We start from the raw sequence: 230,686 nt of genomic DNA, 5'->3' as shown, positions 1-230,686 counted from the left end.
CCAGCATCGGCTGTGGCAGTACCGCATCACCGACAATCGGCGCCGGCCCCAGGTTATGCGGAGCAGTCAACGACCAGAATGCATCAGCCGGGATTTCACGCAGACTTTGCGCAGACGCGTCGGGAAGATTGAAGTGTTCAGCTAACCGTTCACCGCGGGCCAGTGCCGTTTCACGCGGCATATCCGGCAGCGTATAGCCGCTCTGGATAATGGCTTTATGGAACAGTCCTTTCGCCTTAGGCGAAGCCATCAGCGACAGCACGCTGCGCGCGCCCGCTGATTCACCAAATAACGTGATATTGTCGCAGTTTCCGCCGAAGGCGGCGATATTGTCCTGCACCCAGCGCAGCGCAGCGATTTGGTCCATCAGACCAAAGTTATAAAGCCGTTCGCCCTCTTCTTCTTCCAGCGCCGGATGGGCGAAGAAGCCCAGGTGGCCCAGGCGATAGTTAAGCGTCACCACCACCACGTCGCGCCGTGCCAGCGCCTTGCCGTTGTACGGCGGCAGCCCGCCCGCGCCGATAGTAAAACCCCCGCCGTGCAGCCAGACCATCACCGGCAACGGCGCATCACGCTCAGCAGGCGCCCAGACGTTGAGATAAAGACAATCTTCGGAGAAGAGACCCGGATCGCCGCCGCCCAGTTCCTGGCAGTATTCACTGTTTTGCCAACTGGAAGCCGAAAAGGTCTCAGCGGGGCGAATGCCCTGCCACGGTATGACTGGCTGCGGCGCGCGCCAGCGCAGGGGGCCAACCGGCGGTGCGGCATAGGGAATGCCGCACCACAGATGGATATCCTCATCCACTCGTCCTGACAACGCCCCTTGTAAGGTCTCTACGCGCGTTGAGGCATTCTGCATCGGTGTTCATCCTTTTTTGTTGATTCCTATGCAGATTAACCGTTTCAGAGCAAACCGCAACGGCGTTTGCTACGCACCTCCGCGTCTTCATAGAGCCTGAACTCATCCAGGACTGGCCGTCCCAGGGCGGCTTCAAAGGCACTGCGGCTGGCATTGCCATGGCTGCGCGTCTGCGCATCGCCGCCCAGATTCGACTGGAAAATCCCGGCAGCGCTCACCGGCAGAAAATCTTCATAGGTGATGGGCTGCGCGGTTATCCAGCCGCGTTCAATAAACGGTTGCGGGTCGTCACCGGGACGAATCGCCTGTCGGTGCGCATCGCCACTCGGCGTCAAGCGATAGCGGAACCAGGCCAACCCCTGCTGGCGCAGGAGGAATTCGCTATCGGGAAAGGCTTTAAACACCTCTTGCAGATGCTGCTGATGAGTGAGGTTATCTTTTCCCACGCCCGCTTCGCTCAACAACCGGTCGTATAGCGCTCGCCCTTTCGGCGTTAAAGCCACCCCGCGCTGCTCAATTTCACCAAAACGCGCGGTATGCGTGCCGCTGGCATCGCCGGCAAATGCCACCGGCTCTTCCAACGCCTTAAAGCTGGTCTGCCGCAGCAGTAGCGGTACCGCACGTCGCGGCGGCCCTTCAATCACCGCCTTCGGCTCAATGCCATATTCGGCCATCAGCGACTGCACTTGATCGATATCCAGCGTGCGCGGCGTCAGGTGGTTAATATGACAACCGGGGAAGCAAACCACGTCGGCAATCAGCCGATGCTGGCGGTTCAGCGCCTCGTAGGTAGCTTTGTCTACCGTGGTATGCCGGTGCCAGCGGAAGGTCTCCAGCGCTTCATGAACAAACTCCTTGGCCTGCTCGGCGTTGAAACCGTTCTGCTCATCATGAAGATTCATCAGCGCTCGACAGCTCGGGGTGAAAATATCGCGCCGGGCGAGAATTTTCGCCGCCTTTTCGCGCAGCGCGGGATCGTCGATCAGCTCCAGACGCAGTAGCGAGGTGAAGATGCGGAAGGGATTGCGTTGTAACGCGGCATCATCCACGGGTCGAAACGCGGTGGAGTGAACCGGCACGCCAGCGACCGACAGATCGTAATACCCGACCGGCTGCATCCCCATAATGGCAAACATGCGACATAGCGTCGCCAGTTCTTCAGCCGTTCCCACCCGTATGGCGCCATGACGCTCAACGTTCAGACGCGCCAGCTCATCGGCGTTCGCCAGCTGTTCATGCAGGCGAGCATTATTTTCCAGTACCGCCAGATTCACATCAGCGACAAGCGCTAACAACGTGCCATATTGCGGGACTTCCTGCTGGTACATTGCCGACATTGCTTGTGAAAACTCTTCCCGAATATCATCTGCTGAAAGGGTGTGCGCCATGTTGTTCCATCTCCTGTGCCTATATTTGCAGTGTAGGTAAGCACATGAGGCTATGCGGTAAGAATTTACAAAGTGTGATCCCGGCGACTGAGTTGATTTCACAGTGAATCCCGGCATTTACATAACCACAGGTTATTTAAAACACACCTTAAATTCACTATTAATTAACAATGCATTTACACACACTGTGTGAGGCAATAATAAAATACCCTACACGGAGCCACCTATGAGCACAAAATGGTCACCGCAAGAAGTGATTCACCGGGATTACAACAATCACCCACCGGCTTTCGCGCCGGGTTACAAAACCAGCGTGTTGCGCTCGCCGCGTAACGCCCTTATCTCATTGCAAAACTCGTTATCTGAGATCACCGGTCCGGTCTTCTCCCAGCAGGACATTGGCCCGCTGGATAACGATCTGATTCTGAACTACGCCAAAGACGGCCTGCCGATTGGTGAGCGTATTATTGTTCACGGCTACGTGCGTGACGGCTTCGGGCGTCCATTGAAAAATACGTTGGTCGAAGTGTGGCAAGCCAACGCGGGTGGCCGTTACCGCCATAAAAAGGATCAGTACCTGGCCCCCATCGACCCCAACTTTGGCGGCTGTGGCCGCGTGATGACGGATGAAAACGGTTATTACTTCTTCCGCACCATCAAGCCCGGCCCGTATCCATGGCGCAACCAGGTCAGCGACTGGCGGCCATCGCATATTCACTTCTCGATTTTTGGTGAAGCCTTTGCTCAGCGCCTGATCACACAAATGTACTTTGAAGGCGATCCGTTAATTAAACAGTGCCCTATCGTGCAAGCCATCAATAACGACGATGCGGTTCGTACGTTGATTGCTGAGCTGGATACTCACGCCGCCGTGCCGCTTGACTGTCTGGCCTATCGTTTTGATTTGGTACTGCGCGGCCAACGCGCCACGCTGTTTGAAAACCGTACGCAGGGGGCTGCACGATGAAAGACTATTTACCCGAAACCGCCTCGCAAACCGCTGGGCCTTACGTCCACATTGGGCTCGCGCCAGACGCCGCCGGTTTTCATATTTTTGAGAAAAACTTTGGCCCAACGCTGGTTAACAGCCATACCCCGGGTGAACGCATAGCCATTGAGGGCCGCGTGTTCGACGGCTCTGGTACGCCGGTTCGCGACGTACTGATTGAGATCTGGCAAGCTAACGCCGATGGGCGCTACAACCATGTCGCCGATCGGCAGGAAGGCAAGTCACTGGACGCTGATTTCCGCGGCTGGGGTCGCGCCTGCTCTAACTTTGACAGTGGCGTCTGGCGCTTCGACACGATTAAACCGGGGCAAGTCGTGGGTCGCGATGGGCGCTTAATGGCGCCGCACGTCAACCTGTGGATCGTCGCGCGTGGTATCAACATCGGCCTGAATACCCGCATGTACTTCTCTGATGAGCAGGAGGCCAATGCCAGCGATCCGGTGCTCAACCTGATCGAGTGGGAAGTCCGTCGCCAGACGCTGATTGGCCACAAAGAAACCCGTAACGGCGAGACGGTGTATCGCTTTGATATTTATCTGCAAGGTGATAAAGAAACGGTCTTTTTTGACGTATAAACGCTGATATCTCCGGCGTCTCTGCGCGCCTCTGAGCTTCTTAACCCGGCAGAGTGCAACGACGCCGGGTTATCCCACCATGCAACAAAACGCTTGTCTGTTAAACCGCACAAATGTTAATAATAATTTGCTAGCAAGTTATCAAAATTAAACAACATTACTTGTCACCCATGCTGCTCTGTTTTTAACATCGCTTATGGAAAAAAACGCTCTCTTTAGTCAGCGCATTCGCCTGCGCCATTTGCACACTTTCGTGGCCGTCGCCCAGCAAGGAACATTGGGGCGCGCGGCTGAAACACTTAATCTCAGCCAGCCTGCACTCTCCAAAACGCTGAATGAGCTCGAACAGCTCACCGGCACGCGGCTTTTTGAGCGCGGTCGTCTGGGCGCGCAGTTAACCCTTGTTGGCGAACAGTTCTTAACCCATGCGGTCAAGGTACTTGATGCGCTGAATACCGCCGGGCAGGCGTTGGTTCGTAAAGAAGGTGTTAACAATGATGTGGTGCGAATTGGCGCACTGCCCACCGCGGCGCTGGGCGTTCTCCCGGCGGTAATTGGTCAATTTCATCAACAGCAAAAAGACGTCACCCTCCAGGTTGCCACCATGAATAACACCATGTTGTTGGCGGCGCTGAAGTCCGGAGATATCGATCTTGGTATTGGACGGATGTCTGACCCGGAACTGATGACCGGGTTAAACTATGAGCTCTTATTCCTCGAGTCGTTGAAGCTGGTCGTGCGACCTGACCACCCTATCCTGCATGAAAACATCACCCTGAGCCGTGTACTGGACTGGCCGGTTGTCGTTTCACCAAAAGGTACAGTGCCACGTCAGAATGCCGAGACGCTACTGCAGAGCCAGGGCTGTAAAATGCCTGCGGGCTGCATTGAAACGCTTTCTGCATCGCTATCACGCCAGCTGACGGTTGATTACAACTATGTCTGGTTCGTGCCTTCCGGCGCGGTGAAGGACGATTTGCGGCGCGGTACGCTCACCGCGCTGCCTATTGCGACTCAAGGCCAGGGGGAACCCATCGGCATCCTCACCCGCGTAGACACCACGCTCTCCTCCGGCGCGCAGACGTTATTGAGCGCCGTTCGTAAGTCGATGCCTGCCTGATGATGTGCTTCGTGGCCTGTCCGGGCCACGAAGACGCCTAGCTGGCGTGTTTATCCGTATGCGCCCAGGAAAGCTTAGGGAAAGCGTCAATCGCGCTTTCCAGGGACAAATTCACGACACTGATATTATTCAGCTCGCAATAGGATTGTGCGGCATAAAAAGAATGACAGATTTGGTCAAAATCACGGTCGAGTCGCGTGCCCAATTTATCCGTCACCGTTTCATAAAAACGCGGTTGGTTAAAATTATTCATATCCAACCCTGCGATATATATCTGTCGATAACCCAACGCACAGGCAATTTGTAACGCCGGGTAGACTACCGTACCATAATCAAACAGCCCATACTCAATGTTATCTGAGAAGCCCGCCCCATCCAACCAATGGTAATGCTCATCATTAATAATCAGTTTCTCTTTTGCGGCGAGGAATTTATAGACGCACTCGCCGGATACAGCTTCGAACACCTTGAAACCGCAGCGGATATGCCGCCATTCAATGTTGGAGAAAATGGTTTCCAGCGTTGTATAAGGACAAAAAACCGTGAGGTCGTCTCGCGCAACCAGTTTCTTGACCAGCGATAAACGGCGGAGCACGAAATTTCTGTCCGTAATGGCATACCATTTAAAATCAATGGTTTCCATTGAAATTGCGCCATTAACACCAAAGTAATCAAACGATGCATTGAAAAAATGATTATCGATATGATTGACGGACGGCCCCGTTGCCATAATAAGCAACGGCTTGTTTCTTTTTTCTTTGCCAACGCAAGGGGTGTTTATCTGCTTATGTTTAAAAAACACAGCATCAATACTCCCTTTTTCATTTCTCACCACTTTAAAAAAAGGCCATAGATTTTTATTGTGGTGATACTGTTTCGAGTGTGTCGTCCGGTACAATGTCTTGCAAAACCATTTAGATAAATTATTAATTGCTATCATAATATTTATTCCATGAATAAATGCCAGCAATACATGGCAGGCTCTGTTATTATAAGTTACAGCATAAAATAAAAGGCCATAAGTTAACGTTTTTCCAATAAAGGAAAAGGAATACTTTTTATTTTAACCCGGATATTAATGTCAGAATATTGCAGATGAAAAATTCAGAATTTAGCTCGTCTTAAAATTACTGCTACGTTAACGTCATGTTTTCGCTCTTCACCCCAATGTTCTGCTCCCCTCAGCCGACGGTTGAGTGACGCATCGAGAGTCTCCAGGCGGCAACGCTTACAATACCAATATGCAAATAATGCGAAATTATTTATTAACAATTGCGCAATGCAATTTAACAGATCTATCATAGCCATAAGTTAACCAAATGGTTCATAGGTGGTTTCATTTGCGAACCATACACCCCAATTAGAAACAACCCGGCATTTCATTCAAAACACCATCGCGACATCATTAACCCACTTGGTTCAGTCGCGTGCATTTTATGCTGTCGAAAGGAGAACAGTATGGCTACTGGCAACGTGCCGCGAGGATTTCCCCGAATCCTGCAGTGGCTTCTTATCGGGCTGATGGCAATCATCGGTCTGGCGATTGGCGCGCTGGGGGCAAAGCTTGCCGCCGTGGGCGGCACCTGGTTCTTTGCCCTGATGGGGCTGGTCATGGTGGTCAGCGCCATCCTGATCGCCCGTCATCGTCGCGGCGGGATTGTGCTGTATGCACTGGCCTTTATCGTCGCGATCGTCTGGTCTATCAGCGATGCGGGCTGGGAATTCTGGCCACTCTTCTCACGTTTGTTCGCCTTTGGCGTGCTGGCGTTCCTCTGCGCGCTGGTGTGGCCGTTCATGTCCGCTAACCAACCCGCCAAAAAAGTCCTGCCATTTGGGCTCGCTGCGGTCATTGCCGTAGCCCTGCTGGCAAGCGTTGGCGGTATGTTCAAGCCGCAAACGTTGGTTTCCGCTACCGAAGCGGTACCGGTTATACCGGTCACCGCCGGTGAGGAACAGAAAAACTGGGAGCACTGGGGTAACACCACCCACGGCGACCGTTTTGCGGCACTGGACCAGATCAACAAGCAGAATATCAATAAACTGCAGGTGGCATGGACTGCCCGTACCGGCGATATTCCGCTGAGTAACGGTTCGGGAGCAGAAGATCAGAACACACCGTTGCAGGTGGGTGATACCCTGTTTGTCTGCACGCCATATAGCAAAGTGCTAGCGTTGGACGTTGATACGGGTAAGGAGAAGTGGCGCTATGATTCAAAAGCCACCGCACCAAACTGGCAACGTTGTCGCGGCCTGGGCTACTTTGAAGAGACCCCGACATTAAGCGCAGCGCAGACAACGACACAGCCTGCAGCCTGCCCGCGCCGCCTGTTCCTGCCGACCACCGACGCGCGCCTGATCGCCATCAACGCCGATAATGGCGCACTGTGCGAAGACTTTGGTCACCACGGTATTGTGGATCTGAGCGTTGGTATGGGTGAAATCAAACCGGGCTACTACCAGCAAACGTCCACACCGCTTGTCGCGGGGAACGTGGTGGTCGTGGGTGGCCGCGTCGCCGATAACTTCTCTACCGGTGAACCGCCAGGTGTGGTTCGTGCCTACGACGTACGTAGCGGCAAACTGGCCTGGGCGTGGGATCCGGGTAATCCAAACCTGACCGGCCTGCCGCCGGAAGGCCAAACCTACACGCGCGGTACGCCGAACGTCTGGTCGGCAATGTCCTATGACGCAAAATTGAACCTGATTTATCTGCCAACCGGTAATGCGACCCCGGATTTCTGGGCCGGTGAACGTACCGCGCTGGACGATAAATACAGCTCTTCCATCGTTGCCGTTGAGGCGACTACCGGTAAAGTACGCTGGCACTATCAGACCACGCACCATGACCTGTGGGACTTTGATCTGCCTTCACAACCGCTGCTGTACGACCTGCCGGACGGTAAAGGCGGCACCACGCCAGTGCTGGTACAGACCAGCAAGCAGGGCATGATCTTCATGCTTAATCGTGAAACCGGTGAGCCCGTCGCAAAAGTGGAAGAACGTCCGGTTCCCGCAGGCAACGTGGATGGCGAGCGTTATTCTCCTACGCAGCCTTACTCCGTCGGCATGCCGATGATCGGCAACGAGCAGTTGAAAGAGTCCGATATGTGGGGCGCGACCCCGGTTGACCTGCTACTGTGCCGCATTCAGTTTAAAGAAATGCGCCATCAGGGTATTTTCACCCCGCCGGGGGTCGACCGTTCCCTGCAATATCCGGGGTCACTGGGCGGTATGAACTGGGGCAGCGTCTCGGTTGATCCGAACAATAGCCTGATGTTCGTTAACGATATGCGCCTGGGCCTGGCTAACTACATGGTGCCGCGTGAAAATGTGGCGAAAGGTGCCAGTGGTATTGAGATGGGAATTGTGCCGATGGACGGTACACCTTACGGTGCGATGCGCGAACGCTTCCTGTCGCCGCTGGGTATCCCCTGTCAGAAACCGCCGTTTGGCACCATGTCCGCGGTGGACCTGAAGTCCGGTAAGATCGTGTGGCAAGTACCGGTGGGCACCGTAGAAGACACCGGCCCGCTGGGTATCCGCATGCATATGCCGATTCCAATCGGCATGCCGACACTTGGCGCATCGCTGTCAACGCAGTCGGGTCTGCTGTTCTTCGCGGGCACCCAGGACTTCTATCTGCGTGCATTTGACACTGCGACCGGCAAAGAAATCTGGAAAGACCGTCTGCCCGTTGGCAGCCAGTCCGGCCCAATGACCTACGTATCGCCGAAAACCGGCAAGCAGTACATCGTCATTAACGCCGGCGGCGCACGCCAGTCGCCGGATCGCGGTGACTATATCATTGCATACGCCCTGCCGGATTCGCAGTAATCCTCTTCCCCGTAGCCAGCCCTGGCTACGGGTTTTTCAGCTTATCAGAACGTTTCCCAGTTATCCGCACCTGCCGTGGCCACCACCGGGCGCGTCGGCGTAAACGCCGGTTTGGCACTGGACTTTTCATGGTCACGGTTTTCACTACGCTGAATACGAAACGCCCCGACGGCTTCGGTAAGGCGTGCCGCCTGCTCTTCCAGCGAAGCCGCCGCCGCTGAGGCTTCCTCTACCAGCGAAGCATTCTGCTGAGTGACATTATCCATCTCCGTCACCGCCTGGCTGACCTGCTGTATACCGCGGTTTTGTTCATCGGAGGCGGCCGCAATCTCCAACATAATATCCGTCACGCGTTTTACCGCATCGACGATATCCGTCATCGTCGAGCCTGCGCGCACAACTTCATCCGAGCCGCGTTCGATTAAGGTGACAGACTCGCTGATCAGCCCTTCAATCTCTTTCGCCGCCTGGGCGCTGCGGCTTGCCAGCGTACGCACTTCGCTGGCGACCACCGCAAACCCGCGGCCCTGTTCGCCTGCGCGCGCCGCTTCAACCGCCGCGTTAAGGGCGAGAATATTGGTCTGGAAGGCAATACTGTTGATGACCGACGTAATTTCCGAAATTTTCTTCGAGCTGGTCGAGATACTGCCCATGGTCGCCACCACGCCGGAAACCAACTGGCCGCCGCGTGATGCTTTACCGGAAGCGTCTTCCGCCAGTTTGCTGGCATGATGGGCATTGTCGGCGTTTTGTTTCACCGTCGCGGTCAACTGCTCCATACTGGCCGCCGTCTGTTCAATGGCCGCGGCCTGCTGTTCAGTGCGGGAAGAGAGATCGGTGTTACCTACTGAAATTTCGCTGGTCCCACGGTAGATCTCTTCGGCTCCCTGACGCACCGTGCCAACCGTCTGCACCAGCGCATGCTGCATTTTTTGCAGGTTACCGTTGAGCTGGCCAATTTCGCTGCGCCCTACCGGTTCATCCGCCATGGTCAGGTCGCCGCTGGCAATCTGCGCGATACGCGCGCCGGCACGCTGCAGTGGCTGAATGACCACGCGGCGTAATGTGGTAAAGGTCAGTACCGTCATGACGAGAGCCAGTACGAAGGCACCCATCATAAAGATGATGCCGAGACGGGTACGATCGTGAGCCATCTCTGCTAATTGATTAGCACGAGCGGTACGGATATCAATCACTTTCAGCCGTACGTCGTTGTAGGCGTCATCCAGCGCACGGGCTTGCTCACTTTCGTAGTTGATGATCGCTTCAAACATGCCGTTCTGGGCATATTTCAGCATCGGTTTCATCCCTTCCAGGTAGGCGTTATAGCGTTGATTCATTTCACCATCCAGCGCCTGATCGGCCGGGGTTTTCACGCCTCTGTCGGTATAGACCTTAAATCCGGCCTGCGAACGCTGAATCCATTGAGCTGCCGCCGCGAGATTTTTCTTCATGCTCTCCATTTCGGCAATTCGGCTATCCGCCCCGGCGTGGATCATCATCAAACGCGCTTCACGCAGGTAGTTAGCGCTGTCGGAGATCCCCACTCGTACCTGTAACTCATGGGTAACATCACGTTGGTCAATATCGGCTTGCCACATAAAGTAGCCAGCCAGCCCCGAACTCAGGGCAAAGAGCAGCAGGATGCCGCCAAGAACGGAACCAAAGAACGGTACCAGGCGGATGTGATGTAAGAAACCGATCTTTTGCGCACGGATCGGCGCAGCCTTTTTATCCATGAGTTGACTCTCTTGTACTTGAGGTAAGTACTAGAGTCATCGGCCATCGCCGCTAATTTCTTATCAGGAAAGGTACAAAACGTAAGACGGGTCACACTTCATGCAACCAGCGGGAAAAATCCCGCTGGTTGGCGGCGTTATTTATCGCCGAAATGAATAACGGTACGGATAGATTTGCCTTCATGCATCAGATCGAACGCTTCATTAATCTGATCCAACGGCAGGCGATGGGTGATAAACGGGTCGAGCTGAATTTTGCCCGCCATCGCGTCCTCTACCATGCCAGGCAGCTGGGTACGGCCCTTCACGCCGCCGAACGCTGAGCCGCGCCATACGCGGCCAGTCACCAGTTGGAACGGTCGGGTTTTGATTTCCTGACCCGCACCGGCGACGCCGATGATGATGCTTTCACCCCAGCCTTTATGGCAGCATTCGAGCGCGGAACGCATCACGTTGACGTTGCCGATACATTCAAAGCTGAAGTCCACACCGCCATCGGTCAGTTCGACGATCACATCCTGAATGGGCTTATCGTAGTCTTTCGGGTTGATAAAGTCGGTCGCGCCCATTTCTGCCGCCAGCGTAAATTTCTCAGGGTTGGTATCAACCGCCAGAATACGCCCCGCCTTCGCCTGTACCGCGCCCTGGATCACCGCCAGACCGATACCACCAAGACCAAAGACCGCCACGGTATCGCCTTCTTTCACCTTCGCCGTGTTATGCACTGCGCCAATACCGGTGGTCACGCCGCAGCCCAGCAGACAAACTTTATCCAACGGCGCCTGCGGGTTCACCTTCGCCAGCGAAATTTCAGCCACCACGGTGTATTCGCTGAAGGTGCTGGTGCCCATGTAGTGGTAAATCGGCTCGCCGTTATAAGAAAAACGGGTGGTACCGTCCGGCATCAGCCCCTTGCCCTGGGTGGCACGAACGGCCTGGCACAGGTTGGTTTTACCGGATTTACAGAACTTACACTCGCCGCATTCAGCGGTGTACAGCGGAATAACGTGGTCGCCCGGTTTCAGGCTGGTGACGCCTTCTCCCACTTCAACCACTACGCCGCCACCTTCATGGCCCAGCACCGCCGGGAAAACGCCTTCCGGGTCATCGCCAGACAGCGTGAACGCATCGGTATGGCAGACGCCGGTATGGGTGATTTTGACCAGCACTTCGCCTTTCTTTGGCGGCGCGACGTCAATTTCAACAATTTTCAGCGGCTGACCTGGGCCAAACGCAACTGCAGCACGTGATTTCATAGCTGTCTCTTCCGTTGTGATGATTATTTTAAATAGGATCGTAGCAGATGACCGACTTCCGTCATGCGTACTGCACGCTGATCCGGCGTGGTGTCTCCACTAACCAATTCATCTTTGAGATGCATCTCAACCATCTCGCCCATCAGGCCGTTGGCGGCCCCGCGAATGGAGGCAATTTGTTGCAGGATTGTGAGACAGGACTCGCCGGATTCCAGCGCGCGCTCCAGCGCCTCAACCTGCCCTTTAATGCGGCGAACCCGGGTTAATGCGCGTTTTTTGTCTTCAGGTGAATGCGGCATAAGCCCTCCGGTAATATAGGGGGGTATACTATCAGTTGTTTTATAAAATTGTAAAATGATTGCGCAAGATTTGCGAAATGGTCAGGGCGACAATCATCGCCTTGTGCTGCTTCATAGCCTGCTTCTCCTTGACCCGAGGGTCCGCAAGAGGCTAATCTGATGATGTACTTCATAGATGTGGCCTCGGTTAATGTTGAGCGTCCGGCAAGACGCTCAATGTTTCCGGGGCTTTTCTCTATCTGCCGTTTGGCTAATGCCTGAGACAGATAGCCTCAAGCACCCGCTAAGATAGTAAACCCTGCAGATAAGTCTATGAATCACTTTATCTATTGGCTTTAAGCACCCTATCGGGCGTATCTATAACGGCTTTGAATTATGGCGGAAGACGGGATGGGATTGCCGGATGGCGGTTACCGCCATATCCGGCATCGTTAACTCAGGATTGCAGCGTCGCCAGACGCGCGGCAAAACCGACAAACACCAGGCCTATCAGGCTGTTGCCAATCTTCGCCAGCTTCTTACGCGTTTTGACATAGCGGGTGACCAGCGAACCGGACACAATCAGGAAACTCAGATAGGTAAAGCTGACCAGCTCCAGCGTCAGCGCGAGGATAAAGAATGCCAGCCCCGGCGTTTTGGCGTGCACATCAATAAATTGCACAAAGAACGAAACATAGAACAGAATCGCCTTCGGGTTTGTCAGGCTTAGGGTTAACGCGCGTTTGAAGATAGCATGCCCCGGCTCAGGCTCGTCATCCTGCCCCGCCGTTTTGCGCTTGAGGGTGCTATAGAGCATCTTGCCGCCGAGATACAGCAGATAAATCGCGCCCAGATAACGCACGATATTAAACAACACTGGCGTCGTTTTAATGAGTGTAGCAACGCCAGCGAAGGAGAGAAACATCAGCACGGCATCGCCGATAAACACCGCCAGCGCGGCCATGTACCCTTTACGGATACCGTGCGCGACGCCGGTTTTCAGGACGAAAAACGTATTTGGCCCCGGAACCAGAATAATAAAAATGGCCCCGAGTAAATACGTCCAGTAATTCAGCACGCCAAAATCTGCGAACACCCTGTTCTCCCTACGCATACGTAACAAAAATGATGGCGTATGGTAACGCGAAACCCAGGGAGTTTAAAGCCTTCTTAACGCTTACGCGGCATCATCCGCAGCAGCGTGTTGTCCTTCCAGATATAGTGGTGTGCCAGCGCGGCCAGCGCGTGCAGACCAATCAACCAATAGCCCAGATTCGCGAGAATGACGTGGTACTGCTTAAGCGTATCCACCAGGTCGAAATTGGCCTCAGCGGCGTGCGGCATGGTGAGACCAAACGCCAGCCATGGGTTACCACGGTTATACATCAGCAGCAAACCAATCACCGGCAAGGCGATAAACAACAGGTAGATAGCCAGGTGGCCAAGGTGCGCCAGGCCGGTCATCATCGGCTTCGGTTTCGGCACAATCGGCGGCGCCGGGCGCTTGAGACGAATCAGCAGTCGCGCCACCATCAACACCAGAATGCTGATACCGCAGGAAACATGCACCATATTAATCATCGGGCGGTCACTGCGTGGAAACAGTCCGCGCAGTTCCATCGCCGCGTAGGCTACCACCACCAGCAGAAAAACCAGCCAGTGGATCGCAATTTGTAAGCGTGAATATTTATCGTTCATCACCGGGACACTCTGAAAAGTAATATAAAAAGCAAAATAGCCGCGTTTCCTTAAAAATTCATTAACTTTTTCATATCGATACAAATTAGTCGCGCAAAATAACATTGCCCTTCCCCAATGACTGAACTAAGCCTGGACAGGTGAAACATATAATCCACACTTATCTATCAGCGGTTTCAAGTACACGTATTGGGTTGACACCCCATCACTGACAGGAGAGCACCATGAGTAAAATTGGCATTAACGGGTTTGGACGTATCGGCCGACTGGTTCTGCGCCGGTTACTGGAGGTATCCAGCAGTCATGAAGTGGTCGCGATAAACGACCTGACGTCACCAAAAGTGTTGGCCTATCTCTTGAAGCACGACTCCAACTATGGCCCCTTCCCCTGGAGCGTTGATTTCACCGACAATGCGCTGATTGTTAACGGTAAAACCATTACGGTTTATGCTGAAAAGGAAGCAAAGAATATCCCATGGACCGCCCAGGGCGCTGAACTCATCGTTGAGTGTACCGGTTTCTACACCTCGACGGAGAAATCTCAGGCCCACCTCGACGCCGGGGCCAAAAAAGTGCTGGTCTCCGCGCCGGCCGGTGAGATGAAAACGCTGGTGTTTAACGTTAACGACGATACGTTGAATGCCAGCGATAAAATCATCTCCGTTGCCTCTTGCACCACCAACTGCCTGGCGCCGATGGCCAAAGCGCTCAACGATGCTTTTGGGATCGAAGTGGGGACGATGACCACCATCCACGCCTATACCGGCACCCAGTCGCTGGTCGATGGACCGCGTGGTAAAGATCTGCGCGCGTCACGTGCGGCGGCTGAAAACATCATTCCACACACGACCGGCGCGGCAAAAGCGATTGGCCTGGTGATTCCAGCACTCAGCGGTAAGCTGAAAGGTCACGCCCAGCGCGTACCGACAAAAACCGGCTCGGTGACCGAACTGGTCTCCATTCTCGGTAAAAAAGTCACCGCCGATGAAGTGAACCAGGTGATGAAAAAAGCCGCCGAAAACAACGAATCCTTTGGCTACACCGAGGAAGAGATTGTCTCTTCCGATATCATCGGTACCCATTTCGGTTCGGTGTTTGATGCCACTCAGACAGAGGTGACCGAAGCCGGTGGCCTGCAACTGGTGAAAACCGTCTCCTGGTACGATAACGAATACGGTTTTGTCACCCAACTGATTCGCGTGCTGGAAAAATTCGCCAAAATGTAATGCCTACGGCGGGCATCTGCGCCCGCCGCTTCTTTAAAAAATGCTCGTCCAATTTTCGGTTGTGAGCCACGTTGCCGTCGCGGCACACTCGACGGACACACACAACCGGTAAAAATCATGGATTTCACAACACTGCATTATCAAGAAAAACCGTTAGTTATCGCCAACGTTTGGGACGCACCCAGCGCCATTGCCGCACAGCAGGCGGGATACCAGGCCCTTGGCACATCCAGTGCCGCCATTGCGAATATGCTGGGCTACGCCGACGGCGAAGGAATGGCGTTTGAAGAGCTGCTCTATATGGTCCGCCGCATTCGCGCGGTCAGTTCATTACCGTTGAGCGTCGATATGGAAGCCGGCTACGCTCATGATTCTGAAGGTATTGTCACCCACTTGCGCCAGCTCGCGGCGCTCGGAGTGGTCGGCGTGAATCTTGAAGATAGTCGAGTCATCAAAGGCGTTCGCACCCTGGAAGACCCAGTGACTTTCAGTCAACGCCTCAGCGCCGTACGCTCTGGATTATCAGCCCGGGGCTGCCCACTGTTTATCAACGCGCGTACCGATGCCTTTCTTTTGAATCTTCCCGACGCGCTAAACGTGACATTGTCACGCATAGCGTGTTATGAAGCAGGCGGCGCTGACGGCCTGTTCGTCCCTTGTGTCAGCGATGCGCAAGATATCGCAGCGTTGGTACAACACACATCGCTGCCGCTCAACGTCATGTGCGTGCCTGGACTTGACGACTTCGCCACGCTGGGAAAAATGGGCGTACGCCGTATTTCGATGGGCAATGCCGTGCATTGTGCAATACAAGGTACGCTAAACACTTTACTGTTGACTCTCCACCAGCAGCAGTCATTTGCCGGAGTTTTTTGCGATGAAAATCACCGATAGCGCGCAGTGCGATACCTGGTACGAAGCCCTCCTGGCCCGCGCGTCAGAATATACCGGGGTATTTTTCGTTGGTGTGAAGACCACCGGCGTGTTTTGCATCTCCGTATGCCGCGCGCGCAAGCCGAAACGTGAAAACGTCGAGTTTTACAGTGATTTTAAATCAGCACTGGATGCCGGTTTTCGTCCCTGCAAAGTCTGTCGACCGACGGAAAACGCCTGCAGCGCCCCGCCTTTTATTGAACAGGCGCTAGCATTGGTCCGGCTCACGCCAAAAGCCCGCGTTAGCGACAGTCAACTACGGGAACATAATCTTAGCCCCGAGCGCATTCGACGCTGGTTTTTACAGCATCACGGCATCACCTTTCAGGCGTTTCAACGCATGCAGCGGGTGAATGTCGCCCTGCAGGAGTTAAAAGGGGGACGCAGCACAACCGAGGTGGCATTCGATAACGGCTACGAGTCGCTGAGCGGCTTCGGCTATACCTGCAAGAAACTGACTGGTCGCTCTCCTGCCGGGCAGCCGCAGACCGTACTGATTCACCGTTTTACCACCCCGCTCGGCCCGATGTTTGTCTGCGCGACCGAACGCGGCGTCTGCCTGCTCGAGTTTGTCGATCGTCGCATGCTGGAGAGCGAATTCCGCGATCTGCAGCGCCTGCTGCACGCACGCATCATGGCCGGACAAAATGCCCATACTCACCAGGCAGAACGCGAAATTGGCGAGTATTTTGCCGGGCATCGCCAGCAATTTACGCTGGCGCTGGATACTCCGGGTAGCGACTTCCAGCGCAGCGTCTGGACGGCGCTACGCCAGCTACCGTGTGGTGAAACAACCCACTATCAGGCTCTGGCGGAAAGCCTGCACCACCCCACTGCCGCCCGTGCGGTCGCGGCCGCCAACGGCGCGAACCGTATCGCTATCGTCATTCCCTGCCATCGGGTCATCGGCAAAGATGGTTCAATGACTGGCTACGGTGGCGGCATCGCGCGCAAAGCCTGGTTACTTGAACACGAGAAAAAGCTCACACGTAGGCAAAACGATAGTGCACAGACGCCCTTCATCGAAGATGAATCAGCAAGCAAAGTGTAAGTTGAAATCGGGTGTCGTATAGCAGCCCACTATCCGGCGCCAGAACCCAGCCGGATAAGGCTGCGCCGTTTTCCATCCTGGTACACGCATAACGGCTATCCCGAATCGACGTCCCGCAACGGTTGAGTCTTTGTTTATCGTGAAAAACGTATGATGGAGAGCATTATTTTCTTTTTTAAGCTTTCCAGAGTTTTATCATGCGTAAAATGCCCAACGTGCTGGTATTTGTGGCGGCAGTGGTCCCAGCAGCGTCGAGCTATGCCAGTGAGCTAAACCTGTACTCCGTGAATACAGGCTCGTTTGTCTATCATATGACCGGCAATCACGGCCAATATAATGAGAAATTTAATAATGATTTCTTTTCCGTTGAACGGAAATTCTCTCCAGAATCAAAATACAGCCTGCTGATTGGGACGATGAAAAACAGCTTTGCCGATCGCTGCCTGACGCTAGGCGTGCGCCGTGACTGGCTGCAGGGCAGTCATCACAACAAGGGTTGGACGTTCAAAGGCATATACGCCTACACCGGCGAGTTCTTTTTCGATGCATTCAGCCACTGCGGCGACGAGGGTGCTTACCGTACGGCAAAGAAAATCACCGGCGTGGGGTTTTCGCCCTATATCTATCATGGGCTGCAATACAACTTTACCGACTACTTTGGCATTGAGAGCGGAATTATCCTGCCATCAATCTTTGTGGTGAGTATGCAGTGGAGTTTCCGTTAAGCGTCTGGTCATCCCGGCGTCGCGATGGACTCGGCCGGGCGACATCACTCAACCCAGCGTACGGCTGGCAAGCGCGTGCCGTAATTGTGGATCGGTGCTGAGCTGCTGCCAGGCAGTTTCCACCGCGTCCGGAATATCAACATGGGCAATAAAGTCTTTGCCCCGCGGCCCATATCCTTGCGTATCATCGCGCAAACGCGGCAATTCGCCGAGAATCAACGACAGGTAGCGCGTTACCGACCATAGCCCTTCAACTGGCTGCTTCCAGGCAATACCGTCCGGCGTATTCACTAATTCCGGTGTAAAGCCCGGATAGCCTAACCAGCGCGGCGCATCGCCAACATCCTGCCAGACGCGAGCGAAAGTCGCCATGGTACGGCGCTGCATGGTGGGGTCCTGGATCACCGTGGCCTGATGGGCGCTAATGCCCTGTTGTTCCATCATTGTGCGAGTAAACCAGGCGTTTTCACCGCAGTTGGTCGAGCGATCCTCAACCACAATTCGTTCGCGCGGGATTGCCCAGAAACGGTGGGCGATTTCCGCCAGCAGCACGGCCTCGGGCTTGCCCTGGGTTTCGATACTGCGATAGTGAGGATGACGGGCAATGGCCTCGTAGAGAAACGACGTTGAGTGGCCAATACCACCACTAATCAACAGCGTTCCACCATATTGACCGATCAATTGACAGGCGGCATCAATTGTCGGTATCACCGCGTTACCCGCCAGCACCACCAGTTGACTCTCATGCGCCTCGGGTTGCTCAGTAAAATCATTTTGAGCCAACCATCTACCGAGAAGATTGGCGGCAGCCAGCGTATTTTCCGACCAATGTAACAGGCTCATCGTGGACTCTGCTCCTTTCTTTAACAGCGAATTACGCGATAAAAACGCCCTCAACTCCGCCGTTTTGTAACAATGATGAAATAACCAGAAACGTCTAAAAACAATGCGGTTGCACCTGAATAAAACGCCATAAAAACACATTTTATCGGAACTAAAAACCACAAAACGGCAAATATTAAGTCATCATTAATGAAAACGACGCTCATTTTAACTCACAAATTTCAACGCCGCGCTTGCCAAAGATAACGCTCATATCTAATTTGCTTAACAAACACACAACCTTTTTCACAATCCAGGTTGCACCCCTTTACAAAAAAGGTGGCACCTGATTTTAACCCAATGTGGCGGGAGTTATTCTTCATGACAATACAAGAAAGCAGCACCACGATCCTGAAAAAGAATAAAAGGGTTCTGATTGCTAGCCTGACGGGCAGTTCCATTGAATGGTTTGATTATTTTCTTTACGGTACAGCTGCTGCATTGGTGTTCAACAAGATATTTTTCCCGATGGTTGATCCGGTTATCGGGCTGATTCTCTCCTATCTTTCTTTCTCGCTGACCTTCTTTATTCGCCCGATTGGCGGCGTCATTTTTGCCCACATTGGTGACCGTATCGGACGTAAAAAAACGCTGGTGTTGACCCTGTCCCTGATGGGAAGTGCAACCGTGATGATCGGTTTGCTGCCGACTTATGACCAGATCGGTATCTGGGCGCCCATTCTGTTGATTTTGATGCGTATCATCCAGGGGATGGGTATCGGCGGAGAATGGGGCGGCGCGCTGCTGCTGGCCTATGAATACGCGCCGGAAAAACGCAAAGGCTTTTTCGGCAGTATCCCGCAGGCGGGCGTGACCATCGGCATGCTGATGGCAACCTTCATTGTCTCACTGATGACGATGTTTAGCGAAGAGCAGTTTCTCTCCTGGGGCTGGCGTATCCCGTTCCTGATGAGCGCCGTACTGGTATTGATTGGCCTGTGGATCCGTAAAGATATCGACGAAACGCCGGAATTCAAAAAAGTAAAAGAGTCAGGCAAAGTGGCAAAAGCGCCGCTGCGCGATACCCTGACCCATCACTGGCGTGAGGTGATTATCGCAGCCGGGCTGAAGGTGGTGGAAACCGCACCGTTCTATATTTTCTCGACCTTTGTGGTCAGCTACGCCACCACCACCCTAACCTATCAAAAATCACAGGTGCTGGAAGCCGTTACGCTCGGGGCGCTGGTATCGACGGTGATGATCCCGCTGATGGGGCTGCTGTCTGACAAAATTGGCCGTCAGCGCATGTACGCCATCAGCGTCGTGTTGCTGGGGCTCTTTATCGTGCCGTGGTTTATGTTGCTCAACACCGGTACCACCTGGGGTATTATCCTGGCGACCGTAATCACCTTCGGGATCCTGTGGTCGCCGATTACCGCCGTGCTGGGGACGCTGTGTTCGGAGATTTTCAGCGCCAATGTCCGCTATACCGGTATTACGCTCGGCTATCAGATTGGTGCCGCGCTGGCTGGCGGTACCGCCCCGCTGATCGCCACCGGTCTGCTGGCAAAATACAACGGTGACTGGGTGCCAGTTGCCTGGTACCTGGCCGCCACGGTGGCTATCTCGCTGACGGCTATTTTCTTCGCCAGCCGCAGCAAGCGCCATGCGTCCTCGGTTAACGCACAGGCCAGCCGGATCTAAATCTGAAGCCCGGCCAGAGCCACCGCGCCTGGCCGGGTTATCCATTAACAGTCACCATCCAATAACAATTATTTTTCACATTCTCTTGAATTATGGTTCAGGGCGAACTTAAAATCATTAGAGCTCTAATGATTCTGAATAAAACGCCATGGATAACCGCCAGCTGAATTTCTCCCACCTTCTCTACCTGACCGCCCACCACTGGCGGCTTGCCGTTGACCGCCGTCTGAAAGGGCTGGGCATGAGCCAGGCAACCTGGGTGGCGGTCGCCAGCATTGCGCGCAACGAACGCCCCCTGTCACAAACCGAACTGGCGCAGGAACTGGGAGTAGAAAATGCGACCGTAGTGCCGTTGATCAATCGGTTGGTCAGTCTCGGCCTGGTCGAGCGCGTTATCACCGAGCGTGATAAGCGTAAACGTCTGCTGGTGGCGACGGAGAAAGGTATCGCGCTGTATCACCAGGTGAAAGACGTCGCCGACGCGCTGCGCGAAGAGATCATGACCGTCATCACGCCAGAGGAGCAGGAACAAACCTACGCGGTGCTGATGAAGTTGCTCCGAGAAGTGGAGAAGAAATAATGGCTCCACCGCGTCGCGACCCTTACGCCCCCCACGACTGGGAGCCGCACGAAAAACCGGCCATCCTCGGCTCGCCATCAACGCCAATCCACAGCACGCCAAAGCGCATTGCCTACGGCATTGTTGGGCTGCTGGTTTGCCTGACCGGCGCGCTTGGCAACGCGGTAGTCACCGCTAACCTGCAGAATTTACAAGGATCCTTCGCCGCCTGGTCGACGGAGATTGCCTGGCTGCCTGCGGTATACGTGATGACCAACGTCTCAATTAACCTGCTGCTGGTGAAGTTCCGCCAACAGTATGGCCTGCGCGCGTTTACCGAAGGTTTCCTGGTGCTGTACGTGCTGGTGACTTTCTTTCACCTGTTCGTCAACGATCTCAGCTCCGCGTTGATGGTTCGCGCTGCCCACGGCATGGTGGCGGCGGCGCTCAGTTCACTTGGTATTTACTATCAGGTCCAGGCCTGGCCGGCGAAGCATCGCCTGAAAGCGCTGACCATCGGCATTACCGGGTCGTCGCTGGCTATTCCTCTCGCCCGCCTGTTTTCCACCGAGCTACTGCAAATTGACGAATGGCGCGGGCTCTATTTCTTCGAGCTGGGGCTGGCGTTGATTTCGCTGGCCTGCGTGATCGCGCTGAAGTTGCCGCCAAGCGATCGCAAGAAAGTTTTTGAGAAAAAGGACTTTATCACCTTCATGTTGCTGGCGCCGGGCATGGCGCTGATCTGTGCCGTACTTTCGCTGGGCCGCCTCGACTGGTGGTTCGAAGCGCCGTGGATTGGCTGGTCGTTAGCCGCCGCGATCGTGCTGATTGTCACCGCCATCACGTTTGAACATAACCGTCGCAACCCGCTGCTGAACACCCGCTGGCTTTCCAGCGGCAGTATTCTGCGCTTAGGGTTGATTATGGTGTTAATTCGAATTGTTCTGGCCGAACAAAACACCGGCGTGATCGGCTGGCTTCAGTATGTCGGCCTGCAAAATGAGCAGATGACCGATCTGGCCTGGTCGATTTTCGCCGGCATCGTATGCGGCATTATCGCCAGCTGTCTGACGCTAAACCCGCGCCGTCTGTACTGGCCCACCGCCACGGCGCTGACGCTTATCATGATTGCCTCATTGCTCGACAGTCAATCCAACAGCCTGACGCGCCCGGACCAGCTGATGTTCAGCCAGTTCCTGCTGGGGTTCGGCAGCGCCTTTTTCCTCGCGCCGGCAATGCTGGCGGGCATCGGCGGCGTGGTGGCCGACCAGCGCAATCTGGTGAGCTTCTCGGTGCTGTTTGGCATGAGCCAGAACGTTGGCGGACTGTTGGGTTCCGCTATTCTTGGCACCTTTCAGACCTGGCGTGAAAAATTCCACTCCAGCCAGCTTGCCGACCAGATTACCACCCTCAACCCACTGATTAATGAACGTTTGCAGCAGTATGCTCAGCAGTACCAAAGCCAGATTGGCGATAGCGCGCTGCTCAACGTTCAGGCCAGCAGCGTCTTACAAACCGTCTCGACGCTGGAGGCCAATATCCTCGCCTACAATGACACCTATATGCTGACGGCCGCGATTTCCGCCGCGACGCTGCTGTGGGTGTTCTGGCGATTATGCAGACTGAAAATCACTGCTCATATTGCGCTGAAACGCGCGACGGGCAGCAAGTAACAACAAGAGAGATCCGGAGTCGTCATGAGTCAGCAGGACGCGGCCCAGCAACAGGCCAACACCCGAAACAACATCCGCGTGGTGTCCATTTTTACCGCCGCCGCTATCGGCCTGGTTGGCGTACTGGTTGTGCTGTATGCCTGGCAGCTGCCGCCCTTCACCCGCCATAGCCAGTTTACCGATAACGCCTATGTACGCGGCCTGACCACCTTTATCAGTCCGCAGGTCAGCGGTTATGTCACCGGCGTTAACGTGCAGGATTTTAACCAGGTGAAAAAAGGTCAGGTGCTGTTTCAGATTGACGATCGCATCTATAAACAGCGCGTACATCAGGCACAGGCTCAGTTGGCCATGAAAGAGGCGGCGCTAAAAAACAATCTTCAGCAACGGAAAAGCGCCGAGGCGGTGATCGTCCGTAATGAGGCGGCGCTACAGAACGCGCGCGCGCAGAATCTAAAATCACAGGCAGATTTAAAACGCGTGCAGGAACTCACCGCTGATGGCTCGCTGTCAGTGCGCGAGCGTGATTCCGCTCGCGCCAGCGCCGCGCAGGGGGCTGCCGATATTGAACAGGCGAAAGCCACGCTGGAGATGTCGCGTCAGGATCTGCAGTCTGCCATCGTTAACCGCGACTCGCTGGAAGCGGACGTTGCCAACGCCAAAGCGGCGCTGGAACTGGCGGAAATTGACCTGCAAAACACGCGCATTATCGCCCCCACCGATGGGCAGCTCGGGCAGATTGCCGTGCGTTTAGGCGCATACGTCACCGCGGGCACGCACCTGACGCCGCTGGTTCCCCCGCAGCACTGGGTCATTGCTAATCTGAAAGAAACGCAGTTGGCAAACATCCGCGTCGGCCAGCCAGCGACGTTTAGCGTTGACGCCCTGAACAGCGAAAAATTCCGCGGTACCGTACAAAGTATCTCGCCCGCCACTGGCGTCGAGTTCAGCGCCATTTCGCCGGACAACGCCACCGGTAACTTCGTTAAAATAGCGCAACGTATTCCGGTACGTATTGCTGTTGACGATGGGCAAAAAAACCTTGAACGCCTGCGTCCAGGGATGTCGGTACAGGTGACCATTGATACGCGCGCGGAGGCGGAAAAATGATCCGTCCTCTGGCTCTTGCTTTAGCGCTCGCCCTGGTGGGCTGCCAGTCGGCAGATGTCCAGCAAGCCCAGCCTACGCTGGCGATCCCTGCCGCCTGGCGCGCCGATATTGGACCAACCAGCAACGTGGAAGGCGTGTGGTGGCGTAATTTTCACGACAGCGCGCTGAATCAGTACGTCGACCAGGCGCTACGCCATAACAGCGACGTGCTGATCGCCCGCGAGCGGGTCAACGAATACCAGGCCCGCGCCTACGCCGCCGACAGCAGCCTGTTTCCATCGCTGGACGCCAGCTTGAGCGGTAGCCGCGCTCGCGCACAGTCCGCTGCCACTGGCCTGCCGATTCACAGCACCGTCTATAAAGGTGGGCTGACGGCAAGCTACGATGTCGATCTCTGGGGCGCAAACCGCAGCGCGGCCAATGCCGCACAGGCCAGTCTGGAAGCGCAAAAAGCCGCCGCGGCCGCCGCTGACCTGACGGTGGCGACCGCCGTCGCCTCCGGCTATGTCACTCTGCTTTCACTCGACGAGCAGCTGCGCGTCACCGAACAAACGCTGAAATCGCGCGAAGATGCCTGGCATCTGGCAAAACGTCAATTCGAAACCGGCTATACCTCGCGGCTCGAGCTCATGCAGGCGGATTCAGAGCTGCGGGCAACGCGCGCTCAGGTTCCGGTATTACGCCATCAGATTGCCCAGCAGGAAAATGCGCTGAGCGTGTTGCTGGGCAATAATCCCGGCGCTGTCGCTCGCCATGAGTTTGCGCAGCTCACGCCGCTGACCTTGCCTTCTCAGCTACCGTCGACGCTTCTGGAGCGTCGACCGGATATCGTGCAGGCACAGCGTCAACTGCTGGCGGCAGATGCCACACTGGCATCGTCGAAAGCGCAGCTGCTGCCGTCCATCAACCTGACCGCCACCGGCACCCTCCAGGATCGCACCCTGCCCGACTTGCTCGATAACCCGCTACGTTTGTGGAGCCTTGGCGGCAGTATTCTGGCGCCGCTGTTGAACCGTCAGGCATTGAATGCGCAGGTTGACGTGTCGATGGCTCAACGCAATCAGGCGCTGTACGGCTATGAGAAAACGGTGCGTAACGCCTTTAAAGAGGTGAATGATAGTCTTGACGCTATCACTCGCTACGGCGAGCAGTTGGCAGAGCTCCAGGGGCAAGAAAACGTAGCTCAGGAAACGCTGCGCATTGCGCAGAACCGCTATCGCAACGGTTACTCGTCGTATCTTGATGTGCTGGATGCCCAGCGCACGCTGTTTTCAACGCAATTAAGCGAGGTGCAGGTAAAAAACAACCTGCTGCTGGCGCAAATCGATCTTTACCGGTCGCTCGGAGGCGGCTGGTCTTCAGTGTCAGGCTGACAAAACCTTAAAGGTGTCACAATGCAAAAGCAGTGGTCTGAGGTTGATAATTATCTGATCGAAAATTTAATCCCCACCGATGCCGTGTTGGCGCAGGTGCTGGAAAACAATCACCGTGCAGGGCTCCCCGCGCATGATGTCGCCGCTAATCAGGGGCAGCTGCTGGCGCTGTTTGTCCGTATGGTGGGGGCGAAATCCATTCTTGAGATTGGCACTCTTGGGGCTTACAGCACCATCTGGATGGCGCGCGAGCTGCCGCCTGGCGGGCGCTTAATCACCCTGGAAGCCGATCCGCTGCACGCGCGAGTGGCGCGGGAAAATATCGCACTGGCGGGGCTGGAAGATCGCATTACGCTACGCGAAGGCCCGGCGCTGGATACATTAGCGACGCTGGACAACGCCGCGCCGTTCGACCTGATTTTCATCGATGCTGATAAACCGAATAACCCCTACTACCTGCAATGGGCGCTGAAATACTCACGGCCCGGTACGCTGATTATCGGTGATAACGTGGTACGCGACGGTGAAGTCACCCATCCTGACAGCGACGATGAGCGCGTACAGGGCGTCCGCCGGTTTATTGAAATGATGCGTAACGACCCGCGCCTGACGGCGACGGCACTACAAACCGTGGGTATCAAAGGCTGGGATGGCTTTACGCTGGCGTGGGTGAACGCGTAACGCGGTGACGGACAATGCGATCCCTCCTGCATTCCTCCTGATTCGCACTGGTATTTGCGCGTCGCGAGTTGCACCATCGGGCAAACGATGATGAGGGACGTATAATGACACGACGTTTTTTGCTGGTTTCACTGCTGGCCTTTTCCGCCAGCAGCTTTGCCGCCGATTACCCCGTTTTAACCCCGGCCACGCCGGAGTCGGTTGGTTTTGATCGCGCCCGGCTTGATAAGCTGGATAGCTGGATTCAGGATCAAATTAAGCAGGGTTATCCCAGCCTCAATCTGCTGATCGTTAAAGACAACCATATTGTTTATCAAAAAGCGTTTGGCGAGGCGAAAAAGTACGACGGTTCCACGTTAATGTCCTCACCGCTTCGGGCAACGACCGACACGCTGTACGACCTCGCGTCTAATACCAAAATGTACGCCACCAACTTTGCGCTGCAAAAGCTGGTTTATGAAGGCAAAATCCGCGTGGATGAGCGCGTTGCCACCTACCTGCCCGGCTTTGCCGATCGCCCTGACGATAAAATAAAAGGTAAGGATACGCTGCGCATCAGCGATATTCTGCACCACACCGCGGGCTTCCCCGCCGACCCGCAATACCCTAACCCACAGGTTGCCGGAAAGCTCTACTCCCAGGATAAAGCCACTACGCTTGAGATGATTAAGCGCACGCCGTTGCAGTACGTGCCCGGCACAAAGCATGTCTATAGCGACGTTGATTATATGATTCTCGGTTTTATTATCGAATCGGTGACGGGTATGCCGCTGGACAGCTACGTTGAGAAGACTCTCTACCGTCCATTAGGGTTAACCCATACGGTGTTCAATCCGTTGCAAAAAGGCTTCAGCCGTAGCCAGATAGCGGCCACAGAACTCAACGGCAACACCCGTGATGGCGTTATCCATTTTCCGCATATCCGCACTCAGACAATCTGGGGGCAAGTGCATGATGAAAAGGCCTGGTATGCGATGGGCGGCGTCTCCGGCCACGCCGGATTATTTTCGAATACCCATGATATGGCGGTGTTGATGCAGGTGATGCTCAACGGCGGCGGCTACGGTAAGGTAAAGCTGTTCGATGCCAAAACGGTGGGCGATTTCACCCGCAGTTCAAAAGAGGATGCCACCTTCGGCCTCGGCTGGCGGGTAAACGGCAATTCGTCGATGACCACTACTTTCGGCAGCTTGAGCAACCAGCAGGTCTACGGCCATACCGGCTGGACCGGCACGCTGACGGCGATCGACCCGGTTAACCAGATGGCGATAGTCATCCTCGGCAATCGCCCACACTCGCCGGTGGTCAACCCGAAGTCGAACCCCAATCAGTTCGTCAGCGGACAGCTACCGATAGCAACCTACGGCTGGATTGTCGATCAGATTTACGGGGCATTAACCCACGGTTCATAGCTTGTTTAGCGAGATAAGTCGGAACCGCCAGCCATGGCCGCTCCAGGCGGCCTACCTATTCACTCCCCCTGTTTTCAACACAGTGCAATGAAGGTGTATCGTTCCATCTTTACCGGGCGTTGCGGGTAAGCTAAACACCTCATCCGGGTTACGGCTCAATTTGCCGCGTTCGCTGTATACACAGCCAAAAAACAAACAGGAGCAGTAGCGGATTAATCACCTTATTAGCATAATACAGTGCGTGGAAAACGAGCGAGCTGATTTGATGGTGTAACATTATCTGAGTAAACCATGGAATAATGACTAATCCAAATAATACCGGTAGACCAAACCACCACCCATTCTTACCAATATCATGCATTCTCCTGATACCCAAAGAGACGAGCGGTAAAATTAAAATCAGTGCAGAATATTTGCGTAACGGGATAAAAAAAAGAATGTTCCAGGCGAACATTAGGCCGCCCCGGCTGGTTCTGTCGGCAGGAATGACAACGACGACGAAATAGCTCACCAGAGCAATAAAGGCAACCAGACATAAATTAATTAAAATAAACGACCAAAATTCGCTTCGTGTTGCTTCGCCCTGGTATACAAATGTCTTTTTCCATGTGCGCCAATAACAATCACTAATATGGTTATCCATCAGTGTAACATCCCTGAATTATAGTCGTTGTAAAAAGAGAACTATGACTCATTGGGTAAAATATTAAAAGGATAGCGCCGTATTTTCAGAATAAATAAAGATGCCCGATATTTTTATTCATCGGGCTTCTTTTCACAGACATCAGGCGACGATCTGATCCATTGCCTGCAAAATACGCTTATCCGAAATCGGATACGGTGTACCCAACTGCTGCGCGAAGAAGCTGACGCGCAGCTCTTCAATCATCCAGCGGATCTCCTTCACATCGTCATCCTCACGACGTGACGGCGGCAGCTTGTTCAGCCACTGTTGCCATGCCTGTTGAACGCTCTCTACCTTCAGCATCTGCGCACGGTCGCGGTGCGGGTCAACGGCCATTTTCTCCAGACGTTTTTCAATTGCCTGCAGGTAACGCAGCGTATCGCCTAAACGACGGAAGCCGTTGCCGGTGACGAAACCGCGATAGACCAGACCGTTCATCTGCGCCTTAATATCCGACAGCCCCAGCGCCATGGTCATGTCCACGCGGCCTTTCAGACGTTTGTTGACGTTAAATACCGCCGTGAGGATTTGCTCAACCTGTTTAGCAATCTCGACCACCGTCTCGTTAAGGTCGGCGCGCACTTTCTCATGCAGCGCGTTAAAGCCCGCTTCGGTCCACACCGGGCCACCGGCCTCGTCGATCAGCTTATCTACACCGCAGGAGATGCAGTCATCAATCAAATCCAGCACTTTGCCGTAAGGGTTAAAATACAGCCCCAGCTTGGCTTTGTTCGGCAACTTCTCGTGCAGATACTTGATCGGCGATGGGATGTTCAGCAACAGTAAACGGCGCAGACCGCGCCACATCGCCTGCTGCTGTTCCAGCTCGTTATCAAACAGCTTGATGGCGACGCTGTCACGCTCGTCCACCAACGCGGGCCAGGCTTTCACCTTATAGTTGCCGCGCTTCTGCTCGTAGCGGTCCGGCAGGTCGCCAAAGCTCCAGATATGCAGGCCATTCTGCTCGATACCGTCGTCAGCAACCGCCGAAAGCGTCTCCTGCACTTTGCCCTTCAGTCCGTCCTTCAACGCCTGCAAAGAGCGGCCTTCCTGAAGTTTCTTGTTTTTATCGTCCACCACGCGGAAAGTGATTTTCAGGTGTTCGGGCACCTGATCCCACTGCCAGGCTTCGCGGTCGACGGTGACGCCGGTCATCCGACGCAGCTCACGCTCGAGCGAATCGAGCAGCGGTAACTCCAGCGGCGTGACGCGGCCTAAAAACGCTTCGGCATAATTTGGCGCGGGCACAAAGTTGCGGCGTACCGGCTTCGGCAACGATTTAATCAGCGCGATAATCAGCTCGCGGCGCAGCCCTGGGATCTGCCACTCAAACCCGGCCTCTTCCACCTGGTTTAACAACGGCAGCGGAATGTGCACCGTCACGCCGTCGGCATCCGCCCCGGGTTCAAACTGGTAGCTCAGACGCAGCTTAAGGTTGCCCTGATGCCAGAAGTTCGGGTAGTCCAGCTTGCTGACCTGCTCCGCACCTTCTTTGATCAGCATGCTCTTCTCAAAGTTGAGCAGATCCGGCGTCTCGCGGCTGGCCTGTTTCCACCACTTGTCAAAGTGGCGTGCGGAAATCACTTCATGGCTGATACGCTGGTCGTAGAATTCAAACATCGTCTCATCATCGACCAGAATGTCGCGACGGCGCGACTTATGTTCCAGCTCTTCAATTTCGCTACGCAGCTTCAGGTTATCGCGGAAGAAGGCGTGACGGGTTTGCCAGTCGCCTTCCACCAGCGCGTGACGTATAAACAGCTCGCGGCACAGCGCCGGGTCAATCTGGCTGTAGTTGACCTTACGTGCGGCCACAATCGGCAGTCCATAAACGGTGACCTTTTCGGTCGCCATCACCGCGCCCTGCGCGCGTTCCCAGTGCGGTTCACTGTAGGAACGTTTGATCAGATGCTGCGCTACTGGCTCTACCCATTCCGGGTCGATGCGTGCGGCAATGCGCCCCCACAGTCGGCTGGTTTCGACCAGTTCGGCCACCATCGTCCATTTCGGCGGCTTCTTAAACAGCCCAGAGCCCGGGAAGATGGAGAAGCGCGCGTTACGCGCGCCGGTAAACTCCTGCTTGTCGGTATCTTTCATGCCGATGTGCGACAGCAGACCGGTCAGCAGCGAAATATGAATTTCGCGATACTCCGCCGGTTCGCTGTTTACCGGAATGCCCAGCTCTTTCACCACCTGACGCAGCTGGGTGTAGATGTCCTGCCACTCGCGCACGCGCAGGTAGTTAAGGAAATCCAGCTTGCACTGGCGACGGAACTGGTTAGACGACAGCGCTTTCTGCTGCTCGCCGAGGTAGTTCCACAGATTAACGAACGCCAGAAAATCTGACTCTTTGTCGTGGAAGCGACGATGCTTTTCATCGGACGCCTGCTGTTTGTCCATTGGACGTTCACGCGGGTCCTGAATGGACAGCGCCGAGGTGATAATCATCGCCTCGCGCACGCAGCCGTGTTTCTGCGCTTCCAGCACCATCCGCGCCAGACGCGGATCGACCGGCAGCTGGCTTAACTGGCGGCCTAACGGCGTCAACTTATAAGCGGTTTGCTGCTCGTCGGTGGTGATCGCGCTCAGCTCTTCCAGCAGACGCACGCCGTCCTGAATATTGCGTTTATCCGGCGCTTCAACAAACGGGAACGCTGCGATATCGCCCAGGCCCAACGCGGTCATCTGCAAAATAACGGACGCCAGGTTGGTACGCAGAATCTCCGGGTCGGTAAACTCCGGGCGGGACAGGAAGTCGTCCTCTGAATAGAGACGAATACAGATCCCCTCAGAGACACGCCCACAGCGGCCTTTACGCTGGTTGGCGGAAGCCTGCGACACCGGCTCAATCGGCAGTCGTTGTACTTTCGTACGGTAGCTATAGCGGCTGATACGCGCGGTACCGGGGTCTATCACGTATTTAATGCCCGGCACGGTGAGCGAGGTTTCCGCCACGTTGGTGGCCAGCACAATACGTCGCCCGCTATGCGGCTGGAAGACGCGGTTCTGTTCGCTGTTCGACAAACGGGCGTACAGCGGCAGAATTTCGGTATGACGCAGCTCTCGTTTGCTCAGCGCATCGGCGGTATCACGGATTTCACGCTCACCGCTCATAAAGATCAGAATATCACCCGGGCTCTCCTGCCCCAGTTCATCCACGGCGTCGAAAATCGCCTGCAGTTGGTCACGTTCGGTATCGTCCGCTTCTTCCACGATCGGGCGATATCGCACTTCGACCGGATAAGTGCGGCCAGAAACTTCGATAATTGGCGCGTTATTAAAGTGCCGGGAGAAGCGTTCAGGATCGATGGTTGCCGAGGTGATGATCACTTTCAGGTCAGGGCGACGCGGCAGCAGTTCTTTCAGGTAGCCCAGCAGGAAGTCGATGTTCAGACTGCGCTCGTGCGCTTCATCGATGATAATAGTGTCGTACTGCATCAGCAGGCGGTCCTGCTGAATTTCCGCCAGCAGAATACCGTCGGTCATCAATTTGACCATGGTGTTATCGCTGACGTGATCGCTGAATCGCACTTTGTAACCAATGCAGCCGCCCGGTTCGGTTTTCAGCTCTTCAGCAATACGGTTGGCGACGGTTCGCGCCGCCAGACGACGCGGCTGAGTATGGCCAATCAGACCTTTAATGCCGCGCCCCAACTCCATACAGATTTTGGGTAGCTGAGTGGTTTTACCCGAACCGGTCTCACCAGCGACGATCACCACCTGGTTATCGCGGATCGCGTTGAGGATATCCTGTTTTTTCTGGCTAACGGGCAGATTTTCCGGGTAGTCAATGACCGGGCGTGACGCTTCACGCAGCACAACCTTACCGGCTGCCTGTTCAATTTCCTGCGCCATCTCCTGGTAAATGGCCTGTTGAGCATCAGGATTTTTAACTTTCTTAACGCCGTGCAGTCGACGGGCAAACCGCTGTTTATCCCGCAACGTTAGCGCATCAAGGCGCTGACTCAGCATAGCGAAGGTTATTTTTTGTTGTTCTGTCATAGTCTTATTGGGCAGTACGGTGCCTGGAAAAACGCTTATCAAGTATCGCTCTATCATACCACATTCGTGCACTCTGAGCTTTGTTCAAAAAAACTGAATATAGAATTCGATATATTGCGCTATCCCTGTGGCAGGATTGTGAATAAAGTGTCACTAAGCAACAGGGCACAGCCCGTCAATCAAATATAAGGAATCACGTAATGAGCAAAGTATTAGTTCTGAAATCCAGCATCCTGGCAGGCTACTCTCAATCTGGTCAGCTGTCCGACTATTTTGTTGAACAGTGGCGTGAAAAGTACTCCGCTGATGAAATCACCGTACGTGACCTGGCCGCCAACCCGATTCCGGTGCTGGATGGTGAACTGGTCGGCGCGCTGCGTCCGAGCGATTCCCCGCTGACCCCGCGCCAGCAGGAAGCGCTGAATCTTTCTGACGAACTGATTGCCGAGCTGAAAGCACACGATGTGATTGTTATCGCCGCGCCGATGTACAACTTCAACATCCCGACTCAGCTGAAAAACTACTTCGACCTGATTGCCCGCGCTGGCGTCACCTTCCGCTACACCGAAAAAGGCCCGGAAGGCCTGGTGACCGGCAAACGCGCAATCATCCTGACCAGCCGCGGCGGCATCCATAAAGATACCCCGACCGACCTGATCACCCCGTACCTGAACGTGTTCCTGGGCTTCATCGGCATCACCGACGTGAACGTCGTCTTTGCTGAAGGCATCGCTTACGGCCCGGAAATGGCGACCAAAGCGACTGCTGAAGCGAAAGCAGCGATCGACAGCCTCGTGGCTTAATCGCCGTCTGACAGTCAAAAGCCCTGCATAAATGCAGGGCTTTTTTTTGCCTTCACGATACCTCGTTCCGGTTACTTTTTCTCATAACGCAGGTAGCCTGCAATACCGCCGCCGCCATCTTTCGGGTGGTGAACGCCGTCATGAACTTCCACACAGGCAAAATCAAACGGTGATACCCCCTCAATACAGGCCACATTCACGCCATACTGCTGCGGATTCGAGCGCCGCTGATGGAAGGTATAAATGCCGCACACAGAGCAGAAAAAGTGCGCCGCCTCACCGGTATTAAAGCGATACTCCGTGAGTTTATCCTTCCCACGTAGGATTTCGATTCCCGCCAGCGGCGCAGAAACGGCAACCGCCCCACGCATCCGGCAGTATGAGCAGTTACAGCGACGCGCGGTGTTGAAGCCATCGCTCAGTTCAACGGTAAACGCCACCGCGCCACAGTGGCACTGGGCGGAAAGTTTGTCAGTCATTGAACCTCCCGTCAGCCTTTCGCGGCAATACCGTCAAGCGTCGCCAGCGTCTCAGGGGACAAGGTCAACTCCGCAGCCGCCATATTTTCCCGCAAATGCGCCACCGACGAGGTGCCGGGGATCAGCAGAATATTCGGCGAACGGTGCAACAGCCAGGCCAGCGCAACCTGCATGGGCGTCGCGCCAAGGGAGTGAGCGACCTCATTCAACGTAGAGGATTGCAGCGGAGAAAAGCCGCCAAGCGGAAAGAACGGCACATAGGCGATACCGTCACGCGCCAGCGCATCAATCAGCGCATCATCACTACGATGGGCAATGTTGTATTCGTTCTGTACGCAGACTATCGGCACAATCTTGCGCGCTTCCGCTACCTGCGTCGGCGTCACGTTGCTCAAGCCGATATGCTTCACCAGCCCCTGCTGCTGCAGCTCGGCCAACGTGCTGACACTGGCTTCAATCGAGCCTTCGCCCGGACCATGGCCATCGCCGATCATCACGCGCATGTTGACCACATCCAGCACGTCCAGGCCGAGATTGCGCAAGTTGTCGTGCACCGCCTGCTTGAGTTCTTCGGGGGAAAAAGCCGGTAGCCAGGAGGCGTCATCCCCACGGCGGGCGCCGATTTTGGTGACAATCGTCAGGTCATCAGCATACGGATGCAGCGCTTCGCGAATGATCTGATTAGTAACGTGTGGGCCGTAGAAATCGCTGGTATCGATGTGATTGACGCCCAGTTCGAGGGCTTCGCGCAGCACGGAAATGGCCGCGTGGCGGTCTTTCGGCGGGCCGAATACGCCGGGGCCAGCCAGCTGCATCGCCCCGTAACCGAGGCGATTAACAAATTGAGAACCAAGGGAAAACGTACCGTACTGAGTCATAACGTCCTGCCTGTAGCATCATGAAAGTGACTGACAGTATAGAAACGCTTTCCCGTTAGTAACTGTGCTTTTTATGCCATAACGGTAAAAAAAGCTTATTGTCATGCGACACTGCGCTGGTGATGATTCATCAGCCAGAACACCGCTACTCCCGCCAGCACAATACCTGGCGCCGAGGCGGCCATCACGCCAACGGTCCCGGTGCCCAGCGCCAGCATTTTTCCCGCCAGCAGCGGACCGCTCATCGCGCCCAGCCGCCCTACGGCCACCGCGGTGCCGACGCCGGTGGCGCGGATTTCGGTGCGGTAGAACAGCGGTGCCAGCGCATAAAGCACGCTTTGCCCGCCGGTGGCGAACATCCCGGCCACGAAGCCTGCGCCCAGCATCATGCCAAACGAGTTGGCCGCACCGAGAGAAATCAGCGATGCCAGCATCCCGCAGTAGATCAGCAGCGACATTTTAATGGGGCTGAGTTTATCCATCAGCGCGCCCAGCATCAGCGTGCCTAACGCCGCGCCGATTTGTAGGGCGAACATGACTCCAGCGGCCTGCGAACGGCTAAAGCCCTGATCGACCAGCAGCATCGGCAGCCAGTTGATCAGCATGTAAACCACCAGCAGCGTGAAGAAGTAGCACAACCACAACAGCAGCGTCGAAGAAGCGGTTCCGGAAGCGAAAATCGCCCGCAGCGGCGCAGGAGCCTCTTGCTGCTGACTGCTGAACGCCTGCGACTCCGGCAGACGGAGCATCAGCAGCGGTACCAGCAATAGCGGCACCACGCCGCCGACCCAGAAGATCGTTTGCCATTCCTGCGTCAGGCCGCTAAAGCCCAGGGCTGCCGCCAGCGCCGCGCCAATCGGCACGCCGCAATACATCAGGCTCACTGCGGTGCCGCGAAAACGCGGGCCCGCCGCTTCCGAAGTGAGTGCGATAAGGTTAGGCAGCGCGGCGCCTAAACCTGCACCGGTCATAAAGCGGGCAAAGACCAGCGAGTGAAAATCCCACGCCAGCGCGGTGACGATGGAAAACAGACCAAACAGCACAACGGACCCCAGCAGCACCTTCTTGCGCCCGTGCCTGTCGGCGAGCATGCCGCCGAACAGCGCGCCCGGCAGCAGTCCGAGGATCCCGGCGCTGAAGATCCAGCCCATCTGCATTTTATCGAGTGAAAACGCCTGTGCGATGCCGACTGCGGCAATTCCAGCGGCCTGTAAATCCAGCCCTTCCATCAGGGCGACCAAAAAGCAAAGCCCGACGGTTTGCATCAGGCGAGCGGTGTTCGGCGGTGAGGAGACATGGGTAATATTCGACATAGTGCTACCTTCTGTAGAGTGCAGGTGTAAAGACGGCCGGTACATTGCCAGCCGCGTTTTTTCTTTGCCATGCGCCCGGTCGATACATTGCCGACCGGATCGTTATCAGGCTTGCGCTTTCGCTTTCAGATCCAGCGCCACGTCGACGATCATATCTTCCTGACCGCCCACCATCCGGCGTTTGCCCAGTTCGACCAGAATATCTACCGCGCTCAGGCCGTAACGTGCGGCAGCCACTTCGCTATGACGCAGGAAGCTGGAGTAAACACCGGCATAACCCAGCGCTAACGTTTCGCGATCGACGCGCACCGGACGGTCCTGTAATGGACGCACCAGATCGTCCGCCGCGGCCATCAATGCGTACAGGTCGGTACCGTGCTGCCAGCCCTGCTTGTCGGCGGCGGCGATAAACACCTCCAGCGGCGCGTTACCGGCTCCCGCGCCCATCCCCGCCAGGCTGGCGTCGATGCGGTCACAGCCCTCTTCTACCGCCACCAGCGAGTTGGCAACACCGAGGCTCAGGTTGTGGTGCGCGTGCATACCGGTCTGGGTTTCCGGTTTCAACACCGCTTTCAGCGCGCGGAAGCGATCGCGAATGTCGTTCATGTTCATCGCGCCGCCGGAATCCACCACGTAGATACAGGTCGCGCCGTAGCTTTCCATCAGCTTCGCCTGTTTTGCCAGGTTTTCCGGCGTGGTCATGTGGCTCATCATCAGGAAGCCTACGGTGTCCATGCCTAGCTCGCGGGCGTAAGCAATATGCTGCGCGGAAACGTCCGCTTCCGTACAGTGGGTCGCTACACGCACGACACGCGCCCCGGCCTGATACGCATTTTTCAGATCGTGCAACGTACCGATGCCCGGAATCAGCAGCGTGGCGATTTTGGCGTGCTGCACCACTTCTGCGGCGGCGGCGATCCACTCGATGTCGCTGTGCGCGCCAAAACCATAGTTAAAGCTCGAGCCTTGCAGACCATCGCCATGGGCTACTTCAATCGAGTCAACGCGCGCATCGTCCAGGGCTTTAGCAATCTGGCGCACGTTATCGAGCGAATACTGATGACGAATCGCGTGCATGCCGTCGCGTAACGTCACATCCGAGATATAGAGTTTTTTACCGTTCATGCGACTTCTCCTGCCACTTTCACCAGCGTTTCAGCCATTTTTTCTGCAGTCGACATTGCCGCAGAGGTCATAATGTCGAGGTTACCGGCGTAGGCCGGCAGATAGTGCGCCGCCCCTTCGACTTCGAGATAGACGGCGGTTTTCAGTCCGGAGAACTGCCCCACGCCCGGAATGTTGACCGGTTTATCCTGAGGAATCACTTCAAACTGGACTTTTTGTTTCAGTCGATAGCCCGGCACATAGGCCTGCACCGCCGCCGCCATCTCTTCAATAGATGCTTCAATTTCCGCCTGTGACGCCGCTTCGCTCAGCACATAGACAGTGTCGCGCATCATGACCGGCGGCTCGGCCGGGTTGAGAATGATGATGGCTTTTCCTTTCGCCGCGCCGCCGACCACCTCAATCGCCTGCGAGGTCGTTTCGGTGAATTCATCAATGTTGGCACGCGTTCCCGGCCCGGCAGACTTACTGGAGATCGAGGCGATAATTTCCGCGTAGTGTACCTTCGCCACGCGTGAGACCGCCGCTACCATCGGGATGGTCGCCTGTCCGCCGCAGGTCACCATATTGACGTTGCCCTGCGACAGATTTTTATCGAGGTTGACCACCGGCACGCAGTATGGGCCGATGGCTGCCGGAGTCAGGTCAATCAGGCGAATCCCCGGTTTCGCCTTGCGCAAGGCGGCATCGTTTTTCACGTGCGCCCCGGCGCTGGTGGCGTCGAAAACGATGTCGATATCGGCAAACTCAGGCATCGCCATTAATCCGGCCACGCCTTGGTGGGTCGTGGCAACGCCCATCCGCGCGGCGCGGGCCAGCCCGTCGGAGTTCGGGTCGATGCCGACCATCACCGACATTTCCAGGTGTTTGCCGTGGCGGAGGATTTTGATCATCAGGTCGGTGCCGATATTGCCGGAACCGATGATGGCGACTTTACATTTGCTCATGACTGACTTCCTTCTTGCTCAGAAAACGTCGCGGATACCGAGCCAATGCCCTCGATTACCGCCTCGAAACGATCGCCTGGCTTAATCGCCACCATCGGTCCCAGCGCGCCGGTGAGCACGATGTCACCCGCACGTAGCGGCTCGCCCAGGCTGGCCATTTTGCGCGCCAGCCAGACGGCGGCGTTGAGCGGATGGCCCAGGCATTCACTGCCGCGACCGCTGGAAACCTCTTCGTTATTACGCGTCATGGTCATTGCGCAGTTTTTCAGGTCCAGCGCCGCCGGACGCTGCGCCGGGCCGCCAACCACATACACGCCACAGGAGGCGTTATCCGCCACGGTATCAACAAACTTGATTGACCAGTCGCGCACGCGGCTGCCCACCACTTCCAGGGCCGGAACCACCCACTCAATAGCGTTGTACAACTCATCAAACGTGGTGTCGGCATGCGGCAGGTCGCGCTTTAACACCAGCGCGATTTCCGCTTCAATCTTCGGTTGTAAAACGCGACCAAAGGGAATGGTTTCGTTATCGCCGTAGCACATATCGGCGAATAACGTGCCGAAGTCCGGCTGGTCAACGCCCAACTGCTGCTGCACTTTCGGATGGGTTAATCCGACCTTGCGCCCGACGATACGACGCCCTTGCGCCACCGCGTGCTCGACGTTAAGACGCTGAATGGCGTACGCCGCTTCTGCGTTATCAATACCAATCACCTCACGCAGCGGCTCAACGGCCACGCCCGTCTGCTCGGCTTCACGCAATGCGGCGGCCAGCGAGGCCAGAGAATTCGTAGACATAGCGGCTCCTTATTGACGCGCGAGGAAGTTCAGCACCAGTTGGTTGAAGGCTTCGGCATGCTCCCACTGCGCCCAGTGCCCACAATCGCGGTAAACGTGCAGTTCGGAACCGTTAATACCGGAAAGCAGGCGCAGGCCCGCGTCCATCGGCACGAAGCGATCGTTACGTCCCCATACCACCAGCGTCTGGGCCTTAATTTCCCCCAGACGCGGTCCGAAATCCGGGAACTGTTTCGGGTTGGCCTCAAGGCTCTTGATAAAGTTTTCCAGGTGATCGCGTCGCGACAGCATGTTGTTCAGGCGCGCTTCAAACAGCGCTTCCGTCAAATCACTGGTGTCATAGACGAAAATACTCATCATTTTTTTGAGATTTTCGATAGTCGGCTCACGGTACAGCCCGTTCAGCAGTTTGATGCCTTCGGTCGGCATCGGGGTGAACAGACTCATCCCGCCGGTACCGCCGCCCATCAGCACCAGTTTGCCCACGCGCTCAGGCCAGGTCAGGGTGAACGCCACGGCGCTGTGGCCGCCCATCGAGTTACCCAGCAGGTGAACTTTCTGGATATCTAACTGATCGACCACGCTTTTCAGAATGCGCGCATTCAGGTCGGAGCGAGAACCGGTATTGACGATCGAATCGCTTTTCCCCCAGCCAGGGCAGTCCAGCAGAATGACGCGATAGCCCGCTTCAACTAACGGGTCGATGTTGCGGCTAAAGTTGGCCCAGCCCGTAGCCCCCGGGCCTGAACCGTGCAGCAGCACGACCGTTTCATCGCCCTGGCCGCAGTCGTTATAGTGAATGCGCAGCGTCTGTCCGGCTTCTTCAACGTTGAGAAAACGGCTGGTTGCGGCTTCGGTTTGAGGTTGATAGCTCATCATATTCTCCTGCTTAATCAATTCGTTGTGGTGGCGCTTAGCGAGCCAAATCCGGCGATCCATTCTGGGATCGGGCGATAATAACGGCCTTCCGTGCGGTAGCTGCCCATCGCGGAAAGCGTGGCGAACGCGGCGGCCCAGGTTTTCACTTCATGGGTCGATTTACCGGCGATCGCGGAAAGTTCTTCATTGCTGATGGCATCCAGTTCCGCCAGGCGGCCCTGTTCCAGCAGCGTCATAAACTGGTTGTCCCACACCGGGTTCAGTGGATGCAGCGTTTTCTGGTCTTCCACAAAACGCTCGGCGGCTTCAATCACGCGGCGCTGGCGCAGCTCGCGCTCGTCCGGCGGCAGCTGTTTACCGCTGCCCAGCAGGCGGTCGCGCATATGGGCATCCACTTTCGCCAGTTCGGGAACCGGCGGCTGATGCGACAGGCCGCCGGAGCCTAAAATCAGCACCCGCTTATTGAGCGTCGACAGAAAACGCCCCATCGCTTCGCCCAACATGCGCGTGCGCTGGAAGCCCGGCAGCGGCGTGGCGACACCGTTGATAAACACCGGCAGAACCGGCACCTTGTCCAGCCCGCCCAGCAGCAACTCCAGCGGCTGAGCAAACCCGTGATCGACCTGCATACAGTAGGAGACGGCGAGATCGATGCCGCTTTTCATCACCGAATGAGCGCAGGCTTCCGCCAGCTCCGTCGGCACCGGCAGTACGCCCGCGGCGGTGGAGAAATCGCCAATCGAGGTCGCGCCGACGCCTAAACAGAACGGTGGCATCACGTCATAGAAAAAGCCGTTGTAGTGATCCGGGGCGAACAGCACCACCAGCTCGGGGTCAAACGCCGCAATACGTGCGCTGGCGTCGGCAATCACGCCGTTTACTTCATCCAGCACATCCTGTGCCGGGTCGACATAACCCACCAGCGGCGTGTGGGAGAGACAGTGGAGATAGACATTCATCTCAGGCCACCTTTTCTTCATTAAGAGCCGATTCCAGGCTCGTCAGCGCCATCACGTGAGCAAGCTGGTCCAGGGTTTTATTGAGGGTTTGCGGAATAGCCAGCGCGGCGACGAAACGGTCCGGACGCACCACCACCAGCGAAGCGTTCTGCGCGGCAAACCAGGTTTTGAGACGGTTCTGGGTATCGCCAAGGCGGATCACGCCGTCAAAATTGTCCTGCGGACTACGAATCTGGACGTCCGGCACCACCTGAATAAAACAGGTTCCCAGCGCACGCCATTGCGCAATCTGACTTTCGCTCATGCCCCACAATGGGTTGCAGCCCCAGGCGATCACCGCGAACTTCGCGCCAATCACATCATCCAGCAGCACAACATCGCCGTTTTCGCGGGTCACTTTCGGTTGGATAAACATCTTGCCGACCGGAGACGCTTTCGCATCACCTTCCAGCAACAGCGCGCCTTCACGGTACTGTGGCATCGGTTTAAAGCGCATTTCGAGGAAGTAACGTTTCACCGGCGGGATGTAGTTCAGCAGCCAGGAGATACCGTCGCGTACGGTGCCATGCCAGCGTTTCGCCGGAGCCAGGACGTTACCGGCGGTAACGGAGAGATCGATCATCGCTTTGGCGTGGTCACGACGCTCTTGCTGATAGCTGTCGAGCAGCGAATCTCCCGCTTTGCCGTTCACCACCATCGCCAGTTTCCACGCCAGGTTAAAGGCATCGCGCATGCCGCTGTTGTAACCCTGCCCCTGCCAGACCGGCATGATGTGGGCAGCGTCACCGGCCAGCAGGACGCGGTCAACGCGGAAGCGTTCGGCAATACGCGCGTTGTGGGTGTAGACGCGCTGGCGGATCAGCTCTACGTTATCCGGGTCCGGCAGCACCTGACTGAGTAAGCGGCGCATGTTTGCCGGTTCGCTCAGTTGGGCTTCGGTTTCGCCCGGCATCACCATAAATTCAAAGCGACGTACGCCGTGAGGCAGCGCTGCCGAAACATAAGGGCGCACCGGGTCGCAGCACAGATAAACATGCGGCGTTGCCAGCGGGTCGTTAGCAATATCGATAACGATCCACTGGTTTGGTGCGGTTTTCCCTTCAAACGGCACGTTCAGCGTACGGCGGATAAAACTCGCGCCGCCGTCGCAGGCCACCAGCCAGTTCGCCCGTACCGTTTCCCGTTCGCCATCCGGCCCTTTCAGGTTAATCGTGACAGCGTCACCTTTTTGACTAAATGCTTCCAGCTCGCGCGAGAACAGGCAGCGGACGTTTGGAAAACGGCTCAGCCCCTGGAACATCACTTCATCTACCTGCGGCTGAATAAACGCATTACGGCGCGACCAGCCAAATTCGTCGGTCATCGGCTGGATATCGGCAAAGCAGCGACCTTTTGGCGTCAAAAAACGCATCGCGTGCCACGGCGTAGTATGCGGCAGCACTTTCTCTACCAGTCCAACGGACTGCATGGTGCGCAGCGCTTCATCATCAATGCCAATGGCACGCGGATAGTCGATCAATTTATCCAGCTTCTCGACCACCAGCACTTCAACGCCCATCTGCCCCAGGTAGTTGGCCATCATCAGCCCCACCGGACCGGCACCGGCGATAGCGACCTGAACCTGATGTTGAACGGCGGGTTGGATATCCGGATTGGATGTTGTCATTTTCAATACCTCACGACTCGGACCAGGCGCGTTTGCTCTGTTACAACACAAGCGCGCTTGTTAATTTGATGTAAAAATATTTTTATAATGAGCGCAGTATATGTCCGGGGATTTGGGCTACAATCAAAACAGCCCAGGTTGTGCACCAGGTGCACAACGTTGTTTTAGATATAAAAATGTCAGGAAATATGAAGAATAACGATGCGACCGATTACAAAACCGTGCGGGGATTAACGCGAGGTTTATTGTTGCTGAATTTGTTAAATAAATTCGACGGAGGCGCGTCAACCGCGACGTTGGCGGAGTTTAGTGGCCTGCACCGTACCACCGTCAGAAGGCTTCTGGAGACCCTCCAGGAAGAGGGGTATGTGCGACGCAGTTTGTCAGATGATAGTTTCCGTTTGACCATGAAAGTGCGGCAGTTAAGTGAGGGATTTCGTGACGAACATTGGATTTCTGCACTTGCAACGCCGTTACTTGGAGAATTATTGCGCGAGGTCATTTGGCCGACAGATTTAACCACGCTGGACGTCGATGCCATGGTGGTACGTGAAACAACCCACCGTTTTAGCCGCCTTTCCTTCCACCGTTCGATGGTGGGTCGCCGTCTGCCGTTGCTGCTGACCGCTTCCGGCTTGACCTGGCTTGCCTTTTCGCCGGAGCACGAGCGTCAGCCCATTATTGAAATGCTGGCAACAAGGCCGGAAGAAGAATATCAGTTGGCCCGTGAGCCGGAAAAACTGCATGCAATTCTCGAGAAGACGCGCAAAAACGGCTACGGTTCCAACTTCCAGGGCTGGCAGCTGGAACAGAAAATCGCCTCTATCGCCGTACCGGTTCGTAGCCAGGAACGCGTGATTGGCTGCCTGAACCTGGTCTATATTGCCAAAGCGATGACGATTGAACAGGCGGCAGAAAAACATCTGGCCGCCCTGCTGCGAGTTACCCGGCAGATTGAGGAACGGATGGAAGAGGAAGAGATCTTTTATGAACACCGTTAAACGCGGGATTTTCGCGGTTAGCGTATAAGTCTTATCGCCGTAGCGTGGTTTTTCTTATCACCCGTTGTTTCTACTATCCGGGTATTGCCAGTCCATACCCGGAGACATCATGAAAGCCTTTGCCATTACCCGCGCAGCCACCAACGGCAGCAACATTCCGTTTATCAACGAAATAATGCTTCCCATCCCACAAGCTCAAGGCCACGACCTGCTGGTGGAGATCAAGGCCATTTCCGTCAATCCCGTCGACACCAAGGTGCGCGCCGGTTTCTCTGCCGACACGCCGCGCGTGTTGGGCTGGGACGCCGTTGGCGTGGTGAAAGCCGTGGGTAATGAAGTCACCCTTTTCTCTCCAGGCGATGAAGTCTGGTACGCTGGCGCGTTAGGCCGCCCCGGCAGCAACAGCGAATTCCAGTTAGTTGATGAGCGTATTGTCGCGTTAAAACCACGCTCGCTGGATAACGCGTCTGCCGCCGCGCTACCGCTTACCGCCATCACCGCATGGGAACTACTGTTCGACCGACTGGGCGTAACGCGCGACGGTAACGAAGGCGATACGCTGCTGATCGTCGGCGCGGCAGGCGGTGTGGGTTCCATTCTGACCCAGCTAGCCAGCAAGCTGACCAAAATGACCGTCATCGGCACGGCCTCGCGTCCAGCAAGCCAGCAGTGGGTTCGCGAAGCCGGTGCGCATCACGTGATCGACCACAGCAAACCGCTGAGCGAAGAGTTGGCACGTATTGGCGTAAAAGAAGTGACCCACGTTGCCAGCCTGAACAATACCGAGTCGCATTATTTATCGCTGATCGCCGCGCTGGCCCCGCAAGGCAAACTGGCGCTGATTGACGATCCGCAAAGCCTTGATGTGGTGCCGTTGAAGCTGAAAAGCATTTCGCTGCATTGGGAGTTTATGTTTACTCGTTCGATGTTTGAAACCCGCGACATGATTGCCCAGCATCAGTTGCTGTCTGAAGTGGCGACGTTAATCGATAACCAGGTGATTAAAACCACGCTCGGCGAGCATTACGGCGCGATCACCGCCGAAAATCTGCAAAAAGCGCACGTACAGCTGGAAACCGGTCGTGCCGTTGGGAAAATTGTGCTGGAGGGATTTTAAGATGATTTCCATTATTGCCGTGCTGAAAGCGCGCCCGGGTAAAACGGAATTCTTGCGCGACGCGCTGAAAGCACTGCTGCAGCCCACGCGTCAGGAGCCCGGCAATCTGGACTATGCGCTCTTTCAACTGCGCGATGAGCCAGAGACGTTTTACGTTCGGGAATCCTGGCGAGATGAGGCGGCGCTGGAGGAACATATTGCCTTACCGCACTTTCAGGCTTTTATTGGGCAGATGGAGAGCCTGTTGGCGGAACCGCTACGTCTGGATTACTTAACGCCGATTGAGGCTGACTAGCGATAAATATGCACTCTCTTCTGAAGAAGAGAGTGCATCGTCTTACACCACTGCGGTCGTCAACCGCGAGGTGCAACAGAGCAGCCCTTGTTCGTCGAGGATCTCAATTTGCCAGACCTGATGGCGACGCCCGGCATGCAGCGCTTTACACACTCCCCGTACCCGCCCGCTGCGCACAGAACGAATGTGGTTAGCGTTAACCTCCAGCCCGACCACCCGCAGCTCACCTTCAGTACACAGGTACCCGGCCACGGAGCCCAACGTTTCGGCCAGCACGACGGATGCGCCGCCGTGCAGCAGGCCAAACGGCTGATGCGTGCGGCTATCCACCGGCATCGTCGCTTCCAGCGCATCGTCCCCCAGGCGCGTAAACTGAATATCCAGCAGCCCCACCATATTACCTTCGCCCATGGCGTTAAGCGCCTCGAGCGTGGTTTGCCGTCTCCAGATCATCCGATAATCTCCAGTAAAGCCTGTAATGGGTGGCGCACGCCGTTACCCTCAACACGCTTCACCTGACTGCGGCACGAGTAGCCTGTTGCCAGGCAGCGATTGCGCGGAAGGCGCTGCATCGCCTGCTGCCACGACAATTCGTAGATCCCCAACGAATTAGCGTGGTTCTTCACCTCGTGGCCGTAGGTCCCCGCCATGCCGCAGCAGCCCACGCTAACGTTTTCCAGCGTCGCGCCAAAGCGGGCAAAGATTGTCGCCCATTGCTTCGGCGCCGTCGGCAGCGCGGTCACTTCGGTACAGTGCCCAAACAGATACCAGGGTTCGCCCGATGGCGACACACTTTCGCGTTGCGCCACCACCTGCGGCAGCCATTCGTGCACCAGCATAACGTTGAAATCGCCGCGCTGGTCGCCCAGCACCTGCTTGTACTCATCGCGATAACACAGCACCAACGCCGGGTCGACGCCCACCATCGGCATCCCCAGCGCCGCAACGCGGTTCAGGTAATCCGCCGTTTTCTGCGCGGTTTTGGTAAAACGAGTGACGAAGCCCTTAATATGCTGCGCCTTACCGTTCGGTGAGAACGGCAGCAGCACCGGCTGATAGCCGAGCGTGTCGATCAGACGAACAAAATCGGCCACGACCTGCGCGTCGTAGTAGCTGGTAAAGGGATCCTGCACCACCAGCACGGTTTGCGCTTTTTGTTCCGGCGTCAACGTTTCCAGCTGTTCGAGCGTCATATTGGCCGAACGATGGGTAACCATCTGTTTTTGCAGCGATGGCGCGGAAAGCAGCGGTAAATCGACCATGCCGATGTGTTTTTCCGACAGCTTGCGCACCAGCGGTTGGCTCATAAAGAAGTTGAAGGTCTTCGGCGCGCGGGCCATCAGCGGGGCATAGCTTTCGACCGTTGCCACCAGATGATCGCGCACCGGGCGCAGATAACGGGTGTGATAGAGCTGAAGAAAACGCGAACGGAACTCCGGCACGTCGATTTTAATCGGGCACTGGGTCGAGCAGGCTTTACAGGCCAGACAGCCTGACATCGCCTCTTTCACCTCATGAGAGAAGTCGTATTCGCCCTTACGCGCATGCCAGCTGTTGCGCGTGCGCTCAACCAACGAGCGCAGGCTGGCGCGTTTCTCCGGCAGCTCTCTTTCCAGTAATAACGGATCAACGCCGCGATCCGCCAGCAGACGCAGCCATTCGCGCACCAGCGTGGCGCGGCCTTTCGGCGAGTGCATACGGTTATTGGTGATTTTCATCGACGGGCACATCGGGCTTTTGGCATCGAAGTTGAAGCACAGGCCGTTGCCGTTACACTCCATCGCGCCGCGCCAGGATGAACGCACGGTCACCGGGATTTGTCGGTCATAGGTGCCGCGTTTTACCGCGTCCACCTTCATCATCGGAGCATCCACGCCTTCCGGCGGACAAATTTTGCCGGGGTTAAGGCGGTTATCGGGGTCAAAGGCCGCCTTCACTTTGCGCAGCTCGCCGTACAGCTGCTCGCCGAAGAAGGCCGGGCTGTATTCCGCGCGGAAACCTTTACCGTGTTCCCCCCACAGCAGGCCGCCGTACTTAGCCGTCAGCGCCACCACTTCATCGGAAATCTGCTTCATCAGCACTTCTTGCTGCGGGTCGCACATATCCAGCGCCGGACGCACGTGCAGCACGCCCGCATCGACGTGGCCAAACATGCCGTAGCTCAGCCCGTGGCTATCGAGTAGCGCGCGAAATTCAACAATATAATCGGCGAGATGCTCCGGCGGTACGCAGGTGTCTTCGGCAAACGGGATAGGCTTAGCCGCCCCTTTGGCGTTACCCAGCAGACCAACCGCTTTTTTACGCATGGCATAAATACGCTCGATGCCGTCCAGCTCATTACAGCGCTGCCAGCCAATCAGCCCGCCTTCATTCTGCGCAATCAGTTCATCCAGCCGCGCGCACAGCGCGCTGACCTGACCTTCAATCAACGCTTCATCATCGCCAGAGAACTCAACGATATTGAGCCCCAGCATCTCTTTATCGGGTACGTCGGTAATCAGCTCGCTCACCGAATGCCAGACGATATCTTCCCGCGCCAGGTTCAATACCTTCGAATCGACGGTTTCAACTGACAAGGCGCGCGCTTCCACCATAAAGGGCGCATTGCGCAGCGCAGAGTCAAAGGAGTCATACTTAATATTGACCAGCCGACGCACCTTCGGCAGCGGCGTAATATCCAGCCGCGCTTCGGTAATGAACGCTAGCGTACCTTCGGAACCGGTGAGAATGCGGGTCAAATCAAACTCGGTCATCTCATCGTTAAAGACGTGGCGCAGGTCATAACCGGTGAGGAAGCGGTTCAGTTTGGGGAATTTGTCGAGGATCAGCTGGCGGTTGTCGCGACAGCGTTCAAAAACGGTGCGGTAAATACGCCCCACCGCCGACTGCTCTTTGGCTAACGTCTCGGCCAGCGCCACCGGCATCGGCTGCGTATCGAGAATATCGCCACCCAGCAGAACGGCACGCACGCCCAGCACGTGATCGGAGGTTTTACCGTACACCAAAGACCCCTGCCCGGAGGCGTCGGTATTGATCATTCCCCCCAGCGTCGCGCGGTTGCTGGTCGACAGCTCCGGGGAGAAGAAATAGCCGTAGGGCTTAAGATACTGGTTAAGCTGATCTTTAATCACGCCCGCTTCCACGCGCACCCAACCCTCTTCAGGGTTGATTTCAATGATGCGATTCATATAACGGGACATGTCGATAATGATGCCCTGATTCAGCGCCTGGCCGTTGGTGCCAGTGCCGCCACCGCGCGGGGTGAATATCAGGGATTGAAAGCGTTCTTCTGCCGCCAGACGAGCCAGCAGCGCGACATCCGCCGTGGAGCGCGGGAATACTACCGCATCGGGAAGAAGCTGGTAGATACTGTTATCGGTCGCCATCGTTAGCCTGTCGGCATAGCCGGTGGCGGTATCGCCGGTAAAGCCTTGTTGCTCCAGTGCCTGCAAATAATTCAGCACCAGCTGAACTACGCCAGGTGCCTGGGAAATCTGTGGGATCATTACGTTTGACCCTTTCTGAATGTTGTGTTGTACGCACAGCATCCCGCCGGTTTGCGCGTAGGCGGCAAACGGCAAAGAGGCCGTGTATAAATAATTAATCGTTTGCGTCGTGCAGTTATCGTTTTATCACATTTTTTTCTTATGCGCCCGGGAGTTTTTGTCGCAGAATCAGCGCCGGGAATTTATTGATATTATTATCAATGAACGATTTACGCTGCGTCAGCGCTTTGACGAGCAACAGAAGGTAAAACTCATTTATGAACACGATCCCTCGGCCTCGTGATATTCCACAAATCCTCCTATCAGTGCTGTTTTTAGCGCTGATGATCATCGCCTGTTTATGGATTGTTCAGCCGTTTATTCTGGGCTTCGCCTGGGCGGCGACTATCGTGATTGCCACCTGGCCGGTGCTGCTCTGGTTTCAGCGCCTGCTTTTCGGTCGCCGTTCGCTCGCCGTACTGGTAATGACGCTTTTGCTCTTTTTACTGTTTGTTATTCCCATCTCTCTGCTGGTCAACAGCCTGGTTGACGGCAGCACACCGCTGGTGCATGCCATCACCAGCGGCAATCTGACCCTGCCGGACCTGGCCTGGTTAAACAGTATTCCGTTTATTGGCGCGAAGCTCTATAGCGGCTGGCATAGCCTGCTGGATATGGGGGGCAGCGCATTGATGGCGAAAGTTCGCCCTTACATCGGCACCACGACCACCTGGTTTGTCGGCCAGGCGGCGCACGTTGGCCGTTTCCTGATGCACAGTGCGCTGATGTTGCTGTTCAGCGCACTGCTGTACTGGCAGGGAGAAAAGGTCGCCTTCGGGATGCGTTATTTTGCCACGCGTCTTGCCGCCAAGCGCGGCGACGCTGCGGTACTGCTGGCGGGACAGGCGATTCGCGCCGTGGCGCTCGGCGTGGTGGTCACCGCATTGGTTCAGGCGGTGCTGGGCGGCATTGGCCTTGGCATCTCCGGCGTACCCTATGCCACGCTGCTCACGGTGGTGATGATCTTCTCCTGCCTGGTACAACTTGGGCCACTGATTGTTTTAGTGCCGAGCATTATTTGGTTGTACTGGACCGGAGACACCACCTGGGGCACGGTACTGCTGGTGTGGAGCTGCGTAGTGGGCACCATGGATAACGTTATTCGCCCGATGCTGATTCGTATGGGCGCTGACCTGCCGATGATTCTGATTCTCTCCGGCGTTATCGGCGGTCTGGTCGCCTTCGGCATGATTGGCCTGTTTATCGGCCCGGTGCTGCTGGCCGTTTCCTGGCGTCTGTTCGATGCCTGGCTGCACGAAGTGCCACCGCCGTCGACTGACCCGGACGACGTGCTGGAAGAGCTCAATGAGCTGGAAAAAGATAACTATCCGAAACAATAAGATAGATAAAAGGCGGGGTAAACCCGCCTTTTACTTAAGTGACGCTGATTTATTTCCTCTTTTTTTCCCCCTGTACGCCCTCTGTCTGCGACATACCACGGAAATCATTCACATTTATTTAACTATTGAGACGAATCCGATCGACGCAAAAATTGAGCATGCCTACTATAAGGACCAAGGCAATAGATCAACCCCTTGATTTATATATCCCCTGAGTGAAACAACGAATTGCTGTGTGTAGTCTTTGCCCATCTCCCACGATGGGCCTTTTTTTTGCCTGTAGCACAGCAGTCACCCGGATGCGTGACATCCGGGTTCGAGATTAATGCCCCACTTCGCAGCGGCTCATCATTTTCCAGTTGGAAGGCAGAACTCGGGTTTCTCCCGTCACCCTCACCGTCGCACGGCCATGGATATCCGCCGAAGAACTCCCGACCTGCAGTTCAAATTCACCGGGTTCGACAATACGCTCACCCACATAGTTGGTGAAATTAAGCATATCGACCGGCAGCGTGAAGATGAGCGTTGCCTGTTCGCCCGGCGCAAGCGTAACGCGCTGGAAAGCTTTCAGTTCCTGGAGTGGGCGCACCATTGAGGCGACCTTATCGCGCACATAGACCTGCACGACTTCACTGCCGCTGCGTTCACCGTGGTTTTTAACCGTCACACGTAGCGTGATGTTACCGTCGATAGCCACTTCAGGCTGCGCTAACTGCGGTTCACCGTATTGGAAATCCCCCCAGCCTTTACCGTAGCCAAATGGATACAGCGCGCCAAAATGGAACGCAAACGGTGTACCACCGCTCTTCAGCTTGTGGTTGTAGTAGAACGGCATGGCGCCCGCGCTTTTGGGGACGCTAACGACCAGACGCCCCTGCGGTTCAGCGCGGCCGGTGAGCACATCGGCAATTGCCCAACCCCCTTCCTGTCCCGGCGCCCAGGCCAGCATTAGCGCCGCCACTTTCTCCTCCAGCCCCTGCAGGTTATAAGGACGCCCACCGGTCACCACCACGATCACCGGCTTGCCGGTATCGACCAGCGCCTGAAGCAGCTGTTGCTGTACGCCAGGCAGATTCAGGCTGTCGGTATCCGAACCTTCCCCAACCGTCCCACTCTGGAACAGGCCCGCCAGATCGCCAACGCAGGCGACGACGACATCGCTTTCCTGCGCGGCACGCACCGCATCGGGAATCAGGCTGAGATCCTGTGACACCGGGGAGGACTGCATCGGTTTACCCGAGCTGTCGCCGGGGAAAACCGGCGCCCCGGCCATTCGCTGCTCGATAATATGGCAGCCTTTGGCATAACGCACATGGCTGTCGCCGAGATACTCACGCAGCGCAGCCAACGGCGTGGTGACCTGCGAGGTGTTGTCGACCATGTCGCTGATGATCAAATGCACCGGGAAACTGTAGCCGCTCAGCAGCGCCAGCGGGTCGTCCGCGGTCGGGCCCACCACCGCGACGCGGGGATTGCCGACAATTGGCAGCGCATTACGATTCTCCAGCAGCGTGATAGAGCGGGTGGCCACTTCTCTGGCCACCTGTCGCGTGAACTCAGATTGCAGCGAGATGGCATTTTCGTCGGTATACGGATGTTCAAACAGGCCCAGCCGGAATTTTTCCGTCAGCGTACGCGCGACAATTTCGTCAATCTTTTCCGCCGTGATCAAACCACGCTCGACCGCTTGCGCCAGATGGCGTGCGCAGTCATCTTTCGGCAACTCGACGTCCAGCCCGGCATTAAACGCCAGCGCCGCCGATTCCGCCGCATCCTGCGCAACGCCATGATGCTGGTGCAGCAGGCTGACGCCGCCGTAATCGGCAACCACAATGCCGTCAAAGCCCCAGCGTTCACGCAGTATTGTGGTCAACAGGAAACTATCGCTATGACCCGGCTGATTGTCGATGTCGTGATACGCCGGCATCACCGAGCCAGCATTGGCTAGCTTCACCGCCATTTCAAACGGCAGCAGGAACGTGTCGTTCAGTTCACGAAAGCCGAGATGTACTGGCGCATGGTTGCGTGCGCCTTCGCTGAAAGAGTGACCCACGTAGTGCTTCAGCGTCGCCAGCACGTCGCGTTTCTCGCCCTGTAAACCTTCAACATAGGCGCAGGCCATAACGCCCACCAGCCACGGATCCTCGCCAAATGTCTCCTCCGTACGTCCCCAACGCACATCGCGCGAAACGTCCAGTACCGGCGCCAACCCTTGCTTACAGCCCGTGGAACGCGCCTCTTCCCCTATTTGTCGCGCGGCGCGTTTCACCAGTTCGGGGTCCCAGGTGGAGCCGTAGTTCAGGGAAGAAGGAAACAGCGTTGCATCCTTGCACAGAAGCCCCACCAGGCACTCTTCATGAAACAGTGCAGGAATCCCCAGACGCGTTTCTTCCATCATCATTTTTTGCAGACGGTTAGCCGCGCGCACGCCGGCTTTGGCGTCCACAATATGGGTACCCAACGGGCGGGTGATCTGCCCGACGCCCATCTTTAAACGTTCACTTAGGGAAGTTTGCTCACTGACGCCCGCAAACTCATCGCTCATGTCGGTACGCTCACGATGGTTGCCGTCTTCCGACAGCACCAGCCACCAGGCATGCATCTGGGCGTATTTCTCTTCAGGGGTCATTCGCGCCAGTAAATCGGCGACGCGTTCCTTAATGGGACGTTGAGGATCTTTGTAAATCGGGGTCATAGCCATTCTCCTGATTCGCTGATAAATAGCCGAAAATATTCCGCTAAGCTTGTGGTCCAGCTAGCAGTATTCAGAAGTGACGGGCGGGGAACAATTGTTGAAATTGCCTGAAGATTTACGATATTTGGTTTTCTTCGCAGAGTGTGATCGGTAACACCCTTAAGACAAAAATCCCGGGCAAGGCCCGGGATTTCAGCAAGATAGCGAATTATTTTTTCAGTTCAGCCAGAGTCAGCCAGGTCTGAACGACAGTATCCGGGTTCAGCGACAGGCTATCGATCCCTTCCTCCATCAGCCAGGCAGCGAAGTCTTCGTGATCCGACGGCCCCTGGCCGCAGATACCGACATATTTGCCCTGCTTCTTCGCTGCGCGAATCGCCATCGACAACAGCGCTTTCACCGCGTCGTTACGCTCATCAAACAGCGCGGAAACGACGCCAGAATCACGATCCAGACCCAGCGCCAGCTGCGTCATGTCGTTTGAGCCAATCGAGAAGCCGTCGAAGTGTTCAAGGAACTGCTCCGCCAACAGGGCGTTGGACGGAATCTCACACATCATAATGATCTTCAGCCCGTTTTCACCGCGCTTGAGTCCCTGGCGCGCCAGTTCATCCACCACCGCTTTCGCCTGCTCTACGGTACGGACGAACGGTACCATGATCTCGACGTTGGTCAGCCCCATGTCGTTACGCACGCGTTTCACCGCTTCACACTCAAGGGCAAAGCAATCACGGAAGCTGTCAGAAACATAGCGACCGGCGCCGCGGAAGCCGAGCATCGGGTTCTCTTCCTCCGGTTCATAACGCTCACCGCCTACCAGGTTGGCGTATTCGTTCGACTTAAAGTCAGACAGACGCACAATCACGCGTTTCGGATAGAACGCCGCGCCCAGCGTGGCGATCCCTTCCGTCAGACGGCCAACATAGAACTCTTTCGGCGAATCGAAACCTTTCATCATCTCGCGGATTTCGTTTTGCAGCTTTGGTTCCTGGTCGTCGAACTCGAGCAGTGCGCGCGGGTGCACGCCGATCATACGGTTGATGATGAACTCCAGACGCGCCAGCCCTACGCCTTCGTTTGGCAGACAGGCAAAGTCGAAGGCGCGATCGGGGTTACCGACGTTCATCATAATTTTCAGCGGCAGATCCGGCATGGTATCCACGCTTGAGCTTTTCACGCTGAAATCAAGCAGGTCGGCGTAAACGTAGCCGGTGTCGCCTTCGGCGCAGGAAACGGTGACCTTTTCATCATCTTTCATGCGTTCGGTAGCGTCGCCACACCCGACAACTGCCGGGATGCCCAGCTCACGGGCAATAATCGCCGCGTGGCAGGTACGGCCGCCGCGGTTGGTGACAATCGCCGCCGCCTTTTTCATGATCGGTTCCCAATCCGGGTCGGTCATGTCGGTGACCAGGACATCGCCCGGCTGGATACGGTTCATTTCGCTGATGTCATGAATGACTTTAACCGGGCCCGCGCCGATGCGGTGGCCGATAGCGCGCCCTTCAGAGACAATGCGCCCCTGCGAGTGCAGTGTATAACGTTCCATCACCTGCCCGCGAGAGCGTACCGTCTCAGGACGCGCCTGAACGATAAACAGCTTGCCGGTATGACCGTCTTTCGCCCACTCGATGTCCATCGGACGACCGTAGTGTTTTTCAATTTGCACAGCCTGCTTCGCCAACGCCTGCACTTCGTCGTTAGTCAGCGAGAAGATATCGCTTTGCTGCTGCGGCACGTCTTCAATGCGTACCTGTTTGCCATGCTCCTGGGTCGGCGCATAGACCATCCGAATTTTCTTCGAGCCCATGGTACGGCGCACAATCGCCGGGCGACCGGCGGCGAGGGTCGGTTTGTGAACGTAGAACTCATCCGGGTTCACCGCGCCCTGCACCACCATTTCTCCCAAGCCCCACGCGGAGGTAATAAACACCACCTGATCAAAGCCAGATTCGGTATCGATGGAGAACATGACGCCCGATGAAGCGAGATCGGAACGCACCATCAGCTGTACGCCTGCGGAGAGCGCGACGCCGCGGTGGTCATAGCCCTGATGGACGCGATAAGAGATGGCGCGGTCGTTGAACAGTGAAGCGAACACGTGCTTCACGGCGACCAGCACCGCGTCATAGCCCTGGACGTTAAGGAAGGTTTCCTGCTGGCCGGCAAAGGAAGCGTCCGGCATATCTTCTGCCGTCGCGGATGAACGCACGGCAAAGGAGGCATTGGCGTTGTCAGCGGCCAGCTGGTTATACGCTTCGTGAATTGCCTGTTCCAGTTCGCTCTGGAAAGGAGTGTCGATGATCCACTGGCGGATCTGCGCGCCGGCTTTCGCCAGGGCGGTAACGTCGTCAATATCGGTGTTATCCAACAGTTGATAAATCTGCTGGTTTACGCCGCTCTGGTCGAGAAACTGATTAAACGCATCGGCAGTGGTGGCAAATCCGTTGGGCACAGACACACCCATTCCGGACAGATTAGTAATCATTTCACCCAAGGAGGCATTTTTGCCTCCAACTCTGTCTACATCATTCATGCCGAGTTGGTTGTACCAAAGCACCAGCGGTGACGAGCCATTGTTGGACATCGAGACAATCCTTTTTTGATTTAAAGAAGCAGTGATAAGAAACGACTGACTACTTAAAATATCCTCGCATATTTAAACGGCCGAAAAAAACGGTGAATCGTGTAAGCAAATTATTTTTTTACTTTTTAGGATTGATTCCTGTTTATTCATAACCTACTGATTAGCCTGAAAAGGCACAAAAACATCCGGTCTATTGACGTCTTTTGGAAATTGAAACAACCATTTCATTAAAAATAAAAATACCGTTTCATTTTTAAATTTAAGACAAATACATCTGGCTTGTGTTTAAATTTAATTTACCCTTTCAGGCAATTAACGGGAGTCAAGCAATATGGATAACGCAGTCGACAGGCAGGTGTTTTATATTTCTGACGGCACCGCGATTACGGCAGAAGTGCTCGGCCACGCGGTCATGTCGCAGTTTCCGGTCGCGATAAACAGCATCACACTGCCGTTTATCGAAAGTGAAAGTCGCGCGCGTGCGGTAAAGGAACAGATCGATGCTATTTACCAGCAGACAGGCGTGCGGCCGCTGGTCTTCTATTCGATTGTAATCCCCGAAATTCGTGACATTATTCTGCAATGTGAAGGATTCTGTCAGGATATTGTGCAGGCGCTGGTCGCACCGCTGCAGGAAGAACTGAAGCTTGATCCAACGCCTATTGCTCATCGCACCCACGGCTTAACCCCCGGCAATCTGACCAAGTATGATGCGCGTATCGCGGCCATTGATTACACCCTGGCACACGACGATGGCATCTCACTGCGTAATCTCGACCAGGCGCAGGTGATTCTGCTGGGCGTGTCGCGCTGCGGCAAAACGCCGACCAGCCTGTATCTGGCGATGCAGTTCGGTATTCGTGCAGCCAACTACCCCTTTATTGCTGATGATATGGACAACCTGGTGCTGCCTGCCTCGCTCAAACCGCTGCAGCATAAGCTGTTCGGGCTGACGATCAATCCTGAGCGACTGGCGGCCATTCGTGAAGAGCGGCGGGAAAACAGTCGCTATGCGTCAATGCGCCAGTGCCGGATGGAAGTCGCCGAGGTCGAAGCGCTTTACCGCCGTCATCAGATCCCCTGGCTGAACAGTACCAACTACTCGGTTGAAGAAATTGCCACAAAAATCATGGATATAATGGGATTAAGTCGCAGAATGTACTAATACACTAGTACAATGCAGCAAATTTGGTTATCATAGCTTTGTGATCGAGAGCACATGACCTGTCACGCTTGAATTAAACCCAGATTGGTTTATCGTGATGTGCATCACTTCCCAGCATCTTGACTGGTGAAGCAACAAATTTCTGAGACTTCCATGAATAAGACCGATGAATTGCGTACCGCTCGAATTGAGAGCCTGATTACGCCTGCTGAACTTGCTCAGCGCCACCCCGTATCACCCGACGTTGCGGCCCACGTCACCGCCTCACGCCAGCGCATTGAAAAGATCCTCAACGGCGAAGACCGTCGTCTGCTGGCTATCGTAGGTCCGTGTTCCATTCACGATCTGGACGCCGCGATAGATTATGCGCGTCGCCTCCAGGTGCTGCGTGAAAAGCATCAGGGCGAGCTGGAAATCGTCATGCGCACCTATTTCGAAAAGCCGCGCACCGTAGTGGGCTGGAAAGGGTTAATTTCCGATCCCGACCTGAACGGCAGCTACCGCGTTAACCACGGTATTGAGCAGGCACGTAAGCTCCTGTTACAGGTCAACACGTTGGGCGTACCGACAGCGACCGAATTCCTCGATATGGTGACCGGCCAGTTTATCGCCGATTTAATCAGTTGGGGCGCCATTGGCGCTCGTACCACGGAAAGCCAGATCCACCGTGAAATGGCTTCTGCGCTCTCCTGCCCGGTGGGTTTTAAAAATGGCACTGACGGCAATACCCGCATTGCGGTCGACGCCATCCGTGCGGCTCGCGCCAGCCACATGTTCCTGTCACCGGATAAAAACGGTCAGATGACTATCTATCAGACCAGCGGCAACCCGTATGGCCATATCATCATGCGCGGTGGCAAAAAACCGAACTACCATGCCGACGATATCGCCGCGGCCTGCGACACGCTGCATCAGTTTGACCTACCCGAGCATCTGGTGGTCGACTTTAGCCACGGCAACTGTCAGAAGCAGCATCGCCGTCAGCTGGAAGTGTGTGACGATATCTGCCAGCAAATCCGCAATGGTTCTTCGGCGATTGCCGGTATTATGGCGGAAAGTTTCCTGCGTGAAGGGACGCAAAAGATCGTCGCCGACCAGCCATTGACCTACGGTCAGTCGATTACCGATCCCTGCCTGAGTTGGGAAGATACCGAACTGCTGCTGGAAAAACTGGCAGCCGCAGTGGCCACTCGCCTGTAAGTCTCCCCCGCCCACCGCTCTCCGGTGGGCCATTGACCCTACCCGATATAGTGGTAAATAACGCTTGCGGTTGCCTTATTGAATATTGATAATGTTTCTCATTGTTATATTGATTTTCATTATGAAATTAGCAAATGGATAGCTGCGCAAAACTGGAAACCAAGAAGGATAATACCCCGTACCCGCTTCCCGAGGATCGTCGAGTCGACAGCCAGACGCTGTTAGGCAAGGAAGGTCGTTTAATCATTGAACATGGCGAGCAGCGGTATCTGCTGCGGCAAACCCAGGCGGGAAAGCTAATATTAACGAAGTAGCTGCGCCATCGTCATAGCGCAGCCAGAATGAATTAGCTTGAACAGCTGACTTCCAGTCTCTTACCCCAATCTGGCGGACGTCGACCGTAGTCATCATTCCGATCGCGCCACGGATCGCGCAATGCTTCATGCAGGCGATGGAGTTCCTGATAATCGCCTTTCTCCGCTTGCTCTATCGCCCGTTGCGCCAACCAGTTTCGCAGGACCATCGCCGGATTGGCGACTTTCATTGCCTGCTGACGCGATGCGTCATCCACTTGCTCCTGCTGTAAACGCGCGCGGTACTGGGTAAACCAGGAATCAAAGGCCGTTCGGTCAATAAATTCATCGCGCAGCGGCGACGCGGCGCTGAGCTGCTCCGTTTCGCTGAGCAGCCGGAAAGTGCGCGTATAGTCGCTCCCTTCTCGCTCCATCAACGCGTACAAGCCGTTAAGCAGGTCGTTGTCGCCCATTTTTTCACTGAACAGCCCGAGTTTCTGGCGCATTCGCTGCCCGTATTCCCGGAAAAGCACCGCCTGATAGCCTTCCAGCGCGGCGTTCAGCGTATCCACGTCAATCCATGGTGACACCGCCTGCGCCAGACGCTGAAGGTTCCACAGACCGACAGCGGGTTGATTATCAAAACGGTAGCGTCCCTGATGATCCGAGTGATTACAGATAAACTCAGGCTGATAGTCATCAAGGAAACCAAACGGGCCGTAGTCAAGCGTCAGCCCCAGAATCGACATGTTGTCGGTATTCATCACACCATGCGCGAAACCAACGGTTTGCCAGCGGGCAATCATCTGCGCCGTGCGCGCCACAACATCCTGGAACCACAGCGCGTAGCGGTCAACCTCCTGCTGTAAGTGCGGCCAGTGATGACGGATCGTAAAGTCCATCAGCGTACGCACGCTGTCGATATCGCGACGATAGTAAAAATGTTCAAAGTGGCCGAATCGGATATGGCTTTCAGCAATACGCATCAGCATCGCGCCAGACTCTACCGTTTCACGGTACACCGGCGTATCACTGGTCACTATCGCCAGCGCCCGCGTCCCCGGAATGCCAAGATAATGCATGGCTTCAGAAGCCAGGCTTTCACGAAGAGTTGAACGTAATACCGCTCGCCCATCGCCCATTCGTGAATACGGCGTGAGTCCGGCCCCCTTAAGATGCCAGTCGACCGTTTTGCCATTTTCTAACTGCTGTTCGCCCATTAAGATCCCGCGCCCGTCGCCCAGCTGCCCTGCCCAGGCCCCAAACTGATGACCGCTGTAAACCTGCGCTAAAGGCGACATACCGGGCAGCAGCGTTTCACCTCCCCAAACGCCAGCGCCGTATTCAGGCGTGAAAAGTGATTCGGGAATAGCAAGCTCTTGCGCCAGCGGCGCGTTGTGCCAGATTAGGCGGGCGTTATGCAGCGGCGTCGGCTGTAGCGCAGTGTAAAATCCTGGCAGCTCATCGCGCCAGCGGGTGTTAAATGACAGGTTCATGGTTCCTCCTGCCCGTAGTGTATTGGGTTACTGTACGTTAAACACCCGGGTAAGCGCAGGGTTATTGTTGCACTAATGTTATTAGGGAGGATTCTGCCACCACCGGCCACAGACTGCCAAGCATTCCGCTAAACCCAAAGGATGCTACGCGCTGGCGAGTTTGCTCGTCATCCACGCCGGAGATCATAATGCCCTGGCAGTAAGGTTGGATCTGCGTCACGATCGCGCGCAGAAACGGTTCAAAAGACGCTGATTTTGACTGGCGCTGGACAAAACTTCTATCCAGTACAATACGGGTGAAAAGCCCGGAGAATACCGCGCGGGTTGAGGCATCGCCGGAACCAAAATCGCTAAGCACTAACGGGAAGTGCTGACACAGGTGGGCCAAAGGATGATTTTCATCTACCTGATTGAGGCCGGGATAGCTTTCACTGACGGCCAACTCCAGAAACGGAAAACGCTGAGCGCTGGCGGCGAGCTCGTCGTCGGTAAGCAGCGCCGTAACAAGACCCGGCGGTGCAGTAATCCACGCTTTGAGGTTGTGCTGGCGAAAGAACAGCTGGCAGTTATTCAACAGCGCCAGTTTTTCCTGAAATAAAGTGATTTCTTGTTGTGGCGCCAGGCGCGGCAGCACCAAACTCGTGGGGATACGTATGTGGTTATCGCGACCGGTAAATTGGCTGACGACTTTCAGGCCGACAAGATGCCCGTCGCTATTTCTGGCGGGAAGGAAAAACAATTGAGAACAATACGTATTATCCAGCGATACAATCATTGCGACTGCCCTTCACTAAAAGTCATGTCCGGGTTCCTGACGTCACAAAGCAAAAAACCTACGGTAATGAATGCTGCTGTTATTCCTTTCATCGGTTCCTTTTTATTTTATGGTCCGTCACTGGATCGTAATGATTGTAATCGAAAGTAATGGATTAACACAATCAACCTTAAGTTCTATGATCTCGCCTAACAAAATCAGAATAATGTTGGCTATTTATTTAAAACCTTGTCGTCTACAAAAAGAAAAGGAGGCGAAATGCCTCCTTTTCTTTTCGATTAAATTCGCCTGGCCTGCCAGAAATTTTTCCGCCAGTAGACATTATCGAGCGAAGATCTCGTCACCCCCTGGCTGGTGGAGGCATGAATAAACTGGTTGTCGGTATCATAAATCCCCACGTGCAGCCCGCTCTCGCCTGCGCCGGTTTTAAAGAATACCAGGTCTCCAGGCAGTAGATCATCTTTATCTATTTCGGTGCCAATCTTCGCCTGTTGACGCGTTTCACGAGGAAGTTGCATTTCGAATTTATCGCGGAAGGTCATGAGCACAAAAGCGGAACAGTCTACGCCGCGGCGGTTCATTCCACCATAGCGATAAGGCGTACCGTGCCAGTTTTGCAACTGATCGTTTAAGCTGGCGATAACGGTAATTGAATCCGAAAGCCGGGGATTGGGCGGCGGCGCACGATGGCTACTGCACCCTGCTAAAACGAAAGCCACGAGCAAAAGAGTCCAGAAACGCATATCCAGCGAATCCTCAGTTTTTTTATTCAGCCAATAAATTATATCTATTGCGGTTTGGCTGGCAAGCAATCACCGCCATTTCAAGCAGAGTTGGATTAATTTTCGCCGACGTCGTCATAAATGAGCATTTGATGGCCAGCAATATCCAGCCGCTGAAAGCGCATATTATAAGCAGCAGACAAATGCTCTGGCTGCATAACACGCTCGGTCTCACCGCTGGCGATCAAACGCCCCTGGCACAATAGCCAGACTCGCCCGGCATGGCGTAACGTATAGTTCAGATCGTGGCTACTCATCACAATAGCAACGCCCGCCGCTCTCAGTTCTGCCAACAGCTTATCCAGCGCGGCTTGTTGAGCGACATCAAGACTGTTCATCGGCTCATCAAGCAACAGAAGCTGGCCATCAGGATTATCGGCAGGATGAATTTGCAGAATAACGGCTGCCAACCGAACACGCTGCCATTCACCGCCGGAGAGCTGACTAACGTTACGCCCCAGCTTATTACTCAGGTCTAACGCCCTGGCCACGTGAACGGCGAGCGCCGATTGCGGCTCGCCTTGTTGATGCAGCATCAGATATTGCCAGACCGGCATGGCAAAGGGTGGCGTCTGGTGCTGAGAAAGATACGCGCGATGACGTGCCAGCGCATGCGCTGGCCATTCATCCAACGGCTGGGCATTCAGCGTAATGACGCCCTTACCGCCAGTCAGGCCGGCCATTCTGGCCAGCAGCGTGCTCTTACCGGCCCCGTTTGGCCCGACAAGGTGAATAATTTCCCCTGGCTCCACTCTGGCGCTAAACGCCTGAAGGCGGACTCCCTCACCGACATGCTGAAGCTGCATCAGTGGCATCATGGCTGGGCAAGAGCCTGCTTGATGGCCGCGGTCAGGATCGGATCATCCGGCGTCATATCCGGAGAGAAACGGTTGATGATTTGGCCGTCACGGCCAATCAGGAACTTTTCGAAATTCCACAGAATATCGCCTGGATGCGCAGGCGCGCGTCCTTTGCTGGCCATCCGTTCATAAAAACCGCTACCTTCCGGCGCTACCGCTTTCGGCGCAAGCCGGGTCAACAGGCTATACAGCGGGTGACGCATATCACCGTTCACGTCGATTTTGCTGAACAGCGGGAACGTGACGCCGTAGGTCGTACTGCAGAACGTTTTAATCTCTTCTTCGCTCCCCGGTTCCTGACCCAGGAACTGATTACACGGGAAGCCCAGAACCGTGAAACCTTCATTCTGCAAAGACGTTTGTAATGCTTCCAACTGCTCATATTGCGGCGTGAGGCCACATTTAGACGCGACGTTGACAATCAGCAGGACTTTGCCTTTGTAGCCTTCCAGCGTGGTTTTTTCACCGTCGATGGTCGTCACGGGTGTGTTCAGAATGGTGGTTTGCATAGCATCCTCTTTTCAGCGTGTTTGGGTCTTATCGCCCGGTCTTTAATAATAGCCAGATACGCTGGCACGACACCAAAGCTTTTTAATCAGGACGTTGCGTTAGTAACGTCCTGACTTGAGTAACAACCAGATAAACACCGGTGCTCCGAGCGTCGCGGTCACTACGCCAATCGGCAGCTCGGCGGCCGACAGCTCCAACCGCGCAATAATATCGGCAAACAGCAACGTGCTCGCCCCCGCCAGCGCGCAGGCCGGCAGCAGCACGCGATGGTCAGTCAGGCCACACAGGCGCAGCATATGCGGCACCACCAGCCCAATAAAGCCGATAGCCCCTGCCAGCGCCACGCTGACGCCCACCAGCCAGCCGGTGGCCATCACCAGCAGCTTACGCCAGAACGCGATGGGAACGCCCAGTTGACGAGCGGAGGTCTCCCCCAGCGCCAGCAGATTCAACGGCTGAGATTGCGCGCAGAGCCAGACAATGACCGGCACCAGCGCCAGCATCAACCAGATCTGCTGCCAGTCGACGCCGCCAAATCCGCCCATCATCCAGTACATCAGTTGACGAAGATCGAACGACGTCGAGAAATAGACCGCCCACGTCATCAACGCGCTACAGATGATGCCCAGCGCAACGCCTGCCAGCAGCAGGCGGCTGGTAGAGAGATGGCGTCGCGCAAAGCGCATCAGGATGCCGGTTATCACCAGTGCGCCAGCAATGGCGGCCAGCCCTGGCACCCATCCCGGCAGGCTTCCGTGACTCAGCATAATCACCGCAACGAGCCCGACACCCGCGCCGTTAGAAACGCCAAGCAGCCCCGGCTCGGCGAGCGGGTTTTCAAATAACGCCTGCATTACCGCCCCCGACAACGCCAACGCCGCGCCAACCAGCAGCACCGCAACGGTACGCGGCAGGCGAATCTGCCAGATAAACAGCTGCCCTTTCGCCGTGAACCATTCGCCGGGCGGGATCCATTGGTCGCCCGCGCACAGGCTAATCACCAGCATCGCCAATAGGGCCAGAGACAATCCGGCAAGCCAGCGACGATGACGCCGCTGCTGTTGATGTACATAAACCTGCATAGTTATCCGTCGCCCGTGGAGAAGCGTTTGATTTTACGGTGACAACGCCGCGCAGAAAAGAAAAAGGCCGCATCAGCGGCCTTTTTAGTTAGATCAGAATTACTCTTCTTTGGGTGTTGCGTTTTCGACCCGGCTTTTTAACTTCTGTCCTGGTCTGAAGGTCACCACACGCCGGGCTGTAATGGGAATATCTTCACCCGTTTTTGGGTTACGCCCCGGGCGTTGATTTTTGTCACGCAGATCAAAGTTGCCAAAACCGGACAGCTTAACCTGCTCACCGTTTTCCAGAGCACGACGGATCTCTTCAAAAAACAGTTCCACCAGTTCTTTGGCATCCCGCTTGCTAAGCCCAAGCTTATCAAACAGATATTCTGACATTTCAGCTTTTGTAAGCGCCATAGGTTCAATCCCTCAATGATGCCTGGAATCGCTCTTTTAATGCCTCTACGCATTTGGCAACGGTAGCGGCAATCTCCTCTTCTTCGAGTGTACGGCTGGTATCTTGTAAAATCAGGCTGATAGCAAGGCTCTTATAGCCTTCCGCAACACCCTTACCACGGTACACGTCAAATAAGTTTACGCCAACTACCTGATTTACGCCAACTTTCTTACACTCGTTTAAAATATCCGCTGCCGGCACACTTTCAGCGACCACAACGGCGATGTCACGGCGGTTTGCCGGGAAGCGAGAAACGTCGCGCGCCTGAGGAACCACGCGGTCTGCGAGCTTGTTCCACTCCAGCTCGAACGCCAGCGTACGACCGTTCAGATCCAGTTTACGTTCCAGTTCCGGGTGGATTACGCCAATGAAACCAATGCGTTCTCCACGCAGATAAATCGCCGCAGACTGGCCCGGATGCAGCGCCGGGTTGGCTTCAGCCTTGAATTGAATTTCAGATAATTTACCGGTCAGATCGAGAACGGATTCCAGATCGCCCTTCAAATCATAGAAATCAACGGTCTCTTTTGCCAGATTCCAATGCTCATCGTAGCGGTTACCGCAGATAACGCCACCCAGCATCACGTCCTGACGGATACCCAGAGGAGCCTGAGTGTCCGGTACGAAGCGCAGGCCGGTCTCGAAGATACGCACACGGTTCTGCTGGCGGTTCTGGTTGTACACCACCGTCGACAGCAGGCCGGTCAGCAGAGACAGACGCATAGCGGACATTTCGCTGGAAATTGGGCTTGGCAGAATCAGCGCTTCCTCACCCGGGTGAACCAGCTGCTGAACTTTCGGGTCCACGAAGCTGTAGGTGATCACTTCCTGATAGCCTTTATCGTTCAGCATGGTTTTCACACGCTTAAGCGACAGATTGGCTTCTTTATGGCTGCCCATCACCAGACCTGCCTGTACCGGCTCGTTCGGGATGCTGTTATAGCCATAAACGCGCGCCACTTCTTCCACCAGGTCTTCTTCGATTTCCATATCGAAACGCCAGGTTGGCGCAACCGCCTGCCATTGGTTGTCACCGACAGTCACTTCACAGCCCAGGCGCGTCAGAATATCGGTCACCTGCTCATCGGCAATGTGATGACCAATCAGGCGATCCAGCTTGCTACGACGCAGCGTAATCGTCGCACGCTTCGGCAGCGCATTTTCATGGGTCACATCGATGATTGGGCCCGCTTCACCGCCGCACAGTTCAATCAGCAGCGCGGTAGCACGCTCGATTGCTTTGTACTGCAGTGCCGGATCAACGCCGCGCTCGTAGCGGTGAGAAGCATCGGTGTGCAGACCATGACGGCGCGCGCGGCCGGTGATGGACAGCGGGCTGAAGAAAGCCGATTCCAGCAGCACGTTCTGGGTTTCGTCGTTCACGCCAGAGTGCTCGCCGCCAAAGATACCGGCCATCGCCAGCGCTTTATGATGGTCGGCAATGACCAGGGTATCTGCACTGAGTTTGGCTTCAGAACCGTCCAGCAGAACCAGGGTCTCGCCCTCTTTTGCCATACGCACTTTGATACCGCCTTCGATGCGATCTTTATCGAACGCATGCATTGGCTGACCCAGTTCCAGCAGGACGTAGTTGGTGACGTCAACGACCGCATCAATGGAACGAATACCGCAGCGACGCAGTTTCTCTTTCATCCACAGCGGAGTTGGCGCTTTAACGTTAATCCCCTTCACCACGCGGCCTAAATAGCGCGGACAGGCATCGGCGGCTTCAACCTCGATTGGCAGCACGTCTGTAATCGTCGCCGCTACTGGCGTGATTTCTGGCGCATTCAGCGGCAGCTTGTTCAGCACCGCAACGTCGCGAGCCACGCCGATGATGCCTAAGCAGTCGGCACGGTTTGGCGTCACGCTGATCTCGATGGTGTTATCGTCCAGCTGCAGATATTCACGGATATCGGTCCCCAACGGCGCATCGGCCGGCAGTTCGATAATGCCGCTATGGTCGTCGGAAATACCCAGCTCGGAGAAAGAGCACAGCATACCTTCAGACGGTTCGCCACGCAGTTTTGCCGCCTTAATTTTGAAATCACCCGGCAGCACAGCACCGATGGTCGCCACGGCGACTTTCAGGCCCTGACGGCAGTTCGGCGCGCCACAGACTATATCCAGCAGACGCTCACCGCCCACGTTTACTTTCGTCACGCGCAGTTTGTCGGCGTTCGGATGCTGACCACATTCGACGACTTCACCGACCACTACGCCGTTGAAGCTGCCGGCAACGGCTTCTACACCGTCGACTTCCAGACCTGCCATGGTGATTTGCCCCGACAGCGCTTCGCTGTCGATAGCCGGGTTAACCCATTCGCGTAACCACAGTTCACTGAATTTCATTATGTTGTCCTGCCCTTATTTAAACTGTTTGAGGAAACGCAGATCGTTTTCGAAAAACGCACGTAAATCGGTGACACCGTAACGCAGCATGGTCAGACGCTCCATACCCATACCGAAGGCGAAGCCGGAATACACTTCCGGATCGATGCCTACGTTGCGCAGAACGTTCGGGTGCACCATCCCGCAACCCAGCACTTCCAGCCATTTGCCATTTTTACCCATCACGTCAACTTCAGCAGACGGTTCGGTGAACGGGAAGTAGGACGGGCGGAAACGAATTTGCAGGTCTTCCTCAAAGAAGTTGCGCAGGAAATCGTGCAACGTCCCTTTCAGGTTGGTAAAGCTGATGTTTTTATCAACAATCAGGCCTTCCATCTGATGGAACATTGGGGTGTGCGTCTGATCGTAGTCGTTACGATATACGCGCCCCGGCGCGATGATACGGATTGGCGGCTGCTGCTCCTTCATGGTACGAATCTGTACGCCTGAAGTTTGGGTGCGCAGCAGACGGGTTGCATCGAACCAGAAAGTGTCGTGGTCAGCACGTGCCGGGTGGTGCGTCGGAATATTCAGCGCATCGAAGTTGTGGTAGTCATCTTCGATTTCCGGGCCCGTTGCAACGGTAAAGCCGAGCTCACCGAAGAAACTTTCAATACGGTCAATGGTGCGCGTTACCGGGTGTAAGCCCCCGTTTTCAATACGACGCCCCGGCAGGGAGATATCAATGGTCTCTGCGGCCAGACGAGCGTTCAGCGCAGCGTTTTCTAAATCGGCTTTACGCGCGTTCAGTGCCTGCTGTACCTGCTCTTTCGCTTCGTTGATGACCGCACCGGCAGCCGGACGCTCTTCTGGCGGCAGGTCACGCAGTGTGGTCATCTGAAGGGTCAGATGCCCTTTCTTACCCAGATATTCGACGCGGACATTGTCTAACGCGGCAACATCTGAAGCCTGGTTAATGGCTGCCTTGGCACTGGCAACCAGCTCTGCGAGATGTGACATGGTTTTCCTCATTATGTCGGTGCAGACACCGGTTTGGTGGACTTAATCTCGAATTCAGATACAAAAAAAGCCTCCAGATGGAGGCTTATTGGCGCTGATTTTTCGTTTCTTCTTTCACGCGCAAGCCTCCTGAGTTCAGGTGCTAAAGTAAAAGAAGAAGCGGAAAATAGCAGCATTCATGCTTGCGTTACCTTGTGTGGTAAGGATCGTAACGCCTTTATTGAAAGGGCTACGGGAATAAATGTCAACGTTTTGATGCGATTAAAACGAAAAGAGGGAGACTAGCTCCCTCTTTCAACTGGCTTATGCCAGTGCTGCTTTCGCTTTTTCGACCAGAGCGGTGAACGCTACTTTGTCGAATACTGCGATGTCAGCCAGGATCTTACGGTCGATTTCAACAGAGGCTTTTTTCAGGCCGTTGATGAATTTGCTGTAAGAAATACCGTTCTGACGTGCTGCCGCATTGATACGTGCAATCCACAGTTGACGGAACTGACGCTTACGCTGACGACGGTCACGGTAAGCGTACTGACCAGCCTTGATAACAGCCTGGAAGGCAACGCGGTATACGCGAGAACGCGCACCGTAGTAGCCTTTAGCTTGTTTCAGAATTTTTTTGTGACGTGCACGAGCAATTACACCACGTTTTACGCGAGCCATGTGAGCTCTCCTGTATCTATATTCTTAGTAAAAAATTAAACGTTAACGGCTTATGCGTACGGCAGGCACGCGATAACCAGACCCAGATCGCCTTTAGAAACAAGGCCTTTTGGACGCAGGTGACGTTTACGTTTAGTAGATTTTTTGGTCAGAATATGACGCAGGTTTGCGTGCTTACGCTTAAATCCACCACCACCGGTTTTTTTGAAGCGCTTAGCAGCACCGCGTACGGTCTTAATTTTTGGCATCTTAATAACTTCCACTTCGCATTGTTAATAAACGAAACGTAGGCGAACAACATCAGTGAAGCCCGAAGGCTTCACGAACGTTGTTACTTGAAGGCCTTACTGTTTCTTCTTAGGAGCGAGCACCATGATCATCTGGCGGCCTTCGATCTTCGTAGGGAAGGATTCGACTACTGCCAGTTCACTCAGATCGTCACGGACGCGATTAAGCACTTCCATACCGATCTGCTGGTGGGCCATCTCACGACCGCGGAAACGCAGTGTGATCTTAGCCTTATCGCCATCTTCGAGAAAGCGAACCAGGCTGCGGAGTTTTACCTGGTAATCGCCATCATCGGTCCCAGGACGGAATTTAATTTCCTTAACCTGGATAACTTTTTGCTTTTTCTTCTGTTCCTTAGAAGACTTACTTTTTTCATAAAGGAACTTGCCGTAGTCCATGATACGACAAACTGGCGGTTCGGCGTTAGGGCTGATTTCAACTAAATCTACTCCAGCTTCTTCAGCCTTTTCGATTGCTTCTCTCAGACTCACAATACCCAGCTGCTCACCTTCCAGACCAGTTAAGCGAACTTCCTGGGCGCGAATCTCGCCATTGATACGATTCGGACGTGCCGTTTGAACTCGTTTTCCGCCTTTAATACCTTATTCCTCCAGTTGTTGAAGACTGCGGCTGCGAATCTCTTGTTGCAGCTTCTCGATAACTTCATTTACGTCCAGGCTGCCCAAGTCTTTGCCACGACGGGTACGCACGGCAACTTTGCCGGCTTCAACCTCTTTGTCGCCACAGACCAACATGTAAGGGACACGACGTAAAGTGTGCTCGCGGATTTTAAAGCCAATCTTCTCATTTCTCAAGTCCGCTTTTACGCGAATGCCTGCATTTTGTAGTTTACGGGTCAATTCGTTAACGTATTCAGACTGAGAATCGGTAATATTCATCACCACGACCTGCACCGGAGCAAGCCATGTTGGGAAGAAGCCAGCGAACTCTTCGGTCAGGATGCCAATGAAGCGCTCCAGCGACCCCAGAATTGCGCGGTGAATCATCACCGGTACCTGACGTTCGTTGTTTTCGCCAACATAAGAGGCGCTCAGACGAGCCGGCAGGGAGAAGTCTAACTGTACAGTACCGCACTGCCATGCACGATCGAGGCAGTCATACAGGGTAAACTCAATTTTCGGACCGTAGAATGCGCCTTCACCCAGCTGATATTCAAACGGGATGTTGTTTTCTTCCAGCGCAACCGCCAGATCCGCTTCTGCACGATCCCACATTTCATCGCTACCGATACGTTTTTCCGGACGCGTTGAAAGTTTGACCACGATTTTTTCAAAACCGAAAGTGCTGTACATATCATAGACTAAACGAATGCACGCGTTCACTTCATCACGCACCTGCTCTTCCGTACAGAAGATATGGGCGTCATCCTGAGTGAAGCCGCGCACGCGCATTAAGCCATGCAGCGCGCCTGACGGTTCATTACGATGGCAGCTACCGAACTCCGCCATACGCAGCGGCAGATCGCGGTAGGATTTCAGACCCTGGTTAAAGATCTGAACGTGGCCAGGGCAGTTCATCGGCTTGATGCAGTATTCACGGTTCTCTGAAGAAGTGGTGAACATCGCATCTTTATAGTTGTCCCAGTGGCCGGTTTTTTCCCACAGCACACGGTCCATCATGAACGGGCCTTTCACTTCCTGATACTGGTACTCTTTCAGCTTGGAGCGTACAAAAGTTTCCAGTTCGCGGAAGATAGTCCAGCCGTCGTTATGCCAGAAGACCATACCCGGCGCTTCTTCCTGCATATGATACAGGTCGAGCTGCTTACCGATTTTACGGTGATCGCGCTTCGCCGCTTCTTCCAGACGTTGCAGGTAGGCATTGAGGGCTTTTTTGTCCGTCCACGCCGTACCGTAGATACGCTGCAGCATCTTGTTGTTGCTGTCGCCGCGCCAGTAGGCGCCTGCGGTTTTCATCAGCTTGAAGTAGTGACAGAATCGCATATTCGGCACGTGCGGACCGCGGCACATGTCGACGTATTCTTCATGATGATACAAACCAGGCTTGTCATCATGCGCAATATTTTCATCAAGGATGGAAACTTTGTATGTTTCACCACGCTTCACGAACGTTTCGCGGGCTTCATGCCAGCTTACCTTCTTCTTGATGACGTCATAGTTTTTCTCGGCGAGCTCATGCATACGTTTTTCGAGCGCGTCGATGTCTTCCTGGGTCAGCGTATGGTCAAGATCGACGTCGTAGTAGAAACCGTTGTCGATAACCGGGCCGATCGCCATTTTGGTGTTTGGCCACAGCTGTTTAATCGCGTGACCAAGCAGGTGAGCGCAGGAGTGACGAATGATTTCCAGACCGTCTTCATCTTTAGCAGTGATGAGAGAAAGTGTTGCATCGTTTTCAATGATATCGGATGCATCAACCAGTTCACCGTTCACGCGCCCAGCGATGGTGGCTTTTGCCAGACCAGGGCCGATGTCCAGAGCGACATCCATCGGGCTTACGGCGTGGTCATAATGGCGTTGGCTGCCATCAGGAAGAGTAATTACAGGCATTTCATGTCCTTATTTGCAGTGGTGCCCCACACGAAAGAGCACATACAAAACTATATGATTAAATTTATCAACACGTTATGGATTGATTTCCGCTTCACTCTGCGAAAAATGAGGAACCTGAACTGCGTATCGGGTTCCGCCTGGATCCGCCTGTTGATAACACCGTGGGTTAGTTTACACATCATCAGGACGTGATAAAAGCCGCAATTGCCCTACGCCACGCGCGTTGCTATGTTTGTCGACAATTCTGATACACTATGCGAAACACAGCATATATAAGGAAGTGAACCCATGCCGACACATCGATTCGCGAAAAAGCACTGGAAAATGGTGCTGGTATTAATCGCTATCTGTGGTGCCATGCTGCTACTCAGATGGGCTGCGATGATATGGGGATAATAAAAAGATAAACAACCGTGACGGGAAACTCTGGTTAAAGATCATTTATATACAAAAAATGCCTTTAACTTTTATTTATTAACAATACGTGCGGTAAAAATACCTGAACTGACGTTTTAAATACAAATACTGAATTTTCTTATTTTAACAAATATCAATAGCAGCAAGAAAAACCGGTACGACTCTACCCGGTTTTCTCTGCCGGTATTAATAATTAATAAGAAATCAAATTATTACAGCACAGAATAGTTAGTACCACTCACCTGCAACCAGGGTGTGAACATTGAATGCGTCATCCATAGAACGACCGGTATTCTGTGAGCCCGGAGCAATGTTAGAGCCTGCTTCAACGTCATAAGCGCTGGAGATACCAACGTGCTGAACGGTGGCGACTTTAGTAGAACTGACTGGCTGCGTGGCAGGTTCGGCAGCAAATACACCGAAAGAGAGTGCTGACAGCACAATAGCTGCAGATGCGATTTTGATATTTTTCATAATGTTTATTCTCTAACTGGATTAAGACTTTTGAACTCAGAGGCATCATTTCGCCCTTGAATACAAGTGTAGATCCAGATCACACTTTTGCCTAGTCAAAATATTTAGCTATTCGTGTCAAATTTATTGAATATTATGTCAGAAACGCCAAATGTGGAGATATTATGGAGAGCGGGTATTTTTAATTAAATAAAACAGCGGTCAGATTTAATAATAACACATTTCGATAAATTAAAAATACAGGCCGGCATTTCACCGGCCTGCAAATCATTACATTGTATAACCCAGCGTCAGCGATGTGCGGCGATCGGTGTGATTCGGCGCCGTTTCCGGTGGCTCAGAGTTCCAGGTGACGTTGTAGGCCACCTTCAGACCAAAGTGCTCATTGATTGCAACATTGAGCGCGGTCTCTGAGTTGACGGTCGTATCATCGGCTCCCAGAACAGACACACCCTGAGTAAATTTGGTGGTGTCGGTCATCTGCCAGGCATAGGCCGCAGAAGCATAGCCCAGCGGCTGCGTTTCCGAGTTACCATCGGTGTATTCGTCGTAACGAACGCCTGGACCAAATTCAAAACGGAAGCTGTGGATCGGCCCGTTCAGGAACTGACGCCCGTAACCTGCGGTAAAGACATCACGTTCATGATAGCCATTATAGCGGTCTGTTAACCAGCTAGCCTGACCAAACAGGTAGTCTTCATGCGTCATGTTATAGCGACTACGGCCGCCGACAGAATATTTTTCTGAGGAACGTTCATCATTAGCCGAGGTATTGCTGGCATTGCCCCACAGGGACCATGCCGTCGTTTCTCCGTACCAGGTCAGCGTTGAATCAGCGGTTGCTGACGAGCTTTTGGTATTGCCGGATTGTGCGAGGTAGCCCGCATTCACGTTACCTTCAAACGGTTTTTTAGCGCTGGTTGGGTCATCCATGACAGTAAAAACGGTATCACTGGCGGTTGCATACGCAGACGCAAACACGCCCCCCAGCAGCACAACCGCTACCGGTACTGTCTTCAAAAGCTTCATTTATTATGAGTCCGTACAACAAAAAAGGAGACGATTTCGTCCCGGAAACTTTCGCGAGGATCAACGACGGGGTGGTCCATAGAAAGGCAACAAATTATAAAAAGGCACGAATAACATAGCAATCCTATTCGTCTTTCATTTTTTGAATAAGAGCCGTCTTAAAGAGAATTTTCTTTCATAATGAAAGTCAGCCTAAATTACTCTTTTCTATAAAAATCATGCTGTTGTTCCTTTCATTATCATCAGGCAAGTGCCAGGCTATACCCAGTTGTATTCAGAGCGGTTTCTTGGCTCATAAAGGGAGGTTATTGATATGGTTAAAATTTACACGTTGACGCTCGCCCCCTCACTCGACAGCGCCACCCAAACGCCACAAATTTACCCGGAGGGAAAACTGCGCTGTAGCGCCCCGGTCTTTGAGCCGGGTGGCGGTGGAATCAACGTCGCACGCGCCATCACGTATCTGGGCGGCAACGCCACCGCCCTCTTTCCGGCTGGCGGAGCCACCGGAGAGCATCTGGAGGCACTGCTACAAAGCGAACATGTCCCCGTCAAGAGCGTCGCATCCCGCGAATGGACGCGACAGAACCTCCATGTCCACGTCGACGCCAGCGGCGAGCAGTATCGCTTTGTCATGCCAGGTGCCACGCTGCATGGTGATGAACTGCAAGCGCTACAAGAGAGCGTATTGCGAACAGATTCAGGCTCTTTATTGGTCATAAGCGGGAGTCTACCGCCCGGCGTCTCCCTCGCGCAGTTTGTCACCCTCATCAAAGCGGCTCAGCAGCATGGGTTACGCTGCATCATCGACAGCTCCGGCGAAGCCCTGGCAGCAGCGCTGGCAATTGGCAACATTGAGTTGGTCAAACCCAATCAGAAAGAGCTGAGCACGCTCGTCCAGCGAGACCTTAACCAACCGGATGACGTTCGTAACGCCGCGCAGGAGATCGTACGCAGCGGAAAAGCCCGCCGCGTGGTGGTATCTTTAGGTGCGCAAGGGGCGCTAGCCGTTGACGCGCATTCATGCGTGCAGGTTGTCCCGCCGCCGATCAAAAGCCAAAGTACCGTTGGCGCTGGTGACAGCATGGTAGGCGCTATGACGCTGAAACTTGCGGAAGGGGCAAGCCTTGAAGAGATGGTGCGCTACGGTGTCGCTGCAGGCAGCGCGGCCACCATCAATCAAGGTACCCGACTCTGCTCACGCGAAAATACGCAGAAAATTTACGCTTACCTGCAACAGCACTAAATGTGCAGGAAAACGGACCTGCGGAGCATGCCGCAGGTCGCTAAATCGCCGTAATCGACTATGCTAACCAAACTCCATTGTTAACAATGGGGTGCATTTGAAGCTGAGTCATCACACGTCTGTAGCAGAGGGAGTACGTTCCTGTCTCTGCGTTCTGCATTCTTTTTACCCGTTGTGCGGTATAGCTCGAATTTTTACCCTGCAGTAATGCGCTAACCTTATGATACGGCAGAAAACATGGGGAGAGACATCATGTGGCAAGCGATCAGTAGCCTGTTAGGCGAGCAACTTGGAAGTGGTGAAATCGATCTGCGTACTGAACTGCCCGGCGGAGAAATTCATGCCGCATGGCATATACGCTATGCGGGACGAGATTTTTTCGTGAAGTGTGATGAACGTGAATTATTGCCCATTTTTACCGCGGAGGCCGATCAGCTTGAGCTGCTCTCCCGCAGTAAAACCGTGACCGTCCCGGAAGTGTTCGTCGTGGGTTCAGACCGCGACTACAGTTTTCTGGTGATGGAGTATCTGCCCCCTCGCCCGCTGGACGCGCATAACGCCTTCCTGCTTGGTCAACAACTCGCTCACCTCCATCAGTGGAGCGACCAGCCGCAGTTTGGCCTCGATTTTGACAACGATCTCTCTACCACTCCACAGCCCAACGCCTGGCAGCGTCGTTGGTCGACCTTTTTTGCCGAACAGAGAATTGGTTGGCAGTTAGAGTTGGCCGCAGAGAAAGGTATGGAGTTTGGCGATATCGACGCGATTGTCGATCATGTCCAACAGCGCTTGAGTTCGCATCAACCGCAGCCTTCGCTGCTCCATGGTGACCTCTGGTCAAACAACTGTGCGCTGGGTCCAGACGGACCGTACATTTTTGATCCGGCCTGCTATTGGGGCGATCGCGAGTGTGACCTGGCGATGCTGCCGCTGCATCCCGACCAACCGCCGCAAATATACGACGGCTATCAGTCGATTTCACCGCTGCCCGCCGGGTTTCTCGAGCGCCAGCCGATATATCAGCTCTATACGTTGATTAACCGGGCGATTCTATTTGGCGGACAGCATCTGGTGATTGCGCAAAAAGCAATGGATAAGGTTCTTGCCGCATAATGACAAAGCCCCCTTTCGGGGGCTTTTACTTAGTTCATCTGGACGCCTTTCAGGCGGAACTCAATATTCATAATCAGCCCCGTCCCCGGCTTGCCGGATTCGTAACGCCATTTCCGCATTGCCGTTTTAACATCGCGCTCAAACATATTGGATGGCTGCGCTGAGAGGATTTGCACATTCTCCACGCGGCCATCGGCGGTCACGTCAAATTTCACGCGCACTTTACCTTCAATTCGCAGCGCCTGAGCGCGCGACGGATAACCCGGCTGTGGACGATTCAACGCACGTGGTCCGGTTGGCGCACTCACCGACGGCGCGCTCGCTCCCGGCATATTGTTAGCGACCGAACGCGCCGGCGGCGCATCACGGTTAACCGTTGACAGAGGGCGCGATTCAACCGGCTTCACTTCCGGCTTCGGCTGCTCAATTTTTTTCACCGGCTTCGGTTTTGGCTTCGGCTTCGGTTTTGGTTTGTGAATAACGACCGGCGCCTGCGCCACCTCTGGAACCGGCACCGGTTCTGGCTCAGGTTCCGGCTCAACAACAGGCTGCGGCTGAACGACAGCCTGAGGCGGTTCGAGATCGGCAGGTGCAACCATCGTAACGGTGATCGGCTGCGCAGGAGCGGGCAATTCAATAACCTGATGTACCGAGGTATAAAGCAGACCGGCCACGACGGCACCATGGATGCCAACAGAGAGCAACGTCGGCCACGGAAACCGGCGGGGTAAATCAAGGGTCATTGCAGTCATAGTCGTTACAGTTGAAAAATGAGAACTCGATTTTAAATGCAAATAGCAATCATATTCAATAAGACATCTTATCTTCGGTCAACTTTATCCCGCAGTTGGCCAAAAAACCCGCGACTCTTCACGTCTTTTTACGCGCAAAAAACTTTGCATTGCAGTCGCTGACGCTTTGCCTTACCGTAATTCGCAAACTATTTAAACAGGAGTTCCGCCCGTGCTTTACGTCATTTATGCTCAGGATATTGCCGACTCTCTTGAAAAACGTCTTTCGGTCCGCCCCGCTCATCTGGCTCGTTTGCAGCTGCTACATGATGAAGGCCGTCTGCTAACCGCCGGGCCAATGCCCGCCGTCGACAGTAACGATCCCGGTGCCGCAGGTTTTAGTGGTTCAACGGTCATTGCAGAATTTGAATCGCTGGAAGCCGCCCAGTCCTGGGCGCAGGACGATCCCTATGTCGCGGCTGGCGTGTACCAGCAGGTTTCGGTAAAACCGTATAAAAAGGTTTTTTGAGTTGCGCTAAGCAGCGCTGAAAAACAGAGGGCACCCAGACGGTGCCCTTTTTAATCATCAGAGATCGTAGATGGCAAACAGCAGGCAGTTGCGCTGCCGGCCGACCAGGCACTTTCTGATGGAGTGGATGCGCATATTACGACGCGATTGTGCTTCAAGCCAACGCGCTTTGCGACGACTGGCCTGTCGCACCATCCGCCAACGCCCCACTTCCGGTCTACTACGCTTCATTTCTAACGCTCTTGCTAAAAAAGACGGCCCATTATAGCCCCTTGCTAATGGCTGACCAGCGGTTTCTCGTTGCGTTTTTATTTGCCAGATCTCTTCTGATGCGTAAACTCTTAACAACTGGCAAGCAAAAGGATTTTCGAAATATGACAACCGTGTACACCGTAGTAAGTTGGATGGCCATTCTGGGGTATTGGTTGTTAATCGCCGGGGTAACGTTACGTATTCTGATGAAGCGGCGCGCAGTGCCTTCAGCCATGGCCTGGCTGCTGATTATTTATATTCTCCCGTTGGTCGGTATCATCGCCTATCTTTCCCTGGGCGAGCTGCATCTTGGGAAACGCCGCGCCGAACGCGCGCGCGCGATGTGGCCGTCAACCGCAAAGTGGTTGAACAATCTTAAGGCCTGCAAACATATCTTCGCCGAAAACAACAGCCAGGTCGCCTCTTCACTATTTAAACTCTGTGAACGCCGCCAGGGTATCGCGGGCCTCAAGGGTAATCAGCTACAGCTATTGACCGAGTCTGACGACGTGATGCAGGCAATCATTCGCGATATTCAGCTGGCGCGACACAATATTGAGATGGTCTTTTATATCTGGCAGCCTGGCGGTATGGCCGACCAGGTTGCGGAATCGCTGATGGCCGCAGCCCGTCGTGGCGTGCACTGCCGATTGATGCTGGACTCCGCTGGCAGCGTAGCCTTCTTCCGCAGCCCTTGGGCAGCCATGATGCGCAATGCGGGCATCGAGGTCGTTGAAGCGCTAAAGGTGAATCTGATGCGTGTATTCCTGCGCCGGATGGATTTACGCCAGCATCGCAAAATGATCATGATCGACAACTATATTGCCTACACCGGCAGTATGAACATGGTCGACCCGCGCTTCTTTAAGCAAGACTCTGGAGTCGGCCAGTGGATTGACCTGATGGCGCGTATGGAAGGCCCTATCGCCACCGGCATGGGCATCGTTTACTCCTGCGACTGGGAGATTGAGACCGGCAAACGCATTTTACCGCCGACGCCTGATCTCAATATCATGCCTTTTGAAGAAGCCAGCGGGCATACCATCCAGACGATTGCGTCCGGGCCTGGCTTCCCGGAAGACCTGATTCATCAGGCGCTGCTCACCGCGGCGTATTCCGCTCGCGAGTATCTGATCATGACGACGCCGTACTTTGTCCCGAGTGAGGATTTGCTGCACGCCATCTGCACCGCCGCGCAGCGTGGGGTTGATGTGAGCATCATCTTACCGCGTAAAAATGACTCGGTGCTGGTTGGCTGGGCCAGTCGAGCCTTCTTTACGGAACTGCTGGCGGCGGGCGTCAAAATCTATCAGTTTGAAGGGGGCTTGTTGCATACCAAGAGCGTGCTGGTCGACGGCGAGCTGAGTCTGGTCGGAACGGTTAACCTCGACATGCGCAGCCTGTGGCTCAACTTCGAGATTACGTTGGTGATAGACGATAGCGGATTCGGCAGCGATCTTGCGGCCGTACAGGACGACTATATTTCCCGTTCGCGTCTGCTGGATGCGCGACTGTGGGTGAAACGTCCATTCTGGCATCGCATCGCCGAACGACTGTTTTACTTCTTTAGCCCATTACTGTAAAACGTGCCCATTAGCACTCAACAGGTAGCCATCATGGATATGGATTTAAACAATCGTCTGACCGAAGATGAAACGCTCGAACAGGCTTATGATATTTTTCTTGAGCTTGCGGGTGACAACCTCGACCCGGCCGACATCATACTGTTCAATCTGCAGTTTGAAGAGCGCGGGGGCGCCGAGCTGTTTGACCCTTCCGAAGACTGGAAAGATCACGTGGATTTCGATCTGAATCCCGATTTCTTCGCCGAAGTCGTGATCGGTCTGGCGGAAACAGACGGCGGTGAGATTAACGACATTTTCGCCCGCGTGCTGCTGTGTCGCGAGAAAGATCACAAGCTTTGCCATATTCTCTGGCGCGAGTAATACGTTAAAGGGCAGCCACGCTGCCCTTTTTTATCGGCAAATTATTGTTGCCGAGGAAGTGCTGTACCGCAGCCGTTGCAATAGCGCGCGGTTGGCTCGTGGTGTCGCTGTTTACAATGCGGGCACACCCGTTCCTGACGACGTTTCTGGAATTCGCTGGTCATCTGCGCGGTAATAATCCCCGTCGGAATCGCGATCACGGAATAACCGATCAAAATCAGAATAGACGCCACCATTCTGCCCGCTGCGGTATGCGGTGTTATATCGCCATAGCCCACCGTCGTGACCGTAACAATCGCCCAATATACCGCCGTGCTCAACGTGGTAAAACCATTCACCGGCCCTTCTATGCCATACATAAGCGCTCCGGCCACGATCATCACGATGCCGATAAACGCGTAGAATAGAATAAGCTGATGTCGGGAGTTAACGATCGCGCTCCACAGACTGTTCAACGCAGGCATCAACCGGAGTAGCTTCAAAATTCGCAGTACGCGAATCACGCGCATCGCTCGCCAGGCAAACAAATATTCCACGCCGATTTCAGGCCATAGCATGATCACGTAAAACGGTAGAATGGTGGCGAGGTCGATAACCCCCCAGAAGCTGAAAACATAACGCGCGGGATTGGGCCAGCAGAATAGACGCAGGAAATATTCCAGCGTAAAGACCAGCGTAAAGGCAATTTCCAGCCAGACAAAAGCATGCCACTCATCGTAGGTCAGATGGTAGGTTGTCCCGATACCGGACTCAATAAAGATAGTGATAACGCTTAATAAGGCAAAACAACCGCACAGTGCTTCAAACCGGCGCCCGGTCCGCGTACGTTGATCGAATAAGAAATGATAAAGACGATGGCGCAAAGCGCTAATACCGGTCACGATGAAGCCTCGTATAAAGAATAAGGGCTGGCAACCTGCCAGCCCTGACGATTATAACGGGTCAACCTTGAGACAGGAAACGGCGTGACGGAAACTTCCTTCCAGAAGTGGACGCGTTTGCGCACATTCTGGCCCCGCCAGCGGGCAACGGGTACGGAATACACAGCCTGACGGCGGGTTGATCGGCGAAGGCAGTTCGCCTTCCAGAAGCTGAATAGTTTTATTCTGCTCCAGGTCGGGATCGGGCACCGGTACGGCGGACATCAGCGCCCTGGTGTACGGATGCAACGGGTTGTTGTACACCTCGTCGTAGGTGCCCAGCTCAACCGCATGCCCTAAATACATCACCAATACGCGATCGGAAATATGCTTCACCACCGCCAGATCGTGGGCAATGAAGATCAGCGACAGTCCCATCTCACGCTGTAGCTGCTGCAGCAGGTTGACCACCTGCGCCTGAATCGACACGTCCAGCGCCGAGACGGGTTCATCGCAGATAATCAGTTTCGGTTCAAGGATCAGCGCGCGCGCAATACCAATACGCTGGCACTGGCCGCCGGAAAACTCATGCGGATAGCGGTTGACGAGGTTAGGCAGCAGCCCCACCTTCATCATCATGGTTTTCACTTTGTCGCGCACTTCCTGACGCGGCATTTTCGGATAGTAGGTACGCAGCGGCTCGGCGATGATCTCACCGATGGTCATACGTGGGTTCAACGACGCCAGCGGATCCTGGAAAATCATCTGAATATCGCTTCGCACATTGCGCCACTCATCCGGCTTCATGCCGAGCAGGTCTTTCCCCAGCCAGGCCACTTTACCGTCGGTGGCTTTCACCAGACCGATAATGGCTCGCGCAAAGGTTGATTTCCCGCAGCCGGACTCGCCTACTACCCCTAGCGTTTCGCCCTCATACAGTCGCAGCGTGACGCCATCGACTGCTTTCAGCGTTTTCGGCGGCTGCCAGAACCACTGCTTGCCATCTTTAATCTCGAAGTGGACCTTTAAATCCGCGATTTCGAGCAGTACTTTTCTTTCGTCAGTCACGGCGTTCATACCAGCTCCCCCACGGTCTTAAAGCAGGCACGTAAACGGCCTGGTGCAAACTCTTCCAGCGGCGGCGCGCTGCCGCACACCTCCATCGCATGCGGACAGCGAGGCTGGAACGGGCAGCCAGTCGGCAAACGTAACAAGTTTGGTGGGTTGCCAGGAATGGTCAGCAGCGATTCGCCTTCACCGTCCAGACGTGGAACCGCATTCAGCAGACCAATAGAGTACGGATGCGCAGGCTGATAGAAAACATCGCGCGCTTTGCCATATTCCATCGTGCGGCCTGCGTACATCACCAGCACCTTATCGCAGATCCCTGCAACGACGCCGAGATCGTGGGTAATCATGATAATCGCTGTATTGAATTCACGCTTAAGTTCGTTCAATAGCGTCATAATCTGCGCCTGAACGGTCACGTCCAGCGCGGTGGTGGGCTCATCGGCAATCAGCAGTTTTGGCCGACACAGCAAAGCCATCGCGATCATCACGCGCTGACGCATGCCGCCGGAAAATTCGTGCGGATACATTTTCATCCGCTTGCGCGCTTCCGGCATTTTGACCGCATCCAGCATTTTGACCGACTCTTCAAACGCTTCAGCCTTGCCCATGCCTTTATGCAGCATCAGCACTTCCATCAGTTGCTCGCCTACCCTCATATATGGGTTCAGGGAGGTCATGGGATCCTGGAAAATCATCGAAATCTGCTCGGCGCGCAGTTTGTTTAGCGCATGTTCCGGCAGGTTGAGGATCTCTTTCCCGTTAAACAGCGCCGATCCGCCGATCCGTCCATTACTCGCCAGCAACCCCATCAGCGCAAACGCGGTTTGTGATTTACCCGAACCGGATTCACCTACAATACCCAGCGTCTCGCCCGCATGCAGACTGAAGTTGAGGTCATTGACGGCAGTCACATCGCCGTCAGGCGTTTTAAAGGTGACGCGCAGATCTTTTACGTCCAGCAACCGCTGCGACGTTGTTGCCGTTTCAATTATGCTCATGGCAACACTCCTTAACGGTCTTTCGGATCGAGGGCATCACGCAGGCCATCGCCGATAAAGTTGAAACAAAACAGCGTCACGACCAGGAATCCAGCCGGGAACAGCAGCAGCCACGGCGACACTTCCATCGAGTTGGCGCCATCGCTTAGCAGCGCGCCCCAACTGCTCAGTGGTTCTTGCGTTCCCAGACCGAGGAAGCTCAGGAAGGATTCGAACAGAATCATGCTTGGCACCAACAGTGAGGCATACACGACGACGACCCCGAGCACGTTCGGTACGATATGACGGATAACGATGCTGGCGGTAGAGACGCCGCCGACCTGGGCCGCCTCAATAAACTCTTTACGTTTCAGGCTAAGCGTCTGACCGCGCACAATACGCGCCATATCCAGCCAGGAAACCATCCCGATAGCAACGAAAATCAGCAGGATGTTTTGGCCGAAGAAGGTTACCAGCAAAATCACGAAGAACATGAACGGGAAGGAGTTGAGAATTTCCAGCAGGCGCATCATCACCGAATCGACTTTACCGCCGAGATAGCCAGAGAGCGAGCCGTACAGCGTCCCCACGATAACGGCCACCAGCGCAGCGGCAATGCCCACCATCAGTGAGATACGCCCACCGATTGCCACACGAACCAGCAGGTCTCGCCCGGAAGAGTCGGTACCGAAGTAGTGTCCGGACTCCATATCCGGCGCATTGGACATCATGCCCCAATCCGTATCAAAGTAGGAAAACTGCGATACCATCGGCGCCAGCGTCACGAAGAGTGCAATCAGCACCAGCACAATAAGGCTGGCAACCGCCGCACGGTTATGCATAAAGCGCCGGCGCGCGTCCTGCCACAGACTGCGCCCTTCGACTTCCAGCTTCTCACTGAAACTCTCCAGCGCCTCGCTGTTCTTTTTACTTAACATCATAGCGAGCTCCAGCCTTAGTAACGGATTTTCGGATCGATAACGGCGTAAAGGACGTCTACCACCGCGTTAAACAGAATCGTTAATGCGCCAACCAGAATCGTCAGGCTAAGCACCAGAGAGTAATCGCGGTTAAGCGCCCCGTTAACGAACAGCTGTCCAATTCCCGGCAAGCCGTAGATGGTTTCAATCACCATCGAACCGGTAATAATACCGACGAAGGCAGGCCCCATATAAGAAAGCACCGGCAGCAGCGCGGGTTTTAACGCGTGGCGGAAGATAATCCGCCGCATCGGCAACCCTTTTGCGCGTGCGGTACGAATAAAGTTGGAGTGTAATACTTCAATCATCGAACCACGGGTAATACGCGCAATGCTGGCGATATAGGCCAGAGAGAGCGCAACCATCGGCAGAATCATGAATTTGAGCGCCCCACCGTTCCAGCCGCCGCCGGGGAGCCAGTGCAGCGTAATCGCAAATATCATCACCAGCAGCGGCGCGACGACGAAGCTGGGTATCACCACCCCGGTCATCGCCACCCCCATCACCGCATAATCCCATTTGGTGTTCTGTTTTAATGCCGCAATGACGCCCGCCGTGACGCCAAAAATAACCGCCAGCAGAAATGCCGCCGCGCCTAATTTTGCCGACACCGGGAAGCTCACTGCCACCAGATCGTTAACGGAATAATCTTTATATTTAAAGGAAGGGCCGAAATCACCGTGAGCTAACTGCTTCAGGTAATTACCGTACTGCACCAGGATAGGATCGTTTAAGTGATATTTTGCTTCGATGTTGGCCATGACTTCGGGCGGCAGCGTACGCTCGCCCGTAAACGGGCTGCCCGGCGCAAGGCGCATCATGAAGAAGGAGATCGTAATAAGGATAAATAGCGTCGGAATCGCTTCCAGACAGCGACGTAATATAAATTTCAACATTGCCCGTACCTTCTGGCATGTGCCTTTGCACTGCTCTCAAATAAGACACGATGGGGCGAGCTCACGCTCGCCCCACGTATTGCCATTAATGCTTGATAACGTACAGATCTTTGGTATAGACGTTATCCATCGGGTCTTTACCGGTGTAGCCGCCAACCCATGGTTTCACCAGGCGGGCGTTAACGTAGTAATAGACCGGTACGATAGCGGTATCTTTATCCAACTGCTGCTCAGCCTTCGCATACGCGGCGGTACGCTGCTCTTCGTTGGCGGCTTTTACCGACTCAGCCATGATCTTATCGAACGCTTCGCTCTTATAGTGAGCGGTGTTCATCGAGCTGCCGGACAGCATGGTGTTGAGGAAAGAAGTCGGTTCGTTGTAGTCCGCACACCAGCCGGCGCGCGCGACATCGTAGGTCCCCTGGTGACGCGTGTCGAGGAAGGTCTTCCACTCCTGGTTCACCAGCTTCACTTCAACGCCCAGGTTCTTACGCCACAGCGATGCCGCAGCAATAGCCAGCTTCTTGTGTAAATCTGAGGTGTTGTACAGCAGGTTGAAGGTCAGCGGTTTATCGGCGGTATAACCCGCTTCTGCCAGCAGTTTTTTACCTTCTTCATTACGTTTTTCCTGTGACCACTTGAACCACTCTGGTTCGGTCAACTTCGCGCCATCGGTATACGGCGGCGTGTAACCATAAGCCGGCAGGTCGCCCTGGCCTTTGACCTTGTTGGCGATGATATCGCGGTCCAGACCCAGCTTCAGCGCGGTACGTACGCGAGCGTCGGTGAACGGGGCTTTCTGGTTGTTAATTTCGTAGTAATAAGTACACAGATACGGATCGACGTGTACTTCGTTCGGGATTTCTTTTTTCAGCTTCTGGAACAGCTCAATAGGCAGCTGGTTATAGGTCATATCCAGCTCACCGCTGCGGTAGCGGTTTACGTAGGTCACTTCGGAGGACGTCGGCAGCCAGGTCACCTGGTCAATAACGGTTTTCTTGTTATCCCAGTACTGTGGGTTACGTTCCATCACGATACGTTCGTTAACAACCCAGTCTTTCAGAGTGTACGCGCCGTTGGTCACGATGTTACCCGGCTGGGTCCATTTCTCGCCGAATTTCTCGATCGCCGGTTTGTAGACCGGAGACATGGCCGGGTTCACCAGCAGCTTGTAGAAATACGGTACTGGCTCACTCAGCGTCACTTCCAGCGTGTGGTCATCGATCGCTTTCACGCCCAGTTCGCTCGGCGCTTTTTTACCGTCGATAATTTCATCAACGTTCACAATATGGCCGTACTGCGGATAGCTGGCGTAAGGCGATGCGGTTTTTGGATCGACCAGGCGCTGCCAGCTATAAACGAAATCTTGTGCGGTAACCGGTTCGCCGTTGGACCATTTGGCATCTTTACGCAGATGGAATGTCCAGACTTTAAAGTCTTTGTTGTCCCAGCTTTCGGCGACGCCCGGAATCGGGTGACCGTCTTTTGGAGAGGTATTCAGCAATCCTTCAAACAGATCGCGGCTGATATTCGCCTCTGGCACCCCTTCAATTTTATTCGGGTCGAGAGACTGCGGTTCAGCGCCGCTATTTCGTACCAGCGTTTGTTTGCTCGCTAACTCGGTGCCTGCAGGAACATCTGCAGCCATTACGTTCCCTGCGATCAGCGCTGTGAGAATGCCAGCCGCAACCAGGCTTTTTTTTGTGATGATGGACATTGTGTTGATACTCCGTTCATTATTATTACTGACTGTCGTCAGCCTGTTTAGTCCCCTTTCGGGTTCCTGTACAGCGCAGGAGATTTTTGCGTCTGCCAGGTCATTTACTGCCTGCTATCACCGACTTTTTTATTACGGCCGCTCTTATGGCAGCCTGACGTCGATTCATTAAAGCCTCCCCCCTGTCGGGACGCTTTTCTTATTCTGTTCATAACTGCTTACATGTGGAAACAGTTATCGTTTACATAACGTTTTCTTGCGAATAACTCAGGCCGGAAAGTACCAAATGCCGATTATCGCCGCCAATATAATTTGCAAATTTGTTAACCAATTCTCTTTTAGCCAGCAAACCCGCCTGTTTACAACAGCGTATTCACAAAACACGATTTTCTTAAATCTATAATTATCAGATAGATATCCAAAAAACGATTGCCGTCACTCGCCGATCCAGCATCAGAGGCTGTTTTTTGTACAAAAAATTAACAATTGCTTATTTTTTAGCACATAACACTGCCGAGAAACTGAAATTACTAATATCATTTCAATTATCTAACAGCAAGCCCCAGAGTATCGTGTGAAAGAAATAACATTTATGTGGAGGGTGACCCAATGGCGAGACAAAACTAACACATTGAATATTATTATTTTTTTAAATATTCGAATTGATTATTTGTAGAACAACACGCGGAATGAGAGATATGTTTTTCTGATATTAACGGCAACAATAGTTCTGATCGCCCTACCGTCGCCGCAGTATAATTAACCGACCAGCCCCGGGAAGATAGATTTGATGCCGGTCACAATGAATTCAATGCCTAACGCCATCAGCAACAGACCCATAATTCGGGTCACGACGTTAATTCCCGTTTGCCCCAGCATACGCACCAACCAGGGAGAAAGACGAAAAATGCCCCAACAGCACCAGGCAAATAGCGCAATAGATAAGGAAAAACCCAGGAGATAGGTCAGCGAATGATAGCGTGTGCCCCAGACGATCGTAGAGCTAATTGCACCAGGCCCCGCCATCAGTGGCAAAGCCAGCGGTACAACGCCCAAACTTTCGCGCACGGCCGTCTCTGACTTCTCTTGTTTGTTCTGCTTATCCTCTCCCAGCTTACCGCTGATCATCGACATAGCAATCGATACCACCAGGATCCCGCCGGCAATACGGAAGGAGTCAATCGAAATACCGAAGAGTTGCAGGATCAGGTCGCCGAGGAAGAGTGAAGTCAACAGAATAATAGCTACCGACAGACTCGCGGTCAGGTTGGTTTTATTACGTACCGCTGCCGTTTGATTGCTCGTCAGGCTGATGAAAACGGGAATCAGCCCTACCGGGTTCACCAATGCAAACAGTCCAATAAAGAACTTAAAGAAGATAGGAAAATCAAACAACGTCTGAATCACGTTAACCCCGGCGCATCATTAAAAGTTGTCGTTGACGAACAGCAAATCGAGAGTGGCGCAGACAATACCCTTTTTATCAACCATCTTCACCAGAATTATCCAGAAAAATGAGGCAAAAACAGAGTGTTATATATTTGTGTAAAGTATGCTAATGTTTACAGCACCGATACTCACGAATGATTAACAGCTCCTACATTTTGCTAAAAACGGCCTGCTGAAAGGTGTCAGCTTAGCCTAAATTTGATTTAGATCACGTAAATCGTACTCAGAAGTGGGTAATCTGCTTGCACCGAAAGAGAAGCGACCTCATCAATAAGTCGTATTTTTTCCGGTGAGCTCCTTGGCTAAATCGAAGCTCTTTTAGTAAATCAGTGAATCAGTTCGTGGGTAACGCCTTGTTTCCTTAACTTTTTCGCCAGCTGCAGGTGATTTGTCTATACTGACTTGTCGAGCAGATGATTCACTAAAAAAGTTTAACATTATCAGGAGAGCATTATGGCTGTTACTAATGTCGCTGAACTTAACGCACTCGTAGAGCGCGTAAAAAAAGCCCAGCGTGAATATGCCAGTTTCACTCAAGAGCAAGTTGACAAAATCTTCCGCGCCGCCGCTCTGGCCGCTGCAGATGCTCGAATCCCTCTCGCCAAAATGGCTGTTGCCGAATCCGGCATGGGTATTGTTGAAGACAAAGTGATCAAAAACCACTTCGCTTCAGAATATATCTACAACGCCTATAAAGATGAAAAAACCTGTGGCGTGCTGTCTGAAGACGACACTTTCGGTACTATCACTATTGCTGAACCTATCGGCATCATCTGCGGTATCGTACCAACAACTAACCCAACTTCCACCGCTATCTTCAAATCGCTGATCAGCCTGAAGACGCGTAACGCTATCATCTTCTCTCCGCACCCGCGTGCTAAAGATGCGACCAACAAAGCTGCTGACATCGTTCTGCAGGCTGCCATCGCAGCGGGCGCACCGAAAGATCTGATCGGCTGGATTGACCAACCGTCTGTTGAACTGTCTAACGCCCTGATGCACCATCCGGACATCAACCTGATCCTCGCGACCGGCGGTCCGGGCATGGTTAAAGCGGCATACAGCTCCGGTAAACCAGCCATCGGTGTAGGCGCAGGTAACACCCCGGTTGTTATTGATGAAACCGCTGATGTGAAACGTGCTGTTGCATCCGTTCTGATGTCTAAAACCTTCGATAACGGCGTAATCTGTGCTTCTGAACAGTCTGTTGTTGTTGTTGATTCCGTATACGACGCAGTGCGTGAGCGTTTCGCGACTCACGGCGGCTACCTGCTGCAGGGCAAAGAGCTGAAAGCCGTTCAGGACGTTATCCTGAAGAATGGCGCACTGAACGCCGCTATCGTTGGTCAGCCGGCATACAAAATTGCTGAACTGGCAGGCTTCTCCGTACCAGAAACCACTAAGATTCTGATCGGTGAAGTTAAGGTTGTTGACGAAAGCGAACCGTTTGCACACGAAAAACTGTCTCCGACGCTGGCTATGTATCGTGCGAAAGACTTCGAAGACGCGGTTAATAAAGCAGAAAAACTGGTTGCGATGGGCGGTATCGGTCATACCTCTTGCCTGTACACCGACCAGGATAACCAGCCAGAACGCGTTGCTTACTTCGGCCAGATGATGAAAACCGCGCGTATCCTGATCAACACCCCGGCTTCTCAGGGTGGTATCGGCGACCTGTACAACTTCAAACTCGCACCTTCCCTGACTCTGGGTTGTGGTTCCTGGGGTGGTAACTCCATCTCTGAAAACGTTGGTCCTAAGCACCTGATCAACAAGAAAACCGTTGCTAAGCGAGCTGAAAACATGTTGTGGCACAAACTTCCGAAATCTATCTACTTCCGCCGTGGCTCACTGCCAATCGCGCTGGATGAAGTGATTACCGATGGCCACAAACGTGCGCTGATCGTGACCGACCGCTTCCTGTTCAACAACGGCTACGCAGATCAGATCACTTCTGTTCTGAAAGCGGCTGGCGTTGAAACCGAAGTGTTCTTCGAAGTTGAAGCTGACCCGACTCTGACTATCGTCCGTAAAGGTGCGGACCTGGCGAACTCGTTCAAACCAGACGTGATCATCGCGCTGGGCGGCGGTTCCCCGATGGACGCAGCAAAAATCATGTGGGTCATGTACGAGCACCCGGAAACCCACTTCGAAGAACTGGCGCTGCGCTTTATGGACATCCGTAAACGTATCTACAAGTTCCCGAAAATGGGCGTGAAAGCAAAAATGGTTGCTATCACCACCACTTCCGGTACCGGTTCTGAAGTGACGCCGTTTGCAGTTGTTACCGACGACGCAACTGGCCAGAAATACCCGCTGGCAGACTATGCGCTGACTCCGGATATGGCGATTGTTGACGCGAACCTGGTCATGGATATGCCGAAGTCACTTTGTGCATTCGGTGGTCTGGATGCTGTAACTCACGCCCTGGAAGCTTACGTTTCCGTACTGGCTTCTGAGTTCTCCGACGGTCAGGCTCTGCAGGCTCTGAAACTGCTGAAAGAAAACCTGCCAGCGTCCTACCATGAAGGTTCTAAGAACCCGGTAGCGCGTGAGCGCGTTCACAGTGCAGCGACGATTGCCGGTATCGCGTTTGCTAACGCCTTCCTGGGTGTATGTCACTCTATGGCGCACAAGCTGGGCTCTCAGTTCCACATTCCTCACGGTCTGGCGAACGCCCTGCTGATCGGCAACGTTATTCGTTACAACGCGAACGACAACCCGACTAAACAGACCGCATTCAGCCAGTATGACCGTCCGCAAGCACGTCGTCGCTACGCTGAAATCGCTGACCATCTGGGTCTGTCTGCTCCGGGCGACCGCACTGCAGCGAAAATTGAAAAACTGCTGGGCTGGCTGGACGAAATCAAAGCTGAACTGGGTATTCCTAAGTCTATCCGTGAAGCTGGCGTACAGGAAGCAGACTTCCTGGCACACGTTGACAAACTGTCTGAAGATGCGTTCGATGACCAGTGCACCGGTGCTAACCCGCGTTATCCGCTGATTTCTGAACTGAAACAGATTCTGCTGGATACTTACTACGGTCGTGACTTCGTTGAAGGCACTCCGGCAGTTGAGAAGAAAGAAGCAGCTCCGGCTAAAGCTGAGAAAAAAGCGAAGAAATAATCCGCTTTAACGCTCGCTGAAAAGCATAAGCAAAAAGCCCCATCATTACGATGGGGCTTTTTTTATCTTCGCAAACATTGCCTCAAATAAACGCGCGTTTGGGCTCCATGTCCCTCAGAGCCTCAAACGTGCGTAGAGACGTTTAGCAGGAACGGTAGCTTAGACGATGCTGTTCCTGAATAACGGCCAGAGAGCCCTTCTCAAGCGCCTCCTTGTAATGCTTACGGCAAACGGATACGTAACGCTCGTTGCCGCCAATCACCACCTGCTCACCCTCATTGTACGGACGCCCTTCTTGATCGAGTCGCAGCACCATGCTGGCCTTACGGCCGCAGAAGCAGATCGTTTTTAACTCAACCAGTTTGTCAGAGAGCGCCAGTAAATATTGGCTACCGCTAAACAGCTCGCCGCGAAAATCCGTTCTCAGCCCGTAGCACAATACCGGAATATCCAGGTTATCTACCACGTCAGAAAGCGCGTAGACCTGTTCACGCGTGAGGAACTGGCATTCATCGACCAGCACGCAGTTAACCCGCTCACGCGCGTTCTCGGCGCTAATTTCGGCAAACAGGTTACTGGTCTGATTAAACAGCTTTGCCGGCGAGGATAAACCAATTCGTGAGCTCACTTTACCCGCGCCGAAACGGTCGTCTATTTCTGCGGTATAAACGATAGTGCGCATACCGCGCTCCTGGTAGTTGTATGACGACTGCAACAGAGCGGTCGACTTCCCGGCGTTCATTGCTGAGTAGTAGAAATAAAGTTGTGCCATTGGCTGCAAAATCCTAATCGATGCGTTTTTTAAACGGCGTGCAGTGTAGCATATTTTGCCCACAGGCTTCCTGTGTCCTCTTCACCATTGCGAGTGAGGATAACTCTCGATAATCCGCCTGATAAGACTGAAATCATCAGGAAAACCGATATTTTACGTCACTGCCGTTTCCACCCTTCATATTTATCCCTTTGGCCGAGGTAACTTCGTCATAAATCTGAAATAGTTAACTATGTTCCTCCCCCCACAGGCGCATACAGTCAGCGGTCCATCACGGTAAAAATAGCTAGCGAGGTTAATAGTTGAAAAGATTAATGAGTCTGTCTTAAAAAATGTGATCGCCACCAATTTGTGTAGCGACTTGCTGGCCATTGTTATCTGTAAATTAAACTGACTCAGGTTGAAATAACATCGTCATAACTATGGGCTTAAAGCCCATAACCCTGATTCCGCCTGATGTATTGCCTTTGTTTACATCATGAAACCGCTTTCTCAACCCCAAAATTTACCCATACAGGCTCTGAGGCAAATAGATGAATAGGGTTAAGGAATGCGCGGCAAAAGCCCAGCCAGGCCGTAAAGTGGTTGAGTCTCGCAATCATTCATTGCTGATAGAGTAATGCACAAAATGGATGCATGCTGGCTAATACATAAGGTTGATATTTACCCGTCCGGGGTATATTTATACACTTCCCACCATCACCGGACCGCTCGTTATCCCGCTGCGATGCCTGGCAATAAGTGCGAAAAAGATGAGTAAACGTGCCCACAATTTAACTTATAAATATTAATGACAGCATCAAATAACACGTTATTTTGAATTCCTTACATTCTTCCCTATTGCACATCTGATTTTATCGCTCTATTATTACTTCAACAAACCACCCCACAATATAAGTTTGAGATTACTACAATGAGCGAAGCACTTAAAATTTTGAACAACATCCGTACTCTTCGTGCGCAGGCAAGAGAATGCACCCTTGAAACGCTTGAAGAAATGCTGGAAAAATTAGAAGTTGTTGTTAACGAACGTCGTGAAGAAGAAAACGCTGCTGCTGCAGAAATCGAAGAACGTACTCGTAAACTGCAACAATATCGTGAAATGCTGATTGCTGACGGTATTGATCCGAACGAACTGCTGAATAGCATGGCTGCAGCCAAGACTGGCACCAAAGCTAAACGCGCTGCACGTCCGGCTAAATATAGCTATGTTGATGAAAACGGCGAAACCAAAACCTGGACCGGCCAGGGTCGTACCCCGGCAGTAATCAAAAAAGCGATGGACGAACAGGGTAAATCTCTGGACGATTTCCTGATCAAGGATTAATCCTGATGCTTTGTAAGAATCCCGCTACGGCGGGATTTTTTATATCAGGCAATCGCCTCTAGCTTGATAACGCCATCGCACAAGCACGCTCATTTTTTATCCTTTCGTGTTATTTAAATAAAAAAAGCCGGGTTTCCCCGGCTTTTTTTGCACTCACGATATTACTTCGCGATGCCCAGCGTGTCTTGCAGCCACGCTTTGAAGTCTTCACCCAGCGTATTATGGCGAATACCGTATTCGACAAATGCCTGCATGTACCCCAGCTTATTACCACAATCATGGCTTTTGCCCTTCATATGGTACGCTTCCACGGTCTCTTTTTCGATCAGCATATCGATAGCATCAGTCAGCTGAATCTCGTCGCCTGCGCCTGGAGGTGTTTTCGCCAGCAGCGGCCAAATTTCCGCACTCAGAACATAGCGACCGACTACCGCAAGGTTAGACGGTGCAACGTCGGCTTTTGGTTTCTCAACCACGCCAACCATCGGCACGCTGTCGCCTGGATTCAGGGGCGCGCCTTTGCAATCCACTACGCCGTAGGCGGTAACGTCAGCAACCGGCTCAACCATGATCTGGCTTGCGCCCGTTTCGTCAAAGCGCGCAATCATCTCAGCCAGGTTATCGCGGCTCAGGTCGGATTCATATTCATCAAGAATAACGTCCGGCAGGATGACGGCGACAGGTTCATCGCCAACGACAGGATGTGCGCACAGCACCGCGTGGCCCAGGCCTTTTGCCAACCCCTGACGTACTTGCATGATAGTGACGTGTGGCGGGCAAATAGACTGCACTTCTTCCAGAAGCTGACGTTTTACACGCTTCTCCAGCATGGCTTCAAGCTCAAAGCTGGTGTCGAAATGGTTTTCAATAGAATTCTTGGAAGAATGGGTAACCAGTACAATTTCGGTGATACCAGCTGCGATACACTCGTTCACGACATACTGAATTAAAGGCTTATCTACCAGCGGCAACATTTCCTTAGGAATTGCTTTGGTAGCAGGCAACATCCTTGTACCTAATCCGGCAACCGGGATAACAGCCTTTCTTACTTTCGAATTTAGGGCAGCCATTCAAATCTCCTGAACTGTTCAAACTTTGAACTTGCTCGTTAATTAATAACGCGTCGAGTATATCATCACAACCTACTGAGGCTGCTCTGAAAAGGACGCGATGACCTCGAATTAAGATTTATACTCGAAAGCCCGGCTGAAGGAGGAGCGCTGCCCATATACTTCGTGCTGACATTAAACTCCGCCGCCGAAGATAACGGGTCCGTTCAACGCACCAGCACGCTGAAGTATGACGAGTATATCCACATCAATTTTCCAGATAGTAGCACCACGGCAGAAAAGCCGTTAAAGCTATCCCTGTAAAAAAATGCGTTTGCTCATTCCGCAGACAACATTAAGCGTAAACGGCCACCATTTCCCCAAATCTGACACTGCCACGAAGTACAGCGCTGGCTTATTTGGTTGAGATAAGCATTACCCAACGTACCCAGCGGTACGCCATTGCTTATTTGTATTTGATGTTCGCCGGTATTTAATGTGCCGTTTAAGCCAGCGGATACCAGGATGAGATTTTTTAACCCACTATGATAATAACCCACAAGCAGCGGGAACTGACCGGGAAGATTTGCCTGACGCAAAAGCTGATTGACCTGCTTTAGCAAACTCCCTAATTCTGGTAGTCGCTGGCCTTGATGCGCCAACTGTTCTTGCAGGAGACCATTAAATAGCACGCGTAATAATAACGCGGCCAGAACCCCATTATCGCCGGCACGGGTAACATCCAGGCAATAAAATGCCAAATCGTGCTCAGAAAGCGGCGCAATATCCAAAACCAGACCAGGCGCATCGACCGCCATCAGCTGACGATAATTTATCCGGCAGTGCGATATTTTTTGCTGAACCGGCGGCTGCAACTCTTGTAAAAGTTTTGCCGCCGCTGCGGGGTTGCTCACTAGCGCATCCCAGTCTTCAAATAGCCGCTCTTCTTCCTCCACCCGGGAATTAAACATATTGGGGTACAGGCAGGCCAATACGGTTTCCCGCAGACGATTCAAATCCTTAACCGGTTTTAATAACACGTCCTGAACGCCAAGACGCAGCGCTTTGGCAATATCGGCCATATTTTCGGTCGCGGAAATGATAAGAATAGGTAGTGTATCGCCGGCATTGCGTAGGTGCTCTACCAACTGCAAACCGTTCATACGCGGCATTGCCAGGTCGCAGATCATCAGATCGGGCCTTTGGCTTTCCAACTGCGAAAGCGCATCAACGCCGTCCTGAGCCAGTAGCGTGCGTGCGCCGAGCGACGAAAGCCATGAATCCATAAGTGAGCGGAAAACCGGTTCGTCTTCGACAATCAAAATCTGTTTTCCCGCCAACGGCTGCGTCATGATGTCTCCCCTGCCCGACGATATCTAAATAGTGGCATGCTATTGTGATAATCGCCTTTCAGAATTTGCTGAAGTAGTCGAAAAAAATGCCTTAAGTCGAACTCTGTACCAAAGGCAGTAGCTCATCTGTCTTTTTTTCAACCGCTTGTTGACCCGCGGCTATTGCAGATGAAGCTCGATGAAAATCCAGAGTTGAAATCTGGGGACAAAACGGCTGTAACAGAATGTCCGGCGGGTCACCCGCCATGCGGTTACGTTTGAGCCGATTTTCCAGCACCTGGATTGAGGTTGTCATAATTTCCATTGCTGTGGGCGCAACCACCGACCGGCGAGAAGCAACGCGCCCTAACCGGGAGCGCAGGCGCTCATGCCATGATAGCTCATCTGGCGATTCATTCATCTCTACATCGGGCTGAATATTGACGGACAGGAGATCCTGCTGCATAAGGTGTGCGTCATGTTGCAAATCGACCGCAATAACGATATCGGCCCCCAACGCACGTGTTAGCGAAACCGGTACCGGGTTGACTACTGCGCCATCCACTAACCAGTAACCGTTATGCTGCACCGGCGCCATCAGCCCTGGAATACTGCACGAAGCTCGAACCGCCATATGCAAATCGCCTTCGGTAAACCACAGCTCACGACCGGTGCTTAGGTTCGTCGCCACCGCCGCAAAACGACGCTCACACTGTTCGATCGTGTCGTTCGGCATAATCTGCCGATAGTGATTAAAGACGCGCTCGCCGCGAAGCAGGCCGCCCCGCCGCCATGATAAATCCATCAGACGTAGCACGTCCCAGTAGCTGAATGAACAGACCCACTTTTCCAGCGCCGGGAGCTGATTGCTGGCGTAAGCCGCCCCTACCAGCGAACCAATGGAACATCCGGCAACGATATCAATCTCTATTCCCATTTTCTGCAGCGCTTTAATCACGCCAATATGCGACCAGCCCCGCGCCGCCCCTGAACCTAACGCCAGGCCAATTTTAATCTTTCTCATTGTTACCGATAAACATCCTCTTGCTTCTGGCGTGGCATCATCTCCATCGCTCGGTTACCATAGTGCTATCAGGCGTAACGTCGCCGTTAATTTATCGCTTCAGGGAGATCTCTTTGTCTGAACTTTGCCCCTGTGGGAGCGCTCTCGAGTATAGCTTATGTTGCCAGCGTTATCTGTCCGGCAACGAAGTCGCACCGAGCCCATCACACCTTATGCGCTCACGCTATTGCGCCTTCGTGAAGAAGGATGCAGATTATCTGGTGAAAACCTGGCATCCCACATGTCAGGCTGGCGCGTTTCGCGATGAAATCCATAGCGGTTTTGCTCATACCGAATGGCTAGGGCTGACCGTTTTCGCTGCCGAAGATGGCCGCCACGAGAATGAAGGTTTTGTCAGCTTCGTCGCTCGTTTCCGTGAACATAACAAGAATGGCGCCATCATTGAGCGTTCACGATTCTTAAATGAAAACGGTCAGTGGTACTATATCGACGGTACGCGGCCAGTGATTGGCAGAAACGATCCCTGCCCTTGCGGTTCAGGGAAAAAATTTAAAAAATGCTGCGGGCAGTAAACGCCCGACAACAGCTTCGCAAACATTATCAACAGGATTTACCCGGCAATGCATTCCATCCAACGAAAAGTTCTACGCACCATCTGTCCTGACCAGAAAGGCCTGATCGCGCGCATCACCAACATCTGCTACAAACACGAGCTGAACATCGTGCAGAACAACGAATTTGTCGATCATCGCACCGGGCGTTTCTTTATGCGTACCGAACTGGAAGGCATCTTCAACGACTCTACCCTGCTTGCAGATTTAGACAGCGCGCTGCCGGAAGGTTCCGTACGTGAGCTTAACCCTGCGGGCCGCCGCCGTATCGTCATTCTGGTCACAAAAGAGGCCCACTGTCTGGGCGACCTGCTGATGAAAGCCAACTACGGTGGTCTGGACGTTGAAATTGCCGCCGTCATCGGGAACCACGAAACGCTGCGTTCGCTGGTTGAACGCTTTGGTATTCCGTTCCAGCTGGTCAGTCATGAAGGTCTGGCACGTGAAGAACATGACCAGCAGATGGCCGATGCCATTGAAGCCCACCAGCCGGATTATGTCGTCCTCGCCAAATACATGCGCGTGCTCACACCGGAATTTGTCGCTCGCTTCCCGAATAAAATCATCAATATTCACCACTCGTTCCTGCCCGCATTTATCGGCGCGCGTCCGTACCATCAGGCCTATGAGCGCGGCGTGAAAATTGTCGGCGCGACCGCTCACTACGTGAACGATAACCTGGATGAAGGCCCGATCATCATGCAGGACGTTATCCACGTCGACCACACCTACACGGCAGAAGATATGATGCGAGCCGGACGTGACGTCGAGAAAAACGTATTGAGCCGCGCGCTGTATCAGGTGCTGGCGCAGCGTGTTTTCGTTTACGGTAATCGCACGATTATTCTTTAATCGTTAGCGAAATGAATTGATTAGCTTTAACCCGGTGCGGATAAAAAGCAGGCAAACAGTTCATTTTCGATAAACGAATGCTTTACAGCGGCGCGTCATTTGATATGATGCGCCCCGCTTCCCGAGAAGGAAGCAGGCCAGTAAAACCAAGCATTACCCCAGTGGTGGGGTTCCCGAGCGGCCAAAGGGAGCAGACTGTAAATCTGCCGTCATCGACTTCGAAGGTTCGAATCCTTCCCCCACCACCATTATTCACTACAGTAATGTAGTAAACTCGATGAGCAATGCAGAAGTTTGCACTTGTCGGGGAAGGGTGAGAACCTTCGATTAAGGTTCGGCTCGAGCGAATGCGAGAGAACGTTGCCGACGGCAACGGCCCGTAGGGTGAGGAGCGAAGCGACAAATAATCCTTCCCCCGCCCCATCTTCAAGCTTTACCTACAATTTGAATTACCCCTGGTGGGGTTCCCGAGCGGCCAAAGGGAGCAGACTGTAAATCTGCCGTCATCGACTTCGAAGGTTCGAATCCTTCCCCCACCACCATCACTTCCTGATAACACCCTCTTTAATCAAAACGTTGAAATTTTATATCTTACCCATGCGGGAAGGATGAGAAGCTTCGACTAAGGTTCGATTCGAGCGCTAGCGAGAAAGCGTTGCCGCAGGCAATGACCCGAAGGGCGAAGCGCATCGCGCTGAGTAATCCTTCCCCCACCACCATCACTTCCTGATAACACCCTCTTTAATCAAAACGTTGAAATTTTATATCTTACCCATGCGGGAAGGATGAGAAGCTTCGACTAAGGTTCGATTCGAGCGCTAGCGAGAAAGCGTTGCCGCAGGCAATGACCCGAAGGGCGAAGCGCATCGCGCTGAGTAATCCTTCCCCCACCACCATCACTTCCTGATAACTCCCGCTTTAATCAAAACATTGAAATTTTATATCTTACCCATGCGGGAAGGATGAGAAGCTTCGACTAAGGTTCGATTCGAGCGCTAGCGAGAAAGCGTTGCCGCGGGCAATGACCCGAAGGGCGAAGCGCATCGTGCTGAGTAATCCTTCCCCACGCCCCTCTTTTCTTAGTCATACCCCATTAAATATCCAAATCTACCTTAGTTATCTCTGTGAGTTTTCTAACTCTATTTTAAATCTCTGCCCTATATATCCCGGCGGCGCTGCGCTTGGCCGGGCTACAAATACGCACCAGCCCTGTAGCCCGGCCAAGCGCAGCGCCGCCGGGGAACAGACCGCACAAACAAAAAACCCCGCCGAAGCGGGGTTTAGCGCGTCACTGCACCGTATTAATGGCGCGCACGAACAATCTGATACTTGCGGGTCAGATACTCGACCGGCACGCTCCAGATATGTACCAGACGCGAGAAGGGGAACAGCAGGAACAGCGTCATCCCTAGTACCAGGTGCATACGGAAGATAAAGGCTACACCGTCCAGATGTGCGGATGCACCACCATGGAAGGTCACAACAGACTGCGCCCAACCGACCAGTTTCATCATCTCGCTACCATCCATATGCTGGGCAGAGAACGGAATCGTCAGCAGGCCCAGCGCACACTGGATAACCAGCACGGAGAGCACCAGAATATCGGCACCGGTCGTAGTCGCACGTACGCGTGGGCTAAACAGACGGCGCTTAAGCAACAGCACACCGCCAACAAGGCACATCAAGCCCGCGGCGCCGCCGCCAAACATCGCCATCTTCTGCTTCACTTCCAGCGGCAGCCACGCTTCATACATCCAGTGTGGCGTCAGCATGCCCAGGAAGTGGCCAGCAAATACCCCCAGAATCCCGATATGGAACAGGTTTGAGGCCAGGTTCATCCCTTTGCGATCCAGCATCTGGCTGGAAGCGGCGCGCCAGGTGTACTGCCCGTAGTCGTAGCGCAGCCAACTGCCAATCAGGAAGACAGAACCCGCAATGTACGGATAAATGTCAAAGAAGAACATATTCAGGAAGTGCATTATTGCTGTCCTCCGTTAGAGATATTCAAATATTGCGGGGCCACGGCTCCGGCAAAACGACGCTGATGATTGGCGATTTCCGAATCACCACAGCCCTGGTCGGCAAAGAATTTCACCTGCTCTTCTTCCCATACCGCATCCAGCGCCTGTGGAGTATCATCACGGGCTTCGTCGGCAATTTTTTCCGCCACTTTCGCGTCATCTACCGCACTGTTGGCCAGCTTCAACAGCTGTTCGAACAGCACCGCATAGCGGCTCTCACGCTGCTGCAAGCGCGCGCAGAGCAGCGCCAGAATCGGCGCGATGTCCTGCAGACCGCCAATCGCTTCGCTCTCTGGCAGCTGTGCCAGATACTCCAGATACAGCGGCAGGTGATCCGGCAGCTCGCGGCTGTTGAGGACCAGGCCGTGCTGCTCATACTGATTCAGCAGATCGACCATCGCCTGCCCGCGGTCGCGGGATTCGCCGTGCACGTGTTCGAACAGCAGCAGCGACGTGGCGCGACCACGGTCAAACAGTTCGCTGTAGGCCGCCTGCGCATCCAGCAGATCCTGCGCAGTTAAATCACGCAGGAAGATGCCCAGCGCCTGAGCATCCGCTTTTTCCAGTTTGTCTGATTCAGACAATACGTCGAAGAGTTCACCTTGATGCTGCCATAAGGCAGCATCCGGGTACTCAAGGAGACGTGAAATCACCACGAGTTCAATCATGAGTGCGGCTCCGTTTTGCTGCTTACATCCACAGAGTCAATACGACGGCTGTTGAACAGGTTGAACCTGGTGTCCGAACCATGACAGCCATCGCCGAAGCTAAAGCCACAACCATTTTTCTCCGGGAACGCCTCGCGCGCTTGTTCACGGTGACTGCTTGGCACCACGAAACGATCTTCGTAGTTGGCAATCGCCAGATAGCGGTACATTTCCTGCGCCTGTGCTTCGGTCAGTCCGACTTCTTCCAGCGCACGGGTATCAATCACACCGTCAACGGTCTCGGTGCGTTTGAAGTGACGCATCGCCAGCATACGTTTCAGCGCCAGCACCACCGGCTGAGTGTCCCCTGCGGTCAGCAGGTTCGCCAGATACTGAACCGGAATACGCAGACTTTCGACGTCTGGCAGGATACCGTTACTGCCCAGCTCGCCCGCATCGGCAGCGGACTGAATCGGTGACAACGGCGGCACATACCAGACCATCGGCAGCGTGCGGTATTCCGGGTGCAGCGGCAGCGCCAGCTTCCAGTCCATTGCCATTTTGTAGACCGGCGACTTCTGCGCCGCATCAATCACGCTCAGCGGGATGCCGTCTTTCTGCGCCTGCTCGATAACCTTCGGATCGTGCGGATCGAGGAATACGTCCAGCTGACGCTGATACAGGTCTTTCTCATTCTCGGTGCTTGCTGCGGTTTCAATCGCATCCGCGTCATACAGCAGCACGCCGAGGTAACGAATACGGCCTACACATGTTTCTGAACACACGGTCGGCTGACCCGCTTCAATACGCGGATAGCAGAAGATGCATTTTTCAGACTTGCCGCTCTTCCAGTTGAAGTAGATTTTTTTGTACGGGCAGCCGGTGATGCACATACGCCAGCCGCGACACTTGTCCTGGTCGATCAGCACGATGCCGTCTTCTTCACGCTTGTAGATAGCACCGCTCGGGCAGGTTGCCACGCACGCCGGGTTGAGGCAGTGCTCGCACAGTCGCGGCAGGTACATCATGAAGGTGTTTTCGAACTGGCCGTACATCGCCTTCTGCATGTTCTCGAAGTTCTTGTCTTTCGACAGCTTCTCAAACTCACCGCCGAGGTCGTCTTCCCAGTTCGGGCCTTTGGTGATTTTGTCCATACGCTTGCCGGTAATCAGCGAGCGCGGACGTGCAATCGGCTGTGCCTTGCTATCTGCCGGCGCGTTGTGCAGCGTCTGGTAGTCGAAATCAAACGGCTCGTAATAATCATCCAACCCCGGAAGATGCGGGTTGGCAAAGATTTTACCCAGCAGCAGCGCTTTGTTACCCATGCGCGGCACCAGCTTGCCGTTGATCTTACGGATCCAACCGCCTTTGTATTTTTCCTGGTTTTCCCAGTCGGTCGGGAAACCGGTGCCCGGCTTGGTTTCAACGTTGTTGAACCATGCGTACTCGGTCCCTTCACGACTGGTCCAGACGTTCTTACAGGTGACTGAGCAGGTATGACAGCCGATGCATTTGTCGAGATTCAGCACCATGCCGACTTGTGAACGAATTTTCATTTTACGCTCTCCTGTACCTGGTCATTGCCTTCGCCGTCCAGCCAGTTAATGTTCTTCATCTTACGTACCACTACAAACTCATCACGGTTTGAACCTACGGTGCCGTAGTAGTTAAAACCGTAGGCCAGGTGCGCATAGCCGCCGATCATATGGGTCGGTTTCGGCGTAATGCGGGTCACCGAGTTATGGATACCGCCGCGCTGACCGGTAATTTCTGAACCCGGCAGGTTCACGATACGTTCCTGCGCGTGGTACATCATGGTCATCCCGGCCGGTACACGCTGGCTCACGACCGCACGTGCAGTCAGCGCGCCGTTGTTGTTGAAGACTTCAATCCAGTCGTTGTCTTCAATACCGATCTCTTTGGCATCTTCTTCACTCATCCACACAACCGGGCCACCGCGACCTAAGGTCAGCATCAGCAGGTTGTCGCTGTAGGTGGAGTGAATACCCCATTTCTGGTGCGGCGTCAGGAAGTTCAGCGCCTTCTCCGGGTAGCCGTTGGATTTTTTACCCATCACCTCTTTCACCGAACGGGTGTCGATAGGTGGACGGTAAACCAGCAGGCTTTCACCGAAGTCACGCATCCACTGGTGGTCCTGATACAGGGACTGACGACCAGACAGCGTACGCCATGGAATCAGCTCGTGAACGTTGGTATAGCCAGCGTTGTAAGAGACGTGTTCGTCTTCCAGACCGGACCAGGTCGGGCTGGAGATAATCTTGCGCGGCTGCGCCTGAATATCACGGAAGCGAATTTTTTCGTCTTCTTTATTCAGCGCCAGATGCGTATGGTCGCGACCGGTAAACTCGCTGAGCGCTGCCCAGGCTTTCACCGCCACCTGACCGTTGGTTTCCGGCGCCAGGGTGAGGATCATTTCCGCCGCATCAATCGCCGTATCCAGCATCGGCTGGCCTTTCGCCGGGCCTTCTGCCTTGGTGTAGTTGAGCTTACGCAGCAGATCCATTTCGCTCTGGGTGTTCCAGGCAATCCCTTTCCCGCCGTTACCGATTTTTTCCATCAATGGGCCGATGGAGGTAAAGCGTTCATAGGTTGCCGGGTAATCACGTTCGACCGGGATAATGTGCGGCGCGGTTTTACCCGGGATCAGGTCGCATTCGCCTTTTTTCCAGTCCTTCACGCCTAACGGCTGCGCCAGTTCGGCTGCGGAGTCGTGCTGGATTGGCAGGGTAACCACATCGGTTTCTTTGCCGAGATGACCTATACACACTTCAGAGAATTTCTTCGCGATGCCTTTGTAGATTTCCCAGTCGCTTTTCGATTCCCAGGCCGGGTCAACGGCGGCAGACAGCGGGTGAATAAACGGATGCATATCCGAGGTATTCATGTCGTCTTTTTCATACCAGGTCGCGGTTGGCAGCACGATGTCGGAGTACAGACAGGTGCTAGACAGGCGGAAGTCCAGCGTCACCACCAGATCCAACTTGCCGTCGAGGCCGTTATCCTGCCATTCCACTTCTTCCGGCTTCACGCCGCCCTGCTTGCCGAGATCCAGCCCCTGAATGCCGTGCTCGGTACCCAGCAGGTACTTCAGCATGTATTCGTGGCCTTTACCGGAGGAACCCAACAGGTTAGAACGCCAGATAAACAGGTTGCGCGGGTGGTTCTTACCGTTTTCCGGCTGTTCTGCGGCAAAGCGGATAGAACCTTCTTTCAACGCCTTCACGGTGTAGTCAACCGGGGTCATTCCCGCCTTCTTCGCTTCATCGGCGATACGCAGCGGGTTAGTGCCTAACTGCGGTGCAGACGGCAACCAGCCCATGCGTTCAGCACGCACGTTGAAGTCAAGCAGGTGCCCGGTATAGCGCGATTTATCCGCCAGCGGTGACAACAGTTCCTGCGCGGTAACCGACTCATAGCGCCATTGGCTGGAGTGGTTATAGAAGTAGGAGGTGCTGTTCATGTGACGGGCCGGACGCTGCCAGTCAAGGGCAAACGCCAGCGGCTGCCAGCCGGTCTGCGGACGCAGTTTTTCCTGGCCCACATAGTGTGCCCAGCCGCCGCCGCTCTGGCCGACGCAGCCGCAGAACACCAGCATGTTGATCAGGCCGCGATAGTTCATATCGAGGTGATACCAGTGGTTCAGACCGGCACCGACGATGATCATCGAACGACCGTGCGTTTTATCGGCGTTATCGGCGAACTCACGCGCGATACGGACGATCTGCGCGCTGGAAACGCCGGTGATTTTCTCCGCCCACGCCGGGGTGTACGCTTTAATATCTTCGTAGCTGGTTGCGCAGTTTTCATCGTTCAGACCGCGTTCCAGGCCGTAGTTCGCCATGGTCAGGTCATAAACAGTGGTCACCAGCGCGGTACTGCCGTCTGCCAGCTGCAGGCGTTTCACCGGCAGTTTGTGCAGCAGAATGTTTTCCAGTTCAACGCTGGCGAAGTGTTCGGTGCCGTCGCCGCCAAAGTACGGGAAGCCAACCTGCGCCACGTCATCATGGCTGCCCAGCAGGCTGAGGCGCAGTTCAACCTCTTCGCCGGTTTTGCCGTCGCGCTGTTCGAGGTTCCACTTACCTTTATCGCCCCAGCGGTAACCGATAGAGCCGTTTGGCGCAATCATTTCACCTTTTTCATCAAAGGCGACGGTTTTCCATTCCGGATGCTCTTCCTGACCCAGGCCGTCCACCAGATCCGCTGCACGCAGCATGCGGCCCGCGGCGTAGAAGCCATCACGCTCTTCCAGCATCACCAGCATTGGCATGTCGGTGTAGCGGCGAACGTAATCGGTGAAGTACTGGCTCGGCTTGTCGAGGTGGAATTCACGCAGCATCACGTGGCCCATCGCCAGCGCCATCGCCGCATCGGTACCCTGCTTCGGTGCTAACCACAGGTCGCACAGCTTGGCGATTTCAGCGTAGTCCGGGGTAATAGCGACGGTTTTGGTGCCTTTATAGCGAACTTCAGTGAAGAAGTGCGCGTCCGGAGTACGCGTTTGCGGAACGTTGGAACCCCAGGCGAGAATGTAGCTGGAGTTGTACCAGTCGGCGGATTCCGGTACGTCAGTCTGCTCGCCCCAGGTCTGCGGAGAGGCAGGCGGCAGGTCACAGTACCAGTCGTAGAAGCTCAGGCAGGTGCCGCCAATCAGGGAGAGATAGCGGGCGCCGGAAGCGTAGGAGACCATCGACATTGCCGGGATCGGCGAGAAGCCAGCTACACGGTCCGGGCCGTAGGTTTTCACGGTGTAAACGTTAGATGCGGCAATCAGCTCGTTCACTTCCTGCCAGGAGGAGCGTACGAAGCCGCCGCGGCCGCGCGCTTGTTTGAAGCTTTTCGCTTTGTCGGCATCTTCAATAATGGATGCCCAGGCATCAACCGGATCGCTGTGCAGCGTTTTCGCTTCACGCCACATTTTCATCAGGCGTTTGCGCATCAGCGGGTATTTCAGACGGTTGGCGCTATAGAGGTACCAGGAATAGCTCGCCCCACGTGGACAGCCGCGAGGTTCGTGATTTGGCAGATCCGGACGGGTACGCGGATAGTCCGTCTGCTGGGTTTCCCAGGTGACCAGACCGTTTTTTACGTAGATTTTCCAGCTGCAGGAACCGGTGCAGTTTACGCCGTGCGTAGAACGAACGACTTTGTCATGCTGCCAGCGGCTTCGGTATCCATCTTCCCAATCCCGGTTGGTATTTAGAATCTGTCCGTGCCCATCGGCAAATGTTTCACCCTTTTGTTTAAAGTAGCGAAACCGGTCCAGGAATTTACTCATCGGGTCTCTCCTGTTTGGAGCCTGACGGCTCTCTGATAAATCGACATTGCTGAATTTGCAGCGAAGTTAACGCGCTGAAAGATGGAGGGAATTGATAACGATCAAGGCGGACAGGCTTAACAATTGCGGCCAAAAAGCAACATACCACCAAGGTGGTACACACTTGCATTTTATAATGCATTGTAAAATAAGGGATTTTGATAAATGAATAATGTTTCAGCCTGTAAAAAAGAGGTCGTCTGGTATTAAGGGGTAGAGTCCTCTTCCCCTCCTGCTAAGCCCACTTTGGCACGCGGCAAAATTGGCGTAACACCAACAGTATGTTGTAACTAAGCTAAGACGTAATAAAGGCGCGAAAACTCGCGCCTTTATTTTTAAATAACGTTAAACGTTATTTTTTGGCTTTGCGACCATATACTGCCCAGGTCACCACCACGCAGACAATATAGAACACGAGGAACACTTTCATCGCGCCAGCCGGTGAACCGGTTAAATCCAGCGAGGTACCGAACGCTTTCGGAATAAAGAAGCCGCCGATAGCGCCAATCGCCGAGATAAAGCCCAGCGCTGCCGCCGTATCGGTGGCCGCTTCGCGCATCGCTTTCTCGTCAGAACCGCCCTCAGCTTTCACGCGATCCATCGTCAGCTTACGGAAGATAACGGAAATCATCTGGAAGGTAGAACCGCTACCCAGACCGGCCGTCAGGAACAGCGCCAGGAAGACCACGTAGAAAGCAATGAAGTTGCCCCCCTCGCCGTTGGTTGGCAGGGTCATGAACAGCAGCGCGCTAAATACCGCCATCAGGATAAAGTTAATCAGCGTCACGCGAGTCCCGCCCAGACGGTCGGAGATAGCCCCGCCCGCAGAACGCGCCAGCGCGCCGATAAACGGCCCGAAGAAGGCGTAGTGCAGAATCTGAATGTCCGGGAATTGGGTCTTCGACAGCATGGCAAAACCGGCGGAGAAACCGATAAACGAGCCGAAAGTCGCCAGGTATAGCAGGCTCATGATCCACAGGTGACCACGTTTCAGCACCGGAAGCTGCTCTTTCAGCGATGCTTTAGAGGTTGCCAGCTCGTTCATACCAAACCAGGCCGCAAGAGTGAAGATGGCCAGGAACGGTACCCAGATCCACGCCGCATTCGCCAGGAAGAGCTCAGAGCCGTCCGGCTGCTGTACGCCCTGGCTACCGAAGGCGGCAAAGATAGACAGCGAAATCGCCAGTGGAGCCACCAGCTGCATGACGCTCACGCCCATGTTACCCAGCCCGCCGTTCAGGCCCAGTGCGCCGCCCTGCTTCTGTTTCGGGAAGAAGAAGCTAATGTTAGCCATGCTGGAAGCGAAGTTTGCGCCCGCAAAGCCGCACAGTAGAGAGATGATGATAAAGATACTAAACGGCGTAGAGGTATCCTGCACCGCAAAACCGAGCCATACGCATGGAATGATTAAGATCCCGGTGCTGAACGCCGTCCAGCGACGGCCACCAAACATCGGCACCATGAAGGAATACGGAACGCGTAGCAACGCCCCTGACACAGACGGCAGCGCCGTCAGCATGAACAGTTGGTCGGTCGTAAACTGGAAGCCCACTTTTGGTAAATTGACCGCAACGGCGCTGAACAGCATCCATACGCAGAAAGCCAGCAGCAGGCACGGTACTGAAATCCACAGGTTCCGGCTTGCGACGCGATGGCCGCGTTCCTGCCAGAATGCCGGATCTTCCGGACGCCAGTCGGTAATGACAGCGCCGGTTGCCCTTTCAGGAGCAGTGGAGTGACTCATAGACACCTCTGATTATTAATATCAACCCTCGCACCTTAGGGTTTACACCACGAGGTAAGTTGATATAAATCAAAGGAAAAGTTGGCTACAGAATGCGTAAAAAAACAGCATCATCCTTAAGGAGTAGCCTTTATTGCCCAAAAAAACCTGTCATTTCACGCGGCTGTTACGCTGCTACTCCTCTCCGCCAGACACATTGACTATCATGGAAATAAAGGGGTAACCCTTTGTGGGTATGGGTATACTCCAGGCGATAGCCGAAAATAACGCCACTCGCCGGAGAGCCTTCCGTCAGGAGCCGTAACGCACAATGTTTAGACGTTTTTTTACACCACTCACGCTGGTGAATCAACTGGCCCTCATCGTCCTGCTGTCTACCCTCATCGGGGTGGCAAGCATGATGATTTCCGCACGCCTGGTCAACGGCGTCCAGGGCAGCGCGCACGCCATTAACCAGGCAGGTTCCCTGCGCATGCAGAGCTACCGTTTGCTGGCGGCCATTCCCGTGCAAGAGCGCGACCAGCCATTGTTTGATGAAATGCAAAAAACCGTCTTCAGCCCTGAGTTGCAGCTGGCAGCCGAGCGCGATGGCCAGGTGCCGCAGCTCAAAGCGCTACAGCAGTACTGGCTGAATCATCTGGCGCCCGACATTCGCCGCGCACAAAGTCAGGATGAAGTGAATTCCGATGTCTCGGGCTTCGTCGACCGCATTAATCAGTTAGTCACCGTTTTCGATCACACCACCGAAGAGCGCATCTCTCACGTGGTGTGGATGCACCGCCTGATGGCTTTTTTCATGGCCGTGCTGTTTATTTTTACCGTCTTCTGGCTGCGTACACGCCTGCTGCATCCGTGGCGTCAACTGCTGCGGATGGCGGAAGCCATCAGCCATCGCGATTTTACCTATCGCGCGCAGATCGGCGGACGTAATGAAATGGCGACGCTCGGCATGGCGCTGAACAACATGTCTGCCGAACTGGCTGAAAGCTATGCGTCGCTGGAACGCCGGGTGCAGGAAAAAACCGCGGGGCTGGAGCAGAAAAATGCCATTCTCTCCTTCCTGTGGCAGGCCAACCGTCGCCTGCACAGTAGCGCGCCGCTGTGCGAACGCATCTCACCCGTGTTGAACGGTCTGCAAGAGCTGACGCCGCTACGGGAAATTGAAGTGCGGGTCTACGACACAGAAGATGAAGAGAACCACCAGGAGTTTAGCTGTCATTCGGGCTGGGAATGCGACGATAAAGGCTGTTACCTGTGTCCACGCGACGTTGATATGTCGGCGACCGAAGGCGCGACGCTGAAATGGCGTCTTACCGACCCGCGCAACCAGTACGGCATTCTGCTGGCCACCCTGCCCCATGGACGCGAGCTGAGCCACGATCAGCAGCAATTGGTTGATACGCTGCTCGAACAACTGACCTCGACGCTGGCGCTGGATAAACAGCTTGAGCGCCAACAGCAGCTGATCGTTATGGAAGAGCGCGCCACCATTGCCCGCGAATTACACGACTCCATCGCCCAGTCGCTCTCATGTATGAAAATGCAGGTCAGCTGTCTGCAAATGATGCAGAACGAACAGTCGTCCGCAGAAAGCCGTGAACTGCTTGGCCAGGTCCGTAACGAGCTGAATACGTCGTGGGCGCAACTGCGCGAACTGCTGACCACCTTCCGCCTGAAGCTGACCGAGTCGGGACTCCGCCCGGCGCTGGAAGCCAGCTGCCTGGAATACAGTAAGCACTTTGGTTTCCCGGTACAGCTGGACTATCAGCTACCGCCGCGCTACGTCCCCTCGCATCAGGCCATTCACGTGCTGCAAATCGCCCGTGAAGCGCTCAGCAATGCGCTGAAGCATTCGCAGGCAAGCGACGTGAAGGTCACCGTTACCCAACAGGGTAATCAGGTCAAACTGGTGGTGGCGGATAACGGCTGCGGCGTACCGTTACATGCTGAACGCAGCAACCATTATGGTCTTATTATTATGCGCGACCGCGCACAGAGCCTGCGTGGCGATTGTCAGGTTCGTCGCCGCGAAAGCGGCGGCACTGAAGTCGTGGTCTCGTTTATCCCTGAAAAATCGCTTTCAACCTTCCAAGGAGAAATCCATGAGTAATCAGGAACGGGCTACCATCCTGCTAATTGACGATCATCCTATGCTGCGTACCGGCGTAAAACAGCTGGTCAGTATGGCGTCGGATATTCAGGTCGTTGGCGAAGCCAGCAACGGCGAGCAAGGCATTGAGCTGGCAGAAACGCTCGATCCAGATCTGATTTTGCTCGATCTCAACATGCCCGGTATGAACGGTCTGGAAACCCTCGACAAGCTGCGCGAGAAATCGCTCTCTGGCCGCGTGGTCGTTTTCAGCGTCTCCAACCATGAAGAAGATGTTGTCACCGCGCTGAAACGCGGCGCGGACGGCTATCTGCTGAAAGATATGGAGCCGGAAGACCTGCTGAAAGCCCTGCAGCAGGCTGCCGCGGGCGAAATGGTGCTGAGCGAAGCGTTAACCCCGGTTCTCGCAGCCAGCCTGCGCGCCAACCGTGCGACCTCCGATCGTGACATCAATCAGCTGACGCCCCGCGAACGCGATATTCTGAAACTGATCGCGCAAGGTCTGCCGAATAAGATGATCGCGCGTCGTCTGGACATCACCGAAAGCACCGTCAAGGTACACGTGAAGCATATGCTGAAGAAAATGAAGCTGAAGTCGCGCGTCGAAGCCGCGGTCTGGGTGCATCAGGAACGTATTTTCTGACTATCCGCCACTTAATTGTCGTGACAGGCCCTGTCACGCACAATTAAGGCATCATGCTCGACCAGCCATTTTCCATTGGCGTGAAGCTGACAACCGGTTCGGTCAACGCCAGCGTAATCTCATTAGAGGTCACGCGCTGCCCCTTCTTATCCTCCACCACCACCGACAGATGCCAGGTATTGCTGGCGCCCTGCGTGTAATCCCACGCGGGCATAATGATACTCCACCCGTCGGTGCTGTTATTTGACGCTGGCGGCGTCAGGCTGAGCGCGGTGGTATCACCTTGCCAGGTTAGCGACTTCACGCCGTACTCATCGTGCACCTGCAGTTTCAGCTCGACCGTTTCGTAGCTGGTCAGGTTCCAGGGTGGCGTGGCCAGATACACCGTCAGGCTCTTACGCTGACGATACTCCATTACCGGCAAACTATTGCGCTCTGGCGCGTCATAGCGGCTGCCTCGCAGAGTGCGAGTTTGCGCGACTTCATCAGCCGCCAGCTGCTTCTTCAACGGCACACCGAAACGGAAATTGACCTTCATGCCGAGATTATTTTGATTCACCCCACTCTCTCCCTGCTTGTGCTGAGCGCTGAAAGTGAGGAGCGGAATGGGGGTATAGTTAAGGCCAAGCGAAACCGCGACCGGGTTATGATAACCGGTGCCGCTGCGGAATAAATCGACGCTATCGCCGAAGTACTGTTCCACACTCAGGCTGGTATTAATGTGGTTCCAGGCAGGAATCCAGGCCTGCGCGGTCACGTCGTAGCCACGCGCCATACGCTGTTGTAGCGTCGTACCGCTGTTTTCCCAGTCATGAAGCGGATGATAGTAGTTGGCTGAAAAGCGTAGATTTTCGCCCCAGGCTTCCGCTCCGATGCCGCCACGGTTAAGGTCGGCATCCAGCAGGCTATCGTAAAAGGTGTTATAGCCCAGTAACCATCGCCCGGCGACCCAACGCTGGCCGACGCCGAGGTTCCCTACCGTTCCTTCGTCCTGTTGGCTTAACCCTATCTGGGTCCAGGTGAGATAGCGGGTGTTGTCCTGTAACGGCACAAACCAACTGCCGTGGCTACCGGTAAACTTACCCTTCTCATCCACCAGCATCTGAAAATCCGTATTGCCCCAGGGCGAAAGCCAGCTACCCAGTTGTTGGTTCACTTCGCTATTCAGCTTCTCCTGCACCTGCGTGAGCGCAAAAAGCCGCGCCTGTTCGCCGGTGTCCAGGCCGTTATCGGTCATGCTGGCTTCGCCAAAAGACTTCACCATTTCGGCAAACTGTTTTTCGCTATCGCGGCTTTCCGGCGCGATGCCGAGATCCGGCAGGTTATCGAAAGGGTGTTCCGCCTCTTCGATAAACGACTGCCGCGCCCGGGCGCCGCCGCTGGCCAACACCAGCAGGACGAAAAATGACGAGTAAAAACGCAAAGACAAAACCGCAACCTCATAGCCAGCGACAAACAGGAGTCAGAAATCAGCGACCCCAAAGCCTTTAGTTTACCCCCTTTACCCTTATCCTTCAGCCTTCGCGCCGCATTCCAGGAATAGACTGAATGGCTATGAAATCGTCGTTTGCCGCACAGTGCAGGCCAGCAGCGCCTTCAGCTCGGGAATACAGGAACCGCAGTTGGTGCCGCATTTCAGGCGACATCCCAGTTCGGCGACCGTCGAACACCCTTGTTTTTCAATGGCTTCCGTGATGTTTTTTTCACCTATACTGAAACAGCTACACACAATTTTCCCCGTCGCCGGACGCGCCATATCGCGCCCACCCAGCAGCGTATGCCGCTCAGTCAGGGTCTGCGGGGCCTCGGCAAAGGCGCGGGAAATCAGCGCGACGTCAATCTCCGGCAGCGTTTTGCTGCTCCAGAAGCCCAGCATTAACCGCCCCTCAAGCCACGCCAGCAGATGCCAGGTTTCCCCAAGGCTGGCGACCTGAACCTGCCAGCCGTGGTGCTGGCAGGTCGCCAGTAGCGCCGCCTGAATGTCGCGTTCGCCGCACAGTGTTAAATGATGTAGCCCCGGTGCGGCTTTGCGCCACCAGTGCATATGTCGCGGCAGCGCAAGCGACACGCGCGAGAACAGTTCGCCCTGCCACTGCGGCAACCATGGCGCGATCCGCACCGCCGTTTGTTTACTTTCCGGCTGCCCGGAGTGCGGATCGACCACCGGCGCGACCAGACTGTTAACTTTACCCTGGCGGGCAAAACAGTCGTTCCAGTGCATCGGCGTAAACAGCGAACCCGGGCGTTGAGCATCAGAGACAACAACCCGAGCCACCATCACCCCGCGCGGTGAACTCACTCGCGCCAGCCCGCCATGCTGTAACGAGAAATGGGCCGCATCCTGCGGGGCAATCTCGACAATCGGCTGCGCAATATGCTGCATCAGACGCGGCACGTTACCGGTACGGGTCATGGTATGCCACTGGTCGCGCACCCGCCCGCTGTTGAGGATCAGCGGATACAACGGCTGGCGGCGCGCCCGCATCTCACCCGGCGTGACCGGCACCATGCGTAGCTGGCCGTCGCTGCGCCAGCCGCGCGACAGATCGAGAGGATGCCCGCGGCGCGCCACCGGCCAGCGCACGGGGGCCAACGCATCCCACTGCGCGCGGGTCAGCTCGGCAAGCCCGCTGATATCAAACGCCCGTTCGCCATCGTTCTCGAAGCCGGACAGCGCCGCATGCTCGCTGAAAACTTCATGCGGATGCTGCCAGCCGAACGCCTGTGCGTAGCCCAACTGCCCGGCAACCTGGGCGATGATCCACCAGTCCGGGCGCGCGTCTCCCGGCGGAGGTAAAAACGCCCGCTGCCGGGAGATACGGCGCTCTGAGTTGGTGACGGTGCCGTTTTTTTCCCCCCAGCCCAGCGCCGGAAAACGAATGTCGGCATAGCGCGACGTCTCGGTATCCGCAGCGACTTCAGAGACAATCACCAGCGGGCAGCCCGCCAGCGCCTGACTTACCGCATGGCTATCCGGCAGCGACACTGCCGGGTTGGTGCCCATAATCCATACCGCCTTCACCTCACCACGTCCAATGGCGCTAAACAGATCCACCGCCATCAGCCCCGGCGTCTGCGCCAGACGCTCACTGCCCCAGAAGCGCGCCACGCGGGCAAGATCCGCCGGTTCAAAGTTCATGTGCGCCGCCAGTATGGTCGCTAACCCGCCGACTTCGCGCCCGCCCATGGCATTTGGCTGTCCGGTCAGCGAAAACGGGCCGCATCCTTCACGGGCAAATTTACCGCTGGCCAGATGCACATTAATGATGGCGTTACATTTATCGCTGCCGCTCGAAGACTGGTTAATGCCCATGGTATAGAGCGTGATAGCCCGCGGCGCGGCGATAAATTCCTGATAAAACGCCTGCACGTCGTTCTGCGGCAGCCCGCAAAAGTCAGCGACTTTCTCGACCGTCCAGCCTTCGGCAGCCGCCAGCGCAGCGGGGGTATCGGCATAGCGTTCGTCAACGATACCGTGTTCTGCCAGCGCGTGGAGCAAACCGACAAACAGCCCGCCGTCGGTACCCGGCGCAATGGCCAGATGGCGGTCGGCAATATCGCAGGTCGCGGTACGCCGTGGGTCAATCACCACGATCTTCATCTCAGGCCGATTCTGCTTTGCCTGCACCAGCCGTTGATAGAGCACCGGATGCGCCCAGGCGGCGTTGGACCCCACCAGAATCACCAGATCGCTACCTTCAACGTCCTCGTAGCTGCACGGCACGACATCCGCGCCAAAAGCGCGTTTATACCCGGTCACCGCCGATGACATGCACAGTCGGGAGTTGGTATCGATATTGCCCGCGCCAATAAATCCCTTCATCAGCTTGTTGGCGGCGTAATAGTCTTCGGTCAGCAGCTGGCCAGAGGCGTAAAAGGCAACGGCCTGCGGGCCGTACTGCTCGATAATCGCCCTGAGGCGTTCGCCCGCCGCCGTCAGCGCCTGCGGCCAGCTGACCCGTTCGCCATCCAGCTGCGGGTGCAATAAGCGCCCCTCCAGGCCGGTGGTTTCTGCCAGCGACGCGCCTTTTACGCACAGTCGGCCAAAGTTTGCCGGATGCTGCTCATCGCCCTGCACGCTCACAATCCCGTCCTTGACCCGCGCCAGCACGCCGCAGCCGACGCCGCAATAAGGACAGGTGGTTTTCGTCTCCGTCATGAGGCCTCCGCGCGCATAACCAGCGCCTGGTTACCGACCCATACCGTGCCGTCTTCAATTTTCACCGGCCATGCGCGCACCACCTGCTCGCCGCTCTCGCTCTGCCGCCCGTCGCGCAGGCGGATGCGCTGTTTGTACAACGGCGAGATAACGATCGGCTCGCCGCCCGCGTCGCCCAGAATACCGCGCGACAGGACATTGGCCTGACTTCCCGGTTCCTGGTTATCCAGCGCGTAAACCTTATCGTTAAGGCGGAACAGCGCAATCTGCATCTCACCGAGGCGCGCGCCAATACCGGCCTGCGGCGGAATATCTTCAAGCGAACAGACGGCCTGCCACGGTTTGCGGCTACCCGGCAGCGACGGCAATTCGCTCACCACGGCTAACTGCGGCTGGCCGCGCACCGCGTGACGCTGTACCGCTTCATCCGGCGTATCGCTGTTCACGAAGGAGCGGAACAGCGCCAGACGCTGCGGATCGTTGAGGGTCGTTTGCCATTCACACTGGTAGCTGTCGATAACCCGCGCCATTTCCTGCTCCAGCTCGTCGCCGATGCCCAGCGAGTCGTCAATAATGACGCTGCGAAGGTACTCGATGCCGCCTTCGAGATTATCCATCCACGTGCTGGTGCGCTGTAACCGGTCGGCGGTACGGATATAGAACATCAGGAAGCGGTCGATGGTGCGCAGCAGCGTGGCGTCATCAAGGTCGCTGGCGAACAGATCCGCGTGGCGCGGCTTCATCCCGCCGTTACCGCACAGATAGAGGTTCCAGCCCTTGTCGGTGGCAATCACCCCCACGTCCTTGCCCTGCGCCTCGGCGCATTCGCGGGTGCAGCCGGAGACCGCCATTTTGATTTTGTGCGGCGCACGCAGCCCTTTATAGCGATGCTCCAGCGTCACCGCCAGCCCGGTAGAGTCCTGCACGCCGTAGCGGCACCAGGTTGAGCCGACGCAGGATTTCACCGTGCGCAGCGATTTCCCGTAGGCGTGGCCGGTTTCAAATCCGGCGTCGAGCAGCTCTCGCCAGATCTCCGGCAGCTGCTCCAGCCGCGCGCCAAACAGGTCAATTCGCTGGCCGCCGGTGATTTTGCTGTATAGCGCGTAGCGTTTGGCGATCTGACCGATAGCAATCAGGCCATCCGGCGTTACCTCGCCGGCGGGCATGCGTGGCACAATCGAGTAGGTGCCGTCCTTCTGAATATTGGCAAAGTAGCGATCGTTGGTATCCTGCAGCGGCAGATGCGCCGGTTTCAGCAGATATTCATTCCAGCAGGACGCCAGCACCGAGCCCACCAGCGGTTTACAAATCTCGCAGCCATCACCGTGGCCGTAACGGGCAATCAGCTGTTCGAAGGTATGAATACGATTGACCCGTACAAGGTGATAAATCTCCTGCCGCGAATAGGCAAAATGTTCACAGATATCCTTCTTCACCTCAACGCCCTGCTGCGCCAGCTGGTACTCCATCACCTGTTTCACCAGCGCGCTGCAGCCGCCGCAGCCGGTCGCCGCTTTGGTACAGCTTTTAATCGCGCCGAGGGAGGTCGCGCCGTTACTGACCGCCTGACAAATATCGCCTTTGCTGACGTTGTGACACGAGCAGATCTGCGCGCTATCGGGCAACGCCGCAACGCCCAGCGCTTTCGGCGCACTGCCTTCCAGCGCAGGCAAAATCAGCGATTCCGGGCGCGAAGGCAGCGCCATATCGTTCAGCATCATCTGCAATAAGGTGGCGTAATCGCTGGCGTCCCCGACCAGCACGCCGCCCAGCAGAGTTTTCCCGTCGCCGCTGACGACAATCTTTTTGTAGATCTGCTCCGGGCCGTGGATCCACTGATAGCTCTGGCAGCCGGCGGTGCGGCCCTGGGCATCGCCAAACGAGGCCACATCGACGCCCAGTAGCTTGAGCCTGGTGCTCATATCCGCGCCGGTAAATTCGCCCGCCTCGCCCGCCAGCGTGGACGCCGTGACTCGTGCCATCTGGTAGCCAGGCGCCACCAGACCATAGATTTTGTTGTCCCACAGCGCACACTCGCCGATGGCGTAGATATCCTCGCAGGAGCTACGGCATTGGTTATCAATGACGATGCCGCCGCGCTCACCGAGACGCAAGCCCGCGCTGCGCGCCAGGCTATCCTGCGGGCGGATCCCCGCCGAGAACACCACCATATCGGTGGTCAAACTTTCTCCGTCGGCAAAGCTCAGCGTCAGGCCGTTTTCCGACTCCGTAATACCGGTAGTGGCTTTGCTGGTGTGGACGCTCACGCCCAGTTCAGTAATTTTCTCACGCAGCATCGCCGCGCCGCCGTTGTCGAGCTGCACCGCCATCAGGTTTGGCGCAAACTCCACCACGTGCGTCTCCAGTCCCAGCTGGCGTAGCGCGTTTGCCGCCTCCAGCCCTAGCAGGCCGCCGCCGATAACCACGCCGCGGCGCGCGGTTTGCGCGCGGGCGGCAATCGCATCGAGATCGTCCAGCGTGCGATAGACAAAACAGCCCGCCAGCGTGTTGCCTGGAATGGGCGGCACGAACGGGTATGAGCCGGTCGCCAGCACCAGTTTGTCCCAATGCAGTTCATGGCCGTCGGCGTCGCGAATCAGGCGCGCCTCGGTATCAATCGCCGTCACGCGCTGCGACAGGCGCAGTTCGATACCGTGCTCGGCAAAGAAATCCCCTGCTACCAGCGACAGCGAGTCGGCGCTGCGTCCGGCAAAATACTCCGACAGATGCACGCGGTCATAGGCGGCATAGCGCTCTTCGCCAAAAACCACAATCTGATACTGCTGGTGCAAATTACGGCTGACACACTGCTCAAGAAAATGGTGGCCGACCATGCCGTGCCCGACCACCGCTAAGGTTGATTTCGTCATTGTTTGCGTTCCTGCAGCCGACGGCTGCGTCGTGAATTGGTCGAAGATCCAACCCGCTTGCGCAGGCTGTGTGGAGTGCAGTAAATCGGTAAAGGTCGCGGCGCTGGCGCAGTCGCCTAACAGCAATACGCCAGAAAGCTTGCCGTCACGCACCAGCAAGCGACGGTAATGGCCGCTCAGCGGGTCGAGTGAAGCCCACTGCTCATCGCCCTCATCGGCCTGTACCTTTCCGGCGCTGAACAGGTCGATGCCGGTGACCTTGAGTCGCGTGCCGGCGTCCTGCCAGCGGAAATCTGCGATAGGCTTGCCGCACAGCCGTGCCGCCAGCACCTCCGCCTGCTGCATACAGGACGCGACCAGACCAAAGGTTTGTCCGTCAACTTCGCAGCATTCGCCAATGGCGCTGACGCCCGCTACCGCCGTCGCCAGCTGCCTGTCCACCACAATGCCGCGCTGGCAGGCCAGCCCGCTGCGCTGCGCCAGCGCGATATTGGGCCGCACGCCGGTGGCCATCACGACCCGGCGGGCCGGAATGCGGCGGCCGTCGTCAAGCACCACCGCCTGCGGGGTAATCTGCGTAATGCCGGCGTTGAGCGCGCAGGCAATACCGCGCTCCTTCAAACGCTGCGTTAACAGCGCCGCTGCCTGCGCGTCGAGCTGTTGTTCCATCAGGCGGTCGCTGCGTTGCACCAACGTGACGTTGTCACCGTTACGCCGCAGCGCTGCTGCCGCTTCGACGCCCAGCACCCCGCCGCCGATCACCACCGCATCACCCGACGTGGCCAGAATCGCCTCAACGTCTGACTGAGTCCGAAAGGCAAAAACGTGCGGCAAATCGATCCCCGGCAGCGGTGGCAGAAACGGCGATGAACCGCAGGTGAAAACCAGCTCATCCCATGCCAGCGTACGCGCGGTGGTACGCACCTGCCGTGTCGCCATATTGGCCTCAAGCACCGTCTCGCCGTGACGCACGGTAACCCGGTGTTCGGCATACCAGCCCTCAGGCAGCAGCCGCGTCTGATGGAACGTTTTCTCGCCCCCCAGTACCGGTGACAGCTGAATGCGGTTGTAAGCCGGGCGCGGTTCATCGCCAATAATCGTTATGGCAAACATTCCCGGCGCCATCGCAACCAGCTTTTCCGCCAGCCGGGTTGCCGCCATGCCGTTGCCGATCATCACCAGTTTCCGCATAGGCCCGCCCCTTACGCCGCTTTCGGCTGTTTTTCGTAGAGGAAATGCAGGATCTGCTGACGCAGATGGTGGTAACGACTGTCGTCCGCCAGCAGAACCCGATTGCGGGGACGCTGCAGGTTCACATCGATAATTTCGCCCACCGTCGCCGCCGGGCCGTTGGTCATCATCAGCACCCGGTCAGAGAGCAGTACCGCTTCGTCCACGTCGTGAGTAATCAGCACGATGGTGGTGTTCAACGCCTGCTGAATCTGCATCACCGAATCCTGCAGATGCGCGCGGGTCAGCGCATCCAGCGCGCCAAAGGGTTCGTCCATCAGCAGCACCTTCGGTTTCATCGCCAGCGCGCGGGCGATGCCGACGCGCTGCTTCATACCGCCGGAGATTTCTCCCGGACGCTTATGCATCGCGTGCCCCATCTGTACGCGGTCGAGATTGTGTTCAATCCACTCCTGACGCTCGGCCTTGCTCATCGTGCGGCGAAAGACGTGGTCCACTGCCAGCGCGACGTTGTCAAAGCAGGTCAGCCACGGCAGCAGCGAATGGTTCTGGAACACTACCGCGCGCTCCGGCCCGGGACCGGCGATTTCCCGGTTATCGCAGATAAGCCCGCCCTCGGTCGGCAGCGTAATCCCGGCAATCAGGTTAAGCAACGTCGACTTACCGCAGCCGGAGTGGCCAATCAGGCTCACCGTTTCACCTTCATGGATATCAAAAGAGACGTTCTGTAAGGCCAGAAACTCACCGCTGGCAGTATGGAAACGTTGGCTCACGGCCTGGACCTGAATTAAGGGTTTCATGGTGTTCTCCTTACTTTTCTTGCCAGCTAAAACGACGCGCAATGAGCATCAGCCCTTGCTCCAGCAGCAGCCCCACCACGCCGATAATGACGATGGCGATGAGGATGTTTTCGACGTTGAGGTTGTTCCACTCGTTCCAGATCCAAAAGCCAATACCCAGCCCACCGGTCAGCATTTCTGCCGCCACGATCACCAGCCACGCAATACCAATCGATAAGCGCACGCCGGTAAGCACCGATGGCAGCACCGCCGGGAAGAGGATTTTGCGCATCACCGTCCACTCTGAAAGCTGCAATACGCGCGCCACGTTGAGGTAGTCCTGTGGGATCCTTCGCACCCCTTCAGCGGTGTTAATCACCATCGGCCAGATGGAGCAGATAAAAATGGTCCAGCTGGACGCCGGTTCCGCCTTCTGAAACAGCAGCAGGCCAATCGGCAGCCACGCCAGCGGGCTGACCGGGCGCAGCAGCGCAATCAGCGGCGTAAACATGCGCGAAAAGAAGGTGAAACGGCCAATCAGAAAGCCCAGCGGGATACCCGCCAGCGCCGCCAGGCCAAAGCCCACCGCCACGCGCTGCAACGATGCCAGGACGTTCCAGCCGACGCCCACGTCATTGGGACCGTTGTTATAGAACGGGTCGGCAAACAGCGTCAGCGCCGAATCCAGCGTGCTAAGCGGCGTAGGGAAGCCTTTGCTGTTGATCGCCGCCAGCTGCCAGACCAACACCAGCAGGCCTAAACCCAGCAGCGCCGGAATCGCACGCTCAGCAAGATGGCGGATCCTACGCCCCCACGCCGGCGCCTGACGGCGAACCTGCAACGGCGGCAGAGTAATCACTTCACCTGCGGGCGCAGGCGCTTCGACTGTTTTGGTTTTGGTGTTCATCTCATGCTCCCAGGCGTTGAATGGCGAAACTGCGGGCGTATCCGGCCGGGTCAGCCCCGGTCCAGACCGAACCGTCCATCAATGTGCTGCTGCGCAGGGTTTGCGTCGGTGCGGCAATCCCGCCCACCGCCTGCGCGGCCTCTTTCCAGACGTCAATACGGTTGATGCGTTGGGCGACGGCGACATAATCCGGGTCGCTTTTCAGCAGCCCCCAGCGACGGAATTGGGTCAGGAACCACATGCCGTCAGACAGCCACGGGAAGCTGGCTTCCCCCTGGTCGAAAAAGCGAATCGGATGGGCATCCTGCCAGCGGCGACCGATGCCGTTGTCGTATTGGCCGAGCATGCGGCCGGTAAGATATTGCTCTTTGGTATTCAGCCAGCCGCGCTGGGCGAGGATTCTGGCGGTTTCCCGTTTGTTTTCATCAGAGGCGTCAATCCAGCGCGCGGCCTCAATCAGCGCCGCCACCAGCGCCCGGCTGGTATGCGGATAGCGCTCTACCCACTCACGCCGCGTGCCCAGCACTTTTTCCGGATGCTCCGGCCAGATGTCCTGGCTGGTGGCGGCGGTAAAGCCGATACGATCGTTGATGGCGCGCGCGTTCCACGGCTCGCCGACGCAAAAGCCGACCATATTGCCGATACGCATGTTCATGACCATCTGCGGCGGCGGCACGACCACGGTGCGCACATCGTCGAATGGGTTGATGCCGCCGCTGGCAAGCCAGTAGTAGAGCCACATGGCGTGAGTGCCGGTGGGAAAGGTATGGGCGAAGGTGTAGCTGCCCGGCGCACTGTTGCCGATAAGCTTTTTCAGCGCGGGCAAATCGGTGACGCCCTGTTCCTGGAGATCCGCCGACAGCGTGATCCCCTGCCCGTTGCGGTTCAGGGTCATCAGGTTGGCCATCGCCTGCGGCTTACCCGCGACGCCCAGCTCCAGCCCATATAACAGGCCGTACAGGACATGCGCGGCATCCAGCTCGCCGTTAACCAGCTTGTCGCGCACCGCGGCCCAGCTCGCTTCTTTACTGGGAACCAGCGTAATGCCGTATTTTTTATCGAACCCTTTTAACGACGCGATCGCCAGCGGAGCACAGTCAGTCAGCGGGATAAACCCTACCTTGACCGTTTGCAGCTCCGGCTTATCGGATCCGGCGGCCCACGCCGAAGACATCACGCCAGGCAGCAGCATCGCGCCGCCCAGCGCTGCGCCCGCCTGAAGAAACCGTCGCCGTGATAATGAAAACGTCTCGCCCATACTCGCTCCCGAATGCAAAAAAAAAGCGCCCGGCAATGCTTACGCATTGCAGGACGCCTTTATCCTCGTGGTGCCCGAACCGCCGTTGGCCCGTCACCGACTCTGTGTGCTCTTGATTTAACTAATGCAATTCGAATGCCAGGTTGTTAGCACCGTGTTAGCGCGGGAAAAAGCTATCTGCATCACATTTTTTGCACCGATGAATAGCATTCATGCCCGTTCATTGTGCAACGAAGTCGTCGCATCGTGCTGCCACAGCGCTTTCACCGCCAGCAGCGCGCGGGCAATTTCCACCATGCGCTGGTTCTTTTCCATCGCCATTTTGCGCAGACAGTGCCAGGCCTGTTCCTCATTCATCTGGCGATGGGTCATCAGCACGCTTTTGGCTTTATCAATCAGCTGCCGCTCCTCGAGCGTATCTTTCAGCGACGCCAACTGCCCGGAAAGCTGCTCCAGCTCGCGGGCCTGCTGGCGCACCAGCGGCAAAAGCTGTCTGTCGAGGTGCAGCAGCAGGCTGTCGCTGACCGGGTCATCATGCTGCGGGTCCGGCGCGTCCGGTTCCCCCTCATCGTCGAGCAACCCGTCCACCACGGTCATTAGCTCGCCAATCAGCAACTCTTCCAGCCCACGCATCTGCTCCAGCCGCTGGGTCTGCAGCTGGAACCAGCGCAGCGCCGTCTCGCCGCCGTCTTCACCGGGCTGGCGAGTACAGGCAATGCGCCTGAGCTGCTCAATGGCGATCCCCGCCTGGCATTCGGTATAGAACAGCATTTTCAGCGGGCTGGTCGCCAGCGATAAGAAGCTGTCAAAACAGGGCTGCTGGCCGTCGATACGGTCAACCAGCCGCTGACGTAGCTCCTGGCTGAAGCTGCCCTGGGCAAATCCCTGCGCGCCCAACGCGCGTTCCTGCCCGACCAACTCTTTCCCCTGCATAAAGCTGTACAGTGCCACCAGCCGCCCGGCGAGCGTCGGGTCATCGATACTGTCGTTAAGCTGCGGGATGATATTGAGCAGATGGCGAATGGTACGGCTGAACTGGCAGGTAGCCGTTTCGGCGGCTATCTGCTGTCCGGCGACGTTGTCGCGCAACGCGGGCAGTTGCTCAAGCGACCACACCGCACGGGCGATGCGCAGGCAGAGTCCGCTGGCGGAGGGAAGATGGCGCGGCGACAAACTCAGCAGCAGCGGACGAATTTGTTCATCGACCAGCGCGGCGCTGGCGCGGCGCTCTGCGCCATATAATCGCCCCTGCGAGCATAACCAGATGTTGGATGCCCCTCGTTCACACTGTAACATGTGCACCACGTGGCTTAACTGGCTGACCAGTTGCCCCTGCTGCGCCAGCTGCCGAAGCTGTTCTTTCTGCACCTGGCGCGCATAACGGAACCACTCGATAGCGCCGGGTGTATCATCTTTACGGTTTATCATACGCACTCCCGGTAGAGGATTTACCTATATCTTCTTTAAGCAAAAACCGTGCCTTAATTAAGGAGTTCAGATGCAACGTATTGTCATTATCGCCAACGGAGCTGCCTACGGCAGCGAATCGCTGTTTAACAGCCTGCGCCTTGCCATCGCGCTGCGCGAACAGCAGAGCGACCTTCACCTGCAGCTGTTTTTAATGTCGGATGCCGTGACTGCCGGTCTGCGTGGGCAAAAACCGGCTGAAGGCTACAATATCCAGCAGATGCTGGAGATCCTCACCGCTCAGGGCGTGCCGGTGAAGCTGTGTAAAACCTGCACCGACGGGCGCGGCATGACCACCCTGCCGCTGATCGACGGCGTGGAGATTGGCACCCTGGTTGAGCTGGCACAGTGGACCCTGGCCGCAGATAAAGTATTGACCTTCTGATTTTGCCGCCTTTACCCACTTTGGGAGGATATTGTGTTACCTCTGCCACATTTTGCCTATGAATGTCACGAAGGCTGAAAGGATTCAGGGATTTTGTCATTTTTGTTGAAGCGTTACGGCATTTTTTGATCAAAATCAGCATCAATGCACGCGGTGTTTGGTGTTATGCGATGAGTGAATTGTGAACAACATCACAGGCAGGATTTGGTCGCAGGGAACGCGTTGACTCATGGCAGCGGGGTATTTTGGTGATGGTAAAGGCAAGTTTGACATTATTTGGCGGGGATACGGTGGTGGTGCGTTGCTCTGAGCGTTGCCACATTCATTTAATGAGCACCCAAAAGAGCGCCAGCAATCATGGCGCCGATATTCTGAGCGTACAAAACGAAGAAAAAGCGTATCTCACCGTGCCCTATAGCGGCACCTGGAATGTACTGATTGATAGCCACAGCCAGTCGCTTGAGCACTCTATCAGCTACGTCGCAGCCTGATAATGTCCCCGGAAGCACGCACTTCCGGGGTTTCCGCTTTTTGCGCTTATGCCAGCCCCGGCGGGTTCACGCCACTGACCAGGACACGCACTTTATTAATCAGCTCATCTAAACCATCATCCGGCATGCCCAGCTTTTGCAGCTCCTGCTCCAGTGAGAACAGATACTGCGCGTTCGTTCCCAGCGGACCGCTGGCGCGGGCAATAAGTGGCGCAATCACCTGCACGCTGGTGTCTGACTCATACAGCGGATGGCGAGGATCCATAATAAATACCAGCGCATTCACCGTACGCCCATCGTCGAGGGTCAGCTTACACCAGGTCGGCAAATAGCAGCCGGTAATCATCTCACGCTTCCACAGCAGCGACAGCTCGTTTTCAATTTCATCGTCGGGCAGACGATAGGCCACGCCGGTGGTGCGTCCGCCCTCTTTCAACGCCAGCATTCGCCCCGGCTGGCAGGCGCTACCACGACCCGCCGTCAGCCGTAAACAAAACGCCCGATGCCAGCCGATGAGGGTACCGGTGACCGACTCGCTGTAGTTGAGCGCCGGGTTCCACATCAGCGAACCGTAGCCAAAAATCCAGACCGGACCGTTATCCGGACGACAGGCCAGCGTCGCCGCCAGCGATGCCGCACGCTGTTCAGCGGACCAGAGCAGCGATTCCTCTATTGCGCCAAACGCCGTTGTACAATCCGCCTTCATCAAGAAATCACGCGTTAACACTTTAAACCTCCACCACCACTTCTCTTCCCTGCAACACATGCGCCCTCAAGGGAACGAATGGCGACCTCCGGAGCTGTCGTTGACGAAATATTATCCAGCTTTATGCCACCGGATGCAATTTGTCTCCCGGGGCATTCGGGCTATTTCGAGGATTTCGCCGATGGTAAAAATAGGGAAATCCGTACATCAATATGCTGTTATTTAATAAATATTTGACCAATAATTTATATTATAGCCATCTTTAATGAAAAATGGCCTTACAGGTAAACTTTAGTAAAAGATCGCATTCCCGGTCGAAAAATTTGTTAATTTACGTCACTGATTTTTTCTATAATTATAAATACCTGCATACATGGAGAAACACATGACTCACGCACATGAGGCGGTGAAAACTCGCCACAAGGAGACGTCGCTCATTTTCCCGGTGGTCGCGCTGGCAATCCTGTTCTTCTGGGGAAGCAGTCAGTCATTGCCAGTGGTTATTGCCATCAATGCCTTAGCGCTGGTCGGCATTCTTAGCAGCGCATTTAGCGTAGTCCGCCACGCGGACGTATTAGCCCACCGCCTCGGCGAGCCCTATGGCTCTCTGATTTTAAGCCTTTCCGTTGTTATTCTGGAAGTCAGCCTGATCTCCGCACTGATGGCGACCGGCGACGCCGCGCCAACGCTCATGCGCGATACGCTCTATTCCATCATCATGATTGTTACCGGCGGCTTAGTCGGTTTCTCGTTATTGCTTGGCGGGCGTAAATTTGCCACGCAATATATGAATCTTTTCGGTATTAAACAGTATTTGATTGCGCTGTTTCCGTTGGCCATTATCGTGCTGGTGTTCCCGACCTCATTGCCGGGAGCAAATTTCACGATCGGCCAATCACTGCTGGTAGCGCTGATCTCCGCCGCGATGTACGGCGTATTCTTATTAATTCAAACCAAAACTCACCAGAGCCTGTTTGTCTACGAGCACGAAGATGACAGCGACGATGATGACCCGCACCACGGTAAGCCTTCGGCGCACAGCAGCATGTGGCACGCGATCTGGCTGGTTGTCCATCTGGTGGCGGTGATTGCGGTCACCAAAATGAACGCCAACCCGCTGGAGACGCTGCTGACCAGCATGAACGCGCCGGTCGCCTTTACCGGCTTCCTGGTGGCGCTGCTGATTCTCTCGCCGGAAGGGCTGGGCGCACTGAAGGCGGTGCTGAACAACCAGGTTCAGCGCGCAATGAATCTCTTCTTTGGTTCGGTATTGGCCACTATCTCCCTGACGGTACCGGTCGTCACGCTGATCGCTTTTATGACCGGCAACGACCTGATGTTTGGTCTGGGAATGCCGGAGATGATCGTGATGGTCGCGTCGTTAATTCTGTGCCACATCTCGTTCTCCACCGGACGCACTAACGTACTGAACGGCGCGGCACACCTGGCACTGTTCGCCGCCTATCTGATGACGATCTTTGCCTGATATTGCGAGCCGACGCGAGAAAGCGGCTAACAGCATGCAACGCGCGCAGAAAAGCTGGCAGGCATCCCGCATCGCGCGCGTTCGGTAAGTGAAATGGGTCAGGAAGTACACGTAGAATCAGCGCCAAGCCGGATCTTCTCCGGTGAGGCGCAATGTTGCGGGGGCTTGATCCCTGGCGGCATAGGTTGCTGGATAGAAAAACCCCCGCACGTTGAGAGGCGTAAACCTGACAACAGAACGGGGGGCTATCTTGAAACCCAACCCTTCAAGAATAGCCGCGAACCGTTGTCATTACAATAGAGGCGGCTATATGACGCTCGCGCAGTTTGGCGTCGCTTTCTGGCACGATCTTGCCGCTCCTGTCGTTGCGGGAATTATCACCGCAGTGATTGTGAGCGGGTGGCGTAACAGGAAGTAACGCTCAGAGGGCGTCAGGCTGCCGTAACGGCAACGTGCGCCCGAAACGGGCCGCAGGGGTAACAGCCTGCGGCCTTTTTTGCGGCTATAAAAAAAGCCGGACCGCGATAAACGGGCCCGGCTTTTCAATGCAGTAGCAGAACTTACTTGCTGGTATCCAGTTCGTCGAACCCTTTCACCAGGTCGTCGATGGCTTTCATCTGCTTCAGGAACGGCTCCAGTTTGTCCAGCGGCAGCGCGGACGGGCCGTCACAGCGTGCGTTGTCCGGATCCGGATGCGCTTCAATAAACAGACCGGCGATACCCACCGCCATACCGGCACGGGCCAGCTCGGTAACCTGCGCGCGACGACCGCCGCTTGCTGCGCCAAACGGGTCACGGCACTGCAGAGAGTGGGTCACATCGAAGATAACCGGGGAGTTGTTGGACGCTTTTTTCATCACGCCAAAGCCCAGCATATCGACAACCAGGTTGTCGTAACCGAAGTTGGAACCACGGTCGCACAGAATCACTTTGTCGTTGCCGCCTTCGATGAATTTGTCAACGATGTTGCCCATTTGACCCGGGCTCACGAACTGCGGCTTCTTGACGTTGATAACCGCGCCGGTTTTCGCCATCGCTTCCACCAGATCGGTCTGACGAGCGAGGAACGCCGGCAGCTGGATCACGTCAACCACATCGGCAACCGGCTGCGCCTGGCTGGCTTCGTGAACGTCAGTGATGATCTTAACGCCGAAAGTTTGCTTCAGCTCCTGGAAAATCTTCATCCCCTCTTCCAGGCCTGGGCCACGGTAGGAGTGGATAGAAGAACGGTTGGCTTTATCAAATGAAGCTTTAAATACGTAAGGAATGCCCAGCTTCTGGGTCACGGTCACGTAGTGTTCGCAAATACGCATCGCCAGGTCGCGTGATTCCAGCACGTTCATGCCGCCGAACAGAACAAACGGCAGATCGTTTGCTACCTTGATATCACCAATGCTAACCACTTTTTCTTTCATAAGATCGCCTTGTTAGGGTATTTCCGCGATTATAACCGAGGTTATTACCGTTTAGTGAAGAGTAATTTGTTTGTGCGAGATGGTATTAATCTGCGCACGGATCATTTCGCTGATCGGGTCTTCCGGGCATTGCTCAACGAAATAGTTCAAATCGTTCAGTGCAATATGCTCGCACTCCAGCTGGGCATAAATCAGCCCGCGGTCGCGAATTTCATACGGGTCTTCCGGGTTAAACTGCAGCAGCGCTTCGCTGGTCCGCAGCGCCAGCTCCATCTGCCGCTCCTCCATCAGCGCCGATTTCAGGGTATCAAGCAGTTTACGCACCACCTCTGCGTTATCCGCTTCATCGAGGTCTTCGTTAAACAGCTCCGCCATCGGGCTGATATTTCCCTTGAGCCACACCTCAAGCGTATGCTCATCGAGAGTATCGCCGTTAAACGGGTTAATCAGCCATAGCTCCTCGCTGTCGACATCAGCACGCAGCAGCAGTTGAGTCGGAAAAATCACCGGCACGACCGGGATGTCGAGCTGAGCCGCAATCCACAGCACAATAGCCCCCAGCGCCACGGCGCTGCCCTGACGATTCTTCAGGACCTGATCGAGCCACAGCGCGTCGGACAGACGATACACGCCGGAAGAGTCACCAAAATTCCATTCGTGGTAAAACAGTTCGATCAGTCGCTCCATCTGACGCGTCAGCGTCCAGGAGGGGCTAATCTCTTCACGCGCCAGCGCCAACAGGCAATCAAGCTGCTCGCGCACCTTCTGCGACGGGAAATCATCACGAATCAATTCGGAAATAAGGATCATGCCATCGCACAGCGGCGCTTTATTAAATTCAAAATCAGCCAGTGACTTCATACCTTACCCCAACAGCGGAACTTTAGTGATGGCGAGTTTAACGATGATGCACAACACCATCAGCGCCAGCAAAAACGCAACAAACCCGCTCTGCTGGCTGCGCGGACGACGACGTCCAAGCGCGACAAACCCTAAAAAGATGTAAATGATAACGCCAAACAGTTTCTCCGTCAGCCATCCCCCCTCTTCAGTGAAGGGGTAATAGCGCGTCATCACCATGAGCGCCACGCCGCTGAGCAACAGCGTGCTGTCAACGCAATGCGGCAGCACACGCACCCAACGCGCGTCAAACAAAGCGCTACGATGGTGCATCCACCAGTAACGGAGGGCAAAAAATGAGACGGAGAAAATCGCCGACGCAATATGTAAATAGAGCACAAACTGGAACAAATTCACGCCTGCGCCTCCGCATGCTCTGGCCACTGCGCAAGCGTCAGGCGATCGTTGTCGCCGTAGTCGCGACAGGTTTGTGCCTGCCGATAGCCCGCAGCACTAAACAATTCACGCACCGCTTCGCCCTGCTTCCAGCCATGCTCCAGCAGCATATAACCACCGGGTTCAAGCCAGGCGCGGCCTTGCGAAATAATATGTGCCAGGTCGGCAAGCCCCTGATCGGCTGCCACCAGCGCAGTTTTGGGCTCAAAACGCACGTCCCCCTGAGACAGGTGCTCGTCCTGCTCGTCGATATACGGCGGGTTGCTGACGATCATTGCAAAACGTTGGTCGTCCAGCGCACTGAACCAGTCGCTTTGGACAATCGTAATATTGTTGATAGCCAGATGAGCGGCATTGCGCTGCGCCAGGGCGACGGCATCGGCAATAAAGTCGACGGCGGTCACCTGACAGTCCGGGCGCTCACTGGCTAGCGCCAGCGCGACCGCGCCAGTGCCGGTACCCAAATCGAGAATACGGCACGGCGTCTGTGGCAGACGCGCAAGCGCCTGCTCTACCAGACACTCGGTATCCGGGCGCGGAATCAGCGTCGCCGGTGAGACAAACAGCGGCAGCGACCAGAACTCGCGCGTGCCCACCAGGTGTGCGACCGGCTCGCCGCGTTGACGCCGTGACAGCAGCGCCGCCAGCGTGTCCACCTGCGCGGCGCTCAGCTCGGTCTCATCAAAGGCCAGAATCTGGGTGCGCGATTTGCCGGTGACATGCCCCAGCAGGATCTCGGCGTCGCGACGAGGGCTCTCGCCCCCCTGAAGCGCCGCTATCGCCTGCTGCAGCCACGCTCTCCAGGTCATCATTCCTGCTCGGACAGCGCGGCCAGCTGGTCGGCCTGATATTCCTGCACGATAGGCTCGATCAGCATATCGAGCTTACCTTCCATCGCCTCGTCCAGACGATAGAGCGTCAGGTTGATGCGGTGGTCAGTGACGCGCCCCTGCGGGAAGTTATAGGTGCGATTACGGTCGCTGCGATCGCCGCTGCCCAGCAGGTTACGGCGTTCGGAGGCTTCCGCCTGCTGGCGACGGGCAATTTCCGCCGCACGGATACGCGAGCCCAGCACCGACATCGCTTTGGCTTTGTTTTTATGCTGAGAACGTTCGTCCTGACACTCCACCACAATACCGGTAGGCAAGTGGGTAATACGGATAGCGGAATCGGTGGTGTTAACGTGCTGACCGCCCGCGCCGGAGGAGCGGAAGGTATCAATGCGCAGATCCGCCGGGTTGATATCCGGCAGCTCGGCTTCCGGCACTTCGGGCAGTACCGCGACCGTACAGGCGGAGGTATGGATACGCCCCTGAGATTCGGTAGCCGGAACGCGCTGCACGCGGTGACCGCCTGATTCAAACTTCAGACGGCCATATACACCTTCACCGCTGATTTTAGCGATCACTTCTTTAAAGCCGCCGTGCTCGCCTTCGCTGGCGCTCATGATCTCAACGCGCCAGCGGCGTGATTCAGCATAGCGGGAATACATACGGAACAGGTCGCCGGCAAACAGCGCCGCTTCATCTCCGCCGGTCCCGGCGCGCACTTCGATGAAAGCATTACGTTCGTCGTCCGGGTCACGCGGCAGCAGCAGCACCTGCAGCTGTTGTTCCAGCTGTTCTTCTTTGGCTTTGGCTTCCTGCAGCTCTTCCTGCGCCATTTCGCGCATTTCCGGGTCGTCGAGCATCATCTGCGCGGTTTCAATATCTTCCTGAACCTGACGCCAGTCGGTGTAGCAGCGGGCCACATCGCCCAGCTGTGCGTATTCGCGGGACAACGCGCGGAAACGGTCCTGATCGGCAATAGTTGCTGCGTCTCCGAGCAGCGCCTGAACTTCCTCATGGCGCTCGTAGAGAGCTTCCAGTTTAGCAACAATAGAAGGCTTCATTGGCGTAAATGCACCTTGTTATAAATAGAGTTGTGCTACTCCAGCCCGAGGCTGTTGCGCAGAATATGCAGGCGTTCGTCATCCCCGTCACGGGCGGCCTGCTGAAGAGATTTGGTTGGCGCGTGGATCAGGCGATTAGTTAATTTCCGCGCCAGATCCTGCATGATGACCTGCGGATCGCCGCCCTGTTCGAGCGCGGCCATCGCTTTAGCGGTGAGTTCTTCACGCGCCGTTTCCGCCTGGGAGCGATAATCACGGATGATTTCGCTGGCGCTTTGCGCACGCAGCCAGGCCATAAACTCGCTGGTTTCCTGCTCAACGATGGTTTCAGCCTGCACCGCGGCGGCCTTACGCTGCGCGAGGTTATGCTGAATAATGTTTTGCAGATCGTCCACGCTGTAGAGATAGGCGTTGGCGAGTTTCCCCACCTCCGGCTCGACGTCGCGCGGGACGGCAATATCCACCAGCAACATCGGCTGATTGCGACGCGCCTTCAGCGCGCGCTCCACCATACCTTTACCGATAATCGGCAGCGGGCTGGCGGTTGAGCTGATAATGATATCGGCCTCTTTCAGGCGTTCATCAACGTCGCTAAGGGCAATAACTTCTGCGCCGACTTCATCCGCCAGCACCTGCGCACGTTCGCGGGTACGGTTGGCAATCAGCATTTTTTGCACGTGATGCTCGCGCAGATGGCGCGCCACCAGTTCAATGGTTTCTCCCGCGCCAACCAACAGCACGGTCACCGTAGAGAGGGATTCGAAAATCTGCCGCGCCAGGGTACAGGCGGCAAACGCCACCGACACCGCGCTGGCGCCGATATCCGTTTCTGTACGCACGCGCTTGGCGACCGAAAATGATTTCTGGAACATGCGTTCCAGCTCGCTGGCGTGCAAATGGCCGCGGCTGGAATCGGCAAACGCTTTTTTGACCTGCCCTAAAATCTGCGGTTCACCCAGTACCAGCGAATCGAGGCCGCTGGCGACGCGCATCAGGTGGCTGACGGCGTCGTTATCCTGGTGCCAATACAGGCTCTGGCGCAGATCTTCTTCATTCAGCCCGTGGTATTCGCACAACCAGCGGACGATGGCATCGTGCAGGTTATCCTGCTCTTCGACGCTGAGATAAAGTTCAGTGCGGTTACAGGTCGACAGGACCACCCCCCCCTGCACCATTGGCTGAGCCAGCAGGCTCTCCAGCGCCTGGTCAAGCGTATCTGGCGAAAACGTGACGCGTTCTCGCAGCGCTACCGGGGCTGTCTTGTGGTTAATGCCAAGTGCTAAAAGGGTCATTGTGCGGGAGTAGTACCAGCGTTGATAAGGTTAGTCTGAGCGCATCATACAGGATGCGCGAGATCAATAAAAGGGACGGCCCCCTTTTGGAGTAATAGGTATTACGGGTTAATTTTATGATTTAAGACAACTTGAGCGTAGACGCTGCCCACCAGCGACGCTAGCATTAAGCGTTATAATCGCAACGCATATCAAGGATTGTCATCATGGCCCTGCCCCGCCTGATTCGTCTGCTGCCTTTAGCAGCACTGGTTCTTACCGCCTGTACTGTCAATGCGCCAAAAGGCCCAGGCAAAAGCCCGACCTCGCCGCAGTGGCAACAGCACCAGCAGGAAGTGCGCCAACTCAGCCAGTACCAGACGCGCGGCGCGTTTGCCTATCTGTCCGACCAGCAAAAAGTCTATGCCCGCTTCTTCTGGCAGCAAACCGGCCAGGACAACTATCGTCTGCTGCTGACCAACCCGCTGGGCAGCACCGAGCTGGAGCTGGTTGGTCAGCCAGGCTCCGCGCAGTTGACCGATAACAAAGGCCAGCGCTATACCGCCACCGACGGCGAAGAGATGATTGGCAAACTGACCGGCATGCCGATTCCGCTTAACAGCCTGCGCCAGTGGATCCTCGGCCTGCCGGGAGACGCCACCGACTATAAGCTCGACGACCAGTATCGCCTGAGTGAACTCAACTACACCCAGAACGGCAAGACCTGGAAAGTGGTATACGGCGGGTACGACAGCAAAACCCAGCCGGCGCTGCCGTCGAATATGGAACTGACCGAAGGGTCCCAGCGCATCAAGCTGAAAATGGATAACTGGATCGCCAAATGACGACCACCTGGCCCTCTCCCGCAAAGCTGAACCTGTTTTTGTACATCACGGGTCAGCGTCCCGACGGTTACCATACGCTGCAGACGCTGTTTCAGTTTCTCGACTACGGCGATACGCTGACCATCACGCCACGCTGCGACGGGCAGCTGCGGCTGCTCACCCCAGTGACAGGCGTGCCGGATGAAGAGAACCTGATTATCCGCGCCGCACGTCTGCTGATGAAAGCCGCCGCAGAAACGGGTCGTCTTCCCGCAGGCAGCGGTGCCGATATCAGCATTGAGAAACGGCTCCCCATGGGCGGCGGCCTCGGTGGCGGCTCGTCAAATGCGGCCACCGTGCTGGTCGCGCTGAATCATCTCTGGCAGTGTGGGCTCCCGGAAGATGAGCTGGCGACGCTCGGACTGACGCTCGGCGCCGACGTGCCGGTGTTTGTTCGCGGCCACGCGGCGTTTGCCGAAGGCGTTGGCGAAGTGCTCACACCGGTCGACGTAGCGGAAAAATGGTACCTCGTGGCCCATCCGGGCGTCAGTATCCCGACGCCGATCATTTTTCGCGATCCGGAGCTGCCACGAAATACCCCGGTCAGGTCAATAGAAACGTTATTAAATTGTGAATTCGGCAATGATTGCGAGGTTATCGCAAGAAAACGTTTTCGCGAGGTTGATGATGTGCTTTCCTGGCTGTTAGAATACGCGCCGTCGCGCCTGACTGGAACAGGAGCCTGTGTCTTTGCTGAATTCGACACGGAACTCGCTGCCCGCCAGGTGCTTGAGCAAGCCCCGGAATGGTTGCAAGGCTTTGTGGCGAAAGGTGTCAACCTCTCTCCATTGAAGCAAGCCCTGCTCTGAATCATTCGGTTTCCGTCAGCCCTGTTGACGAAAGAAGAATGGTGATGAGTAACCCTGCCGGGCAAACTGAGCTCCGGTGACAACGTCACCCTGTTCCAGACGTTGCATCGCGCTCTTTAATACACCGCCTGGATGAAATCGGCCTGGCCCGCACAGTTTTTGGCCCGATTCATCCACCACTGGACGCATGCCTGAGGTTCTTCTCGTGCCTGATATGAAGCTTTTTGCTGGTAACGCCACCCCGGAACTAGCACAACGTATTGCCAACCGCCTGTACACTTCTCTCGGCGACGCCGCTGTAGGTCGCTTTAGCGACGGCGAAGTCAGCGTACAAATCAACGAAAACGTACGCGGTGGTGATATTTTCATCATCCAGTCCACTTGTGCCCCTACTAACGACAACCTGATGGAATTGGTCGTTATGGTTGATGCCCTGCGCCGTGCTTCCGCAGGCCGTATCACCGCCGTTATCCCTTACTTCGGTTATGCTCGCCAGGACCGTCGCGTTCGCTCTGCTCGTGTACCTATCACCGCTAAAGTTGTCGCTGACTTCCTGTCCAGCGTTGGCGTTGACCGCGTACTGACCGTAGACCTGCACGCTGAACAGATCCAGGGCTTCTTCGATGTTCCGGTGGATAACGTATTCGGTAGCCCAATCCTGCTTGAAGATATGCTGCAGCTGAACCTGGATAACCCGATCGTGGTTTCTCCGGACATCGGCGGCGTGGTTCGCGCTCGTGCTATTGCCAAGCTGCTGAACGATACCGACATGGCTATCATCGACAAACGTCGCCCGCGCGCGAACGTTTCCCAGGTTATGCACATCATCGGCGACGTTGCCGGTCGTGACTGCGTACTGGTTGATGACATGATCGATACCGGCGGCACGCTGTGCAAAGCGGCAGAAGCGCTGAAAGAACGCGGTGCAAAACGCGTATTTGCTTACGCGACTCACCCGATCTTCTCCGGTAACGCGGTCAATAACCTGCGTAACTCCGTCATTGACGAAGTGGTTGTCTGCGATACCATCCCGTTAAGCGATGAGATCAAAGCGCTGCCAAACGTTCGTACTCTGACCCTGTCCGGGATGCTGGCCGAAGCGATTCGTCGTATCAGCAACGAAGAATCCATCTCCGCCATGTTCGAGCATTAATCGGATTTGGTTAAAAAACCCGCTGCGGCGGGTTTTTTTGTCTGTATTGTTTATTTGTATGATTTATGCCAACTTCACTGCCATTCACGTGACAGATGATGCGCTCATGGATGAAACAGTATTGTGAATAAATTACTCTCTCCTCAAGTGATGCCTTTCCGCGCGCTGATTGACGCCTGCTGGAAGGAGAAGTACACCTCGGCCCGCTTTATGCGCGACCTTATTGCCGGGATCACCGTCGGTATTATCGCCATTCCGCTGGCGATGGCGCTGGCGATTGGTAGCGGCGTGGCGCCGCAGTACGGCCTGTACACCTCCGCCGTCGCGGGGATCGTGATCGCGCTGACCGGCGGCTCGCGCTTCAGCGTTTCCGGGCCAACCGCCGCCTTCGTCGTGATTCTCTATCCCGTATCACAGCAGTTTGGCCTGGCCGGTCTGTTGGTCGCGACCCTGCTTTCCGGGCTGTTTTTAATCCTCTTTGGCCTGGCCCGTTTTGGTCGCCTGATTGAATACATTCCGCTGTCGGTGACCCTCGGCTTTACCTCGGGGATTGGTATTACCATTGGTACCATGCAGATTAAAGATTTTCTCGGTCTGCAGATGGCGCATGTCCCGGAACACTATTTACAGAAGGTGGGCGCGCTGGCGATGGCGCTGCCGACCATTAACTTTGGCGATGCCGCGATTGGCATTGTCACTCTCGGCACGCTGATTCTCTGGCCGCGTCTCGGCGTGCGTCTGCCGGGCCACCTGCCCGCGCTGATTGCGGGCTGCCTCGTGATGGTAATCGTCAACCTGCTCGGCGGCCACGTTGCCACCATTGGCTCCCAGTTCCACTATATTCTCGCCGACGGTACCCAGGGCAACGGGATTCCGCAGCTGCTGCCGCAGTTTGTTCTGCCGTGGGATCTGCCGGGCTCCAGCTTTACCCTGAGCTGGGAATCGCTGCACGCGCTGCTGCCCGCGGCGTTCTCCATGGCGATGCTCGGCGCGATTGAATCGCTGCTGTGCGCCGTGGTGCTGGACGGTATGACCGGCACCAAACATAAAGCCAATAGCGAACTGATCGGCCAGGGGCTGGGCAACATTGTGGCCCCGTTCTTCGGCGGGATTACCGCCACCGCCGCGATTGCCCGCTCGGCGGCCAACGTTCGCGCCGGAGCCACCTCTCCGGTTTCGGCGGTGATCCACGCCATTCTGGTCATTCTGGCGCTGCTGATCCTCGCGCCCGTGCTCTCATGGCTGCCGCTATCAGCAATGGCTGCGCTGCTGCTGATGGTGGCATGGAACATGAGCGAGGCGCACAAAGTGGTGTATCTGCTGCGTAAAGCACCGAAAGACGATATTATTGTGATGCTTATCTGTATGTCGCTAACGGTGCTGTTCGATATGGTTATCGCCATCAGCGTCGGCATCGTGCTGGCTTCGCTGCTGTTTATGCGCCGCATTGCGCGCATGACGCGGCTGTCGGCGGTCAACGTGAGTGTGCCAGATGATGTTCTGGTGCTGCGGGTGATTGGTCCACTGTTTTTTGCCGCGGCTGAAGGTCTGTTCACCGATCTCGAAACACGCATCGCGGGTAAACGCATTGTGGTACTGAAATGGGATGCTGTGCCGGTACTTGACGCCGGTGGTCTGGACGCCTTCCAGCGCTTTGTGAAAAAACTGCCTGACGGCTGCGAACTGCGCGTCTCAAACCTCGAGTTCCAGCCGCTGCGTACGATGGCGCGTGCCGGGATCCAGCCGATTCCAGGACGTCTGGCCTTCTTCCCAAATAAAGATGCTGCACTCGCAGACATCATCTAACCCGTCGCGGGTTGTTCCTGCACTACAGGTAAAAAAAATGGCTCCCGCGGGAGCCATTTTTATTGCAACGTAATGACTTAGGCTTTCAGCAGTTGCTCAGCCGTTGCCTTCACGCTCGCCAGCAGGACTTTCACATCCTCCAGGCACACGGTCGGGTTCAGCAGCGTCAGCTTCAGGCAGGTGATGCCATCGGCTTCGGTGACGCCGACGTTGGCGCTACCGGAAGCCAGCAGCACGTCGCCGATGCGCTGGTTGAGCAGCGCAACAAACGCCATATCGTCGCTTGCCGGACGGAAGCGGAACAGCACGCTTGCCAGCTGCGGCTCCATCACCAGCTCCAGATGCGGCTGGGTTTTCACAAACTCAGCAACATCACGGGCCAGCGTGACGCCGTTATCGATAATTTCGGCATACTGCTTTTTACCCAGCGCTTCGAGGCCCATCCACAGCTTCAGCGCGTCAAAACGGCGCGTGGTCTGCAGCGACTTCGACACCAGGTTCGGTACGCCGTGCTCTTCATCGAAATCAGAGTTCAGGTATGCGGCCTGGTAACGCATCAGCTCATAGTGACGCGCGTCTTTTAACAGGAACGCGCCGCAGCTGATGGTCTGGAAGAACTGCTTGTGGAAGTCCAGCGTCACGGAGTCTGCCAGTTCAAGACCGTTCAGGAAGTGACGATACTGCTCAGACAGCAGTAACGCCCCGCCCCATGCCGCATCGACGTGCATCCAGATCTGGTGCTCTGCCGCCAGCGCCGCGATATCCACCAGCGGGTCGATAGCGCCCGCATCGGTCGTCCCGGCCGTGGCCACAATCGCCATCACCTGTTCGCCGTTGGCTTTTGCCTGGGCCAGCTTGTTTTTCAGGTCAGCGAGATCCATACGTGAGAACGCATCGGTCTTCACCTGAGTAACGGAACGGTAGCCCAGCCCCATCAGCGCCATGTTTTTCTGCACGGAGAAGTGCGCGCTTTCAGAGCAAAACACTTTGATTTTGCTCAGGTCGCCGGTCAGGCCATTCTGCTGAATGGAGTGCCCCTGGCGAGCAAAGAACGCGTCGCGCGCCAGCATCAGGCCCATCAGATTGCTCTGGGTACCGCCGCTGGTGAACACGCCCGCATCACCTGCCGCATAGCCTACCTGCTCGCGCAGCCATTCGATCAGTTTGATCTCAATGATCGTGGCCGACGGGCTTTGGTCCCAGGAATCCATGCTCTGGTTAGTGGCGTTGATCAGCACTTCCGCCGCCTGGCTAATCACCAGGCTTGGGCAGTGCAGGTGCGCCACGCACTGCGCATGGTGAACCAACAGGCTGTCTTTGAGAAAGTATTCAACCGCACGCTCAATAGCGGCCTGGTTGCCCAGGCCCTGAGACGTAAAATTCAGGTTGATACGTTCGCGCAGCTGCTCAACGGTTTTGCCCTGATACATCTCAGGCTGCTTCAACCATTCAACGACCGCTTTCGTACTCTGCTCGATAGCGTCCTGATAGGCGGCAATACTCTGCGCCGAGCCGGACAGAATCGGGTTTACGTCTGACATTCGATCCAACTCCGTTTAAACCGGCTTCACGCCAGCGCCCAGCAGGGCGTTTTCGAATTTATCGAGGAACACTTCCAGCTCAGCGTTAGTGATCAGCAGAGACGGCAGCAGGCGCAGTACGCAACCGTTACGGCCGCCACGCTCCAGAATCAGCCCGTTTTCGAAGCATTTTTTCTGCAGCAGCGCGGACAGCTCGCCATCGGCCGGGTAGCAGCCCATGTGATCCTGCGCTTCGTTCGGCTTAACGATTTCCAGACCGATCATCAGACCCAGACCGCGCACCTGGCCAATCACCGGGTAACGTTTCTGCAGGTCAGCCAGTTTGCCCTTCAGCCACTCGCCCTGGGCGGCAACTTTGTCGGCAATCTTGTCGTCTTTGAGGATCTTCAGCGTTGTCAGACCGGTGGCCATCGCCAGCTGGTTGCCGCGGAAAGTGCCGGTGTGGTGGCCCGGAGACCACGCATCGAACTGCTTCTTAATACCCAGAACTGCCAGCGGCAGACCGCCGCCCACCGCTTTGGACATGACGATGATGTCAGGCTCGATACCCGCATGTTCGAAGGCGAACAGCTTACCGGTACGCGCGAAGCCAGCCTGAACTTCATCGATGATCAGCAGAATGCCGTGTTCCTGAGTCACTTTACGAATGCGCTGCAGCCACTCGACCGGAGCCGGGTTTACACCGCCCTCGCCCTGTACCGCTTCGAGGATCACCGCAGCTGGTTTACGCACGCCGCTTTCAACGTCGTTGATCAGGTTTTCGAAGTAGTAGGTTAATGCTTTAACGCCAGCTTCACCGCCAATACCCAGCGGGCAGCGGTACTGATGCGGATACGGCATAAACTGCACTTCCGCCATCATGTTGCTGACGGCTTCTTTCGGCGACAGGTTGCCGGTCACTGACAGCGCGCCGTGGGTCATCCCGTGGTAGCCGCCGGAGAAGCTGATAATACTGGAACGGCCGGTCACTTTCTTCGCCAGCTTCAGCGCCGCTTCAACGGCATCGGCGCCGGACGGCCCGGTGAACTGCAGGCAATATTCTTTGCCCTGGCCCGGTAATAAAGAAAGTAAATAAGATGAAAATTCATCTTTTAACGGCGTGGTAAGGTCAAGCGTATGTAACGGTAAGCCGCTTGTGATGACACTTTGAATGCTCTGGAGCACTTCAGGATGATTGTGACCGAGCGCCAGGGTACCGGCACCTGCAAGGCAATCAAGATATTGATTATTTTCTACGTCGGTAATCCAGACGCCCTGCGCTTTGGCAATAGCCAATGGCAGTTTACGAGGATAGCTGCGGACATTAGATTCAAACTCAGCCTGTCTTGCTAAAAAGGTATCATTGCTCTGTGGTAATGAATTAGCACTTAAAGTATCAATACGGACTTTATCCGTCATCATATCACTCCTACAACCAGGTGTAGATTAACGCCTGATTGAATAAATGGTTATAAGGGTTACCTGTAAAAAAGCGCGGCTAATATATGTTGTTTTAGCACTGGACTCAATCATTTATTTTGCATTGCGTAAAAATGTCATTTTCACCTTTAAAATCAATACATAACAGCAACGCTATAGTGCTAAATTTATAAGAATTTGTTACCGTTTATCTTACACAGCGTCATACAACTGACATCCAGATGATGTAAAGAAAGCCATCAGTTTTTCATGGTTTTATTATTCTTTTACATGAATTTACCATTATTAATGTATGCATTACGTCGTTAAAGCATGATTTTTCACTTGTTTGCGATGAAATATAATAAAAAAGTCGATCCCTCTGAATAAATCACTTACTATGGCGCGCTTATTTGCAGGCTCTGTAAATAAAGAACTAATGCGCATCACCCGGTAACGCGTACAGGCGAAACACGTTATCGACAACAGGAGAGATTCCTGGGTTGTCATTAGAAATGTTCGCGGGCGGACATTTCGTAAGGCGAAGATCGCTTCCCTTATGCCGAGAATGAAAATTTTCTAGCCATTAAATGATGGCGCCCTGATATGAGATTGTTATGACTCGCATTTATCCACATTTCATCGTTGCCAAATTTGGCGGCACCAGCGTCGCTGACTTTGACGCGATGAACCGCAGTGCCAGCATTGTTCTTGCTGATCCCAACGTTCGTTTAGTTGTTCTCTCTGCTTCGGCAGGCGTCACGAATCTCCTGGTCGAGCTTTCTGAAGGTCTGGAAAGTCGTCAGCAATTAGACAAACTCGAGACGTTACGTACTATTCAGTACAATATTATTTCCCGCCTGAAGCAGCCGTCCGTTATCAGCAAGGAAATTGATAATCTCCTCGATAATATCGGTCACCTGGCGCAAACGGCGGCCACATCGCCATCCGCCGCGCTGAGTGATGAACTGGTCAGCCACGGTGAGCTAATGTCTTCCCTGCTGTTCACCGAAGTGCTGCGTGAACGTGAGGCAGAAGCCAGCTGGTTTGACGCCCGTAGCGTAATTCGCACTGACGACACCTATGGTTGTGCCGCCCCCGATATTGATGCGCTGGCGGCGCTGGCCGAGACGCATCTGCGTCCGCGTCTGGAACAAGCCATCATGATTACTCAGGGATTTATTGGTCGTGACGCGCAGGGTCATACCACAACCCTTGGTCGCGGCGGCAGCGATTACACGGCCTCACTGCTCGGCGAAGCGCTGAATGCCGGTCGGGTTGATATCTGGACCGACGTGGCGGGAATCTACACCACCGATCCGCGCATTGCGCCAAATGCCAAACGTATCGATCGCATCTCGTTTTCCGAGGCCAGCGATATGGCGGCCTACGGCGCGAAAGTGCTTCATCCGGCAACGTTGCTGCCTGCGATGCGCAAAAACATTCCGGTGTTTGTCGGCTCGAGTAAAAATACCGCCGCCGGCGGCACGCTGGTGTGCAGCACTACCGAGAACCCGCCGCGTTATCGTGCGGTGGCGGTGCGACGTAAGCAAACGCTGCTGCGCTTACACAGCCTCGACGCGCAGCCGTCCTGCCACTTCTTAGCCCAGATGTTTGCCCTGTTAGCGCGTCATTCCGTCGCAGCCGACCTGGTCACAACCTCTGAAAACAGCATTGCGCTGGCGCTGGACTCCACTCACGCCACTTCCGGTGAGGACCATACGCTAACCACGTCATTATTTACCGAGCTCTCTTCCCACTGTCGTGTTGAAGTGGAAACCGGGCTGGCGCTGGTCACGCTGGTCGGGAATCAGCTCACACAGGCATCCGGCGTATTTAAAGATGTTTTTGCCTGGCTTGAAGAACATGCGGTACGTATGGTCTGTCACGGCGCATCCAGTAATAATCTGTGCTTCCTGCTGCCAGCCGACGAGGCCGATAGCGCCATCAAGGCCCTGCATCTCCAGCTTTTCGAGTCATAAGTCTATAAAAGCAAAAGTCCCGGCCTGGCGACCGGGACTTTGTTATCTATTTATAGGCTCCCTCAGGGGCCGTTTATTTAGCTATGACGGTGCGATGTTCCACCACCGCGGCGGCAGCGTTTATCGTAATGACGAACCCACCAGTACTTATCACTCACCTGCTCATGCCCGCCGATACGTGCACCGGTCAGCCAAAGAATAGCGCCAACGAAGATGCTTAAAATCGCCCCATGCGCAAAAAACTGAGGCAGGTTAAGCTGCGGCATTTGGTTTAAAATGGAATAACCTACACCGCCGATCATAACGACCAGACCTAACCCCATGAGCACATTACCGAGTAACGAAGCGTTTTTGCGTTTCATAGTGTCACCTCCGTAGATTGCTTTGGGTTTAGGGATATATCCCTATTCCTTGTGTGTAAAGTATAGACAACACCGCTGTGGATAAGTGCGTGGCCGATCACAAACGTGAACATATCATCAACATAACTTTACATTTAAGTGACTGAAATACTTTTCAATCAATATTATTCCCGGCATGAACTATTCAGTTTTCCGGCCTTTCAGCGCTAATTTTTGTCAAGCGCGTCGTCACCACGTAAACTAGTCGCCGGAAAGATTGCCCACTCAGGAACAATAACGTGACGATTAAACTGATTGTCGGCCTGGCGAATCCCGGCGCAGAGTACGCAGGAACGCGTCATAACGCGGGCGCATGGTACGTCGATTTACTGGCAGAGCATTTTCGCGCCCCGCTACGTGAAGAAAGTAAGTTTTTTGGCTACACCTCCCGCATTAACCTGGCCGGGGAAGATGTACGCCTGTTGGTGCCAACCACTTTTATGAACCTCAGCGGTAAAGCCGTGGCGGCGCTGGCAACCTTCTATCGTATTAATCCGGATGAAATTCTGGTGGCTCACGACGAGTTGGATCTCCCTCCAGGCGTGGCGAAGTTCAAACTCGGCGGCGGACACGGCGGCCATAACGGTCTGAAGGACATCATCAGCAAACTGGGCAATAACCCTAATTTTCATCGCTTACGCATTGGAATTGGCCATCCGGGCGATAAAAACAAAGTTGTGGGTTTTGTGCTGGGAAAACCTCAGGCAGCGGAGCAGAAGTTGATCGACGATGCGGTAGACGAAGCGGCGCGCTGTACAGAGATCTGGCTAAAAGATGGGTTGACTAAAGCAACCAACAGATTACACGCTTTTAAGGCGCAATAGACCGACGACTGCGGTATTTTTCCCGCATGACGTGTATAATGGTCTGAGTTATTTACTTTTCTACAATCTGTTCTCTATAACAGATTGAATATCAAAAGATTAAGGTGATTTAAACATGGGATTCAAATGCGGTATCGTTGGTTTGCCAAACGTAGGCAAATCCACCCTGTTCAACGCGCTCACCAAAGCGGGTATTGAAGCGGCGAACTTCCCGTTCTGTACTATCGAGCCGAACACAGGCGTTGTTCCGATGCCCGATCCGCGTCTGGACCAGCTGGCGGAAATCGTTAAACCGCAGCGCATCCTGCCGACCACCATGGAATTCGTCGACATCGCGGGCCTGGTAAAAGGCGCATCTAAAGGTGAAGGCCTGGGTAACCAGTTCCTGACCAACATCCGCGAAACCGAAGCGATCGGCCACGTTGTTCGCTGCTTCGAAAACGACAACATCATCCACGTGAACAACAAAGTGGACCCGGCTGACGACATCGACGTTATCAACACCGAGCTGGCGCTGTCTGACCTCGACACCTGTGAACGTGCCCTGCACCGCGTGCAGAAAAAAGCCAAAGGCGGCGACAAAGACGCCAAAGCTGAACAGGCTGCGCTGGAAAAATGTCTGCCGCAGCTGGAAAACGCGGGCATGCTGCGCGCGCTGAAAACGCTGACCGACGAAGACAAAGCGGCCATCAAATACCTGAGCTTCCTGACCCTGAAGCCAACCATGTATATCGCCAACGTCAACGAAGACGGTTTTGAAAACAACCCGTACCTCGATAAAGTGCGCGAAATCGCCGCGGCTGAAGGTTCTGTTGTGGTCGCCGTTTGCGCCGCCGTTGAAGCCGACATCGCTGAACTCGACGATGCTGACCGTGAAGAATTCATGGCTGAAATGGGTCTCGAAGAGCCGGGTCTGAACCGCGTTATCCGCGCGGGTTATGAACTGCTGAACCTGCAGACCTACTTCACCGCTGGCGTGAAAGAAGTCCGCGCATGGACCATCCCTGTTGGCGCAACTGCACCGCAGGCTGCGGGTAAAATCCACACCGACTTCGAAAAAGGCTTTATCCGCGCGCAAACCATCGCGTTTGAAGACTTCATCACCTATAAAGGTGAGCAAGGCGCGAAAGAAGCCGGCAAGATGCGTGCAGAAGGGAAAGATTACATCGTTAAAGATGGCGATGTGATGAACTTCTTGTTCAATGTCTAACCGACTTTTTCAGGCCGTCTTTCCTATCGCCTGATAAATATAAAATCCACGCATTAGCGTGGATTTCTTTATCCGTGATGAGTGGCCTCCAGAGGAGGCCTGATTGGTCAGTCAGCAGCGAATAACGACGCCATCAAATCGACATGCCGCCATCGACGGAGAGCGTTGCGCCAGTGACATACGACGATTGCGGTGAGAGTAACCAGGCCACCGCTTGTGCCACATCATCGGGCTGGCCGATACGACGCATCGGGATCATCTCATCCAGCAAATGCACATCCCCCCCAGTCGAACGCATATAGTTCGGGGTTTCCGTTGCGCCAGGGCATACGGCATTAACCCGAATACCGCGACCGGCGTACTCTCTGGCGACGGCCCGGGTCAGCCCAACCACCGCATGTTTGCTGGCGACGTAGTGCGCAATACCGTCCATACCGCGCAGACCAAAGATAGAGGCATTATTGACAATAGCCCCTCCTCCGCTGCGCAGCATGGCCTCAATCTGAAATTTAACGGCGTAATAGACCCCTTTAAAATTCAGATCGATAACCCACTCTGCTTCCTCAAGGGAGGTCTGATCGATAGGCTTGAAATCCGCATGGCCCCCGGCATTGTTGAACGCAAAATCCAGCCGACCAAAACGTGATTCAACAAACGCCACTAAAGCCTGATTATCGGCAGCACGAGAAACGTCCGCGCAATAAATTTCCGCCTTGCCTGCCAGGGATAAAATTTCCTCTCGTACGGCGGATAATTTATCCTCGGTGCGCCCGGCAATGACCACCGTTGCGCCTTCGCGCGCCAGCGCAATCGCCGTCGCACGCCCCATGCCTGAACCACCGCCCGTCACAATACCCACTTTATCTTTAAACATGCTTTTCTCCTGTTGAACAGCATGCGAATAATGAGCGCACGCTTTGCGATACGTCCATTGCATGCCATCTCACAATTCGTTGATTAACGTTGCGCACCCATCAGGACTGCAATCATGGTGGCGGGAACATCTCCCCGATTACGCCACGCATGGCGCGTTCCGTTCTGGATAACGATGTCTCCGGCTTTCAAATGCCGGACTTCACCGTTGTCGAGATCGAGCCACAGCTCACCTGACACAATAATGTCGTAATCAACGGAGTGCGTACGATGAAAGCCCGAGCCATCCGGCTCAAAAGTCTCAGCCAACCCGGGAAGGTTCGCGGCGAGTTCTGTCGCAGCGGCAACCGGGTCCAGTTCTGCTGCCGCTAACGCAGCATCAGGCGGGAATTGCACCACCAGCAGGCGCGTGCCATGCGGGTCGGGCACCACGGAATGAATGGATACCACCGGATCGTTTCCGTCATACGGCAATGTGACCGTATCCTGCGTCGTGGCCCACGCCAGCGTAGTCTGAAACCCCGGCACCGCGGCATAATCATGGGTATTCGCCACCGGACCATCCGAAATGACGACCGATTGACCGTTTTTCTCACCGGTCACAATACGTCTTACCATCGCGCGCCCCTTATTGCGTAATCACAACGTTAACAAAGCCGCCGGCGCGTTTTTCCGCTTCGGCAAGCGCTTCATTCGCCTCTTCGAGCCCATAGCAATGCTGCTCAAATATGCTTAAATCCAGCGTCCCGGCCTCCGCCATAGCGGCCAGATCCTGCCCTTCATCCACGGAAAACCAGAGTGAACCAATCAGGCTGATCTGGGCGCACATCATTTCATGTAGCTGAACCGGCATGGGATCGGTCATGGCGCCCACCTCAACCAGTCGACCGCCCCGACGCAGTGAGTGCATCGCGTCTAACGTGACCTGGTGAGAAGCACCCGGCGCAATCGCATCAATAACGGAATCGACGCCGATACCGTTTGTCTGCTCTCGCGCCCAATCGGTTAACGACCCGGTGCCATAGGAGAACGTGCGAATACGTTGCGGATCCAGCGCCTGCAGTTTTGCCAACAGTTCCGGGTTACGCGCCACGCAGAGAATGCGCGTGGCGCCCATTGCCCGCGCAATCTGCACGGCACCCAGCCCCAGCGTCCCCGTCGCGCCGATCACCATCACCGAGCGCCCTGCGCGAACATCGGCTTTCAGCAAACCGGAATAGGCCGTACCGAGATAGCCGAAACGCGCTGCCTGTTCAAAAGTCACCGCTTCCGGCAGCTTTATCAGCCCATCTGCCGGTGCGGTCGCAAATTCGCTGAATCCGCCATAGGGATATTGCTGGTAGATTTTTTTCGATTCCGGGCCAAAACCAAAATAGCCCTGGAAGGTGAAGGCCTTACAGTTAATCGGTTCACCAGTGCGACATGCATGACATGAGCCGCATGAACGGCCTGGGTTGATATAGACGCGATCGCCCACGCGAATATCGGTAACGGCGGCCCCAACCTCAGCAACCACGCCCGCGGTATCCAGCCCATAGATGGCGGGTAAATCAGGCACCGTCAGGTAGGATTTATCGCCATAATGACTCATCACATTACGCAGATTCGGCACGACCCCCGAAGCTTTCACGTCTATCAGTACATCGGTAGGGCGCAATAATTCAGGTCGAGCAATCGTATCCATCACGAAGCGTCCGCCCGCAGTATGAACGCGCATAGCGCGTATTGTAGGATTCATTGATTTGTCTCTTTTTTATAGTCGGGAGACATCGTCCCCCGTTCTAACCTTTCAGATAAGAACGCGCGTCGTCCGCTGATATTGACTTCAGGATTGCCCGCCGATAGCGTCACATCCTCCTGCCAACACCCGCTTTCGCACACCGCTCTGCGCACATCAGGACGTCACGACGACGACCATTATCGAGACCGATTTCTCAACGAAATCACGCCTCAACAACTCTTTTTATCGCCAGAATTAACGCTGCCCCTGCCCGACAAATCCCAGCGAAACACAAAAAACCATGTCCTGCGTCAGATTTTTATTAAAAATATTCAACAAAAGATTGATCAAACATCAATTGACTGTCAATTATTTTTTTAGCGCACAAAAAACCATCACGACGATGATTTTGCGCGTCATCAACATTCACCTAATCTGGAGCACACACTATGAGCGATACCCCGATCCGTCGGCGCACGGGCACGATCAGCGATGCGCGTGTTAACGATTCAAAAACTCAGAGCCAGTACCAGCCTTACAAGGACGCGGCCTGGGGCTTCATCAACCATTGGTATCCGGCGCTTTTCAGCAATGAACTGGAGGAGGGAGACGTTGAAGGGATTCAGATTTGCGGCGTGCAGATCGTGCTGCGACGCTCGAAAGGGAAGATCTATGCGCTGAAAGATCAGTGTCTGCACCGCGGCGTACGTTTATCGGCCAAACCGATGTGTTTGACCGAAGATACGCTCACCTGCTGGTATCACGGGTTCACCTTCAATCTTGATGACGGCAAACTCACGACTATCGCTGGCAACCCGGACGATAAGCTGATTGGCACCACCGGGTTGACGACCTATCCGGTCGAAGAAGTGGCAGGAATGATCTTTGTTTTCGTCCGCGAAGACGATTATCCGGATGAGGATGTTCCACCGCTGGCGCACGATCTCCCGCTCCGCTTCCCGGAAAACAGCGAGCGCTTCCCCCACCCCATGTGGCCATCGGCCCCGAGCCTGCTTGATAAGGATATTGTCGCATACGGCATGCACCGTACCGGCTATACCAACTGGCGTATTGCGTGCGAAAACGGCTTCGACAATGCGCACATCCTGGTGCACAAAGACAACGCGATCATCCATGCAAAAGACTGGGTGCTGCCGCTGGGTATTGTCCCCATGGCCGACGACTGCATTGAGGCCGTCGAAAATGACGATGGCCCTAAGGGGATGGTGCAGTGGCTTTTCACTGAAAAATGGAAACCTATTCTCGAAAACGAAAAAGTCGATCTGAAGGTCGAAAGCCTTAACGCCCGTCCCTATCGAACCTCCGTGTTCCTGCCGGGCGTATTGCTGGTCGAAAACTGGCCAGAAGAGCACGTTGCGCAGTTTGAATGGTATGTGCCGATCACCGATGACACCTACGAATACTGGGAATTGCTGGCCCGAGTGTGCCCAACCGAAAAAGAGAAGAAAGACTTCAAATACCGCTTTGACTATCTCTTTAAGCCGCTGTGTCTGCACGGTTTTAACAACTGTGACCTGTATGCGCGCGAAGCCATGCACGACTTCTATGCCGACGGTACCGGTTGGGAGAACGAGCAGCTTGTCGCCACCGACGTCTCCCCCATCACCTGGCGCAAGATAGCTTCACGCTGGAACCGCGGCATCGCCAAACCGGGCAAAGGTGTGGATGGCTCGCTCAAGGATGGCAGCATCCGCATGAAGCGCACCGCAGACGGTAAACGTCCAGGCTACTTCGTTGAAAAGATTGACGAAGATTCTCACAAATAATGAGTCATTAAGGTATCCGAATGTCTTGTGCAAAAAACGTCACTCTACGCTTTCGTGATGGAAAGACGACATCGGTTGCCGTGCAGAAAGGCGAGAGCGTGCTGGATGCCGCTCTCGCCGCAGGGATTCCCATCATTCACCAGTGCCGTTCGGGATCCTGTTCAAGCTGTATGGCAAAACTCGTCGCAGGTCGGGCCATTATGCGCGCTGGCGCCAGTTCCACATTAATGAAAAGCGAATACGATAGCGGCGATCGTCTGCTCTGCCTGTGCGAGCCGGAAAGCGACTGTACGCTGGATCTCAACTACGCAAGCGATGCGGGAGAGAGCAAAGCCGCCACTATGCATGCCTTCGTGGATAGCATTGAAAAAATTGCGTCCAACGTGGTACGTCTGCGTCTGGAGCTGGCCGAAGGCGCATGGATGGCGTTCAAGCCCGGCCAGTTTATTCAGATTCGCGTCCCCGGCACCGAAATGACCCGCAGCTACTCGCCGGCCTCCACCTCCAACGATCTCCCGAAGATAGAACTCTTAATTCGGCTTCTGGAGGATGGCGTCATGTCTCACTGGCTGGAAAACGAAGCCCAACCGGACGACATCCTGGAAATTGAAGGGCCATTTGGCAGCTTTTTCCTGCGCGAGAAAGTCAACGCACCGCACATCATGGTCGCTGGCGGCACCGGGTTGGCGCCCATTCTGTCAATGATTGATACCCTTCGGCGTCAATCTGGCCGCAAACCCCCTGTCCTGCTCAGCTTTGGCTGCGCGACGCCGGAGCAACTGTTCTGTCTTGACGATATCGATTTACGCCAGCAGTGGATCCCCAGCCTTAGCTCACGCATTTCTGTTGATAGCGGCGCCCATGGCGCGCTATTGGCGGGTAATCCCGTGGATGCGCTGCGGGCGGATGAATTCATTGCGCCCACCGCAGTGGCCTATTTATGCGGCCCACCGCGCATGATTGAAGCCGCGACGCAGAAGCTCGTCAACCTGGGGCTGCGTCCTGAAAACATCTACGCCGAGCAGTTCGCGCCGTCGAAATGAGGGTAAACAATATGAGAGATAGCCAGAGATGAACACCACCACATCCTTTAGTGCTCAGCAGCAAGCCGCGTACGAGCGTGCGTGCGCCCGGCTGGACCCCATGCGCCTGCAGCGCCTGCTGGTGCAGCTCACCGATATTCACAGCCCTACGGGGGCGACACGGCAGGCCAGCGAATTTATGGCAGGCTACCTGGAAAGCGTTGGCCTGAACGCAAGCTACCGCCCAATGAACGACAAAACAGGCAACGTGGTGGCGGAAAAACGCGGTAGCGGCGAGGGCGCATCGCTCATGCTCTACTCGCCCATCGACACCCATCTGGAAGGCAATGCGAGCGATCGCCCGTGGATTGGCGATCCTGACTTTGTCGATCTCCATCCTGTCGCCCGCGCAGAAAAAGATTGGGTCTTTGGCCTCGGCGCATCAAACCCAAAAGGCATGATTGCCACGCTCACGGAGGTGGCAACGGCGCTGCTCGAAGCCGACGTGGCCCTCAAAGGCGACCTTATTGTCGCCATGGCGGATGGCGGTATGCCGGTCGACCTGGCCGAGCGTGACTATGCGGGCATGTCGAGTGGCGTCACGCATATGTTAAGCCGGGGGGTAGCCCCAGATTTTGCGGTGGTGATGAAACCGTGGAACTGGGTATATCACGAAGAACCGGGGCTGGCCTGGTTTAAGCTGAAAGTCAAAGGAACGTTAGGCTATGCGGGCGTTCCGCGTGGGACGCCCGGTTTTCGCAGCTCGGTCATCCCCGCGGCACAGTTAATTCCCGAGCTCGAACAGTGGCTGATTGACTACGCCGAGCGGAATACGTCCGGCGTGATTAAACCCCATGGCTGGATTTCTGGTATTCGTTCCGGGTGGCCGGAGCGTCCCGCATTCCCTGCGGCCGTCACCGAAATATTTTTCGATGCTCGCATCAATCCACGCACCAGCCCGGGAGACGTGAAGGCGCAGTTTGCCCAGTTTGTTGCCGAACTGCGGACAAAATACCCGAATCTCGATGTGGATTGGGAGATGTACGGCTCCGTACCCGGCGGCACCACCTCGCCGGATAACTGGATTATTCAGTCTGCGATTCGCGGCTGGGAACACATCGAACAACGCGCGCATACCACGCCCGATTATCTGGGGGGGCAAACAGATGGCGCGGCACTGCGCCGTTTTGGTATCCCTACGGCCCGTATCGGCTGGCCGTGGCCGGCAACGGGCGCACCGCAACCCATCGCGGAAGGATTAGGCGGTATGGGAGCGACTTACATCCCCGACCTGATGCCCTGCGCACAAAAAATTCTCTACGTTGCTATCGATACGCTAACGCGCACCCGCCGCGAAATGGGGCTCTAACCATGACACCAACCGACATTCATTATCTGGACGCGCACGCACTGGCAGAGAAGATTCGCCAGCGAGAGATTTCATCCGTTGAAGTCACAAAAATGATGTTAAGCCGTATCGAGAAACTGGATACGCAGCTCCATAGCTACGCCTACGTTATGCACGAACAGGCGCTGGCCCAGGCGGAATGGGCCGATCGACAAACGATGAAGGGTGAAATGACAGGCCCACTGCATGGCGTCCCCATTGCGGTTAAAGATCTCTACTGGGTCAAGGGCGCGCCCACGGCGGCAGGGACCACCGTTTATCGAGATTTTGTTCCCAACGCAGACGCCACTGCGGTACGTAAACTGCGCGAGGCCGGCGCCATTATTCTTGGCAAACTACAGCTTACAGAAGGGGCATTCGCCACACATCATCCCACGATTATTCCCCCCGTTAATCCGTGGAACGCAGACTGCTGGCCGGGCGCATCGTCCAGCGGTTCCGGCGTGGCAACCGCCGCGGGGCTTTGTTATGCCTCGCTCGGGACCGACACCGGAGGATCGATTCGTTTTCCCTGTGCCGCCAACGGCCTGACCGGAATCAAACCCACCTGGGGACGCGTCAGCCGTTATGGGGTTTTCGAACTGGGCGCGAGCCTCGACCATGCGGGGCCAATGGCCAGAAGCGCCGTCGACGCGGCGCTGATGCTGAGCATTATTGCGGGTTATGACTCCAACGATCCCACATCACGGGCCGAGGAAAAGTGGCCCATGCCCGACGCGCCTGAAAGCCTGCGCGGGCTAACCATCGGCATTGACTATGATTGGTGTATCCACGGTGCCGATGCGGCCACCGTCGAGGCGATAAACCGCACCCTGACCACGCTGAAGGAACTCGGCGCCATCTTTCGCGAAGTCCGTTTTCCCGACGCGCGCCATGTCGTTGATGAATGGGAAATCAACTGCGGCGTCGAGGTGGCGGTGGCCCACGAGAGCACCTATCCGCAGTTTGCTGAGCAGTACGGCCCGGCGCTAACGCGCCTTATCGAAACGGGGCGCGCCACAACGTCACTGCGCTACCAGCAGGTTCTGCTACATCGCGCGGCATTTCGCGGCCAGGTCAATAAACTGATGAGTGAGATAGATGTCCTGCTGGCGCCGGTTCAGCCTTTCGCCGCACCAACCCACCAAAAACTCAGCGAACTCGCGCAGGATCCGGAACTCAACGCTCGGTTAATTCAGTTCACCGCCCCCTTTAACTCAACCGGGCATCCGAGCATAACGCTGCCGTGCGGGCTAACGGAGAACGGTATGCCAATCGGTTTTCAACTGATTGCAGCGCACGGCGCAGAAGCGATATTGTGCCGTAGCGGCATCGTCTGGCAGCAGGCGACCGACTGGCATCGGGCTCGCCCCATACGCTAACCTCAAGAGCCGCTCAATGGCGGGCGGCTCGCTTTGTCCATCACATTTCGCGTATTTACTCTGCCGACGGCTTTTTAGTTTTGCGTTTCGGCTTCGGCGGCGTTTCGAACACCTGAGGGGTAATGGTGGCGGAATCGCGGGCCGCTTCTTCGTAGATGCCGGTCAGCAACGAAAGCAGGCGCGATGACTTCTCAAATTTTTCAGAAATATCAGCGATTTCTTCAAGCCGTTTGACGAGGATTTCCTGCTTCACTTTGTAATACTCGTCCGTAAGCTGCTTACCGCGTTCGCTCACCACGTAAGAATAGGTCTTGCTGTTGGTGTCTTTCTGCTTTTCGATAAGCCCGGCGCCTTCAAGCTTGCGCAAGCTGTACTGGATATTTGGAATATCATCACGGTTCATCAAGCGCGCAATCGTTGCGCTGTTTTTCGGCCGCTCCTGCATGCGGATAACGTGCAGGATCACATGTTCCTGATATTTAATATCCGCATCCGTTGCGATAGTGATCATACCGGTTGCGACCACAAACCGGGAAAAAGCCTCATGAAAACGGACTAATGACCACTCGAACTCGGTTGCACGATATTCCATTTCCGTTTCGGCAAGGTGCCATCCGCGATAGAATTTGGGTTCCATTCTCACTCCCGAGCAGGTTATTGACGCTTTTGTAAGGTATTTGATGCCAAAGGCATTTAAGGCGCTTATTGACGAATTGTACCAGCGAACCCAGGTAGCGTCACTATACCCCTCCGAGGCTAATCTCCCGTCAAATGCTGCTTAATGGCATCGAGAAACAGGCCGAGCGCCGCATGCTGATGATCGCGGGACTGATAAAGCCCGTAAATCCCCAGCGGCTGCGGTTCCCACCGTGGTAATACCCGAACTAACCTGCCGCTTTCCAGCCCCGCGCGCGCTTCAATTTCCGGCACCATCGCCAGGCCGACATCCGCCGCGGCCATGTCGCACAGCAGTGAGGATATCCCGGCGCTGAAATTACCGCGCACGGCCACCGACGTCCCCCCATTTTCACGGTCGCGGAAGGACCAGGATTGGCCGGAAAACCGACTGTAGTGTAAACAATTATACTGCGGCAATTCCTCCGGCGAGGCCGGCGTTCCCGCCCGCTCAAGATAACCCGGCGAGGCGCACAGCACAGAACGGCACGTTCCCAGATAGCGCGCGATGGCCCCCGGCTCAGGCTCGTTGGTAATCCGAATCGCCAGGTCGATGCGCTCCCCAACCAGACTCACCGGCTGATTATTAATCTCCACCTCAATACGTAACGCCGGATAGCGGGCGAGGAACGCAGGGACAACCGGCGCCAGCAAATGCGTCGCCGTAAAATGCGCACAGGCAACGCGTAGCGTTCCTGACGGGGCAAGGCGGGTGGTCTCTCCTTCAATTCCCTGTGATAACAAGGCAAGTTGCCGCGTTTTCTCCAGCGTTTTTTCACCCGCCGGGGTGATGGTAAGGCGACGAGTGGAGCGGTGTATCAGCCGTGAACCGGCCCATTTCTCCATCTCATCAAGATAACGACTCACCATAGGGCGAGAGATCCCCAGCGAGCGGGCTGCCGCACTCAGACTCCCGAGCTCACAGATGCGGTTGTAGGTGATTGCCGCCATGATCCTGTCCATTACGCCCCCATTTGATCGTTTTATGAAACTCAGCATGTATTGTTTCAGGAATTCTGCCAGAAGCGCAAATCCGTAAAATGGTGGCTTCACTCGACGCTTCAGGAATACCATCAATATGAAATCGCTTTCGCTGATCCTCACCCTTGCCGCGGCGCCCGTTTTTGCCGCCCCGCTGCATCTTGACGTTTATAACCCGCAGGAAAACGGCATTTTCCCGGTATCCTCCACGCTGGTTTCGGGCCCGAAAGAAGCGGTGTTGTTTGACGCGCAGTTCAGCGTGAAAGACGGGGAAAAGGTGGTACAGATGATCAAAGACAGCGGCAAAACGCTGAAAACGATCGTTATTACCTCGGGCGATCCGGATTTCTATTTCGGTCTGGAACCGCTGGTGACCGCTTTCCCTCAGGCCAGGGTGGTGGCCTCTCCCTCCGTCGTGGACCACATTAAGGCGACCAAAGACGCCAAGCTGGCCTTCTGGGGCCCGCAAATGAAAGACGGCGCGCCGACCAAAATTATCGTGCCGCAGGCAACCAGCGCCACCCGCTTTACGGTAGACGGCGAGCCGCTGGAGCTGAAACACGCGGGAGACTATGCCGCCTACGTCTGGATCCCGGCGAATAAAGCGATTCTTGGCGGAACCGGGATTGCTTCCGGCATTCATGTCTGGACGGCTGATACGCAGACCCCGGCGATTCGTCAGGGCTGGATGACGGTACTCAACGAAATGCAGGCGCTCAAACCTCAGCAGGTCATTCCGGGGCACTATCTGGGGCAACGGCCGGAAAAAGATGCGGCCATCACCTTCACCCATAACTACCTGCAAACGTTTGAGCAGACGCTGAAAAAGCAAAAAGGATCGGCTGCGGTTATCGGCGCCATGAAGGCGGCCTACCCGAACCTTGCCGATGAAAGCTCACTGGATCTGAGCGCGAAGGTCAATACCGGCGAGATGAAGTGGTAGCGAAGCCTCACAAAACAGAATCCACGCCCCGGCGTGGATTCTGTCTTTCGGGAAACCCGCCCTTTACGCGGTGTTATCCAGCGCCACGACCGCGCGAGAAAACGCATCGATCGCCAGCGCCACATCATCAACGTGAACCGACTCCGCCGGATGATGGCTAACCCCACCTTTACAGCGGACAAACAGCATGCCCACCGGCCAGCGTTCGGCGATGGCGATAGCATCATGCCCCGCGCCGCTCGGGAGCGTCAGCGAATAGCCCTGCACCTCGCTTACCGCATCGCGCAATATCTGCTGTAATCCCGGGTCGCAGGCGGTGGCGGCAATACGGTAAAACGTCTCGGCGCTGAACTGCAAATGACGACGCTCGGCAATGGCCTGCGCCTGGGTCAGCAGCGTGTTCAGTAAGGCCTCAAGCGGCTCATCGCTCGGCCCGCGAATATCCAGCGTGAGCGTCACCTCTCCGGGAATCACGTTCACCGCGCCGGGAGCACAGCGCAGCGTCCCGACCGTCGCCACAAGATTCCCGCCCCGTTCGCGGGTCATCGTTTCAACCTGTGTCATCCACTCGGCGGCAGCGGCGAGCGCGTCTTTACGATGGCTCATCGGCACCGTCCCCGCGTGCCCCGCCTCGCCGATAAAGCGGCAGTTCAAACGGCGTGCACCGTTGATTGCTTCCACCACGCCCAGCGCCAGCCCGGCTTGTTCGAGACACGGCCCCTGTTCGATATGCAGCTCCAGGTAGGCGGCGATCTCCTGCGTACGGCGCGTGGCAAGGTGGATCTGCGCGGGATCCAGCCCGGCATCGACCATCGCCTGCGCCACGCTGATGCCGTCGGCATCGGTCTGCATCAGCCAGTTCTCGGGCCAGGTGCCGGTGAGCCCACGGCTGCCGAGCAGCGTGATGGCAAAACGCGTTCCCTCTTCGTCACCAAAGCCAACTATCTCAATCGCTTTCGCCAGCCGCTGCCCCTGTTGATGCAGGGCATACACCACTTCAATAGCCGCCAGTACGCCGAGCATGCCATCGTAGCGCCCGGCGTTGCGCACGGTATCGAGGTGCGATCCCAGCAATATAGCCGGCGCCCCTTCCTGCTCGCCTTCATAACGCCCGCAAATATTGCCGACCCCATCCTGCCAGACGCGCATCCCTGCCTGCGTCATCCACTGCGCCACCAGCTGATTCGCCTGTAAATGTTGCGGTGAAAGATAGACCCGGGTCAGCGCCTCCGGCGTTTCGCTGATGGCGGCCAGTTCATCGGCGCGCGCCATCGCCCGCGCCGCGGCCTGCTGCCTCTCCGCCTGCTGGCGTATCCATTGACTCATTGCGCGCTCTCACTGCGGTAGCGATCCCACGCGGCCTGCATCGCCGCGCCCTGGGTGGTCGGGAATTTAAGATAGTTCAGCACCGACTCCAGCGCGCTCAGCGTGGTCATCACGCAGTCTTTACGCGCGTTGTAGCCCATGGTGCCGATACGCCACACTTTGCCGTGCAGCGGGCCAAACGAGGTGCCAATTTCAATCCCGAAATCCTCGAGCATCAATTTGCGCACCTGGTCGCCGTTAACCCCCTGCGGGATCGCCACCCCCAGCACGTTGTTCATCTTGTGTTTCAGGTCGCCGAAGGTCTCAAGGCCCATCGCCTGGATCCCTTTAAGCAGCGCGTCACCGTGCAGCTTATGGCGGGCGATACCGTTCTCAAGGCCTTCCTCAAGGATCAGACGCGCACACTCCCGCGCGGCAAACAGCGCTGAGGTGGCTTCGGTATGGTGGTTCAGGCGCTCCGGGCCCCAGTAATCCATCACCATGCCAAGATCGAAATAGTTGGAGTAGATCATCTCATCGACGCCATCGCGGTGGGCCTCGGTACGAATACCTTGTTCCACACATTTTCGGCGGCGAATCACCTCTTCCATCCGCGCACTGAGGGTAATCGGCGAGGTGCCTGACGGGCCGCCAAGACATTTTTGCATCCCTGCCGACACCGCATCCAGCTGCCAGGCATCGGTCTCCAGCGGGTTGCCGCCCAGCGAGGCGGTGGCATCGGTATAAAACAGCACGTCGTAACGACGGCAGATTTCCCCCAACTCCGCCAGCGGTTGCAGCATGGTGGTGGAGGTATCGCCCTGTACCGTGAGCAACATGCGCGGGCGCACGCGCTTGATGGCGTCTTCAACCTGATCCGGGGTAAAGACTTCACCCCACGGAACCTCAATCGTGTGTACTTCTGCGCGGCAGCGGCGAGCAATTTCGCACAGCAGATGGCCGAAGCGGCCAAACACCGGCACCAGCACTTTGTCGCCAGGGCGAATCGCCGAAAGTAAAATCGCCTCAATCCCGGCACGCGACGTCCCATCTACCAGCATCGTCCAGCGGTTTTCGGTGCGAAATACGCCGCGATACAGCGCCATCACTTCATTCATATAGTGCGTCATCGCCGGATCATACTGACCAATAAGCTGGCTTGCCATGGCGCGCAGCACGCGCGGGTCGGCGTTGATCGGCCCCGGCCCCATCAGCAGGCGAGACGGCGGGTTAATTTGTGCAAACTGAGTGATATCCATCGGAAAGTCCTTGAGTTAATTAAGGCCGCGCACGGAGGAGATAAACTGCTTCAATTCGGTCGTCTGCGGATTGGCGAACAGCGTCTTGCTGTCGCCCTGTTCCCAGACGCGTCCCTGATGCATAAACACCACGCGGTCGCCCACTTCGCGGGCAAAATTCATTTCATGGGTCACGAGAATCAGCGTCATACCTTCTGCCGCCAGTTGCTCCAGCACCTTGAGCACCTCGCCCACCAGCTCTGGATCCAACGCCGAAGTGATCTCGTCACAGAGTAAAACTTTCGGCGACATCGCCAGCGCGCGGGCAATAGCCACACGCTGCTGCTGGCCGCCGGAGAGGCTGGACGGATAATAATCAAGCCGGTCGCCAAGGCCGACCTTTTCCAGCATCCGCTGGGCCAGCTCACGACATTCGGCGGCGCTTTTCTTCAACACCCGACGCGGTGCCAGCATCACGTTTTCCAGCGCCGTCATATGCGGGAACAGGTTAAAGTTCTGGAACACCATGCCAATCGAGCGGCTGATTTCCCGCGCCTGGGAGTCGCGATCGGTAATGGTCATCCCGCCGAGTTTGATACTGCCATCCTGATAGCCTTCAAGACCGTTAATACAGCGCAGCAGCGTACTTTTTCCCGAACCGCTGCGCCCGATAATGGAGATAACTTCGCCCATGTCGATATCCAGATCGACGCCTTTGAGCACGTGGTTATCGCCGTAATACTTCTGCATCTGGTTAATGGTGATGAGAGGCATTGAATTTGTTCTCCAGATAACGGCTGTAGCGCGACAGCGGATAACACAGAATGAAGTAGCCCAGCGCCACCAGCGCAAAGACCTTAAACGGCTGATAGGTTACGTTGGTCAGCATAGTGCCCGCTTTGGTCAGCTCAACGAAACCGATAATCGACGCCAGCGCCGTGCCCTTAATCACCTGCACGGCAAACCCCACCGTCGGGGCAATGGCGATGCGCAGCGCCTGCGGCGCAATCACCCGACACAGCGTCTGGCTAAAGCTCAGCCCCAGGCAGCGCGACGCTTCCCACTGGCCTTTTGGCAGGGCGCGTATGCTGCCGAAGCCGATATCCAGCAGAAAGGCGCTGGTGTAGAACGTCAGCGCCAGCGAGGCGGCGGTCCACGCCGAGACGTCGATGCCGAACAGCGCCACGCCGAAAAAGGCGAGGAACAGCTGCATCAGCAGCGGCGTACCCTGAAAAAGTTCGATATAGCCGCGGATCAGCCGTTTCACCTGACGTCCACCGGTCAGACGCAGCAACAGGAGCGGCAGCGTCACCAGCGCACCGCCGATAAACGCCACCAGCGACAACAGCACCGTCCAGCGTCCGGCCAGCAGCAGATTGCGAACGATGTCCCAATCGGTAAAGGTGGTCATCATGCCTGCACTCCCAGCCATTTCCGCCCTGCCGCCATCAGCAGTTGACGCATCGTAATCGACAGCATTAAATAAATCCCCGTCGTCACCAGATAGACCTCAAAGCTCAGAAAGGTACGCGACTGAATCAGGTTGGCGGCAAACGTCAGCTCCTCATAAGAGACCTGCGATACCACCGATGAGCCCAGCATCACGATGATGCATTGGCTGACCAACGCCGGATAAATACGCTGTAACGCAGGCGGCAGAATCACCTGAATAAAGGTCTGCGTCCGGGTCAGCCCCAGCACGCGCCCGGCTTCCCACTGCCCCTTCGGCGTGACCTGAATACCGGCGCGCACGATCTCGGTACTGTAGGCCCCAAGATTGACCACCATCGCCAGCAGCGCGGCTTCGCCTGCCGTCATCTTTAGCCCCAGATTCGGCAAGCCAAAGACGATAAAGAACAGCTGCACCACAAACGGCGTGTTGCGAATCAGTTCGACATACCCGCCCCATATCCGGCTGTACCACGTGGGACGCCCGCTGCGGATGGCCGCGCCGAAGATGCCTATCGTCAGGCCGCCTATCGTCGCCAGCACCGTCAGCTGTACGGTCACCCACAGCCCCGCCAGCAGCTCCGGCCACAGCGGCCAGAGCGCAGAGAAATCAAGTTGCTCCGTCATGCCCCGGCCTTATGCGCCAAGGTTGGCGGGCAGCGGCGCTTTCAGCCACTTCTCAGACAGCCCGTTCAGGGTGCCGTCCTTCATGGCCGCTTCAATCAGCGCATCCACTTTCGCCTTCAACGCGGGTTCGTTCTTTTTCAGCCCGATAAAACACGGTGAATCCTTCAGCATGAAGCTGGGTACCGGCGCTTTATCGGCGTTCTGTCGGGAGATAGCCGCGACCACCAGGTTACCGGTCGCCACGTACTGCACCTGGCCGGAGAGATACGCTGACAGGGTGGTGTTGTTATCTTCATAACGCTTAATCTGCGCCTCTTTCGGCGCCACGCTGCTCAGCACCATGTCTTCCACCGCGCCGCGGGTCACGCCAACGCTTTTCCCGCTCAGCGCCGCCGGGTCTTTCAGCTCGGCGCCTTTCGGGCCAAACACGCCAAGGAAGAACGGCGCGTAGGCGCGGCTGAAATCGATCACCTTCTCGCGCTCGGCGTTTTTCCCGAGGCTGGAAATCACCAGATCGACCTTATCGGTTTGCAGATACGGTACGCGGTTGGCGCTGGTGACCGGCACCAGCTGCAGCTTGAGCTTCATCGCTTTGGCGAGATAGCGCGCCGTATCGATGTCATAGCCCTGCGGCTGGAGGTCGGTGCCCACGGATCCAAACGGCGGGAAATCCTGCGGCACCGCAATACGAATAACGCCGCGTTTTTCGATATCCTGCAGCTGGTCAGCGTTTGCCGCCGACAGGTTGGTGAACAGACAAGCGGCCCCGGCCAGTGCGATCAACAGTTTCTTCATGATGTTTACCCGTTACGTTAGCATGAAACAAAAGATTCTTATGAATTACTTTTGCAACTAATGTGCCAGATATATTTTGTCAGCGGGGCAACCCAGAACTGGCTGTTAATCACCGGAATATCGAGAAAAGTGGGCAGTAGAAAGGAAACGGCAGCGCGTTTCCTTATTGTGAATCTGCACCAGAAAAATGCAAAGCACCACGCTGGCGCCCCATTAGCGTTGTTCCAGTTCGTCCAGATCCTGATAGAGGGAAGCAATATCGTGAATACGCGGACGGCCTTTATCGAGAATTTCGTGCAGGAAGGCGTTGGCGAGCAGGTTGATCAGGCTATTGACCGAAGCGTAGCTATCGTACGCCGAGACGCTATCCAGCGGTGCGCAAAGCTGCCAGCACGCCAGCGGAAACAACCCTTGAGCCTGAGGCTCACACATCAAGAGTACCGGAATACCGCGCTGCTGTAGCTGTTGCAGCAGCGGGCGAATAATACGCGGGCGACGGCGAAACGCCATCACCACCACCAGATCGTCAGCGCTTAAATCGACCAGCTCTTCGCTTAAACTTTGCCCCGGCTGCGGCAGCACCAGCACTTGACCACGCGCCTGCAAGAGCTGCTGGCGCAGGTGCAGCGCCGCCGGATAGGCGTTACGCATGCCGATAATCACCACCCGCCGGGCAGCCACCATCGCCTGCAGCGTCTCGGCGAACTGCTGCGGATCCAGCGCGTTAACCCACTGCGTCAGATTGGCCATCTCCTGTTTATAGTGGCGTGCCAGCAGCGTATTGCCCTGCACCGCATCGCGGTGATCGGTCAACGGCATACCGCTCTGGCGCAGGGTACGCAGCTCATCGCGCATATCTTTGTATTTCTCATAGCCCAGGCGTTTGAACAGGCGGCTGACGGTAGCTTTCGAAGCACCGCTGAGCTGCGCCAGCTCGGCGCTGTTATAGCTAATCAGGTCATCAAAATGATCGAAAATAAAATCCGCCACCCGTTGTTCCTGCGGCGACAAAGACGCGTACTGCGCTTTCAGTCGTTCATCAAGCTGTTGCATAAGACCTCTGTAACTTTCGTTTCATCGCACTATACCGTTAACGGCTTTCATAATGCATGCCAGTTCGGCAAAAAGCGCGCGCTATTGTCCAGGCATGAAACTTTACGTTCAGATATGGAACAGCTTTTGCAACGCTCAGCGGACAAAAGAGCTATTTAAAGGCGCATACAACCGCCACCGATGTTCGAGGAGTCGATAATGAATACACCACAACCCGACTGGGACGCTTATCTCAGCCAAATGGAACAGCTGCTGGCGCTGGAACTGGACGACACGCGGCGCACGGAGCTAAGAGTGCAATTTAGCCGCATTGCCGCGATGGCCTCGCCGCTGCTGGATTTTCCCCTCGATGACCGCGTTGAAATTGCCGGAGTGTATAAAGCATGAAGCTGCCAGAAATGACTATCCATGATATTCAACGCGCGCTGGCGAGCGGTGAACTGAGCGCCAGGGAGATCGCCCGCAGCACCCTGGAGAACATTGCGCAGCGCAATCCGCAGCTTAACGCCTGGACCCATATCTGCGAGCAACGAATGCTCGCCGAGTCGGACAATATCGACACCTTACGACGGCAATCGAAACCCCTTCCTGCGTTAGCCGGGGTTCCCTATGCGGTAAAAAATCTGTTCGATGTCATCGGACACACGACGCTTGCCGGGGCCGAATTGCTCAGCGACCGCCCTGCCGCCACCGCCGATAGCTGGGCAGTACGCCAGCTACACAGTGCGGGAGCGCTGCTCTCCGGGATGCTGAATATGGATGCCTACGCCTACGGTTTCACCACCGAAAATAGCCATTACGGCGCCACGCACAACCCGCACGATCTCTCGCGGATCGCCGGAGGATCGTCCGGCGGCTCGGCGGCAGCGGTCGCGGCGGGCCTGGTCTCATTCTCCCTGGGCAGCGATACCAACGGTTCCATACGCGTTCCGGCTTCGCTGTGCGGCATCTTCGGTTTAAAACCGACCTTTGGCCGTTTATCGCGTTCGGGCAGCCACCCGTTCGTCGCCAGCCTCGATCATATTGGCCCCTTTGCCCGCAGCGTTGGCGATCTCTCGGCGGTCTACGATGCGCTACAGGGGCGCGACCCGGCCGACGGTTTCCAGGCTGACAGAGCCAGCGATCGCACAATGAACCTGCTGTCGCGCGGGCTGGATGGTTTACGCTGCGCCACGTTGGGCGGCTATTTTTCCACCTGGTGCGATAACGATGCGCGCGCCGCCGTCGCCCGGGTTGCGCGCGCGCTCGATGTACAGGACGAACTGCTGTTTGCCCAGGCCGAGCTGGCCCGTTCTGCCGCGTTTATTGTTAGCGCGTCCGAAGGCGGGAATCAGTATCTTCCTGAGCTGCGTCGCCAGCCGGAGCGCTTCGAGCCACACTCCCGCGAGCGTCTACTGGCCGGGGCGATGATCCCCTCGGCCTGGTATATTCAGGCGCAGCGTTTCCGCCGTCACGCGCAGCAGACGTTTAAGGCTTTATTCGCCCATGCCGACGTGCTGATCGCCCCGGCCACGCCGTGCAGCGCCACCCTTATTGGTGAACAGACGATGGCGATCAACGGCCAGGCGTTACCTGTTCGCGCCAGTATGGGGATGCTGACACAGCCGATTTCCTTCCTCGGGCTACCGGTGGTCACCGTGCCTCTGCGGACCGCTGGCGGGCTGCCGATTGGCGTGCAGCTGATTGCCGCGCCATTTAATGAACAGGCCTGCCTGCGCGTCGCGCGGGCGCTGGAAGAGATGGGCCTCACCGAGTCCCGCGCCGTGGAGATTGCCGCATGATGATGTCAGAACAGATTAATCAACCACAGGTCCACGCCGAAGTCAGCGCGGCGTTTTACCGTTACGAAGCGGCGCTGGTGAGCAACGATGTGGCGGTGCTGGATGCGTTGTTCTGGCACGACCCGCGCACGGTCCGTTTGGGAGCGGGCGAGAACCTGTACGGCATTGACGAAATCCGCGCTTTTCGCGCCGCCCGTCCCGCGGCGGGGTTACAGCGCACGCTGCGCAATACCCTCATCACCACTTTTGGTGATGATTACGCGGTATGCAGTACCGAATTCACGCGTGAAGGCAGCGATCGCATTGGCCGTCAGCAGCAAACCTGGATTCGTTTTGCCGACGGCTGGCGTATTGTCGCCGCGCAGGTCAGCCTGATGAGCTAACCGATTGGCCCCTCTTCCCGGCAAGAAGAGGGGCGAGACTTTATGAATTAAACGGGTGCGTCTTCCGCCAGTGGTCAGCAATCTGCTGACGCGTACACACCCAAACGCCGTCGTGCTGCTGGATATAATCGAGAAAACGCTGCAACGCGCGAAAACGTCCCGGACGCCCCAACAGACGGCAATGCATGCCAATGGACATCATTTTCGGCGCGCTTTCCCCCTCTTCATACAGCACATCGAAGCTATCTTTCAGGTAGGTATAAAACTGCTCGGCGGTATTGAACCCCTGGGCGGTGGCGAAGCGCATATCGTTAGCATCCAGGGTGTACGGCACAATCAGATGCGGCTTGCGCGTGCCGTCGCTGCATTCTACTTCGTGCCAGAACGGCAAATCGTCGCCATAGTAATCGCTGTCATACTCAAAGCCGCCGTGTTCCACCACCAGCTGGCGCGTATTGGGGCTGTCGCGTCCGGTATACCAGCCGGTAGGCGGCTTGCCGAAGAGATCGGTTAAAACCTGCACCGCTTTATGCAGGTGCTCCCGCTCCTGCTCGATGGACATGTTCTGATAGTGGATCCAGCGCCAGCCGTGGCTGACCACGTCATAATTCGCCGCTTTTATTGCCTCGACCACATCGGGATGACGGGCCAGCGCCATGGCGACGCCAAACACCGTCAGCGGTAAACCGCGCTTGCTGAACGCGTTATGAATACGCCAGAACCCTGCCCGGCTACCGTATTCATACAATGAGTCCATCGACATATGGCGGTTCGGGTAGCTGGCCGCGCCGATAATATCCGAGAGAAACTGTTCGGAACCGGCATCGCCGTGCAGCACGTGGTTTTCCGACCCTTCCTCATAGTTGAGAACAAACTGCACGGCAATGCGCGCGTTGTGTGGCCAGCGCGCGTGCGGCGGTTGTCCTGCGTAGCCGCGCAGGTCGCGCGGGTAATCGTCTGTCAGAAATGCCATCTGCTACCTCTTATTAGAATGGATTTAATGCCTGAAATTGCCCGCTCAGCGCCTTGGCTTCCGGGAAGGCTAAATCACCGTGCTTGCTGGTCGATAGTCCCAGCGCCACCAGCGATTCAACCATTTTGACCGCCGCGCTCACCCCGTCGATGACCGGCACCCGCAGCTCGCGAGTCAGCGCCTGCGCCAGATCCGCCATGCCGCCGCAGCCGAGCACAATGGCGCCGCAGCCGTCTTCCTTTAATGCCTGAATACAGCGCGCGCGCACTTTCTCCTGCGCAAGACCGCTGCCGTCCTCCAGCGCCAGCACCGGGAGATCGATGGCGTGCAACGCCGCACAGCGGTCGTGAAAACCGTATTGATGCAGCAGATGGCGGGCGATAATTAAGGTACGCGGCAGCGTGGTAACGATGGAAAAACGAGTCGCCACCAGCGTCGCCATATGCATCGCCGCTTCGGCTATCCCTACCACCGGCCCCTGCGCCAGCTCGCGCGCCGCCAGAAGTCCCGGATCGCCGAAGCAGGCAATCACGTGGCCATCCACGCCCTGCTGACGACCGGCCTTGATTTGTTCCAGCACGCCAACGGCAGCAATCGCCTCATCAAAATGCCCCTCAATGGACGGCACGCCCGCGCTGGGGCAGACCGCCAGAATCTCGGTTCCCGGCGCGGCCACCGCTCGGGCGGCGGTGCCAATGGTCTCGGTCATCGCGAGGCTGGTGTTGGGGTTGATCACTTGTATACGAACGGCGGGCATCATGACTCCTTATAACCGGCAAACAGCCGGGCAAAATCAGGCAAGGTGACGCCAGAACGCTCAAAGCACAGGCTGGCGACGATATGTTCAAAATGGTGCATCAGGGCATCACTTAAAGTCTGTAAGGCTTTATCCCGCAGCAGTTCAATCAACCTTTCATGGTCGTCGCAGCGGCAGCCCTGCCGCCATGGCGAGCCCCATGCCGCAATCACTAATGAAGAGCGCTGGCTCAGATGGGTCACCATCCCGGTCAGCACCTGATTACCGGAAATGGCCTGCAGATGTATGTGGAATTCGGCTGAATGGCGAATCGCCGCCGGGCCGTCGTAGCGCTCGTGGGCCTGCTGTTCCTGACGAGTAATGGCCTCCAGCGCGGCCAGATGCGGCGGCTGGCAGCGGGCCAGCACATCCGGCAAATTGGCGACCTCCAGCAGCGCGCGAGTTCGGAAGATCTCCTGAGACTCTTCAACCGTCGGGCTGGCCACCTGCGCACCACGTTTGGGCGCTAATGTGACCATTTGCACAGCGGCGAGTCGTTGCAGCACTTTTCGGATCCCGGTGCGACTCACGCCAAACACCTCAGCCAGCGCCTCTTCCGGCAGTTTGCTGCCCGGTGGCAGCTGGTGCTCGACAATCGCGGTCATCAGCGCCTGATAGATGGATTCGTCTTTGTCATGCAGAGCTGGCGCGGCCTGGGCGAGATAAGGGTTGTTCATTAACCACTCCGGTTTTTACTTTTTGACATCAGATCGTATACATAAATTTCATTTCTTGCATACAAGATTAAACATATTGGCCCAATTCCTGCAACAGCCTCAGCAGTTCATCTCAACGGGTTTTGATTAACAGGAGCAGGTTTCATGCCAAATACACAAAATACGCATCAGGTTAAGGCCGCTGATCCCCACGCTGGATACAGCCCACGGCTTTGTAATGAGGATCTGGCGCCGACGCGCGATCAGAACTGGAGCTGGTACAACATTTTTTCATTCTGGATGTCGGACGTGCACAGCATGGGGGGCTACGTGGTCGCGGCGAGCTTCTTTACGCTGGGGCTGGCGAGCTGGCAGGTGCTGTTGTGCCTGTTAGTGGGCATTTGTATCGTCCAGCTCTGCGCTAACCTGGTCGCCAAACCCAGCCAGATGGCGGGCGTGCCTTATGCAGTGATTTGTCGCCAGGCGTTCGGCGTTTTCGGCGCCAATATTCCGGCGGTGATCCGCGGGCTTATCGCCTTCGCGTGGTACGGCATTCAGACCTATCTGGCCGCCAACGCGCTGATGCTGGTGATGCTGAAGTTCTGGCCGTCGCTGTCGGCGCTGACCGAAGCCAGCTTCCTTGGCCTATCGCATCTGGGCTGGCTCTGTTTCGCGACCATGTGGCTGCTGCAGGCGATGGTCTTCTGGCACGGGATGAACGCCATTAAACGCTTTATCGATATCGCCGGGCCGGCGGTCTACGTGGTGATGCTGGGGCTGGCCGGCTGGATTGTATACAAAACCGGTTTTGACGGTATCTCCTTTACGCTGGCCAGCAAATCGCTAAGCGCCGGGGAGCAAACCTGGCAGATGATTACCGCGACTGCGCTGGTGGTCTCCTACTTCTCCGGCCCGCTGCTCAACTTTGGTGATTTCTCGCGCTACGGTAAAAGCATGGGCGAGATTCGCCGCGGCAACCGCTGGGGTCTGCCGTTCAACTTCCTGCTGTTCTCTATTGTCACCGTGGTGATTGTATCCGGTACTCAGTCGCTGTTTGGCCGTATGATCACCGACCCAATTGAAACCGTCAGCCGCGTCGGCAACGACCTGGCGGTGGCCATTGGCCTGCTGACCATGATTACGGCCACCATCGGCATCAACATCGTGGCCAACTTTGTCTCACCCGCGTTTGATTTCTCGAACTGTTCACCGCAGAAAATCAGCTTCCGTACCGGCGGGATGATTGCCGCCGTGGGTTCCATCCTGCTGACGCCGTGGAATCTGTTTAACTCGCCGGAACTGATTCACTACACCCTCGACGTATTAGGGGCGTTTATCGGGCCACTGTTTGGCATTCTGATCGTCGACTTCTATTTGATCAAACGCGGCCAGGTATCGGTTAACGATCTGTTCGACGATACGCCGAAGGGCAAATACTGGTACCGCAACGGCTTTAACCCGAAGGCGATTGCGGCGCTGGTGCCTTCCGTCGCCATCGGCCTGGTCATCAGCTTTATTCCTGCACTGCACGAAGTGGCAAACTTTAGCTGGTTTATCGGCGTCTTCCTGAGCGGTGCGGCCTATCGCTGGATTGCCCGCGACGAGCGTGTCGCCGCACCAGCCGGCTTTAACGCCCTCGCCCAGAAAGAGTAATGGATACCTACGCCGCGGCGTCCTGTCGCGGCGTGCTTTCCTGCAAACTGGCATTAATTTTGCTGATTTCTTCTCTCCCTTCGCGCACCCATAAGGCAGCTATGATGATTGACTACTCCGTCGCCCTGCGCGGCGCCTTTTTTGATATCGCTGCCGTCGCCGACAGCGCGGACGATATCGCCAGCCACGCCCGCTATCTGGACGATGGCGTGCTTTTTATTCGCGATGGCCGCATTCACGCGCTGCTCCCCTGGCAGGAAGCCGAGCAGTATCTGCATCCGCTGACGGGCTATCGCGACCTGCGCGGTAAGCTGCTGCTGCCGGGCTTTGTCGATGCCCACGTCCACTATCCGCAAACGGAAATGATCGGCGCTTTCGGCGAACAGCTGCTTGAGTGGCTGACCACCTATACCTTTCCGGTAGAGCGCCAGTTTGCCGATGCCGACTATGCCGCCGGGATCGCCCGCTTTTTTGTGAGCCAGCTGCTCAGCCACGGCACCACTACCGCGCTGGTGTTTTGTACCCTGCATCCGGAGTCGGTGGATGCGCTGTTTAGCGAAGCGCTGCGTCTGAATATGCGTCTGCTGGCCGGAAAGGTGATGATGGATCGCCATGCGCCGGACTATCTCAGCGAAAGCGCGGAACAGAGCTACCGGCAGACCCGCGAGCTGATACAACGCTGGCACCAGCGTGGCCGCCTGGGCTACGCCATTACGCCGCGCTTCGCGCCAACCTCCACGCCAGCGCTGCTGGCGGTGGTGCAGCAACTGCGCGAAGAGTTTCCCGACACCTGGCTGCACACCCATCTGAGCGAAAACCTCAACGAAATCGCCTGGGTCAAAAATCTGTGGCCGGAACATGAACACTACCTCGACGTCTATCATCACTACCGGTTAACCGGCCCGCGCAGCGTGTTTGCCCACGCGATTCACCTCGTGGACGCGGAGTGGCAGTGTCTGCACGATACCGGTTCGGCGGTGGCGTTTTGCCCGACGTCAAATCTGTTTCTGGGCAGCGGCCTGTTCCGCTTGCCCACCTGCTGGCATCAACAGGTACGCATGGGTATCGGCAGCGATGTGGGGGCAGGTACGACCTTCAGCATGCTGCGAACGCTGGGTGAGGCCTACAAAGTCAGCCAGCTCCAGAGCTATCGTCTGCGCGCCAGCGAAGCGTTTTACCATGCCACGCTTGGCGGCGCGCGAGCCCTGCGTCTGGACGATAACATTGGTAATTTCCACCCCGGCAAAGAGGCCGATTTCGTGGTCATCGATCCGGCGGTGACGCCGCTACAGCGGCTGCGCAGCGAACGGTGCAAAGATATCTATGAACAGCTGTTCGTACTGATGACGCTGGGCGATGAACGCAATATCAGTGAAACATGGGTCAACGGCGAACGCGTGTGGGGGAATGCAGAAGAGGAATAGTCCGCTCCCGGCGTCATTCGCGACGCCGGGAAAACAGGCTCAGTATCAGCTACCGCGATAGGTGGACCAACCGCCTGGGGCAATTAAAAACGGCAAATGGTAGTGATCGTCCGCCGCCTCGCGAATAACAAAATCAATTTGCGCACTCAGGTACAGCGTCTCGCGCCCGCGGGCGGCGAACCAGTCGCCGATGTCCGCCGTCAGCCGATAGTTTCCCGCCGTCAGCGGCCCGTCGTTCAGTGCGCCAATACGTCCATGCTCATCGGTTACGCCATGGGCAATCGCGGCGCCATCCCGCGCCAACGTCACCCTGACGCCCTGCGCCGGTTGGCCGGTCGAGACATCCAGAATGTGCGTGCTTAAGGTGCTCATTCGCCAATCACTCCTTCCAGTCTTAATAACGTAATTTCACGCAGCTGCGCTAAGGCTTCCTGCACCTCATCGCGCTCGCTGTTCTGCAAACGCCGCGACAGCGCCGCTAAAATCGCTTCCCCACTGCGCCCTTTGGCGCGAATTAAAAATACCCGACCAAAGCGCGCTTCGTAGCGAGCGTTGCCCGCTTTCAGCGCCTGAGCGAGCTGCGTATCGCGATCGTTCACATTCCCTTGTTCCTGGCGCGACAGCGCCGCGTGCGCCTGTTCGCCTGTGGGTTTCTCGCCAATGCGCGGATGGGCGCTCAGCGCCTGCGTCAGCTCGGCCTCGCCCCAGCTCGCCATCAGCTGCTGCGCGGTATTGAGCAGCGCTTCGCGTGAACGCCAGGGACGCCCGGCGGCCAGCGTGGCGGACCACTCTGGAATGGCCACGCAAGGCGCTAACAGTGACGCGGCCTCCGTGCCGCTTAATTGATTAAAGTGATTCAGCGCGATCATCGCGGCTCCTTGTGGCGCTCTCCAGCGGGGCTTTCTCTTCAGGAATAATCAGATTGAGGATAATCGCCACCAGACCGCCGCTGGTGGCGGCAGAACCAAACAAGTTCTCCACCATCGGCGGAAAGTGGGCCAGAAACGCCGGTACGGCTTCAATCCCCAGACCAAAACCAAATGCCAGCCCCACAATCAGCATATCGCGGCGGGTCAACGGTTTCTGGGTGATAATGCGAATTCCCGCCGCCACGACGCAACCGAACATGACCATCGTCGCGCCTCCTAATACCGGCGCAGGAATCTGGCGCAGGATTTCGCCAAACGGCGGGAACAGGCCAAGCAGAATTAAGATAACCCCAATGTAACGCCCAACGTAGCGACTGGCGACGCCGGTCATCTGAATCACACCGTTGTTTTGCGCAAACGTGGTATTGGGGAACGCGCACAGCATCGCCGCCACCATGCAGCTAATCCCATCGGCCAGAATGCCGCCCTTCAGCCGTGAACGGAAGGCGCCATCGTCAATGGACTGCTGTGAGATCAGGCAGTTAGCCGTCAGGTCGCCGACAGCCTCCAGAATACAGACCAGTGAAACCAGCGCAATCGGCAAAAAAATCGCGCCGTTGAACTGGAAACCGAACGGGAACAGCTGCGGCAGACGGAACCAGACCTCGCCTACGCCTTTTAGCTGGAACATCCCGCTCAGCGCCGCGGCCAGGCAGCCAACGGCAATCCCGATGACCACGGAAGAGAGGCGCAGCCAGCGGTTTTTCAGGCAGCTCAGCAGCACGATAGTCCCCAGCGTTACCGCCCCCAGCGTAATATTGCCCATGCTGCCAAACGCTTTTGCCTGCTCGCCGCCGCACCAGTTAATAATGCTGACTTTAATCAGGCTGATGCCAATCAGCGCAATCACGCTGCCGGTAATCACCGGCGTAAAGATACGCTTCAGCGGCTCGATAAAACGGCTGACAATACAGGGCACCAGCGCGGCAACAAAGTTGACCCCAAAAAGCATGGCCATAATGTCCTGCGGCGTGCCGCCCTGCCCCTTAACCCACATACCGCCAGCAATGGCGACGCCGAGAAACGCAAAGCTGGTGCCCTGCATACAGATCATTCCGGCGCCAATCCCCCACACCCGGTTAGATTGCAAAAAAGTGCCGATACCCGAAGCCAGCAAAGACATACTGATCAAATAGGGTAGCCATTCCCCCAGACCTAAGGTCGCGCCGATAATCAACGGCGGCGTGATAATGCCCACCAGACCGGCAAGCACGTGCTGCAGCGCGCTGAAAAAGGCCGGAAGCGGCGGAATGCGCTGCTCAAGGCCGTACAGTAAACCCCCGTTCTTTTCATCTGACATGATCGTTCATCCATTGCGAGTAAGCGTGCAGTGGCTACTGCATAAAACAGGCCAAAACAAATTACACTTTCGCAACATTTAATATTTTTCAATATTTACAATAAGATATAAAAAACACATTCCCCTACGCCCTGAAACCACAGTGGTCGAGGCGGTGAAACTTTCGATTCCATTAAACCAATATAGAAATTATTGATTCACAAAAAGGCAACAAAAACGCCAGTATGCACCTATTTTGTGCAACTCGTTGCCCACTTCCCCCCGCAAACCCGCCAGATCCGCCTCTTCGTCATTGTGGTACGCAAATTGCTGAATGCCCTCACGACACAGGTAAAGGAGATGTAAATGAAAGCATTGATCATTGGCGGTGGAATTGGCGGGCTGAGCGCGGCGGTCGCGCTGAAAAATGCGGGAATCGAATGTGACGTTTTTGAAGCAGTGAAAGAAATTAAGCCGGTCGGCGCGGCCATTTCCATCTGGCCGAACGGCGTGAAGTGCATGCAGCATCTGGGGATGGGCGAGATCATTGAAAACTACGGTGGCCCGATGCATTTTCTGGCTTATAAAGAGTATCTGCGCGGCGAAACCCTCACCCAGTTCAGCCTTGCGCCGCTGGTGTCACGCACCGGCGGCCGCCCCTGCCCGGTGTCCCGCGCCGAATTGCAGCGTGAAATGCTCGACTTCTGGGGCCGCGACGCCGTGCAGTTCGGCAAACGCGTTGCCCGCTGCGAAGAAAATAACGACGGCGTCCGCGTCTGGTTTACCGACGGCACGCAGGCGGAAGGCGATTTTCTGATTGCCGCCGACGGGAGCCATTCGGCGCTGCGCCCCTGGGTGCTCGGCTATACCCCCGAACGCCGTTACGCGGGCTATGTGAACTGGAATGGCCTGGTCGACATTGATGAGGAGATTGCGCCGGGCAATCAATGGACCACCTTTGTTGGCGAGGGAAAGCGCGTCTCGTTGATGCCGGTATCCGCTGGTCGCTTCTACTTTTTCTTCGATGTCCCGCTGCCGCCGGGGCTTGCAGAAGATCGCACTACCCTGCGCGCCGATCTGAGCCGCTACTTCAGCGGTTGGGCGCCGCCGGTACAGAAGCTGATTGCCGCGCTGGATCCGCAAACCACCAACCGCATTGAAATTCATGATATTGAGCCGTTTGATCGGTTGGTACGCGGCAAGGTGGCCCTGCTGGGTGACGCCGGACACAGCACCACCCCGGATATCGGCCAGGGCGGCTGCGCGGCGCTGGAGGACGCGGTCGTTCTCGGCGATCTGTTCCGCCACAGCCGCGACATCGTCAGCACGCTACGCCAGTACGAAGCGCAGCGCTGCAACCGGGTTCGCGATCTGGTGTTGAAGGCGCGTAAGCGCTGCGACGTCACTCACGGCAAAAATATGCTGCAAACGCAAGCCTGGTACGAGGAGTTAAAAACCGAAACCGGTGAGCGCATTATCAACGGCCTGTGCGAAACCATTCAGGGCGGCCCGTTAGGCTAACCGATCCGGCGCCTCCTTCAGCTTGTCTGCATCGCCTCCATCACCGCAGTGAGCTTCTGAATCACCCTTTGCGCCGGACGCGAAAGCTGGCGTGAAGGGGCGGTACATAAGGCCAGCGTAAGCGGTCTCAGCTGCTTATTACGCAGCGGAACAAACGCCAGCAGACCTTGCCTGACCTCATCCAGCACGTCAAGCCGGCTGAGAATCGTCACCCCGCTGCCTTTCAGCGCCAGCGATTTAATCAGCCGGATATCGTTGCAGCCAATGCTGTTGGCCGGAAACAAATCGTGCTGCCGATAGAGCATCGCCACCCGCTCATGCACAATCAACGGCGCGCCGGGCACAATATGCCGCTCTTCGCTGAGCTGCCCCAAAGAGACACTTTCAGCGCGCGCCAGCGGATGATCCGGGCGCATCACCACGCCCATCTCCAGCTCGGCAAACGCCAGTACGCTCAGCCCGGCCTGACCTTCCGGGTCGAGAATCAGGCCAAAGTCGAGATCCGCCTGACGCACCCTCTGGCTGACGGTGTGGCTATCGGAGACCTGCAAATTTAACTCCAGCCACGGCCAGTCGGTAATGATATCCGCCAGCGCGGCAGCAAAACTCCCCTCTGCCAGCGCCTGTACCATTCCCACGCTCACGCTGCCGCGCTTTAACCCCTGAAGCTCATCAAATTTTTGTCGCGTGAGATGAAACTCCTTTTGCCAACGCAGCAGATTATCGTACAGCAGCTCGCCAGCGGTGGTCATGCGCAGCCCTTCCGGCAAGCGCTCAAACAACGGCGTACCGAACGTCTCTTCGGCCTGCAGGATTTGTCGGTTAATGGCGGAGGCGGAAATATGCAGTTTTTCTGCCGCGCGCCGCAGGCTGCCACAGCGCGCCACCTCAACAAAATAGAGCGCAAATCGTGAAAATGGACTCATTCGGTACCTGTTCTCTTTTTTGCAACGGTTGGGTGAATTAATGGCGATGGATGTCAACACCCTAATATGGCAACAATAATCTCACAACAATTAAACAGTTATTTTTGTGAGCCGGAGAACGCCATGCACAAACCGTCTATCGCCCCACCCGCCTATTGCAGCTTTGAACCTGAGGATTGGCTGCGCCTGGCGCGATGCTGGCACCCGGTCGCCCGCGCCTGCGACATTGGCCCGGCCCCGGTGAAAGCCACCCTGCTTGATGAGCCGTTGGTTATCTATCGTATAAAGGGCCAGGTCGTGGTGGCACGGGATGCCTGCCCCCACCGCGGCGTGCCGCTGACGCTGGGTTTTCATGATGAAGAAGGGATCGTCTGCCCCTACCACGGCCTGCGCTTCGGCGAAGATGGTCGCTGCAACCGCATCCCTTCCAGCCCCGACCAACCGATACCGGCAAAACTCAATCTCACCCATTTTGCGGTGGAAGAACGCTATGGCCTGATCTGGACCTGTCTGGCCCTTGACCCGGAAAATCCGCAGCCGTTGCCGGTCATGCCGCACTGGCATGACGAAGGATTTCAACAGATCAACTGCCCGGCCTTTGAAGTCAACGGCTTTGCGGGCCGCCAGGTGGAAGGCTTTCTGGATGTCGCGCATTTCGCCTGGATCCATACCGACACCTTCGCCGATCCGGAAAATCAGGTGGTGCCTGACTACAGCCCTCAGGAGACCCCGTTTGGTTTTATCGCCGATTACTGGAGTTCGGTGGGTAACTATCCCGCCAGCGCGGAGTTTCGCGCCCCGGAAGGCTTCCGCTGGCTGCGTCATTTCGAGATGCATCTGCCGTTTACCGCCACCCTGACGATTTATTTTCCCGGTGACGCCAGGCTGGTGATTATGAATGCCGCCTCGCCGGTTTCCGCGCGCGTCACCCGCATGTTTGCGCCCATCGCCCGTAACTTCGACCTGCATGTGCCGGTAGAGGACGTGCACGCGTTTAATCTGCGCGTCTTTGAAGAGGACCGGCTGATGGTCGAGAGCCAGCGGCCTGAGAAACTGCCGCTGGATTTAACCCTCGAAGCGCATATTCCCGCCGACCGTAGCTCCATCGCCTACCGCCGTGGGTTGAAGAAAATGGGCTTTGGCGACTTTTTCCTCGTCTAAGTGGAGAACCCAGATGAATGATGTCTTAAAGGTGGTCGTTGAGGGTCTCTGGCGTCAGGGAGAACAGAACCTGGCGATCCGACTGGTGGCCGAAAACGGCCAGCCGCTGCCCGCCTGGCAGCCCGGCGCGCATATCGACGTGCACCTGCCCTGTGGGATTGTCCGCCAGTATTCGCTCACCGGCACAGATAGCACCGACGACGGCTATCTGATTTGCGTGGCGCAGGAGAAAACGTCACGCGGCGGCTCGCGCTATATCCACCAGCAGCTGCGCCCCGGACAGACGCTGTTGATATCGCCTCCGCGCAACCTGTTTCCACTCCAGACGCTGGAGCCAGTCACGCTGCTGGCCGCCGGCATAGGCATCACGCCGCTGTATGCGATGGCGTTACGTCTGAACGCAGAGGGCGTGCCGTTTAGGCTGCACTATTATCTGAAAAATCGCGCCCAGGGCGCGTTTGTTCGCGAACTGCAGCAGCAATTCGGCGCAGAACAATTCGTCATTCACTGCTCCCAGGAAGGGGACAGCGCCCGCCTGCATCTGGCGCAAGCGCTGGCGGGGGTCGAGCCCGGTCAGCCAATCTATCTCTGTGGGCCGGAAGGTTTCATGGCGGCCGCGCGTCAGGTCGCCGTGGAAAAAGGCTGGTCGCCAGCGCAAATTCACAGTGAAGCGTTCCAGGCGCTGGCCCCCTCCATCAGCGCGGAGGATGGTGAAACCTTTAACGTGACGCTGGCTTCATCAGGCGAACGCTGGCCGGTGCCCGCGAATAAAACCATCGCGCAGGTACTTCAGGAGAACGGTGTAGCGGTTCCACTTTCCTGCGAAATGGGGATCTGCGGCGCTTGCCTGACGCCGGTTGTGGAGGGCATTGTCGACCACCGTGATTCTGTGCAGTCGGCGGCGGAGAAATCTGCCAGCAGGCAGCAAATTGCCCTGTGCTGCTCACGCAGTCGATCAGCTAATTTGTGCATTGATTTGTAGTCAGGCAAATAATGAAGCGTAAAACGTCATGATGCCTGCTCTCTACCAATATCGCTTAGTTTATGCCGCGAATTATAGGGCCCAATAACGTGGTTATATGACTCTGCGTCGCTAAAAAACGGTATCTAAAATGAATAATCAATCACGCAATCAAAAACCACAATTTAAATACAAAATAAAAACAGAAAATACGATAAATTTAACGACATTCGCACTGCTTTTCACGCTAATGATTGATTTCCAAACGATAATCATATTCCTGTTCTCATTTAAAGCAATGTATACCTTCACGCTTAATTGATCCCAATCAAACTACGCATATTTTTATGACACTTTTAACGACACACAATCTTACCTTTCTTTACGAAACTGTTGCGAGAAATTCGGATGCTTTTGTACTAGTAAAGGGATTATGAAAGAATACTTTCACCTACCCTCTGCATAATCACTCAAATTCCCTGACAATCTCCCTGATAAAATGTGAAGTACATCACTACTCCTCATAAAATCGTAATAGGCTGCCAGGCTTGATATTTATGTCGATTTATTACGTTCCTGCCTTCTGTTAGTCAATGTCCTCCCGGCGATTCTCTCTCATCCTTTATGGTCCATCGTTTCAAAAAAAATGCTCTCTCCGTAACCCGCATCTTCGGCTTTCATTCGAATATACAAATAATAATTACTAATTACTTTAACGTTTTTAATACAAAATAAGCGGCATTTCCCGAATATTGACATGTCTTTTTTCCCCCTGCATATTTTACGAAGAAAAATAATGAATCGGATTACATGAGGAATCTCATGAACAACACCAGGACATATCCCGCGAAACGCAGACGTCGCGGCGAAGTACAAAATGCCAGTTTGACTATGCTCAGCGCACGCATCGCTGATGACCTTTGCGAATACGTTCGTGACGTGGCTTTTCAAACGCGTAAAAGTAAACAACAAATTATCACCGAGGCGCTGATGCTACATCAGGCCAACGGGATTGAAACGCATGAATAAACAAAGAGATAGCATCAAACAGAGACGCCATTGATCGAGCGCTAAATATTTAACAGTGAATAAAAAATAATCCGTTTTTATTCACCCTCACAGATAACAGGTCAATATCAGCCTGTTTTCGGTGAAATAATGTTTTGTCAGAAAAATAATAAATCACAAAACATCGTGGCTGAGGTTATTACACTTCAGGGCTGCTGTACGCCCCTGCCACTCACTAAATAAAACCGCGACAACAGGCGAATAAATTCAGTTAATGACAGGTAATTCATCATGCAGTCCGTAAGTAAAAGTATTATCGCCGTCGCAGTGTTGACCGCGATATCCTCCAGCAGCGCCATTGCTCAACAAGTCGGCGTCGATCAGACAGATCCCTACGGCTTGGGCTCATACACCATCGTGGGTACGCCAAATCAGGCTTACGACCTCGATAAAATGCAGCAGGATGCACAGGTTGCCGCCGACGCAAAAGTGACCGCCGATAAAGCGAATGCCGACATCCTTAAGATGGGCAAGCAGGTTGAGGATAACCGTCTCGATGCAGGCACTAACAGCGTTCGTATTAAGCACCTCGAAACGGAAGCCTCCGTTCTTAACGGGCAAGCGATACAACTGCGCCAGGATGTGAATATCAACACTAAAGCGCTGTCTGTTCTCGGCGGCAACGTACAGCAGTTGCAGGGGCAGATAGGCAATTTCGTCACTAAGCCGGAATTCAAAACCGACCAGGATCGCCAGGATGATGCGATCACCGACGTCAGCAAAATCGCCACTGATGCGAAAGACTTAGCCGAGCAGAACTATCAGGCCATTGCCAAAAAAGCAGACTTAGCTGACTTACTGGCTGAAACGCAACGCGCTTCCGATGCAGAGAAAATCAACGCAGACAACCTGACTAAAGCCATCACCGACCAGGCTAAGGTTGACGCAGGCCAGGATAAGCTGATTAAGCAAAATGGTGACGACATTCAACAGAATGCCACAGATATCAAGCTGAAAGCCGACCAATCAGACCTCGACGATACCAATAAAAAAGTTGCAGATAACGCAAAAGCCATCACCACTAAGGTAGAAACCACTGCCTTCACCGCCGACCAGCAGCGCCAGGATGACGCACTTAATATGGTCGTCGCCGCCCAAAAAACGGTTGATGATGATCAGAACAAAGAGATTCAGCAAAATACCAGCAACATCGCGCTGAAAGCCAACCAAATCGACCTCGATACGACCAATAAAGCCGTTGCCGACAATAAAACCGCTGCTGCTACCGCTCAGTCTACCGCTGATGTTGCAAAACAACAGGCTGACACAAATAAGGCTGATATTCAGACCAACAAAACGGCTATCGGCACTAAGGTAGACCAAACGAAGTTTAAAATTGACCAGGATCGCCAGGATCAAATCGTTACCACGTTAACAAACACCGTTAACAGTAAAGCGAACCAGGCCGATGTTGATGCGAACAAACAGGCGATTGCCGCCGATGAAACCAACATCACCGCCAACAAAGCCGCTATCGATACAGAAGTGAAGGCCGAACAGCAGCACTTCTCCACCCTGTCATCCGGCGTGCAGCAGGCTCAGACTACCGGCGATGCCGCCCAGAATCGCGCAGATATCGCCTTTGCCAACGCGGAAGCTAACCATCGTGCGCTGGTAAACACCAACCAGCATCTTGCCGACGACGAGAAAACGCTGGCTAACCACGAGCAGCGCATTTCGGACCTGGAAGCCAACAACCGCAAAAATTTCAACAAGCTGGAGCAGCAGCAGAACAAAGATCGTAAAGAGTTCCGCGCAGGTCTGGCTGGCGCTTTCGCCCTCACCGCTATCCCGCAAGCGCCGCAGGGCCACACCGTCGGCTTCGGCATGGGCGTCGGGACCTTTAACGGCCAGAACGCCGTATCTGCCGGGATCAGCGCACGCGTGTCAGCCAACGTTTCCCTAAAAACCGGTCTATCCTGGGATACCGCGGACAACGTCGGCGCAGGCGCGGGCGTGCTGTTTTCTTATTAAGAGCACATTCCTCCTGCCCTCACAGGGGAACATTATTGCGCTGAACCACGCAATAAGGGCGAAAGCCCAGCCTTCATCGTTATTGTTGTATTTGCCACTTTTTTCGTAGTTAGAGAGATGTTTCCCCCGGGCACGGGGGCTTTTTTAAGTAGAAAGAAAATCTACTTAACAAAGCTGTAATGACGATAGCAATCACAACTAAAAAGTGAGTTTGAAATGAAAAAAAAAGCAGTGGCATTGGCCGTATTGGCTTTAGGGGTAACTTCCGCACAGGCAGCGGAAATCTATAATAAAGACGGCAATAAGCTGGATCTGTACGGCAAGGTTAAAGCCGCGCATAGCTGGACGGACGGCAAAAACGAGGATGGTACCTATGCGCGTCTGGGCTTCAGGGGTGAAACCCAAATCAACGAGGAATTAACGGGCTACGGCCAGTTTGAAGGTCAGCTTGATGCTGCGAACGCAGAAGGTTCTCAGAATGGCGAATCCACCCGCCTGGCGTATGCTGGCCTGGACTATGGGCACAACGTTAGCTTTGACTATGGCCGTAACTACGGTATCGCTTACGATGTCGGGGTTTATACTGACAACCTTTCCGAATTCGGCGGCGACTCCTATGAAGGCACTGATTCATTCCTTACTGGTCGCACTAGTGGCGTTGCTACATTACGTACCAGCAACGCTTTCGGCTTAGCGGATGGCGTCAGCTTCGGCGCACAATACCAGGGTGCAGACGCGACCGATAGAGACCCCGCTAAACAGCATGGTACAGGCTACGGTTTCTCTCTGGGTTATGACAACATCGCCGATTCCGGTATTTCGACTATCGCCACCTACGCCACCAGCGCGGTCACGGGCCACCAGAAAACGGCGGGCTGGACCGGGAACAACGCTGAGTTCTGGGGCGTTGGCGCGAAATATGACGCGAACCGCGTATACGTTGCAACCATGGGCGGCGAATCGCACAATCTGCTGAAAGGCGCTCACGAAGCGAAACATTTCGAAGCCATGGCCGCTTACGTGTTCGACTTCGGCCTGCGTCCGAACGTCGGCTACGTGCACGCACGCGACAATAACAACCGCGATATCACCGAGTATGTTGCGCTGGGTTCAGATTACTACTTCAACAAAAATATGGTGGCGGATGTCGGTTATCAGATCAATCTGGCTGATAACGGCGACAACACCGTTGTGGCTGGCCTGACCTACCAGTTCTAAGGCCATACGATCACTACCGTCGGCGAGAAGTGCGGACATGCTATCGCCGACAATCAGACTGACCTGTCTAAATCATTAACGTTGAGTATGTCTTATACTGTCCCCCCTGGTGAGGGGGGATTTTTTTACTACCGACAGTTATGCGTAATAACCCTGATAAATAGGCTACATCACAATGAAAAAAATCATGATTTCCGCTCTTGCTCTGGCCGCGTTGGCTGCAATGCCTGCACAAGCTATCAACGCCAAATACCGCGAGCAGCTTGAACGCTCTGGCTGTAATGAAATGAATGCCGGCGTCACCTGCGACATTCACAAAACCAAAGCACAGAACGCCAAACAGGGGCCACAGACCGTCGCAAAGCCTAAGCAGACGACCAGCAAGCAATACGGGCAGATTGTTGGCGAAGCTGAAACTATCCTCGGCATGAAAAGCATTGCAGCGGAGGAGTTTTTGGTTGAGAAAGGCTGGCGCCAGCAGTCAGACGGCGACTGGAAAAAAGCCAACCACGCGCTACGTATTATCGAAGATAAAGGCGTGGTACTTAACGCGCAGATCGTTAAATAATAAAAAGGCTCCTGCGGAGCCTTTTTATTACGCTGAGTAATGGCGATACCGGTTTACGGCATCGCCCGCACGACTTATTACGCGACCTTCTTTACGCGTAAAACTCTCTGCGGCAACTCGCCTTCAACAACCAGCAAAGCGGACTTTAGCTCAACCTTCATTCCCTGACGAATCGAGGCGGCTTTTATACTGGTAGACTCCTGTTGAAAGGCGCCCTCATTGTAGGGGAACAGCAGAATACATTCGCCCAACTCTTTCAACTGCCGGAGAGCTTCAGTTCGCGTATTGTGGTTGCGATATTTCATTCTATTTTTCACGATCGTTATTATTCACTTATCCTGCGGCGGTGTGTTCTGCATTCTTTTGCCGTACACCAGAAAATAGCCAATGCCAGAAGAAGACTTTGATCCCCGAACCGATAAACGTTGCCACATAGAACCACGGGCTATGCTTAATGGTCGTGCGAATGACCTCCAGCAGATCAACGTTGAAACTGTCTGCCATGGCGTAGCCAATGGTCCCTAAAAACACCAATGTCAGAGCCATCATGACCATCACCGCGTGCAGTTTTCCCATCTGCGGCAGCCAGCCAGAAGCCCATTGCCACAAGAAAGCCGTACTCAACAGGAGAAGCACAGATAATACCAACCCGATCATAAAACCAAAGTCCTGAAATTCCCGAAACAAGCTGAGAACACTCATCAAAATGAATATTCCCAGCATGGCTTTTTTAATAACCCCCATCCTTCCACCTATAAAACCATGACATTAAATACACAATTAACGCTTACCCGCGTGCATATCGGCTTGCACGGATATTTGCTGTTAAGAACGACTATGATTGTTTTAATAAATATCCTGACCAGTAAAATACCTGGCATGAGACGACCCTGTTAATACTAAGGTTTTTTATTTTTCATGACCAAGAAAAACAAATGTATACTTTAAATACAGAAAATTCCGAACAATAAATAGTGCGCAAAAGAGCGCAATAAGAGATGAATGATATAAACAGTGAGCGTTAAACAGAACGACGTTGCTGCTGATTTGCGCCACAGGCAGCGGTGTTACCGTTCAAAGATGGGGCATTTGAGAGAAAAACAGGACGATGGCTTGCTGGTCGCTCCCGGCAGGTTGATGATAAATCAGCACTTCCGTACCAAAATTACATGATATTATGCGTAACCCTATTGATTCTTGCGTCCTCGACGCGCGCAGGCCGTCTATTAAACGCTTTCTAACCCTGAACTTATTGCCATAATGAATACGTATAATAAAAAAGTTCGCGCCTATCATTTCTCCGCGTTCCGCTACCTGTTCACCGCCCGCTTACTTACCGTCCTCGGGAACGGTATGGCCCCCATTGCGCTGGCCTTCGCGGTTCTCGATATTGGTGGAACCGTCTCTGATTTAGGGATGGTCGTGGCCTCTCGCTCCATTCTCAACGTCGCGTTTCTGTTGATCGGTGGCGTCCTGGCCGACCGCTACTCGCGCAGCCGGGTGCTGGTTTACTCATCCAGCGTCGCCGCCCTTTCGCAGGCTATTGTGGCCTGGTCAGTGCTGGATGGCTCCGCGACGGTGTTAAGCCTGGCCCTACTTGGCGCACTCAACGGGGCTTCCGCCGGGATCGCCTTACCGGCCTCACAGGCGCTGGTTCCGCAGACGGTGCCTACTCACAATCTACGCGAAGCCAACGCGCTGGTGCAGCTCGGTATTTACAGCGGCACGGTGATTGGCGCATCCCTTGGCGGGATCCTCGCCAGCTCGGTCGGCCCCGGCTGGGGGCTGGCAATCGACGCCATGGGCTTTGCCGCCGCGGCGCCCCTGTACTTTATGATTCGCGTGGCATCGTCCAGGGTCAGCGCCTCGCAAAGCAACATCCTGCAGGATTTAAAAGAGGGATGGAAAGAGTTCGCCAGTCGCTCCTGGGTGTGGTCGATTGTGGTTCAGTTTACGATTATCAACGCGGCATTCAGCGGCGTGGTGATGGTGCTCGGCCCGGCGATAGCCGACGCCACCTTTGGCCGGGCAAACTGGGGCATCATTGTGGCAGCCGAGAGCGTCGGGTTGATCGTCGGCACCTTTATCGCCCTGCGCTGGCGGCCGCGTCGGGATCTGTTTATCGGCGTCATGCTGGTTGGGCTGTGTTCGGCTCCTATTCTCCTGCTCAGCCAGGGCGCCTCGGCCGGCTGGCTGATTGCCGCTTTCTTCCTGACAGGGGTCGCCTTTGGACGGTTCGGCGTTTCCTGGGCCCATTCACTGCAAACACACATCCCGCCGGAAAAACTCGCCCGCGTTTATGCCTATGACGCCGTCGGATCGTTTGTGGCCATCCCTTTCGGCGAGCTGGTCGCTGGGCCGTTAGCGATGCAGTACGGCAACAGCCACGTGTTGTTGGTTGCCGGCATCGCGGTGGCGATCGCCACCGTCTGCGCCAGCCTGGTTCCGTCGATCAGGCGGCTGGAGAACGCCGCGCAGGTCAGATCGCTGTAAGCTGATAAACCGGCACGCGCCGCGTCGTGCCGGTTAAGGTATCGAAAACGTCCATTTCCGACGTGGCGATACGCATCCCCGCTTTGCGCAGCCGCTGCACGTCGGCGGCGATGCGCTGCAGGCCAAACCAAAACAATCCATCCAGCGCCGTCACCGCCAGCCTGTTTTCCAGCGCGAGCCGCAGGCGTTCGCGCGGGTGTTTTACCTGCTGGGCGATTTCACGATAGGGCGTTTCGCTGTTACCCGCCCCGTCGGTACGGCGGATACGCGTTGAGAGATGGTATTGAAAGGCGTCCGGTACGCCAGCGAGATCGCTTTTCAGGCTGTAGACACAGCCAAAACGCTTACCGTTGAAGGTCGCGCTTTTCTGGTTCAACGCAAGCTCATCGCGCACGCTGGCGATCAACTGCGGCGCGCGCGTCAGCAGCAGCCGGAAAGGCAGTTCGAAGCTGGTGACGTAATCCACATTCAGCAAGGCAATACGCAGACGCTCTTCCGCTCCCGCCCCGCTGGCCTGACATTCCGCCATCACATCGGCCCACTGTTTCGTGAGGCGTTCGCTTTCCATCGCCTCCGTAAAGCGGTATTTCTCAATCTGGTAGTCAATGCGCGCGCTCACCGTTGATACCCTTCTGATTATCGTATTATGCGTTGCTCACTTTACCAGCGACGCGCGAGCACCGGAAGCCTCTATCTGACAACAAAAACCCGCCATTTCAACGGCCATCACTGTGCAGGATGCTATTCACACGTATAGCGCCACGGCCCGCGCGGGCACGGCTGCATCAACGCATTCACGCGCTGCGGATAAATGGCGTACATTCCGCCGTTGAAGGGGTCAACAAGGAACCAGCCGGGGATGCCGAGGAACAGGAGGTTGCCGAAGGTGTACCAGTGGGTGGTTCGGGTTTGCAGCGGGACCAGCGTCGGATAGTAACCCGCTTGTAAAAAAGTCACGTTGTAGGTGAGTTTGCCAAAATAGCGGTTATCCGATTTAGGCAGCGTGACCCTTTGCGGAGTCACACCGCGTGCGCTCACCACCCCATGATTATCCGAGATAATAAATTGCGCCCCCACGGGGTTGCTTTCCAGATACACGCTCTGCATCGACTCGCCGACAATCGTGGCGCAGCCGCTCAGCAGCAAACAGACCACAACGGATAACACGACTTTTACCATTTCTTAGATTCCACTTTTCCCTCATAGATAGTGTCCTTAAAGCGACAAAACGTCGGGCAATATTAAATCGTGCGTCGGTAGGTTAGCCCCGCCACCGTGCGCCCCCCGCGAACAAATGCTATGATATGCTAACGATTTTTGGCTGCCTGACAGTCATCTTCACCATGATAAATGACGAGGAATCCCGGCATGAAAGCGAAGTCTGTCACCCTCTATGACGTAGCCGAGCACGCTAACGTCTCGTATCAGACTGTCTCCCGGGTCATCAATCAGGCCGCCCACGTATCCGAAAAAACGCGCCTTAAGGTTGAAGCGGCGATGGATGCGCTGAACTATATTCCCAACCGCATGGCGCAGCAGCTGGCAGGGAAACTGAGCCATACGCTGGGGTTTGCTACCAGCAACCTGGCGCTGCATGCCCCCTCGCAGATTGTGGCCGCCGCCAAGTCGCGGGCGGGCGAACTGCAATTTAACGTGGCGATCGCCATGACCGAACAGTCGGGGCTGGAGGCCAGCAAAGCCGCCATTAGCCAGCTGCTGTCGCAGCGCGTTGACGGCATTCTGGTCAATATTCCCATGGAAGAAGAACATACCCAGGAAATCGTCCGGCTGTGCGGGGCTATTCCGGTGCTGTTTCTGGATGTCTCGCCGTCAACCACCACGCACCATATTGTTTTCGACCCGCAAATGGGCGCAAAGCTGGGCGTCGATCATCTGCTCGAACTGGGTCATCAGCAGATAGCCCTGCTGTCCGGCCCGCTGAGCTCCATTTCGGCGCGGCTGCGTTTTGAAGGCTGGCAGTCTTGCCTTGCGCAACATCAGTTGATGCCGGTGGCGGTGATGCACGGCGACTGGAGCTCGCTATCGGGCTATCAGCAGGTTACCCGGCTGCTTAACGAGGGAACCCTCCCGACGGCCATACTGGTGGCGAACGATCAGATGGCGCTGGGCGCGCTACGCGCACTTTCCGAATACGGTTTGCCGGTCCCCGGGGCCGTCTCGGTGGTCGGCTACGATGATACGGAAGATAGCGCCTGCTTCACTCCGCCGCTCACCACCATCAAACAGGATTTCAGGACGTTAGGGAAAATCAGCATAGAGCGTCTGCTGGCGCTGATCGACGGGGAAGAAACGGTATCCGAATTACTGCCGGTCAGCCTGGTAGTGCGCAAAACCACCGCAAAACCGCCGTCTGATTCGCTCAGCCCGCAGCAGCTTGCAGAGGAACTGGCTCGCCTCGCCCGGCAGGTTGCCCGCCTGCAATAACCGCTCTCCTGCACCCCGCCTTCGGGGCCATGATTTGTGATTGCCTTCACTCTCTCCCGCGATGATCCTTTACACGCAGCGGGAATCCTCACATAGTGGTTAAAATTGTGAGCGAATCGCAAATACATCAAGGAACCACCACTATGAGCCCTCAACCTCTCTCTTTGGCCGCCGTACTCGCCCGGCGCGACTGGGAAAATCACGCCGTCACCCAGCTCAACGCGCTGGCCGCCCATCCGCCCTTTTCCAGCTGGCGCGAGGCCGATGACGCCCGCCGGGACGCCGTATCACCGTCGCGGCAACTTCTCAATGGCTGCTGGCAGTTCAGCTACTTTACGCGACCGGAGGCGGTACCGGAAAGCTGGTTACAGCACGATCTGCCGGACGCCCGCGACATTGCGGTTCCTTCCAACTGGCAGATGCTGGGTTACGATGCGCCTGTTTACACCAACGTCACCTATCCCATTCCGGTCAATCCACCGTTTGTCCCCCGGGATAACCCCACTGGTTGTTACTCGCTCACATTCAGTGTTAATCCGCAATGGCTGACCGACGGGCAGACGCGCATTATCCTCGACGGCGTCAACTCGGCCTTTCACCTGTGGTGTAACGGCCAGTGGGTCGGCTACGCGCAGGACAGCCGGCTGCCGTCAGAGTTTGATCTTAGTGAACTGCTGGTTAACGGCGAAAACCGCCTGGCGGTGATGGTACTGCGCTGGAGCGACGGCACCTATCTCGAAGATCAGGACATGTGGCGAATGAGCGGTATTTTTCGCGACGTCACGCTGTTGCATAAGCCGACCACTCGCCTGAGCGACGTTCAGCTGGTTACCCACCTCAACGACGAATTCAGCTGCGGCACGCTGGAAGCGACCGTGGTCGTTGAAGGCGATATCACCCACGACACGCGCATAGCCGTGCAGTTGTGGCAAGACGATCGTCTGGTGAGCGAAGCAGAGCAGCCGCTCGGCAGCGACATCATTGATGAGCGAGGCGGCTATACCGATCGCACCACGCTGCGCCTGCCGGTCGCGCAGCCCGCGCTGTGGAGTGCGGAAGTCCCCACGCTCTATCGCACCGTCGTGCTGCTCAAACGCGGCGATACGTTGGTTGAGGCTGAAGCCTATGACACCGGCTTCAGAAAGGTTGAAATCAGCGGCGGGCTGCTGAAGGTGAACGGCCAGCCGCTGCTGATTCGCGGCGTCAACCGCCACGAACATCACCCGGATAACGGCCAGGTGATGGATATCGACACCATGCGTCAGGATATCCTGCTGATGAAGCAGAATAACTTCAACGCGGTGCGCTGTTCCCACTACCCTAATCATCCGCAGTGGTATCGTTTATGCGACTACTACGGTCTGTACGTGGTAGATGAAGCGAATATCGAAACCCACGGGATGGTGCCAATGCGCCGTCTCAGCGACGACCCCTGCTGGCTGCCGGCGATGAGCGAGCGCGTCACCCGCATGGTGCAGCGCGATCGCAATCATCCGTCGATTATTATCTGGTCGCTGGGTAACGAGTCCGGGCATGGCGATAATCACGACGCGCTGTATCGCTGGATCAAATCCAACGATCCTTCCCGCCCTGTGCACTATGAAGGCGGCGGTGCCAACAGTGCAGCCACCGACATCATCTGCCCGATGTATGCCCGCGTCGACCAGGATCAGCCGTTCCCGGCAGTTCCAAAATGGTCCATCAAAAAATGGGTCGGCATGCCGGATGAGAACCGTCCGCTGATCCTCTGCGAATACGCGCATGCGATGGGTAACAGCCTTGGCGGTTTCCATAAATACTGGCAGGCCTTCCGTCAGTATCCCCGTTTGCAGGGCGGTTTTATCTGGGACTGGGTCGACCAGTCGCTCAACAAGCGCGATCAAAACGGTCAAACCTTCTCCGCCTATGGCGGTGACTTTGGCGATACGCCGAACGACCGTCAGTTCTGCATGAACGGCCTGGTGTTTGCCGACCGCACCCCACACCCGTCGCTGTATGAAGCGCGCTACGCCCAGCAGTTCTTCCAGTTCCGCCTGCTGGCCGATAATCAGTTAGAAGTGACCAGCGAATACCTGTTCCGTCACACCGACAATGAGCAGCTGTTCTGGACGGTGAAGCTCGAGGGTGAATCGCTTGCCAGCGGCTGCGTACCGCTGGCTATTGCCCCACAGGGGAAACAGACGATCGCCCTGGTTCTGCCGACGATCGCCCGCAGCGGCGAGGTGTGGCTGAATGTCGAGGTGCGGCAGAATGCCGCCACCCGCTGGAGCGAAGCCGGGCACATCTGCGCCCGCGAGCAGTGGCAACTGCCGGGCCTGCTCTGCGCGGAATCCATCGTCACACGAGGAAAAACACCGGTACTGACGCAAAGCGATACTCATTATTTCATTGCGCACGGCGAGCAGCAGTGGCAGTTCGAGCGCGCCAGCGGCCTGTTAACGCAGTGGGTCAGCCACGGCCAGAACGTTCTGCTGACGCCGCTTCAGGATCAATTCACCCGCGCGCCGCTCGATAACGACATCGGCGTTAGCGAAGTGACGCGTATCGATCCCAATGCCTGGGTCGAGCGCTGGAAAGCGGCCGGTCATTACACCATGACGTGCCGTTGCGTCAGCCTGAGCGCCGATACGCTGGCAGAGTCGCAGACGGTGCAGCTGCGCTCAGAGCATCACTGGCTGGCGCACGGCAAGCTGCTGTTTATCAGCCGTAAAACCTACGTGATTGATAATCAGGGCGAACTAACTATTCACGTGGATGTTGACGTCGCCCGCGGCACGCCGTCTCCGGCGCGAATCGGCCTGACCTGCCAGCTGGCGGAAGTTGCGCCACAGGTCAGCTGGTTGGGGCTGGGGCCGCACGAAAACTACCCCGATCGTCGGGCGTCGGCACAGTACGATCTTTGGCAGCTTCCGCTAGATGAGATGTACACGCCGTACGTCTTCCCGAGTGAAAACGGCCTGCGCTGCGGTACTCAACGTCTGGAATATGGCGCCAACCTCTGGCGCGGCAATTTCCAGTTCAACCTCAGTCGCTACAGTCAGTCTCAGTTGCATAACACTTCACACCGGCACCTGCTGGTTGAGGAAGCCGGAAGCTGGCTGAACATTGATGGCTACCATATGGGCGTTGGCGGCGACGACTCCTGGAGCCCCAGCGTTTCCGAGGAGTATCTGCTGCAACAGCCGCATTATCACTACAGTCTACGCTGGGCGCGTCGCTAGCCCTGCCGCGAGTGTCAAAATCCACGCCGACGCGTGGATTTTTTTATGCGTGCGCGAAAGCCCGCCATATGATAATCGTATTTCTACAAACGCTTATGATTATCACGCTTTATATTACGGGAAGAATGGATGTTGATGAAAACAACGGCCTCAGAGCCTCACGAGGTCAGAGCACAGTTTCGCGCCGGGGTGGTTGCCTGCTTTCCGACGATCCCCGGCTACTGGAGTATTGGTTTTGCCGCCGGAGCCATCGGCACACTTTCTGGTTTTACCACTCTGCAAACGGCGCTGCTAGCCAGCCTGCTGTACGCCGGGTCGGCACAGTTTTTGTTCTACTCGCTATGGGCCGCGGGCGCGGAAGTGGCGTCGGTGGTGGTCAGCGTTCTGCTGGTTAACCTGCGCTATCTGCTGATGAGTTCGGCGATGAGCGTCTTCTTTCGCGAGCACACCACGGTACAAAAAATCCTCAGCGGCCTACTGCTGACCGACGAAACCTTTGGCGTGGCGGTGCAGTACGGCGGCACGCACGGTAAAGTCCCGTTCGCCTGGATGCTGGGGATTAACGTCGCCGCGTGGCTGAACTGGATCCTCGCCTGCATCGTCGGCGCCGGTCTGGCCTCAGCGCTGCCGCCCGCGCTGATGGAAGGATTGAGCTTTAGCCTTGTCTCCATGTTTATCGGCCTGGTGCTGATGCTGTGGTTCGCCAGTCGTCGTCGGCTACTGGAGACTGTTGCTATCGCCGTCTCCGTGTTGATTACGCTGTTAATGACCGGGCATACCGACACCAGCGTGGTGGTGATTGTTGCCGCGTCCGTTTCCGCAACCCTTGCCACGCTGGGGCTGCGCTTGTTCGCGAAGGGAGAACAATAAAATGGAACGCAATATTCTGCTCGCCATTATTGCCTCGGCGGCGGTGACCGCCCTGATGCGGACCGTGCCGGTTCTTCTGCTGTCGCGCTTTCGCATGCCGCCTGCGCTACAGCAGTGGCTCAGCTTTATCCCGGCCGCCATTATGTCGGCTATTATCGCCGCAGAGCTTATCGGCAAACCGGCGCTCACGTCCGGCGGACTGAGCATTTCGCTGCTCGCGGCGGCAGCGGCGACGCTTGTCGGCATACTCAGCCGCAGCCTGTTTGCCACGGTGATTGCCGGAATGGTGGCTTTTACCGGGCTCAGTTTCCTCCTCTCCTGATGCAACATGGCGTTCTGCTGTTGGCAGAACGCCATGTTACGGTCAGTTTACTCCGCAGCCGGCGTTTTCACCCGCACGCCAGCCAGCACCACCATCATCGCCACCACCAGCAGCACGCCGCTGGCGGTAAAGACGCCGCTGGCACCGTTCAGGTCGAAGACCAGCCCGCCCCCTGCCGCGCCAGCGCTGATGGCCAGCTGAATGGAGGCCACCAGCAGACCGCCTGCGCTCTCGGCTTCATCCGGTACCGTGGTGGCAAGCCAGGTAGACCAGCCTACCGGCACCAGGCCGAAGGCAAATCCCCACAGACTCACCAGCAGACCGTCCAGCAGCGCCAGATGACCGAAGGCGACCATCATCCACGCCAGAATCCCCATGGCAAACGGTACCAGCGCCAGCGTCAGACGCAGGTTGCGCGCCAGCAGATGTCCGGCGATGGATGTGCCGACGAAGTTCGCGATGCCAAAACCCAGTAAAATCAGCGAAATGGTTTCCACGCTTGCCTGACCGACCGTTTCGAGGAACGGACGCAGGTAGGTGAAGAAGGCAAAATGGCCGCTGAAGATAAAAATGGTCGCCAGCAACCCGCCCACCATACCCGGACGGCGCAGCACTTTAAACAACGTGCCAAGGCTCGCGCCGCTGTCCGGGCGCATGGACGGCAACACCCATAGCTGCCACAGCAGCGCCAGCGCGCCGGGCACTACGCAAAGAATAAAAACGTTACGCCAGCCAATCAGGCTACCGAGAAAGCTGCCGAGCGGTGCGGCGACCACGGTGGCAATTGACACACCGGCAAAGATAATCGACAGCGCTTTTGGCACATCGCTCGCCGGCACCAGCCGCATCGCGGTCGCCGTCGACATCGCCCAGAAGCCGCCAATCGCCACGCCCAGCAGCAGTCGACCTAATAGCAGCACGTGCAGCGACGGCGCAAACGCCACCAGCAGGCTGGAGACAATCTGCAGCAGGGTAAAGAACATCAGCACCCAGCGACGGTCGATACTTTTGGTGGCCGACGTAATCAGCAGCCCGGTCACCAACGCCACCAGCGCGGTCGCCGTCACCGTTTGCCCGGCGATACCTTCGCTCACGCCGAGGCTTGCCGCCATCGGCGTGAGCAGGCTGGCCGGTAAAAACTCGGCGGTAATCAAACCGAAAACCCCCAGCCCAAGCGACCATACGGCACGCCAGGCGGGTTTGGCCGGGGCTAAAGACCCGCTTTCAGCGACGCATGAATTCATCTGTTACTCTCCCGTTATGAAAATGTGATATCTGTCGCAAAGCATAGAAAGTTCCGCCTGGACGATCTATGACATATAATCTCCAATTATTGATAATTCGTCCGGAGTTGCGACTGTGAGCCACCATGCCCCCGATTTAATCAGTGAACTGCTGCGTGGAATGCGCCTGTCCGGCGTCAAATATCGCCGTATAGAAGCCAGCGCGCCCTTTGGCGTGGCTTTCGGTCAGGCAGCGGGCAAAGCGCAGTTTCACTTTGTCAGCCAGGGGCCTGCGCTCTTAAAGACAGAGAGCGGCGCGCGCTTCGAGCTACAGAGCGGAGATGCGCTGTTTATTCCCAACGGCAATGCCCACGCGCTGCTGTCGGATGATCACGCCATCGTGACGTCACTCGCCGACTTTCCCAGCGAGCCGATTTGCAGTTCAGTGTGCGATATTCACTGCCAGCCCTGCCCCGACGGCGGCAACGTGGTTATATTCAGTGGATGTATGGATTTCGATCTTGGCGGCATGCAGCCGCTGGTCAAAGCAATGCCAGAAGTGATGATGGTGAGCCGACTGATGTCGACCTGGCCGGAAATCCACCCCTTGCTTTCCGCCATGGAGCGCGAATCTCAGGGGCGTCAGGTGGGGTTTGCCGGGATCCTTGCCCGGCTCGCGGATGTTGTGGCGGCGCTCATCGTCCGCGGCTGGGTGGAAGCAGGCTGCGGCAAGGCAACCGGTTGGATTCAGGTACTGCGCGATCCGCGCCTCAGCCGCGCCATCTACGCGATGCATCAGCAGCCCGGCATCAACTGGAGCGTGGCGGACTTAGCCAAAGAAGCCGGTACCTCGCGCTCGGTGTTCGCTGAACGCTTCCTGTCCGCAACCGGCACCACGCCGGCTAAATACCTGGGCGAACTGCGCATGCGGCTGGCGGTGCAGTATATCGGCCAGGAGCAGCAGGCCATTGAGACCGTGGCGCTCAAACTCGGCTATAGCTCAGTGGCCGCGTTCAGTCGGGCATTTAAACGCGTTGTCGGCCATTCGCCGGGGGCACTACGCGAAAACAGTGAGATCGCGTCCGAGGTATAATTGCCACGTTCGGCCATAAAAATAAACGTGAGGGTATCCGTTAGTATTTTACCGTCAATATGGCCGCGCGCGAGTCGCTTGAATTATTTGCATCATGAATAAATATCGCCTTGATGACCGAATAAAAAACCTTACTATTTCGTATTTCCAACTTATTCATAACATCTCGTTTAATGGCGCTAATTCGTTTCTCTGAACGACCGGTAATGCGCGTCAACAGTTCAGGTTTTATGCCCATGCTTAATGACAGTAAAATAAACAGTTCATTATCCGATAGTGCAAAAGAGAGTGACTTCGCCGTCTCGGCGCTCGGTACCGGAGAATATATATCAATCAGCATTTCGCTATGATTGTTTTTAATGTTATAGACCACCAGTCCGCAGGCGTGACGGAGCAGATAGCCGATAATCAGCGGAGAGACGACCTCTGTCAGTACCATGATGTTTTTACAGGAAAAAAGAGGCGCATCCTGGGCCAACCGCTGCACTGACAAGGTCATATCCTGGTCGTTAAGAATGATAATAAAATCAAGTGTGACGTGCCCTATTCGATAAACTCGCGCCGCCTCCTGGGTTGGCGTAAGAAGCTGCTGGACACACAGATTCAGAAAGGCATCATTGCTGTAACTCACCACCTCCATAATATCCACTCCCTCGGATACCGACTTTATAATTAAAAACCCTAACGATTATGAAATGTCATTTCAACGAAATTAAAGTCCATAATTGGACTACCTGCTTTATATATGCAATATATATTCTCACGTATTACGAAGAGATTCGTCCTGGACTCATAGAAAACGAGAATAAGCATAAAATATCAATCACTCATTTTTCTGACGCATGCTATACTTTACGCATATTATTCATTGAGAAATAAGTCATGTCGCAATCAGATGATTCGTCTCGTTCATTACATGCATTCGAGTTTAGTCAAAAAACGAAACCCCTTAAGGCAATTATGGCGCTGCATACCATTCTGGCGCCATTTGGCAGCGCATTTACGTTAAGTCCACCCGCCAAAATGTTGCTCAGTAATGATAGAGAAACGGCTTTTATTGTGTTGGTCACGACCGGCTGCTTTTCTGTTAGCCATGCTCAGGTTGATTTGCATATGGCAACGGTGTTTGCGCCAACCGTTGTAGGGCTTATCGATGGCTATAGTCTGTATTACGATGTGCAGGCCAGGCCGCAGCACTACATTCGTGCGGAAACCGAATGTACCGGCTGGATTATTCCGCTGGATACCTTCGTCGAGAAGTGCGATGAATTTAATCTCTGGCATGACATTGCGCGGATCCTCGCCCAGCGCGTGATGGTGATGAGCGCTCGCGACAGCGAAATGGTTGGCAATGATGCCTACAGTAAAATCCGCTCGCTGCTCATTGAACTGTGGCTCTACCCGGAAGACATTCGACGACAGATTAAGGTCTCTTCCTTTATTCAGCGACGCACTCGAATCTCCCGCAGCCGAATAATGGATGTGCTCGCCGAATTAAAAAAAGGCCATTATATTGAAGTGCAATCAGGAGTTCTGGTTTATATGGATAAATTACCGACCGCATTCTAATGATGATCAAACCGAGCGTCTTCGGTAAATATCCTTGCAGCTTCTGTTTTTAACGTTTTGCCGGCAAACGTTGTTCCCAGGAACAGATTGACGTTAATAAGATTATCGTACATATCTGCATCGACCCACGTCGTCAGCCAGTCATTTCCCTGGCGAATAAATTCTGTCAGCGCAGCCCGATCGCCTGTCGATTGATATCGCACTATCTGCGCCAGCGCCCGATCTTGCCTGACGCGCGCAATCCCCAACCCGCTCTCGCGCATTGCCAGCACCTCAACCTCATAGCGCTGTGGATGGCGTTCAAAACCAGTTAAAAGATTTTGCTGACGAAGGGTCAGCGCAACCACGCCCGACAGCGCCAGGCACACGACAACCACCCCGGCGCTGAGCAACGGCAGCGCAGGGTGTGTTGTTTTGTGGGCTGGCTGACGGTACCCTGCCGCCATTCCGGTCAACATGACTAACAACAACCAGTGTACCGCCGACTGATAAAATGGATATTCCACCTGTGAATGCAACAACAGCGGTAAGATGCAGCACAATAGCGCCAGCGAGCGACGCCGCTTCGCGCCGAGGAATATCACCATGCCAGCATAAATCTCGCACGCCAGCCCCAGTAGGGCGACCATCCCCCCTTCCACCCACCAGTAGAGTATTTCATTGTGCGGATGCGGGATAACCAGCCGACCGTTATCAATCGGATGTAGCCGATCGGCAATAAAGTGGCTGAAGCTCCAAAGAAAGCCCCCATCACCCCAGCCTCGCCACGGATGCAGCAAGATCATGCTCCAGGTTTCACGCAGAATCATCCATCGCTGGAGATTCGAACCATGATGCGCGTTCAGCACGTCCAGCAGCGAATCCGGCATGGCCAACGCCCCTGTCGCCACGCCGACCAGGGGCGCAAATAGCATCGCCAGCCGTTTTACTGGCGTGACGAGCCGCCAGTGAAGGCCCACCATACCGGTATAGACGCATAACGCGCTGAGCCAACCGATTCGCGAGCCTATTTCGGTCAGCGCCGAGAAGATAGCCACCAGCGCAACACAAGCCGACGCCAGACGCAGAGCCTCAAGACGCCGACGTGCAAGGCGAAACCTCGCGGAACCCAGGAGAAAAAGCCATATCGCCCCACCGCAGGCCAGAAAAGAGGCCGTAACGTTACGCTGCTGAAAAACGCCGACATTACCGGGATTGGCCGCCAGTATCTGTTGCTCAAACTCGGGCAGTACGCCACGCCAGTGCAGGCCGGCAAGGCTATAAGCCGTTTGCATCAGGGCCGCAGCGGCAACCAGATACAACAATGTTTGCTGCTGCTGCACGTTAAACCGGCACTGCGCAAACAGCACCAGCAATAACATCCCTACCCATAGCCCGGCAAAGCGCGGCAGCGCGTCAAGCAGCCAGGTCTGATGCGGGCACCACGCCAGGGGCAGAGTCATCAGCAACGCGCCCGCCAGCATCGGTATCATCCCCGGCGGCAAAACAATGCCCGTTGAAAGCAGGCCTGGCCACCCCACGCCCAGCACCACCAACATGATGAGCCATACCCACAGCGTGGTGGGCAGCTCGCTGCCGCTACCGCCCATATTGGGGATCACGGCATGCATTGCCCCCAGATAGATGATCGCCAGCAGGCCCACAATCATCCACGATGCACGACGCGCCAGCTTACGCTTATCGCTAGCCATGGTGTTATCTCAACGCCTGTTGCCACACGGGCATGACCCGGCCATAGTCATTGATGGTTTGCCATTGCGCCAGACAGCGGCCGGTGGCCGGGCAGCCGGATGTCGTCACGCGGGTAAATGGCGCTACCATCCCGGCGTTATTGACCGGCCGACCATTGAGTTGAAGATGAAAGAGCGTCACGTAATACGGCGTAGGATTGCGGACCCATACCTGCGCGCCGTCACGTTGCCACTCGAGTTGGCGATAGGCATCCTCTTCGCGTCCCTTCAGCCCCACCGGGCGATAAAAGAGCTTCATACGGCTACGAATCGCCACCTGAAGCGAGTTGGGCGAGGGCTTACCCTGCGTTTGCGGAATGCTGGCAACGCTGAGCCAGAACAGACTTTCACGATCGTCCGGCAGGTCTCCGCCGGTACGTATAATGCGAATCATATTGCTGCGCCCCGCCGCCAGGGGAAACAACGGCGGCGTGGTCATAAACGGCACCTGGCCGCTGGCCTGGCCCTGCGCATCAAGCACTTTTGACAGCAGCAGAAAACGCTGCTGCGAGGTGTTATTGACCGTAAAAGTGATGCTCGTTTTGTCGGCATTGAAGATAAAGCGAGTTCCCTCTACCACCACGCCAGCCTGCGCGTACCAGCAGGTACAAGCCGCTATCCATAACGCTATCCATTTGATCATCAGCATCCCGCCTTATTGCCACGTCAGCGTAAAGGTGGCGGTAGCATTCGCCGCGCCGCTGGTCACGCTGCCCGCGGTCGACAAATAGCGGGCGTAAAAGATAAAGGTGTTGTCGGCAAGCGTCGGGTCGATAGGGAAAGTTGCCGATGCTTTATTCAGCGGCAATCGGCTGTGGTCCGCGCTTTGCAGCTCGATGCCAATACCGCCGGCGGCCTCGGCGCCATCCAGCGCCAGCAGTTGCGGATCGGCCCTATCTGCCGCCCCCGTAAAGGTGAAATCCACCCCGCTGGCGGCCGCGCCGCATTTTTGCAGGTCAATCACAAAGGCGACGGGCTGAGAGCCGCTGCCCTTTGCCGAAAACTGTTTGTCGGGAATATCGCCCAAAGGCACGCTTTGCGCCTGCGATTGCGGTGCGACAATGCAGGTATTCGCCTGAATTGTACCGCTGACATACACCTGACCGTCATGGGCCAGCACCGGGAGACTGCTGAGTAGCAGCATACCCACGAGAAGAGAACGATTTTTCATTACTGATAGCTCAGGTCAAAGTACATGACCGACGACGCGTTACCGGCGGTCACCGGGATCTTCGTCGCCTTGTAGCGCAAGAAAAAGGTCAGCGTATTGTTATCGCCCTCTTTTAAAGGCTGACTCTCGCTGTCGGCGTTGATCGCCACGCTGTTTTTATTCGCATCAAGGATTTCCACGCCCACACCTGTAGCCATCCCGCCGCTCCCCGAGGTGTCAGAAAGCGCCAGCAGCTTATTGTTATCGTTATCGGGCGTGCCGCTGAACTTCACCGTCGCGCCGCTGATACCGCTGCTGCAGTTGTTCAGCCGAATCAGCAGATCCGCTGTCGGTGAAACATCACCTACCGTGGTAAACAATGTGCTGGCGAAATTGCCGATAAAAATTGTCTGCAGCGTATCCGCGGTTTCCACATCGCAGGTCGACGCAATCACCGTGCCGCTCATGTCGATCTCGACGCCGTTATCTGAGGCGTGAGCGACGGGCATCATCATGCTTAACGCCAGCAGCCCTATTCTCCGTTTGCTCATCATTCCCCCTAGTTAAAATCGACCACGATATACGCCTGCGCATGGAACACCCCTTGCTGTGGTTTGTTGCCGGTAGCGCTGATGGGGAAAACGGTGAACGGAACCGTCGCCGCATAGTTCTCCAGTTGGAAAGGGATCGTTCCGGTGTTGGGCGTAATCACGTTGCCGAGAATATCGGTGAACTGCACGGCGATATCTTTATTGTCGGTGGCGATAGCCGACGGTTCATTGCTGTCCGCCTGCCCCTGAAAGCGAAAGCTCAGACTGGCCATCTCAGAAATGCCGCCTGCGCACTTAACCGGCACCTGCTCGGCAATCGGGGTAAAACCTGACGGCTTTTGCCCTTTGGTTTTAAAGTTGCCCGAAGCGATATTGCCAAAGTTGATGGTGATAACCTGGTTACCGTTGACCTCACAGCTTTGCGGTACCGTGATGGAGCCGCTAAATGAGATGGTGTAAACCGGCGTGCCAAACGGCGAGCTGTTAGTCCGGTTTACGTAGACGTTGAACAGATGCGTCTGCGGGATGGTGACGTTGCCAACAAACGGTTTGGCAATTTTAATCTGCAGCGTGATGTTGGAGTCGGAGACCGGAAAATGACAGCCGTTGGAGACACAGTTATCCTGCCCCATCCGCGCATAGTTAGTCGGAGCATAAACGTCGCCCGCCACCGCATCCGTTACCCTTAGCGCCCCTTCCAGATAATCGTTCAGCGACAGATATTTCCAGTTCCCTGATGTCTCCACCACCGGATAATTCGAGACATAAGATCGATAGGTGTAGTTGCTGGTCTCGCCAAATGTCTTCGGACACACGGCATTCATATGAATATCGCCGGAACGCACGACCTGGGTGGTTTTGCCCGCCACGTTAGTATCGGCATTCAGCGAGGTCGAGACGTCAAAGTTCTCGTTCTGCGTTGAGCCAGACGCGTTGGTACAGCTGTCGGACGAGCCAGCGTACGCCGTATTCATCGCGACAACGCACATTAAGCAGAACGCTATTTTTAAAACGTATTTCATGGTGGTTTCCCAAAAACTAGCGGCAGGTTGCCGTCAGGCGGTTAAATTCCGTCATCTGCTCAGCAGAAAGCTGATAATGTGCGGAGCAACGTTTGGCGGCATCTTCGCCCCACTGCACCGTCAACGAACCGGACGACGGCAAGCCGGAGAGATAGACCTGACCGTCATCCCCCACCAGGCTACTGAGTGGGCTATCGTCGAGCGTGACCGTCGAACCAAACGGCACCGGTTTTTGATTTTTCAGCAGCGTTATCAGCGCGCGAGCCCCCACGTGGGCCTGAAACTCGGCACGCACTAATGCCCCTTGCGTCGGCACCACGTTGACCACCGCATCATCAATATCGACGTTGCTCCCCATTGAGTTGGTATCGAGCGCGACGCGATTCTGCCGATAGGTCGTGGCGTAGGGCACCACCGCGTAGCCGCGCCAGTCGGTTTTAATTCCGGTGGTATTTTCCAGCTCAACGCCCGCCGCGCCCGGAGCCTTCACCAGAATGTTGGTGTCTCCCAGCGGCTGACTTAACGTGACACCGTCACGATGCACCACGACGCCGCCGCTCATCCCGTAGTTCCGCTGGTGATAACCGTCGCTGTAGTTGTATCCCGCTTTCAGGTTGCCATAGGTTCCCTGGTAGTTCAGGCTGGCGTTACCGCTGTCACCCGTACCGTGGTTGGCGTAGCTCTCCTGGACGTTATAGCTGAGGTTGTTTTCAGCCAGCAGCGTACCGTTAACCCCGGCGGTTTGTGACGTTTTGCCGTGGCGATCGGTGCTCATGTTATAAGACGCATTCAGCGAGTTGGCGGCGTGATACATATCGGCATTGCCGCTGGATAGCCATTCGCCGAGCGGCAGTGACAGCGTAAACGCGTAGACCTGGTCGGCTTCGCTCTCACCCGGTGAACGGTCATAGTTCCAGGTCAGTCCAAAGGAAATATCGTTCCAGGTACCGTTGTAGCCCACCTGAATCAATCTGTCGGTTTCATCGGTATGCCAGTAGCTTTGCTCGGAACCGGTGACAAACAGCGAGCCGTGCTCGCCCACCGTCTGCGAGATATTGAGCTGGACCTTACCCTTTTTGGTGTAATAGAGATTGTAAAAATCGGTCCATTCCGGCTTATCCTGCTGACCGTCATGATCGTCATCCTGGCCGCTGTCGTCACCGGTATACCCCTCCATATGACGATAGGTGGTTTCATCAAGGGTATAAAATCCCTGCGTCGAGTAGCGATACCCTAATAGCTGGAAGTTGGTGCCCAGCGAGTTCAGCGCTTTGGCATACAGGAAACGAACGGACTGCCCTTCATGCTGGCTACCGTCAATCAGCGTGCTATTGGCCTGGGTTACATCAACCGATAGCGCCCCGACATCGCCCATATTCAGCCCCAGTCCCAGCGCAAATGCCCGATAATCATCGCTAGCCTGGCTGCCGCCATAGGCGGTGAACCCCTTTGGAAGGCCCCAAATTAGCGTTCCCTGGGCAAAATTCACCTCTTCCTGCTGATCGTTGCTGCTGCGATATTTCCCTGCGGTAAGGGCATATTTGAGGCGCCCTTCGCGCTGCAACAGCGGTACGGCCGAATAAGGCACGCTGTAGCTGTTCTCGCTGCCATCGGTTTCCTGTACCGTCACCAGCAGATCGCCGCTGGACGAGGTGGGATACAAATCGGTAATCGCAAAGGCGCCGGGCGAGACGTAGGTTTGATAAATAACATAGCCGTTCTGCTTGATAGTGACTTTGGCATTACTGCGCGCGATGCCGCGCACCGTCGGCGCAAAGCCTTTCAGGCTATCGGGCAGCATATTATCGTCCGAGACTAGCTGTACGCCGCGAAAACTCAGGGAGTCAAACACGTCGGAGGGGGTATAGCTCTCGCCCAGCGTCATTTCCGCTTTTAACGGGATAATCGTCCGTTCTGCGTAGGTACTGATATGCTGCCACGAGTTCTGCGTACTGCCCTCGCCGTGGCTGTAGTTCCACGTCGAATAGTCGCGCAAACGCCAGGCCCCCAGATTGAGGCCGCTCTGCAAATTGAGATAATCGCTATCCTGGTGGCTGGTACCGCCGCTGCTGCTGCCGGAAAAATCATAGTTCAGCGTCAGGGCGTTAATCCCCTGATCCCACTGCTCCGGCGGAATATAGCCGCGCGCGCTTTGCTTCATACCGGCCTGCGGAATACTGATCTCGAGCTTCTGGTGTTCGAAGTCAAAGCGGGTGCTGGCGTCTGGAATAGCGGCAAACGGCACGCAGCTGTCTTTCGGCAGCGCTTTCAACGCCGGAAACGCATTTTTATTCAGCCCCATCGCCTCCAGGCGGGCAAGCGTAAAACAGGGCGTCAGGCCAGTATCATCCTGGCTCTTTTTGTCGGCCTGAAAAGTGACATCTTCGCTAGCGACAAACTGCTGGTTCACCGAAATATCAACGCGATATTTACCCGGTGCCTGTCCGTTGCTATTTTCAAAACGCGAGAGATCCGCCACCGCCGAACTGTCGCCGGAAAGGAAAGCGGGATTGAAGTAGTTATCCGCGCAGGCCATAGAAGGCGTGCCGCCCAGCGCGATCGGCAAAATAAAGAGGTAGCGTTGTTTATACTCCAACCACGCTTGTACGGAAATACGAATACGGAATGCCATTATTTTGCCGACCTGTCCCGGTAATTATTCCATCACTGCATTTTGTTTTGGCGTATTCGCCCCGTAGTCATTCACCGTCTGGAAAGTAATCTGACCGTGAGCGTTATGTGGGACAGATACCGTACTTTGCCCCATTGGGGGAACCATCGTAGCGGGCAGCTCGGCGGCACCGTCCATCAGCTGTACCAGCGTGATGTAATACGGCGTCGGATTTTTGACAATCAGCTGCGTGCCTGACTGATGAAAACGCAGGTGGTCCGGCGCGTCAGCAGACTTCATGGCCAACCCTGTCGGGCGGATAAACATTTTGATGCGATTCAGCACCGCAATTTGCAGGGTATTCTTATTCTGTGAATCTTTGCTCGCCGCCGGAATCGCCTTCACGTTCATCCAGTAAAGACTTTCACGATCTTTAGGTAACGCATTCTGCTGGCCGATAAACATCACCCGGAGCGTATTTTCTTTCTGCGGTTTAATCACAAATAGCGGCGGCGTGACGACAAAATCGCTGCTTTTATGGCTATCGGCATTCTCAACCCAGGACTGAATTAAAAACACGCCCTTACCGTCGGTATTATTCACCGATAGTGAGATCTGCTCGCTCCCCTGCGGATAAATAACGCGAGTGGATCCCAGAGCAATACCGCCATAATCAGCGGCGTGCGCTAGCGGGGATAGCGTGATAAACGTTAACGCCGTCAACAGTGCGCGGGTACGAGAATAAATGAACATGATTTACCTATAAAAATACGGCCGCCGCAGCGGGAAATTACATGTAGGTCAGCGTGAACCAGGTTTGCGCGTCAGCCTCGCCGGGCGAAACATTGGCCGCCGTTGCCCTGTATTTGGCGATAAAACTCAATACGTTGGTGTCATCCTTCAACGCGGAAAAGCGCTGAGGCTGAGCGTTAGGGATAATCAAATTTCCGGCGCTATCAAATATACCGATACCGACATTCCCTGCGCTGCCTGCGCCGCTGGTCACCGCCAGAACCGTAGGATCCCTGGCATCTGTCACGCCGTTGAAGGCCACGCCGACCTGTTTGCTGATGGTGGTATCGCAATCCTTAAGCACAATGCTGAACGGTTGGGGATTGCCCCAGGTTCCGGTGCCGCTAAAAAGACTGGATCGCACCTGCCCCATTTCGACGGTCTGCGCATCGCTGTGGGTATCCACAACGCAGGCCGCTTCCACTACCGCGCCGATAAAATGAACGTCGCCACCGGGTACGGTGACAACGTGGTGGTGACCTGCCTGTGCAAGCGATGGCAGGCAGGCGATGAACGCAAGCGCAAGGCCCGACGGCATCACTTTCATGACAACCTCCCCAAATCGACATTGCCGTCCATGGCATCGTGGTTCCTGTCCCGATTACTGGTAGGTGACGTTAAACGTCGCCGTTGCGTCCACGTTACCGGCCGCCAGCGTACTGGTCGTCGCGATATAGTCAGCGGAGAAGCTCATGGTGTTATCACCGTCGATGAGCGTCGCCGCTTTGGAGGCTTTGCCGAGGTCCAGCGCGGTCCCATCGGTATCGTAAATCTGAATCCCCACCCCCTGCGCGCCACCTGCGCCAGCCGTGTTATCCAGCACGCTGGAATAGCCTGCCGCTGCGGTTCCGTTAAAGGTGACAGAGGCCTGCGTTGACACATTGGTGTCGCAATCCGTTAGCTTGATGCTGAACGGGGTTTTTTGATTGGCAACGTTACCGGCAGCCGGCGTTTCACCAAACGCGGCAAGGCGTACCTGGCCCATATCCACGGTTTTATTAATGGAGTCTTCCGCTACCGCACAGGCGGCGTTAACCACCGAGCCCGTAAAGTGCACCGATCCCCCGGTTACCGTCGTTGGGCCCGTGGCGCCGCTGCCGCCCATTGATGCCGCCATCGCTGAGCTCCCCACCATCATTAATGCCAGCGCCAGTCCTTTAATCGTAAAATTTTTCATTGCTTATTGCCCTTAATAGTCCAAACGAATATTTCCATGATAATTAAGACAAAAACAGGGAACGTTCCCATTAAATATTAATTAAATGGTTCACTGCGTCATTTAAAATGAGGTTATTTTTACCAATAGCATCGCTAAAAATAATATTTTGTCTTCAGATCGTCCCGATCCGACGCCGCAGATTATCCACAATGCGATTAATGTTTTACAACGCCGATTTTTTCCGATAGTGGACAGTTATTTTTGTATGGAACCGAAATCATACGAAGAGATGTGCGTATGTTATTGTTATTAAAGCAAATCCAATCGTTAATGAATGTTAATTTTTTGTTTTTATACCCATAAGGGAGTAATTAATAAAATGCATAGACAGCTAATTATTTGTGCGGAAAGTTCATTTTTTCTACCCGCAAAATAATTCCAAAAGGGCCCAAAAGTGCATATTTAATTTATACAAATGAATATTTCACTTTGGCAAGATATGCTATATCTCATTCCGTTATGACTGCCTGATTTAGCGAGTCATAACTTGCGTAGAGGAGGCGCTACCTGCATTTCCAGTCGTTCAGACAGGCAGCGTCAGGAGAAAAGACTTAAAGATAACTGATGACCACTTCCTGAAGATGAGGATTCCCCGGCAGCGTACGGCGATCGATTCGGCTGATTATCTTAAATGGCGTACTGGACGCTGTCGACATCGCGACATACTGCGCGCGAATCGCACCATCACGATAGCAGGCAATCTGCAAACCCTGACCCGATGGCGAGACGTTACAACCCCCTTCAACCACCTGCCCGATAAAATGAATAGTGCCGGAGTTTGACCGACTCTGCGCTTGCGCTACACCGGATAACGCCAGGCCGATCAACGACAGGCATACTACACGTACTATTTTCTTCATGCTTCCCCCACTTCCTGTGAGAATGAATCCGCATCGCCTACTCTTATCGATGCAGCTCGTTTTGCCTCCTGGCACCCTCATTTTTCATGAGAATCAGGCTAAACACTATAGCGTACGTCCTTACCAGGCTTGAATCCGTCATTTGTCGTATTCACCAGCGTAAACATCGAGCCAATATGATTAATTTTAAGAATATCCTTAGATAAATATAAGGATAAAAAAGAATGCTGAGGAGTATTGAGGATTGCATATACGCTTTATTATGTTAGGGTAAGTTAATGTTGCCAACAAAACCCGGAGAGATTAATCACCCTACCATCCTTTATTTCCACCTTTTATCCAAGCGGGAATAATATGCCACCTCTGGCTTAATACGCGAAAATAACAAGGTTATCATTATGCAAACAACAACTCTGCGCACCCTTACGCTGGCTGCGTTATTAACCTCCCCCACTCTTTTTGCCGCGGACCTTCCCGGCAAAGGCATTACCGTTCACCCTGTGCAAAGCACCCTACCGGAAGAAACGTTCCAGACCGAGATTATCAACCGCGCGCTGAAGCAGCTGGGCTATGATGTCACCCCAATTGAAGAGGTAGAGTACAACGTAGCCTATACGGCGATTGCTGCCGGTGACGCAACCTTTATGGCCGCCAACTGGCTGCCGATGCAACAGGATATGTACGACGCCAGCGGCGGCGATCGGAAATTCTACCGTCAGGGTACTTATATTAGTAACGCCGCACAGGGCTATATGATCGATAAAAAAACCGCTGAGAAATATAACATTACGGATATTTCTCAGCTAAAAAATCCTGAACTTGCGAAATTATTTGACGCCAACGGCGACGGTAAAGCGGATTTAGCCGGCTGTAATCCAGGGTGGGTTTGCGGCTCGGTAATTGATACACAAATAAAAGCTTACGGCCTAAGCAATACGGTTACGCAGAATCAGGGAAATTATGCAGCGATTATTGCTGACACCCTCGCCCGCTATAAAGCAGGCAAACCGGTTATCTATTATACCTGGACACCTTATTGGGTCAGTGATGAACTGAAACCCGGTAAAGATGTGGTCTGGTTAACCGTCCCCTTCTCTGCTAACCCTGGCTCGCTGAAAGATCAGAATACCGAACTGCCGAACGGCAAGAACTACGGTTTTGCGGTCAACAACGAGTACATCGTGGCCAATAAAGCCTGGGCGGAGAAAAACCCCGCCGCGGCAAAACTGTTTGCTATCGCGAAGCTGCCGCTGGCCGACGTGAATGCGCAGAATCAGCTGATGCATAAAGGGGAATCGACCGCTGCGGATATTCAGCGTCATGTGGACGGCTGGATCCACGCTCACCAGCAAACCTTTGACGGCTGGATAAAGCAGGCATTGGCGGCGCAGTAAGCAGTCAACGCCCGGCCTCGCCAGGGCTGGCCGGGCGGCTTATTTACTCCATTACGCGCGCACGTTTGATGCGGTTTTCTTCCCCAGCCTGCGCGGATTCCACCAACGTAAAGTTAAAGCTCACTTCCGTGTGCGGCTGGTGGATATCGCGTTCCTTCGCCAGCTTGTCGTCGGTAATTTTGACCGGATCGGCAATCAGCTCTTCGCGGGTAGCAAAGGCGAAGTCATCCCACAGGTAGGCGTCGCCGTTGAGGTTAATTTGCGTCGTCAGGTGTTTATAGCCCGGCGCCGAGACAAAGAAATGCACGTGCGCCGGGCGATTACCGTGACGGCCAAGCTGATTCAACAGCTTCTGGGTCGGGCCATCCGGCGGGCAACCGTAGCCACAGGGGACGATACTGCGCACCGCATAACGTCCGTCCGCCCCGGTTTCCACACGGCGACGCAGGTGATATTCACTTTGTGATTGATCGAAGAACGAATAACCGCCGAGAGTGTTAGCATGCCAGATATCGACAATCGCCCCCGCCACCGGTTGCCCTTGAAGATCGGTCACCTGCCCGTGCAGCCACATCGGCTCTCCCGCTTCGCTGCCATCATCCATCCGCGCAAACTGTTTGCTCAGCGGCGCGCCCGCCACGTACAGCGGCCCTTCAATGGTGCGCGGCGTGCCAACGTCGAGACCCGCCGCGGCCTCTTTTTCGTCAGCGCGCATGTCAAGGTAATGCTCTAACCCCAGCCCGGCGGCGAGCAGCGCCGCTTCTTTGCGCTCGCCCAGCTCGTTCAGGTAGTTGACGGCCAGCCAGAATTCTTCGTCGGTGATATCAAATTTACGGATGGTCTGACACAGGTCGCTGAGCAGTTGATGCATGATAGCTTTGAAGCGTTCATTGCCCTGCTCGGAATTTAAGCCGCTGCTGATCGCCAGTAACGATTCCAGTTCGGTTTGTTTTGCTGGATTAACGGACATTGCGTGTTCCTCTTTTTGTAGGGTAAGGTTTGTTGTTTTAATCAATGGCCGACGGGTGTCGGCATAACGGCTGCACGCTGATATCCATATACGGATACAGCGGCAGTGCGGTTAAGAGGTCGTGGAGTTCCTGGTTATCGGCCACGTCAAAAATACTGACGTTGGCGTACAGCCCGGCGACGCGCCAGATGTGCAGCCATTTCCCTTCGCGCTGAAGCTGCTGGGAGTAGGCTTTCTCTTTCGCTTTGATCTCATCGGCTTCGGCTTTGGGCAGCGACGACGGGATATTGACGGTCATTTCAACTTTGAACAGCATCGGGATGTCCTTCTAGTGGCGCGCGTAATAACGCAGTTTGTCGAGGTCAATCTCCACGCCCAGCCCCGGCCCCTGCGGCAGCGAAACCTGCCCCTGGCTGAAATCGAGCGGCGTGACCACGATGTCGTCTTTCAGCAGCAGCGGGCCGAACATCTCGGTTCCCCACTGCATCCGTACGGTGGACCAGGCGTGCAGCGAGGCCACCGTACCGAGCGTGCCTTCCAGCATGGTGCCGCCGTACAGCGCCACCCCCGCCGCCTGCGCGACGTGCGCCAGCTTCAGCGCCTGTGCCGGACCGCCTGCTTTGGCAATCTTCAGCGCATAGGCACCGCTAAAGCCGCCGTGCGCCAAAGCAAAACCGTCGTGGCTGGTTGCCACCGCTTCATCGGCAAGAATCGGAACGTCAAAACGCTGGCTCAGGGCAATCAGCCCCTGCCGGTCCCAGAGCGGGGTTGGCTGTTCAACGAGGTCGATACCGCCAGCCTGTAATTCACTCATGCCCTTCACCGCGGTGGTGAAATCCCACGCCTGGTTAACGTCCACGCGAATGCTCACGCCATCGCCCAGCGCGGCTTTGATCGCCAGCGCATGCTGGATATCGGTTTTTAGCGATCGGGCACCAATTTTTAGCTTGAAGGTGTCGTGCCGCCCTTCTGCCAGCAGCCGCTTGCCTTCTTCAATGTCTTTGTCGGTATCGCCGCTCGCCAGCGTCCACAGCACCGGCAGACGGTCGGTTATCGCCCCGCCGAGCAGCGCGCTGACCGGCAGCCCCAGCAGCTTGCCCTGGGCATCGAGAAACGCGGTTTCCAGCGCCGATTTAGCAAAGGTGTTGCCCTTCACGCTGGCGTTCATTTTGTCGGCAAGCGCCGCCACGCCGCTGAAGGTCTGGCCGCACAGCAGCGGTGCGAGATAGGTTTCAATGGCCGAGCGAATGGCCTCCGGGCTTTCCGCGCCGTAGCTCAGCCCGCCGATGGTGGTGGCTTCGCCCCAGCCGACCACGCCCTCGGCACACTGCATGCGCACGAGGGTCAGGGTCTGGCAGCCCATGGTGGCCATCGACAGTTTGTGCGGGCGAATGGTGGGAATATCCACCAGCCAGCAGGTCAGTGATTCAATCGTTAACATCCGTTGCTCCTGCATTTTTGTGTTGTAAGGAGGTTGAAGGCAGGCTTCTCAGGGCAATCCATGCCAGCAGCGCATAGGCCATCAACAGTAAAGAGACCGGCCAGGAGGAATCGAAGGCCATCAGCAGCGCCACCGCCAGCATCGGGCCGAGGCCGCCGGAGAAGATGGACCCCACTTCGTGGCCCAGCGCCAGCCCGGAGTAGCGCACCCGCACCGGGAAGAGATCGCTCATGATGCACGGCTGGGTGCCAATCATCGCGCCGTGACACACCGGCAGGCCGAGGAACATCGCCAGCATCACCGCGCCATAGCTGCCGGTGGAGAGTAGCCAGAAGAAGGGGAATGCCATCACCAGCAGGCCAATCACGCCGATGTAGTAAACGGGCTTCAGGCCAATCTTGTCCGACAGCGCGCCCCAGAAGAGGATCGAGAAAAACTCAATCAGCATCGCCAGCGTCACCGCGCTGATGATCTCCCCGGTGCCGATACCAATGTGTTTGGCGTAGACCACCGAGAAGGTGAAGAAAATATAGGAAGCCCCGTTTTCCGGCAGCCGCAGAGCAATGGCCTGCAGCAGCGCTTTCGGGTGTTCGCGTACCAGCACCTGCAGCGGGATCTTTTCATGCTTGTCTTCCGCCTTCGCCTGGATGAAGGCTTTGCTCTCGCGAATGTTTTTGCGGATATAAACGCCCACCAGGAAGATGACGATGCTCAGTAAGAACGGCACGCGCCAGCCCCAGCCCAGGAAATCGTTTTCCGGCAACTGCTGGACGAGGTAAAAGGCGAAGGCCGAGAGCACAAAGCCGCCGGAGACGCCCATCTGGCTCCACGCGGTATAGAAGCCACGGCGCGAGGCTGGCGCGTTTTCGCTCAGCATCAGCACGCCGCCGCCCCACTCGCCGCCGGACGCCACGCCCTGTAAGAAACGCAGGATGATGAGCGACAGCGGCGCCCAGATGCCTATTTGCGCGTAGGTCGGCAGCAGGCCAATAACAAAGGTTGTTGCCCCCATCAGCGTCAGCGTCATGATCAGCGTCATCTTACGGCTGTAGCGGTCGCCGATATGGCCGAACAGGATGCCGCCAAGCGGGCGCGCCAGAAAGCCGACCGCGAAGCCGGAAAACGCCAGCAGCGTACCCTGTAGCGGGTCGCCGCCCACCGGGAAGAACAGCGGGCCAAACACCAGCGCCGCGGCGGTGCCGTAGAGAAAGAAGTCATACCATTCCAACGCATTACCCAGTACCGACGCGACCACCAGCTTGCGCATCTGCTGCGCGTCCTGGCGGACGGTCGTTGATGTGACGGCAGTTTCAGAAACGACATTGCTCATCCGGCATTCCCCCTTTCGTTATCAGGCTTCCACGTCGCAGCCAACCGTGTGGTAGCGGCGGTTGAAATAGACCAGCCCGCGCGGTTGCTCGCTGATGCGAATGGCCTGCACCCGGCAATAAAAGACCGAGTGGCTGCCCACTTCGTGGCAGTCGTCAATCAGGCAGTCAAAGCTCGCCACCGCGGAGCTCAGTACCGGCGCGCCGCTGGCCATCACCTGCCAGCTGTCGTGGCAGAAACGCTCTTCGGAGCGCAGACTGGCGTTGGCAAAAATGCCCGACAGCGCCTGGTGCTCGCTCGACAGCACGTTGACGCACAGCGCGCCGTTGTGCTTGAAGTGCGCGTGGGCGAAGGAGTTGCGGTTCATGCAGACCAGCAGCGTCGGCGGCTGGTCGGTCACGCTACAAACGGCGGAGGCGGTGAAGCCAAATTTGCCCGCAGGGCCATCGGTGGTGATCACCGATACCGCGCTGCCCAATTGCGCCATAGCGTTACGAAACTCGGTTTGCAGAGTCATAGAGAGATCCTCAAAGATCGATTATCAGACGGGCGCTTTTCGCCCGGGAGCAGCACAGCAGGATCTGATCGCCATCGGCCTTCTCTTCGTCGGTCAGATAGTGGTCACGATGATCCGGCTCACCTTCCAGCACGTCGGTCAGGCAACTGCCGCAGATCCCCTGTTTACAGGAGACGCACACCTTGAGCCCCGCCAGCGCCAGCGCTTCAACGATGGTCTGATTTGCCGCCACCTGAACGGTGATGCCGCTGGCGGCCGCCACCACTTCAAACGGCTGACCGCCGGTTTCCACCTCAGCGCTAAAGCACTCCTGGTGGATCTGCTCCGGCGCGTAGCCCTGCGCGACGGCCCGCTCGCTGACTGCATCCATCAGCCGCGTCGGGCCGCAGACGTAGACATGCGTGCCTGCGGGCACGTCGCACAGCACCGCATCAAGGTTGATACGCTGTTCATCGCTGAAGTGCAGATGCACCTGCGGGGCATAAGAAGACGCCGTTAACTGGGCGACAAACGCCGCCTGGGCGCGGCTTCGCGCGCAGTAATGCAGGCTGAAAGAGCGCCCGGCCGCCAGCAGCTCCGCCGCCATCGCCAGCATCGGCGTAATGCCGATACCACCGCCGATAAGCAGGCTGTGGCTCGCCTTTTCATCCAGCGCAAAGAGGTTACGCGGCTCGCTCACCTGAATCTCATCGCCAACCTGTAGCCGGTGAACGGCGAGCGAACCGCCTTTTGACTGGCTGTCTTTCAGCACGCCAAGCTGGTAGTGGTGGCGCTCGCGCGGATCGCCGCACAGCGAGTACGGACGCACCAGATCGTCGCCCAGATGCAGGTCGATATGCGCCCCGGCGGTGAACGCGGGCAGCGCCGCACCGTCGGCTTTGGCCAGCGTCAGCACCACCACCTCGCCCTGCAGCTCGCGACGGATAACCTGTAATGTCAGCATCGGTGCCCCCTTAGCGCATAAACAGCCCGCCGTTAATGTCCCAGGTGGCCCCGGTGACAAACGACGAGGTTTGGGAAGCCAGCAGCGCCACGGCCTGGGCGACAAACGCCGCGTCGCCAAGCTCACCTACCGGGATCATCTGCAACAGGCCGGGCATCTTCTCTTCCGGCACCAGCGCGTGCACCGTCGGCAGGTCCATCGGCCCCGGCGCGATGGCGTTGACCGTCACGCCGGACTTCGCCAGCTCGCGGGCAAAGACTTTGGTCAGCGTCAGAATGCCGCCTTTTGACGCCGCGTAGTGCGCCCCGGAGGCGGTGCCGCCGTTCTGCCCGGCGAGCGACGCCAGGTTGATGATGCGGCCATAGCCGCGGCGGGCGAAGTAGCGCCCCATCGTCTGGCAGCCAACGAACGTGCCGCGCAGGTTGGTGGAAATCACCTGGTCAAACTCCTCGGCGGTGATCTCCATTACCGGGGTCGCGAGCGTTAGCGCGGCGTTATTCACCAGCACCTGCAGGCTGCCGAAGCGCTCAATAGTCGCCGTCAGCGCGCGGTCAAAGGCTTCCGGCTGGCGGATATCCAGCCCCAGCGCCAGGACTTTGCCTTCGCCGTTATCCAGGTTTGCGGCAGCGGCTTCGGCGCGGGCGGCGTCGACATCGGTCAGCACCACCTGAAAGCCCTCGGCCAGCAGATGGGCGGCAATCACGTTGCCGAGGCCGGAAGCCGCCCCGGTCACTAATACGGTTTGCGTCATAAACGGTTCCTTACAGGATGTAGCCAATGCTGTGCAGCACATCGTCGCTGTTGACCAGGCGAATCACCTTTTGCTGAATCCGCCAACCGCTGGCCAGCGGCACCAGATGCCAGGTAATGTCAGCGGCGTAGTGACGGCTGTGGCCCTTGCGGTGTTCCCACAGCGACTGCGCGCCGCGTACCACCACTTCGTTTTCACTCGCTTCCAGCAGACGGAAGCGCGACAGCGTGCGCAGCGTTCTGGCGCGCGGCGTGGTGGAGATAGACTCGCCGCTGTAAAGGCGCTTCACGCGCCTGGCGCGCATGTGGTGATCGTCGCAGGCGTAGTTGAGCGTGTTTTTAAAGTCGGTCTCGGTCGGGTCGATCGGCACCACGTACAGGCCGTCGTGCTGCCAGAGATCCAGCCAGGCATCGAACTCGCCCTGATCCAGCAGGTCGCCTTCGAGGTTGATAACCGCGATGGCGTTAAACAGTACAGATTCAGCGGTTGTCATTTATTCCATCTCCGTCATCAGTTTTTTCCACTGCTGGTAGGCCGCGCGCATGCCGGTTTCGGCGCTAACGTCGCTACGCAGGCCGTCGTCAGTGCGGTATTCCCCCGCCAGGCCACGGTTGAGCATGATCCACAGGTCGTCTCCGGCGGTGGCCCCGCGCTGCACGCGCTCCCACGCTTCCGAGTCGTCCGGCGTGCCGAAGCCCATCGGCCCCTGGAAGTGCTCGTGCAGACGCAGACGCGCCTGGTTGGCGATTTCCGGGCCGCCGTCCATGGTGATCACCGCATGGTGAATTTCGGTTTCGTTCACCGATACCGGCTGCAATACGCGGAAGAAGGCCATCGAGCAGGCAATGTTCGGGAAGATATTGAGGTTGAAGCCGGAACCGCCGACCGCACGCACGATGCGACGCACCTGTTCTTCGTCGTGATCGGCACGCAGCGCGTCGGCCAGTTCGATAAAGCGCTCCGGGATCGGCGCATCAAGATTGGCTTCCAGATCCACCAGTTCCGGGATCATCACCATCACGCTATGGCCGTTACCGAGGTCTTCGACATAACCGCTGCCATCGACGAAGTTGAGCATCTCTTCGGTCTGCTTATCGACCGAGCTTAAGAACGAGCGATGCACCACCGGGAAGTGGTAGCCATCGGTGGTGTTCTCGAGCTGAATTTTCCAGTTGCCCGGGAAGCGGAAACGGTGCGCCGGGCCGGTTTTAATCGGATAGCCCGCGCCCTGCTTCATAAATAAATCCATCCACTTTTTCGCCGCGCCGAGGAAATCTTCCAGCGGTTCAATATGGTCGTTAAAGGTGGCGAAAATCATGCCCGCGTACTGTTCGGTGCGCAGGGACACCAGCCCCAGCTCGCCTTTTTCTAACTGGTCGGCATAGCTTTCCGGGTGCGGCACGCCGCGCAGGCTGCCGTCGAGCGCGTAGCCCCAGCCGTGGTACGGGCACACGAAGCTGTTGGTTTTGCCGCTGCGGTGTTCGCAGACGGTGGCCGCGCGGTGGCGGCAGCGGTTCAGCAGCGTGTGGACGGTACCTTTACGGTCGCGTACCACAATCACCGGCTGGGTGCCGATCTCGGTAGTCTTGAAGCTGCCGGTCTCCGGGATTTCGCTGGCGTGCGCCACCCAGACCCAGGTTTTGCCGAACACGCGGCCCAGCTCCAGATTGAACAGTGCTTCAGAGGTGTACAGCGAGGTGTGTACACGGTCGTGCTGTACCAGCGAGGCAATCTCGTCGCGGCTCGGCGCGTTCGGCGTCGTGGTATCGATATTCTTCACATTAATGAGGTGGTCACACTGCATGTCCATTCTCCTGCACGTCTTCGACGGTCTGATTTTGGTCCGGCACCGGGAGGGTATCCTCGGCGTGCCAGTGGCTTACGGGGCGGCTAAACAGGTTGCGGGTGGTGAAATGGCGCATCACCATCTCCCCCGCTTCGCGCCGGAAGGTGACGTTTAATTCGGCGGCGTTGAGGTGTGCGCCGCCCGCGCTGAAGGCGGACGTTTGCAGCATCAGCCAGCGGCCATGCAGCTCGCCGTCTGCCGTCACGCTCAACGCCTCGGAACAGAGAAAATGCGCATTCATGGCGAAATGCGCGGGTTGGCGCACGTAGCTCGCCATCATGGCGACAATCGCCGCACGCCCCTGATGGCGCCCCAGACGCGCGGCGTAGGGTTCACCCACGCCTTCCCAGCAGGCATCGACGCTAAACAGCGCGCCGATGGCGCGTACGGTGTCGGCATCATCAAGGCGGTCGCACAGGTGCATATAGTTGCTGATGCACACCCTGGCGGCCTGCTGATCTTCGAGCTGCTGTAGGCGCAGCGCATCCAGAGAAGTCATCGCGCGCTCCGTTAACCCTGAATAATCAGCTCACGCCCGACGCGGGCTTCGATTTTGCAGTACTTCCACAGCTTGCTGCCGCTGTCGCCTACCGGCGTGGTACGGAACAGATTGCAGACCGCCGCGACGTTTTCCAGCGCTTCGGCATCAGCCAGTACGTAGGTGGTCCACGGCGCGGTGGTCGACGGGCCGACCATCAGTTGGTCATCATCCATATTGCCGATGACGCGGATCCCCGGCGTCTCCTCCATGCCTTTCATCATCACGCCGAAAGCGGCCCATACCTGTTTGGCTTCCGCCGCGCTGGCGTCAAAAAAGTTCTGGTTTACGCCGATGCAAAACAGCACGCGTAGTTTGTTGGCTTGGCTCATCTGTTGCTCCTTAGTTAACAATCACAGGTAACCCGGCAGCGGTTTACCGCCGAAAAAGACCGTGCCCGCATTGAGGTACGAGAGGTCGCCCATAAAGGCGTGTTGCGTAATCACCATCGTGTCGCGAACGTAGCGCTGCAGCGGGCTGGTCATGGTGACGCCCCCCATACCGTTCAGCGCCAGCGCCTGACGTGCCACATCGGCGGCGACGCGGGTCACGTGGGTGGAGGACAGCCGCAGCGCGTTAATCTGCTCGCAGCTGGCGTCATCGCCCTGCAGCAGACGCTGCCAGACATCGTCAATCGCCTCGTAAAACCAGGCGCGAGCCGAGCGCAAATCCGCTTCGCAGCGGGCAATCTGCATCTGCGCCTGCGGGCGATCGGCCAGACGCGGCGCGCCGGTCACCGACTGCTGACGATGGGCGATGGCGTAAATTTCATTGAGCGCCGCGCGGGCTACGCCGAGCGCGACAACGGAGAGCACCTGGGTGGCCAGTGATAGCACCGGGTAGCGGTACAGCGGCCCCTCCAGATTCAGCGCGCCGCCGCGAATAAAGGTCCACGCCTCGGGGACAAAGACGTCATCCACCAGCAGGTCGTGGCTGCCGGTTCCGGCGAGGCCGACCGTGTCCCAGACCGGATCGATCTGCACGCTATCGCGCGGCAGGACCGCCATGCGCGGCAGCGGTTGTTCGCCGTCCGGCAGGATCCCGACGCCCAGTACCGATGCGCCCATGCTGCCGCTGGCAAAGCTCCAGCGACCGCTCACGCGATAGCCGCCGTCGGCCTGACGCGCTTTCTGCGTCGGGAAGATGCCGCCCGCGAAGACCACGTCCGGGCCGTCGCGGTAGAGTTCAGCCAACGTCTCCACCGGCAGCGCGCCAAGGTAGAACGGGCTCATGCCAAAGCTTGCCACCCATCCCGCAGAGCCGTCCGCCGTGGCGATTTGCTCAATCAGCTCGCAAAACTGCGCGGGTGTACACTCGTCGCCGCCGTAGATTTTGGGGACCAGCGCGCGATACACGCCGACCTGCTTAAAGCGAGTAATGATGTCGTCAGAGATATGACGTTGATGTTCAAAATCGGCGCTGCGAGTCGAGACCTCGTTCAGCAGCGGCACCAGCGTTTCACGAACGTGTACGGCAGACATGGCTTCCTCCGGAAGGGTTATACGCAGCCGTTCGCAGGGCGAACGCAGCCGCAATGAGTCGTACTCACTGAGTCATCTGGGATAACGAAAAAGCGGGTATCGCGGCTAGACGCGTCGTCGCATCAGCCATTCGGCGGCCTGCACCAGCAGGCCTTCGTCCCCTTTACGGGCCACGAGCTGAAGCGCAACAGGACGATCGTTCAGGCTGCCCATGGGCAGCGTCAGAGCCGGATGGCCGCTGAGGTTGAAGGGACGCACCAGCCGGGTTAACTCAACCACACGCAGCGGATCGTTAGCTTCGGCTAAGGTTGGCGGTAAATCGGGTAAGGTCGCCAGCGCCAGCAGCGGCGTTTTCATCAGCAGTTCATCCACCTGCACGCTAAGGCGCTGGCGAACGGTTTCCGCTTCCTGCACGTCCTGCGCGCTAACCGTTTCCCCCCGGCGAATGCGGCTGGCAACATCGTCGGACACTTTTCCGCTGGCGAGTAGCGGGCCAAAGGCCTGCCAGTTTTCATGGTTGATCAGGGTAAGACCGGCGCGATGGGCTTCGCTAAGCAAGGGCAATTCAGCGAGTTGCGGATAGATATCCCTTTGGGCCAGGGTCACAAGAATCCTGGCATCAATTTCCGGCTGTGCGGCGGCAACAAATGTCATCTCCGGTAAGGCCGTCAGCGGCGCATCCACGGGCACATTTAAGCAGCGCAGGACCTGGCGCAGCACGTCCGCGTCGCGGGCGAAAATACCGACGCAGTCCAGCGAGCTTTCGGCGGGGAGAACCCCCTGACGGCTCAGCACGCCGTAGCCGGGTTTCAGCCCGAGGATCCCACAGCAGGCGGCGGGCATGCGCACGGAACCGCCGGTATCGGTACCGAGCGCAAAATCCACCTCTGCGGAGGCGACAACCGCCGCCGAGCCGCTCGAAGAGCCGCCGGGAATCAGTTCAGGGTAACAAGGATTGACCGGCGTCCCCGCCCACGGATTGATGCCGGTGACGCCAAACGCCAGCTCATGCAGCGTGGTTTTGCCTACCAGCTGGCAGCCGCTGCCCAGCAACATCGCGACGACGCTGGCGTGCTGCGCCGCCACTGGGCTTTCTGCCAGCGCCGGACAGCCGGCCTGCGTACGGTGTCCCGCCACGTCCAGCGTATCTTTAACGGCAAAACGCAGGTCGCCGTCACCGAGGGTGAAACGTTCGACAAAACCCTTGCTCTCACGAACTGGCTGCATAATTAACACCTTACACAGAAAAAATGAATCATATTCAGGCGAGCCGTCAATGCGGCGTCTTTGTCCTGACTAACGTGTTTTTACTATGGCCAATTTGGATGAATATTCAAGTAATTTTTCACGTTATATTTACCAAAAACACACAATCCATTAACCTTTTATTGTTGATGGTTATTTATGCAGATTGATGAAATATAAAGCAAAAAAAAGCAAAATAGCGGGTATCGCCGTCGAACGGATTGTCGACGACGATATGAAATATTTTGTTGTTTTACAGTTGGTTATAAAATTTTTCTACACGAGTCACAGTTTCACGATCGTGTGGGGGGCGGGGTTAAAGTTCGTTGAGGTTATCCAGCACTTTGGCCAATGCCTGGTTCATTTTTTCCACCTGACTGGCGGTCATTCCTTTAAAACCTTTGTCGAATATTTTGCTCATTAGCGGCATCGCTTCCGCCACCTTCTGCTGGCCCGCTTCCGTTAACATCACCACGGTCACGCGCGCATCGCTGGGGCTGATGGCGGTTGTCACCAGGCCATCCTCGCGGAGACGGCCAACGATTTTGGTGACGGTCGGCATTTTCGCCAACGCATACTCGGAGATTTGCGAAATGCTCGCCTCGCCGTACTGATGGGTAATCATCAACACGCGAAAGCGCGAGACGTCCAGGGAAATCTTCTTGAGCGCAATTTCTACGGTTTGGGTGTAACGCGCGTAGACGTTAACAATCCAGTAGAACGGAAACTCTTCACGATGAAATACGGCATCTTCAGTACCATCACCCGATAATTTTTTTAGATAACTCATGCGTTTCCTTACCAAACAAGCCGCAGATTTTTCGATTATACCCTGTGTCTTTCGTCCCGTCCCCACGTCGTGATGCCAGGTCGATCGGCACCAGGGGCTTTTTAGCGACGCAGATCGCATTATGATTCACAAATGCCACACGCATAACAATTGCGTATCATTTTTCACACATAAAATTGACACCTTCAATGGGCGTTCTCTATACGTTAGCCAGCCTGTACGACCCATAACCATAATCACAATGTGGAGCTTTTCATGAACGATAGCCCTTCTCTGGAACCAATGTCGGCCTCCGGGCCAGCGCCGCTCAACGCGCGGCAGCAGGCGGTGATCAACAAGCTGTTTCGCCGATTGATCGTGTTTTTATTCGTGCTGTTCGTGTTCTCCTATCTCGACCGTATCAACATCGGTTTCGCTGGGCTAACCATGGGGAAAGACCTCGGGTTAACCAGCACCATGTTCGGCCTCGCCACCACGTTGTTTTATGTGATGTACGTGGTCTGTGGGATCCCCAGTAACGTGATGTTGACCCTCGTTGGCGCACGGCGCTGGATAGCCATTCTGATGATCGTCTGGGGTATTGCCTCTACCGCCACGCTGTTCGCCACCGGCCCCAACAGCCTGTACGCCCTGCGCATGCTGGTGGGTATTGCCGAAGCCGGTTTTCTTCCCGGCCTGCTCTACTACTTAACCTATTGGTTCCCCGCACATTATCGCGCTCGCGCCAACGCGCTGTTTATGATTGCCATGCCGGTGACCATGGCGTTGGGGTCTCTGGCGTCTGGGTACATTCTCAACATGGATGGCCTGCTCAATCTGAAAGGCTGGCAGTGGCTGTTCCTGCTGGAAGGCTTCCCATCGGTGCTGCTTGGCCTGGTAGTCTGGTTCTGGCTTGACGACAGCCCGGCAAAGGCCAAATGGCTGACCGACGATGATAAGGCCTGCCTCAACGAGATGCTTGAAGCCGATCGACTCAACGCATTGCACACCCAGAGCGCCATTCAGGCCACCTCGGCAGGGCAAAAAAGTATGCTGCGCGAGCTACTCACCCCGGCGATTATTCTCTACACCCTGGCCTACTTCTGCCTGACCAATACGCTCAGCGCCCTGAGCGTTTGGACGCCGCTGATTCTGCGTAGTTTTAACGCCGAGAGCAGCAACGTGACCATCGGTCTGCTGAGCGCAATTCCGCAGGTCTGTACGATCATCGGCATGATCTGGTGGAGCAAACGTTCCGATCGCTATAACGAGCGTAAGCTGCACACGCTGTTGCCCTATCTGTTCGCCGCAGCTGGCTGGATCCTCACCGCTGCCAGCCCGAACCCGCACCTGCAATTCACCGGGATCGTGATGGCGTCAATGGGGGCCTTTGCGGCGATGGTTATCTTCTGGACCACGCCGGATCGCGCGCTCTCCCTGCGCGCCCGTGCGCTGGGCATTGCGGTGATCAACGGCACCGGCATGACCGGCGCGGCGCTGGGCCCCTTGCTGATGGGGCTGATGAAAGACGTCACCGGCAGCTTCAACGCCGGGATCTACATGGTGGCCGCCTTCCTGATTCTGGGTGCCGTTATCGTCGCGTTCATTCCGATGAAGGGGGCCCAGCGTCAATCTGCTACGGCCAGTGCCGCCCCGGAGTCGGCGTAAACGCCTCGTCCGGGCGACCAGCAATTATCACGTAGGCCGGATAAGGCGTTTCGCCGCCATCCGGCATGATGGTAGGCCGGATGGCACTGCGCTTATCCGGCCTACCATCAGAAGGTATAGCTCGCCCCAACCTGCACGGTTCGATCGCGACCAATCCAGCAGTTGGTGCTGTCATAACAGGTCAACGTCTCTTTGTTGGTCAGGTTCTGTGCGCTGGCTTTCAGCATGAGCCCAGCAAGGCTGCTGTCCACGGCAGACATATCGTAAGACAGCGACATATCGTACTGCGTTGTGCCCCCCAGTTTACCCGCCTTGTTATCCGGCGAGATTTCCATCGGACCGGTATAGCGCGCCCCTGCGCCGATCGTCAGCCCGCGCACCAGGCTTTGATCGAAGGTATAGTCGCCCCACAGGTTGAACGCATTTTCGGGGATCTGCGTCGGGCGTTTGCCCTGATAACGCTCATCTTCGGTATTGATGGCGTGGGTATAGGCGTAGTTGGCGATCAGGTTAATATTGTCGGTTGGACGGCTGATGACCGACAGCTCTGCCCCTTTGGACTCAATTTCCCCGGTCTGGCGGTACACCCAGCTTGGATCCGCGCTCAGCACGTTTTTCTGTCGGATGTTAAAGACTGAGGCGGTAAAGGTGGTCGCATAGTCCGCCAGCAGGTACTTCACCCCGCCTTCCACCTGCTTGCTGGTGGTAGGTTTCACCTGTTCAGCCGTCAGGCCGTTAGCCGGTGATACCGGTTTAAACCCTTCGGAATAGCTGATAAACGGCGACAGCCCGTTGTCAAAGGCGTACAGCACGCCAAGGCGCTTGGTCACGCGATCCTGAGAGATCCACGCTTTCTCGTCGTTGTTCAGGTAATCGGTCGTCGCGGACTGGTATTCGTCGTAGCGTAGGCTGGCAAGAATATTCAGGCCACCCCAGGCCATCTGGTCCTGCAGGTAGTAACCCTTCTGGTTGTAGGAAAGGCGGTTTTTCTGCGCGGTGTACAGTCCCAGCGCCCCTTCATTCACCTGCGCAAAGTCCGGGTTGCGCATGTCGATACCCGGGGTCGTCGACGCATAGCGATAGTGGTAGTGCGAATTCAGCTTCTGATAGTCGAACCCTGCCAGCAGGTGGTGCTGCCACTCGCCCACCGTCAGCGTCCGCGTAATCTGGTTGTCGATATTAAAGCTGTGCAGATTTTCGTCGGTGGTATAGGCGGAGCGGTTCAGTTCGTAAACCGGATTACCTGCATTGCCGGTGGAATAGACGCTCTGCTGATGCGTGTCGATATCAAAGTAACGCGCCTTCTGCGCAATGCCCCAGCCGCTGTCGAATTCGTGTTCAAAGCTGTAGCCCACCATCCACTGGCGCTGCTTGAAGCCGTTCCAGTCGTCACCGGCATAATCGCGTTTATTGGCGTAGCTGGAGCGCAAATAGGAAAGCGGCAGCGGGTTAGATGGCGTCAGGCTTGGGGTATTTTGCGCCAACGCATCCAGCGTGAGACGGGTTTTCCCGCCTGGCTGCCAGGTCACGCTGGGCGCCACCAGATAATCTTCATAGCGCGTGGTATGGGGCTGATCGTCACCCTCGGTCGCTTTGCCCAGCAGGCGATAGCTCCAGTCGCTCTCGGCGATGCGTCCGGTCGAGTCAAGGTAGCCCTCTTTGAGGTTGCGAGTCCCGGTATTGAAGCCGACTTCCGTGCGCGGCGTGGTCTGCGGTTTCTTCCCTTGAATATTCACCAACCCGCCCGGCGAACCGCTGCCGTAGAGCACCGAGGACGGCCCTTTAAGGATATCGACGCTATCAATCAGCAGCGGGTCGATCCGCGCTTTGGTATTACCGGTCACGTTATAGGGCAACTGGAGGCCGTTATAGAATTCGTTGTCGACGTTAAAGCCGCGAATCTTGTATTCGCTCATGTAGGTCGTGCTGCCGCGCGACTCGGTCGCCACACCGGGCGCATAACGCAGAATCTCATTCACCGAGGTGGCGTGACGCAGGGCGATGTCATGCTGGCCGATAGTGTTGATAACCTGCGGCGTCTTGCTCTCCGCCACCGCGGATTTGGTGGCACTGTTGGTCCAGTCAGCCAGTTCGCTCCCCTCGCCGGAGGCGGTTACCAGCATGGTGGTTTCGTTGTTATCGGCATAGGCCTGCGATGCAAGCGCGAGTGTTATCATCCCGGAGAGTGCGCAAAGGCGGAAAACGGCGTTATTCATTATCGTTGAGCTCAAAAAAACAAAGAACGATAATTATTATCATCCGCATTTACTATTCAACAACAAAATAAGAAGGGATATAAAAATGTGATGCAGATCGGATTTTATCGAAAAAAGAAACGGCCCCTTACGGGGCCGTCAGAAGACATTATTCGCGGCGAATCAGGCGGAATACCGCCAGCACAACGATGGCGCCAACCACGGCGACCAGGAAGCTGTGCAGGTTAAAACCGGTGACGCTGCCACCGATGCCAAACGTGGTCGCAAGCCAACCGCCCACTACCGCACCCACAATACCCAAGATACAGGTGAGGATAAAGCCACCCCCATCGCGTCCCGGCATAATGAATTTGGCAATAACACCGGCAATCAGACCAAAAATAATCCAGGTAATAATACCCATTTTTCCCACCTCTCCTGTTCCATTAACAGCAATAAAAGCGCCGACATTCTGCGCCGCTAATGTTTCAAGTATAGGTAATTGTTCTTAAAAAACCTGGCGTAACGATGATATTTTATACGGATAAATACGAATATTGATGTAGGTACTGTCTTAAGTCCGTTGCACTGCGCAAATCTGTCGTGATGTTAAATATTTCCAATTAGATGCTTAAGTTCTATTTTTCGACGCCGATATCTTATAAAGAACCTGCCCTTCAGGAGCCATTCAGGTGAGTGAGCATAACGCACAGTTTCTTAAGCAAAACCCGCTAGCCGTACTCAATATTTTACGCGATCTTCAGCGCACCAACGCCGCGCTGCGCGTGAGCTGGTCTTCTCGCCAGTTTATTAGCCGTATTCTCGACGCCAGCCAGGAGCATCTGGTCATTGATTTTGGCAGTCGTGAAGAAGACAACGATGCCGCGCGTGCCGCCAAAAATATCAGCATCGTGGCGGAAACCAACGGCGCAAAAATCGAATTTACCATTGCGGAAATGCGGGTCGAAGATTTTCAAGGGCTACCGGCCTTTGTGATGCCTACCCCGCCGGCGCTTTGGTTTATTCAACGTCGTGAGTTTTTTCGCATGCCCGCGCCGCTACACCCGCCCTACTATGGCGTCGCCACGCTGCCGGATAAAAGCCCGCTACGCTTTCGACTGTTTGATTTATCGCTGGGAGGCATGGGCGCGCTTCTGGAAGGCCCCGCGCCGGAGAGTCTGCAGCCGGGTATCGAACTGAAAGAGATTGAGCTGGATATGGGACAGTGGGGACGTTTTCGCTTTGATGCGCAACTGCTGGCAATTGGGGAACGTAAGTGGGTCGATAACAAAAACGAAACGATTGTGACGCCGCGCCTGAGCTTTCGTTTTCTGCATTTGACGCCGGTACTTGAACGCTCGCTCCAGCTCATTATTTTTTCGCTGGAGCGAGAGGCCCGCGAACGGGCCAAAAACATTCGCTAACTACATGGCGTCCATTGCTTTCTGTACTTTCCAGATATAGCGCGGCGCCTGCGGTGCAGGATGGTTCTTCACAACATGCTCGAAGAATTCATCCTTATCCAGTTCGTTAATTTCGGCAATCGCCTTTTTGCGGTCTGATGAGAAGGTGCGCAGCAGCGCACCTGCGCCGTTCGCGTAGGACACCACCAGCGCATACTGCATCACTTCCGGGTCGCTAATACCCGCCAGCGAACCGTGTTCCAGAATGCTCAGATAGGCTGCCCCCATTGAGATATTACGCTCCGGATTTTTCAGTTCGCTGGTCGACGGCTGGCCGCTCCAGCCCATATAACGGTAAACGTCCAGCCCGGAGGTGGAGGCCTTCAGCTGCATCAGGCCAACCGCGTTTGATTTGCTGACCAGGGTCGGATTCCCGCCGGACTCTACGGCAATAATCGCGGTGATCAAGCGTGGGCTAACGCCCCATGCCGCACCGGCTTTTTCGCTAATGGGCATCCACTGCATCGCTCGCTTTACCGGCACTTCAGGGTTCCATGGCGGATTACGGTAATCCGATTTAGAGCTACATCCGGCGAGTAATACAATTAAAAAAGCAAACCATCTTAATTTCACGCATCTATCCTTTTAGCTGAACTTTGCTGCCGTTAATGACAACCACTGGCTCAGGCGGCATGATACTCGTTTCGTACTCAGCAAGGAAATGCCATGTCTCAGTTTCATCTTATCGCCCCTTCCGGCTATTGCATTAACCAGTCCGCCGCGCTGCGCGGGGTGTCGCGATTAGAAGAGGCCGGACATCAGGTCACCCATCAGCAGGTTATCGCCCGTCGCGACCGCCGTTTTGCCGGCACGGAAAGCGAAAGACTGGGCGATCTTAACGGTCTTGTTTCGCTGACGGGTAAAAATCAGATTGTGATGCCGGTACGCGGCGGCTACGGCGCGAGCCGATTACTTGATCGCATCGACTGGCAGGGGCTGGCGGCTCGCCAACAGCGCGATCCGCTGCTTATCTGCGGCCACAGCGATTTTACCGCCATCCAGATGGGGCTACTGGCCCACGGCAACGTCATTACCTTTAGCGGGCCGATGCTGGCCGGGAACTTCGGTGCCGAAACGCTAAACGATTTTACCGAAAGGCACTTCTGGCAGGCTCTGAAAAATCCGACCTATTCCGTCGAGTGGCGTGGCGACGGCCCGGCCTGTGAGGCGCAGGGCACGCTGTGGGGAGGGAACCTGGCCATGATCGTTTCGCTGATAAGTACGCCGTGGCTCCCGGAGATTCGCGACGGCATTCTGGTGCTGGAAGACATCAACGAGCATCCGTTCCGCGTTGAACGCATGCTGTTACAGCTGCTGCACGCGGGCATTTTGTCACGCCAGCAAGCCGTTGTGCTGGGTAGTTTTACCGGCGCGGCGCCGAACGATTACGACGCAGGCTACGATCTCAACGCCATGTATGATTACCTGCGTTCACGGCTGGCGATTCCGCTGATTACCGGTCTCGATTTTGGCCATGAGCAGCGCACGGTGACGCTGGCGCTGGGCGCACAGGCGCAGTTGATCCATGCGTCTGGTCATTCAACGCTCACGTTGAGCGGTCATCCGGTATTAAGTGAATAAAAAAACAATAAACACCGCTTATTAGTCCAATGCTCACGCCCTAATTATGGTAACGTTTTGTTACCAGCAAGCACGATTAGGGGAGTGCGTGAACATTGGACGCCACGGCAGTCATTAGTCTCTTTATTTTGGGTTCGGTCTTAGTAACCTGCAGTATTCTCTTAAGCTCATTTTCTTCCCGCCTCGGCATCCCGATACTGGTTATCTTTTTGGCTATTGGTATGCTCGCAGGTGTTGATGGCATTGGCGGCATTCCGTTCGACAACTACCCTTTCGCGTATATGGTCAGTAACCTGGCGCTGGCTGTGATCCTGCTGGACGGCGGGATGCGCACCCAGGCCAGTTCTTTTCGCGTGGCGCTCGGCCCGGCGCTGTCGCTGGCGACGCTGGGCGTGCTCATCACCTCCGGCCTGACCGGGATGATGGCGGCCTGGCTATTTAAGCTGGACATGATGGAAGGGCTGCTGATCGGCGCGATTGTCGGGTCGACCGACGCCGCGGCGGTATTCTCGCTGCTCGGCGGCAAAGGGCTGAACGAACGCGTGGGTTCCACGCTGGAGATTGAGTCCGGCAGTAACGACCCGATGGCGGTGTTTCTGACCATCACGCTGATTGAGATGATTCAGCAGCATGAGACGGGCCTGAGCTGGATGTTCCTTGTACATATCATTCAGCAGTTCGGCTTGGGGATTGTGATTGGTCTTGGCGGCGGCTATCTGCTGCTGCAAATGATCAACCGTATCGCGCTGCCCGCCGGGCTGTATCCGCTGCTGGCGCTGAGCGGCGGGATCATGATTTTTGCCGTCACCACCACGCTCGACGGCAGCGGTATCCTGGCGGTGTACCTGTGCGGCTTCCTGCTCGGTAACCGACCGATCCGCAACCGGTTTGGTATTCTGCAAAACTTCGATGGCCTGGCCTGGCTGGCGCAGATTGCCATGTTTCTCGTGCTGGGGCTGCTGGTCACGCCGTCCGATCTGTTGCCGATAGCCATTCCGGCGCTGCTACTCTCTATCTGGATGATCTTTATTGCCCGCCCGCTTTCGGTTTTCGCCGGGCTGCTGCCGTTCCGCGGCTTTAACCTGCGCGAGCGCACCTTTATCAGCTGGGTGGGGCTGCGCGGCGCGGTACCGATTATCCTCGCGGTGTTTCCGATGATGGCCGGTCTGGAGAATGCGCGACTGTTCTTTAATGTCGCCTTCTTCGTGGTCCTGATATCACTGCTGCTGCAAGGCACCTCGCTGTCGTGGGCGGCGAAGAAAGCCAAAGTGGTGGTACCGCCGGTCGGCTGGCCTATCTCCCGCGTGGGGCTGGATATTCACCCGGAGAATCCATGGGAACAGTTTGTCTACCAGCTCAGCGCCGAAAAATGGTGCGTGGGTGCGGCGCTGCGCGATCTGCATATGCCGCCGGAAACGCGTATTGCCGCGCTGTTTCGCGATAACGCGCTGCTGCACCCCACCGGCAGCACGCGCCTGCGCGAAAATGACATTCTGTGCGTGATTGGCCGCGAACGCGACCTGCCGCTATTGGGCAAACTGTTTAGCCAGTCGCCGCCGATATCGCTGGATCAGCGCTTTTTTGGCGACTTTATTCTGGAAGCTGGCGCCAAGTTTGCCGACGTAGCGCTGATTTACGGCCTCGATGGCGGTGAAGAGTACCGCGATAACCAGCAGTCTTTGGGCGATATCGTGGAGCATCTGCTGGGCGCAGCGCCGGTCGTGGGTGACCAGGTGGAGTTTGCCGGAATGGTGTGGACGGTCGCGGAAAAAGAAGAGAATCAGGTGTTAAAAGTCGGCGTGCGGGTGGCCGAGGAAGAATCGGAGTAGCGTGTTTGTTGCCCGATGGCGCTGTGGCCTATCCGGCTTGCGGGAGTGGTGAACGATTGTAGGCCCGGTAAGCACAGCGCCACCGGGCAAACACGTAAATGTTACACTGTCACAACGGGAACACGCGGCGCCAGCGCACACATTAGCTCATAGCCGACGGTGCCGGCGCTGGCAGCCACTTCATCAATCTTAATTTCCTGCCCCCACAGCTCAACGGCAGTACCAATTCCTGCCTGCGGGCACGGCGTTAAGTCCACTGCCAGCATATCCATCGAGATAGCGCCAACCGTACCGGTACGAATCCCATCCACCAGCACCGGGGTGCCGTTGGCGGCAATACGCGGGTAGCCGTCGGCGTAACCGCAGGCAACAATGCCAATACGCTGCTCTTCTTTCGCGCGATAGCGACTGCCATACCCCACCGCATCGCCGGGTTTGAGGTTCTGCACGCCGATAATCTGGCTGCTCAGCGTCATCACCGGCTTGAGGCCGGTGTTCGCGATATCCTGCCACTGGCCGGAAGGCGACGCGCCGTAGAGCACAATACCGGGCCGTACCCAGTCGAAATGGGTTTCCGGATGCCACATCGTGGCCGCCGAGTTGGCTAGCGAGCGCGGACAATCCAGCCCTTCAGCCGCCTGCTCGATCAGGCGCATTGGCTCGATAACCCCGTCGGTATTTTCCGCTTGTGCAAAATGCGACATGAGGGTCATCGCGCCGACGTTCTTCATACCGCGCAGCTGTTGCCAGACCGTATGTATCCGCTCCGGTGCAAAACCGAGACGGTTCATCCCGCTGTTCACTTTCAGATAGATATCAATTGGCGCATGCAGACGGGCATTCTGTAGCGCTTTAATCTGCCAGTTGCTGTGCACGCTGGTGGTCAGCCGATATTTATCAAACAGCTCCAGTTCGTCGGCATGGAAAAAACCTTCCAGCAGCAGAATCGGCCCTTTCCAGCCGCGTTCACGCAGCAGAATCGCCTCCTCCAGGTTGAGCATCGCAAAACCGTCGGTTTCCTTCAGGGCATTCCATACCCGATCCAGGCCATGGCCATAGGCGTTGGCCTTCACCACCGACCACACGCGGGCCCCATTAGCGGCCCGTCGGGCAATAGCAAGATTGTCTCTCAGCGCCTGCAGATTAATGCTGGCGAGCACGGGACGTGACATGCGTTCTCCTTAGTGGTGCGCACCATGCAAGTGCTGCAAACGAGTGGGCGTGAAGCCCGGCGAATAACGTGCGACGCTGAGATCATCATAGGGGATAGCCGGCATTCTGCCAGACATCAGATCGCTCAGCAGCTGGCCGGAACCGCAGGACATGGTCCAGCCCAGCGTCCCGTGGCCGGTATTAAGCCACAGATTTTTGAACGCCGTTTTGCCTACCACCGGCGTGCCGTCCGGGGTCATTGGACGCAGTCCGGTCCAGAACGTAGCCTCTTCCACGTGGCCGCCGCGCGGGAACAGATCGCGCACGACCATCTCCAGCGTCTCGCGACGCGGCTGGAGCAGCTCGGTATTAAAGCCAACGATCTCCGCCATGCCGCCAACGCGGATACGGTTGTCAAAGCGGGTAATCGCGATTTTATAGGTCTCATCAAGGATCGTGGATACCGGCGCCCCGCTTTCTTCAACGATCGGAATGGTTAGCGAGTAGCCCTTCAGCGGATAAACCGGGATATCCACCAGCCCTTTGAGCATGGCGGTAGAGTAAGAACCAAAAGCCATCACGTAAGCATCGGCTTTGACCACTTCGTCGCCGCACTTCACGCCGACAATGCGTTCGCCCTCTTTAATCAGGCTGTCTACCGGCGTATTGAAGCGGAACTGCACGCCCGCCTGCTCGGCCATTTTCGCCAACCGCTGGGTAAACAGCTGGCAGTCGCCGGTTTCATCGTTGGGCAAGCGCAGGCCGCCGGTCAGCTTATGGGCAACCTCCGCCAGCGCCGGTTCAACCTCGGCGAGACGCGAGGCTTCCAGCAGTTGATACGGCACCCCCGCATCTTCCAGCACGGCGATATCGCGGGTGGCGTTCTCATACTGTTGGGCGGTGCGGAACAGTTGCAACGTTCCGCCCTGACGACCCTCGTAGGCAATACCGGTGGTTTCACGCAGGGTTTTCAGACAGTCGCGGCTGTACTCCGCCAGGCGCACCATCCGCCCTTTGTTTTCCATATAGTGTCGCGTGTCGCAGTTGCGCAGCATTTGCCACATCCACTTCAGCTGGAAACCGGTGCCGTCCAGGCGAATCGCCAACGGCGCATGGCGCTGGAACATCCATTTAATCGCCTTAAGCGGCACGCCCGGTGCCGCCCAGGGCGCGGCATAGCCCGGAGAGATTTGCCCGGCGTTGGCGGCGCTGGTCTCGAGCGCCGGACCGGCCTCACGGTCGATAACCGTTACCTGATGCCCCGCCTGACTTAAATACCAGGCGCTGGTCACGCCCACCACGCCACTTCCCAGTATGACAATGTGCATAGCCACTCCAATCCAGAATAAGTAAAAGAACAATCTTCTAATTACAAATTGATAACTCAGATGAAAATATTATTCAACATACGCTTTTTTTATGGTGACTGACCTCACACAGCGCGCATGCCGCGGGGTGATGGTGAAGTTAATATCTCCTGCTGCGCGTTATTTTTTGTCAGCATAAAATGCTGAGAAAAGGCAAAAATATCGCCAGTAAAATGAATAAATCATGAAGTTTAGAAAACGTGGTTGTTACAGAATTTCTGCGGTGTTCTATTCTTGAAGAGAGGCTCTCCAGACAGAGAGAGTCGCCAACAATGAGGGCGCGCTAATGGCTACGATTGACTCGATGAATAAGGATGCAACTCGTCTGAGCGATGGACCCGACTGGACGTTTTCGCTGCTGGAAACCTACCTGGCGGAAATTGACCGGGTGGCGAAGCTATACCGACTGGATACCTATCCGCATCAGATTGAAGTCATTACCTCTGAGCAGATGATGGATGCCTACTCCAGCGTCGGGATGCCGATTAACTACCCCCACTGGTCGTTTGGTAAAAAGTTTATTGAGACCGAGCGCCAGTATAAGCACGGGCAGCAGGGCCTGGCCTATGAAATTGTTATTAACTCCAACCCCTGTATTGCCTATCTGATGGAAGAGAACACCATCACCATGCAGGCGCTGGTGATGGCGCATGCCTGCTACGGACACAACTCTTTCTTTAAAAACAACTATCTGTTCCGCAGCTGGACCGATGCCAGTTCGATCGTCGACTATCTGCTGTTCGCGCGTAAATACATTACCGAATGCGAAGAGCGCTACGGCGTGGATGAAGTTGAACGCCTGCTCGACTCGTGCCACGCGCTGATGAACTACGGCGTTGACCGCTATAAACGGCCATCAAAGATCTCGCTGCAGGAAGAAAAGGCGCGGCAGAAGAGCCGTGAAGAGTACCTGCAAAGCCAGGTGAATACCCTGTGGCGCACGCTACCGAAGCGCGATGAAGAGAAAGCCGTCGAGTCCGCGCGCCGCTACCCTTCCGAGCCGCAGGAGAACCTGCTGTACTTTATGGAAAAGAACGCGCCGCTGCTGGAACCGTGGCAGCGGGAGATTCTGCGTATCGTGCGCAAGGTGAGCCAGTATTTCTACCCGCAGAAACAGACGCAGGTGATGAACGAAGGCTGGGCGACCTTCTGGCACTATACCATCCTTAACCACCTGTATGATGAAGGCAAAGTGACCGAGCGCTTTATGCTGGAATTCCTGCACAGTCACACTAACGTGGTATTCCAGCCGCCGTACAATAGCCCCTGGTATAGCGGTATCAACCCGTATGCGCTGGGCTTTGCCATGTTCCAGGATATTAAGCGCATCTGTCAGAACCCGACCGATGAGGACAAGTACTGGTTCCCGGACATCGCCGGTTCCGACTGGCTGACCACCCTGCACTTTGCAATGCGTGACTTCAAAGACGAGAGTTTTATCAGCCAGTTCCTGTCGCCGAAAATCATGCGTGACTTCCGGCTATTTACCGTTCTGGACGACGATCGCAATAATTATCTGGAGATTTCGGCTATTCACAACGAAGAGGGCTATCGGGAAATCCGCTCCCAGCTCTCTTCCCAATATAATCTCAGTAATCTTGAGCCGAATATACAGGTGTGGAATGTCGACCTGCGCGGCGACCGCTCGCTGACCCTGCGTTACGTGCCGCACAACCGCGCGCCGCTGGATAAAGGTCGCAAAGAGGTGCTGAAACATGTCCATCGCCTGTGGGGGTTTGATGTGCATCTGGAGCAGCAGAACGCCGACGGTAGTATTGAGCTGCTTGAACGTTGCCCGCCAAGGCCTGGAACGCTATAAGGGCTTAATTTTCGGATCGTGTCGCCAACGACTGGCGGCACGACGAAAGGTCTGGCTTTGGCAGTACTTATTGTTTTATCACCCTCGCCGTTAATCACGTTTATTTAGATTAATTAAAATCGTTTTTAATCATATCTAAACACATCTAAATTTATTCTTAAATATTCACCCACTAATTAAAAAAGCCGGAAAAATAATATAATCTATATATTTTCAACGGCTGAAGCGATTTTTCACCAATAATTTATTTCTTGCATCCTGTTTTTTTATTCTTATAATCCAGCCATCTCCTCAAGGTACACACATTAGTTTAAATAATATTTTCTAAAGATATATTCACGGACACGGGACTTTACCACCCATTGCAAAAAGGAAGCACATTGATGATCAAAATTCGGTATTTTGTTTTTCCTTTCTTATTATTAGCTCATGTTACGGCATCCGCTAATATGACCGTATACCCTATGGCCGTGGGTCTGGATAATAATGGTGAAGGCAACGTGCGGGTAATATCAAAAAGCCGTGAAGTTCAGTTTATTCGCACCAAAGTCTATCGCATTGATAACCCCGGCACCCCCATGGAAAAAGAAAACGAAATCACGGCCTCATCCGGTAACGATGTCGTGGTAATGCCACCGAAATTCGCCGTCCCCGGCGGATCCAGCAAGCTGGTGCGGCTGGTGTCAATGGAGCCGACGAACAAAGAACGAATATACCGGGTGATGTTTGAAGGCGTTCCTTCACTGGATGACACCGTAACGGCAAACAATAAAGGCATAGCCACTCAGGTTTCGGTGAATTTAGTGTGGGGCGTGCTGGTTTCCGTACCGCCGGAGCAACCGCGTATTCATCTGGTACTGTCACCGGAAAAAAACGCGCTGCTGAATCAGGGAAGCCAGCGGGTGAAAATTATCGACGTGGGGCTTTGCCGCCAGGGTGAAAGTGGCGATCAATGCCATCACCAGAGTGATAATCACAATATATTTCCAGATGGAACATATTCATTGCCGGCCACAACAGGCTACGAGCACATTGAAATAAAATATAAAGACTGGATTAAAAAATCCATCTCTACCGAAACTTTTTCGCTGCGGTAATAGCCACTAAATTTTTCGGCATTAATCATTAAACGTAACCATCGAATTTAATCTCTCCCGTAACGGGTGAGATTAAGATCCAGCCTAATAACATAGGCTGAAATTACCATGACCAATCATTAATAAGGATATTTTTCATGAAAGCTATGATGAAACCACTTTTGGCTGCGCTGTGTTTAACCGTTGCCGGATCCGCGCTGGCGGTACAAAAAGACATTACCGTAACCGCTAACGTCGATGCCAGCATCGATATGACCATGGCGGATAACTCAGCGCTGCCAAAAGCGGTAGAAATGCAGTATATCCCGGGCACCGGCCTGCAAACCTACAGCGTTGGCATGACCAAAATCTGGTCAAACGCCACCGCCAGCACTGCCGGTGACGTGCATATGCGTCTGGTCAGCCCGGCGCAGCTGGTGAATACCATTGGCGCAGCGGCCGATCCGGTAGGGTTAACCATCAAGTGGGGTGACAGTGAAATTACCACCACCGATAACGACCTGAAAACCGCGGAAATCTTCCCGAACGGCGCAGACGCGGCGAAAACCGGTTCTGTCGCGAAAGAACTGACCATTGCGCAGACGGCTCAGGCTCCGCTGGAAACCGGTACCTATCAGGGCGTAGTGAGCATCTATCTGTATCAGGACGCCGCCACTGCGGGTGAGTAAGTACGACGCTTTACCATGATGAACGGCCCGCGCCATCCGGCGCGGGCACCTGTTTACCGGACATGGATGAATGGTTACATCACGATGAAAAAAAGACTTCTTGTGCTGATGATCCTTGCCGCCTGCTCTGCTCATGCGGCCGTGAAGGTCCCCCCCGGTTTTGAAATCCTCGCGCAGGGAATAGAAGAACGCGTAGCCGTCGTTCTGGCAGGCAAGCAGGTGGGGCTCTTTGACGCCACCGTTAGCCTGGAGACCGTGCAGTTCAACGACCCCGATAAGGTACTGGCGGCGCTGAAGCTGCCGATAACATCAGACAACCCGGATTACCGACACATCCTGAAGGCGCTTTCCGCGCCGCTGGCACGTCATGGCGAACTGGCCTGTGGCTACGGGCAGGCAAATACCGGCTGCGGCTATCTGAAAACCGACGATGTCGGCGCCATTTACGACAGTAGCGAAGGTAGCGTGACGCTATTCCTGCGCCAGGCGTGGATGCCTGAGAATGGTCGCCAGTCGCTGTATCTGGCCGCCGACACCAGCAACGTGGAAAACGCCTTTATTCACCAGCAAGATATTAACGTTATCGCCCAGGATGATTACAGCAGCCTCTATCTGCAGGGCGACGGCGCGCTGGGCGTCACCGAGAACAGCTACCTCGCGCTCGACTGGTCGTTGACCGCGACGCAAACGGACGACGACAGCGACAACAGCGCCGATGTCAACAACCTGTACTATCGTTACGATTTAGCCCGCCGCTACTATCTGCAAATGGGGCGGATGGACAACCGCACCCTGTTTAGCACCCAGGGCGGCAATTTTAACTTCAACTTTCTGCCGCTGGGCGCGATCGACGGAGCCCGCATCGGCAGTACCCTGAGCTATTTAAACCGCGAGCAGGCCGGCCAGGGGACGCCGGTCGTCGTACTGCTGTCACACAGCTCACGCGTGGACGCTTACCGCAATAACCAGCTGCTGGGGTCGTTCTACCTGCCCGCGGGCAACCAGCCGCTGGATACTTCACTCTTTCCCAACGGCAGCTACAACGTCGAGCTGCGTATCTATGAAAGCAACCAGCTGGCGCGCACGGAAACCCTGCCTTTCAGCAAAAGCGGCGGGCTGGACGACGGTCGCATCCACTGGTTTATTCAGGGCGGGCGCATCAGCGATGCCGATACGGACGCCGATGAGGGCAACGCCTATCAGGCCGGTTTTCGTCTGCCGCTGTGGAACCTGCTATCACTGACCGCGGGCGTCGCGCAGACGGACGGCGAACAGTCGGTGGAAGGCGGCCTCGAGCTCACGCCGGATCTGGGCGTTATCGGGCGGCCAACGCTGCAGACCAGCGTCTACCACAACGATAGCGGCGGGCGCGGCGACAGCGAACAGCTGAGCTGGTCGAAGACCGACTGGCCATCATTAAACCTGTATCGCTATTCCTCTGACGGCAGCCAGTGTTCCGACACGGATAACGATACCAACAGCTACGCGCAGCTGGGCTGCTATGAAAAC

The 230,686-nt window shown here is 55.7% G+C and carries 207 protein-coding genes, 2 tRNA genes, 5 other RNA genes, 1 pseudogene and 1 other annotated feature (2 of these 216 only partly in view); of the genes and pseudogenes, 86 read left to right on the top strand and 129 right to left on the bottom strand.

The window, feature by feature from the left end:
• Both ABTW00_RS10910 and hglS read right to left on the bottom strand, forming a co-directional pair.
• On the bottom strand, positions 1–859 hold the 5' portion of the coding sequence (locus tag ABTW00_RS10910) for a carboxylesterase/lipase family protein (RefSeq protein WP_433640700.1). The gene continues 647 nt to the left of window position 1, outside the view; 859 of the gene's 1,506 nt are visible here — the first part of the coding sequence; the start codon lies at positions 857–859; its stop codon lies off the left edge, out of view.
• Between the two features lie 44 nt (positions 860–903).
• On the bottom strand, positions 904–2,247 hold the full coding sequence (gene hglS, locus ABTW00_RS10905; RefSeq protein WP_433640698.1) for a 2-oxoadipate dioxygenase/decarboxylase HglS: 1,344 nt from the start codon (positions 2,245–2,247) through the stop codon (positions 904–906).
• A 226-nt stretch (positions 2,248–2,473) separates the two neighbouring features.
• On the opposite strand from hglS, the gene pcaH reads away from it, so the two are divergent.
• The 3 genes from pcaH to ABTW00_RS10890 all read left to right on the top strand — a co-directional run bounded on the left by pcaH (position 2,474) and on the right by ABTW00_RS10890 (position 4,951).
• Positions 2,474–3,214: a protocatechuate 3,4-dioxygenase subunit beta gene (pcaH, locus tag ABTW00_RS10900; protein ID WP_064545211.1), complete on the top strand. Its 741-nt coding sequence runs from the start codon at positions 2,474–2,476 to the stop codon at positions 3,212–3,214.
• A complete protein-coding gene (pcaG, locus tag ABTW00_RS10895) occupies positions 3,211–3,831 on the top strand; it encodes a protocatechuate 3,4-dioxygenase subunit alpha (protein ID WP_065357138.1) in 621 nt (206 codons plus the stop codon). The genes pcaH and pcaG overlap by 4 nt, the downstream gene beginning before the upstream one ends.
• A 196-nt stretch (positions 3,832–4,027) precedes the next feature.
• Positions 4,028–4,951: a LysR substrate-binding domain-containing protein gene (locus ABTW00_RS10890; protein WP_064545207.1), complete on the top strand. Its 924-nt coding sequence runs from the start codon at positions 4,028–4,030 to the stop codon at positions 4,949–4,951.
• A 37-nt stretch (positions 4,952–4,988) separates the two neighbouring features.
• Here ABTW00_RS10890 and ABTW00_RS10885 read toward each other — a convergent pair whose 3' ends face one another.
• The gene (locus ABTW00_RS10885) at positions 4,989–5,891 is read right to left on the bottom strand and encodes a lipopolysaccharide core biosynthesis protein RfaZ (RefSeq protein ID WP_433640695.1); all 903 of its coding nucleotides are present in this window, start codon (positions 5,889–5,891) and stop codon (positions 4,989–4,991) included.
• Between the two features lie 518 nt (positions 5,892–6,409).
• Here ABTW00_RS10885 and ABTW00_RS10880 point away from each other — a divergent pair.
• On the top strand, positions 6,410–8,785 hold the full coding sequence (locus ABTW00_RS10880; RefSeq protein WP_433640693.1) for a membrane-bound PQQ-dependent dehydrogenase, glucose/quinate/shikimate family: 2,376 nt from the start codon (positions 6,410–6,412) through the stop codon (positions 8,783–8,785).
• Between the two features lie 44 nt (positions 8,786–8,829).
• Here the strand turns inward: ABTW00_RS10880 and ABTW00_RS10875 are convergent, their stop codons facing one another.
• The 5 genes from ABTW00_RS10875 to cybB form a co-directional block, all read right to left on the bottom strand.
• On the bottom strand, positions 8,830–10,524 hold the full coding sequence (locus ABTW00_RS10875; RefSeq protein ID WP_065357140.1) for a methyl-accepting chemotaxis protein: 1,695 nt from the start codon (positions 10,522–10,524) through the stop codon (positions 8,830–8,832).
• Positions 10,525–10,661: 137 nt separating this feature from the next.
• The gene (locus tag ABTW00_RS10870) at positions 10,662–11,780 is read right to left on the bottom strand and encodes an S-(hydroxymethyl)glutathione dehydrogenase/class III alcohol dehydrogenase (protein ID WP_065357141.1); all 1,119 of its coding nucleotides are present in this window, start codon (positions 11,778–11,780) and stop codon (positions 10,662–10,664) included.
• Positions 11,781–11,803: 23 nt separating this feature from the next.
• Positions 11,804–12,079 carry a metal/formaldehyde-sensitive transcriptional repressor gene (locus ABTW00_RS10865; protein WP_064545198.1) on the bottom strand — a complete coding sequence of 92 codons (276 nt, stop codon included), beginning with the start codon at positions 12,077–12,079 and terminating at the stop codon, positions 11,804–11,806.
• A gap of 436 nt (positions 12,080–12,515) precedes the next feature.
• Positions 12,516–13,154, bottom strand: a complete 639-nt coding sequence (gene leuE, locus ABTW00_RS10860; protein ID WP_065357142.1) for a leucine efflux protein LeuE — start codon at positions 13,152–13,154, stop codon at positions 12,516–12,518.
• Between the two features lie 74 nt (positions 13,155–13,228).
• The gene (gene cybB, locus ABTW00_RS10855) at positions 13,229–13,756 is read right to left on the bottom strand and encodes a cytochrome b561 (protein ID WP_064545311.1); all 528 of its coding nucleotides are present in this window, start codon (positions 13,754–13,756) and stop codon (positions 13,229–13,231) included.
• 224 nt (positions 13,757–13,980) lie between these two features.
• Here cybB and gap point away from each other — a divergent pair, with 224 nt between their 5' ends.
• From gap to ABTW00_RS10835, 4 genes are all read left to right on the top strand, one after another.
• Positions 13,981–14,982, top strand: coding sequence for a type I glyceraldehyde-3-phosphate dehydrogenase (gene gap, locus ABTW00_RS10850; RefSeq protein ID WP_064545194.1), 1,002 nt, complete (start codon positions 13,981–13,983; stop codon positions 14,980–14,982).
• A gap of 117 nt (positions 14,983–15,099) precedes the next feature.
• Positions 15,100–15,876, top strand: a complete 777-nt coding sequence (locus tag ABTW00_RS10845) for an isocitrate lyase/PEP mutase family protein (RefSeq protein ID WP_433640689.1) — start codon at positions 15,100–15,102, stop codon at positions 15,874–15,876.
• The gene (locus tag ABTW00_RS10840; RefSeq protein WP_433640687.1) at positions 15,860–16,966 is read left to right on the top strand and encodes a bifunctional transcriptional activator/DNA repair enzyme AdaA; all 1,107 of its coding nucleotides are present in this window, start codon (positions 15,860–15,862) and stop codon (positions 16,964–16,966) included. The genes ABTW00_RS10845 and ABTW00_RS10840 overlap by 17 nt, the downstream gene beginning before the upstream one ends.
• Positions 16,967–17,172: 206 nt before the next feature.
• Entirely contained in the window at positions 17,173–17,691 is a 519-nt protein-coding gene (locus ABTW00_RS10835; protein ID WP_065357190.1) for a hypothetical protein, read from the top strand.
• A gap of 48 nt (positions 17,692–17,739) precedes the next feature.
• On the opposite strand, the gene ABTW00_RS10830 is transcribed toward ABTW00_RS10835, so the two are convergent.
• The gene (locus ABTW00_RS10830) at positions 17,740–18,534 is read right to left on the bottom strand and encodes a YdcF family protein (protein ID WP_433640685.1); all 795 of its coding nucleotides are present in this window, start codon (positions 18,532–18,534) and stop codon (positions 17,740–17,742) included.
• A 360-nt stretch (positions 18,535–18,894) separates the two neighbouring features.
• Here ABTW00_RS10830 and ABTW00_RS10825 point away from each other — a divergent pair, with 360 nt between their 5' ends.
• The 7 genes from ABTW00_RS10825 to pbp4b all read left to right on the top strand — a co-directional run bounded on the left by ABTW00_RS10825 (position 18,895) and on the right by pbp4b (position 27,025).
• The gene (locus ABTW00_RS10825; protein WP_433640683.1) at positions 18,895–20,217 is read left to right on the top strand and encodes an MFS transporter; all 1,323 of its coding nucleotides are present in this window, start codon (positions 18,895–18,897) and stop codon (positions 20,215–20,217) included.
• 148 nt (positions 20,218–20,365) lie between these two features.
• Positions 20,366–20,797 (top strand): MarR family winged helix-turn-helix transcriptional regulator, encoded by a 432-nt coding sequence (locus tag ABTW00_RS10820; protein ID WP_064545186.1) that lies wholly within the window; start codon positions 20,366–20,368, stop codon positions 20,795–20,797.
• Positions 20,797–22,449 (top strand): MFS transporter, encoded by a 1,653-nt coding sequence (locus tag ABTW00_RS10815; protein ID WP_433640680.1) that lies wholly within the window; start codon positions 20,797–20,799, stop codon positions 22,447–22,449. Before ABTW00_RS10820 ends, ABTW00_RS10815 begins: the two co-directional genes overlap by 1 nt.
• 24 nt (positions 22,450–22,473) lie before the next feature.
• Positions 22,474–23,559 (top strand): HlyD family secretion protein, encoded by a 1,086-nt coding sequence (locus ABTW00_RS10810; RefSeq protein WP_433640678.1) that lies wholly within the window; start codon positions 22,474–22,476, stop codon positions 23,557–23,559.
• Positions 23,556–24,932 carry an efflux transporter outer membrane subunit gene (locus tag ABTW00_RS10805; RefSeq protein ID WP_433640676.1) on the top strand — a complete coding sequence of 459 codons (1,377 nt, stop codon included), beginning with the start codon at positions 23,556–23,558 and terminating at the stop codon, positions 24,930–24,932. The genes ABTW00_RS10810 and ABTW00_RS10805 overlap by 4 nt, the downstream gene beginning before the upstream one ends.
• A 21-nt stretch (positions 24,933–24,953) precedes the next feature.
• On the top strand, positions 24,954–25,613 hold the full coding sequence (locus ABTW00_RS10800; protein ID WP_433640674.1) for an O-methyltransferase: 660 nt from the start codon (positions 24,954–24,956) through the stop codon (positions 25,611–25,613).
• Between the two features lie 104 nt (positions 25,614–25,717).
• On the top strand, positions 25,718–27,025 hold the full coding sequence (gene pbp4b, locus ABTW00_RS10795; RefSeq protein WP_433640672.1) for a penicillin binding protein PBP4B: 1,308 nt from the start codon (positions 25,718–25,720) through the stop codon (positions 27,023–27,025).
• Positions 27,026–27,173: 148 nt separating this feature from the next.
• On the opposite strand, the gene ABTW00_RS10790 is transcribed toward pbp4b, so the two are convergent.
• Together ABTW00_RS10790 and hrpA are read right to left on the bottom strand one after the other, a co-directional pair.
• A complete protein-coding gene (locus ABTW00_RS10790) occupies positions 27,174–27,668 on the bottom strand; it encodes a DUF805 domain-containing protein (RefSeq protein ID WP_064545174.1) in 495 nt (164 codons plus the stop codon).
• A gap of 141 nt (positions 27,669–27,809) precedes the next feature.
• Positions 27,810–31,712, bottom strand: coding sequence for an ATP-dependent RNA helicase HrpA (hrpA, locus tag ABTW00_RS10785; protein WP_433640670.1), 3,903 nt, complete (start codon positions 31,710–31,712; stop codon positions 27,810–27,812).
• A gap of 200 nt (positions 31,713–31,912) precedes the next feature.
• Here hrpA and azoR point away from each other — a divergent pair, with 200 nt between their 5' ends.
• Positions 31,913–32,515, top strand: coding sequence for an FMN-dependent NADH-azoreductase (gene azoR / locus ABTW00_RS10780; protein ID WP_433640668.1), 603 nt, complete (start codon positions 31,913–31,915; stop codon positions 32,513–32,515).
• A gap of 71 nt (positions 32,516–32,586) precedes the next feature.
• Here the strand turns inward: azoR and ABTW00_RS10775 are convergent, their stop codons facing one another.
• The 9 genes from ABTW00_RS10775 to ABTW00_RS10735 all read right to left on the bottom strand — a co-directional run bounded on the left by ABTW00_RS10775 (position 32,587) and on the right by ABTW00_RS10735 (position 41,561).
• Positions 32,587–32,994, bottom strand: a complete 408-nt coding sequence (locus tag ABTW00_RS10775; RefSeq protein ID WP_064545168.1) for a GFA family protein — start codon at positions 32,992–32,994, stop codon at positions 32,587–32,589.
• Between the two features lie 11 nt (positions 32,995–33,005).
• Positions 33,006–33,872, bottom strand: a complete 867-nt coding sequence (locus ABTW00_RS10770; protein WP_065357154.1) for an aldo/keto reductase family oxidoreductase — start codon at positions 33,870–33,872, stop codon at positions 33,006–33,008.
• A gap of 101 nt (positions 33,873–33,973) precedes the next feature.
• Positions 33,974–35,185: a 3-(3-hydroxy-phenyl)propionate transporter MhpT gene (gene mhpT, locus ABTW00_RS10765; protein WP_433640665.1), complete on the bottom strand. Its 1,212-nt coding sequence runs from the start codon at positions 35,183–35,185 to the stop codon at positions 33,974–33,976.
• A gap of 105 nt (positions 35,186–35,290) precedes the next feature.
• Positions 35,291–36,310, bottom strand: coding sequence for a 4-hydroxy-2-oxovalerate aldolase (mhpE, locus tag ABTW00_RS10760; RefSeq protein ID WP_065357161.1), 1,020 nt, complete (start codon positions 36,308–36,310; stop codon positions 35,291–35,293).
• Positions 36,307–37,257: an acetaldehyde dehydrogenase gene (gene mhpF / locus ABTW00_RS10755; protein ID WP_433640663.1), complete on the bottom strand. Its 951-nt coding sequence runs from the start codon at positions 37,255–37,257 to the stop codon at positions 36,307–36,309. Before mhpF ends, mhpE begins: the two co-directional genes overlap by 4 nt.
• Complete coding sequence (mhpD, locus tag ABTW00_RS10750; RefSeq protein ID WP_271447880.1) at positions 37,254–38,057, bottom strand: 2-keto-4-pentenoate hydratase; 804 nt, start codon at positions 38,055–38,057, stop codon at positions 37,254–37,256. Before mhpD ends, mhpF begins: the two co-directional genes overlap by 4 nt.
• A gap of 9 nt (positions 38,058–38,066) precedes the next feature.
• Positions 38,067–38,933, bottom strand: coding sequence for a 2-hydroxy-6-oxonona-2,4-dienedioate hydrolase (gene mhpC, locus ABTW00_RS10745; RefSeq protein ID WP_064545153.1), 867 nt, complete (start codon positions 38,931–38,933; stop codon positions 38,067–38,069).
• Between the two features lie 17 nt (positions 38,934–38,950).
• Positions 38,951–39,895, bottom strand: a complete 945-nt coding sequence (gene mhpB / locus ABTW00_RS10740) for a 2,3-dihydroxyphenylpropionate/2,3-dihydroxicinnamic acid 1,2-dioxygenase (RefSeq protein WP_271447879.1) — start codon at positions 39,893–39,895, stop codon at positions 38,951–38,953.
• Position 39,896: 1 nt separating this feature from the next.
• Positions 39,897–41,561, bottom strand: a complete 1,665-nt coding sequence (locus tag ABTW00_RS10735; protein WP_433640660.1) for a bifunctional 3-(3-hydroxy-phenyl)propionate/3-hydroxycinnamic acid hydroxylase — start codon at positions 41,559–41,561, stop codon at positions 39,897–39,899.
• Positions 41,562–41,749: 188 nt separating this feature from the next.
• Between ABTW00_RS10735 and ABTW00_RS10730 the strand changes: the two genes are divergently transcribed.
• The 3 genes from ABTW00_RS10730 to ABTW00_RS10720 all read left to right on the top strand — a co-directional run bounded on the left by ABTW00_RS10730 (position 41,750) and on the right by ABTW00_RS10720 (position 43,974).
• Positions 41,750–42,562, top strand: coding sequence for a DNA-binding transcriptional regulator (locus ABTW00_RS10730; protein WP_064545147.1), 813 nt, complete (start codon positions 41,750–41,752; stop codon positions 42,560–42,562).
• Positions 42,563–42,671: 109 nt separating this feature from the next.
• Entirely contained in the window at positions 42,672–43,679 is a 1,008-nt protein-coding gene (locus ABTW00_RS10725; protein WP_433640657.1) for a zinc-binding alcohol dehydrogenase family protein, read from the top strand.
• A 1-nt stretch (position 43,680) separates the two neighbouring features.
• The gene (locus ABTW00_RS10720) at positions 43,681–43,974 is read left to right on the top strand and encodes a putative quinol monooxygenase (protein WP_065357166.1); all 294 of its coding nucleotides are present in this window, start codon (positions 43,681–43,683) and stop codon (positions 43,972–43,974) included.
• A gap of 42 nt (positions 43,975–44,016) precedes the next feature.
• Here ABTW00_RS10720 and menI read toward each other — a convergent pair whose 3' ends face one another.
• Positions 44,017–44,427: a 1,4-dihydroxy-2-naphthoyl-CoA hydrolase gene (gene menI, locus ABTW00_RS10715; protein WP_433640655.1), complete on the bottom strand. Its 411-nt coding sequence runs from the start codon at positions 44,425–44,427 to the stop codon at positions 44,017–44,019.
• Positions 44,424–47,480: a D-2-hydroxyglutarate dehydrogenase YdiJ gene (ydiJ, locus tag ABTW00_RS10710; RefSeq protein WP_433640653.1), complete on the bottom strand. Its 3,057-nt coding sequence runs from the start codon at positions 47,478–47,480 to the stop codon at positions 44,424–44,426. Before ydiJ ends, menI begins: the two co-directional genes overlap by 4 nt.
• A 257-nt stretch (positions 47,481–47,737) precedes the next feature.
• On the opposite strand from ydiJ, the gene ydiK reads away from it, so the two are divergent.
• Both ydiK and rprA read left to right on the top strand, forming a co-directional pair.
• Positions 47,738–48,859, top strand: a complete 1,122-nt coding sequence (gene ydiK / locus ABTW00_RS10705) for an AI-2E family transporter YdiK (RefSeq protein WP_064545139.1) — start codon at positions 47,738–47,740, stop codon at positions 48,857–48,859.
• 176 nt (positions 48,860–49,035) lie between these two features.
• Positions 49,036–49,135, top strand: an RNA gene (gene rprA, locus ABTW00_RS10700) — antisense sRNA RprA.
• Positions 49,136–49,181: 46 nt separating this feature from the next.
• On the opposite strand, the gene ABTW00_RS10695 is transcribed toward rprA, so the two are convergent.
• The gene (locus ABTW00_RS10695) at positions 49,182–51,554 is read right to left on the bottom strand and encodes a glycoside hydrolase family 3 N-terminal domain-containing protein (RefSeq protein WP_433640651.1); all 2,373 of its coding nucleotides are present in this window, start codon (positions 51,552–51,554) and stop codon (positions 49,182–49,184) included.
• A 208-nt stretch (positions 51,555–51,762) separates the two neighbouring features.
• Positions 51,763–54,141 (bottom strand): phosphoenolpyruvate synthase, encoded by a 2,379-nt coding sequence (gene ppsA, locus ABTW00_RS10690; RefSeq protein ID WP_065357169.1) that lies wholly within the window; start codon positions 54,139–54,141, stop codon positions 51,763–51,765.
• A 331-nt stretch (positions 54,142–54,472) separates the two neighbouring features.
• On the opposite strand from ppsA, the gene ppsR reads away from it, so the two are divergent.
• The 3 genes from ppsR (at position 54,473) to hemP (ending at position 56,820) form a co-directional block, all read left to right on the top strand.
• Positions 54,473–55,306, top strand: coding sequence for a posphoenolpyruvate synthetase regulatory kinase/phosphorylase PpsR (ppsR, locus tag ABTW00_RS10685; protein ID WP_035896136.1), 834 nt, complete (start codon positions 54,473–54,475; stop codon positions 55,304–55,306).
• A 153-nt stretch (positions 55,307–55,459) separates the two neighbouring features.
• Entirely contained in the window at positions 55,460–56,506 is a 1,047-nt protein-coding gene (gene aroH, locus ABTW00_RS10680) for a 3-deoxy-7-phosphoheptulonate synthase AroH (RefSeq protein WP_064545133.1), read from the top strand.
• Positions 56,507–56,640: 134 nt separating this feature from the next.
• Complete coding sequence (gene hemP / locus ABTW00_RS10675; protein WP_065357171.1) at positions 56,641–56,820, top strand: hemin uptake protein HemP; 180 nt, start codon at positions 56,641–56,643, stop codon at positions 56,818–56,820.
• Positions 56,821–56,852: 32 nt separating this feature from the next.
• Here the strand turns inward: hemP and selO are convergent, their stop codons facing one another.
• The 14 genes from selO to thrS form a co-directional block, all read right to left on the bottom strand.
• Complete coding sequence (selO, locus tag ABTW00_RS10670; RefSeq protein WP_433640647.1) at positions 56,853–58,295, bottom strand: protein adenylyltransferase SelO; 1,443 nt, start codon at positions 58,293–58,295, stop codon at positions 56,853–56,855.
• Positions 58,296–58,356: 61 nt separating this feature from the next.
• Entirely contained in the window at positions 58,357–59,070 is a 714-nt protein-coding gene (locus ABTW00_RS10665; protein WP_064545127.1) for an EAL domain-containing protein, read from the bottom strand.
• Positions 59,071–59,348: 278 nt separating this feature from the next.
• Positions 59,349–59,813 carry a C40 family peptidase gene (locus ABTW00_RS10660; protein ID WP_433641001.1) on the bottom strand — a complete coding sequence of 155 codons (465 nt, stop codon included), beginning with the start codon at positions 59,811–59,813 and terminating at the stop codon, positions 59,349–59,351.
• Positions 59,814–59,908: 95 nt separating this feature from the next.
• Positions 59,909–60,670, bottom strand: coding sequence for a vitamin B12 ABC transporter ATP-binding protein BtuD (btuD, locus tag ABTW00_RS10655; protein ID WP_064545126.1), 762 nt, complete (start codon positions 60,668–60,670; stop codon positions 59,909–59,911).
• Positions 60,667–61,221 (bottom strand): glutathione peroxidase, encoded by a 555-nt coding sequence (locus ABTW00_RS10650; RefSeq protein ID WP_433640644.1) that lies wholly within the window; start codon positions 61,219–61,221, stop codon positions 60,667–60,669. The genes btuD and ABTW00_RS10650 overlap by 4 nt, the downstream gene beginning before the upstream one ends.
• Positions 61,222–61,320: 99 nt before the next feature.
• On the bottom strand, positions 61,321–62,304 hold the full coding sequence (gene btuC / locus ABTW00_RS10645) for a vitamin B12 ABC transporter permease BtuC (protein ID WP_433640642.1): 984 nt from the start codon (positions 62,302–62,304) through the stop codon (positions 61,321–61,323).
• 99 nt (positions 62,305–62,403) lie between these two features.
• Complete coding sequence (ihfA, locus tag ABTW00_RS10640) at positions 62,404–62,703, bottom strand: integration host factor subunit alpha (RefSeq protein WP_003030571.1); 300 nt, start codon at positions 62,701–62,703, stop codon at positions 62,404–62,406.
• A gap of 4 nt (positions 62,704–62,707) precedes the next feature.
• Positions 62,708–65,095: a phenylalanine--tRNA ligase subunit beta gene (gene pheT, locus ABTW00_RS10635; protein WP_433640639.1), complete on the bottom strand. Its 2,388-nt coding sequence runs from the start codon at positions 65,093–65,095 to the stop codon at positions 62,708–62,710.
• 15 nt (positions 65,096–65,110) lie between these two features.
• A complete protein-coding gene (gene pheS, locus ABTW00_RS10630) occupies positions 65,111–66,094 on the bottom strand; it encodes a phenylalanine--tRNA ligase subunit alpha (RefSeq protein ID WP_064545118.1) in 984 nt (327 codons plus the stop codon).
• Positions 66,095–66,154: 60 nt separating this feature from the next.
• Positions 66,155–66,279 (bottom strand) — a sequence feature (Phe leader region).
• The gene (pheM, locus tag ABTW00_RS10625) at positions 66,230–66,274 is read right to left on the bottom strand and encodes a pheST operon leader peptide PheM (RefSeq protein ID WP_001386830.1); all 45 of its coding nucleotides are present in this window, start codon (positions 66,272–66,274) and stop codon (positions 66,230–66,232) included. It overlaps the preceding feature by 45 nt.
• A 118-nt stretch (positions 66,280–66,397) precedes the next feature.
• A complete protein-coding gene (rplT, locus tag ABTW00_RS10620) occupies positions 66,398–66,754 on the bottom strand; it encodes a 50S ribosomal protein L20 (protein ID WP_000124850.1) in 357 nt (118 codons plus the stop codon).
• A 50-nt stretch (positions 66,755–66,804) separates the two neighbouring features.
• Positions 66,805–67,002 (bottom strand): 50S ribosomal protein L35, encoded by a 198-nt coding sequence (gene rpmI, locus ABTW00_RS10615; protein WP_003030583.1) that lies wholly within the window; start codon positions 67,000–67,002, stop codon positions 66,805–66,807.
• A gap of 96 nt (positions 67,003–67,098) precedes the next feature.
• Positions 67,099–67,641, bottom strand: coding sequence for a translation initiation factor IF-3 (infC, locus tag ABTW00_RS10610; protein ID WP_071845866.1), 543 nt, complete (start codon positions 67,639–67,641; stop codon positions 67,099–67,101).
• Positions 67,642–67,644: 3 nt separating this feature from the next.
• A complete protein-coding gene (gene thrS, locus ABTW00_RS10605; protein ID WP_064545116.1) occupies positions 67,645–69,573 on the bottom strand; it encodes a threonine--tRNA ligase in 1,929 nt (642 codons plus the stop codon).
• Positions 69,574–69,864: 291 nt separating this feature from the next.
• Here thrS and yniD point away from each other — a divergent pair, with 291 nt between their 5' ends.
• On the top strand, positions 69,865–69,972 hold the full coding sequence (gene yniD / locus ABTW00_RS10600) for a small membrane protein YniD (RefSeq protein ID WP_100249959.1): 108 nt from the start codon (positions 69,865–69,867) through the stop codon (positions 69,970–69,972).
• Positions 69,973–70,221: 249 nt separating this feature from the next.
• On the opposite strand, the gene ABTW00_RS10595 is transcribed toward yniD, so the two are convergent.
• Together ABTW00_RS10595 and ABTW00_RS10590 are read right to left on the bottom strand one after the other, a co-directional pair.
• Positions 70,222–70,467, bottom strand: coding sequence for a hypothetical protein (locus tag ABTW00_RS10595; protein ID WP_433640636.1), 246 nt, complete (start codon positions 70,465–70,467; stop codon positions 70,222–70,224).
• Positions 70,468–70,737: 270 nt separating this feature from the next.
• Positions 70,738–71,496, bottom strand: a complete 759-nt coding sequence (locus tag ABTW00_RS10590) for a DUF481 domain-containing protein (protein WP_433640634.1) — start codon at positions 71,494–71,496, stop codon at positions 70,738–70,740.
• A gap of 313 nt (positions 71,497–71,809) precedes the next feature.
• On the opposite strand from ABTW00_RS10590, the gene pfkB reads away from it, so the two are divergent.
• A complete protein-coding gene (pfkB, locus tag ABTW00_RS10585; protein WP_433640632.1) occupies positions 71,810–72,742 on the top strand; it encodes a 6-phosphofructokinase II in 933 nt (310 codons plus the stop codon).
• A 252-nt stretch (positions 72,743–72,994) separates the two neighbouring features.
• On the top strand, positions 72,995–73,855 hold the full coding sequence (locus ABTW00_RS10580; RefSeq protein ID WP_271448082.1) for a fructosamine kinase family protein: 861 nt from the start codon (positions 72,995–72,997) through the stop codon (positions 73,853–73,855).
• 29 nt (positions 73,856–73,884) lie between these two features.
• Here the strand turns inward: ABTW00_RS10580 and tonB are convergent, their stop codons facing one another.
• The gene (gene tonB, locus ABTW00_RS10575; protein ID WP_433640999.1) at positions 73,885–74,598 is read right to left on the bottom strand and encodes a TonB system transport protein TonB; all 714 of its coding nucleotides are present in this window, start codon (positions 74,596–74,598) and stop codon (positions 73,885–73,887) included.
• Positions 74,599–74,818: 220 nt separating this feature from the next.
• Between tonB and ABTW00_RS10570 the strand changes: the two genes are divergently transcribed.
• A complete protein-coding gene (locus tag ABTW00_RS10570) occupies positions 74,819–75,115 on the top strand; it encodes a YciI family protein (RefSeq protein WP_064545104.1) in 297 nt (98 codons plus the stop codon).
• 57 nt (positions 75,116–75,172) lie between these two features.
• Here ABTW00_RS10570 and ABTW00_RS10565 read toward each other — a convergent pair whose 3' ends face one another.
• Positions 75,173–75,346, bottom strand: a complete 174-nt coding sequence (locus tag ABTW00_RS10565) for a YciY family protein (protein WP_122983154.1) — start codon at positions 75,344–75,346, stop codon at positions 75,173–75,175.
• A 143-nt stretch (positions 75,347–75,489) separates the two neighbouring features.
• Between ABTW00_RS10565 and cls the strand changes: the two genes are divergently transcribed.
• Together cls and ABTW00_RS10555 are read left to right on the top strand one after the other, a co-directional pair.
• The gene (cls, locus tag ABTW00_RS10560) at positions 75,490–76,950 is read left to right on the top strand and encodes a cardiolipin synthase (protein ID WP_065357179.1); all 1,461 of its coding nucleotides are present in this window, start codon (positions 75,490–75,492) and stop codon (positions 76,948–76,950) included.
• A gap of 33 nt (positions 76,951–76,983) precedes the next feature.
• Entirely contained in the window at positions 76,984–77,313 is a 330-nt protein-coding gene (locus tag ABTW00_RS10555; protein WP_064545044.1) for an HI1450 family dsDNA-mimic protein, read from the top strand.
• A 41-nt stretch (positions 77,314–77,354) separates the two neighbouring features.
• Here ABTW00_RS10555 and ABTW00_RS10550 read toward each other — a convergent pair whose 3' ends face one another.
• The 7 genes from ABTW00_RS10550 to ABTW00_RS10520 form a co-directional block, all read right to left on the bottom strand.
• The gene (locus ABTW00_RS10550) at positions 77,355–78,194 is read right to left on the bottom strand and encodes an ion transporter (RefSeq protein WP_064545042.1); all 840 of its coding nucleotides are present in this window, start codon (positions 78,192–78,194) and stop codon (positions 77,355–77,357) included.
• Between the two features lie 51 nt (positions 78,195–78,245).
• A complete protein-coding gene (gene oppF, locus ABTW00_RS10545) occupies positions 78,246–79,250 on the bottom strand; it encodes a murein tripeptide/oligopeptide ABC transporter ATP-binding protein OppF (RefSeq protein WP_064545040.1) in 1,005 nt (334 codons plus the stop codon).
• A complete protein-coding gene (locus ABTW00_RS10540) occupies positions 79,247–80,242 on the bottom strand; it encodes an ABC transporter ATP-binding protein (RefSeq protein ID WP_433640625.1) in 996 nt (331 codons plus the stop codon). The genes oppF and ABTW00_RS10540 overlap by 4 nt, the downstream gene beginning before the upstream one ends.
• An 11-nt stretch (positions 80,243–80,253) precedes the next feature.
• Positions 80,254–81,162 (bottom strand): oligopeptide ABC transporter permease OppC, encoded by a 909-nt coding sequence (gene oppC, locus ABTW00_RS10535; RefSeq protein WP_064545037.1) that lies wholly within the window; start codon positions 81,160–81,162, stop codon positions 80,254–80,256.
• A 14-nt stretch (positions 81,163–81,176) separates the two neighbouring features.
• On the bottom strand, positions 81,177–82,097 hold the full coding sequence (oppB, locus tag ABTW00_RS10530; protein WP_064545035.1) for an oligopeptide ABC transporter permease OppB: 921 nt from the start codon (positions 82,095–82,097) through the stop codon (positions 81,177–81,179).
• Positions 82,098–82,182: 85 nt separating this feature from the next.
• Positions 82,183–83,814, bottom strand: a complete 1,632-nt coding sequence (oppA, locus tag ABTW00_RS10525; RefSeq protein WP_064545033.1) for an oligopeptide ABC transporter substrate-binding protein OppA — start codon at positions 83,812–83,814, stop codon at positions 82,183–82,185.
• Positions 83,815–84,573: 759 nt separating this feature from the next.
• Positions 84,574–85,221 (bottom strand): YchE family NAAT transporter, encoded by a 648-nt coding sequence (locus ABTW00_RS10520; RefSeq protein WP_064545030.1) that lies wholly within the window; start codon positions 85,219–85,221, stop codon positions 84,574–84,576.
• 495 nt (positions 85,222–85,716) lie between these two features.
• On the opposite strand from ABTW00_RS10520, the gene adhE reads away from it, so the two are divergent.
• Entirely contained in the window at positions 85,717–88,389 is a 2,673-nt protein-coding gene (gene adhE, locus ABTW00_RS10515; RefSeq protein WP_271448085.1) for a bifunctional acetaldehyde-CoA/alcohol dehydrogenase, read from the top strand.
• Between the two features lie 142 nt (positions 88,390–88,531).
• On the opposite strand, the gene tdk is transcribed toward adhE, so the two are convergent.
• Positions 88,532–89,161: a thymidine kinase gene (gene tdk / locus ABTW00_RS10510; protein WP_433640619.1), complete on the bottom strand. Its 630-nt coding sequence runs from the start codon at positions 89,159–89,161 to the stop codon at positions 88,532–88,534.
• Positions 89,162–90,074: 913 nt separating this feature from the next.
• Between tdk and hns the strand changes: the two genes are divergently transcribed.
• Positions 90,075–90,488, top strand: a complete 414-nt coding sequence (gene hns, locus ABTW00_RS10505; protein WP_064545023.1) for a histone-like nucleoid-structuring protein H-NS — start codon at positions 90,075–90,077, stop codon at positions 90,486–90,488.
• Positions 90,489–90,649: 161 nt separating this feature from the next.
• On the opposite strand, the gene galU is transcribed toward hns, so the two are convergent.
• From galU to rssA, 3 genes are all read right to left on the bottom strand, one after another.
• Positions 90,650–91,558 carry a UTP--glucose-1-phosphate uridylyltransferase GalU gene (galU, locus tag ABTW00_RS10500; RefSeq protein WP_065357183.1) on the bottom strand — a complete coding sequence of 303 codons (909 nt, stop codon included), beginning with the start codon at positions 91,556–91,558 and terminating at the stop codon, positions 90,650–90,652.
• A 317-nt stretch (positions 91,559–91,875) separates the two neighbouring features.
• The gene (rssB, locus tag ABTW00_RS10495) at positions 91,876–92,889 is read right to left on the bottom strand and encodes a two-component system response regulator RssB (protein ID WP_065357184.1); all 1,014 of its coding nucleotides are present in this window, start codon (positions 92,887–92,889) and stop codon (positions 91,876–91,878) included.
• Between the two features lie 91 nt (positions 92,890–92,980).
• The gene (rssA, locus tag ABTW00_RS10490; RefSeq protein ID WP_065357185.1) at positions 92,981–93,892 is read right to left on the bottom strand and encodes a patatin-like phospholipase RssA; all 912 of its coding nucleotides are present in this window, start codon (positions 93,890–93,892) and stop codon (positions 92,981–92,983) included.
• A gap of 113 nt (positions 93,893–94,005) precedes the next feature.
• Between rssA and ABTW00_RS10485 the strand changes: the two genes are divergently transcribed.
• The 8 genes from ABTW00_RS10485 to ABTW00_RS10450 all read left to right on the top strand — a co-directional run bounded on the left by ABTW00_RS10485 (position 94,006) and on the right by ABTW00_RS10450 (position 96,428).
• Complete coding sequence (locus tag ABTW00_RS10485) at positions 94,006–94,464, top strand: YchJ family protein (protein WP_074398767.1); 459 nt, start codon at positions 94,006–94,008, stop codon at positions 94,462–94,464.
• Between the two features lie 48 nt (positions 94,465–94,512).
• Positions 94,513–95,355, top strand: coding sequence for a formyltetrahydrofolate deformylase (gene purU / locus ABTW00_RS10480; RefSeq protein WP_064545001.1), 843 nt, complete (start codon positions 94,513–94,515; stop codon positions 95,353–95,355).
• 163 nt (positions 95,356–95,518) lie between these two features.
• A tRNA-Tyr gene (locus tag ABTW00_RS10475) sits at positions 95,519–95,603 on the top strand.
• A gap of 44 nt (positions 95,604–95,647) precedes the next feature.
• Positions 95,648–95,779, top strand: a non-coding RNA gene (locus ABTW00_RS10470) — RtT sRNA.
• Between the two features lie 33 nt (positions 95,780–95,812).
• Positions 95,813–95,897, top strand: a tRNA-Tyr gene (locus tag ABTW00_RS10465).
• A gap of 45 nt (positions 95,898–95,942) precedes the next feature.
• Positions 95,943–96,074: non-coding RNA, RtT sRNA (locus tag ABTW00_RS10460), on the top strand.
• Between the two features lie 45 nt (positions 96,075–96,119).
• Positions 96,120–96,251, top strand: a non-coding RNA gene (locus tag ABTW00_RS10455) — RtT sRNA.
• 45 nt (positions 96,252–96,296) lie between these two features.
• Positions 96,297–96,428, top strand: a non-coding RNA gene (locus tag ABTW00_RS10450) — RtT sRNA.
• Positions 96,429–96,656: 228 nt separating this feature from the next.
• Here the strand turns inward: ABTW00_RS10450 and narI are convergent.
• From narI to narU, 5 genes are all read right to left on the bottom strand, one after another.
• A complete protein-coding gene (gene narI / locus ABTW00_RS10445; RefSeq protein ID WP_064544999.1) occupies positions 96,657–97,334 on the bottom strand; it encodes a respiratory nitrate reductase subunit gamma in 678 nt (225 codons plus the stop codon).
• A complete protein-coding gene (gene narJ / locus ABTW00_RS10440; RefSeq protein ID WP_433640611.1) occupies positions 97,334–98,044 on the bottom strand; it encodes a nitrate reductase molybdenum cofactor assembly chaperone in 711 nt (236 codons plus the stop codon). Before narJ ends, narI begins: the two co-directional genes overlap by 1 nt.
• Positions 98,041–99,579, bottom strand: a complete 1,539-nt coding sequence (narH, locus tag ABTW00_RS10435; RefSeq protein ID WP_065356683.1) for a nitrate reductase subunit beta — start codon at positions 99,577–99,579, stop codon at positions 98,041–98,043. Before narH ends, narJ begins: the two co-directional genes overlap by 4 nt.
• Positions 99,576–103,319, bottom strand: a complete 3,744-nt coding sequence (locus ABTW00_RS10430) for a nitrate reductase subunit alpha (protein WP_433640607.1) — start codon at positions 103,317–103,319, stop codon at positions 99,576–99,578. The genes narH and ABTW00_RS10430 overlap by 4 nt, the downstream gene beginning before the upstream one ends.
• A 391-nt stretch (positions 103,320–103,710) precedes the next feature.
• Positions 103,711–105,102 carry a nitrate/nitrite transporter NarU gene (gene narU, locus ABTW00_RS10425; protein WP_065356685.1) on the bottom strand — a complete coding sequence of 464 codons (1,392 nt, stop codon included), beginning with the start codon at positions 105,100–105,102 and terminating at the stop codon, positions 103,711–103,713.
• 310 nt (positions 105,103–105,412) lie between these two features.
• Here narU and narX point away from each other — a divergent pair, with 310 nt between their 5' ends.
• Together narX and narL are read left to right on the top strand one after the other, a co-directional pair.
• A complete protein-coding gene (gene narX / locus ABTW00_RS10420; RefSeq protein ID WP_433640604.1) occupies positions 105,413–107,212 on the top strand; it encodes a nitrate/nitrite two-component system sensor histidine kinase NarX in 1,800 nt (599 codons plus the stop codon).
• Entirely contained in the window at positions 107,205–107,855 is a 651-nt protein-coding gene (gene narL, locus ABTW00_RS10415) for a two-component system response regulator NarL (protein ID WP_035895589.1), read from the top strand. Before narX ends, narL begins: the two co-directional genes overlap by 8 nt.
• 43 nt (positions 107,856–107,898) lie before the next feature.
• Here narL and ABTW00_RS10410 read toward each other — a convergent pair whose 3' ends face one another.
• The 7 genes from ABTW00_RS10410 to nasR form a co-directional block, all read right to left on the bottom strand.
• On the bottom strand, positions 107,899–109,284 hold the full coding sequence (locus tag ABTW00_RS10410) for a YchO/YchP family invasin (protein ID WP_122983149.1): 1,386 nt from the start codon (positions 109,282–109,284) through the stop codon (positions 107,899–107,901).
• A gap of 123 nt (positions 109,285–109,407) precedes the next feature.
• Positions 109,408–112,014, bottom strand: coding sequence for a molybdopterin-dependent oxidoreductase (locus tag ABTW00_RS10405; protein ID WP_433640599.1), 2,607 nt, complete (start codon positions 112,012–112,014; stop codon positions 109,408–109,410).
• Complete coding sequence (nirB, locus tag ABTW00_RS10400) at positions 112,011–116,075, bottom strand: nitrite reductase large subunit NirB (RefSeq protein WP_433640596.1); 4,065 nt, start codon at positions 116,073–116,075, stop codon at positions 112,011–112,013. The genes ABTW00_RS10405 and nirB overlap by 4 nt, the downstream gene beginning before the upstream one ends.
• 11 nt (positions 116,076–116,086) lie before the next feature.
• Positions 116,087–116,875: an ABC transporter ATP-binding protein gene (locus tag ABTW00_RS10395; RefSeq protein ID WP_433640593.1), complete on the bottom strand. Its 789-nt coding sequence runs from the start codon at positions 116,873–116,875 to the stop codon at positions 116,087–116,089.
• A gap of 10 nt (positions 116,876–116,885) precedes the next feature.
• Positions 116,886–117,761 carry a nitrate ABC transporter permease gene (gene ntrB / locus ABTW00_RS10390; protein WP_065356690.1) on the bottom strand — a complete coding sequence of 292 codons (876 nt, stop codon included), beginning with the start codon at positions 117,759–117,761 and terminating at the stop codon, positions 116,886–116,888.
• 1 nt (position 117,762) lies between these two features.
• Positions 117,763–119,019 (bottom strand): ABC transporter substrate-binding protein, encoded by a 1,257-nt coding sequence (locus tag ABTW00_RS10385; RefSeq protein WP_065356691.1) that lies wholly within the window; start codon positions 119,017–119,019, stop codon positions 117,763–117,765.
• A 210-nt stretch (positions 119,020–119,229) separates the two neighbouring features.
• Positions 119,230–120,447: a nitrate regulatory protein NasR gene (nasR, locus tag ABTW00_RS10380; protein WP_433640589.1), complete on the bottom strand. Its 1,218-nt coding sequence runs from the start codon at positions 120,445–120,447 to the stop codon at positions 119,230–119,232.
• Positions 120,448–120,517: 70 nt separating this feature from the next.
• Between nasR and ABTW00_RS10375 the strand changes: the two genes are divergently transcribed.
• Positions 120,518–120,871 (top strand): DsrE/DsrF/TusD sulfur relay family protein, encoded by a 354-nt coding sequence (locus tag ABTW00_RS10375; RefSeq protein WP_065356693.1) that lies wholly within the window; start codon positions 120,518–120,520, stop codon positions 120,869–120,871.
• Between the two features lie 245 nt (positions 120,872–121,116).
• On the top strand, positions 121,117–121,362 hold the full coding sequence (locus tag ABTW00_RS10370; RefSeq protein WP_064544976.1) for a DUF1883 domain-containing protein: 246 nt from the start codon (positions 121,117–121,119) through the stop codon (positions 121,360–121,362).
• Between the two features lie 46 nt (positions 121,363–121,408).
• On the opposite strand, the gene ABTW00_RS10365 is transcribed toward ABTW00_RS10370, so the two are convergent.
• Positions 121,409–122,089, bottom strand: a complete 681-nt coding sequence (locus ABTW00_RS10365) for a gamma-glutamylcyclotransferase (RefSeq protein ID WP_064544975.1) — start codon at positions 122,087–122,089, stop codon at positions 121,409–121,411.
• Between the two features lie 364 nt (positions 122,090–122,453).
• Between ABTW00_RS10365 and chaA the strand changes: the two genes are divergently transcribed.
• Both chaA and ABTW00_RS10355 read left to right on the top strand, forming a co-directional pair.
• Complete coding sequence (gene chaA / locus ABTW00_RS10360; protein ID WP_064544973.1) at positions 122,454–123,554, top strand: sodium-potassium/proton antiporter ChaA; 1,101 nt, start codon at positions 122,454–122,456, stop codon at positions 123,552–123,554.
• Positions 123,555–123,864: 310 nt separating this feature from the next.
• On the top strand, positions 123,865–123,972 hold the full coding sequence (locus ABTW00_RS10355) for a type I toxin-antitoxin system toxin Ldr family protein (protein WP_433640584.1): 108 nt from the start codon (positions 123,865–123,867) through the stop codon (positions 123,970–123,972).
• A 142-nt stretch (positions 123,973–124,114) separates the two neighbouring features.
• Here the strand turns inward: ABTW00_RS10355 and kdsA are convergent, their stop codons facing one another.
• Genes kdsA through hemA form a run of 6 tightly spaced genes read right to left on the bottom strand, consistent with a single transcriptional unit; the run spans position 124,115 to position 129,448 of the window.
• Entirely contained in the window at positions 124,115–124,969 is an 855-nt protein-coding gene (kdsA, locus tag ABTW00_RS10350) for a 3-deoxy-8-phosphooctulonate synthase (RefSeq protein ID WP_064544969.1), read from the bottom strand.
• A 51-nt stretch (positions 124,970–125,020) separates the two neighbouring features.
• Entirely contained in the window at positions 125,021–125,830 is an 810-nt protein-coding gene (gene sirB1, locus ABTW00_RS10345; RefSeq protein WP_065356697.1) for an invasion regulator SirB1, read from the bottom strand.
• A gap of 3 nt (positions 125,831–125,833) precedes the next feature.
• Positions 125,834–126,226 carry an invasion regulator SirB2 gene (sirB2, locus tag ABTW00_RS10340; RefSeq protein ID WP_064544965.1) on the bottom strand — a complete coding sequence of 131 codons (393 nt, stop codon included), beginning with the start codon at positions 126,224–126,226 and terminating at the stop codon, positions 125,834–125,836.
• Positions 126,223–127,074: a peptide chain release factor N(5)-glutamine methyltransferase gene (prmC, locus tag ABTW00_RS10335; RefSeq protein WP_271447248.1), complete on the bottom strand. Its 852-nt coding sequence runs from the start codon at positions 127,072–127,074 to the stop codon at positions 126,223–126,225. Before prmC ends, sirB2 begins: the two co-directional genes overlap by 4 nt.
• Entirely contained in the window at positions 127,074–128,156 is a 1,083-nt protein-coding gene (gene prfA / locus ABTW00_RS10330) for a peptide chain release factor 1 (RefSeq protein WP_064544961.1), read from the bottom strand. The genes prmC and prfA overlap by 1 nt, the downstream gene beginning before the upstream one ends.
• A gap of 35 nt (positions 128,157–128,191) precedes the next feature.
• Positions 128,192–129,448: a glutamyl-tRNA reductase gene (gene hemA, locus ABTW00_RS10325; protein ID WP_064544959.1), complete on the bottom strand. Its 1,257-nt coding sequence runs from the start codon at positions 129,446–129,448 to the stop codon at positions 128,192–128,194.
• A gap of 206 nt (positions 129,449–129,654) precedes the next feature.
• Between hemA and lolB the strand changes: the two genes are divergently transcribed.
• From lolB to dauA, 4 genes are all read left to right on the top strand, one after another.
• A complete protein-coding gene (gene lolB / locus ABTW00_RS10320) occupies positions 129,655–130,272 on the top strand; it encodes a lipoprotein insertase outer membrane protein LolB (RefSeq protein WP_064544957.1) in 618 nt (205 codons plus the stop codon).
• Complete coding sequence (ispE, locus tag ABTW00_RS10315) at positions 130,269–131,120, top strand: 4-(cytidine 5'-diphospho)-2-C-methyl-D-erythritol kinase (RefSeq protein ID WP_433640580.1); 852 nt, start codon at positions 130,269–130,271, stop codon at positions 131,118–131,120. The genes lolB and ispE overlap by 4 nt, the downstream gene beginning before the upstream one ends.
• Positions 131,121–131,325: 205 nt before the next feature.
• Positions 131,326–132,273: a ribose-phosphate diphosphokinase gene (gene prs, locus ABTW00_RS10310; RefSeq protein ID WP_003856663.1), complete on the top strand. Its 948-nt coding sequence runs from the start codon at positions 131,326–131,328 to the stop codon at positions 132,271–132,273.
• A 150-nt stretch (positions 132,274–132,423) separates the two neighbouring features.
• Positions 132,424–134,079: a C4-dicarboxylic acid transporter DauA gene (gene dauA, locus ABTW00_RS10305; RefSeq protein WP_433640996.1), complete on the top strand. Its 1,656-nt coding sequence runs from the start codon at positions 132,424–132,426 to the stop codon at positions 134,077–134,079.
• A gap of 77 nt (positions 134,080–134,156) precedes the next feature.
• On the opposite strand, the gene ABTW00_RS10300 is transcribed toward dauA, so the two are convergent.
• Together ABTW00_RS10300 and ABTW00_RS10295 are read right to left on the bottom strand one after the other, a co-directional pair.
• The gene (locus ABTW00_RS10300; RefSeq protein ID WP_121529132.1) at positions 134,157–135,620 is read right to left on the bottom strand and encodes a pyridoxal phosphate-dependent decarboxylase family protein; all 1,464 of its coding nucleotides are present in this window, start codon (positions 135,618–135,620) and stop codon (positions 134,157–134,159) included.
• 15 nt (positions 135,621–135,635) lie between these two features.
• Positions 135,636–137,021 carry a diaminobutyrate--2-oxoglutarate transaminase gene (locus ABTW00_RS10295; protein ID WP_064544940.1) on the bottom strand — a complete coding sequence of 462 codons (1,386 nt, stop codon included), beginning with the start codon at positions 137,019–137,021 and terminating at the stop codon, positions 135,636–135,638.
• Positions 137,022–137,635: 614 nt separating this feature from the next.
• Here ABTW00_RS10295 and lysC point away from each other — a divergent pair.
• The gene (gene lysC / locus ABTW00_RS10290) at positions 137,636–139,000 is read left to right on the top strand and encodes a lysine-sensitive aspartokinase 3 (RefSeq protein WP_433640575.1); all 1,365 of its coding nucleotides are present in this window, start codon (positions 137,636–137,638) and stop codon (positions 138,998–139,000) included.
• A gap of 77 nt (positions 139,001–139,077) precedes the next feature.
• On the opposite strand, the gene ychH is transcribed toward lysC, so the two are convergent.
• Complete coding sequence (gene ychH, locus ABTW00_RS10285; protein WP_433640573.1) at positions 139,078–139,362, bottom strand: stress-induced protein YchH; 285 nt, start codon at positions 139,360–139,362, stop codon at positions 139,078–139,080.
• Positions 139,363–139,640: 278 nt separating this feature from the next.
• Between ychH and pth the strand changes: the two genes are divergently transcribed.
• On the top strand, positions 139,641–140,225 hold the full coding sequence (pth, locus tag ABTW00_RS10280) for an aminoacyl-tRNA hydrolase (protein ID WP_433640571.1): 585 nt from the start codon (positions 139,641–139,643) through the stop codon (positions 140,223–140,225).
• Positions 140,226–140,340: 115 nt separating this feature from the next.
• The gene (ychF, locus tag ABTW00_RS10275; protein WP_106926651.1) at positions 140,341–141,435 is read left to right on the top strand and encodes a redox-regulated ATPase YchF; all 1,095 of its coding nucleotides are present in this window, start codon (positions 140,341–140,343) and stop codon (positions 141,433–141,435) included.
• A gap of 133 nt (positions 141,436–141,568) precedes the next feature.
• On the opposite strand, the gene ABTW00_RS10270 is transcribed toward ychF, so the two are convergent.
• The 3 genes from ABTW00_RS10270 to ABTW00_RS10260 form a co-directional block, all read right to left on the bottom strand.
• Positions 141,569–142,309, bottom strand: coding sequence for an SDR family NAD(P)-dependent oxidoreductase (locus ABTW00_RS10270; RefSeq protein ID WP_433640569.1), 741 nt, complete (start codon positions 142,307–142,309; stop codon positions 141,569–141,571).
• 83 nt (positions 142,310–142,392) lie between these two features.
• Positions 142,393–142,926 (bottom strand): cupin domain-containing protein, encoded by a 534-nt coding sequence (locus ABTW00_RS10265; protein ID WP_433640566.1) that lies wholly within the window; start codon positions 142,924–142,926, stop codon positions 142,393–142,395.
• Between the two features lie 10 nt (positions 142,927–142,936).
• A complete protein-coding gene (locus ABTW00_RS10260; protein WP_433640564.1) occupies positions 142,937–144,046 on the bottom strand; it encodes an alcohol dehydrogenase catalytic domain-containing protein in 1,110 nt (369 codons plus the stop codon).
• A gap of 431 nt (positions 144,047–144,477) precedes the next feature.
• Between ABTW00_RS10260 and ABTW00_RS10255 the strand changes: the two genes are divergently transcribed.
• Genes ABTW00_RS10255 through ABTW00_RS10240 form a run of 4 tightly spaced genes read left to right on the top strand, consistent with a single transcriptional unit; the run spans position 144,478 to position 149,606 of the window.
• A complete protein-coding gene (locus tag ABTW00_RS10255) occupies positions 144,478–145,815 on the top strand; it encodes a Rieske 2Fe-2S domain-containing protein (RefSeq protein ID WP_433640562.1) in 1,338 nt (445 codons plus the stop codon).
• Positions 145,816–145,835: 20 nt separating this feature from the next.
• Entirely contained in the window at positions 145,836–146,858 is a 1,023-nt protein-coding gene (locus ABTW00_RS10250; RefSeq protein ID WP_433640560.1) for an FAD-binding oxidoreductase, read from the top strand.
• Positions 146,859–146,886: 28 nt separating this feature from the next.
• The gene (locus ABTW00_RS10245) at positions 146,887–148,206 is read left to right on the top strand and encodes a M20 family metallopeptidase (RefSeq protein ID WP_433640558.1); all 1,320 of its coding nucleotides are present in this window, start codon (positions 146,887–146,889) and stop codon (positions 148,204–148,206) included.
• Between the two features lie 2 nt (positions 148,207–148,208).
• Positions 148,209–149,606: an amidase gene (locus ABTW00_RS10240; protein WP_433640556.1), complete on the top strand. Its 1,398-nt coding sequence runs from the start codon at positions 148,209–148,211 to the stop codon at positions 149,604–149,606.
• A gap of 55 nt (positions 149,607–149,661) precedes the next feature.
• Here ABTW00_RS10240 and ABTW00_RS10235 read toward each other — a convergent pair whose 3' ends face one another.
• A complete protein-coding gene (locus ABTW00_RS10235; RefSeq protein WP_433640554.1) occupies positions 149,662–150,243 on the bottom strand; it encodes a winged helix DNA-binding protein in 582 nt (193 codons plus the stop codon).
• Between the two features lie 119 nt (positions 150,244–150,362).
• On the bottom strand, positions 150,363–150,935 hold the full coding sequence (locus ABTW00_RS10230; RefSeq protein ID WP_433640994.1) for a substrate binding domain-containing protein: 573 nt from the start codon (positions 150,933–150,935) through the stop codon (positions 150,363–150,365).
• Between the two features lie 418 nt (positions 150,936–151,353).
• Here ABTW00_RS10230 and ABTW00_RS10225 point away from each other — a divergent pair, with 418 nt between their 5' ends.
• On the top strand, positions 151,354–152,205 hold the full coding sequence (locus tag ABTW00_RS10225) for a Vmh family MBL fold metallo-hydrolase (protein ID WP_433640992.1): 852 nt from the start codon (positions 151,354–151,356) through the stop codon (positions 152,203–152,205).
• Between the two features lie 63 nt (positions 152,206–152,268).
• Here the strand turns inward: ABTW00_RS10225 and hpxK are convergent, their stop codons facing one another.
• The 7 genes from hpxK to hpxU all read right to left on the bottom strand — a co-directional run bounded on the left by hpxK (position 152,269) and on the right by hpxU (position 158,672).
• Positions 152,269–153,531 carry an allantoate amidohydrolase gene (gene hpxK / locus ABTW00_RS10220; protein WP_433640552.1) on the bottom strand — a complete coding sequence of 421 codons (1,263 nt, stop codon included), beginning with the start codon at positions 153,529–153,531 and terminating at the stop codon, positions 152,269–152,271.
• Positions 153,528–154,769: a pyridoxal-phosphate-dependent aminotransferase family protein gene (locus ABTW00_RS10215; RefSeq protein WP_433640550.1), complete on the bottom strand. Its 1,242-nt coding sequence runs from the start codon at positions 154,767–154,769 to the stop codon at positions 153,528–153,530. The genes hpxK and ABTW00_RS10215 overlap by 4 nt, the downstream gene beginning before the upstream one ends.
• Positions 154,770–154,784: 15 nt before the next feature.
• Positions 154,785–155,522, bottom strand: coding sequence for an amino acid ABC transporter ATP-binding protein (locus tag ABTW00_RS10210; protein ID WP_065356715.1), 738 nt, complete (start codon positions 155,520–155,522; stop codon positions 154,785–154,787).
• Positions 155,503–156,159 carry an amino acid ABC transporter permease gene (locus ABTW00_RS10205; protein WP_271447250.1) on the bottom strand — a complete coding sequence of 219 codons (657 nt, stop codon included), beginning with the start codon at positions 156,157–156,159 and terminating at the stop codon, positions 155,503–155,505. Before ABTW00_RS10205 ends, ABTW00_RS10210 begins: the two co-directional genes overlap by 20 nt.
• Positions 156,159–156,824: an amino acid ABC transporter permease gene (locus tag ABTW00_RS10200; RefSeq protein WP_271447224.1), complete on the bottom strand. Its 666-nt coding sequence runs from the start codon at positions 156,822–156,824 to the stop codon at positions 156,159–156,161. Before ABTW00_RS10200 ends, ABTW00_RS10205 begins: the two co-directional genes overlap by 1 nt.
• 9 nt (positions 156,825–156,833) lie before the next feature.
• The gene (locus tag ABTW00_RS10195) at positions 156,834–157,619 is read right to left on the bottom strand and encodes a transporter substrate-binding domain-containing protein (protein WP_433640547.1); all 786 of its coding nucleotides are present in this window, start codon (positions 157,617–157,619) and stop codon (positions 156,834–156,836) included.
• A gap of 213 nt (positions 157,620–157,832) precedes the next feature.
• Entirely contained in the window at positions 157,833–158,672 is an 840-nt protein-coding gene (gene hpxU / locus ABTW00_RS10190) for a MurR/RpiR family transcriptional regulator HpxU (protein ID WP_271447226.1), read from the bottom strand.
• 198 nt (positions 158,673–158,870) lie between these two features.
• Between hpxU and hpxX the strand changes: the two genes are divergently transcribed.
• The 3 genes from hpxX to hpxZ are packed head-to-tail and all read left to right on the top strand — an operon-like array spanning position 158,871 to position 160,836.
• A complete protein-coding gene (hpxX, locus tag ABTW00_RS10185; protein ID WP_065356719.1) occupies positions 158,871–159,059 on the top strand; it encodes an oxalurate catabolism protein HpxX in 189 nt (62 codons plus the stop codon).
• Positions 159,056–160,453: an AtzE family amidohydrolase gene (locus ABTW00_RS10180; RefSeq protein ID WP_433640544.1), complete on the top strand. Its 1,398-nt coding sequence runs from the start codon at positions 159,056–159,058 to the stop codon at positions 160,451–160,453. Before hpxX ends, ABTW00_RS10180 begins: the two co-directional genes overlap by 4 nt.
• The gene (hpxZ, locus tag ABTW00_RS10175) at positions 160,450–160,836 is read left to right on the top strand and encodes an oxalurate catabolism protein HpxZ (protein WP_433640542.1); all 387 of its coding nucleotides are present in this window, start codon (positions 160,450–160,452) and stop codon (positions 160,834–160,836) included. Before ABTW00_RS10180 ends, hpxZ begins: the two co-directional genes overlap by 4 nt.
• Before the next feature lie 40 nt (positions 160,837–160,876).
• On the opposite strand, the gene puuE is transcribed toward hpxZ, so the two are convergent.
• The 3 genes and pseudogenes from puuE to ABTW00_RS10160 form a co-directional block, all read right to left on the bottom strand.
• On the bottom strand, positions 160,877–161,809 hold the full coding sequence (puuE, locus tag ABTW00_RS10170) for an allantoinase PuuE (RefSeq protein ID WP_433640539.1): 933 nt from the start codon (positions 161,807–161,809) through the stop codon (positions 160,877–160,879).
• Positions 161,694–162,566, bottom strand: a pseudogene (hpxA, locus tag ABTW00_RS10165) (allantoin racemase). The gene puuE and the pseudogene hpxA overlap by 116 nt, the downstream one beginning before the upstream one ends.
• Positions 162,566–163,282, bottom strand: a complete 717-nt coding sequence (locus ABTW00_RS10160) for a GntR family transcriptional regulator (RefSeq protein WP_065356724.1) — start codon at positions 163,280–163,282, stop codon at positions 162,566–162,568. Before ABTW00_RS10160 ends, hpxA begins: the two are co-directional and overlap by 1 nt.
• Before the next feature lie 144 nt (positions 163,283–163,426).
• Here ABTW00_RS10160 and ABTW00_RS10155 point away from each other — a divergent pair, with 144 nt between their 5' ends.
• On the top strand, positions 163,427–164,914 hold the full coding sequence (locus tag ABTW00_RS10155; RefSeq protein ID WP_167575656.1) for an NCS1 family nucleobase:cation symporter-1: 1,488 nt from the start codon (positions 163,427–163,429) through the stop codon (positions 164,912–164,914).
• A 104-nt stretch (positions 164,915–165,018) separates the two neighbouring features.
• Complete coding sequence (gene guaD, locus ABTW00_RS10150) at positions 165,019–166,338, top strand: guanine deaminase (RefSeq protein WP_433640990.1); 1,320 nt, start codon at positions 165,019–165,021, stop codon at positions 166,336–166,338.
• A 45-nt stretch (positions 166,339–166,383) separates the two neighbouring features.
• Here guaD and uraH read toward each other — a convergent pair whose 3' ends face one another.
• Genes uraH through ABTW00_RS10135 form a run of 3 tightly spaced genes read right to left on the bottom strand, consistent with a single transcriptional unit; the run spans position 166,384 to position 168,567 of the window.
• Positions 166,384–166,710 (bottom strand): hydroxyisourate hydrolase, encoded by a 327-nt coding sequence (gene uraH, locus ABTW00_RS10145; RefSeq protein ID WP_065356727.1) that lies wholly within the window; start codon positions 166,708–166,710, stop codon positions 166,384–166,386.
• Entirely contained in the window at positions 166,707–167,207 is a 501-nt protein-coding gene (uraD, locus tag ABTW00_RS10140; protein ID WP_433640535.1) for a 2-oxo-4-hydroxy-4-carboxy-5-ureidoimidazoline decarboxylase, read from the bottom strand. Before uraD ends, uraH begins: the two co-directional genes overlap by 4 nt.
• Entirely contained in the window at positions 167,185–168,567 is a 1,383-nt protein-coding gene (locus ABTW00_RS10135; protein WP_433640533.1) for a nucleobase:cation symporter-2 family protein, read from the bottom strand. The genes uraD and ABTW00_RS10135 overlap by 23 nt, the downstream gene beginning before the upstream one ends.
• A gap of 345 nt (positions 168,568–168,912) precedes the next feature.
• Here ABTW00_RS10135 and hpxO point away from each other — a divergent pair, with 345 nt between their 5' ends.
• A complete protein-coding gene (hpxO, locus tag ABTW00_RS10130) occupies positions 168,913–170,067 on the top strand; it encodes an FAD-dependent urate hydroxylase HpxO (protein WP_433640531.1) in 1,155 nt (384 codons plus the stop codon).
• 17 nt (positions 170,068–170,084) lie between these two features.
• Here hpxO and hpxR read toward each other — a convergent pair whose 3' ends face one another.
• Positions 170,085–170,993, bottom strand: coding sequence for a LysR family hpxDE operon transcriptional regulator HpxR (hpxR, locus tag ABTW00_RS10125; RefSeq protein WP_433640529.1), 909 nt, complete (start codon positions 170,991–170,993; stop codon positions 170,085–170,087).
• 123 nt (positions 170,994–171,116) lie between these two features.
• Between hpxR and hpxD the strand changes: the two genes are divergently transcribed.
• The 6 genes from hpxD (at position 171,117) to ABTW00_RS10095 (ending at position 177,943) form a co-directional block, all read left to right on the top strand.
• A complete protein-coding gene (gene hpxD, locus ABTW00_RS10120) occupies positions 171,117–172,154 on the top strand; it encodes a molybdenum cofactor-independent xanthine hydroxylase subunit HpxD (RefSeq protein ID WP_433640527.1) in 1,038 nt (345 codons plus the stop codon).
• A gap of 13 nt (positions 172,155–172,167) precedes the next feature.
• Entirely contained in the window at positions 172,168–173,136 is a 969-nt protein-coding gene (locus tag ABTW00_RS10115) for a PDR/VanB family oxidoreductase (protein WP_433640525.1), read from the top strand.
• Positions 173,137–173,937: 801 nt separating this feature from the next.
• A complete protein-coding gene (locus ABTW00_RS10110) occupies positions 173,938–174,144 on the top strand; it encodes a hypothetical protein (protein ID WP_065356735.1) in 207 nt (68 codons plus the stop codon).
• A 270-nt stretch (positions 174,145–174,414) separates the two neighbouring features.
• Entirely contained in the window at positions 174,415–176,157 is a 1,743-nt protein-coding gene (locus ABTW00_RS10105; RefSeq protein WP_433640522.1) for a YadA-like family protein, read from the top strand.
• A 216-nt stretch (positions 176,158–176,373) separates the two neighbouring features.
• Positions 176,374–177,375, top strand: a complete 1,002-nt coding sequence (locus tag ABTW00_RS10100; protein WP_433640519.1) for a porin — start codon at positions 176,374–176,376, stop codon at positions 177,373–177,375.
• 187 nt (positions 177,376–177,562) lie between these two features.
• A complete protein-coding gene (locus tag ABTW00_RS10095; RefSeq protein ID WP_065356738.1) occupies positions 177,563–177,943 on the top strand; it encodes a hypothetical protein in 381 nt (126 codons plus the stop codon).
• A 77-nt stretch (positions 177,944–178,020) separates the two neighbouring features.
• Here the strand turns inward: ABTW00_RS10095 and ABTW00_RS10090 are convergent, their stop codons facing one another.
• On the bottom strand, positions 178,021–178,248 hold the full coding sequence (locus tag ABTW00_RS10090; protein WP_065356739.1) for a hypothetical protein: 228 nt from the start codon (positions 178,246–178,248) through the stop codon (positions 178,021–178,023).
• Positions 178,249–178,276: 28 nt separating this feature from the next.
• Positions 178,277–178,687, bottom strand: coding sequence for a hypothetical protein (locus ABTW00_RS10085; protein ID WP_433640514.1), 411 nt, complete (start codon positions 178,685–178,687; stop codon positions 178,277–178,279).
• A gap of 516 nt (positions 178,688–179,203) precedes the next feature.
• Here ABTW00_RS10085 and ABTW00_RS10080 point away from each other — a divergent pair.
• The gene (locus tag ABTW00_RS10080; protein ID WP_433640512.1) at positions 179,204–180,436 is read left to right on the top strand and encodes an MFS transporter; all 1,233 of its coding nucleotides are present in this window, start codon (positions 179,204–179,206) and stop codon (positions 180,434–180,436) included.
• Here ABTW00_RS10080 and ABTW00_RS10075 read toward each other — a convergent pair.
• Together ABTW00_RS10075 and ABTW00_RS10070 are read right to left on the bottom strand one after the other, a co-directional pair.
• Positions 180,423–181,055, bottom strand: coding sequence for a helix-turn-helix domain-containing protein (locus tag ABTW00_RS10075; protein WP_064544919.1), 633 nt, complete (start codon positions 181,053–181,055; stop codon positions 180,423–180,425). The genes ABTW00_RS10080 and ABTW00_RS10075 overlap by 14 nt on opposite strands.
• Positions 181,056–181,177: 122 nt before the next feature.
• Positions 181,178–181,615, bottom strand: a complete 438-nt coding sequence (locus tag ABTW00_RS10070; RefSeq protein WP_433640508.1) for a hypothetical protein — start codon at positions 181,613–181,615, stop codon at positions 181,178–181,180.
• A 189-nt stretch (positions 181,616–181,804) separates the two neighbouring features.
• Here ABTW00_RS10070 and ABTW00_RS10065 point away from each other — a divergent pair, with 189 nt between their 5' ends.
• The 4 genes from ABTW00_RS10065 to ABTW00_RS10050 all read left to right on the top strand — a co-directional run bounded on the left by ABTW00_RS10065 (position 181,805) and on the right by ABTW00_RS10050 (position 187,294).
• The gene (locus ABTW00_RS10065) at positions 181,805–182,881 is read left to right on the top strand and encodes a LacI family DNA-binding transcriptional regulator (protein ID WP_433640506.1); all 1,077 of its coding nucleotides are present in this window, start codon (positions 181,805–181,807) and stop codon (positions 182,879–182,881) included.
• Positions 182,882–183,024: 143 nt separating this feature from the next.
• Positions 183,025–186,102 (top strand): beta-galactosidase, encoded by a 3,078-nt coding sequence (locus tag ABTW00_RS10060; RefSeq protein ID WP_433640503.1) that lies wholly within the window; start codon positions 183,025–183,027, stop codon positions 186,100–186,102.
• Positions 186,103–186,231: 129 nt separating this feature from the next.
• Entirely contained in the window at positions 186,232–186,972 is a 741-nt protein-coding gene (locus ABTW00_RS10055; RefSeq protein ID WP_065356744.1) for an AzlC family ABC transporter permease, read from the top strand.
• 1 nt (position 186,973) lies between these two features.
• The gene (locus ABTW00_RS10050) at positions 186,974–187,294 is read left to right on the top strand and encodes an AzlD domain-containing protein (RefSeq protein WP_065356745.1); all 321 of its coding nucleotides are present in this window, start codon (positions 186,974–186,976) and stop codon (positions 187,292–187,294) included.
• Between the two features lie 47 nt (positions 187,295–187,341).
• On the opposite strand, the gene ABTW00_RS10045 is transcribed toward ABTW00_RS10050, so the two are convergent.
• Positions 187,342–188,538 carry an MFS transporter gene (locus tag ABTW00_RS10045; RefSeq protein WP_433640498.1) on the bottom strand — a complete coding sequence of 399 codons (1,197 nt, stop codon included), beginning with the start codon at positions 188,536–188,538 and terminating at the stop codon, positions 187,342–187,344.
• Positions 188,539–188,698: 160 nt separating this feature from the next.
• Here ABTW00_RS10045 and ABTW00_RS10040 point away from each other — a divergent pair, with 160 nt between their 5' ends.
• Positions 188,699–189,610: a cupin domain-containing protein gene (locus ABTW00_RS10040; RefSeq protein WP_433640988.1), complete on the top strand. Its 912-nt coding sequence runs from the start codon at positions 188,699–188,701 to the stop codon at positions 189,608–189,610.
• Positions 189,611–189,650: 40 nt separating this feature from the next.
• On the opposite strand, the gene ABTW00_RS10035 is transcribed toward ABTW00_RS10040, so the two are convergent.
• The gene (locus ABTW00_RS10035; protein ID WP_433640495.1) at positions 189,651–190,250 is read right to left on the bottom strand and encodes a hypothetical protein; all 600 of its coding nucleotides are present in this window, start codon (positions 190,248–190,250) and stop codon (positions 189,651–189,653) included.
• Positions 190,251–190,492: 242 nt separating this feature from the next.
• Between ABTW00_RS10035 and ABTW00_RS10030 the strand changes: the two genes are divergently transcribed.
• Positions 190,493–191,179 (top strand): helix-turn-helix domain-containing protein, encoded by a 687-nt coding sequence (locus ABTW00_RS10030; protein ID WP_065356749.1) that lies wholly within the window; start codon positions 190,493–190,495, stop codon positions 191,177–191,179.
• On the opposite strand, the gene ABTW00_RS10025 is transcribed toward ABTW00_RS10030, so the two are convergent.
• The 10 genes from ABTW00_RS10025 to ABTW00_RS09980 form a co-directional block, all read right to left on the bottom strand.
• Positions 191,176–192,870 carry a Wzy polymerase domain-containing protein gene (locus tag ABTW00_RS10025; protein ID WP_433640493.1) on the bottom strand — a complete coding sequence of 565 codons (1,695 nt, stop codon included), beginning with the start codon at positions 192,868–192,870 and terminating at the stop codon, positions 191,176–191,178. The two genes, ABTW00_RS10030 and ABTW00_RS10025, sit on opposite strands and share 4 nt — an antisense overlap.
• Positions 192,871–192,874: 4 nt before the next feature.
• Positions 192,875–193,552, bottom strand: coding sequence for a fimbrial biogenesis chaperone (locus ABTW00_RS10020; protein ID WP_433640491.1), 678 nt, complete (start codon positions 193,550–193,552; stop codon positions 192,875–192,877).
• A gap of 12 nt (positions 193,553–193,564) precedes the next feature.
• Positions 193,565–194,080, bottom strand: coding sequence for a fimbrial protein (locus tag ABTW00_RS10015; RefSeq protein ID WP_064544899.1), 516 nt, complete (start codon positions 194,078–194,080; stop codon positions 193,565–193,567).
• Complete coding sequence (locus tag ABTW00_RS10010) at positions 194,080–194,610, bottom strand: fimbrial protein (protein WP_433640487.1); 531 nt, start codon at positions 194,608–194,610, stop codon at positions 194,080–194,082. The genes ABTW00_RS10015 and ABTW00_RS10010 overlap by 1 nt, the downstream gene beginning before the upstream one ends.
• An 8-nt stretch (positions 194,611–194,618) precedes the next feature.
• Positions 194,619–195,632: a fimbrial protein gene (locus tag ABTW00_RS10005; protein ID WP_433640484.1), complete on the bottom strand. Its 1,014-nt coding sequence runs from the start codon at positions 195,630–195,632 to the stop codon at positions 194,619–194,621.
• Between the two features lie 16 nt (positions 195,633–195,648).
• Positions 195,649–198,264, bottom strand: a complete 2,616-nt coding sequence (locus tag ABTW00_RS10000) for a fimbrial biogenesis usher protein (RefSeq protein ID WP_433640481.1) — start codon at positions 198,262–198,264, stop codon at positions 195,649–195,651.
• A 24-nt stretch (positions 198,265–198,288) separates the two neighbouring features.
• A complete protein-coding gene (locus ABTW00_RS09995; RefSeq protein WP_433640478.1) occupies positions 198,289–198,996 on the bottom strand; it encodes a fimbria/pilus periplasmic chaperone in 708 nt (235 codons plus the stop codon).
• A 37-nt stretch (positions 198,997–199,033) separates the two neighbouring features.
• On the bottom strand, positions 199,034–199,582 hold the full coding sequence (locus ABTW00_RS09990; protein ID WP_064544893.1) for a fimbrial protein: 549 nt from the start codon (positions 199,580–199,582) through the stop codon (positions 199,034–199,036).
• A 54-nt stretch (positions 199,583–199,636) separates the two neighbouring features.
• Positions 199,637–200,212 carry a fimbrial protein gene (locus tag ABTW00_RS09985; protein ID WP_064544891.1) on the bottom strand — a complete coding sequence of 192 codons (576 nt, stop codon included), beginning with the start codon at positions 200,210–200,212 and terminating at the stop codon, positions 199,637–199,639.
• A 593-nt stretch (positions 200,213–200,805) separates the two neighbouring features.
• Entirely contained in the window at positions 200,806–201,114 is a 309-nt protein-coding gene (locus ABTW00_RS09980; RefSeq protein ID WP_065356755.1) for a hypothetical protein, read from the bottom strand.
• A 398-nt stretch (positions 201,115–201,512) separates the two neighbouring features.
• On the opposite strand from ABTW00_RS09980, the gene proX reads away from it, so the two are divergent.
• A complete protein-coding gene (gene proX, locus ABTW00_RS09975) occupies positions 201,513–202,508 on the top strand; it encodes a glycine betaine/L-proline ABC transporter substrate-binding protein ProX (RefSeq protein ID WP_065356756.1) in 996 nt (331 codons plus the stop codon).
• A 43-nt stretch (positions 202,509–202,551) separates the two neighbouring features.
• Here the strand turns inward: proX and catA are convergent, their stop codons facing one another.
• The 14 genes from catA to ABTW00_RS09905 all read right to left on the bottom strand — a co-directional run bounded on the left by catA (position 202,552) and on the right by ABTW00_RS09905 (position 214,359).
• Complete coding sequence (gene catA, locus ABTW00_RS09970; protein ID WP_065356757.1) at positions 202,552–203,478, bottom strand: catechol 1,2-dioxygenase; 927 nt, start codon at positions 203,476–203,478, stop codon at positions 202,552–202,554.
• 37 nt (positions 203,479–203,515) lie between these two features.
• Positions 203,516–203,794, bottom strand: a complete 279-nt coding sequence (catC, locus tag ABTW00_RS09965; RefSeq protein ID WP_064544882.1) for a muconolactone Delta-isomerase — start codon at positions 203,792–203,794, stop codon at positions 203,516–203,518.
• Between the two features lie 12 nt (positions 203,795–203,806).
• A complete protein-coding gene (locus ABTW00_RS09960) occupies positions 203,807–204,919 on the bottom strand; it encodes a muconate/chloromuconate family cycloisomerase (RefSeq protein WP_433640469.1) in 1,113 nt (370 codons plus the stop codon).
• A complete protein-coding gene (locus tag ABTW00_RS09955; protein WP_433640466.1) occupies positions 204,906–206,249 on the bottom strand; it encodes an MFS transporter in 1,344 nt (447 codons plus the stop codon). The genes ABTW00_RS09960 and ABTW00_RS09955 overlap by 14 nt, the downstream gene beginning before the upstream one ends.
• A 21-nt stretch (positions 206,250–206,270) precedes the next feature.
• Positions 206,271–206,765, bottom strand: coding sequence for a flavin reductase (locus tag ABTW00_RS09950; RefSeq protein ID WP_065356760.1), 495 nt, complete (start codon positions 206,763–206,765; stop codon positions 206,271–206,273).
• 10 nt (positions 206,766–206,775) lie between these two features.
• Positions 206,776–207,708, bottom strand: coding sequence for a PDR/VanB family oxidoreductase (locus tag ABTW00_RS09945; RefSeq protein ID WP_433640462.1), 933 nt, complete (start codon positions 207,706–207,708; stop codon positions 206,776–206,778).
• 10 nt (positions 207,709–207,718) lie between these two features.
• Positions 207,719–208,459 carry an SDR family NAD(P)-dependent oxidoreductase gene (locus tag ABTW00_RS09940; protein ID WP_433640460.1) on the bottom strand — a complete coding sequence of 247 codons (741 nt, stop codon included), beginning with the start codon at positions 208,457–208,459 and terminating at the stop codon, positions 207,719–207,721.
• Positions 208,460–208,469: 10 nt separating this feature from the next.
• Positions 208,470–208,952 carry an aromatic-ring-hydroxylating dioxygenase subunit beta gene (locus tag ABTW00_RS09935; protein WP_065356763.1) on the bottom strand — a complete coding sequence of 161 codons (483 nt, stop codon included), beginning with the start codon at positions 208,950–208,952 and terminating at the stop codon, positions 208,470–208,472.
• Positions 208,953–210,263, bottom strand: a complete 1,311-nt coding sequence (locus tag ABTW00_RS09930; RefSeq protein ID WP_065356764.1) for an aromatic ring-hydroxylating oxygenase subunit alpha — start codon at positions 210,261–210,263, stop codon at positions 208,953–208,955.
• Complete coding sequence (locus ABTW00_RS09925) at positions 210,253–210,804, bottom strand: nuclear transport factor 2 family protein (RefSeq protein WP_433640456.1); 552 nt, start codon at positions 210,802–210,804, stop codon at positions 210,253–210,255. The genes ABTW00_RS09930 and ABTW00_RS09925 overlap by 11 nt, the downstream gene beginning before the upstream one ends.
• A gap of 11 nt (positions 210,805–210,815) precedes the next feature.
• A complete protein-coding gene (locus tag ABTW00_RS09920) occupies positions 210,816–211,175 on the bottom strand; it encodes an IacB protein (protein ID WP_433640454.1) in 360 nt (119 codons plus the stop codon).
• A gap of 21 nt (positions 211,176–211,196) precedes the next feature.
• A complete protein-coding gene (locus ABTW00_RS09915; RefSeq protein WP_433640451.1) occupies positions 211,197–212,324 on the bottom strand; it encodes an acyl-CoA dehydrogenase family protein in 1,128 nt (375 codons plus the stop codon).
• A gap of 105 nt (positions 212,325–212,429) precedes the next feature.
• Positions 212,430–213,551: an amidase gene (locus ABTW00_RS09910; RefSeq protein WP_433640449.1), complete on the bottom strand. Its 1,122-nt coding sequence runs from the start codon at positions 213,549–213,551 to the stop codon at positions 212,430–212,432.
• A gap of 334 nt (positions 213,552–213,885) precedes the next feature.
• Complete coding sequence (locus ABTW00_RS09905; RefSeq protein WP_065356769.1) at positions 213,886–214,359, bottom strand: MarR family winged helix-turn-helix transcriptional regulator; 474 nt, start codon at positions 214,357–214,359, stop codon at positions 213,886–213,888.
• Between the two features lie 255 nt (positions 214,360–214,614).
• Here ABTW00_RS09905 and hpaX point away from each other — a divergent pair, with 255 nt between their 5' ends.
• Complete coding sequence (gene hpaX / locus ABTW00_RS09900) at positions 214,615–216,006, top strand: 4-hydroxyphenylacetate permease (RefSeq protein WP_433640446.1); 1,392 nt, start codon at positions 214,615–214,617, stop codon at positions 216,004–216,006.
• A 107-nt stretch (positions 216,007–216,113) separates the two neighbouring features.
• Here hpaX and ABTW00_RS09895 read toward each other — a convergent pair whose 3' ends face one another.
• Both ABTW00_RS09895 and ABTW00_RS09890 read right to left on the bottom strand, forming a co-directional pair.
• Positions 216,114–218,222, bottom strand: coding sequence for a TonB-dependent siderophore receptor (locus ABTW00_RS09895; RefSeq protein WP_433640444.1), 2,109 nt, complete (start codon positions 218,220–218,222; stop codon positions 216,114–216,116).
• 148 nt (positions 218,223–218,370) lie between these two features.
• On the bottom strand, positions 218,371–218,625 hold the full coding sequence (locus tag ABTW00_RS09890; RefSeq protein ID WP_064544875.1) for a GlsB/YeaQ/YmgE family stress response membrane protein: 255 nt from the start codon (positions 218,623–218,625) through the stop codon (positions 218,371–218,373).
• Between the two features lie 268 nt (positions 218,626–218,893).
• Between ABTW00_RS09890 and ABTW00_RS09885 the strand changes: the two genes are divergently transcribed.
• Positions 218,894–219,625 (top strand): flagellar brake protein, encoded by a 732-nt coding sequence (locus ABTW00_RS09885; protein WP_065356772.1) that lies wholly within the window; start codon positions 218,894–218,896, stop codon positions 219,623–219,625.
• On the opposite strand, the gene emtA is transcribed toward ABTW00_RS09885, so the two are convergent.
• Positions 219,626–220,237 (bottom strand): membrane-bound lytic murein transglycosylase EmtA, encoded by a 612-nt coding sequence (emtA, locus tag ABTW00_RS09880; RefSeq protein WP_065356773.1) that lies wholly within the window; start codon positions 220,235–220,237, stop codon positions 219,626–219,628. It lies immediately after the preceding gene.
• Between the two features lie 93 nt (positions 220,238–220,330).
• Here emtA and ldcA point away from each other — a divergent pair, with 93 nt between their 5' ends.
• Both ldcA and ABTW00_RS09870 read left to right on the top strand, forming a co-directional pair.
• A complete protein-coding gene (gene ldcA / locus ABTW00_RS09875; protein WP_433640441.1) occupies positions 220,331–221,245 on the top strand; it encodes a muramoyltetrapeptide carboxypeptidase in 915 nt (304 codons plus the stop codon).
• Positions 221,246–221,340: 95 nt separating this feature from the next.
• Entirely contained in the window at positions 221,341–223,074 is a 1,734-nt protein-coding gene (locus ABTW00_RS09870; RefSeq protein ID WP_065356775.1) for a potassium/proton antiporter, read from the top strand.
• Between the two features lie 101 nt (positions 223,075–223,175).
• Here ABTW00_RS09870 and dadX read toward each other — a convergent pair whose 3' ends face one another.
• Both dadX and ABTW00_RS09860 read right to left on the bottom strand, forming a co-directional pair.
• Positions 223,176–224,246 (bottom strand): catabolic alanine racemase DadX, encoded by a 1,071-nt coding sequence (dadX, locus tag ABTW00_RS09865; RefSeq protein ID WP_433640439.1) that lies wholly within the window; start codon positions 224,244–224,246, stop codon positions 223,176–223,178.
• Positions 224,247–224,255: 9 nt separating this feature from the next.
• Complete coding sequence (locus ABTW00_RS09860; RefSeq protein WP_064544864.1) at positions 224,256–225,554, bottom strand: D-amino acid dehydrogenase; 1,299 nt, start codon at positions 225,552–225,554, stop codon at positions 224,256–224,258.
• A gap of 325 nt (positions 225,555–225,879) precedes the next feature.
• On the opposite strand from ABTW00_RS09860, the gene ABTW00_RS09855 reads away from it, so the two are divergent.
• The 4 genes from ABTW00_RS09855 to ABTW00_RS09840 form a co-directional block, all read left to right on the top strand.
• The gene (locus ABTW00_RS09855) at positions 225,880–227,412 is read left to right on the top strand and encodes a SpoVR family protein (RefSeq protein ID WP_065356777.1); all 1,533 of its coding nucleotides are present in this window, start codon (positions 225,880–225,882) and stop codon (positions 227,410–227,412) included.
• A 383-nt stretch (positions 227,413–227,795) separates the two neighbouring features.
• Complete coding sequence (locus ABTW00_RS09850; protein ID WP_433640986.1) at positions 227,796–228,509, top strand: fimbria/pilus periplasmic chaperone; 714 nt, start codon at positions 227,796–227,798, stop codon at positions 228,507–228,509.
• Positions 228,510–228,646: 137 nt separating this feature from the next.
• Positions 228,647–229,177, top strand: a complete 531-nt coding sequence (locus ABTW00_RS09845; RefSeq protein ID WP_433640436.1) for a CS1 type fimbrial major subunit — start codon at positions 228,647–228,649, stop codon at positions 229,175–229,177.
• Between the two features lie 84 nt (positions 229,178–229,261).
• Positions 229,262–230,686, top strand: partial view of a TcfC E-set like domain-containing protein gene (locus ABTW00_RS09840; protein ID WP_433640434.1) — the 5' portion only. 1,269 nt of this gene lie beyond the right edge of the window; only the first 1,425 of its 2,694 coding nucleotides appear in the window; its start codon is at positions 229,262–229,264; its stop codon lies beyond the right edge, outside the window.

The organism is Kluyvera georgiana (assembly GCF_050990895.1).
GTDB lineage: Bacteria > Pseudomonadota > Gammaproteobacteria > Enterobacterales > Enterobacteriaceae > Kluyvera > Kluyvera georgiana.
The sequence above is the reverse complement of the archived record's forward strand: the minus strand, read 5'-3'. Positions and strand labels throughout refer to the sequence as shown.

Coding starts and splice junctions, on each gene's coding strand:
- hns (WP_064545023.1), top strand. CDS start 90,075: ATGAGCGAAGCACTTAAAATTTTGAACAACATCCGTACTCTTCGTGCG.
- ABTW00_RS10015 (WP_064544899.1), bottom strand. CDS start 194,080: ATGAAAAATCGTTCTCTTCTCGTGGGTATGCTGCTACTCAGCAGTCTC.
- ABTW00_RS09960 (WP_433640469.1), bottom strand. CDS start 204,919: ATGTTAACGATTGAATCACTGACCTGCTGGCTGGTGGATATTCCCACC.
- ABTW00_RS10430 (WP_433640607.1), bottom strand. CDS start 103,319: ATGAGTAAATTCCTGGACCGGTTTCGCTACTTTAAACAAAAGGGTGAA.
- ABTW00_RS10195 (WP_433640547.1), bottom strand. CDS start 157,619: ATGAAGAAACTGTTGATCGCACTGGCCGGGGCCGCTTGTCTGTTCACC.
- ABTW00_RS10820 (WP_064545186.1), top strand. CDS start 20,366: ATGGATAACCGCCAGCTGAATTTCTCCCACCTTCTCTACCTGACCGCC.
- ABTW00_RS10730 (WP_064545147.1), top strand. CDS start 41,750: ATGAAGAATAACGATGCGACCGATTACAAAACCGTGCGGGGATTAACG.
- ihfA (WP_003030571.1), bottom strand. CDS start 62,703: ATGGCGCTTACAAAAGCTGAAATGTCAGAATATCTGTTTGATAAGCTT.
- ABTW00_RS10240 (WP_433640556.1), top strand. CDS start 148,209: ATGACACCAACCGACATTCATTATCTGGACGCGCACGCACTGGCAGAG.
- hpxX (WP_065356719.1), top strand. CDS start 158,871: ATGAATACACCACAACCCGACTGGGACGCTTATCTCAGCCAAATGGAA.
- sirB1 (WP_065356697.1), bottom strand. CDS start 125,830: ATGAAGTCACTGGCTGATTTTGAATTTAATAAAGCGCCGCTGTGCGAT.
- ydiJ (WP_433640653.1), bottom strand. CDS start 47,480: ATGATCCCACAGATTTCCCAGGCACCTGGCGTAGTTCAGCTGGTGCTG.
- ABTW00_RS10155 (WP_167575656.1), top strand. CDS start 163,427: ATGCCAAATACACAAAATACGCATCAGGTTAAGGCCGCTGATCCCCAC.
- ABTW00_RS09985 (WP_064544891.1), bottom strand. CDS start 200,212: ATGAAAAATTTTACGATTAAAGGACTGGCGCTGGCATTAATGATGGTG.
- dadX (WP_433640439.1), bottom strand. CDS start 224,246: ATGTCACGTCCCGTGCTCGCCAGCATTAATCTGCAGGCGCTGAGAGAC.
- ABTW00_RS10205 (WP_271447250.1), bottom strand. CDS start 156,159: ATGACCACCTTTACCGATTGGGACATCGTTCGCAATCTGCTGCTGGCC.
- ABTW00_RS10375 (WP_065356693.1), top strand. CDS start 120,518: ATGCAACGTATTGTCATTATCGCCAACGGAGCTGCCTACGGCAGCGAA.
- ABTW00_RS10065 (WP_433640506.1), top strand. CDS start 181,805: ATGAAAGCGAAGTCTGTCACCCTCTATGACGTAGCCGAGCACGCTAAC.
- yniD (WP_100249959.1), top strand. CDS start 69,865: ATGCCGACACATCGATTCGCGAAAAAGCACTGGAAAATGGTGCTGGTA.
- ABTW00_RS10060 (WP_433640503.1), top strand. CDS start 183,025: ATGAGCCCTCAACCTCTCTCTTTGGCCGCCGTACTCGCCCGGCGCGAC.
- ABTW00_RS10050 (WP_065356745.1), top strand. CDS start 186,974: ATGGAACGCAATATTCTGCTCGCCATTATTGCCTCGGCGGCGGTGACC.
- ABTW00_RS10650 (WP_433640644.1), bottom strand. CDS start 61,221: ATGCAAACCACCATTCTGAACACACCCGTGACGACCATCGACGGTGAA.
- ABTW00_RS10735 (WP_433640660.1), bottom strand. CDS start 41,561: ATGACAACATCCAATCCGGATATCCAACCCGCCGTTCAACATCAGGTT.
- ABTW00_RS09935 (WP_065356763.1), bottom strand. CDS start 208,952: ATGACAACCGCTGAATCTGTACTGTTTAACGCCATCGCGGTTATCAAC.
- ABTW00_RS09905 (WP_065356769.1), bottom strand. CDS start 214,359: ATGAGTTATCTAAAAAAATTATCGGGTGATGGTACTGAAGATGCCGTA.
- ABTW00_RS10095 (WP_065356738.1), top strand. CDS start 177,563: ATGATTTCCGCTCTTGCTCTGGCCGCGTTGGCTGCAATGCCTGCACAA.
- prfA (WP_064544961.1), bottom strand. CDS start 128,156: ATGAAGCCTTCTATTGTTGCTAAACTGGAAGCTCTCTACGAGCGCCAT.
- nasR (WP_433640589.1), bottom strand. CDS start 120,447: ATGATAAACCGTAAAGATGATACACCCGGCGCTATCGAGTGGTTCCGT.
- ABTW00_RS10815 (WP_433640680.1), top strand. CDS start 20,797: ATGGCTCCACCGCGTCGCGACCCTTACGCCCCCCACGACTGGGAGCCG.
- ABTW00_RS09845 (WP_433640436.1), top strand. CDS start 228,647: ATGAAAGCTATGATGAAACCACTTTTGGCTGCGCTGTGTTTAACCGTT.
- oppC (WP_064545037.1), bottom strand. CDS start 81,162: ATGATGTTAAGTAAAAAGAACAGCGAGGCGCTGGAGAGTTTCAGTGAG.
- kdsA (WP_064544969.1), bottom strand. CDS start 124,969: ATGAAAGAAAAAGTGGTTAGCATTGGTGATATCAAGGTAGCAAACGAT.
- ABTW00_RS10250 (WP_433640560.1), top strand. CDS start 145,836: ATGTCTTGTGCAAAAAACGTCACTCTACGCTTTCGTGATGGAAAGACG.
- rssB (WP_065357184.1), bottom strand. CDS start 92,889: ATGACGCAGCCGTTGGCGGGAAAACAGATTTTGATTGTCGAAGACGAA.
- btuC (WP_433640642.1), bottom strand. CDS start 62,304: ATGCAGGTTTATGTACATCAACAGCAGCGGCGTCATCGTCGCTGGCTT.
- ABTW00_RS10875 (WP_065357140.1), bottom strand. CDS start 10,524: ATGGATAAAAAGGCTGCGCCGATCCGTGCGCAAAAGATCGGTTTCTTA.
- ABTW00_RS10215 (WP_433640550.1), bottom strand. CDS start 154,769: ATGGATATCACTCAGTTTGCACAAATTAACCCGCCGTCTCGCCTGCTG.
- ABTW00_RS10825 (WP_433640683.1), top strand. CDS start 18,895: ATGACAATACAAGAAAGCAGCACCACGATCCTGAAAAAGAATAAAAGG.
- catC (WP_064544882.1), bottom strand. CDS start 203,794: ATGCTGTTCAAAGTTGAAATGACCGTCAATATCCCGTCGTCGCTGCCC.
- ABTW00_RS10270 (WP_433640569.1), bottom strand. CDS start 142,309: ATGTTTAAAGATAAAGTGGGTATTGTGACGGGCGGTGGTTCAGGCATG.
- btuD (WP_064545126.1), bottom strand. CDS start 60,670: ATGATGCCACTGATGCAGCTTCAGCATGTCGGTGAGGGAGTCCGCCTT.
- ABTW00_RS10055 (WP_065356744.1), top strand. CDS start 186,232: ATGTTGATGAAAACAACGGCCTCAGAGCCTCACGAGGTCAGAGCACAG.
- ABTW00_RS10395 (WP_433640593.1), bottom strand. CDS start 116,875: ATGAAACCCTTAATTCAGGTCCAGGCCGTGAGCCAACGTTTCCATACT.
- hpxU (WP_271447226.1), bottom strand. CDS start 158,672: ATGCAACAGCTTGATGAACGACTGAAAGCGCAGTACGCGTCTTTGTCG.
- ABTW00_RS10695 (WP_433640651.1), bottom strand. CDS start 51,554: ATGACCCCGATTTACAAAGATCCTCAACGTCCCATTAAGGAACGCGTC.
- ABTW00_RS10255 (WP_433640562.1), top strand. CDS start 144,478: ATGAGCGATACCCCGATCCGTCGGCGCACGGGCACGATCAGCGATGCG.
- ntrB (WP_065356690.1), bottom strand. CDS start 117,761: ATGAACACCAAAACCAAAACAGTCGAAGCGCCTGCGCCCGCAGGTGAA.
- ABTW00_RS10805 (WP_433640676.1), top strand. CDS start 23,556: ATGATCCGTCCTCTGGCTCTTGCTTTAGCGCTCGCCCTGGTGGGCTGC.
- hpxO (WP_433640531.1), top strand. CDS start 168,913: ATGAAAGCATTGATCATTGGCGGTGGAATTGGCGGGCTGAGCGCGGCG.
- mhpB (WP_271447879.1), bottom strand. CDS start 39,895: ATGAATGTCTATCTCCACTGTCTCTCCCACACGCCGCTGGTGGGTTAT.
- ABTW00_RS10045 (WP_433640498.1), bottom strand. CDS start 188,538: ATGAATTCATGCGTCGCTGAAAGCGGGTCTTTAGCCCCGGCCAAACCC.
- ABTW00_RS09995 (WP_433640478.1), bottom strand. CDS start 198,996: ATGTTCATTTATTCTCGTACCCGCGCACTGTTGACGGCGTTAACGTTT.
- ychH (WP_433640573.1), bottom strand. CDS start 139,362: ATGAAACGCAAAAACGCTTCGTTACTCGGTAATGTGCTCATGGGGTTA.
- cls (WP_065357179.1), top strand. CDS start 75,490: ATGACAACCGTGTACACCGTAGTAAGTTGGATGGCCATTCTGGGGTAT.
- oppB (WP_064545035.1), bottom strand. CDS start 82,097: ATGTTGAAATTTATATTACGTCGCTGTCTGGAAGCGATTCCGACGCTA.
- rssA (WP_065357185.1), bottom strand. CDS start 93,892: ATGAGAAAGATTAAAATTGGCCTGGCGTTAGGTTCAGGGGCGGCGCGG.
- ABTW00_RS10235 (WP_433640554.1), bottom strand. CDS start 150,243: ATGGAACCCAAATTCTATCGCGGATGGCACCTTGCCGAAACGGAAATG.
- ABTW00_RS10265 (WP_433640566.1), bottom strand. CDS start 142,926: ATGGTAAGACGTATTGTGACCGGTGAGAAAAACGGTCAATCGGTCGTC.
- ABTW00_RS10660 (WP_433641001.1), bottom strand. CDS start 59,813: ATGCGTTTCTGGACTCTTTTGCTCGTGGCTTTCGTTTTAGCAGGGTGC.
- ydiK (WP_064545139.1), top strand. CDS start 47,738: ATGAACACGATCCCTCGGCCTCGTGATATTCCACAAATCCTCCTATCA.
- ABTW00_RS10085 (WP_433640514.1), bottom strand. CDS start 178,687: ATGGGGGTTATTAAAAAAGCCATGCTGGGAATATTCATTTTGATGAGT.
- uraH (WP_065356727.1), bottom strand. CDS start 166,710: ATGAGCACCTTAAGCACGCACATTCTGGATGTCTCGACCGGCCAACCG.
- ABTW00_RS10040 (WP_433640988.1), top strand. CDS start 188,699: ATGCGCCTGTCCGGCGTCAAATATCGCCGTATAGAAGCCAGCGCGCCC.
- ABTW00_RS10725 (WP_433640657.1), top strand. CDS start 42,672: ATGAAAGCCTTTGCCATTACCCGCGCAGCCACCAACGGCAGCAACATT.
- ABTW00_RS10160 (WP_065356724.1), bottom strand. CDS start 163,282: ATGAACAACCCTTATCTCGCCCAGGCCGCGCCAGCTCTGCATGACAAA.
- ABTW00_RS10800 (WP_433640674.1), top strand. CDS start 24,954: ATGCAAAAGCAGTGGTCTGAGGTTGATAATTATCTGATCGAAAATTTA.
- hpaX (WP_433640446.1), top strand. CDS start 214,615: ATGAACGATAGCCCTTCTCTGGAACCAATGTCGGCCTCCGGGCCAGCG.
- ychF (WP_106926651.1), top strand. CDS start 140,341: ATGGGATTCAAATGCGGTATCGTTGGTTTGCCAAACGTAGGCAAATCC.
- ABTW00_RS10835 (WP_065357190.1), top strand. CDS start 17,173: ATGCCCAACGTGCTGGTATTTGTGGCGGCAGTGGTCCCAGCAGCGTCG.
- thrS (WP_064545116.1), bottom strand. CDS start 69,573: ATGCCTGTAATTACTCTTCCTGATGGCAGCCAACGCCATTATGACCAC.
- ABTW00_RS10595 (WP_433640636.1), bottom strand. CDS start 70,467: ATGAAAAATATCAAAATCGCATCTGCAGCTATTGTGCTGTCAGCACTC.
- ABTW00_RS10890 (WP_064545207.1), top strand. CDS start 4,028: ATGGAAAAAAACGCTCTCTTTAGTCAGCGCATTCGCCTGCGCCATTTG.
- ABTW00_RS10110 (WP_065356735.1), top strand. CDS start 173,938: ATGAACAACACCAGGACATATCCCGCGAAACGCAGACGTCGCGGCGAA.
- cybB (WP_064545311.1), bottom strand. CDS start 13,756: ATGAACGATAAATATTCACGCTTACAAATTGCGATCCACTGGCTGGTT.
- ABTW00_RS10080 (WP_433640512.1), top strand. CDS start 179,204: ATGAATACGTATAATAAAAAAGTTCGCGCCTATCATTTCTCCGCGTTC.
- hpxR (WP_433640529.1), bottom strand. CDS start 170,993: ATGAGTCCATTTTCACGATTTGCGCTCTATTTTGTTGAGGTGGCGCGC.
- ABTW00_RS10790 (WP_064545174.1), bottom strand. CDS start 27,668: ATGGATAACCATATTAGTGATTGTTATTGGCGCACATGGAAAAAGACA.
- ABTW00_RS10070 (WP_433640508.1), bottom strand. CDS start 181,615: ATGGTAAAAGTCGTGTTATCCGTTGTGGTCTGTTTGCTGCTGAGCGGC.
- proX (WP_065356756.1), top strand. CDS start 201,513: ATGCAAACAACAACTCTGCGCACCCTTACGCTGGCTGCGTTATTAACC.
- ABTW00_RS10590 (WP_433640634.1), bottom strand. CDS start 71,496: ATGAAGCTTTTGAAGACAGTACCGGTAGCGGTTGTGCTGCTGGGGGGC.
- hpxK (WP_433640552.1), bottom strand. CDS start 153,531: ATGAGTCAATGGATACGCCAGCAGGCGGAGAGGCAGCAGGCCGCGGCG.
- ABTW00_RS09915 (WP_433640451.1), bottom strand. CDS start 212,324: ATGTCTGCCGTACACGTTCGTGAAACGCTGGTGCCGCTGCTGAACGAG.
- ABTW00_RS10115 (WP_433640525.1), top strand. CDS start 172,168: ATGAATGATGTCTTAAAGGTGGTCGTTGAGGGTCTCTGGCGTCAGGGA.
- hpxD (WP_433640527.1), top strand. CDS start 171,117: ATGCACAAACCGTCTATCGCCCCACCCGCCTATTGCAGCTTTGAACCT.
- lysC (WP_433640575.1), top strand. CDS start 137,636: ATGACTCGCATTTATCCACATTTCATCGTTGCCAAATTTGGCGGCACC.
- puuE (WP_433640539.1), bottom strand. CDS start 161,809: ATGGCATTTCTGACAGACGATTACCCGCGCGACCTGCGCGGCTACGCA.
- oppA (WP_064545033.1), bottom strand. CDS start 83,814: ATGTCCATCATCACAAAAAAAAGCCTGGTTGCGGCTGGCATTCTCACA.
- hemA (WP_064544959.1), bottom strand. CDS start 129,448: ATGACCCTTTTAGCACTTGGCATTAACCACAAGACAGCCCCGGTAGCG.
- ABTW00_RS09955 (WP_433640466.1), bottom strand. CDS start 206,249: ATGAGCAATGTCGTTTCTGAAACTGCCGTCACATCAACGACCGTCCGC.
- purU (WP_064545001.1), top strand. CDS start 94,513: ATGCATTCCATCCAACGAAAAGTTCTACGCACCATCTGTCCTGACCAG.
- prmC (WP_271447248.1), bottom strand. CDS start 127,074: ATGACCTGGAGAGCGTGGCTGCAGCAGGCGATAGCGGCGCTTCAGGGG.
- ABTW00_RS10385 (WP_065356691.1), bottom strand. CDS start 119,019: ATGGGCGAGACGTTTTCATTATCACGGCGACGGTTTCTTCAGGCGGGC.
- ABTW00_RS09895 (WP_433640444.1), bottom strand. CDS start 218,222: ATGAATAACGCCGTTTTCCGCCTTTGCGCACTCTCCGGGATGATAACA.
- ABTW00_RS10025 (WP_433640493.1), bottom strand. CDS start 192,870: ATGGCTAGCGATAAGCGTAAGCTGGCGCGTCGTGCATCGTGGATGATT.
- ABTW00_RS09950 (WP_065356760.1), bottom strand. CDS start 206,765: ATGACTCTGCAAACCGAGTTTCGTAACGCTATGGCGCAATTGGGCAGC.
- ABTW00_RS10405 (WP_433640599.1), bottom strand. CDS start 112,014: ATGACGGAGACGAAAACCACCTGTCCTTATTGCGGCGTCGGCTGCGGC.
- aroH (WP_064545133.1), top strand. CDS start 55,460: ATGAATAAGACCGATGAATTGCGTACCGCTCGAATTGAGAGCCTGATT.
- oppF (WP_064545040.1), bottom strand. CDS start 79,250: ATGAACGCCGTGACTGACGAAAGAAAAGTACTGCTCGAAATCGCGGAT.
- narJ (WP_433640611.1), bottom strand. CDS start 98,044: ATGATTGAACTCGTGGTGATTTCACGTCTCCTTGAGTACCCGGATGCT.
- ABTW00_RS10295 (WP_064544940.1), bottom strand. CDS start 137,021: ATGATGACGGATAAAGTCCGTATTGATACTTTAAGTGCTAATTCATTA.
- ABTW00_RS09980 (WP_065356755.1), bottom strand. CDS start 201,114: ATGAAGAAAATAGTACGTGTAGTATGCCTGTCGTTGATCGGCCTGGCG.
- lolB (WP_064544957.1), top strand. CDS start 129,655: ATGGCCCTGCCCCGCCTGATTCGTCTGCTGCCTTTAGCAGCACTGGTT.
- narI (WP_064544999.1), bottom strand. CDS start 97,334: ATGCACTTCCTGAATATGTTCTTCTTTGACATTTATCCGTACATTGCG.
- ABTW00_RS09920 (WP_433640454.1), bottom strand. CDS start 211,175: ATGAGCCAAGCCAACAAACTACGCGTGCTGTTTTGCATCGGCGTAAAC.
- ABTW00_RS09855 (WP_065356777.1), top strand. CDS start 225,880: ATGGCTACGATTGACTCGATGAATAAGGATGCAACTCGTCTGAGCGAT.
- galU (WP_065357183.1), bottom strand. CDS start 91,558: ATGGCTGCCCTAAATTCGAAAGTAAGAAAGGCTGTTATCCCGGTTGCC.
- ABTW00_RS10865 (WP_064545198.1), bottom strand. CDS start 12,079: ATGCCGCATTCACCTGAAGACAAAAAACGCGCATTAACCCGGGTTCGC.
- ABTW00_RS10260 (WP_433640564.1), bottom strand. CDS start 144,046: ATGAATCCTACAATACGCGCTATGCGCGTTCATACTGCGGGCGGACGC.
- ABTW00_RS10300 (WP_121529132.1), bottom strand. CDS start 135,620: ATGTCAGACGTAAACCCGATTCTGTCCGGCTCGGCGCAGAGTATTGCC.
- tdk (WP_433640619.1), bottom strand. CDS start 89,161: ATGGCACAACTTTATTTCTACTACTCAGCAATGAACGCCGGGAAGTCG.
- ABTW00_RS09910 (WP_433640449.1), bottom strand. CDS start 213,551: ATGCAGCCAGTTCGTGAGAGCAAGGGTTTTGTCGAACGTTTCACCCTC.
- ABTW00_RS10245 (WP_433640558.1), top strand. CDS start 146,887: ATGAACACCACCACATCCTTTAGTGCTCAGCAGCAAGCCGCGTACGAG.
- adhE (WP_271448085.1), top strand. CDS start 85,717: ATGGCTGTTACTAATGTCGCTGAACTTAACGCACTCGTAGAGCGCGTA.
- ABTW00_RS10210 (WP_065356715.1), bottom strand. CDS start 155,522: ATGCCTCTCATCACCATTAACCAGATGCAGAAGTATTACGGCGATAAC.
- ABTW00_RS10105 (WP_433640522.1), top strand. CDS start 174,415: ATGCAGTCCGTAAGTAAAAGTATTATCGCCGTCGCAGTGTTGACCGCG.
- ABTW00_RS10880 (WP_433640693.1), top strand. CDS start 6,410: ATGGCTACTGGCAACGTGCCGCGAGGATTTCCCCGAATCCTGCAGTGG.
- narH (WP_065356683.1), bottom strand. CDS start 99,579: ATGAAAATTCGTTCACAAGTCGGCATGGTGCTGAATCTCGACAAATGC.
- ABTW00_RS10000 (WP_433640481.1), bottom strand. CDS start 198,264: ATGGCATTCCGTATTCGTATTTCCGTACAAGCGTGGTTGGAGTATAAA.
- ABTW00_RS10885 (WP_433640695.1), bottom strand. CDS start 5,891: ATGATAGCAATTAATAATTTATCTAAATGGTTTTGCAAGACATTGTAC.
- catA (WP_065356757.1), bottom strand. CDS start 203,478: ATGTCCGTTAATCCAGCAAAACAAACCGAACTGGAATCGTTACTGGCG.
- ABTW00_RS10665 (WP_064545127.1), bottom strand. CDS start 59,070: ATGATTGTATCGCTGGATAATACGTATTGTTCTCAATTGTTTTTCCTT.
- ABTW00_RS10005 (WP_433640484.1), bottom strand. CDS start 195,632: ATGAAATACGTTTTAAAAATAGCGTTCTGCTTAATGTGCGTTGTCGCG.
- ABTW00_RS10035 (WP_433640495.1), bottom strand. CDS start 190,250: ATGGAGGTGGTGAGTTACAGCAATGATGCCTTTCTGAATCTGTGTGTC.
- tonB (WP_433640999.1), bottom strand. CDS start 74,598: ATGACCCTTGATTTACCCCGCCGGTTTCCGTGGCCGACGTTGCTCTCT.
- dauA (WP_433640996.1), top strand. CDS start 132,424: ATGCCTTTCCGCGCGCTGATTGACGCCTGCTGGAAGGAGAAGTACACC.
- ABTW00_RS10010 (WP_433640487.1), bottom strand. CDS start 194,610: ATGAGCAAACGGAGAATAGGGCTGCTGGCGTTAAGCATGATGATGCCC.
- ABTW00_RS09860 (WP_064544864.1), bottom strand. CDS start 225,554: ATGCACATTGTCATACTGGGAAGTGGCGTGGTGGGCGTGACCAGCGCC.
- pheT (WP_433640639.1), bottom strand. CDS start 65,095: ATGAAATTCAGTGAACTGTGGTTACGCGAATGGGTTAACCCGGCTATC.
- ispE (WP_433640580.1), top strand. CDS start 130,269: ATGACGACCACCTGGCCCTCTCCCGCAAAGCTGAACCTGTTTTTGTAC.
- nirB (WP_433640596.1), bottom strand. CDS start 116,075: ATGCGGAAACTGGTGATGATCGGCAACGGCATGGCGGCAACCCGGCTG.
- mhpT (WP_433640665.1), bottom strand. CDS start 35,185: ATGTCGAATATTACCCATGTCTCCTCACCGCCGAACACCGCTCGCCTG.
- ABTW00_RS10810 (WP_433640678.1), top strand. CDS start 22,474: ATGAGTCAGCAGGACGCGGCCCAGCAACAGGCCAACACCCGAAACAAC.
- ABTW00_RS10870 (WP_065357141.1), bottom strand. CDS start 11,780: ATGAAATCACGTGCTGCAGTTGCGTTTGGCCCAGGTCAGCCGCTGAAA.
- hrpA (WP_433640670.1), bottom strand. CDS start 31,712: ATGACAGAACAACAAAAAATAACCTTCGCTATGCTGAGTCAGCGCCTT.
- ABTW00_RS09890 (WP_064544875.1), bottom strand. CDS start 218,625: ATGGGTATTATTACCTGGATTATTTTTGGTCTGATTGCCGGTGTTATT.
- ABTW00_RS09930 (WP_065356764.1), bottom strand. CDS start 210,263: ATGCAGTGTGACCACCTCATTAATGTGAAGAATATCGATACCACGACG.
- menI (WP_433640655.1), bottom strand. CDS start 44,427: ATGATCTGGAGACGGCAAACCACGCTCGAGGCGCTTAACGCCATGGGC.
- pcaH (WP_064545211.1), top strand. CDS start 2,474: ATGAGCACAAAATGGTCACCGCAAGAAGTGATTCACCGGGATTACAAC.
- azoR (WP_433640668.1), top strand. CDS start 31,913: ATGAGCAAAGTATTAGTTCTGAAATCCAGCATCCTGGCAGGCTACTCT.
- hpxZ (WP_433640542.1), top strand. CDS start 160,450: ATGATGATGTCAGAACAGATTAATCAACCACAGGTCCACGCCGAAGTC.
- ABTW00_RS10180 (WP_433640544.1), top strand. CDS start 159,056: ATGAAGCTGCCAGAAATGACTATCCATGATATTCAACGCGCGCTGGCG.
- pheS (WP_064545118.1), bottom strand. CDS start 66,094: ATGTCACATCTCGCAGAGCTGGTTGCCAGTGCCAAGGCAGCCATTAAC.
- ABTW00_RS09850 (WP_433640986.1), top strand. CDS start 227,796: ATGATCAAAATTCGGTATTTTGTTTTTCCTTTCTTATTATTAGCTCAT.
- narU (WP_065356685.1), bottom strand. CDS start 105,102: ATGAGTCACTCCACTGCTCCTGAAAGGGCAACCGGCGCTGTCATTACC.
- ppsA (WP_065357169.1), bottom strand. CDS start 54,141: ATGTCCAACAATGGCTCGTCACCGCTGGTGCTTTGGTACAACCAACTC.
- guaD (WP_433640990.1), top strand. CDS start 165,019: ATGATTGACTACTCCGTCGCCCTGCGCGGCGCCTTTTTTGATATCGCT.
- gap (WP_064545194.1), top strand. CDS start 13,981: ATGAGTAAAATTGGCATTAACGGGTTTGGACGTATCGGCCGACTGGTT.
- ABTW00_RS10555 (WP_064545044.1), top strand. CDS start 76,984: ATGGATATGGATTTAAACAATCGTCTGACCGAAGATGAAACGCTCGAA.
- ABTW00_RS09940 (WP_433640460.1), bottom strand. CDS start 208,459: ATGACGCAAACCGTATTAGTGACCGGGGCGGCTTCCGGCCTCGGCAAC.
- ABTW00_RS10830 (WP_433640685.1), bottom strand. CDS start 18,534: ATGAGCCTGTTACATTGGTCGGAAAATACGCTGGCTGCCGCCAATCTT.
- pfkB (WP_433640632.1), top strand. CDS start 71,810: ATGGTTAAAATTTACACGTTGACGCTCGCCCCCTCACTCGACAGCGCC.
- ABTW00_RS10135 (WP_433640533.1), bottom strand. CDS start 168,567: ATGTCAGATGAAAAGAACGGGGGTTTACTGTACGGCCTTGAGCAGCGC.
- mhpD (WP_271447880.1), bottom strand. CDS start 38,057: ATGTCTACGAATTCTCTGGCCTCGCTGGCCGCCGCATTGCGTGAAGCC.
- ABTW00_RS10540 (WP_433640625.1), bottom strand. CDS start 80,242: ATGAGCATAATTGAAACGGCAACAACGTCGCAGCGGTTGCTGGACGTA.
- ABTW00_RS09945 (WP_433640462.1), bottom strand. CDS start 207,708: ATGCTGACATTACAGGTTATCCGTCGCGAGCTGCAGGGCGAGGTGGTG.
- ABTW00_RS10355 (WP_433640584.1), top strand. CDS start 123,865: ATGACGCTCGCGCAGTTTGGCGTCGCTTTCTGGCACGATCTTGCCGCT.
- ABTW00_RS10720 (WP_065357166.1), top strand. CDS start 43,681: ATGATTTCCATTATTGCCGTGCTGAAAGCGCGCCCGGGTAAAACGGAA.
- ABTW00_RS10200 (WP_271447224.1), bottom strand. CDS start 156,824: ATGACGGAGCAACTTGATTTCTCTGCGCTCTGGCCGCTGTGGCCGGAG.
- hglS (WP_433640698.1), bottom strand. CDS start 2,247: ATGGCGCACACCCTTTCAGCAGATGATATTCGGGAAGAGTTTTCACAA.
- chaA (WP_064544973.1), top strand. CDS start 122,454: ATGACTCACGCACATGAGGCGGTGAAAACTCGCCACAAGGAGACGTCG.
- narX (WP_433640604.1), top strand. CDS start 105,413: ATGTTTAGACGTTTTTTTACACCACTCACGCTGGTGAATCAACTGGCC.
- ldcA (WP_433640441.1), top strand. CDS start 220,331: ATGTCTCAGTTTCATCTTATCGCCCCTTCCGGCTATTGCATTAACCAG.
- ABTW00_RS10565 (WP_122983154.1), bottom strand. CDS start 75,346: ATGAAGCGTAGTAGACCGGAAGTGGGGCGTTGGCGGATGGTGCGACAG.
- ABTW00_RS10775 (WP_064545168.1), bottom strand. CDS start 32,994: ATGACTGACAAACTTTCCGCCCAGTGCCACTGTGGCGCGGTGGCGTTT.
- ABTW00_RS09925 (WP_433640456.1), bottom strand. CDS start 210,804: ATGACTTCTCTGGATGCGCTGCGCCTACAGCAGCTCGAAGATCAGCAG.
- mhpE (WP_065357161.1), bottom strand. CDS start 36,310: ATGAACGGTAAAAAACTCTATATCTCGGATGTGACGTTACGCGACGGC.
- hemP (WP_065357171.1), top strand. CDS start 56,641: ATGGATAGCTGCGCAAAACTGGAAACCAAGAAGGATAATACCCCGTAC.
- ABTW00_RS10030 (WP_065356749.1), top strand. CDS start 190,493: ATGTCGCAATCAGATGATTCGTCTCGTTCATTACATGCATTCGAGTTT.
- selO (WP_433640647.1), bottom strand. CDS start 58,295: ATGAACCTGTCATTTAACACCCGCTGGCGCGATGAGCTGCCAGGATTT.
- narL (WP_035895589.1), top strand. CDS start 107,205: ATGAGTAATCAGGAACGGGCTACCATCCTGCTAATTGACGATCATCCT.
- ABTW00_RS10770 (WP_065357154.1), bottom strand. CDS start 33,872: ATGACTCAGTACGGTACGTTTTCCCTTGGTTCTCAATTTGTTAATCGC.
- pbp4b (WP_433640672.1), top strand. CDS start 25,718: ATGACACGACGTTTTTTGCTGGTTTCACTGCTGGCCTTTTCCGCCAGC.
- ABTW00_RS09990 (WP_064544893.1), bottom strand. CDS start 199,582: ATGAAAGTGATGCCGTCGGGCCTTGCGCTTGCGTTCATCGCCTGCCTG.
- ABTW00_RS10090 (WP_065356739.1), bottom strand. CDS start 178,248: ATGAAATATCGCAACCACAATACGCGAACTGAAGCTCTCCGGCAGTTG.
- rplT (WP_000124850.1), bottom strand. CDS start 66,754: ATGGCTCGCGTAAAACGTGGTGTAATTGCTCGTGCACGTCACAAAAAA.
- mhpC (WP_064545153.1), bottom strand. CDS start 38,933: ATGAGCTATCAACCTCAAACCGAAGCCGCAACCAGCCGTTTTCTCAAC.
- rpmI (WP_003030583.1), bottom strand. CDS start 67,002: ATGCCAAAAATTAAGACCGTACGCGGTGCTGCTAAGCGCTTCAAAAAA.
- ABTW00_RS10020 (WP_433640491.1), bottom strand. CDS start 193,552: ATGATCAAATGGATAGCGTTATGGATAGCGGCTTGTACCTGCTGGTAC.
- ABTW00_RS10840 (WP_433640687.1), top strand. CDS start 15,860: ATGAAAATCACCGATAGCGCGCAGTGCGATACCTGGTACGAAGCCCTC.
- mhpF (WP_433640663.1), bottom strand. CDS start 37,257: ATGAGCAAATGTAAAGTCGCCATCATCGGTTCCGGCAATATCGGCACC.
- ABTW00_RS10845 (WP_433640689.1), top strand. CDS start 15,100: ATGGATTTCACAACACTGCATTATCAAGAAAAACCGTTAGTTATCGCC.
- ABTW00_RS10580 (WP_271448082.1), top strand. CDS start 72,995: ATGTGGCAAGCGATCAGTAGCCTGTTAGGCGAGCAACTTGGAAGTGGT.
- ppsR (WP_035896136.1), top strand. CDS start 54,473: ATGGATAACGCAGTCGACAGGCAGGTGTTTTATATTTCTGACGGCACC.
- ABTW00_RS10100 (WP_433640519.1), top strand. CDS start 176,374: ATGAAAAAAAAAGCAGTGGCATTGGCCGTATTGGCTTTAGGGGTAACT.
- uraD (WP_433640535.1), bottom strand. CDS start 167,207: ATGATCGCGCTGAATCACTTTAATCAATTAAGCGGCACGGAGGCCGCG.
- pcaG (WP_065357138.1), top strand. CDS start 3,211: ATGAAAGACTATTTACCCGAAACCGCCTCGCAAACCGCTGGGCCTTAC.